At 60.2% G+C, this 230686-nt stretch carries 210 protein-coding genes and 3 tRNA genes (1 of these 213 cut by a window edge); 71 read left to right on the forward strand and 142 right to left on the reverse strand.

Annotation, left to right across the window (positions count from 1 at the left end; genetic code table 11):
• The 4 genes from LGH70_RS08305 to LGH70_RS08320 all read left to right on the forward strand — a co-directional run.
• A partial coding sequence (locus LGH70_RS08305; RefSeq protein WP_226184712.1) for a T9SS type A sorting domain-containing protein occupies positions 1-1698 on the forward strand: 1698 nt, incomplete at its 5' end.
• A gap of 82 nt (positions 1699-1780) precedes the next feature.
• On the forward strand, positions 1781-1975 hold the full coding sequence (locus LGH70_RS08310; RefSeq protein WP_226184714.1) for a PID-CTERM protein-sorting domain-containing protein: 195 nt from the start codon (positions 1781-1783) through the stop codon (positions 1973-1975).
• A 289-nt stretch (positions 1976-2264) separates the two neighbouring features.
• Positions 2265-3938 (forward strand): DNA repair protein RecN, encoded by a 1674-nt coding sequence (gene recN / locus LGH70_RS08315; RefSeq protein WP_226184716.1) that lies wholly within the window; start codon positions 2265-2267, stop codon positions 3936-3938.
• 117 nt (positions 3939-4055) lie between these two features.
• A complete protein-coding gene (locus LGH70_RS08320) occupies positions 4056-4877 on the forward strand; it encodes an enoyl-ACP reductase FabI (protein WP_226184718.1) in 822 nt (273 codons plus the stop codon).
• 70 nt (positions 4878-4947) lie between these two features.
• Here the strand turns inward: LGH70_RS08320 and LGH70_RS08325 are convergent, their stop codons facing one another.
• The 4 genes from LGH70_RS08325 to LGH70_RS08340 form a co-directional block, all read right to left on the reverse strand.
• Positions 4948-5859 carry a carboxypeptidase-like regulatory domain-containing protein gene (locus tag LGH70_RS08325; RefSeq protein ID WP_226184719.1) on the reverse strand — a complete coding sequence of 304 codons (912 nt, stop codon included), beginning with the start codon at positions 5857-5859 and terminating at the stop codon, positions 4948-4950.
• Between the two features lie 127 nt (positions 5860-5986).
• Positions 5987-6919, reverse strand: coding sequence for a D-2-hydroxyacid dehydrogenase (locus LGH70_RS08330; RefSeq protein WP_226184720.1), 933 nt, complete (start codon positions 6917-6919; stop codon positions 5987-5989).
• Positions 6920-6999: 80 nt separating this feature from the next.
• Complete coding sequence (locus LGH70_RS08335; protein ID WP_226184721.1) at positions 7000-7347, reverse strand: MmcQ/YjbR family DNA-binding protein; 348 nt, start codon at positions 7345-7347, stop codon at positions 7000-7002.
• Positions 7348-7380: 33 nt separating this feature from the next.
• Entirely contained in the window at positions 7381-7788 is a 408-nt protein-coding gene (locus LGH70_RS08340) for a hypothetical protein (protein WP_226184722.1), read from the reverse strand.
• Positions 7789-8099: 311 nt separating this feature from the next.
• Between LGH70_RS08340 and LGH70_RS08345 the strand changes: the two genes are divergently transcribed.
• Positions 8100-10253 (forward strand): carboxy terminal-processing peptidase, encoded by a 2154-nt coding sequence (locus tag LGH70_RS08345; RefSeq protein WP_226184723.1) that lies wholly within the window; start codon positions 8100-8102, stop codon positions 10251-10253.
• 71 nt (positions 10254-10324) lie between these two features.
• On the opposite strand, the gene LGH70_RS08350 is transcribed toward LGH70_RS08345, so the two are convergent.
• The 11 genes from LGH70_RS08350 to LGH70_RS08400 all read right to left on the reverse strand — a co-directional run bounded on the left by LGH70_RS08350 (position 10325) and on the right by LGH70_RS08400 (position 17453).
• Positions 10325-10822: a hypothetical protein gene (locus tag LGH70_RS08350; RefSeq protein ID WP_226184724.1), complete on the reverse strand. Its 498-nt coding sequence runs from the start codon at positions 10820-10822 to the stop codon at positions 10325-10327.
• Between the two features lie 140 nt (positions 10823-10962).
• Positions 10963-11358, reverse strand: coding sequence for an ACT domain-containing protein (locus LGH70_RS08355; RefSeq protein WP_226184726.1), 396 nt, complete (start codon positions 11356-11358; stop codon positions 10963-10965).
• Positions 11359-11407: 49 nt separating this feature from the next.
• The gene (locus LGH70_RS08360) at positions 11408-12022 is read right to left on the reverse strand and encodes a hypothetical protein (RefSeq protein ID WP_226184728.1); all 615 of its coding nucleotides are present in this window, start codon (positions 12020-12022) and stop codon (positions 11408-11410) included.
• Positions 12023-12238: 216 nt separating this feature from the next.
• On the reverse strand, positions 12239-12544 hold the full coding sequence (locus LGH70_RS08365; RefSeq protein WP_226184730.1) for a hypothetical protein: 306 nt from the start codon (positions 12542-12544) through the stop codon (positions 12239-12241).
• Between the two features lie 43 nt (positions 12545-12587).
• Entirely contained in the window at positions 12588-12917 is a 330-nt protein-coding gene (locus LGH70_RS08370) for a hypothetical protein (RefSeq protein ID WP_226184732.1), read from the reverse strand.
• A 94-nt stretch (positions 12918-13011) separates the two neighbouring features.
• Positions 13012-14220: a porin gene (locus tag LGH70_RS08375; protein WP_226184733.1), complete on the reverse strand. Its 1209-nt coding sequence runs from the start codon at positions 14218-14220 to the stop codon at positions 13012-13014.
• Between the two features lie 190 nt (positions 14221-14410).
• The gene (locus tag LGH70_RS08380; RefSeq protein WP_226184735.1) at positions 14411-15109 is read right to left on the reverse strand and encodes a hypothetical protein; all 699 of its coding nucleotides are present in this window, start codon (positions 15107-15109) and stop codon (positions 14411-14413) included.
• A 142-nt stretch (positions 15110-15251) separates the two neighbouring features.
• Positions 15252-15599 (reverse strand): hypothetical protein, encoded by a 348-nt coding sequence (locus LGH70_RS08385; protein ID WP_226184737.1) that lies wholly within the window; start codon positions 15597-15599, stop codon positions 15252-15254.
• Between the two features lie 12 nt (positions 15600-15611).
• Complete coding sequence (locus LGH70_RS08390) at positions 15612-16193, reverse strand: hypothetical protein (protein ID WP_226184739.1); 582 nt, start codon at positions 16191-16193, stop codon at positions 15612-15614.
• Positions 16194-16646: 453 nt separating this feature from the next.
• The gene (locus LGH70_RS08395) at positions 16647-17084 is read right to left on the reverse strand and encodes an SRPBCC domain-containing protein (RefSeq protein WP_226184740.1); all 438 of its coding nucleotides are present in this window, start codon (positions 17082-17084) and stop codon (positions 16647-16649) included.
• Positions 17085-17189: 105 nt separating this feature from the next.
• Positions 17190-17453 (reverse strand): barstar family protein, encoded by a 264-nt coding sequence (locus tag LGH70_RS08400; RefSeq protein WP_226184742.1) that lies wholly within the window; start codon positions 17451-17453, stop codon positions 17190-17192.
• 176 nt (positions 17454-17629) lie between these two features.
• On the opposite strand from LGH70_RS08400, the gene LGH70_RS08405 reads away from it, so the two are divergent.
• On the forward strand, positions 17630-18502 hold the full coding sequence (locus LGH70_RS08405; RefSeq protein WP_226184744.1) for an EamA family transporter: 873 nt from the start codon (positions 17630-17632) through the stop codon (positions 18500-18502).
• A gap of 22 nt (positions 18503-18524) precedes the next feature.
• On the opposite strand, the gene LGH70_RS08410 is transcribed toward LGH70_RS08405, so the two are convergent.
• The 8 genes from LGH70_RS08410 to LGH70_RS08445 form a co-directional block, all read right to left on the reverse strand.
• Positions 18525-19592, reverse strand: a complete 1068-nt coding sequence (locus LGH70_RS08410) for an SDR family oxidoreductase (RefSeq protein WP_226184746.1) — start codon at positions 19590-19592, stop codon at positions 18525-18527.
• 98 nt (positions 19593-19690) lie between these two features.
• Complete coding sequence (locus LGH70_RS08415) at positions 19691-20041, reverse strand: alpha/beta fold hydrolase (protein WP_226184748.1); 351 nt, start codon at positions 20039-20041, stop codon at positions 19691-19693.
• Positions 20041-20514: an alpha/beta fold hydrolase gene (locus LGH70_RS08420; RefSeq protein ID WP_226184750.1), complete on the reverse strand. Its 474-nt coding sequence runs from the start codon at positions 20512-20514 to the stop codon at positions 20041-20043. The genes LGH70_RS08415 and LGH70_RS08420 overlap by 1 nt, the downstream gene beginning before the upstream one ends.
• 343 nt (positions 20515-20857) lie before the next feature.
• The gene (locus tag LGH70_RS08425; RefSeq protein ID WP_226184752.1) at positions 20858-21508 is read right to left on the reverse strand and encodes a hypothetical protein; all 651 of its coding nucleotides are present in this window, start codon (positions 21506-21508) and stop codon (positions 20858-20860) included.
• A 583-nt stretch (positions 21509-22091) separates the two neighbouring features.
• Positions 22092-23903, reverse strand: coding sequence for an ABC transporter ATP-binding protein (locus tag LGH70_RS08430; protein WP_226184754.1), 1812 nt, complete (start codon positions 23901-23903; stop codon positions 22092-22094).
• A 60-nt stretch (positions 23904-23963) separates the two neighbouring features.
• Positions 23964-24512 (reverse strand): hypothetical protein, encoded by a 549-nt coding sequence (locus LGH70_RS08435; protein ID WP_226184756.1) that lies wholly within the window; start codon positions 24510-24512, stop codon positions 23964-23966.
• Positions 24513-24555: 43 nt separating this feature from the next.
• Positions 24556-24846 carry a putative quinol monooxygenase gene (locus tag LGH70_RS08440; RefSeq protein WP_226184758.1) on the reverse strand — a complete coding sequence of 97 codons (291 nt, stop codon included), beginning with the start codon at positions 24844-24846 and terminating at the stop codon, positions 24556-24558.
• A gap of 59 nt (positions 24847-24905) precedes the next feature.
• Entirely contained in the window at positions 24906-25547 is a 642-nt protein-coding gene (locus LGH70_RS08445; protein WP_226184760.1) for a DUF6348 family protein, read from the reverse strand.
• Between the two features lie 127 nt (positions 25548-25674).
• Here LGH70_RS08445 and LGH70_RS08450 point away from each other — a divergent pair, with 127 nt between their 5' ends.
• The 5 genes from LGH70_RS08450 to LGH70_RS08470 all read left to right on the forward strand — a co-directional run bounded on the left by LGH70_RS08450 (position 25675) and on the right by LGH70_RS08470 (position 35364).
• Positions 25675-27909 carry a xanthine dehydrogenase family protein molybdopterin-binding subunit gene (locus LGH70_RS08450; protein WP_226184762.1) on the forward strand — a complete coding sequence of 745 codons (2235 nt, stop codon included), beginning with the start codon at positions 25675-25677 and terminating at the stop codon, positions 27907-27909.
• Positions 27910-28052: 143 nt separating this feature from the next.
• Positions 28053-30275 (forward strand): PAS domain-containing sensor histidine kinase, encoded by a 2223-nt coding sequence (locus LGH70_RS08455; protein ID WP_226184764.1) that lies wholly within the window; start codon positions 28053-28055, stop codon positions 30273-30275.
• Positions 30276-30356: 81 nt separating this feature from the next.
• Positions 30357-30779: a response regulator gene (locus tag LGH70_RS08460; protein WP_226184766.1), complete on the forward strand. Its 423-nt coding sequence runs from the start codon at positions 30357-30359 to the stop codon at positions 30777-30779.
• Between the two features lie 146 nt (positions 30780-30925).
• Complete coding sequence (locus LGH70_RS08465) at positions 30926-32479, forward strand: M28 family metallopeptidase (protein WP_226184774.1); 1554 nt, start codon at positions 30926-30928, stop codon at positions 32477-32479.
• A 140-nt stretch (positions 32480-32619) separates the two neighbouring features.
• Positions 32620-35364, forward strand: a complete 2745-nt coding sequence (locus LGH70_RS08470) for an alpha-L-rhamnosidase-related protein (RefSeq protein ID WP_226184776.1) — start codon at positions 32620-32622, stop codon at positions 35362-35364.
• A gap of 62 nt (positions 35365-35426) precedes the next feature.
• Here the strand turns inward: LGH70_RS08470 and LGH70_RS08475 are convergent, their stop codons facing one another.
• The 3 genes from LGH70_RS08475 to LGH70_RS08485 form a co-directional block, all read right to left on the reverse strand.
• Positions 35427-36284 (reverse strand): dienelactone hydrolase family protein, encoded by an 858-nt coding sequence (locus LGH70_RS08475; RefSeq protein ID WP_226184778.1) that lies wholly within the window; start codon positions 36282-36284, stop codon positions 35427-35429.
• Positions 36285-36465: 181 nt separating this feature from the next.
• Complete coding sequence (locus tag LGH70_RS08480; RefSeq protein ID WP_226184787.1) at positions 36466-36834, reverse strand: cupin domain-containing protein; 369 nt, start codon at positions 36832-36834, stop codon at positions 36466-36468.
• Between the two features lie 12 nt (positions 36835-36846).
• Positions 36847-37095, reverse strand: coding sequence for a Kazal-type serine protease inhibitor family protein (locus LGH70_RS08485; RefSeq protein ID WP_226184789.1), 249 nt, complete (start codon positions 37093-37095; stop codon positions 36847-36849).
• Between the two features lie 253 nt (positions 37096-37348).
• Here LGH70_RS08485 and LGH70_RS23810 point away from each other — a divergent pair, with 253 nt between their 5' ends.
• Positions 37349-37783 (forward strand): YtxH domain-containing protein, encoded by a 435-nt coding sequence (locus tag LGH70_RS23810; RefSeq protein WP_348533740.1) that lies wholly within the window; start codon positions 37349-37351, stop codon positions 37781-37783.
• Positions 37784-37949: 166 nt separating this feature from the next.
• A complete protein-coding gene (locus tag LGH70_RS08500) occupies positions 37950-38327 on the forward strand; it encodes a YtxH domain-containing protein (RefSeq protein ID WP_226184791.1) in 378 nt (125 codons plus the stop codon).
• A 262-nt stretch (positions 38328-38589) separates the two neighbouring features.
• Here LGH70_RS08500 and LGH70_RS08505 read toward each other — a convergent pair whose 3' ends face one another.
• The 7 genes from LGH70_RS08505 to LGH70_RS08535 all read right to left on the reverse strand — a co-directional run bounded on the left by LGH70_RS08505 (position 38590) and on the right by LGH70_RS08535 (position 47556).
• Entirely contained in the window at positions 38590-38967 is a 378-nt protein-coding gene (locus LGH70_RS08505; protein ID WP_226184793.1) for a DUF3861 domain-containing protein, read from the reverse strand.
• 294 nt (positions 38968-39261) lie between these two features.
• The gene (lysS, locus tag LGH70_RS08510) at positions 39262-40824 is read right to left on the reverse strand and encodes a lysine--tRNA ligase (RefSeq protein WP_226184795.1); all 1563 of its coding nucleotides are present in this window, start codon (positions 40822-40824) and stop codon (positions 39262-39264) included.
• Between the two features lie 265 nt (positions 40825-41089).
• Positions 41090-42130, reverse strand: coding sequence for a hypothetical protein (locus tag LGH70_RS08515; protein ID WP_226184797.1), 1041 nt, complete (start codon positions 42128-42130; stop codon positions 41090-41092).
• 230 nt (positions 42131-42360) lie between these two features.
• Complete coding sequence (locus LGH70_RS08520) at positions 42361-44505, reverse strand: carboxy terminal-processing peptidase (RefSeq protein ID WP_226184799.1); 2145 nt, start codon at positions 44503-44505, stop codon at positions 42361-42363.
• A gap of 361 nt (positions 44506-44866) precedes the next feature.
• Positions 44867-45676, reverse strand: a complete 810-nt coding sequence (locus LGH70_RS23920) for a hypothetical protein (RefSeq protein WP_431357420.1) — start codon at positions 45674-45676, stop codon at positions 44867-44869.
• A gap of 194 nt (positions 45677-45870) precedes the next feature.
• Positions 45871-46239 carry a hypothetical protein gene (locus tag LGH70_RS08530; protein WP_226184801.1) on the reverse strand — a complete coding sequence of 123 codons (369 nt, stop codon included), beginning with the start codon at positions 46237-46239 and terminating at the stop codon, positions 45871-45873.
• A 126-nt stretch (positions 46240-46365) separates the two neighbouring features.
• Positions 46366-47556: a proline dehydrogenase family protein gene (locus LGH70_RS08535; protein WP_226184803.1), complete on the reverse strand. Its 1191-nt coding sequence runs from the start codon at positions 47554-47556 to the stop codon at positions 46366-46368.
• Positions 47557-47731: 175 nt separating this feature from the next.
• Between LGH70_RS08535 and LGH70_RS08540 the strand changes: the two genes are divergently transcribed.
• Entirely contained in the window at positions 47732-48829 is a 1098-nt protein-coding gene (locus tag LGH70_RS08540) for a chorismate mutase (RefSeq protein ID WP_226184805.1), read from the forward strand.
• Between the two features lie 2 nt (positions 48830-48831).
• On the opposite strand, the gene LGH70_RS08545 is transcribed toward LGH70_RS08540, so the two are convergent.
• Complete coding sequence (locus tag LGH70_RS08545; RefSeq protein WP_226184807.1) at positions 48832-49275, reverse strand: hypothetical protein; 444 nt, start codon at positions 49273-49275, stop codon at positions 48832-48834.
• A 118-nt stretch (positions 49276-49393) separates the two neighbouring features.
• Here LGH70_RS08545 and aroB point away from each other — a divergent pair, with 118 nt between their 5' ends.
• Positions 49394-50440, forward strand: coding sequence for a 3-dehydroquinate synthase (gene aroB, locus LGH70_RS08550; RefSeq protein WP_226184817.1), 1047 nt, complete (start codon positions 49394-49396; stop codon positions 50438-50440).
• Between the two features lie 9 nt (positions 50441-50449).
• A complete protein-coding gene (locus tag LGH70_RS08555) occupies positions 50450-51745 on the forward strand; it encodes a 3-phosphoshikimate 1-carboxyvinyltransferase (RefSeq protein WP_348533741.1) in 1296 nt (431 codons plus the stop codon).
• A gap of 1 nt (position 51746) precedes the next feature.
• Here LGH70_RS08555 and LGH70_RS08560 read toward each other — a convergent pair whose 3' ends face one another.
• From LGH70_RS08560 to LGH70_RS08590, 7 genes are all read right to left on the reverse strand, one after another.
• Positions 51747-52502, reverse strand: coding sequence for a helical backbone metal receptor (locus LGH70_RS08560; protein ID WP_226185283.1), 756 nt, complete (start codon positions 52500-52502; stop codon positions 51747-51749).
• A gap of 78 nt (positions 52503-52580) precedes the next feature.
• The gene (locus LGH70_RS08565; protein ID WP_226184819.1) at positions 52581-53453 is read right to left on the reverse strand and encodes a glycosyltransferase family protein; all 873 of its coding nucleotides are present in this window, start codon (positions 53451-53453) and stop codon (positions 52581-52583) included.
• A 103-nt stretch (positions 53454-53556) separates the two neighbouring features.
• A complete protein-coding gene (locus LGH70_RS08570; RefSeq protein ID WP_226184820.1) occupies positions 53557-54627 on the reverse strand; it encodes a M42 family metallopeptidase in 1071 nt (356 codons plus the stop codon).
• Positions 54628-54654: 27 nt separating this feature from the next.
• Positions 54655-55155, reverse strand: a complete 501-nt coding sequence (locus tag LGH70_RS08575; RefSeq protein WP_226184821.1) for a DinB family protein — start codon at positions 55153-55155, stop codon at positions 54655-54657.
• Between the two features lie 29 nt (positions 55156-55184).
• On the reverse strand, positions 55185-56753 hold the full coding sequence (locus LGH70_RS08580; protein WP_226184822.1) for an acyl-CoA carboxylase subunit beta: 1569 nt from the start codon (positions 56751-56753) through the stop codon (positions 55185-55187).
• Positions 56754-56914: 161 nt separating this feature from the next.
• Complete coding sequence (locus tag LGH70_RS08585; RefSeq protein WP_226184823.1) at positions 56915-59515, reverse strand: ATP-dependent Clp protease ATP-binding subunit; 2601 nt, start codon at positions 59513-59515, stop codon at positions 56915-56917.
• A gap of 122 nt (positions 59516-59637) precedes the next feature.
• Positions 59638-60258, reverse strand: a complete 621-nt coding sequence (locus LGH70_RS08590) for a WbqC family protein (protein WP_226184824.1) — start codon at positions 60256-60258, stop codon at positions 59638-59640.
• Between the two features lie 185 nt (positions 60259-60443).
• Between LGH70_RS08590 and LGH70_RS08595 the strand changes: the two genes are divergently transcribed.
• Positions 60444-61313, forward strand: a complete 870-nt coding sequence (locus tag LGH70_RS08595) for a hypothetical protein (RefSeq protein ID WP_226184825.1) — start codon at positions 60444-60446, stop codon at positions 61311-61313.
• Positions 61313-62215: a lysophospholipid acyltransferase family protein gene (locus tag LGH70_RS08600; RefSeq protein ID WP_226184826.1), complete on the forward strand. Its 903-nt coding sequence runs from the start codon at positions 61313-61315 to the stop codon at positions 62213-62215. Before LGH70_RS08595 ends, LGH70_RS08600 begins: the two co-directional genes overlap by 1 nt.
• A gap of 93 nt (positions 62216-62308) precedes the next feature.
• Here the strand turns inward: LGH70_RS08600 and LGH70_RS08605 are convergent, their stop codons facing one another.
• Positions 62309-62938 (reverse strand): L-threonylcarbamoyladenylate synthase, encoded by a 630-nt coding sequence (locus LGH70_RS08605; protein WP_226184827.1) that lies wholly within the window; start codon positions 62936-62938, stop codon positions 62309-62311.
• A gap of 194 nt (positions 62939-63132) precedes the next feature.
• Positions 63133-64125: a T9SS type A sorting domain-containing protein gene (locus LGH70_RS23815; protein WP_226184828.1), complete on the reverse strand. Its 993-nt coding sequence runs from the start codon at positions 64123-64125 to the stop codon at positions 63133-63135.
• A gap of 424 nt (positions 64126-64549) precedes the next feature.
• Here LGH70_RS23815 and mltG point away from each other — a divergent pair, with 424 nt between their 5' ends.
• The 6 genes from mltG (at position 64550) to LGH70_RS08640 (ending at position 68049) form a co-directional block, all read left to right on the forward strand.
• A complete protein-coding gene (gene mltG / locus LGH70_RS08615; protein ID WP_226184829.1) occupies positions 64550-65623 on the forward strand; it encodes an endolytic transglycosylase MltG in 1074 nt (357 codons plus the stop codon).
• A gap of 13 nt (positions 65624-65636) precedes the next feature.
• The gene (locus tag LGH70_RS08620; RefSeq protein ID WP_226184830.1) at positions 65637-66152 is read left to right on the forward strand and encodes a hypothetical protein; all 516 of its coding nucleotides are present in this window, start codon (positions 65637-65639) and stop codon (positions 66150-66152) included.
• A 34-nt stretch (positions 66153-66186) separates the two neighbouring features.
• Entirely contained in the window at positions 66187-66702 is a 516-nt protein-coding gene (locus LGH70_RS08625) for an acyl-CoA thioesterase (protein WP_226184831.1), read from the forward strand.
• Between the two features lie 8 nt (positions 66703-66710).
• Positions 66711-67652, forward strand: coding sequence for a YihY/virulence factor BrkB family protein (locus LGH70_RS08630; protein ID WP_226184832.1), 942 nt, complete (start codon positions 66711-66713; stop codon positions 67650-67652).
• Positions 67653-67813: 161 nt separating this feature from the next.
• Positions 67814-67900 (forward strand) — tRNA-Ser (locus LGH70_RS08635).
• A 64-nt stretch (positions 67901-67964) separates the two neighbouring features.
• Positions 67965-68049: transfer RNA gene (locus tag LGH70_RS08640), tRNA-Ser, on the forward strand.
• A 59-nt stretch (positions 68050-68108) separates the two neighbouring features.
• On the opposite strand, the gene LGH70_RS08645 is transcribed toward LGH70_RS08640, so the two are convergent.
• Positions 68109-70586, reverse strand: coding sequence for a PAS domain-containing sensor histidine kinase (locus LGH70_RS08645; RefSeq protein ID WP_226184833.1), 2478 nt, complete (start codon positions 70584-70586; stop codon positions 68109-68111).
• A 590-nt stretch (positions 70587-71176) separates the two neighbouring features.
• Here LGH70_RS08645 and LGH70_RS08650 point away from each other — a divergent pair.
• Entirely contained in the window at positions 71177-73738 is a 2562-nt protein-coding gene (locus LGH70_RS08650) for a T9SS type A sorting domain-containing protein (protein ID WP_226184834.1), read from the forward strand.
• A 136-nt stretch (positions 73739-73874) separates the two neighbouring features.
• On the opposite strand, the gene LGH70_RS08655 is transcribed toward LGH70_RS08650, so the two are convergent.
• From LGH70_RS08655 to LGH70_RS08720, 14 genes are all read right to left on the reverse strand, one after another.
• Positions 73875-74654 (reverse strand): enoyl-CoA hydratase/isomerase family protein, encoded by a 780-nt coding sequence (locus LGH70_RS08655; protein WP_226184835.1) that lies wholly within the window; start codon positions 74652-74654, stop codon positions 73875-73877.
• A 52-nt stretch (positions 74655-74706) separates the two neighbouring features.
• A complete protein-coding gene (gene paaZ / locus LGH70_RS08660) occupies positions 74707-76758 on the reverse strand; it encodes a phenylacetic acid degradation bifunctional protein PaaZ (protein ID WP_226184836.1) in 2052 nt (683 codons plus the stop codon).
• A 77-nt stretch (positions 76759-76835) separates the two neighbouring features.
• Complete coding sequence (locus tag LGH70_RS08665; protein ID WP_226184837.1) at positions 76836-77435, reverse strand: acyltransferase; 600 nt, start codon at positions 77433-77435, stop codon at positions 76836-76838.
• A complete protein-coding gene (gene pcaF / locus LGH70_RS08670) occupies positions 77432-78637 on the reverse strand; it encodes a 3-oxoadipyl-CoA thiolase (RefSeq protein WP_226184838.1) in 1206 nt (401 codons plus the stop codon). Before pcaF ends, LGH70_RS08665 begins: the two co-directional genes overlap by 4 nt.
• Positions 78634-79095: a hydroxyphenylacetyl-CoA thioesterase PaaI gene (gene paaI, locus LGH70_RS08675; protein WP_226184839.1), complete on the reverse strand. Its 462-nt coding sequence runs from the start codon at positions 79093-79095 to the stop codon at positions 78634-78636. Before paaI ends, pcaF begins: the two co-directional genes overlap by 4 nt.
• Positions 79070-80251: a 3-hydroxyacyl-CoA dehydrogenase NAD-binding domain-containing protein gene (locus LGH70_RS08680; RefSeq protein WP_226184840.1), complete on the reverse strand. Its 1182-nt coding sequence runs from the start codon at positions 80249-80251 to the stop codon at positions 79070-79072. The genes paaI and LGH70_RS08680 overlap by 26 nt, the downstream gene beginning before the upstream one ends.
• Positions 80252-80363: 112 nt before the next feature.
• Entirely contained in the window at positions 80364-80870 is a 507-nt protein-coding gene (gene paaD / locus LGH70_RS08685; RefSeq protein ID WP_226184841.1) for a 1,2-phenylacetyl-CoA epoxidase subunit PaaD, read from the reverse strand.
• Positions 80864-81667 carry a 1,2-phenylacetyl-CoA epoxidase subunit PaaC gene (gene paaC, locus LGH70_RS08690; RefSeq protein WP_226184842.1) on the reverse strand — a complete coding sequence of 268 codons (804 nt, stop codon included), beginning with the start codon at positions 81665-81667 and terminating at the stop codon, positions 80864-80866. Before paaC ends, paaD begins: the two co-directional genes overlap by 7 nt.
• Positions 81668-81678: 11 nt before the next feature.
• Positions 81679-81966, reverse strand: a complete 288-nt coding sequence (gene paaB / locus LGH70_RS08695; protein ID WP_100334854.1) for a 1,2-phenylacetyl-CoA epoxidase subunit PaaB — start codon at positions 81964-81966, stop codon at positions 81679-81681.
• 169 nt (positions 81967-82135) lie between these two features.
• Positions 82136-83089, reverse strand: coding sequence for a 1,2-phenylacetyl-CoA epoxidase subunit PaaA (paaA, locus tag LGH70_RS08700; protein WP_226184843.1), 954 nt, complete (start codon positions 83087-83089; stop codon positions 82136-82138).
• Positions 83090-83746: 657 nt separating this feature from the next.
• A complete protein-coding gene (gene paaE, locus LGH70_RS08705; RefSeq protein WP_226184844.1) occupies positions 83747-84826 on the reverse strand; it encodes a 1,2-phenylacetyl-CoA epoxidase subunit PaaE in 1080 nt (359 codons plus the stop codon).
• A gap of 104 nt (positions 84827-84930) precedes the next feature.
• Entirely contained in the window at positions 84931-85512 is a 582-nt protein-coding gene (locus LGH70_RS08710; RefSeq protein WP_226184845.1) for a TetR/AcrR family transcriptional regulator, read from the reverse strand.
• Positions 85513-85838: 326 nt separating this feature from the next.
• A complete protein-coding gene (locus LGH70_RS08715; protein ID WP_226184846.1) occupies positions 85839-86732 on the reverse strand; it encodes a YitT family protein in 894 nt (297 codons plus the stop codon).
• Between the two features lie 76 nt (positions 86733-86808).
• Positions 86809-88077, reverse strand: a complete 1269-nt coding sequence (locus LGH70_RS08720) for a cation:proton antiporter (protein ID WP_226184847.1) — start codon at positions 88075-88077, stop codon at positions 86809-86811.
• Between the two features lie 1020 nt (positions 88078-89097).
• Here LGH70_RS08720 and LGH70_RS08725 point away from each other — a divergent pair.
• Both LGH70_RS08725 and LGH70_RS08730 read left to right on the forward strand, forming a co-directional pair.
• The gene (locus LGH70_RS08725; RefSeq protein WP_226184848.1) at positions 89098-89562 is read left to right on the forward strand and encodes a MaoC family dehydratase; all 465 of its coding nucleotides are present in this window, start codon (positions 89098-89100) and stop codon (positions 89560-89562) included.
• Positions 89563-89867: 305 nt separating this feature from the next.
• On the forward strand, positions 89868-91133 hold the full coding sequence (locus LGH70_RS08730; RefSeq protein WP_226184849.1) for a zinc dependent phospholipase C family protein: 1266 nt from the start codon (positions 89868-89870) through the stop codon (positions 91131-91133).
• A gap of 48 nt (positions 91134-91181) precedes the next feature.
• On the opposite strand, the gene LGH70_RS08735 is transcribed toward LGH70_RS08730, so the two are convergent.
• The 7 genes from LGH70_RS08735 to LGH70_RS08765 form a co-directional block, all read right to left on the reverse strand.
• Positions 91182-91442 carry a hypothetical protein gene (locus LGH70_RS08735; RefSeq protein ID WP_226184850.1) on the reverse strand — a complete coding sequence of 87 codons (261 nt, stop codon included), beginning with the start codon at positions 91440-91442 and terminating at the stop codon, positions 91182-91184.
• A 3-nt stretch (positions 91443-91445) separates the two neighbouring features.
• Positions 91446-91604, reverse strand: a complete 159-nt coding sequence (locus tag LGH70_RS08740; RefSeq protein ID WP_226184851.1) for a hypothetical protein — start codon at positions 91602-91604, stop codon at positions 91446-91448.
• A 56-nt stretch (positions 91605-91660) separates the two neighbouring features.
• Positions 91661-92077 (reverse strand): hypothetical protein, encoded by a 417-nt coding sequence (locus LGH70_RS08745; RefSeq protein ID WP_226184852.1) that lies wholly within the window; start codon positions 92075-92077, stop codon positions 91661-91663.
• A gap of 69 nt (positions 92078-92146) precedes the next feature.
• Positions 92147-93586: a TolC family protein gene (locus LGH70_RS08750; protein WP_226184853.1), complete on the reverse strand. Its 1440-nt coding sequence runs from the start codon at positions 93584-93586 to the stop codon at positions 92147-92149.
• A 72-nt stretch (positions 93587-93658) separates the two neighbouring features.
• Positions 93659-96754: an efflux RND transporter permease subunit gene (locus tag LGH70_RS08755; RefSeq protein WP_226184854.1), complete on the reverse strand. Its 3096-nt coding sequence runs from the start codon at positions 96752-96754 to the stop codon at positions 93659-93661.
• Positions 96755-96852: 98 nt separating this feature from the next.
• Entirely contained in the window at positions 96853-98004 is a 1152-nt protein-coding gene (locus LGH70_RS08760; RefSeq protein ID WP_226184855.1) for an efflux RND transporter periplasmic adaptor subunit, read from the reverse strand.
• A gap of 178 nt (positions 98005-98182) precedes the next feature.
• Entirely contained in the window at positions 98183-98677 is a 495-nt protein-coding gene (locus LGH70_RS08765; RefSeq protein WP_226184856.1) for a YciE/YciF ferroxidase family protein, read from the reverse strand.
• A gap of 156 nt (positions 98678-98833) precedes the next feature.
• Between LGH70_RS08765 and LGH70_RS08770 the strand changes: the two genes are divergently transcribed.
• Positions 98834-99196: an MGMT family protein gene (locus LGH70_RS08770; RefSeq protein WP_226184857.1), complete on the forward strand. Its 363-nt coding sequence runs from the start codon at positions 98834-98836 to the stop codon at positions 99194-99196.
• On the opposite strand, the gene LGH70_RS08775 is transcribed toward LGH70_RS08770, so the two are convergent.
• The 9 genes from LGH70_RS08775 to xseA form a co-directional block, all read right to left on the reverse strand.
• On the reverse strand, positions 99193-100551 hold the full coding sequence (locus tag LGH70_RS08775) for a DUF6563 family protein (RefSeq protein WP_226184858.1): 1359 nt from the start codon (positions 100549-100551) through the stop codon (positions 99193-99195). The genes LGH70_RS08770 and LGH70_RS08775 overlap by 4 nt on opposite strands.
• Positions 100552-100726: 175 nt before the next feature.
• On the reverse strand, positions 100727-101137 hold the full coding sequence (locus LGH70_RS08780) for a response regulator (protein WP_226184859.1): 411 nt from the start codon (positions 101135-101137) through the stop codon (positions 100727-100729).
• Positions 101134-101949, reverse strand: coding sequence for a sensor histidine kinase (locus LGH70_RS08785; RefSeq protein WP_226184860.1), 816 nt, complete (start codon positions 101947-101949; stop codon positions 101134-101136). The genes LGH70_RS08780 and LGH70_RS08785 overlap by 4 nt, the downstream gene beginning before the upstream one ends.
• Complete coding sequence (locus LGH70_RS08790; protein ID WP_226184861.1) at positions 101946-102635, reverse strand: hypothetical protein; 690 nt, start codon at positions 102633-102635, stop codon at positions 101946-101948. The genes LGH70_RS08785 and LGH70_RS08790 overlap by 4 nt, the downstream gene beginning before the upstream one ends.
• A gap of 159 nt (positions 102636-102794) precedes the next feature.
• Positions 102795-103517, reverse strand: coding sequence for a hypothetical protein (locus LGH70_RS08795; RefSeq protein WP_226184862.1), 723 nt, complete (start codon positions 103515-103517; stop codon positions 102795-102797).
• A 152-nt stretch (positions 103518-103669) separates the two neighbouring features.
• Complete coding sequence (locus LGH70_RS08800; RefSeq protein WP_226184863.1) at positions 103670-104368, reverse strand: hypothetical protein; 699 nt, start codon at positions 104366-104368, stop codon at positions 103670-103672.
• 17 nt (positions 104369-104385) lie between these two features.
• Positions 104386-104715, reverse strand: coding sequence for a hypothetical protein (locus tag LGH70_RS08805; RefSeq protein ID WP_226184864.1), 330 nt, complete (start codon positions 104713-104715; stop codon positions 104386-104388).
• A 130-nt stretch (positions 104716-104845) separates the two neighbouring features.
• Complete coding sequence (gene xseB / locus LGH70_RS08810; protein WP_226184865.1) at positions 104846-105151, reverse strand: exodeoxyribonuclease VII small subunit; 306 nt, start codon at positions 105149-105151, stop codon at positions 104846-104848.
• Positions 105148-106686, reverse strand: a complete 1539-nt coding sequence (gene xseA / locus LGH70_RS08815) for an exodeoxyribonuclease VII large subunit (RefSeq protein WP_226184866.1) — start codon at positions 106684-106686, stop codon at positions 105148-105150. Before xseA ends, xseB begins: the two co-directional genes overlap by 4 nt.
• A gap of 240 nt (positions 106687-106926) precedes the next feature.
• On the opposite strand from xseA, the gene LGH70_RS08820 reads away from it, so the two are divergent.
• On the forward strand, positions 106927-109029 hold the full coding sequence (locus LGH70_RS08820; RefSeq protein WP_226184867.1) for a M13 family metallopeptidase: 2103 nt from the start codon (positions 106927-106929) through the stop codon (positions 109027-109029).
• A gap of 119 nt (positions 109030-109148) precedes the next feature.
• Positions 109149-109571 (forward strand): hypothetical protein, encoded by a 423-nt coding sequence (locus LGH70_RS08825; RefSeq protein ID WP_226184868.1) that lies wholly within the window; start codon positions 109149-109151, stop codon positions 109569-109571.
• A 10-nt stretch (positions 109572-109581) separates the two neighbouring features.
• Here the strand turns inward: LGH70_RS08825 and LGH70_RS08830 are convergent, their stop codons facing one another.
• The 3 genes from LGH70_RS08830 to LGH70_RS08840 all read right to left on the reverse strand — a co-directional run bounded on the left by LGH70_RS08830 (position 109582) and on the right by LGH70_RS08840 (position 112722).
• Complete coding sequence (locus LGH70_RS08830) at positions 109582-110346, reverse strand: peptidylprolyl isomerase (RefSeq protein ID WP_226184869.1); 765 nt, start codon at positions 110344-110346, stop codon at positions 109582-109584.
• 119 nt (positions 110347-110465) lie between these two features.
• The gene (locus LGH70_RS08835; RefSeq protein WP_226184870.1) at positions 110466-111356 is read right to left on the reverse strand and encodes a manganese catalase family protein; all 891 of its coding nucleotides are present in this window, start codon (positions 111354-111356) and stop codon (positions 110466-110468) included.
• Positions 111357-111519: 163 nt separating this feature from the next.
• The gene (locus LGH70_RS08840; RefSeq protein WP_226184871.1) at positions 111520-112722 is read right to left on the reverse strand and encodes a zinc dependent phospholipase C family protein; all 1203 of its coding nucleotides are present in this window, start codon (positions 112720-112722) and stop codon (positions 111520-111522) included.
• A 199-nt stretch (positions 112723-112921) separates the two neighbouring features.
• Here LGH70_RS08840 and LGH70_RS08845 point away from each other — a divergent pair, with 199 nt between their 5' ends.
• Complete coding sequence (locus LGH70_RS08845) at positions 112922-113959, forward strand: hypothetical protein (RefSeq protein ID WP_226184872.1); 1038 nt, start codon at positions 112922-112924, stop codon at positions 113957-113959.
• Here LGH70_RS08845 and LGH70_RS08850 read toward each other — a convergent pair.
• Both LGH70_RS08850 and LGH70_RS08855 read right to left on the reverse strand, forming a co-directional pair.
• A complete protein-coding gene (locus LGH70_RS08850; protein WP_226184873.1) occupies positions 113956-114465 on the reverse strand; it encodes a CinA family protein in 510 nt (169 codons plus the stop codon). The two genes, LGH70_RS08845 and LGH70_RS08850, sit on opposite strands and share 4 nt — an antisense overlap.
• A gap of 214 nt (positions 114466-114679) precedes the next feature.
• On the reverse strand, positions 114680-115978 hold the full coding sequence (locus LGH70_RS08855; protein ID WP_226184874.1) for a metal-dependent hydrolase family protein: 1299 nt from the start codon (positions 115976-115978) through the stop codon (positions 114680-114682).
• Positions 115979-116122: 144 nt separating this feature from the next.
• On the opposite strand from LGH70_RS08855, the gene LGH70_RS08860 reads away from it, so the two are divergent.
• Positions 116123-116383 (forward strand): acyl-CoA-binding protein, encoded by a 261-nt coding sequence (locus LGH70_RS08860; protein WP_226184875.1) that lies wholly within the window; start codon positions 116123-116125, stop codon positions 116381-116383.
• Between the two features lie 186 nt (positions 116384-116569).
• Here the strand turns inward: LGH70_RS08860 and LGH70_RS08865 are convergent, their stop codons facing one another.
• The 3 genes from LGH70_RS08865 to LGH70_RS08875 are packed head-to-tail and all read right to left on the reverse strand — an operon-like array spanning position 116570 to position 117906.
• Complete coding sequence (locus LGH70_RS08865) at positions 116570-116791, reverse strand: CDGSH iron-sulfur domain-containing protein (RefSeq protein ID WP_226184876.1); 222 nt, start codon at positions 116789-116791, stop codon at positions 116570-116572.
• Positions 116792-116848: 57 nt separating this feature from the next.
• On the reverse strand, positions 116849-117352 hold the full coding sequence (locus LGH70_RS08870; RefSeq protein ID WP_226184877.1) for a YybH family protein: 504 nt from the start codon (positions 117350-117352) through the stop codon (positions 116849-116851).
• Positions 117353-117387: 35 nt separating this feature from the next.
• Positions 117388-117906 carry a GNAT family N-acetyltransferase gene (locus LGH70_RS08875; RefSeq protein WP_226184878.1) on the reverse strand — a complete coding sequence of 173 codons (519 nt, stop codon included), beginning with the start codon at positions 117904-117906 and terminating at the stop codon, positions 117388-117390.
• A gap of 138 nt (positions 117907-118044) precedes the next feature.
• Between LGH70_RS08875 and LGH70_RS08880 the strand changes: the two genes are divergently transcribed.
• Positions 118045-118707, forward strand: coding sequence for a DUF6565 domain-containing protein (locus LGH70_RS08880; RefSeq protein WP_226184879.1), 663 nt, complete (start codon positions 118045-118047; stop codon positions 118705-118707).
• Positions 118708-118768: 61 nt separating this feature from the next.
• Here the strand turns inward: LGH70_RS08880 and LGH70_RS08885 are convergent, their stop codons facing one another.
• A complete protein-coding gene (locus LGH70_RS08885; RefSeq protein ID WP_226184880.1) occupies positions 118769-119212 on the reverse strand; it encodes an STAS/SEC14 domain-containing protein in 444 nt (147 codons plus the stop codon).
• 227 nt (positions 119213-119439) lie between these two features.
• Between LGH70_RS08885 and LGH70_RS08890 the strand changes: the two genes are divergently transcribed.
• Positions 119440-120063: a deoxynucleoside kinase gene (locus LGH70_RS08890; protein WP_226184881.1), complete on the forward strand. Its 624-nt coding sequence runs from the start codon at positions 119440-119442 to the stop codon at positions 120061-120063.
• Between the two features lie 71 nt (positions 120064-120134).
• Here LGH70_RS08890 and LGH70_RS08895 read toward each other — a convergent pair whose 3' ends face one another.
• The 5 genes from LGH70_RS08895 to LGH70_RS08915 form a co-directional block, all read right to left on the reverse strand.
• The gene (locus tag LGH70_RS08895) at positions 120135-120806 is read right to left on the reverse strand and encodes a DUF2461 domain-containing protein (RefSeq protein WP_226184882.1); all 672 of its coding nucleotides are present in this window, start codon (positions 120804-120806) and stop codon (positions 120135-120137) included.
• A gap of 128 nt (positions 120807-120934) precedes the next feature.
• The gene (locus tag LGH70_RS08900; protein ID WP_226184883.1) at positions 120935-121744 is read right to left on the reverse strand and encodes a DUF547 domain-containing protein; all 810 of its coding nucleotides are present in this window, start codon (positions 121742-121744) and stop codon (positions 120935-120937) included.
• Between the two features lie 276 nt (positions 121745-122020).
• Complete coding sequence (locus LGH70_RS08905) at positions 122021-122836, reverse strand: MOSC domain-containing protein (protein WP_226184884.1); 816 nt, start codon at positions 122834-122836, stop codon at positions 122021-122023.
• Positions 122837-123179: 343 nt separating this feature from the next.
• Positions 123180-124127, reverse strand: coding sequence for a YitT family protein (locus LGH70_RS08910; RefSeq protein WP_226184885.1), 948 nt, complete (start codon positions 124125-124127; stop codon positions 123180-123182).
• A gap of 219 nt (positions 124128-124346) precedes the next feature.
• Positions 124347-126008 carry a S8 family peptidase gene (locus LGH70_RS08915; protein WP_226184886.1) on the reverse strand — a complete coding sequence of 554 codons (1662 nt, stop codon included), beginning with the start codon at positions 126006-126008 and terminating at the stop codon, positions 124347-124349.
• A gap of 386 nt (positions 126009-126394) precedes the next feature.
• Between LGH70_RS08915 and LGH70_RS08920 the strand changes: the two genes are divergently transcribed.
• The 4 genes from LGH70_RS08920 to LGH70_RS08930 all read left to right on the forward strand — a co-directional run bounded on the left by LGH70_RS08920 (position 126395) and on the right by LGH70_RS08930 (position 132010).
• On the forward strand, positions 126395-128968 hold the full coding sequence (locus LGH70_RS08920) for a PIG-L family deacetylase (RefSeq protein ID WP_226184887.1): 2574 nt from the start codon (positions 126395-126397) through the stop codon (positions 128966-128968).
• Positions 128969-129312: 344 nt separating this feature from the next.
• Positions 129313-129993 carry a phosphatase PAP2 family protein gene (locus tag LGH70_RS08925; protein WP_226184888.1) on the forward strand — a complete coding sequence of 227 codons (681 nt, stop codon included), beginning with the start codon at positions 129313-129315 and terminating at the stop codon, positions 129991-129993.
• 179 nt (positions 129994-130172) lie between these two features.
• On the forward strand, positions 130173-130304 hold the full coding sequence (locus tag LGH70_RS23580) for a hypothetical protein (protein WP_262905288.1): 132 nt from the start codon (positions 130173-130175) through the stop codon (positions 130302-130304).
• Entirely contained in the window at positions 130301-132010 is a 1710-nt protein-coding gene (locus LGH70_RS08930; protein WP_226184889.1) for a sodium:solute symporter family protein, read from the forward strand. Before LGH70_RS23580 ends, LGH70_RS08930 begins: the two co-directional genes overlap by 4 nt.
• A gap of 153 nt (positions 132011-132163) precedes the next feature.
• On the opposite strand, the gene LGH70_RS08935 is transcribed toward LGH70_RS08930, so the two are convergent.
• From LGH70_RS08935 to LGH70_RS08970, 8 genes are all read right to left on the reverse strand, one after another.
• Positions 132164-133033 (reverse strand): DUF2911 domain-containing protein, encoded by an 870-nt coding sequence (locus LGH70_RS08935; protein WP_226184890.1) that lies wholly within the window; start codon positions 133031-133033, stop codon positions 132164-132166.
• Between the two features lie 137 nt (positions 133034-133170).
• A complete protein-coding gene (locus LGH70_RS08940; protein ID WP_226184891.1) occupies positions 133171-133704 on the reverse strand; it encodes a hypothetical protein in 534 nt (177 codons plus the stop codon).
• Between the two features lie 14 nt (positions 133705-133718).
• The gene (locus LGH70_RS08945) at positions 133719-134264 is read right to left on the reverse strand and encodes a hypothetical protein (RefSeq protein WP_226184892.1); all 546 of its coding nucleotides are present in this window, start codon (positions 134262-134264) and stop codon (positions 133719-133721) included.
• Positions 134265-134428: 164 nt separating this feature from the next.
• Positions 134429-136264, reverse strand: coding sequence for an ABC transporter ATP-binding protein (locus tag LGH70_RS08950; protein WP_226184893.1), 1836 nt, complete (start codon positions 136262-136264; stop codon positions 134429-134431).
• A 116-nt stretch (positions 136265-136380) separates the two neighbouring features.
• Positions 136381-136857: an energy transducer TonB gene (locus tag LGH70_RS08955; RefSeq protein WP_226184894.1), complete on the reverse strand. Its 477-nt coding sequence runs from the start codon at positions 136855-136857 to the stop codon at positions 136381-136383.
• Between the two features lie 113 nt (positions 136858-136970).
• Positions 136971-138449, reverse strand: a complete 1479-nt coding sequence (locus LGH70_RS08960) for a sodium:solute symporter (RefSeq protein WP_226184895.1) — start codon at positions 138447-138449, stop codon at positions 136971-136973.
• A gap of 276 nt (positions 138450-138725) precedes the next feature.
• Positions 138726-139742, reverse strand: a complete 1017-nt coding sequence (locus tag LGH70_RS08965; protein ID WP_226184896.1) for an MBL fold metallo-hydrolase — start codon at positions 139740-139742, stop codon at positions 138726-138728.
• 96 nt (positions 139743-139838) lie between these two features.
• Complete coding sequence (locus LGH70_RS08970) at positions 139839-140429, reverse strand: hypothetical protein (RefSeq protein ID WP_226184897.1); 591 nt, start codon at positions 140427-140429, stop codon at positions 139839-139841.
• A gap of 134 nt (positions 140430-140563) precedes the next feature.
• Here LGH70_RS08970 and LGH70_RS08975 point away from each other — a divergent pair, with 134 nt between their 5' ends.
• Entirely contained in the window at positions 140564-141217 is a 654-nt protein-coding gene (locus LGH70_RS08975) for a hypothetical protein (RefSeq protein ID WP_226184898.1), read from the forward strand.
• Here LGH70_RS08975 and LGH70_RS08980 read toward each other — a convergent pair.
• The 3 genes from LGH70_RS08980 to LGH70_RS08990 all read right to left on the reverse strand — a co-directional run bounded on the left by LGH70_RS08980 (position 141202) and on the right by LGH70_RS08990 (position 145272).
• Positions 141202-142428 carry an MFS transporter gene (locus tag LGH70_RS08980; RefSeq protein WP_226184899.1) on the reverse strand — a complete coding sequence of 409 codons (1227 nt, stop codon included), beginning with the start codon at positions 142426-142428 and terminating at the stop codon, positions 141202-141204. The two genes, LGH70_RS08975 and LGH70_RS08980, sit on opposite strands and share 16 nt — an antisense overlap.
• Positions 142429-142682: 254 nt before the next feature.
• Positions 142683-144518 carry a M61 family metallopeptidase gene (locus LGH70_RS08985; RefSeq protein WP_226184900.1) on the reverse strand — a complete coding sequence of 612 codons (1836 nt, stop codon included), beginning with the start codon at positions 144516-144518 and terminating at the stop codon, positions 142683-142685.
• 115 nt (positions 144519-144633) lie between these two features.
• Entirely contained in the window at positions 144634-145272 is a 639-nt protein-coding gene (locus LGH70_RS08990; protein WP_226184901.1) for a class I SAM-dependent methyltransferase, read from the reverse strand.
• Between the two features lie 112 nt (positions 145273-145384).
• Here LGH70_RS08990 and LGH70_RS08995 point away from each other — a divergent pair, with 112 nt between their 5' ends.
• The 9 genes from LGH70_RS08995 to LGH70_RS09035 all read left to right on the forward strand — a co-directional run bounded on the left by LGH70_RS08995 (position 145385) and on the right by LGH70_RS09035 (position 152492).
• Complete coding sequence (locus LGH70_RS08995) at positions 145385-146104, forward strand: phosphatase PAP2 family protein (RefSeq protein WP_226184902.1); 720 nt, start codon at positions 145385-145387, stop codon at positions 146102-146104.
• Positions 146105-146227: 123 nt separating this feature from the next.
• Positions 146228-146312: transfer RNA gene (locus LGH70_RS09000), tRNA-Leu, on the forward strand.
• Positions 146313-146403: 91 nt separating this feature from the next.
• Complete coding sequence (locus tag LGH70_RS09005; RefSeq protein ID WP_226184903.1) at positions 146404-147084, forward strand: phosphatase PAP2 family protein; 681 nt, start codon at positions 146404-146406, stop codon at positions 147082-147084.
• A 226-nt stretch (positions 147085-147310) separates the two neighbouring features.
• On the forward strand, positions 147311-147454 hold the full coding sequence (locus tag LGH70_RS09010; RefSeq protein WP_348533742.1) for a hypothetical protein: 144 nt from the start codon (positions 147311-147313) through the stop codon (positions 147452-147454).
• A 497-nt stretch (positions 147455-147951) separates the two neighbouring features.
• Complete coding sequence (locus LGH70_RS09015) at positions 147952-148932, forward strand: aspartate carbamoyltransferase catalytic subunit (RefSeq protein ID WP_226184904.1); 981 nt, start codon at positions 147952-147954, stop codon at positions 148930-148932.
• A 95-nt stretch (positions 148933-149027) separates the two neighbouring features.
• Positions 149028-150305, forward strand: a complete 1278-nt coding sequence (locus LGH70_RS09020) for a dihydroorotase (protein WP_226184905.1) — start codon at positions 149028-149030, stop codon at positions 150303-150305.
• 112 nt (positions 150306-150417) lie between these two features.
• Positions 150418-150690: a hypothetical protein gene (locus tag LGH70_RS09025; protein WP_226184906.1), complete on the forward strand. Its 273-nt coding sequence runs from the start codon at positions 150418-150420 to the stop codon at positions 150688-150690.
• A gap of 42 nt (positions 150691-150732) precedes the next feature.
• The gene (gene purE / locus LGH70_RS09030) at positions 150733-151245 is read left to right on the forward strand and encodes a 5-(carboxyamino)imidazole ribonucleotide mutase (RefSeq protein WP_226184907.1); all 513 of its coding nucleotides are present in this window, start codon (positions 150733-150735) and stop codon (positions 151243-151245) included.
• Between the two features lie 23 nt (positions 151246-151268).
• The gene (locus LGH70_RS09035) at positions 151269-152492 is read left to right on the forward strand and encodes a 5-(carboxyamino)imidazole ribonucleotide synthase (protein ID WP_226184908.1); all 1224 of its coding nucleotides are present in this window, start codon (positions 151269-151271) and stop codon (positions 152490-152492) included.
• 266 nt (positions 152493-152758) lie between these two features.
• Here LGH70_RS09035 and LGH70_RS09040 read toward each other — a convergent pair whose 3' ends face one another.
• From LGH70_RS09040 to LGH70_RS09075, 8 genes are all read right to left on the reverse strand, one after another.
• Positions 152759-153703, reverse strand: a complete 945-nt coding sequence (locus tag LGH70_RS09040) for an NHL repeat-containing protein (RefSeq protein ID WP_226184909.1) — start codon at positions 153701-153703, stop codon at positions 152759-152761.
• 360 nt (positions 153704-154063) lie between these two features.
• A complete protein-coding gene (locus tag LGH70_RS09045; RefSeq protein WP_226184910.1) occupies positions 154064-154777 on the reverse strand; it encodes a RibD family protein in 714 nt (237 codons plus the stop codon).
• 374 nt (positions 154778-155151) lie between these two features.
• Positions 155152-156600, reverse strand: a complete 1449-nt coding sequence (locus LGH70_RS09050) for a TolC family protein (protein WP_226184911.1) — start codon at positions 156598-156600, stop codon at positions 155152-155154.
• On the reverse strand, positions 156593-159784 hold the full coding sequence (locus tag LGH70_RS09055; RefSeq protein ID WP_226184912.1) for an efflux RND transporter permease subunit: 3192 nt from the start codon (positions 159782-159784) through the stop codon (positions 156593-156595). The genes LGH70_RS09050 and LGH70_RS09055 overlap by 8 nt, the downstream gene beginning before the upstream one ends.
• A 129-nt stretch (positions 159785-159913) precedes the next feature.
• Positions 159914-161005: an efflux RND transporter periplasmic adaptor subunit gene (locus tag LGH70_RS09060; RefSeq protein WP_226184913.1), complete on the reverse strand. Its 1092-nt coding sequence runs from the start codon at positions 161003-161005 to the stop codon at positions 159914-159916.
• Positions 161006-161181: 176 nt separating this feature from the next.
• A complete protein-coding gene (locus tag LGH70_RS09065; RefSeq protein ID WP_226184914.1) occupies positions 161182-162531 on the reverse strand; it encodes a sensor histidine kinase in 1350 nt (449 codons plus the stop codon).
• Between the two features lie 46 nt (positions 162532-162577).
• Complete coding sequence (locus LGH70_RS09070; RefSeq protein WP_226184915.1) at positions 162578-163249, reverse strand: response regulator transcription factor; 672 nt, start codon at positions 163247-163249, stop codon at positions 162578-162580.
• A gap of 138 nt (positions 163250-163387) precedes the next feature.
• The gene (locus LGH70_RS09075; RefSeq protein WP_226184916.1) at positions 163388-164857 is read right to left on the reverse strand and encodes a TPM domain-containing protein; all 1470 of its coding nucleotides are present in this window, start codon (positions 164855-164857) and stop codon (positions 163388-163390) included.
• 890 nt (positions 164858-165747) lie between these two features.
• Between LGH70_RS09075 and LGH70_RS09080 the strand changes: the two genes are divergently transcribed.
• On the forward strand, positions 165748-166668 hold the full coding sequence (locus LGH70_RS09080; RefSeq protein ID WP_226184917.1) for a DUF808 domain-containing protein: 921 nt from the start codon (positions 165748-165750) through the stop codon (positions 166666-166668).
• A gap of 336 nt (positions 166669-167004) precedes the next feature.
• Here LGH70_RS09080 and LGH70_RS09085 read toward each other — a convergent pair whose 3' ends face one another.
• From LGH70_RS09085 to LGH70_RS09115, 7 genes are all read right to left on the reverse strand, one after another.
• Positions 167005-169338 (reverse strand): GAF domain-containing protein, encoded by a 2334-nt coding sequence (locus LGH70_RS09085; protein ID WP_226184918.1) that lies wholly within the window; start codon positions 169336-169338, stop codon positions 167005-167007.
• 128 nt (positions 169339-169466) lie between these two features.
• On the reverse strand, positions 169467-169991 hold the full coding sequence (locus tag LGH70_RS09090) for a hypothetical protein (protein WP_226184919.1): 525 nt from the start codon (positions 169989-169991) through the stop codon (positions 169467-169469).
• Between the two features lie 132 nt (positions 169992-170123).
• Positions 170124-170999 (reverse strand): T9SS type A sorting domain-containing protein, encoded by an 876-nt coding sequence (locus LGH70_RS09095; RefSeq protein WP_226184920.1) that lies wholly within the window; start codon positions 170997-170999, stop codon positions 170124-170126.
• Between the two features lie 145 nt (positions 171000-171144).
• Positions 171145-172704 carry a M16 family metallopeptidase gene (locus LGH70_RS09100; protein WP_226184921.1) on the reverse strand — a complete coding sequence of 520 codons (1560 nt, stop codon included), beginning with the start codon at positions 172702-172704 and terminating at the stop codon, positions 171145-171147.
• Positions 172705-172758: 54 nt separating this feature from the next.
• The gene (locus tag LGH70_RS09105) at positions 172759-174141 is read right to left on the reverse strand and encodes a M16 family metallopeptidase (protein WP_226184922.1); all 1383 of its coding nucleotides are present in this window, start codon (positions 174139-174141) and stop codon (positions 172759-172761) included.
• Between the two features lie 197 nt (positions 174142-174338).
• Positions 174339-175040 (reverse strand): hypothetical protein, encoded by a 702-nt coding sequence (locus tag LGH70_RS09110; protein WP_226184923.1) that lies wholly within the window; start codon positions 175038-175040, stop codon positions 174339-174341.
• Positions 175041-175224: 184 nt separating this feature from the next.
• The gene (locus LGH70_RS09115; RefSeq protein WP_226184924.1) at positions 175225-176643 is read right to left on the reverse strand and encodes a dicarboxylate/amino acid:cation symporter; all 1419 of its coding nucleotides are present in this window, start codon (positions 176641-176643) and stop codon (positions 175225-175227) included.
• Between the two features lie 142 nt (positions 176644-176785).
• Here LGH70_RS09115 and LGH70_RS23820 point away from each other — a divergent pair, with 142 nt between their 5' ends.
• Both LGH70_RS23820 and LGH70_RS09125 read left to right on the forward strand, forming a co-directional pair.
• A complete protein-coding gene (locus tag LGH70_RS23820) occupies positions 176786-177829 on the forward strand; it encodes a dipeptide epimerase (RefSeq protein WP_226184925.1) in 1044 nt (347 codons plus the stop codon).
• Positions 177830-177857: 28 nt separating this feature from the next.
• Entirely contained in the window at positions 177858-178256 is a 399-nt protein-coding gene (locus LGH70_RS09125; protein ID WP_226184926.1) for a hypothetical protein, read from the forward strand.
• A gap of 50 nt (positions 178257-178306) precedes the next feature.
• On the opposite strand, the gene LGH70_RS09130 is transcribed toward LGH70_RS09125, so the two are convergent.
• Entirely contained in the window at positions 178307-178888 is a 582-nt protein-coding gene (locus LGH70_RS09130) for a DUF6799 domain-containing protein (protein WP_226184927.1), read from the reverse strand.
• Between the two features lie 159 nt (positions 178889-179047).
• Here LGH70_RS09130 and LGH70_RS09135 point away from each other — a divergent pair, with 159 nt between their 5' ends.
• Entirely contained in the window at positions 179048-179497 is a 450-nt protein-coding gene (locus LGH70_RS09135; RefSeq protein ID WP_226184928.1) for a MarR family winged helix-turn-helix transcriptional regulator, read from the forward strand.
• A 42-nt stretch (positions 179498-179539) separates the two neighbouring features.
• On the forward strand, positions 179540-180184 hold the full coding sequence (locus LGH70_RS09140) for a YceI family protein (protein ID WP_226184929.1): 645 nt from the start codon (positions 179540-179542) through the stop codon (positions 180182-180184).
• Between the two features lie 78 nt (positions 180185-180262).
• On the opposite strand, the gene LGH70_RS09145 is transcribed toward LGH70_RS09140, so the two are convergent.
• Positions 180263-180997, reverse strand: coding sequence for a hypothetical protein (locus tag LGH70_RS09145; RefSeq protein WP_226184930.1), 735 nt, complete (start codon positions 180995-180997; stop codon positions 180263-180265).
• Positions 180998-181176: 179 nt separating this feature from the next.
• A complete protein-coding gene (locus LGH70_RS09150) occupies positions 181177-181734 on the reverse strand; it encodes a hypothetical protein (RefSeq protein ID WP_226184931.1) in 558 nt (185 codons plus the stop codon).
• Between the two features lie 166 nt (positions 181735-181900).
• Between LGH70_RS09150 and LGH70_RS09155 the strand changes: the two genes are divergently transcribed.
• Both LGH70_RS09155 and LGH70_RS09160 read left to right on the forward strand, forming a co-directional pair.
• Positions 181901-182296 carry a hypothetical protein gene (locus LGH70_RS09155; RefSeq protein ID WP_226184932.1) on the forward strand — a complete coding sequence of 132 codons (396 nt, stop codon included), beginning with the start codon at positions 181901-181903 and terminating at the stop codon, positions 182294-182296.
• 77 nt (positions 182297-182373) lie between these two features.
• Positions 182374-184911, forward strand: a complete 2538-nt coding sequence (locus LGH70_RS09160) for a DUF4132 domain-containing protein (protein WP_226184933.1) — start codon at positions 182374-182376, stop codon at positions 184909-184911.
• Between the two features lie 199 nt (positions 184912-185110).
• On the opposite strand, the gene LGH70_RS09165 is transcribed toward LGH70_RS09160, so the two are convergent.
• Both LGH70_RS09165 and LGH70_RS09170 read right to left on the reverse strand, forming a co-directional pair.
• Positions 185111-185926 (reverse strand): hypothetical protein, encoded by an 816-nt coding sequence (locus tag LGH70_RS09165; protein ID WP_226184934.1) that lies wholly within the window; start codon positions 185924-185926, stop codon positions 185111-185113.
• Between the two features lie 87 nt (positions 185927-186013).
• Complete coding sequence (locus tag LGH70_RS09170; protein ID WP_226184935.1) at positions 186014-188182, reverse strand: S9 family peptidase; 2169 nt, start codon at positions 188180-188182, stop codon at positions 186014-186016.
• A gap of 231 nt (positions 188183-188413) precedes the next feature.
• On the opposite strand from LGH70_RS09170, the gene LGH70_RS09175 reads away from it, so the two are divergent.
• From LGH70_RS09175 to LGH70_RS09195, 5 genes are all read left to right on the forward strand, one after another.
• Positions 188414-188695: an ATP-dependent Clp protease adaptor ClpS gene (locus tag LGH70_RS09175; RefSeq protein ID WP_226184936.1), complete on the forward strand. Its 282-nt coding sequence runs from the start codon at positions 188414-188416 to the stop codon at positions 188693-188695.
• Positions 188696-188865: 170 nt separating this feature from the next.
• On the forward strand, positions 188866-189480 hold the full coding sequence (gene recR / locus LGH70_RS09180) for a recombination mediator RecR (RefSeq protein WP_226184937.1): 615 nt from the start codon (positions 188866-188868) through the stop codon (positions 189478-189480).
• A 362-nt stretch (positions 189481-189842) separates the two neighbouring features.
• Positions 189843-191837 (forward strand): glycosyltransferase, encoded by a 1995-nt coding sequence (locus LGH70_RS09185; RefSeq protein ID WP_226184938.1) that lies wholly within the window; start codon positions 189843-189845, stop codon positions 191835-191837.
• Between the two features lie 179 nt (positions 191838-192016).
• On the forward strand, positions 192017-193240 hold the full coding sequence (locus LGH70_RS09190; RefSeq protein ID WP_226184939.1) for a pyridoxal phosphate-dependent aminotransferase: 1224 nt from the start codon (positions 192017-192019) through the stop codon (positions 193238-193240).
• Positions 193241-193468: 228 nt separating this feature from the next.
• Positions 193469-194485, forward strand: coding sequence for a bifunctional heptose 7-phosphate kinase/heptose 1-phosphate adenyltransferase (locus LGH70_RS09195; RefSeq protein WP_226184940.1), 1017 nt, complete (start codon positions 193469-193471; stop codon positions 194483-194485).
• A 213-nt stretch (positions 194486-194698) separates the two neighbouring features.
• Here the strand turns inward: LGH70_RS09195 and hemE are convergent, their stop codons facing one another.
• The 4 genes from hemE to LGH70_RS09215 all read right to left on the reverse strand — a co-directional run bounded on the left by hemE (position 194699) and on the right by LGH70_RS09215 (position 198203).
• Entirely contained in the window at positions 194699-195748 is a 1050-nt protein-coding gene (gene hemE, locus LGH70_RS09200) for a uroporphyrinogen decarboxylase (RefSeq protein ID WP_226184941.1), read from the reverse strand.
• Positions 195749-195923: 175 nt separating this feature from the next.
• On the reverse strand, positions 195924-196361 hold the full coding sequence (locus LGH70_RS09205) for a hypothetical protein (RefSeq protein ID WP_226184942.1): 438 nt from the start codon (positions 196359-196361) through the stop codon (positions 195924-195926).
• Positions 196362-196437: 76 nt separating this feature from the next.
• Positions 196438-197493, reverse strand: a complete 1056-nt coding sequence (locus tag LGH70_RS09210; protein ID WP_226184943.1) for a UDP-glucose--hexose-1-phosphate uridylyltransferase — start codon at positions 197491-197493, stop codon at positions 196438-196440.
• A gap of 92 nt (positions 197494-197585) precedes the next feature.
• Positions 197586-198203: a MarC family protein gene (locus tag LGH70_RS09215; RefSeq protein ID WP_226184944.1), complete on the reverse strand. Its 618-nt coding sequence runs from the start codon at positions 198201-198203 to the stop codon at positions 197586-197588.
• A gap of 156 nt (positions 198204-198359) precedes the next feature.
• On the opposite strand from LGH70_RS09215, the gene purE (LGH70_RS09220) reads away from it, so the two are divergent.
• Both purE (LGH70_RS09220) and LGH70_RS09225 read left to right on the forward strand, forming a co-directional pair.
• Positions 198360-198911, forward strand: a complete 552-nt coding sequence (gene purE, locus LGH70_RS09220) for a 5-(carboxyamino)imidazole ribonucleotide mutase (protein ID WP_226184945.1) — start codon at positions 198360-198362, stop codon at positions 198909-198911.
• Positions 198912-199032: 121 nt separating this feature from the next.
• On the forward strand, positions 199033-200199 hold the full coding sequence (locus LGH70_RS09225) for an endonuclease/exonuclease/phosphatase family protein (RefSeq protein WP_226184946.1): 1167 nt from the start codon (positions 199033-199035) through the stop codon (positions 200197-200199).
• An 8-nt stretch (positions 200200-200207) separates the two neighbouring features.
• Here the strand turns inward: LGH70_RS09225 and LGH70_RS09230 are convergent, their stop codons facing one another.
• Positions 200208-201353, reverse strand: coding sequence for an FAD-dependent monooxygenase (locus tag LGH70_RS09230; protein ID WP_226184947.1), 1146 nt, complete (start codon positions 201351-201353; stop codon positions 200208-200210).
• 216 nt (positions 201354-201569) lie between these two features.
• Between LGH70_RS09230 and LGH70_RS09235 the strand changes: the two genes are divergently transcribed.
• Positions 201570-201986, forward strand: coding sequence for a hypothetical protein (locus LGH70_RS09235; RefSeq protein ID WP_226184948.1), 417 nt, complete (start codon positions 201570-201572; stop codon positions 201984-201986).
• 110 nt (positions 201987-202096) lie between these two features.
• Here LGH70_RS09235 and LGH70_RS09240 read toward each other — a convergent pair whose 3' ends face one another.
• The 7 genes from LGH70_RS09240 to LGH70_RS09270 form a co-directional block, all read right to left on the reverse strand.
• Positions 202097-202702: a hypothetical protein gene (locus tag LGH70_RS09240; protein WP_226184949.1), complete on the reverse strand. Its 606-nt coding sequence runs from the start codon at positions 202700-202702 to the stop codon at positions 202097-202099.
• A 172-nt stretch (positions 202703-202874) separates the two neighbouring features.
• Positions 202875-204818, reverse strand: a complete 1944-nt coding sequence (gene dnaK / locus LGH70_RS09245) for a molecular chaperone DnaK (protein WP_226184950.1) — start codon at positions 204816-204818, stop codon at positions 202875-202877.
• Positions 204819-205036: 218 nt separating this feature from the next.
• Positions 205037-205693: an immunity 53 family protein gene (locus LGH70_RS09250; protein ID WP_226184951.1), complete on the reverse strand. Its 657-nt coding sequence runs from the start codon at positions 205691-205693 to the stop codon at positions 205037-205039.
• Positions 205639-206589, reverse strand: coding sequence for an alpha/beta hydrolase (locus tag LGH70_RS09255; protein WP_226184952.1), 951 nt, complete (start codon positions 206587-206589; stop codon positions 205639-205641). The genes LGH70_RS09250 and LGH70_RS09255 overlap by 55 nt, the downstream gene beginning before the upstream one ends.
• Positions 206589-207434 (reverse strand): pseudouridine synthase, encoded by an 846-nt coding sequence (locus tag LGH70_RS09260; RefSeq protein WP_226184953.1) that lies wholly within the window; start codon positions 207432-207434, stop codon positions 206589-206591. Before LGH70_RS09260 ends, LGH70_RS09255 begins: the two co-directional genes overlap by 1 nt.
• A 47-nt stretch (positions 207435-207481) precedes the next feature.
• Positions 207482-207883, reverse strand: a complete 402-nt coding sequence (locus LGH70_RS09265; RefSeq protein ID WP_226184954.1) for a hypothetical protein — start codon at positions 207881-207883, stop codon at positions 207482-207484.
• Between the two features lie 108 nt (positions 207884-207991).
• Positions 207992-210067: a VWA domain-containing protein gene (locus LGH70_RS09270; protein WP_226184955.1), complete on the reverse strand. Its 2076-nt coding sequence runs from the start codon at positions 210065-210067 to the stop codon at positions 207992-207994.
• 175 nt (positions 210068-210242) lie between these two features.
• On the opposite strand from LGH70_RS09270, the gene LGH70_RS09275 reads away from it, so the two are divergent.
• Positions 210243-210836, forward strand: a complete 594-nt coding sequence (locus tag LGH70_RS09275) for a hypothetical protein (protein ID WP_226184956.1) — start codon at positions 210243-210245, stop codon at positions 210834-210836.
• Between the two features lie 217 nt (positions 210837-211053).
• Here the strand turns inward: LGH70_RS09275 and LGH70_RS09280 are convergent, their stop codons facing one another.
• The 3 genes from LGH70_RS09280 to fabG form a co-directional block, all read right to left on the reverse strand.
• Positions 211054-211791, reverse strand: a complete 738-nt coding sequence (locus tag LGH70_RS09280) for a YiiX family permuted papain-like enzyme (protein WP_226184957.1) — start codon at positions 211789-211791, stop codon at positions 211054-211056.
• Between the two features lie 75 nt (positions 211792-211866).
• Positions 211867-212571: an efflux RND transporter periplasmic adaptor subunit gene (locus LGH70_RS09285; protein ID WP_226184958.1), complete on the reverse strand. Its 705-nt coding sequence runs from the start codon at positions 212569-212571 to the stop codon at positions 211867-211869.
• 328 nt (positions 212572-212899) lie between these two features.
• The gene (gene fabG / locus LGH70_RS09290; protein ID WP_135462973.1) at positions 212900-213649 is read right to left on the reverse strand and encodes a 3-oxoacyl-[acyl-carrier-protein] reductase; all 750 of its coding nucleotides are present in this window, start codon (positions 213647-213649) and stop codon (positions 212900-212902) included.
• A gap of 232 nt (positions 213650-213881) precedes the next feature.
• On the opposite strand from fabG, the gene LGH70_RS09295 reads away from it, so the two are divergent.
• The gene (locus LGH70_RS09295) at positions 213882-215126 is read left to right on the forward strand and encodes an NAD(P)/FAD-dependent oxidoreductase (protein WP_226184959.1); all 1245 of its coding nucleotides are present in this window, start codon (positions 213882-213884) and stop codon (positions 215124-215126) included.
• A gap of 264 nt (positions 215127-215390) precedes the next feature.
• On the opposite strand, the gene LGH70_RS09300 is transcribed toward LGH70_RS09295, so the two are convergent.
• Positions 215391-216164: a tetratricopeptide repeat protein gene (locus LGH70_RS09300; RefSeq protein WP_226184960.1), complete on the reverse strand. Its 774-nt coding sequence runs from the start codon at positions 216162-216164 to the stop codon at positions 215391-215393.
• Between the two features lie 181 nt (positions 216165-216345).
• Positions 216346-216999 (reverse strand): tetratricopeptide repeat protein, encoded by a 654-nt coding sequence (locus tag LGH70_RS09305; protein ID WP_226184961.1) that lies wholly within the window; start codon positions 216997-216999, stop codon positions 216346-216348.
• A gap of 231 nt (positions 217000-217230) precedes the next feature.
• Between LGH70_RS09305 and lpdA the strand changes: the two genes are divergently transcribed.
• Positions 217231-218625, forward strand: a complete 1395-nt coding sequence (gene lpdA, locus LGH70_RS09310; protein WP_226184962.1) for a dihydrolipoyl dehydrogenase — start codon at positions 217231-217233, stop codon at positions 218623-218625.
• A gap of 72 nt (positions 218626-218697) precedes the next feature.
• Here the strand turns inward: lpdA and LGH70_RS09315 are convergent, their stop codons facing one another.
• Together LGH70_RS09315 and LGH70_RS09320 are read right to left on the reverse strand one after the other, a co-directional pair.
• Positions 218698-219240: a hypothetical protein gene (locus tag LGH70_RS09315; protein WP_226184963.1), complete on the reverse strand. Its 543-nt coding sequence runs from the start codon at positions 219238-219240 to the stop codon at positions 218698-218700.
• Positions 219241-219289: 49 nt separating this feature from the next.
• Complete coding sequence (locus LGH70_RS09320) at positions 219290-220231, reverse strand: DMT family transporter (protein WP_226184964.1); 942 nt, start codon at positions 220229-220231, stop codon at positions 219290-219292.
• Positions 220232-220364: 133 nt separating this feature from the next.
• On the opposite strand from LGH70_RS09320, the gene LGH70_RS09325 reads away from it, so the two are divergent.
• The 3 genes from LGH70_RS09325 to LGH70_RS09335 all read left to right on the forward strand — a co-directional run bounded on the left by LGH70_RS09325 (position 220365) and on the right by LGH70_RS09335 (position 224785).
• On the forward strand, positions 220365-221699 hold the full coding sequence (locus LGH70_RS09325; RefSeq protein ID WP_226184965.1) for a replication-associated recombination protein A: 1335 nt from the start codon (positions 220365-220367) through the stop codon (positions 221697-221699).
• A 282-nt stretch (positions 221700-221981) separates the two neighbouring features.
• A complete protein-coding gene (gene sppA, locus LGH70_RS09330) occupies positions 221982-223745 on the forward strand; it encodes a signal peptide peptidase SppA (protein WP_226184966.1) in 1764 nt (587 codons plus the stop codon).
• A 221-nt stretch (positions 223746-223966) separates the two neighbouring features.
• Entirely contained in the window at positions 223967-224785 is an 819-nt protein-coding gene (locus LGH70_RS09335; RefSeq protein ID WP_226184967.1) for a purine-nucleoside phosphorylase, read from the forward strand.
• A gap of 82 nt (positions 224786-224867) precedes the next feature.
• Here LGH70_RS09335 and LGH70_RS09340 read toward each other — a convergent pair whose 3' ends face one another.
• The 4 genes from LGH70_RS09340 to LGH70_RS09355 all read right to left on the reverse strand — a co-directional run bounded on the left by LGH70_RS09340 (position 224868) and on the right by LGH70_RS09355 (position 229194).
• Complete coding sequence (locus tag LGH70_RS09340; protein ID WP_226184968.1) at positions 224868-225713, reverse strand: DUF4249 domain-containing protein; 846 nt, start codon at positions 225711-225713, stop codon at positions 224868-224870.
• Between the two features lie 51 nt (positions 225714-225764).
• A complete protein-coding gene (locus LGH70_RS09345; RefSeq protein ID WP_226184969.1) occupies positions 225765-228053 on the reverse strand; it encodes a TonB-dependent receptor in 2289 nt (762 codons plus the stop codon).
• A 229-nt stretch (positions 228054-228282) separates the two neighbouring features.
• The gene (trxA, locus tag LGH70_RS09350) at positions 228283-228588 is read right to left on the reverse strand and encodes a thioredoxin (protein WP_226184970.1); all 306 of its coding nucleotides are present in this window, start codon (positions 228586-228588) and stop codon (positions 228283-228285) included.
• A gap of 159 nt (positions 228589-228747) precedes the next feature.
• Positions 228748-229194: a hypothetical protein gene (locus LGH70_RS09355; protein WP_226184971.1), complete on the reverse strand. Its 447-nt coding sequence runs from the start codon at positions 229192-229194 to the stop codon at positions 228748-228750.
• Between the two features lie 452 nt (positions 229195-229646).
• On the opposite strand from LGH70_RS09355, the gene LGH70_RS09360 reads away from it, so the two are divergent.
• Both LGH70_RS09360 and LGH70_RS09365 read left to right on the forward strand, forming a co-directional pair.
• Complete coding sequence (locus tag LGH70_RS09360) at positions 229647-229793, forward strand: hypothetical protein (RefSeq protein WP_226184972.1); 147 nt, start codon at positions 229647-229649, stop codon at positions 229791-229793.
• Between the two features lie 60 nt (positions 229794-229853).
• On the forward strand, positions 229854-230686 hold the 5' portion of the coding sequence (locus LGH70_RS09365) for a DUF6687 family protein (protein WP_226184973.1). The gene runs 244 nt beyond the window's last position; only the first 833 of its 1077 coding nucleotides appear in the window; it begins with the start codon at positions 229854-229856; the stop codon falls past the right edge of the window.

Consider the following 230686-nt stretch of genomic DNA (forward strand, 5'->3'; position numbering starts at 1 on the left):
GCCAACGCCTCGCTCACTCAGAGCGGTGGTACGCTGGCCGTGGCAGGGCAGGGCTTTGCTATTGATGGCACCTTTAGGGCCACCGGCGGCCTGCTGAGCCTAGCTGGCAGCAGCGAGCAGCGCCTGGGTGGCACCCGGGCCACCTTCTGGGACCTGACCGTTGGCCCAGCCGGAGCCCGGCTCGACGGCCCGGCTGCCATCCAGCGGGTACTGACCCTGAATGGCAACCTGTCGACCATCACGAATCCACTCACGCTGCTGTCCGGCAGCGCGGGGACGGCCATGGTAGTAAACTCCGGCGGTAGTGTCGTGGGGGCGGCTACGGTGCAGCGCTACATTACCCCGAGCCTGAACAGCGGTTTGGGCTACCGCCACTACAGCTCCCCGGTGCAAAGCACTACAGTAGCCGACCTGGCCACCAGCGGTTTTTCGCCGGTAGTAAACCCCGGCTACAACACCCAGGGCAATACGGTGAATCCTTTCCCAACTGTGTATGGTTTCGATGAAGCCCGCATTGTGGGCACCTCGGCTACCACTCAGGACTTCGAGTACGGCTACTTCTCACCCGCGACGCTGGGGACTGCCCTGACCCGCGGCCGGGGCTATGCGGTCAATATCAGCGCCAGCGAGAAAGTCGACCTGGTGGGCACGCTGAACACGGGTACTGTACCGGTCGGCACCCTTGGCCGGGGCCCCGAAGGCAACTCGGGCTGGCACCTGCTGGGCAACCCCTATCCGGCCCCGCTGGACTGGAAAAAGGCTCGGACGGGTCTGCCCGCTGGCGTACAGGATGCGGTTTACGTCTACAAGTCCACTGGCCAGTACGACGGCACGTACCAGTTCTACCAGAATGGCTTCGGCACGCTGCCCAATGGTATCATCGGCTCGATGCAGGGCTTTTTCCTGCGCGTAAGCCAGCCGGTAGCCAGCTTCAACTTTCTGGATGCCTGGCGCTCGGCCAGCTACGAAGCCACGGACTTCAACCGCACCACTGCCGACATCCGGCCCCAGGTGCAGCTGGATCTGGTATCGGCGCAAGGCGTGCACGAGCCCACCTATGTGTATTTCGAAACCGGGGCCACCGCTGGCGTGGATAATCACTATGATGCCGAAAAGCTGCCCAACACTACGGGCCTGAACCTGGCTTCGGTAGCGGCTGGCACTAGCCTGGCCGTCAATGGCCTGCCAATGGCCACGGGCCCGGTTAGCGTGCCGCTGAGCGTGGGCGTGCCCACGACAGGCACCTACACGCTGACGGCGGCTTCCCTGCTGAATCTGGGCACGACGGACGTGTACCTGCACGATGCCGTGACCGGCCAGCAAGTGAACCTGAAGCAGCAGCCGAGCTACCGTTTCTCAGCCAGCAATGCCGCCCTGCTTACGGACCGCTTCAGGCTGCACTTCGGCGCCTTGCGGCCTCTGTCGGCCCAAAATGGCTTCACGGCCGCCAGCGTGAGCGTATATCCGAACCCGGCCCACCAGCAGTTTACGCTGCGCTTGCCTGCCGTAAGCGGTGCTGCGCAGGCCACGGTGGTGCTGTATAACGTGTTAGGGAAATCGGTGCGGGAAACCACACTGCCGCTGCCCGCTGGCGGTGCCCAAACTACCCTCGACGTGCAGAACCTGCCCGTAGGCGTGTACGTGCTGCGCGTGCAGGCCGGCACCGCCATCATCACCAAGCAGGTGGTCGTCGACTAACGCCTGGGAGCGGGTGGCTCAGCCAGCTACGTGCGGGCTGGGCCGCCGCTCCGGCATCTTTTCAGCTTCATTTCGCTAACCCATGAAACAGTACCTTTTCCCGATTTTCATTTTCCTGCTTTTCCTCTCGGCTACTGCCGCCCACGCTCAGGGACCGGGCACGGGCGGGCCGCGGCCCGGAGCTACCAACGCGCCCATCGACGGTGGAGCCTCGCTGCTACTGGCCGCCGGTGCTGCCTACGGCCTGAAAAAACTGCGCAGCCGGCGCGCCCGCTAAGCTCGTAGCCCGGCTGGTTTGGCCGGCGTACGACCAAGGCTTGAAGTCCCCACTGCCACCCGGCGGTGGGGACTTTTTGGTAGTGGGGGCGGGGCTGTGAAAGGCTGCATGGGCAGCTACCATCAGCATCGTGTTGGTGCTAAAATACTTGGCCCTGTTGGCAGTGTAAGCGGGAATGACTAATTTTATTAGTCGAAATGCCTCTGGGAGCCTGTGAAGGGCCGTGGCAGTTGTTTCAACTGCGTCTTGATTACCGTGACGAGGCACAATTCCTGTTAACTGACAAACCATGCTGGTTGATCTTCGCATACAGAATTACGCTCTGATTGAGCAATTGGAGCTGCGGCCTTCCGCGTTGCTCAATATTATTACGGGGGAAACCGGGGCCGGCAAATCCATTATGCTGGGAGCCATCGGTCTGCTGTTGGGCAACCGCGCCGACTCCCGCATGCTCTTCAACACGGCGCTCAAGTGCGTGATTGAGGGCCAGTTCGACATCTCCAACTACCAGCTCCAGGATATCTTCGACTCGGAGGATCTGGACTACGACGCCCAGTGCATTCTGCGCCGCGAAATAAGCCCCTCGGGCAAGTCGCGGGCCTTCGTGAACGACACGCCCGTAACGCTGGAAACGTTGCGCAACATCGGCGCCAACCTGATGGACATTCACTCCCAGCACGATACGCTGCTGCTGGGCGACGCGGTATTTCAGCTCAACCTGCTCGACCTGTACGCCGGGCTGGTGCCCACGCGCGGACAGTACAGCAACGCCTACCGCCAGTACCGCAAGCTGGAAGCCGACCTGAAAATGGTGGAAGACCAGATTGCTCAGGCCAACAAGGAGCTCGACTACCACAGCTTTCTGCTGAGCGAGCTGGAAGAGGCCCGCCTCGACAATGAGGACCAGGAAGTCCTGGAGCAGGAAATAAAGCAGCTGGAGCACGCCGAGGAAATCAAGTACAAGCTCACCCAGGCCCTGCACAGCCTGAGCGAGAGTGAGTACTGCGCCGCGGGCAGCATGAAGGAAGCCGCCACGCTGCTGGGGCAGATTTCGGGCTACGCCGACTCGTTTAAGGTACTCAAGGAGCGCCTCGACAGCTGCCTGATTGAGCTGCACGACATTGCCGACGAAGTAGAAGCCACCGAGCGGCGCACCGAGGGCGACCCAGCCCGCATCGACGAACTGCAGGGCCGCCTCAATGTGCTCTACAACCTGCAGCGCAAGCACCAGGTGCGCGACGTGCCCGAGCTGATAGCCGTGCGCGACGACCTGCGCCAGAAAGTAGGCTCGGTGCTGAACCTGGACAAGGAACTCACGCGCCTGCGCAAAGACACCGACGGTGCCCTGGCCACCGTGACGCGCCAGGGCAGCAAGCTTTCCGAGAGCCGCAAGAAGGCATTCCCCAAGTTCGAGAAGGAGCTGGCGGGCCTGCTTTCCGAGCTGGGCATGCCGCACTCGCGCATTGTGGTGCAGCACAGCACCGGCCAGCCTACGGCCAGCGGCATCGACGTGGTCAGCATCCTGTTTACGGCCAACAAAGGCGCCCAGCCCCAGACGCTGAGCAAGGCCGCATCAGGCGGAGAATTCTCGCGCCTGATGCTGTGCATCAAGTACATGCTGGCCGATAAAACCGCGCTGCCGACCATCGTATTCGACGAAATTGACACCGGTATTTCGGGGGAAATTGCCGTAAAAGTAGGCCGCATGATGCAACAGATGGCCAAAAAGCACCAGCTCGTGGCTATCAGTCACCTGCCGCAGATGGCCGCCGCCGGCGACGCGCACTACTTCGTGTATAAGGAGGACCGTGCCGACCGTACCGTGAGCCGCATCCGGGAGCTGACGACCGAGGAGCGGGTGCGCGAAATTGCCCACATGATTGCTGGCGCCAAGCCCAGCGAAAACGCCTACCAGAGTGCCCGCGAGCTGCTGGCCATGCGCGGCGCGGAAGTGGTGATTTAGTGATTTAGTGATTTAGTGAGTTATTGATTATTTAACTTGCCGCCTCTGGCGTGTGCTGCCGGAGAAGTTGAGCCAACCACACTCACTGAATCACTAAATCACTAAATCACAGACAGCATGTCCAATAACCTCCTCGCCGGCAAGGTCGGCATCATCTCCGGAGCGCTCAACGAAGAATCTATTGCCTGGAAAGTAGCCTTGAAAGCCCACGAGCAGGGAGCCCGCTTCGTGCTGACTAATGCGCCGCTGGCCATGCGTATGGGCGAAATCAACAAGCTTTCGGAGCTGTGCAGCGCGCCTATCATTCCGGCTGATGCCACGTCGATGGAAGACCTGGAAAAGCTGTTTTCGGGCGCGCAGGAGCACCTGGGCGGCAAGCTCGACTTCGTGCTGCACAGCATCGGGATGAGCGCCAACATCCGTAAGGGCAAGCACTACGGCGAGCTGAACTACGAGTGGTTCCAGAAGACGCTGGACGTGTCGGCCCTGTCGTTTCACAAGATGCTGGCCGTGGCCGAGAAGCAGGACGCCTTCAACGAGTGGGGCTCGGCCGTGGCCTTGAGCTACATTGCCGCCCAGCGCGCCTTCCTCGACTACACCGATATGTCGCAGGCCAAAGCCGTACTCGAAAGCATTGCCCGCAGCTACGGCCAGCGCCTGGGCAAGCTCAAGAAAGTGCGCGTGAACACCATTTCGCAGTCGCCGACCAAAACCACGGCCGGTACCGGTATCAGCGGCTTCAACGCGTTTTACGACTACGCCGACAAACTTTCGCCCCTGGGCAATGCCCCGGCCGAAGCCTGTGCCGACTACTGCATCAGCCTGTTCTCGGACCTGACCCGCTACGTGACCATGCAGAACCTGATGCACGACGGCGGCTTCAGCACCACCGGTATTTCCGAGGAAATCGTGGAGGTTATTACCCAGGCCGGCGCGTAATTCAGTTGCCTATTAGTACAAGAAAAGCCCGGCCCGGTGGCCGGGCTTTTCTATTTGGGAGTAGCAAGCATCAATGAAAGGACCGGCTCAGCTGTAAGCTGACCTCCTTGTAGCAACGGAGCTGGTGGGCGGCCACGCCAAGTAGCAGACTATGGCCAATTGACCGGGATATACTACCCTGAAACTGCCAATAGGCAGGCCAGCGAGTGGCTTGCGCCTGCACATGGACATTCAGCGGATAAGGGAGGCCATAGCGAAAACCGGCTCCGTAGCCGTAGCCCGCGGAGGTACTGGCTTCGGTGGGTTGCAACGGCTGGTACCGGGCGTAGCCAGCACCAATCAACAACTCGGGAAGGCGAGTGGCTTTCGGGAAGAAGGTCAGGCCGAGCGTGGCGGAGTAGCTGGTAAACTGCGCATTGGCGGCGGCCCGCAGGCGCTGGTACTCCAGCTTTTCGGAGAAGCTCACCGCATCTACTTTCGGTAGTGTAGACAAGCTCACGGCGGCAGTTGTAGCGTAGTTGCTTTTGAAGTTGGTTTGGTAGCTGCCCGAGATACAGAGGGGAATGCCGATGAATTGTTGACCAAAAACTTGCGCCAAAACCCCATACGGCGCGTACCGTACGCCGGAAGTCACCCCCAGGTTGTACCGGGCATATACCAACACGTCGTCGGATATAATCTGCCGCTGGTCAGGATTCAGCTTGAAAACGGTGTTGCCGCCCGCCGCTATGAGCCGCTGCTGTTTCACGTAGCCAATGGCACTTATGCTGACCCTGACACTATCGAATCGGCCGGGTACCGTGAGCGAGAAGCTGCCGTCGGTATTGGTCATCACCCCATTAACAGTACTGAGCTGCAGAATAGTAACGCCCGACAAGCCCTGCCCGTTGGTGCCGTCAGTTATTTGGCCGGTTACGGTAGTTTGGGCGTGGACGAGGCTTGGCAGCCAGAGGCAAAAGCAGAGTAACAGTCCTATTTTCATAATGGGTTTCGAGTGGAGTAGCGCTAAGCTGATGCCGACTGAACCCATATTTCACACTTCAGCACTGAAAATACGGCGGCCAGGTTTCGGCTTCGTCAAGCCCACCCTCAAGGCAAGCCACTAGCGGCTAATACCCCCGCACCAATTCCACCAGGTTTTCCAGCGGCTCGCCGCTTCGTAGGTGGCCGAGGTTGCGCAGGAATAGCGCCACTTTGCCTTCGTCTTCGTGGGGCTGGCCACCGCCGGTGTGCTGGGTGAGAAGCACGTTGGGCAAGGTCCAGAGCGGGTGGTCGGCGGGCAGGGGCTCCTGGGCCGTCACGTCGAGCACCGCCCCGATTTTGCCGGCTTGCAGCGCCGCTACCAGCGCCGGCTCGTCGGTGGTGTTGCCGCGGCCCACGCTGGCGTAGAGACTGCCGGGCGGCATAGCGGCTATCAACTCGGCGGAGAAGAACTGGTCGGCGCTGCCGGGCAGGCAGTTGATAACGATATCGGTGTGGGGCAAAGCAGCGCGCAGCTCGGCTACAGAGTGCAGCTGGGCCTGCGGGCTGGTGCGGGCCAGCAGCTGCACCTGGCACTGAAAGCCGCTGAGCTGCTCGCGCACAGCCAGCCCAATGCCCCCGGCGCCGAGAATAATAACCCGCTTATGGCGCAGCAGTCCCACTTTGGCCCGCAGCGGCGGCCCTACCCACTCCCGTTGCTGCTGCAGCACGGCCAGCTCCGGAATGCGGCGCAGGAAGCTCAAAACGCCCGCCACAATGGTTTCGGCGCAGGCCCAGGCAAAATAGTCGCCCATGTTGGCGACCGGAAACGGCAGCTGCAGGCCGGCATACTGGTCGAAGCCGGCCGAGTCGATTTGCCAGAACTGCAGGTGCGGGGGCTGGTGCCCGGTCAGCCAGGCCGGGGGCACGTTGCCCAGCAGCACGTCGGCCGCCAGAAAGGCTGCCAACTGGTCCGGCTCGGGTAGGTCGGTGCGAAAAACGGGGCGGACAGCGGCGGGCAGCTGCTGCAGGAGAAGGGCCTGGGCGGCCGGGCTGAGCGCCGAATAAATGAAAAGCTGCATAGGTGGCAAGGGAAGTAACCGCTACTTATACGCAGAACAGCGCGGCGCACCTACCGGGCGTTGCAGACACGGGTGCCGAATTAGGCGCTGAGCGCCTTACGAACCCTGGCTGGCAGCTTTGCCACAATCAGTTGGTACGACTCGCCGATGTAGTGCTGCCAGCGGGCCGCGTCGAGGCGTCGGATGTCATCCAGGTGCACCCACTGGTGGCGGCCCAGGTATCGATGCGCCGTAAACCCGGTCTGGGCAAGCAGCTCTTCAAACTCTTCGCCCCGGGCCTTGAAGGTAGCCGATACCGGAAAGCTGTCGGGGCTAGTCACCAGGAATATCTTCTCGCCCATGCAAAAGCACAGGTGGTCGTCCCACTTAATCTCTTCCGTAATGCCCGCATGGGTGTGGCAGATGGTTTGCAGTTCGGCGACAGTCATGGGGGAGAAGAAGGAAGTAGGACAAGACAACACCTACGGCTGGGCCCGCAGCCAGCTTTGGGCTGCTTCCAGGCTGTCGAACAGCTGAATATGCAGCACGTCGCCGATGCGGTGCTGCAGGTCTTCGATGGAAAGCTGCCCGAACACATCAGGCGAAACAACCTGGGCAAAGTAGCGCAGGCCGGCCGTGATAATCAGCGGCGTCCAGACCTGCTGAATCCAGTCGTTGGCGTCGGTGAAGGTGCCGACCAGGGCCCGGTGGTTGTTGAGCAGCTTGGGGCAGGGCTGCTCGCGTAGCATATCCACGTAGGTCAGGCCGCCATCCATAATGGTACCCAGCGTCTGGCGCCCCAGCCAGCGGGCATGAATCCAGTTTTCCTGCTGATTACGCTCGACGGTAACGTAAGCCGTACCGTCGCCCCGATAAAGTGATGTTATCATACATAGTCCACTACAACACGCTTAGCAGCAAACCAAGAGCGTTTTTTCCGGTACAAAGATGCATAATTACTGGCCGATGCTGGCTGATGCTGGCCGGTGGGCCCGAAAACAACGTTGCTCTGGGCCCCGGTACTGAACTACTGGCCGGGCAGTATTCGTTGTGCAACTAGGCCCGTAAAGCAGTGTCTTACTAGCTACGCAGTCAGACGAATCGGCGCCTGGCGGGCTGCCGGCCCCGGGGCCGGTTCGAATTCCACCAGCCCGAATTACGGCTGATGCTCCTCTTGTTGTATCTTCTTTGCCTTTCCCATATGGCGTCATTCCGTTCTCTTCTGGGTTGCGCAGCGCTGCTGCCCGGTGTGTTTATGCTGTTGCCGCTCGGCACCCAGGCCCAGCAGCCCAAAGAAGTGTCGCCCCAGAAAAAGGAGGTGCTGCTGGCTACCGTAGCCCAGGGTCTGGGGGTGGCCCACGTGCAGCCCGAGCAGCTCGACGACGCCTTCTCGCGCCGCGTGTTTGCCCTCTATCTCAAGCGCCTCGATGCCAGCAAGCGGTTTTTGCTCCAGTCCGACATCAAGCAGCTGCGGCAGTACGAAACCAGCATCGACGACCAGCTCAAGCAGGGTAAGAACGCCTTTCTGGACCTGAGCACCAAGCTCACCTCCCAGCGCGTGCAGGAAGCGCAGGCTCTGTACCGGGAGCTGCTGCAAAAACCCTTCGAGTTTGCGGCCAACGAAACCTTTGAAACCGATACCGACAAGCTAAGCTACCCCGCCGATGCCGCCGCCCGCCGCGACCGGTGGCGCAAGCTGCTCAAGTACCAGACCATGGTGCGCCTCTCCGAGCTGATGGATGCGCAAGGCCGTCAGCAAACCAAGTCGTTGGCCGCGGCCAAGGCCAAGCCTTCCAGCACCAATATCTCGCCGCCCGTGCGCACGCCGGCCCAGCTCGAAGCCGATGCCCGCAAGCAGGTGCTCAAGTACTACGACGAAACCTTTAGCGACCTGCGCCAGAACGACGAAGCCGACCGCCTCGCCGAGTTTGCCAATACCATTGCCAACACCTTCGACCCGCACTCCGAGTACTTCGCGCCCAAGGATAAGACCAACTTCGACATTGCCCTCACCGGCCGCCTCGAAGGCACCGGCGCCCAGATGAGCGAGAAAGACGGCCAGATTGTGGTGGCCTACATCGTGCCCGGCTCGGCCTCCTACCGGCAGGGCGAACTGAAAGCCGGCGACGTGGTGCTGCGGGTGGCTCAGGGCCCGGCCGAGCCCGTAGCCGTGGAAGGCATGCGCCTCGATAAAGTGGTGCAGATGATTCGGGGCAAAAAGGGCACGGAAGTGCGACTGACGGTGAAAAAGCCCGATGCCAGCACCAAAGTCATTTCTATCATTCGCGACATTGTGGTGCTGGAAGAAACCTACGCGCAGTCGGCCGTTATCAACGATGGCGGCAAGAAAATCGGCTACATCCTGCTGCCCAGCTTCTACGCCGACTTCAACCACGACGGGGGCCGCAACTCGGCTGACGACGTGAAGGCGGAGCTGGCTAAGCTCAAGCGTGAAAACGTGCAGGGCGTCGTGCTCGACCTGCGCTTCAACGGCGGCGGCTCATTGCAGGACGCGGCCGAAATGGCGGGCCTGTTTGTGGCCAATGGTCCGATGGTGCAGGTGAAAAGCCGTCAGGGGGCCGCCCAGCTCGTCGGCGACCCCGACCCGCAGGTGCAGTACGACGGCCCGCTGGCCGTGCTGGTGAACAAGTACAGCGCCTCGGCTTCGGAAATTCTGGCCGGGGCTATTCAGGACTACAAGCGCGGCGTGATTGTGGGCAACACGACCTACGGCAAAGGTACCGTGCAGCGCATTTTCGAGCTGGATGACATCATGAACCCGCAGCTGGCCAGCCTCAAACCCTTTGGCTCGCTGAAGATGACCATTCAGAAGTACTACCGCGTCACGGGCTCATCCACGCAGTTTAAGGGCGTGACGCCGGATATCGTGGTGCCCGACGCCTACAGCACCCTGGCTGATGGCGAGCAGGATACGGACTACCCACTGCCCTGGGACGAAATTGCGCCGGCCACCTACCAGCCCTGGGCGGCAGCCCCGGCCGTGGAGAAGCTGGCCGCCGCCAGCCGGCAGCGCATCGCGGCTAATTCCTCGTTCCAGCTGCTTTCGGAAGCTGTGGCCGGCATGGTGAAGCGCCAGAAGGATACGCAGGTGTCGCTGAACCTGACAACCTACCGCGCCGAGCAGCAGCTGGCCCACGCCGCCGCCGAGAAGTTCAAGCAAACCCAGCAAGCCGCACCCACCCTGGACGTAGCACCCCTGCTGGCCTCGGCCGCTCCGGCCACGCCCGCCGACAGCACCGCGGGCAGCCGCGCCGCCCGGTTTGTGCAGCCCCTGCGCAAAGACCTGACGCTGCGCGAAGCGGTATCCGTGCTACAGGATGAGCTAGGAAAATAGCTGCTCAATAGCCATAAAAAGTCCGCCGCAATTCATTGCGGCGGACTTTTGCTTTTTATGCTCGACTGGTCTTACTCGCGCAGCCACCGCGCCATGCGCGGGAAAGTGTCGGTGGTCGTCAGCTGCATCCACACCAGCAGGGGCAAGCCGATATTCCGGCCGCTTTGGAAGGTCTCGATCAGCCAAGCGCTTTGGTCGAGGTAGCCGGCGGGGTGAAACACGACTTCCGGCGGCAGCCCCAGGGCCCGGCTGGCGGCGTAGGTCCAGGCCAGTACACCCAGCTCTTCGCCTTCCTTTTCGGGGTGATTTTCCGTGATATTGGCGCTGAGCAGGTGCCGCTCGGCGGCGGGTGTGAGGGCAATATGGCCGGCTTCGTGCAGAATGTCGCCGGGGTAGAGCAGGCTTTCCCGGTCGAGAAGCAGCGTGCCCTGGTCGATGAGCAGGCCGGGCAGAAACGTCGCCTGGCCCTGCAGGGAAGCTTCCTTCACCTCTAGGCCAATGCTCCGCACGAAGGCTACGAGTGGGTCAATCTGGTCGGTGGCGGCGGGTGTGGCAATAGGACGAAGCATACGGACAAGGTACTTGGAAAACCTTGCGCCACCCTAAGGCCCCACGGCCACGAGGCCCGCGGCGGCGCACCCACGGGCCCCCACAACCCGCCTACGGTGTAGCAGCGGCAACAATGGCGGGCGGCCAACGGACGCGCCAGCTACCGGGCCGCTAGCTCCCGCAATACCTGCAGGGCCCTATCCGCGTCGGCGGCGGGCACGAAAATATGGTCGTGGTAGTAGGCGGCCACCACGTTGCAGCTGATCTGGGCGGCGGCCAGGGCCTGGGCAAAGGCCGCCGTCAGACCCACTGCTTCCAGGGAAGAATGCACCGTCAGGGTAAGCCAAGCGGCCCGGTAGGAGTAGGGCAGGCCCAGGCGGTCGGCGGTGGACTGAGGTAAAATCAGGGTAATACCCTCGGCTTCGCGAAACAGCCCAACCGCGTCGGCCACGTCGATACCATCGAGAGTGGCTACTGTGCAGAATACGTAGGTGCCCGGCTGCAACGCCGGCTGCAGGGTCCGCAGCAATTGGGTAAGGTTGGTTTCGCCACTCATAGAAGTATGGTACAGAAAGTGCGTTTGCAGGCAGCCAAGGCCGCCGGTGTCAGCGGCGGTTGCGGCCCAGCATCACCTCGACGCCAATGAAGCCCAGGCCCAGCACGATAACGAAAAGCGCCGTGGCGTAGCCCACCCATTTCTCGCCGGTTTTGCTGAACAGGTACTTCGCACGGGTGCCACCATACACGGTTTCGGCCTTGAGGGTGCCGGCCGCGCCCACCGTGCCCACCACAAATACCTGGCTGCCCCGGTCGAAGCCGTTGTAGTTGGCCAGCTTGGTTTGCTTCTGGATAGTGGTCTGGCGTAGGGCGTAGCCAGGCTCTACCGGGAGGGTTTCGGGTCCTACGTCCAGCAGCAGGGCCGGCGAAACCCAGTCGTCTTCTATCCAGACACCCGGCTCCTTTTCCGGGTGCGGCAACTCACTGCTGCGCACGTAGGCTACCAGGGTGCTGTAGCGCTGGGGCGTGATGCGGCTGATGCGACCCTCGACCAGAACAGGCGTGCCGGGTGGTAACCGACGCACGGCACTGGCCGGCTGCGGCTCCAGGCCGCGAATCCGGGCCAGAACGGAATCGGCGAAACTGGTCAGGATAAAGAGCTGCACACAGCCGTAGCCGATGGCCAACAGCCCCAGAAAAATCAGCTTATACTTTTTGAGCATCGGCAAAGGCAATGACTGACGGGGCGCAGCTTCCCACAGCCCGCCAGCGTAGTGCCAAGGCTCAGGAATAGCAAGCTCGTACGCAGGGTAGAAACGCGCATCGCAGGAAAATAACAGCAGAGCCTAAAGATAGGAAGCCGTATTAGTCAACACTTCTCGGCCGGCAAAACTCAGCAAAAGGAAAAGCGGCTTCTGCCCAAGTCCCGGGGGGGGACCTTATGCCATGAGGTTGCCGATCAGCCGCTGCCGCAGGCCTTTACTATCGAACACCCACACCAGCGTGTAGCCGCCGGCGCCGTCACTGTTATTCTGGTACACGAAATACGTGCTGCCGTGGCGGCGCACCTCGACGGAGTAGGTACATTCGAAAAGGCCCGCCAGCAGTTGCCGGGCAATGGGAACCCGCTTGCCATTTAGCGTTGCCTGAGCAGCGCGTATTTCCGTTTTCGGCATAGTGCCATCGACGCCCCAGGCGTAGGGAACGTCCTTTATTTCTACCCCATTGCCCGCATCCGTTACCACAATGTGGGCGGCCCGATTGAACGGAACCAGGGAATAGCGGAAGTTAAAAGCCGGGCCCTGATGCCGGCAGCGTATTGAGTGGCCGCAACCGGCTGCGGTGCATGAAGCCCTGTATATCGGGGTGGCTACGCCCGAAGCGTTCCTGCGGTATCCAGACTGCAACCCATTGCTCCTGGTTCCGGAACGCCTCCAGGTCGAATTCGAAAGCGTAGTCATCCGCCACCCGTGTCAGGATCGAAGCCCGGCCTGATGCTTCCGCGCGCACGTTCGTGTAGCCGTCGGCATCCCGGATAATGGCCACGTGGCAGAAGCTGTTATCTGCCAGCGCGGGAAATAGCAACAGCGTAAACAAGGCGGTAAGAATAAGCTTCAAAAACGGTAAGGAGATAGTAGCAAAATCCAGTAGCTCAAGTTACTGCTGCAAGTCAATATACTAATTCGCCACCGCCAACTACCTCTGCCTGAGTCTAGAAGTTGAGCTGGGCCTGCAGGCGCAACAGGCCGCCGCGCTGGCGGTTGTCGGGCCGCTGGAAATCCTCGAAACGGCGCGACGAGAAGGTATACATCGTCACCAGCTCGAAGCTGGGCACGGGCTGCCACTCCACGCCCAGCTCGGCCTCGCGCACGGTGTAGCTGCGTGCGTCCCGCTCGTGCTTTTTGCCCCCGTCGTAGTACTGCACCCGCACGAAGGGATAAAATTGTTGCTGCTGGTAGCGCAGGCGATAGTTCAGCAGCAGGTAGCCCCCGTGCAGGCGCTGGGTTTCGATGCTGTCGGTGCGGGGGTTGAACTCCGGGCCGCGGCCCACGTTGTACTCAGCCTGCACCCCAAACGGCTGCGGATACAGAATAAACGTGGCCGCCAGGCGCTGGTCGGGGTAGCTCAGGGTGGGGCAGTGCTTCACGCCGGCCGAGAGCTGGTCTTTGGCTACCACGTACTGGCCGCTGTAGGCCTGCAGGCTGGGCTCAATCAGCTGCCGGCCCACGGCCAGCGGGTAGGCCACGCGGGCTACTACGTGGCGCTGGTTGTTTAGCTCGGGGCGGTTGGCCGTCTGCCCGTTGAACACGCCCAGGCCCACCACGCCGTAGTCGCCCGAGCCTTTCAGGCCGTCTTTCACCAGCTGGCTGAAGCGCTGCCGCACTTTGGTGGGTGCCCAGTAGAGGAAAGCGCCCAGGTCCCGCTCGTTCGAAAAAGCACTGTTCAGCGCGTCGTTGCGGTCCAGGGCCAGGCGGTTCTGGCTCGACTGCATGTTCTCGAAGCCGAAGGGAATTTTGCTTTGGCCGATGCGCACCCGAAACTGGCTGGCTTTGTCGAGGCCCAGGTCCATGTAGGCGTCGCGCAATAGGGCCACGTGCTGGGTGCTGTTGCCGCTGATGGTACTGGCCAGGTCGGGCTGCAGGTAGAAATACACCCGCTCGGTAAGCTGGCCGAAGAAAATCAGGCGGATACGCCGCAGCGAGAACCCCCCGTTTTCGCCCCACGACCTGTCGCACTGTTCGCACTGCAGGTTGGGGTTGGTTTCCAGCAGGCGGTTGTAGCGCCCCTGTACATAGCCCCGGATGGCGAAGGACTCAAACCACTTTTTCGCGGCCGGCGGCGTCTGTTGTACCGAGTCGGCGCTTTGCCCGTGGGCGGCCCCGGCTACGAGCAGAAGCAGGCTGGTTAACAGTTTCTTCATAAAAAGGTAATGCTGACGCAAAGTGCGGCATTACCTATTACCTGAATGTGAAGGTCATGTTAAGAGAATGTTTCCAATAGCCGTATCAGCCGGCCGGCTGCTCCAACGCAACCAGCCTACTACCAAAAAAACGGGCGCCACCCAGCGCTGCCAGGTGATGCCCGTTTCTAGTTACCGGAGCCGCGAAAACCTAGCTGGCTTCCTCCACTACTTCGTCGGCTTGGGTGGTGGCCGCGTACGTGTCGGCGTACTTGAAATCATCGAGCCAGTAGGCTGAGCCGACTACTTCCAGCACCAAAGTGGCCGCGTCCTGCCGGATGGTGCGCAGCTGCCAGATAATGTATGGCGCTTCGGGGAAGCTGCCGCCGGCCAGCTGCTCGCCAAACAGGCGCTTGAGCAGGGTGTTGTCGGGCATGCCGGGAGCCAGCAGACGCAGCAGGGGCGCTTCGGGCTGGGTGGCAAACAGGGCCAGACTGTCGGCGTCCTCGGCCGTGAGCTGCACTTGAAACTGCACGGCTTCGGCGCGCGGGAATTTGCCGTTGTAGGCTTCGTAGAGTAGCTGGGTGGCTTTAAAGAAACCTTCGTGCTGGTGCAGCTGCGGGTTTTCCTCCCAGAGCTTTTCCGTCAGCATCTGGTGGGCCAGGTTTTCCACTTGGCCCATGGTCAGCTGGTCCGCGAATAGGTAGTTGAGCACTAGTTGAGCAGCCTCGGTGGGCTCCAGGTCAGTGAGGGCCATCAGGCACATGGCCTTGAGCTCGGCGGGCTCTATTTCGCCGGCTTCATCAAACTCGAGCAGGCGTAGCAGCTCCAGGTAATCCTGGTTGGTCCAGGAGCCGGGCAGTACGCTCAGCGTTTCAAAGGAAAGGCGTTCAACGGTGAAGTTTTTCATGGTAAGCAGGTAAACGGCAGCCAGTGGCCGCCCCGGCGCGGAAGATCCGCACCGTACTGGTTCAGCTTACGGCGTAGTCCGCCAAACACCCACGAAATACTTGGAATAAAGCCCGAAGCCCCGCCAGTAAGTGCCTCGCAGCTTAGCTCGCACCTACCAGCTGGAGCAGCCGCTGCCGGGTAATGGTCTGGTTGGCCCAGTAGAAGGAATCGACCAATTCCCGGCGGCTCAGCGCCGCATCGGTCTGCCGGCTGAGCCACTGCACGAATTCCGGCCGGGTAGCAAAAAACAGGGCGACAGGTGGCCGCTGATCCTGGGTGTTGAGGCCCTGCAGCTGCCCGTCCCACACCTCGGCGTACACAAACGTGCCCGCCTCGTAGGCCAGACCCATGCCGCAGTAGTCGCGGTGATGGGGCACCAGGCGGCGGCCCGCCAGCAGGGCGTCGGCCACTTGCTCGGCCAGCAGAATTCCGTAGGGGCGCGGGGCCATGCGGGCTAGGCGCTAATATTCCCGAATGTCATCAATCTTGTAACCCGCCGCGGTTTGGATGACCTTGATGTCGCCCTTCGAATCACTCTTGTAAGTAAGGTCGCGGGTAGCCACCTCGAAGAGGTAGCCCTGGTCCGGGGTGCGCTCCTTGAGCTGGCAGCGCGTGACCTTAACCTGACCGAAATCCTGGCCCTTCACCATCAGAAAGGGGCCGTTGCCCACGTAGCGGGTGTCGTAGCGGCCGGCCCATTTCCGCTGAAAATCTTTTTCCTCCTGGTCGGTTTCTGCGAATTCCAGCTGCAGGGCGTCCGTTTTGTACTCGATGTACTGGCGGGTGTAAATACTCTTGGGGTTATCCACATCCGAGTTTTCCGAGTCCCGGTTTTCCTGGCTGAAGTTCTCCTCAATGCTGGTAACAAGCCACTGCCGAACCTTGGCCGCTTCCTCATCGGTGGTCGGTGCGGGGGAGGCGGCCACCGACGAGGAAGCGGCCGGCGTCGGGGCCTTGGCGCTTTGTGCTTGTTCGGTTGGCTCGGTGTGGCAGGCAGGCAGCAGCAGGACCACGGCGGGCCAGAGGGCAAGAATATTTTTCATCAACAAGGCAGCTGAAAAAGAAGGGCAGAGGGTAGCTCCAGGCCGACGAAAGGGGCCGACCAAGAGGCCGGCGAAGCTAGTACATCTCCAGTATATACCCTGCAGAAGATGCCCTGCGAACCGCTGATCTGCCGCATCGGTCCGTTATTTCGCTTTCACAAAGCGCATCGCCTCAGAAAAAGGGGTGCCCAGTAGTCGTCCTGATGCGCTTGCAGGTAGGCCAGAAAGGCGCGGTGCGTACCATCCGACACTTGGAAGAACTGGCAGCCGAGTCCAGCTAGGCGGCACCTTTTATCAGGCACGAGGGCAGTCCATCATCATAGGTCAGGCAGATAATGGCTTTCCGGCGCTTTGTCGGTGGGCTGGGCCGTAGCGGCTCCCAGGCAAGCCAGCAGCAGAGCGAATGGAACCAGGCTTTTCATAGCGGGCCTTGGCTTGTGGCGCACCGACACTTCAGGCTTCGGCCAGCTCCTTCACCTTTTCCAGGGCCTGCAGAAACCTCTCGGCGAAGTAGGCGTGCTGGTCTTCGCTGATGTCCATTTCCACCGCCAGCTCGGTGGTGTTGCCGATCTGGGTCAGGGTGTAGTTTTCCAGGGCGCCCGCCCAGCTTCGGGTTTTCTCGTCGGGCGGCAGCTCCTGCCCGTTCTTCACTTCGCCCAGGTGCTTGAAGGAAATAAAGTCGGGCGCTGTTTTCTTGTCGATGACGCTGTGCATACCGCCCCCGTTGCCGGCCACAAACAGGATTTTGCTGCCTTCCTGCCAGTCGGAAATAGCCCGGGAGTTTTCCCCGAAAGCAGCAGTCCAGGTGCCGTAGGTCTGCTCGTCCCAGAGCACCTGCCACACCTTCTCTTTGGGCGCGTTAATCATGGTGGAAAAGCAAGCCTTTTTCATGGGAGCAGGGCGGTTAAGGGTGAGTGAATAGTTCGTTTCGGAAGGACAAGTAAATGACTTACACACGTATACGGCAGCGGCCGGCTGGGGTGGCACTTCCTGGTCTTACGCCAGAATAATGCGCTTCGGCGCCATTTCTTGGGCGTAATCCTGCACTACCCGCCGCAGAATCTGCATATCGTGGGGGCAGTGCTCGGCAAATTCCTGCCAGTTGACGAGAACCAGCTGCTCGGGCATGTCCACAATGGCGGTGGCCGAATCCCAGAAGGCGTCCCAGCTGGGCCCGTACCACTCCGGAAACCCCAGGGCCTCTTTGAAGAGCTGGTGCAGGGCGGCTTTGGTACGAATACCGGTCAGATCAAGCGTCATAGGTAGAGTTATGTATGGTTATGGTTGGGAAAGTAGGGGAGAAGTGCGTCCTGCACGGCCGCTGCCGCGGCAAGAAACCGGAAAATAACCGCGCCGCCACCGTATTCATTGCCGGGCCCAGGACGACCTTTACGCCGTATCAGGCTATGCAACCCCCATAGCTCCGCCGACCAGCCATGCCTACCGCTCCCCGCTTTGCCTTGCCGGCCGTTCCGGCCGTGTTGCTGTCCATCGTCAGCGTGCAGGGCGGCGCGGCCATTGCCAAGGGCCTGTTTCCGGTGCTCGGGGCTGCCGGTACCACCAGCCTGCGCATCGGCTTGTCGGCGCTGGTCTTGCTGGTGGTGGTGCGGCCCCGGCTGCGGGAGCTGCAGGCGGCGCAGTGGCGGGCCGTGGTGCCCTACGGCCTAGCCTTGGGCGCCATGAACTTCCTGTTCTACTGCGCCCTGGCCCGCATTCCGCTGGGTTTGGCCGTCACCCTCGAATTCCTGGGGCCGCTGGGGCTGGCCCTGGCTGGCTCCCGGCGCTGGCTCGATGGGGTGTGGGCATTGCTGGCCGGCGCGGGCATTGCCCTTATTGCCCCCTGGCAGGGCTCGGGCGTCGATTTGCTGGGCATGGGCTTTGCCCTGGCGGCCGGGGCGTGCTGGGCAGTCTATATCGTGCTGGGGCAGCGCACGGCGGCGGTACTGCCCGGCTCGGTGGCCGTGGCCGTGGGCATGCTGCTGGCCACGCTGCCCGTGCTGCCCTTCGGGCTAACCAGCGGCCTGCTGCTGCACCTCACGTCCCACTTGCTGCTGCTGGGCGCCGGCCTGGCCCTGTTTTCCAGCGTGCTGCCCTTCACCCTGGAAATGCAGGCTCTGCGCACCATGCCCACGCGCACCTTCAGCATCCTGATGAGCCTGGAACCGGTGGCGGCGGCCATATCGGGGTGGCTATTGCTGGGCGAGCAGCTTAGCCTGGGCCAATGGCTGGCCGTGGGCTTTATCGTCGTGGCCAGCGCCGGGGCTACCCTCACCACGGCCCGCCCGCAGCCTGCTTTGCACGGCGAGTAGCCGCCCCCGCCCGGCGTCGGCGCTACGGAATCAGCCGGTCGGCGCGCAGCTGCTCAAACAGGTCGAAGAACGAGTCGTCGGTAGCCTGGTACTCGCGGAAGCCCAGCTTGCGGCTCTTGGCCATGTCGGTCATTACCTCGAGGGGGCGGCCCAGGTCGAGGTCGGTGTGCCAGGCGGAGGCTAGGCGGTGCAGGTCGGACTCGACCAGCCCGTGGCGGTGGGCAATGTCGCGCCACAGGTCGGCGTCATTCGCCAGCTCGGCTTCCAGGGGGCGCACGGTGCCGTCGAAGCCGGCCGCTTCCACCCCAAACCACTCGGCCAGGCGGCCCCAGAGCCAGCTCCACCGAAATACGTCCCCGTTCACGATGTTGAAGGCCTCATTGCGGGCGGCTTCCGTGGTGGCGGCCCACACCAGCTGCTTGGCAATAATGCGGGCATCGGTTACGTCGGAAAGGCCGTTCCACTGGGCCGCCGAGCCGGGAAACTGGAACTTGCGGCCCGTTTCCTTGCAGATGGTGGCGTACACGGCCAGGGTAGTACCCATGTTCATCTGGTTGCCCACGGCCTTGCCAATGATGGTGTGAGGGCGGTGGATGCTCCAGGTAAACCCGTCGCGGGCCGCGGCGGCATATACCTCGTCTTCCTGGGCGTAGTAAAAGTTTTCCAGGTCGAGGCGGGGCTGGGTTTCGCGCAGGGGCGTGGCGGGCAGGGTGCCGCTTTTAGCGTAGGCATCAAACGGGCCCAGGTAGTGCTTCAGGCCGGTTACCAGGGCCACGTGCCGCACCGTGCCTTTTGGCGAGAGGGCATCAAGCAGGTTGCGCACCATGCCCCCGTTCACCCGAATGTTCTCGGCCTCTGTGTCCTGCCGCAGCCAGCTGGTGATGAACACGTGGGTGGGCTGCACCTCGGCCAGGGCGGCCTGCAGGCCGGCGGGGTCGAGCAGGTCGGCGGCTACGGGGCGCACGCCCGAGGCGGCGGAGCCGGGGTTGCGGGCCAGGCCGTAGGTCAGCCAGTTGTTGGCCAGCAGCTCCTGGCACAGGTTGCTGCCAATGATGCCGCTGGCACCGACTACTAAAGCTATATTCTGCATGTTATTGGGTCGAAAGTGGAGGTCCGGGCACCGCCGCGGGAGGGCAGCGTTCGGCTTCGTTCTACCCAACAGGCGGCGAAAGGTTTTGTGCCGCTGGTTTAGCGGGCGGGCGCCGGGATGCTGGGGGCGCGGAAAAAAGCGTCGGTTTTGCGGTTGAACTCGTCGGCGTGCTCCTGCAGCGTCGCGTGGCCGCTGTTGGGCACAATCCAGAGCCAGGCCCGGGGCAGATGCTGGTAGATAGCCACCATGTGCTCCGGCCGAATCACGTCCCGGTCGCCGGCCATGATAAAGGCGGGTGCTTTGATGCGGGCCAGTGTGGCCAGCGGAATGTGGGGCTGCCGCACGTCCAGCAGAAACACCTTCCAGTCGTTTTTGCGCGCCGGGTCGGTGAAGGTCTGGTTCTTATTCTCGCGGTAGCCGCGCTGCAGCTGCTGCCACAGGGCCGGCATCAGGCCGTGGAGTCGGGCCAGAGGTTGGCGCCGGTAGCGGCCAGCCGCTTCACCTTACCGGGGTGGCGCAGGGCCAGCACCAGGGCCGTAATGCCCCCGTCGCTCCAGCCCAGCACGTAGGCCGAATCGAGGCGCTGCTGGGTGAGCAGGGCCGCGCAGTCGTCGGCCAGCATCTCGAAGCTCAGCGAGTCGCCCGCATCCACAGATTGACCGTGGGCCCGGCTGTCGAGGGCAATAACGCGGTAGCGCCTGGCGAAGTAGGGAATGGTCTGCTTGAAATCCTGGCTGCTGCCCCCGTTGCCGTGCAGCAGCAGCAGCGTGGGCCCGGTCCCGTAGGTTTCGTAATACAGCTTCACCCCGCGCAGGGCGGCATACTTGCCCGCCGCCGCATTGCGGCCGTAGGGCACCGTCTGCCCCCGCACCGGGCAGCTAAGCAGCAATACAAAGGCAAGCAGCAGCAGGGAGATTTTCATACCCATAAGGTACTGCCTGACCGGTAAACCGCCCACGGCCCGCCAGCAAAAGGCCGCTCCCTCTCTCACAGTCGCTCGGCTATACCGAGTGGCGCCTATGCCGGAGGGCCTCTGCCCCGAGCGTCCCGCGCCGGCTAAGTTGTTCACCCCATACGCCGTTACACGATGTAGAGACGCATACTTGCGTCTCCTCGCTGAACGATTTGCCCTCACGCAATCCGAAGTAAACAACGATTGAAACGCAAGTATGCGTCTCTACACGCAGACGGTGCGGGCTAATTCGCAGCACAGCTGCTCACGCGTAGGCGTCACTCGGCACAGCCGAGCGACTGCGCCGCAGTTATCAGCTGGTAAATTGCGGCCAGGTATTCCGGTTCCAGGCTTCGAAGCAGCCGCCGCTAAACCGGCCGGCGTGAGAGGCGGGAATGGGCATGTATAGGTTGAGAGGTTCCAGGGGAAATAGGGCGTAATTAAACCGCCATCTTTTGCCTGTGTCGTTCTTCATAACAGCGTCCGTCAGGTCTGTTTCCTGGCTGATATCCGTGAAATAGATGGTGGCCTGCTCGAACTCCTGGTGCATAGCACGGGCCAGCGTAGTTATCAGCTGCTGTGCCTCGGCTGGGTAATGCCATGGCACATGCCCACCCCAGATATACTGCGGGATAAGTTGATCTGTGTCTATCCGAAACCCGCAATGAAACCAGTTATCCGCAACAGCAGCATCAATTGTGGGCGTGTAGCCCATTACGAACGGACTAATGGTGATTTCTGATCCTTCCAATTTGAAATCAGCTATCTCCCAGCCCCACGCATACACGATGCCCGTGTCAAATAGGTCGTCTGTCATGTCCCACTCAAAGCCGTCAAAAGCGCGTTGCACTTCGTCGGCTGCTACTCCCAGGCGAAGCAGCACGCGGGAAAACCGCTCCAGCGGCGGCTTATAGTCAGTGCCAATAAGCTTCTCATACGTTTCGATATTGTCGAATTGGGACATAGGGCAAGAATAATATGGGTGGGCAAAGTACATCCATATATGCACGAGTAGCAGCGGATCGACGCAAACGTGCCGGAACCGCTCCGCTTCGAGAAGCGAGGCCCTTCCAACCCTTCGGAAGCCCGCCGCTTCTACTCGCGAAGCCCATGTGGTACTCCGGTAGCGGCCCGCTTCTACTCGTGTCGCCCTTCTAGCAGTTCGGTTGACTCACGTTCCTCGAAGCAGCTACTACCCATAACGACAACAGGGACCCGCTTCTCGAAGCGGGTCCCTGTTGACTATCGAATTGTTATTCGTGAAACTGTACTGCTTAGGCCACGGCAGATGCCTGGGATTTCGGTGACGTAGTGCCCTTACGGCTGCCCCCAAGGCGCACCTTACCGAAATCAAAGAACCGGTACAACGGCTCCGCTTCCAGTGAAGGATACGAACAGGGCAGAGGTAATTGATAGATTCATTCGTTTATAAGGTCAGTATCATTATCGCCCGAAAGTATCAGCATTGCGGGAGAGATGCTTCGGCAAGCTCAGCATGACGTTCTAGATGCCCTTTGGGTAAAGTGCAAACACGCTCTAAAGCTACGTTAAGCCGCCGTATCCCCGACCTCATCCTCATCATCGACCATCACTCGCGCCAGCTTCTCGATATTCAGGCTTCTCGCTGAGGCGTCGAAGATTTCGCGGTAGGTGCCGCGCTTGTCGTAGAGCTGCTCGTGGGTTCCGCTTTCCACCATGCGGCCCTGCTTCATGACGTAGATGCAGTCGGAGTCCACGATTTGGGCCAGGCTGTGGGAGATGATGACCACCGTGCGGCCCTGCTTGATGGCGTCGAGCGAGTTCTTGATTTGCTCGGTGGCAATGGCGTCGAGGGAGGCGGTGGGCTCGTCGAGGAAGATGATGGGCGGGTTTTTGAGGAATAGCCGGGCAATGGCAATGCGCTGCTGCTGCCCCCCGCTGAGCTGCTGGGCGTCGCTCTGGTAGCCCTTGGGCAGCTCCAGAATCTGGTCGTGGAGGTAGGCCTGGCGGGCGGCGGCCTGGATTTGCTCCAGGGTGGCGTCCATCACCCCGTAGCGGATGTTTTCCTCGATGGTGCCCTTGAAGATGTGGTTTTTCTGGAGCACCAGCCCGATGCGCTGGCGCAAGGCGTGGGTGTCGTAGTCGGCCAGGGGCTGGCCGTCGAGCAGCATTTGGCCGGAATCCGGTTCGTAAAACTTGCAGAGTAGATTGATAATAGTGCTTTTGCCGGCCCCGCTGAGGCCCACCAAAGCGGTGGTTTTGCCTTCCTCGATGGTCAAACACACGTCGTGCAGGGCCTGGGTGCCGCTGGGGTAGGTGAAGTCCACATTGCAGATGTCGAAGGTGCCACGCACCGCGTCGGGCTGGATAGGGCCGGTTTTCTCGCGGGCGTCGTCGGCGTCGAGGATGTCGAAGAAGCCTTCGGAGTAGGTCAGGGCCTCGTTCATCTCGTCGTAGATGCGGTGCAGCTGCCGGATGGGGGCCGACACGTTGTTGAACAGCAGAATGTGGAACATGATGGCCCCGATGCTGATCTGCCGGTCGAGCACGAGGTAGGCGGTCAGGATGATGATGAGCACCACGCCGACCTGCTCGACGAAGGTTTTGAGGCCGTCGTAGAGGAAGTTGGTTTTGCGCGTCGCCAGTTGGGCGTTCTGCAGGTTCTGCTGCACCTGGGCCTGTTTCTGCTCCTCGTAGTCTTCGCGCACGAAGCTCTTGATGACCACCGCCGAGTCAATCAGGTTGACCAGGCCCTGGCTTTTGGCCTCCCGCAGCCCCCGCAGCGCCCGGCGGGTGCCATTGAGCTTATCGGCCTGCCGGTAGCTGATCCAGAAGTAGACGGGCAGCACCGCCACGGCCACCAGGCCCACGTAGAGGTTGGCCATAAACATGACCACCAGGGCTACAATGGCGTTGGCAAACAGGGGCAGAATGTCGATAAAGAAGTTCTGCACCAGCTTCATCAGGCTCTCCACGCCCCGGTCGATGCGGGTCTGGAGCTTGCCGGTCTGGTTGCCGCTGTCGGAGTAAAAGCCCAGCTCGTAGCTCAGCAGCTTGTGAATGGCATCCTGGGAAAGGGTGCTCGACACGTTGATGCGGATTTTCTCCCCGTAGAACTTCTGCCCGAACTGGATAAAGGTGTTGACGACTTCCTTGCCCAGCAGCAGCACGCTCACCCACAGCAGCATGTTCAGGCCCTGGGTTAGCCCCAGGCCCCGGTTGAGCAGGCTTTGCACCGTGTCCACGGTATAGCGCAACACAAACGGGTTGACCTGCGCCGCCAACGAGCCCACCAGCGTCAGCAGCAGGGTGCTGATGACCAGGCGGCGGTAGGGCAGCACGTAGGGGTAGAGGCGGCGGATAATTTCCCAGAGACTCATAAGCGGCTTGGCAGACACGGTGTGGTAGTGTCCGGTTAGACGCGGGAGCGGGCAGTGGGGTTATTGGGGGTGGGTTTGCTTGTGCTTCGCCAGAATTGCCTGCAGGTAGGTATGAAGATCAAAACCATCATTGGCGTCACTTATTCCCAGCCGGTAATAGTCGCCGCGCAGACCCAAATCCAGGGTGACGAGGGCTGAGAGTCCGTCGTTGAAACCTATACTGGGCGGCTTTTCATCAGAAGAGGTGTTCTGCTGGTATGGAATAGTAAATGCTTCCCTGGTAAGCGTGTAAATAGTGTCTATCTGGGTCTTTCTCAAAAGAATGAGAAAAGTATCGGTAGGAGCGGATTCGTAAGGCTTGGAGTCAGATGAAACGCTGGTTGGCGTATCGTAATTAACAACGTATAGAGAATTAGTTTTTAAGGGGTAGGACTCCCATTTCTCATTCACTTCCTTGGAGTGATATGCCCAGGCATTAGCCAGAATGTACTTACGATGGATTCCAAGGGAAGTGTGAATTTCCACGGCCATGTCGAAATCATAGAAACGATATTGCTTTACGGGCTGCGTTTCTTCAGTTGCGCACGACAGTGTGACAAGGCTAGTCACAGCAAATAAGGGTAAGATTCTCACCGTGTTTTAATAAATCAATTCACTCCACCACCGCGTAGTGGTTCATTTCCTGAATGCTCTGGTAAAACGGCTTCACCAGCTGAAAGAACGCGCCAAACGCCGGGCTCTTGCGGAAGCCGTTGAGGTGCCGCTCCACCGACGTCCACTCGATGCGCCAGATGAATAGCTCGGGGTCTTCCTCGCAGTGGCTGAGTTGGTAATTCAGGCAATCGGGGGCTTGGGCCAGCAGCTCGTTGGCGCTGCCGATGGCCTGCACGAAGACGGGCTGCTGCTCGGCGGCAATACGGTAGCGGATGTATTCGACGGTCATGGCGGTAGGGGAATGGTGAAGACTTGTTTTTTCAGAGAGGCATAACGGACGGAATGGTATTAGCTGACTTTCCGCAGAACCAGGAACAACCGGATGCTGTAGAAATCAGGTGTAAGGGGCCAGGTGAAATTGGTAAACTCTAGTTTGGCGGTAGGTAAAGGGTCGTTGTCAAAGAGAACTTCAGGGGCGGAAACCTGCCCGTCATTACTGGAAACGAAGAAGCGAAACCAATGGTAGTCCTGCGTGAGGGGTAAGCTCTGAACAAGGCCAACCAACTGCGGGAATAGCTCTTCCGGCACGGGCACGAGCTGCCCTTTGGTCGATTTGATGCCGTAGTTTCCAATATAGGCCCGCCAGTGGAAATCGTTGATCTGCCAGTCTTCCACCGTTACCTGGTCATTCTGTTCCGCCGCCTGCAGGGCTGCCAGGAACACATGCAGGCTGTTATGGGCAAAATTTGCCAGATTATTGGCCAAAGCTGCCTCGGGTGTTTCGCCTACGTCACCAAAGCTTTCTACCAGCACCAGGTCTTTGATGAACAGCCGCACGTCGAGCTGGGACGTAGCGCCGTTGGGAAACTGCCGGGACATCACCCGCGACTGGAGCAGCGTGGGCTGCCGGGTTAGGAGCAGAACCTTGTCGTCCACCGCAAGCGTGCTGATGCTGTGCTGCTCGAATAAGGATTGTAACTGGGAATTCACGTTTGACATAAACGGGTGGCAACGGTAGCAAGCGGAAACGTGCTGTAATATAGACCGGAAAACGCAGGGCGAATTGTCGCGTAAAGAAGCTCCTCCGCTGCTGCTACCGGCGGGCCGACCCTGACCTATGGAAACCCCTGCCTCCACCACCGCCAGCATTGGCCAGCCCCTGAGCCGCGTCGATGGCCGCCTGAAAGTAACCGGCCAGGCCCGCTATGCCGCCGAGCATGCCGTGCCCGGCGTGGTGCACGGCGTGCTGCTGACCAGCACCGTGGCGCGGGGCCGCATCCGGAGCCTCGATACGACGGCGGCCGAGAAGGCGCCCGGCGTGCTGGCCGTTCTCACCTACCGCAACTCGCCCGGCGTGCCGGCTTACCAGGATGCCAAGGCCAACAACAACCCGCGGCTGGCCGGCCAGGAAATCCGGGTGTTTCACGACGAGCAGATTCACTTCGCCAACCAGCCCGTGGCCCTGGCCATTGCCGATACGCTGGAGCGCGCCCAGCACGCGGCCACCCTGGTGCGGGTGCAGTATGACGCCACCCCACCCGAAACCGACCTAGCGGCCCACCGCGGCCGGGGCCGCAAGCCCCAGAAAGCCGACGACCACCTCCGCGGCCAGCCCAACGCCTACCGGCAGGCCCCGGTCCGCATCGAGCAGGAATACCGCACCGCCGTGCAGATGCACCACCCCATGGAACCCCACGCCGCCATTGCCCAGTGGGAGGCGGGCAAGCTGACGGTCTACAATAAAACCCAGGCCCCGAAAGTGGCCCAGCAGGATCTGATGCGTATGTTCAACTTGCCCGAGGCCAGCGTGCAGGTGTACTCCCCGTTCGTGGGCGGCGCGTTCGGGGGCTCCTCACGCATCTGGCCCCAGGAAGTAGCCGCTATTCTGGGTGCCAAGCTGGTGAGCCGGCCGGTGAAAGTGGCTTTGCGCCGCGACCAAATGTTCAACCTGGTGGGCTACCGGCCCTATTCAATTCAGAAAGTGGGAATCGGCGCTACCGCCGACGGGCAGCTGGTGGGCATCACGCACGAGGCCCTGGGGCAGACTTCCCGCCACGAGGAGTTTGCCGAGCGCATCATTGACCCCACCAAGTCGGCCTACCGCTGCCCCAACCTCAACACCCAGTACCAGCTGGTGGCCCTCGACCTGAGCACCCCGGCCTGGACGCGCGGCCCCGGCGAGGCCAGCGGCTCGTTTGCCCTCGAATCGGCGGTGGATGAGTTGGCCTACGCCCTGAACATGGACCCGCTGGCCCTGCGCCTGAAGAACTTCGCCGACGTTGACCCGGCCACCGGCAAGCCCTGGAGCAGCAACCAGCTGCGCGCCTGCTACGAGCGGGGCGCCGCCCAGTTTGGCTGGAACCAGCGCCCCCGCCAGCCCCGCGCCACCCGCGACGGGCAGTGGCTGGTCGGGCAGGGTATGAGCATGGGAATTTACAAGTCGGAGCGGCAGAAGGCGGCGGCCCGCGCCCAGCTGTTTGCCGATGGCCGCCTGCTGGTGCAGGCCGCTACCGCCGACGCGGGCCCCGGCACGGCTACCATCATGAGCCAGATTGCGGCCCAGGCCAGCGGGGTGCCCGTGGGCAATATCCGCTTCGAGCTGGGCGACTCCCGGCTGCCGCCCGCGCCGGGGCAGTTTGGCTCCCACACGGCGGTGTCGGTGGGTACGGCGGTGCATGCCGTGGGCGCGGCCGTGCAGCAGCAGCTCCTGACGCTGGCCCGCAGCACTCCCGACTGGCAGAAGCGGCGCCTGAAACCAACCGACGTTGTGGCCGAAAACGGGGTGGTGCGCTTGGTGCGCGACGCGAAAGTGCAGCTGTCTTACGCCGATATCCTGCGCCAGCACAACCTGATGGGTCTGGATCTGACGCGGGAAGTGGAGCCGGATGAGGAACAGAAAAAGTACGTCGGCAAGTCGTTCTGCGCCAACTTTGTGGAGGTGCGCGTGCACGAGCCCACCGGCGTGGTGCGCGTCAGCCGGGTGGTATCGGCGCTGGATGTGGGGCGGGTGCTCAATGCCAAGACGGCCCGCAGCCAGGTCTACGGCTCGGTGGTGTGGGGTATTGGTATGGCCCTGATGGAGGAAGCCCGCATGGACCACCGCTACGGCTGGTACGTGAATCCGCAGCTGGCTGAATACCACCTGCCCGTGAGTGCCGACGTGCCCGATATCGACGTGCTGTTCATCGACGAGCCCGACCTGCGCCTGGACCCGATGGGCGCCAAAGGCATGGGCGAAATCGGCCTGATTGGCTTCACCGCCGCCGTGGCCAACGCCGTATTTCATGCCACCGGCCGCCGCATCCGGGAGCTGCCCATCACCCCCGACAAGCTGCTGGGCCCGGCCGTGTAGCGGGGTAGGGCAGCAGGCCCGGGGCGGTCCGCTAAGGCACTGGATGTAGCCAAACTTGCGTATTTTACCCATTCACAGGTCGCAGATAAACTTTTTTTCAGCCTGGCATCTTAACCTTATTCACCTGTATCGTTGTGTTGCCATTGCATTTATCCTCCGAGCTGTCCGCCGTATTTCCTCCAGAAGCACTCCTGCTCAGTCTGCTGGAAAACTCGCTGAACGGCATCATCCTGGCGTACCCGGTGGTAGCGGAGCCCGGCTCCGACGACATCGTTGACCTAAGCCGGCTCCAGCTCAATCCGGCCGCGCAGCGCATGCTGGATTTGCCGGCGCAGCCCTCCGAGTCGTTTCTGCACTACCTGCCCGGCAGCCTGCCCTCCGGCGTTTTCGATTTCTACCGGCGCACGTTTCAGTCGGGTGAGGCCGGCCACCACGAGTTTCTCTACCAGGCCGACGGGCTGGACAACTACTTCGAGGTAACGGCTCAGCGCGTGGGCGACGGGCTGCTGATTATTTTCACCGACACGGTCAACCAGCGCCGCACCAACGCCGAGCTAGCCCTGCGCGAAAGCCAGGCCCGGGAGAAGGCAGCCCGCGCCGAGGCCGAGCTGCAGCGCCAGCAGCTGCACAGCATTCTGATGCAGGCCCCGGCCATGATTGCCCTTTTTGAGGGCCCCGACCACATTTTTCGATTAGTGAATCCTCAGTATCAGCAGCTGGTGGGCAGCCGCGAAATTCTGGACAAGCCTATTCGGCAGGCCATGCCCGAGCTGGTGGGGCAGCCCATTTTTGAGCTGCTCGACTGGGTCTACCGCTCGGGCCACACCTACTACGCCACCGAAATGCTGGTGCAGCTCGACCACGCCAACTCGGGCACGCTGGGCAACCGCTACTACAACTTCGTGTATCAGGCTCTGCGCAACCTGAGCGGCGCCATCGATGGGATTCTGGTGTTTGCCTACGAGGTGACCGACCAGGTAGTGGCCCGCCAGCAGACGGAGCAGAGCCGGCAACAGGTAACGGATGCCAACCAGGAGCTGGCCACGGCTAACGAGGAGCTGGCCGCCGCCAACGAGGAAATGCAGGCCGCCAACGAAGAAATCAGGGCCAACAACGAGGAGCTGTTCCGGGCCCAGGACTCTTTGCAGCAGCTGAATCAGGAGCTGGAAAACCGGGTCGCCATGCGCACCGAGCAGGTGCAGCAGGCCCAAACCGAAGCCGAGCGGCAAAAAGCCCGGCTGGAGCAGTTTTTTATGCAGGCTCCGGCGGCCATCTGCATTCTGGACGGCCCCGCGCTGGTGTTCGAGCTGGTAAACCCGGGCTACCAGCAGCTGTTTCCGGGCCGGCGGCTGCAGAACAAATCCATCTGGGAAGCCCTGCCCGAGCTGGTGGGCAGCCCGGTACAAGAGCTGCTGGAGCGGGTGTATGCCACCGGCGAAACGGTGCAGGGCAAGGAAGTGCCGGCCCCGGCCGCCCGCCACGAAGGCATGCCCCCGGAAGACATGTACTTCAACTTCACCTACCAGGCGCGCTTCGATGAGCAGGGCAACATCGACGGGGTGCTGGTATTTGCCTACGAGGTAACCGAGCAGGTGCTGGCCCGCCAGCGCGTGGCTCAGGCCAATACCGGCCTGACTTCCGCCAACGACGAGCTGCACACTACCAACGTGCAGCTCGCCCGCATCAACGTGGACCTCGACAACTTCATTTACACCGCCTCCCACGACCTGAAAGCGCCCATTGCCAACATTGAAGGGCTGCTGCGCGTGCTGCTGGAAGAGCTGAATATGCCCCCGGCCCACACGGCCGCGCAGGTGGGCCCCATCATCAGCATGATGCAAGACTCGGTGGAGCGCTTCAAGAACACGATTGACCACCTGACCGAGGTAACCAAGCTGCAGAAGGAAAACGAGCAGCCCGCGGCCATGGTCAGCGTCGAGGAGGTTCTGCGGGAAGTAACCCTGGATTTGCAGCCCGCCATTCAGGAGTCGGGTGCCGACCTCTCCATTGAGGTGGAGACCTGCCCCGCCGTACCCTTTTCCCGCAAAAACCTGCGCAGCGTAGTCTATAACCTGCTCAGCAATGCCCTCAAGTACCGCGACCCGGCCCGGCCCCTGCGCGTCCGCATCCACTGCCAGCCCGAGGGCTCGGCGGTGATGCTGCGCGTGCAGGACAACGGTCTGGGCCTTGACCTGACCCCGGACCGACCGCTGTTTGGCATGTTTCGCCGCTTCCACGACCATGTGGAGGGCTCCGGCATCGGACTCTATATGGTTAAGAAGATACTGGACAACGCCGGCGGCACCATCAGCGTGGAAAGCAAAGCCGGGGTGGGCTCCACCTTTACGGTTTATTTTAAACAGTAAGTTGGGAGTTACGTATGCTAGGAGATTAGTTGGGGCAGAACACTGCTATTGAAGCCCCTCTTTCGCTTACCATCCCTGCGCATGCCAGCTCTTGCCTCTATTCTGTTAGTCGACGACGATCCTATCACGAACTTTCTGAACCAGCGCCTGCTCGACGAGCTGGCCCTGACCGATAAGCTGCTCGTGGCCCTGAACGGGAAGGAAGCCCTTGCCCTGATTGAGCAAAACTGCCCCTCGCCCGAGGGCTGCCCAGCCCTGATTCTGCTGGACGTGAACATGCCCGTAATGAACGGCTTCGACTTTCTGGCTGCCTACGACGAGCTGCCCGTGGTGCGGAAACAGCCCCAGCGCAGCGTTATCATCGTGCTGACGACCTCCCTTCACCCGCGCGACGTGCAGCGGGTGGAAAGCCTGAATATTGCCGGGTTTCTGAATAAGCCGCTGACGAAAGAAAAGGTCAACGGCATCCTGATGGATCATTTCGGCCAGCAACTTCCCGAGTAAGCAGGGCCCGGCGCTTGCCAGCTAGGCCCGGGGCCGGTGAGTTACGATTGAAGGGGCAGGCAAGGCTGGCTAAACCGGGCGGCTGCAACGCGGCGGCCTGCATCCGTTACTTTAGCTTCGAAACCAGCCTTGTTTAGCCGTTGCTTATGCGTCCTCTACCGTTCCTCTTCCTTGCCGGCAGCCTGCTGACTTCGGCCGCCCACGCCCAGCGCGCCGAAAAAACCGACCAGCTCGTTCTTACCAAAATTCGGGATGAGGGCATGGACCGCTCCCGCGTGATGGAAACCGCCTTTTACCTGACCGACGTGAGCGGCCCGCGCCTGGCCAACTCCCCGGGCCTGCAGCGCGCCAACGAGTGGACTAAAAACCAGCTGGCCAGCTGGGGCCTGGTAAATGCCAATGTGGAGCCCTGGGGCACGTTTGGGCGGGGCTGGGACATCGAGAAGTCGTACGTGGCCATGACGGCGCCCTACTACCACGCCATGATTGGGGCGCCCAAAGCCTGGACGCCCTCGACCAACGGAGCCGTGAAAAAAGCGGTAGTGGTGGTAAAAGCCGCCACCGAAGCCGACCTAGATAAGTACAAAGGCCAGCTGCGCGATAAAATCGTGCTGACGGAAGTAGGCACGCCGCCCAAGCCCGGCTTCGAGCCCGATGCCCGCCGCTACACGGCCGAGGAGCTGAAAAAGATGACCGAGGTGCCGGCTGCAGCGGCTGCTACGGCCCCCGACGCTGACCGCCTGGCGGCCCGCCGCGCCCAGCTGGCTTTGCGCGCCAAGATGGCCGATTTTTACCTGAGCGAGGGCGCCGCCGCCGTGCTCAGCACCCGGGGCGGCTCCGATGGGACGTTCTTTACCAGCAACGGCGCGCCTTATGCCCCCGACGCCAAGCCTGTGCTGCCCGAAATGGAAATGGCGCCCGAAGACCAGCTACGGCTGATTCGGCTGGCCGAGGCCAGCATTCCGGTGGAAATTGAGCTGGAAACCCGCACCCGCTTCCAGACCCAGGATCTGAAAGGCTACAACGTGGTAGCCGAAATTCCGGGCACCGACCGCAAGCTCAAGAACGAAGTGGTGATGCTCGGCGCCCACCTCGACTCCTGGCACGCCGCCACCGGCGCCACCGACAATGCCGCGGGCTGCGCCGTGATGATGGAGGCCGTGCGTATTCTGAAAGCCGCCGGGGTGCAGCCGCGCCGCACTATCCGCATTGCGCTGTGGGGCGAGGAGGAGCAGGGCCTGCACGGCTCGAAAAACTACGTGAAAAACCATTTCGCCGACCCCGCCACCATGCAGCTGCGGCCCGAGCACGCCCGGCTGGCGGCTTACTTCAACCTCGACAATGGCGCGGGTAAAATCCGGGGCATCTATGCCCAGGGTAACGCGGCGGCAGCCCCAATTTTCAGCGAGTGGCTCAAGCCCCTGGCCGATCTGGGCGCTACTACCGTGACGCTGCGCAACACCGGTGGCACCGACCATCTTTCGTTTGATGCGGTGGGGCTGCCCGGCTTCCAGTTCATTCAGGACCCGCTCGACTACGGTACCCGCACCCACCACACCAACATGGACACCTACGAGCGGCTGCCCGCCGACGACCTCAAGCAGGCCTCGGTGGTTGTCGCCACGTTTGTGTACCAGGCCGCCATGCGCGACGAGATGCTGCCCCGCAAGCCGCAGCCGACGGCCGGTAAGGCCCAGTAGCTTCTGCCGGTACCCGTCTACTGAAAAGGCCCCGCCGACCAGCCGCGTCGGTGGGGCCTTTTCATGCGCGTATAGGAGGGAGGTGGCGCGTTGTCCTCCCGGTCGCGTAGCTTAGAGCTTCCCGCCCCACTTGTTCCCATATGAATTCTCCCCGCTTCTGCGCCTGCATAGTTCTGCCTCTGCTCACGCTAGCATCCTGCCAGATGACCAAGAATACTTCCCCAGTTCCGGCCGCCACACCCGCCACGGCTGCTGTAGCGCCGGTGTGGCAGTCGGCGGCCTACACGCTCTACCGCGACAGTCTGGTGCAGGGCCGCCACGTGGCGCGGGCCATTTCGCGCACCGCCCTGACCTCGAGCTACCAAAGCCCGGCCAACGCGTTTCAGAGCCCACGGGTAAGCTTCAAGTTCAGCCTCAATGGCCAGGACAATGAAATGCAGCCCGGCCAGGACCACACGGTGGTGGCCATACCCCGGGACGGGCAGCCGCTGGAAACGCCGCTGCTTATGTTTGGTCAGCAGTACGTGGACCAAACGCCGGTGCCCGCCAACACCTATCTGGCGCCCGATACGCCGCTCAAAATCCGGCTGGACATGCGGCCCGTGCTGGCCGCGTTTGAGAAGCAGGGCTTTTACCAGCTCTACAACGGGCAGAAACTGTACAAAGCTGACCTGAAGCACGTGTATGTGGCTGGCAACACCGTGCCCCTGAGCTGGGATTTCGATAACCTGGGCAACAAGCCCCAACTGGAGCTGCAAGACCCCGACGGCAACGGCATCTACGAAACGACCATCGTGCTCAATGCCCACGCCAACGCCAAAACCACGGCCGCGCAGTGGCAGCCGACGCTGGATACCTCCTCGTTTCCGCAGCTCACCTCCGACTACCCGCTGCTGGATGCGCTGTATAATCTGGCCCTGGAAGAAGCCAAGCGGGCTGTGGAACCCGACGGGACCTTCCGCACGGGCCAGGAGTGGGCCGGCGTCTGGACGCGCGACATCAGCTACTCTATTATTCTGGCCCAGGCCGCGCTGCAGCCCGAGGTAGCCAAAACCAACCTGCTGCGCAAAGTCACGCCCGCGGGCCGCATCATTCAGGACACCGGCACCGGCGGGGCCTACCCATGCTCCACCGACCGGATAATCTGGGCAGTGGCCGCCTGGGAAATCTACAAAACCACCGGCGACGAAGCCTGGTTGCGCAAGGTGTATCCTATCATTAAAGCGTCCATCGACGATGACCGGCAAAACGCCTACAACCCCGTAACCGGCCTCGTGCGCGGCGAATCGTCGTTTCTGGACTGGCGCGAGCAGACCTACCCGAAGTGGATGCAGCCGAGCGACATCTACCAATCAGAAAGTCTGGGAACCAACGCTGTGCATTACCAAGGCCACCAGGTGCTGGCCTGGATGGCCGATAAGTTAGGACAAAACGACGTTGCCCGCTTGGCCCGTGAACAGGCTAAGCGCATCGAATCGGGCATGAATGCGCATTTGTGGCTGGAACAAAAGGGCTACTACGGCCAGTACCGCTACGGACGCACCTTCCAGCAGATTTCCTCAAAAGCGGAAGCATTAGGCGAAGCCCTGGCCGTCTTGTTTGGCATTACCGACGAGGCCCGGGCCAAAAGGGTGGTGGCCAGTACTCCCACAATGGACTACGGCATTCCCTGCATCTACCCCCAGATTCCGGACATTCCGCCCTACCACAACAACGCCGTGTGGCCCTTCGTGCAGAGCTACTGGGGGCTGGCCGCCGCCCAGGTCGGCAATGAAGCAGCTTTCATGGCCAGCCTGGCCGCCGTGGCCCGACCCGCCGCGCTGTTTCTTACCAACAAGGAAAACTTCGTGGCCAGCAACGGCGACTTTGCCGGCACGCAAGTGAATAGCAGCGTGATGCTCTGGAGTCTGTCTGGCAGCCTGGGGCTGGTATACAAGGGCCTGTTCGGCATGCAGTTCGAAGCCGACCAGCTCGTGTTCCGGCCTTTCGTGCCTCGGTCCCTGCAAGGCACGCGCAAGCTCACCGGCTTTAAATACCGCCAAGCCGTGCTTAATATCGAGCTGGAAGGCTACGGCAAGCGCATCGACACCATCACGCTCGACGGCCAGCCGCTGCCTAATGCCGCCGTGCCCGGCACGCTGACCGGCGCCCATACTGTGCGCATCAAGCTGGTAAACAGCGCGCCCGAGCCCGACTATAAAGTCAGTCAGGTGGCCCACCATGTGTCGCCGGCTACGCCGGCCGTGCGCTACGCCAATGGTAGCCTGACTTGGCAGCCGGTGGAAGGGGCCAAAGCGTACCAAGTGCTGCGCAATGGGCAGTTTGCGGCCCGCACGACCACCCCCGAGTTTGCCGTGCCGCTTACCGCAGGCTACGCCGAGTATCAGGTGCTGGCCGTGGATGCGCAGGGTTTCGAGTCGTTTGCCAGTGAGCCGCTGCCCGTCGGGGCCGATAAGCTGCGGCGCATTTACGACCTGGGAAATGCCAAGTCCAGGGCTGGGAAGCCGTACCAAGGCTACACCGGCGCGGGCTTCGTTGAAATCAGCAAAACTCAGAACAAAGTGTTGGCAGTGCCCATCACCGTGTCCGAAGCCGGCCTCTACGCCCTAGACTTCCGCTACGCCAACGGCAACGGCCCCATCAACACCAGCAACAAGTGCGGCATCCGGACGCTACGCCGCGGCCGGCAATTGTTGGGTACCGTGGTGCTGCCCCAGCGCGGCGTAGACGAGTGGTCGAACTGGGGCTTCACCAACCCGGTGCTGGTACGCCTGGAGAAGGGTAGCCACCCACTAACCCTGGCGCTGGAACCCGCCAATGAGAACATGCACGGCACCGTAAATCAAGCCATGCTTGACTATCTGCGGGTTACTAGAATTGAGTAGCGGCAATGCTAAACAGCACTATTAAAAAAGGCCCGGCAGGTAGCTGTCGGGCCTTTTTCGTGTTAAGCGAGCTTCTCCTTGAACAGCCGCAGGGTTCGGTCCCAGGCCAGCTTAGCAGCCTCCGCATTGTAGCGGGCCGGGGAGGAGTCATTGTTGAAGGCGTGGTTGGCTCCCTCGTAGATGTACTGCTCGTACGGCACGTGGGCGGCTTTCAGAGCGGCTTCGTAGGCTGCGGCCCCGGCGTTTACCCGCTCATCCAGGCCCCCGTAGTGCAGCATCACGGTGGCTTTGATCAGGCCCACGTCCTCGGCCTTGGGCTGCATGCCGTAGTAGGCGACGGCCGCGTTCAGCTGTGAGTCGTGGACAGCCAGTTGGTTGGCCAGGGCCCCGCCCCAGCAAAAGCCCACGCAGCCGGTTTTGCCGTTGCTGTCGGGGCGGCTGCGCAGGTAGTTCAGGGCCCGCAGGTAGTTGCCCAGGTTCTGCACGGCATCCAGCTTGCCAATCAAAGTACGGCCTTCGTCTTCGTTGGCCGGCGTGCCGCCCAGCGGCGACAGCGCATCGACGCCCAGCGCCAAGTAGCCGGCTTTGGCTACGCGACGCGTCACGTCCTTGATGTGGGGCGTCAGGCCCCGGTTTTCGTGGATAACCACCACCGAGCCCCGTTTCTTGCGGCCTTTAGGGCGGGCCAGGTAGCCTTTCATCGTGGCCTCGTCGCCGGGCCAGGTCACTTCCTCCAGCACCAGGTCCTTGTCGGTTTCCTCAACGGTGGCGGCCTCAGCGTAGCCTGGGTCCAGAATCGAGAGGGCCGACATAGCCAGAGCCATGCCACCGGTCAGCTTCACCAGCCGCTCAATAAAATCTTTGCGCGAGAGCGGCTTATGGGTGTATTCGTCAAACAGGTTGATAATGCGCTGATCCATGCGGGAAACGTTAGGGCCGGGTAATTACCGGTAATATAGGCAGAAGCCGCCGTTTGGCTAAGCTTCCTATAAGACTGTTGAAAGCAAAGAAAGCTCAACAGCACCCGGCCGCTGAGCTCTCCTGAATTTGGGCACTTATGGGGTCTTAACTAGTGACAATCCACCACTTTACACCGCGTTGCTACGCTTCCCGGTGCACGGTGTCCATCGAGAAGGCTGGCACGCAGATCGACCAGTATTCGCACTCTGCGTCGAAGGGGTTGGAGTAGCGTACCCGGGCCCCGGCTTTAATCAGCAGCGACTCGCCGGCGCCTAATTCAATCACGTCGCCGTCGACCTCGAATTGCTTGCGGCCCCGCACCACGATGGTGATTTCGTCGAACTGCGGGTTCTGGTGGGGCTCGCTCCACTGGGGCGGGGCCACCATGTGGGCCACGCTGTATTGGCCGGTCTGGGTGCTGGCCAAGCCGATGTGCTCCTCAATGAGCTTGCCGTCGGTAGTCGGGACGCGAAAGGGGTTCTGCTGGCGGAAATACCTTTTTTCGGACATGAGCGGCAGGTGTTAGTTGGTTGTGGAGGATGGGCATTCGCCTTTGGTGAAGGAAGTTACGCCGGCGTTGGTGGCCACGCAGGCGTTGCCGTAGGTTTTGCCGTCGCAGCCGCACACCGGCGTATAGTCCATGGTGCAGGCCACATCCTGCCTGATTTTGGCCGGGTCGATGCACGGAACGGTAGTGGCAGCAGGTGGCGTGGCCCGGTTGCAGGCCAGAAACGAGAAAAGCAGCAGAGTGGCTGCGCCAAATCGGAGCATGAGCAAGAAATAAAAGGTCAGAAACTCACTAACGAGCTTGCTGCAAATATGTAACGGTAACATAGATATTCTGCTTTGACTATTTTTTAGCTTGCGGCCATAACCCCGGCCGTCTGGCTTCGTATAGGCAGGCAGAATGGCCCCACTGCCGCCGAGCTTGCCCCAGGCAATTTAGGGGGCGCAGGGCCTCTACCACACACGAACTAGTCCGACCGACCACTGTTCAATCATTCATCTATTCTCCCTCAACACCATGTCGTATCACGAAGAAGACAACTCCGGTAAAATCCTTTTGGCTGCTTTGGCTGGCGCTGGCGCCGGTATCATTGCCGGTATGCTGATGGCTCCCGATAAAGGCAAGGCAACCCGCGAAAACCTGCGTAGCGCGGCCACCAAATACAGCGGCACTCTGGGCGAGCAGCTCTCGAAGTATGGCGAAGAGCTGGACTCGAAGTTCAAAGGCTACGTGGAGAAGCTCGAGGATATGGGCATCACCGGCGTAGGCAGCAGCCTGAACCTGAAAGGTGACTGGAACGAGTCGAAAGGCAAGCTGAAGCAGCAGTACGCGCAGCTCACCGACGAAGACCTGGAGTACACCGAAGGCAAAGGCGACGAGCTGGTAGGCCGCCTGCAGTCCAAGCTGGGCAAAGGCAAGCGCGAAATCACCAAGCTGCTGAACGACCTGTAAGCCACCTACAGCGCAGCTGATGCACAAACGGCCCCGTTTCCTGCAAAGGAGCGGGGCCGTTTTTCGTACAACTTTCGTTTTCCATCCGCGTTAGATTTCGGCGGAAGCCCTTTTGCTGGCGCTTGCCACCTTTATTTCACAGCTTACCCATTTTCCGAATTTTCCGATGAAAGACACTAGCGGTAAAGTAATCCTGTCCTTGCTCGTTGGCGCTACCGCCGGCGTTGTTGCCGGCCTATTGCTGGCCCCCGAAACCGGCGAGGAAACCCGCACCGGCCTGAAAAAGTCGGCCACGAAGTGGAGCGACGACCTCACCAAGCTTCTCAACGAAGCCGTGGCCCGCATCAACAAGCCCGCTACCGGCGAGGTGGCCCCTGATACCACCGCCGAAAGCCGTAGCGCCGCCGACGATGTGCTCAGCGCCATGACCCGGGACACTGGCGCCAGCTCCCACGCCACCACTAGCGCCAACACGCCCGGCGCGCCAGAGGAAACCATTAATCCGGAAGCATCGGGCAGCAGCGAATACGGCCGCTCCCTGTAATTTTTTTCGGCGAGCTGTAACCTTCTGACAGGTGCTCCGTTAAAGACACTACAACGAGCTTGAAAGAAGGTCGGAGAAGCTGGTAAAGTAAAATTGCCGACAGTAGGAGCTTCTGGTAGTAACGGTTATGTACTGCCAGCAAAATCAGACTTGTCCATCGCACATTTCTCTACTAGCACCCGATTGGAAGGGTAAGCCAGTTGTAGTAAAGAAAAGCCTCCCACGACATTACGTGGGAGGCTTTTCGATTTTTACGGGGTTGCTACCCGTCTGCCGTTGGTCCAGGTTCTGCCGCCGGAGGGCCGGCCGATTTCAACCGTTGCATAAACGTTTTGAAAGCCGGACCCAGCTCGTCAAACAGCGGATGTTGGCGGTTTTTCAGCAGCACTTCGCTGAACAGCTTGAGGCCAATGGCAAACTCAGTGGCTTGTCCGGGCTCCTCAAACAGGTTGCGCTGGCGCATCCGCTCGATAATGAGAAATATATCGTCGTGGTTCTCAAACGCTAGCTCCACCGGCTTATGTTTCGGGCTGTCCGGGTTGATGCCGGCTATTGCTCCAGACGTAAACGATATTGGTAGGCGCGCTTGCTCATATTCTTGAAGATGATGGTATAGCAGGGCAGACGGAGCAGCCGGCACTTTGTTGTGGCGCAGTTGCCGGATTAAATTTTTTCAGTCATTTCGTAACCCTGCGCTCTGCATGCCGTAAAAGAAGCCATAACCAACTTATAAGAAGTTGGGATGTCTTGAAAGCAAAATTGCCCGCTGTAGAGCTTCTGCCAGAAATTCAAAACCTCCGGTAGCAAAATCGTACAGCAACTTTGGTAAGCTTCTTTTAAGAATCCCGTTAAGACATCAATAGGTTCGTTATCAAAAGAAAAGCCTCCTGCGACTTTACGCAGGAGGCTTTTCGATTTTCAGGCCAGCAGGCGCCTACTCTTCACCTTCCGGCTTAGGCGCATTTTCTGACTTGCTGTACTCCGGCTTCATCTGCGGGAAGAACAGCACGTCCTGAATCGAGTTAGAGTTGGTCATGATCATGCTCAGGCGGTCGATGCCGATACCCAGGCCGGCCGTGGGCGGCATGCCGTACTCCAGGGCGCGCAGGAAGTCCTCGTCGAGTACCATGGCCTCGGTGTCGCCGCGCTTGCCCAACTCCAACTGGTCCTCGAAGCGCTGGCGCTGATCGATGGGGTCGTTGAGCTCAGAGAAGGCGTTGCAGATTTCCTTACCGTTGCAGATTGCCTCGAAACGCTCCACCAAGCCCGGCTTGGAGCGGTGCTTTTTAGCCAGCGGCGACATTTCCACCGGGTAGTCAGTAATGAACGTGGGCTGAATCAGCTTAGGCTCCACATGCTCCCCGAAGATTTCGTCGATAATCTTGGCTTTACCCATGCTCGGGTCGAGGCCCACTTTCAGCTCCTTGGCAGCAGCGCGCAGCTCGTCCTCGCTCTTGCCGTCGATGTTGAAGCCGGTGAAGTGCTCAATAGACTCGGCCATCGTGAAGCGCTTCCAGGGGCGCTGGAAGTTGATGAGGTTTTCGCCCACCTGCACCTCGGTTTTGCCGTGCAAAGCCATAGCCACGCGCTCCACCATTTCCTCCACTAGGTCCATCATCCAGTAGTAGTCTTTGTAGGCTACGTAAAGCTCCATTTGGGTGAACTCCGGGTTATGAAACCGGCTCATGCCCTCGTTGCGGAAGTCCTTAGAGAATTCGTAAACCCCATCGAAGCCGCCCACGATGAGGCGCTTGAGGTACAGCTCGTTGGCGATGCGCAGATACAGCGTCATGTCCAGCGTGTTGTGGTGGGTCTTGAAGGGACGGGCGGCAGCACCGCCGTACAGCGGCTGCAGAATCGGCGTTTCTACTTCGAGGTAGCCTTTGTCGTTGAGGTAGTTGCGCATGGCCTGCACCAGCTGAGTCCGCTTGATGAAAGCGTCGCGCACGTGCGGGTTTACCACTAGGTCCACGTAGCGCTGCCGGTAGCGGGCTTCGGGGTCGGTGAAGGCGTCGTAGGTGATTTTCTCGCCAGTGACTTCGTCGGTTCGCTCTTTCACAACGGGCAACGGGCGCAGGCTCTTGCTGAGCACCGTCAGGCCGGTCACGTGCACCGACGTTTCGCCCACCATCGTGACAAACACGCGGCCTTTTACGCCGATAAAGTCGCCCAGGTCGAGCAGCTTCTTGAAGACGGTGTTGTACAGCTCCTTGTCTTCGCCGGGGCAGATTTCGTCGCGGTTGATGTAGAGCTGAATGCGGCCCGAAGCGTCCTGCAGCTCAGCAAACGAGGCCTTACCCTTCACCCGAATCGACATCAGCCGGCCCGCCAGGCTTACTTCCTGAAAGTTATTAAGCTCGGGGTGGTAGTTATCGAGAATTTCCTGGGCGTAGAAGTTGACATCGAATAGCTCGGACGGATACGGCTCAATGCCGAGCTTCTGAAGTTCCTCCAGCTTCTGGCGGCGTATCTGTTCCTGTTCGCTGAGGTGCTGCATGAGAATGGTTGTTTATAAGCCTGCAAAGGTAGTCTGAAACCTAGATTTTCACAGCTTGTCTAAAAGAACGTCACTCCAAGCGCAGCGCAGCGGAGTTGAGGAATCTCGCGTGCTATGGTAATCAGCTTACCGTAATACCGGCAGCTGCGAGAGATGCTTCGCCGCGCTCTGCAGAACGGTTTTTAAATAAACAAAAAGCGCCATCCCATTGGGATGGCGCTTAGGTCTATATGTAGTAAGGCAACTAGATTTATATACAGGCCACTTAGGCGGCGATGCCCATTTGCTGCTGAGGCTCCTGGCCCGTGAGCAGCGGCTCGATGCGGGTGCGCAGGCGCTCCACAACGAAGTTGTTCTGCAAGTGCTTCGGCAAGTCCTGCACCAGCTTCTGATACTGCTCCAGACCCATGGCCTTGGCAATATAGCTCTCGTGGATACCGTTGAGGTAGCTCACAATATTGAGCAGCGACTGGTGGAAAAGCTTGAAGTCGATTTCGGCTTCCACGTAGCGCTCAATCTCACGGCTGGTCTGCGAGATGCGCAGGCGGCCCAGCAAGTCGAAGATGGTGGTGTAGCCCAAGCGCCAGGTAATCTGCTGCCAGTGCGAAGCTGTCCACTTATCGAGCACCTTGCCCGTCTTCTGGCTACGCAGGGCCGTGTTGGGGTTGGCCTGCACCTGCAGGCGCGTCCACTGGGCTTTCATCTTGCGGGTGGTGCGCAGAAACTGCCCGATCTGGGCCTGAGCCTCGATTTCCTTGCCCGCAATGTGCAGGCCGGGCTTATAGCCAGCCAGCGGCAAACGATGAATGCTGAAGTCACCGTAGGCACCAGCGGCGTAGAACGATACCGGCCGTGGATAGGCATTGCGCACTACCAACCGACCAACTTCCCGCCGAATCAAAGAAGGATTATTGGACCGCACGCCGGCTGTATACAGGAAAGCCTGCAAACCCGACAGAATAGTGTGGTAGGCCTGGGGGAACGTCCAGTGCAGGGCATTGCGCAGATATTCTTCGTCGCCCAGCTCGGCCGTGGCCCGCAAGGCATACTCCGTGCTCCAGCAGGCCTGCAGCAGCTTGCTTACCGCTTGAATGTCAGCCTCCGTCAACTCTGCTTGGTGAGCCCGGAAGAAGGGGAGGTGCTGCAAGCCGCCCGTTGCATCATCATTCTCCTGGATGTGGTAATTGATGGCAAAGAAGTAATTGAGAAACACCTGCGCTGGAATAGACTTGCGCCAGGTTTCCTCGGCTTGCTTTTGCTCGTCCGTAACGAGCGGAAGGATGTTGTTCTCGATTGTCGTTGTCATGCTAAGTAAACAGGATGCTGCAGCCATTAGTTGCATGTTTGCTAATTTTATTCGCAATATTATGGTGTTTATAATAGGTTGATTTACAGATGATTGAATCAATTTTTATATGTGTGGTTAGTTCTGTTATTTCAAGTTGATTTGCTAATGCCATTGGTTGATAGTGACAAGGCAAAAAATAAGCCTCCATGTCAGCGACACAGAGGCTTACGAGCAAGGCTTAGAACAGCTTACAACTGGTCTTTAATGACAGCTACGGCTTCCCGCAGAGTGATATCGTTCTTGAGGTTTTTAGTGAAGCGACCAGCACGGTTCACTTCTACCGTATCGGAGCCCAACTGGCGCAAATCCAAGGCAAGGGGCGCAATAGCTAGTGGCTGAGCAGCTTTCTGCACTGCCTCATACTTTTCCGATTCCGCCTTGGCCTGTTCCTGCTCAGCACGGAAGGCCGTCAGTTTCAGCGACACCATCGTTTCGTCTTTCCGCTTACGCATGCGCTGCACCATCTCATTCATCAGCTTGAAGCTGGGGCTGCTGGCTACGCGGCCCTGGCTGGCCGTGCGCAGCTTGTCAACCGGTGGCGCTGCATTCCAGGCCTTATAACGAGCTGGAGAAATCTCATCCCATTTCAGCGGGTAATCCGACTCTTTTTCACCCTGGTCGAGGTAGCTGTAAGCATCGGGCAGGATAATATCCGGCACAACACCCTTAAACTGCGTCGAGCCACCATTAATGCGGTAGAACTTCTGGGTCGTAAGCTTCAGGGAACCAAAAGGCTTTAGGCTACCGAAGTCACCGAGCATGTCATCCAGGTCGAAAATGCGCTGCACGGTGCCTTTGCCATATGTGCTGGCCGAGCCCATAATTACACCGCGTTTGTAGTCCTGAATAGCCGCCGCCAGAATTTCGGAGGCTGAAGCGCTGTATTTGTTCACCAGCACCACCAGCGGACCGTTGTACTGCACCCGTGGGTCCCGGTCGTTCAGGATGCTGGGTGAGCCCTGGGGCGAGCGGACCTGCACCACGGGGCCATTCTCAATAAACAAGCCGGCCATTTCTACCGCGTCCTGCAGGGAGCCGCCACCGTTAAAGCGAAGGTCAAAGACAACGCCGTCAACATTTTCCTGACGCAGCTTTTCCAGTTCTTTTTTCACGTCCTCTGCCGAGCTGCGCCCGCCGTTGTCGTTGAAGTCGGCGTAGAAGGTAGGCAGCCGCAGATAGCCGATTTTCTTGCCGTTTTCCTTAATCGTGGCCGACTGAGCGTAGGTCTCTTTCAGAACGACTACGTCGCGGATGATGGAAATGACCTTAGTACTGGCATCGGGCTTTTTCACCGTTAGGCGTACTTCCGTGCCTTTTTTGCCTTTAATCAGGGCGACGGCCTTGTCCAGACGCAAGCCTTCTACCGATACCGGCTCGGCGGCGCCCTGAGCTACGCGGGTAATGATGTCACCTGCCTTCAACTCGCCCTGGCGGTAAGAAGCCGAACCTGGAATTACATCCGTCACTTTAATCTGGCCGTCTTTTTCCTGTAGAGAGGCCCCGATACCTTCAAAGCGGCCGGTCATGGCTACGTCGAAGCTTTCTTTGTCACGCGGCGCAAAATACTCGGTGTGAGGGTCGTAGGTATTAGCAATGGTATTAGCGTAGACTGCCAGGCGCTCATTCGCGTCGGTCTGGGCCATGTCTTTAAATTGCTCATCAAAGTACTTGAGCACCCGCTTACGGGCTTCAACTTCCATTTCGGCGGGAGTGCGCGTGGGCTCCGAAGTGGTAGCGGCCGAGGGCTGTACCGAAGTAGAGGCCAAAGGCTTGTCCTTTTTCTTCTTCTGCTCATCCATCATTTCCGACACCCGAATCAAAGTCTGATACTTCAGATACTTGCGCCATTCCTCGCGCTGGGCAGCCGCATCGGCGGCGAAAACCATCTTATCAGGTTCCGTTTCGAACGATTCGTCTTTGGTGAAGTCGAACGGCTTGGACAGGATATCACGGTACAGGTTCTGAATGTCCTTGGTGCGCTGCTCCATCAGCTTTGTGCTCAAGTCCAGAAACTCGTGCGTGCCCCGCTTTACCTGGTCGTCGATGTCGTTCTGGAATTTGCGCAGCTGCGCTACATCCGACTGCAGCAGAAACTTCTTGTTGTAGTCAACCCGCTTCATATACAGGTCGAAGACTCGCTTCGAAAAAGCGTCGTCCACTTTTTCAGGCTGATAGTGCGCGGCGCTCAGCCCCTGCAGCATGGCTTTAATCAACACCTCATCCTTTTGGGGCGGGCTGGCGTCGTTGCGCCGGTACAGCTTATAGGATGCAAGCATGAAGACTGCCAGCACCAACGAGGCATACAGGCCTATTTTCAGTCGGGGGGAAGACATGGAAATCAGAATGAAATGGAGGAAAATCAAATGTAAACAAAAGCCGTTCCGAACACACGAACCCGTCAGACTGGCGGCTTTAACCCAAAACGCACGGTCGACTATAATAAGTGCCCGCGGCTGAATTTCAATAGCAAGGGGCGAAAATTGTGAAGGACAGTTGCATCAGTAGCTTCGCTCATTGACTTTTGGCGAGTCAATAGCAGGTTGCTTAGATACAGTCGGCAATAAGCTTCGGTACGGCTATGTTGATATACGAAACAGCGTCAGGAAAAAGTTGGTTTTAGCGCCAAAATAAAAAGGCCTCCTACGATTGTAGGAGGCCTTTTTTACTCAAGAGCATTGGGCAATGCGCCCACGCTTAGTAATGACGTACACGGTCAGCGTTGCTGCGACGGAACTCATCTTCGAAGTACTTCGCGTCTTCAGCGTTGCGGGGCTTAACACCCATCACGATGCCACCATTCTTGATGTCGCTTTCATACTCAGCAGCATGCTCTTCTGGAATGCCCGAGCCTACCAGGGCGCCTACCAGGCCACCCGTCAGACCACCGGCACCGGCACCGGCCAGAGCGGCGGCAATAGGACCAGCAATTACCAAGCCCAGGCCGGGCAGAGCTACTGAAGTACCAATGGCGGCAATAGCGCCGATGATAGCACCAGCCGTGCCACCGATGGCCGAACCTACGCCGGCACCTTCCATGGCTTTGTCGCCCAGGTCGGTATCAGGAGTATGGTCACCGAAGTGCGTTTTGCGGGTGTCGTCCGACATCAGCAGGTTTACGTCATCTTTGCCGTAGCCACGCGAAGAGAGCGACTGGTAAGCACGCTCGGCGCTGTCACGGTCACGGAAAGTGCTGGTCAGCGTGCTACCGTCGCGGTAAGGCTGGCCGGTTACGGCGTGAGCGGCGCTATCGGCCGTGTTCTGCACGCCATCAATGGCGCGGCCTACTACGGCACCAGCGGTACCAGCAATGGCAGCACCTTTAGCCGTTGCGCTATAATCATCACCACTAACACCGGAGCCAGCACCCGTACCAGCGTTGTAGCTGGTGCCTTCGTTGCTCGAGCTCGAGCTGTTGCCCATACCGGTGCCCGTGTTGGACGTACCATAGTTAGCGCCTGAGCCAGTACCAGTATTCTGCGGGTTGTTCGAATCGTTGGTGTTCATTAGAGTAGGTTGGTTGAGTGGGGAAAGGAATCGTTATGAAGCGCTGAGGCAACTTTCTCTAGAGAGATATGTGCTTCAGCTTCGGGGTTCTTAACGTGACCTTTCTGTGAGGGGTTACAAAAAAACTATTACTAGTCCAAGTAACTTCTCTTTTTACTCCACCAAACTACCCTTAATGGGCCCGTAGCGATGAATCAGGCGAATTGCTCGTAGTTGCTGGGCTCCAGCCAGAAAGCCCGGCACTCGCGGCGCAGGGTTTTCAGAAACTCGGGGTCCTGCTTCAGTGTCCGCCATTCTCCCATACCTAGCCGCTCACACAGCTTGAAGAAGTTGTCGCCTTGCCCTTTGGAGCCTTCCACCTTTACCAAGCAGCTAAGAATGGGCCGGCCGGCCTGGTATTCATTCTCCGAGATTTCGGCCAGCAGTTCGTTCAGGCGGGCCTTTTCGTGGGAGATTTCCAGGTTGAAGCCTAGCTCAGCTTCCTGCACCAGATTCAAGTAGCTGGTGGTGCCGACCTGATGGCGGGCAAATCGAATTAAATGGCTACGAACTCGGCCGATCATTTGGGTAGGGAGAGAAATGGGTGCTGAAAGTAATAAAAAAGGCCCACAACCCGGAAATATCATTTTCCGGGTTGTGGGCCGCCGCCAACCAAAATTGTGCCGACTACTTAAAAGTTGGCGTATGGCTTATTTTTGGGCCTTTCGGCGGGTTATTTCTTTTTGGATCAGCAGAAACTCCCGGCTACTCTGGCCAGCTATGGCCGTGTTTTCATCAGCGCGCCGCAGCAAGTAGGGCATTACGGCTTCTACCGGGCCGTAGGGCACATATTTGGCCGTGTTGTAGCCGGCATTCGCCAGGTTGTAGGTGAGGTTGTCGCTCATACCGTAGAGCTGGGCAAACCAGATGCGGGGGTCACCCGGGCGCAAATCGGCTTCGTGCATCAGCTCGGTGAGCAGCAGGGAACTGGCCTCGTTGTGTGTACCGGCGCAAATGCTGATGCGGTCAGCGTGAGCTACGCAGTAGCGCAAGGCATCATCATAGAGCTGGTCGGTAGCGTTTTTGGTGGGGTTAATCGGGTTCTGGTAGCCGCGCTGGGTGGCTACGCGGCCTTCCTTTTCCATGTAGGCGCCACGCACCAGCTTGCCGCCCAAGAAATATTTGCCCTGCACGGCCGCGGCATACGCCTGCTGAATGGCTTCGAGCCGGTCGTGGCGGTAGAGCTGATAGGTGTTCCAGACAATGGCCGACTCGCGGTTGTACTTGGCCATCATCTCATAGGTCAGCTCATCGATAGTAGTCTGGAACCAGCTTTCCTCCGCATCCACGAACACGCGCACGCCATACTGATGAGCCCGGGCGCAAATAGCATCGACGCGGGCCTTGGCGCGCTCGTAGCTGGCCTGCTCGACGCTCGAAAGAGCCTGCCCGCTTTGCACCTTTTCCAGCAGGGCACTGTCGGCCACGCCGGTTACTTTGAAAACCGAAAATGGGATGTGCGTGGAGCGGTGAGCCAAATCGATAGTGGCCAGAATCTCGTCGCGGGTGTGGTCGAAGCTCTGGTCGCTGCCTTCGCCCTCCACGGAATAGTCGAGGATGGTGCCGATGTTGTAGCGGCCCAACTCTTCAATCACGGGCAGGCACTCCTGGATGGTTTCCCCGCCGCAGAACTGCTCAAAAATGGTTTTCTTGATCAGGAACTTCACGGGCAGCTTCCACTTCAGCGCGGCCTTCATCATGCCGCCCCCGGCTTTCACCAAGGTGTTGTTGTTCATGGCGGCAAACAGGGCGTACATTTTGCGCAGCTCCAAATCGGATTTGGAGGCGAAGGCAACGGCCGTGTCGGTAAAGGAAATGGGCGGGGATTGGGTTACGGGCATGCGGGTGGTTAGCTTTGGGCGGGCTACTGGGAGAGGCCGGTTTGGCGGGGCAAAGATAGCCGTTAAACATCGTTTCGACCGGTAGAGTTACCATACTGCCCGGGCTTTTTGCGGAGGCCCCTTCGGGGGCATTATCCCTGGTCAGTACCCTTCTTACTTCTCTTTTACTTCTTCTATGGAAAGCGCAATTGCCACCGATACATTTTTTACCCGGCTGCTGGCCGCTAAAGGCAGCCCCTTGCTGATTGCGGGCCCTTGCAGTGCCGAAACCGAGGAGCAGGTGCTGACCACCGCCAAAGGCCTGGTAGCACTGGGGAAAATTGATTTGTTTCGGGCCGGAATCTGGAAGCCGCGCACCCGGCCTGGCTCGTTCGAAGGCGTTGGGGTAGGGGGGCTGCGCTGGCTGCGCCGCGTGAAGGAGGAAACCGGCCTGCCCGTAACGGTAGAGGTGGCCACGCCGCGCCATGTGGAAGATGCCCTGGCCTACGGCGTGGATGTGCTCTGGATTGGCGCCCGCACCACCGTCAACCCATTTGCCGTGCAGGAACTGGCCGATGCCCTGGCCGGGACTAACGTACCTGTGATGGTAAAAAACCCGGTAAACCCCGATGTGGCGCTGTGGGCCGGCGCACTGGAGCGGCTGGAGCGGGCCGGTACCACGCAGCTGGCGGCCATTCACCGCGGCTTCAGCACGTTTGCGCCCTCACGCTACCGCAACGCGCCTACCTGGCAGCTGGCCATTGAGCTCAAAACCCGCTTTCCGCAGATTCCGCTTATCTGCGACCCAAGTCACATCGGAGGGCGCCGCGACTTACTGCTGCCCATTGCCCAGAAGGCGCTGGACCTGGACTACGACGGGCTGATGATCGAAACCCACCCCGACCCGGACCGGGCCCTGAGCGACGCTGAGCAGCAGGTGACGCCCCAGCGCCTGGGCGAAATTCTGGCGGAGCTGAAGTACCGCTACCGCTCCAGCGACAACGCCGACTACCTCAACAAGGCCGAGGAGCTACGCCAGAAAATGGATGTTGCCGACCGCGAAATCATTGAGGCCCTGGCCCGGCGCATGTCGCTGGTAGAGGAGCTGGCCGAGTACAAGAAGGAAAACAACGTCAAGATTCTGCAACTGGACCGCTGGAACGAAATTTTTACGTCCCGCCTGCAGTGGGCCGGCAAGCTGCGGGTAAACGAGAAGTTTGTGGCGGAGCTCTACAAGCTGATTCACCTGGAAAGCATCCGGAAGCAAACCGAGATTATGCAGCGGCCCGAGTAGCGCTAGGGCTTGGTGGCAAAATCAGTGCTCTGGCTGCTGCGCTTGCCTTTGTAGTACACGTTGCCGCCTTTACCGTTGTTGGTATCCTGCAGAATAAGCTTGTTGCCGGAAACCGAGTAGAACTGCTGGCTTTTGTAGCCCCGGTAAATAATCAGGTTCTTGCTTTTGCGCCAGCCATTGCCCACGGCCTTCAGTCGGAACTTGGCTGCGCCTATCATGGCGCCATCCTGATAGAAGCGCGCCCGACCCCGCCGGTCGAATTCGACGACTACAGAATGACCGGTGGAAGCGGGGGTGGAGGTACCGGCTTTGGATGGCTCGCTCTGCACCCATTCCCAGCGGCCCACCAACTGGTCTTCCATGGTCGGCATCGAATCACGGCTGCAGGCCGAGCCGGCAGCGGCCATAACGAGCAGGCCCAGCCAGGCAGAATAGAAAGCTTTCATACGACCAATAGAAGTAGTTTTTACCTTGCGGACAGAATCACAGGTCAAAGTAATTGCATCAAAGTAATGTTATTTTGTCTTAATTCTGGTTAATGCTTCTATTATTTTTTGTTTAACAATGAAAAAAGTGGATAACTCGGTTTCAATTGGTACCCAGTCGTTGGAGCAGCTACAGCATCTGCTGCGGCAGCCGGCTGTGGGACAGGTGTTTGTGCTGACGGACAGCAATACGGTACGGAACTGCTACCCGCTGCTGCAGCGCTACCTACCCGACCATACCCTAGTCGAAATACCGGCCGGGGAGGAATTCAAGACACTAGCCAGCTGTGAGCTGGTCTGGAATCAGCTCACGGAAAAGGCCGCCGATAGATTTGCGGTGCTGGTGAACGTCGGCGGTGGCGTTGTTACCGACCTCGGAGGCTTCTGCGCTGCTACCTATAAACGAGGAATCCGCTTTATTCAAGTGCCTACCACGCTGCTGGCCCAGGTAGATGCCAGCGTCGGCGGCAAAACCGGTATCGACTTTCAGGGCTTCAAAAACCAGATTGGCGTGTTTCAGGAGCCAGTGAGCGTCTGCATCGACCCAACTTTTCTGGCTACCCTGGACGCGCGTCAGCTCAAGTCCGGCTACGCGGAAGTGGTTAAGCACTGGCTTATTGCCGACGCGGCGGCTTTTGCTACCCAGCGCCAGGAAGGAGTGCTGATCAAGGACTGGAGCCCGATTATCCAGGACTCGGTGGCTACCAAGCAGCAGATTGTAGAAGCCGACCCGCTGGAATCGGGGCTGCGCAAGGTGCTCAACTTCGGCCATACCGTGGGCCACGCCCTGGAAAGCTACCTGCTGCTGCAAGCCGGCCGCGAAATTCTGCACGGCGAAGCGGTGGCGGCGGGTATGATCTGCGAAAGCTGGCTGTCGGCCCAGCGCGGACTGCTCAGCGCGGCGGAGCTCGACAGCATCGAGACGTTCCTGTTCTCGGTGTTCGAAAAAGTCCAGTTTGTGACCATGGAAACCGATGCTATTGCCGAGCTGGCCCTGCAGGATAAGAAAAACAGCGGCAGCACGATAAACTGCACACTGCTCGACGGAATCGGCAAGGCTCTTTACGATCAGCCGATAACGGTTACGGAAATTGCCGAGTCCCTGCGCTACTATCATCGGCTGTAGCTGGGTAATTTGCGCTTTCAACTTCCTTTTTCGCCTAACCTCCTTTCACTCATCGATACTTCGTCTTCCCTAACGTTGCGCTGGAATGGCGCCCTGGTCAGCGGCACTGCCCAACTGCCGGCCTCCAAAAGTGAGAGCAACCGTGCCCTTATCATCCGGGCGCTGGCCGGCGCCGGACAGCTGCATAACCTTTCCGATGCCAACGACACCGAGCTGATGCAGCGCCTGCTGGCCGAACCGGCCACCACTACAACTCTCGACGCCGAAGATGCCGGCACCGTTATGCGCTTTCTGACGGCCTACCTGGCCGTAACCGGGCGACAAGTGCTGCTCACGGGCACGGCCCGCATGCGGCAGCGCCCCATCGGGGTGCTCGTCGACGCGCTGCGCCAGCTCGGGGCCCGCATCGATTATACCGAGCAGGAGGGCTATCCGCCGCTACAGCTGCGGGGCTGGGTTCCGCAGCTTACCGCCCAGGAACCGGCCGAGCTCAGCGTGCGGGGCGATATCAGCAGCCAGTACATTTCGGCACTGATGATGGTGGGTCCCCAATTGCCCGGCGGCCTGCGCCTGCGCCTGACCGGCAAAGTCGGCTCACGACCCTACATCCGCATGACGCAGTCGTTGATGCAGCATTTTGGGGGACAGTGCCGCGACCTGGGCGAGGTAATAGAAGTGCGGCCCCAGGCCTACCAGCCCGCCGACTACACCATCGAATCCGACTGGTCGGCGGCCAGCTACTGGTACGCCATGGTAGCTCTGGCACCGCGTGGCTCCTCCATTACGCTGCCGGGGCTGCGCCGCCATTCCTGGCAGGGCGACCAGGCCATCGTCGGCATTATGGCGCAGTTGGGTGTGGCTACCCGGTTTGAGGAACACGGCGTGATGCTCACCCAACAGGCGTGCGCCGAGGCTATCGAACAGGACTTCACCGACTGTCCTGATCTGGCTCAGACGGTGGCCGTGGTGGCAGCTGCCGTGGGCGTGCCGCTGGTGCTGACCGGGCTGGAAAGCTTGCGCATCAAGGAAACTGACCGGATAGCGGCTCTGCAGGCGGAACTGGCCAAGTTCGGCGGCGCTTTGGTCGACGAGGGCGACGGGCGCTTCCGGGTGCCGGTAGCTGGGTTCACGGTAGCCGGACAAACGGTGGAAACCTACCACGACCACCGCATGGCAATGGCATTTGCCCCGCTGGCCCTGCGTGGTTCTCTGACCATCCTGGCCCCAGCAGTCGTGCGCAAATCCTATCCGCAATTCTGGTTGGAACTGCGCAAGGCAGGCTTTGAGGTTACCGAGCAGGCCTGAGCTACGGGCGCAACGACTCGAAATAAGCCGCCGAATGCCGCAGGCGGCTACCATACCAGCTGAACAGCTCACCATCCACAATGCGCACCGTGGCCGAGGGACAGATAGCCTGGAACTCGGCCACGTGCTTCTCGGCGAAAGGGTAGGGCTCCGAGGACAACAGAATCACCTTGGGAGCAGCGGCGGCCAACTGCTCGGCCGTAACCTCGGGGTAGCGGGCCGTATCGGCAAATACGTTGCTGAAGCCCGCCCGTGGCAGCATAGCATCGATAAAGGTGCCGCTGGCCGCTGCCATGTAGGGCTTGCGCCAGATAAAATACGCGGCCGGCAGCAGCTGGTCGGGAGTGGTAAGGCCGCTGAACGAAGCGTCAATTGCCGTGGCCAGGGCGTCGGCGGCTGGCTTGCGGCCGCTAATCATGCCCACTCGCCGAATCATGTCCAGCGAATCGGTTAGGTTGGCAATGTCGCTCATCCAGACCGGGTATTTGGCCGCCAGCTGCTCGATGCCCTCCTGGTAGTTTTCCTCTTTGTTGCCGATAATCAAATCAGGCTTCAACGCCTCAATTCGGGCAAAATCAAAGTTTTTGGTGCCTCCGACTACGGTGGCTTGCTGGCGCGCATCCGCCGGATGAATGCAGAATTTGGTGACGCCCACCACCCGCTCGCCCAAGCCCAGGTCAAATAGCAGCTCGGTCTGCGACGGAACCAGGGACACAATGCGCTGGGGCGGGAAGGGTACCGCTACCCGGCGGTTCATCTGGTCGGTGACGGTAAGGGGGAGCAGGATAGGCGGTAGTTCCACGGGCAGGCGGTAGTGAGTAGTGGCACGGGCTGCCTAGAGCAGCTTGTAGTTCTTAAACTCGAACAGGCGCTTGCCGGTGGCTTTTTCCACCCAGTACAGCAGCCGGCCCTTGAAGGAGAAGTGCTTCTGGGTCACGTCGATATCCACCTGCCAGTTCAGGCGGGCAATGCGGGCGGCCATAACGCGGGGGTGAGTACCGCTAAACCTCTCGAGGGAGTCGAAGTCGTCAAAGTTGAACACCTCCGTAGTTGCCAGCGGCTGCTGCTCGGGGGGCAGGTCGCCGTGCCAGAACTGGTTGATGTGCTTCATCTTCTGCAGCATCTGCTTAGGGTTTTTCACCCAGCCATAGTGGTATACAAAGGCATCGGCGGGCTTCACGTGCAGCTTTTCACCGTTGCGCCGGAACCCCTGGGCATCCTTGAAAGCCGTAATGGTGGGGTCGTTGCGGATGATGCGCACCTCGTGTCCGTACCAGCGCCGTGAGTCGCCCACATAGTCGAAGGTCCCGTAGAAGTGCAGGTATTTGAACAGCAGGCCTTCCACGCGCTTGTCGGCTAGGTGGCGCTGGGCCGCAGCCCGAATACCCGCGTGGTACTGCTCGTGCACCACCTCATCGGCCTGAATGTAGAAAGCCCAATCGGCATCGGGCGAAATCTGCTGGAAGGCCTTGTTGGTTTCCACGGCCAGCACGGTGCCGCCTTTGCGCAGCGCCGGGTCCCAGGTCGAGTGCACGATGCGCAGCTTGGGCGAGTTGATGGAGCGGATCAGGGCTTCCGTTTCGTCGTCACTGTCGCCGATGCTGACCACCATTTCATCCACCACGGGCAGAATGGACATAATGGCTTCCACCACCGGATAATCGTTGAGTACCGCGTTTCTGACAATGGTGAAGCCGGCAATTTTCATAGGGCAGGAGGGAGCAAAGAGGAGGGGGCCACACAAACGCATGGCCGGCGTTGCCCGAAAGCAAGCCGGCCATGCGCTGTACGAACGAGCCCGAAGATACAGCTTAGCTGAAGTAACGGAAATCGTGGCCGTCCTCGATGCGCAGCAGCGTCTCGTAAATCAGCTTGGTCACGTTGTCCACATCTTCCGCGTGCACGGTTTCCACCGTGGTGTGCATGTACTTCAGGGGCAGCGAAATCAGGGCCGAGGCCACGCCCGAGCCCGAGTAGGCAAAAGCGTCGGTATCGGTGCCGGTGGCGCGGGTAGCGGCCGCCCGCTGAAACGGAATGTCGGTTTCCTGGGCCGTACGGATAATCAGGTCGCGCAGGTTGTTTTGCACCGCCGGGCCATAGGTAATTACCGGGCCTTTGCCGCAGTGCAGGTCGCCGGCCGTCTTTTTCTCGTACATCGGCGACTGAGTGTCGTGCGTCACGTCCGTGATGATGGCCACGTTGGGGTTGATGCGGTGGGCTACCATCTCGGCGCCGCGCAGCCCGATTTCCTCTTGCACCGCATTCACGACGTAGAGGCCGAAAGGCAGCTTTTTGTCGTTTTCCTTCAGCATGCGGGCCACTTCGGCAATCATGAAGCCGCCCACGCGGTTGTCGAGGGCGCGGCCCACGTAAAACTTGTCGTTCATCACCATGAACTCGTCCTCGAAGGTGACGACCGAGCCCACGTGAATGCCCATTTCCTCCACTTCCTTCTGCGACGAGGCGCCGCAGTCCAGGTAGATGGTTTCGATGGTCGGGGCCTTGTCCTGCTCCACCTTGCGCACGTGAATGGCTGGCCAGCCAAAAATGGCTTTCACCACGCCCTTGTCGGTGTGAATATTTACCCGCTTAGACGGGGCCACCAGGGCATCGGAGCCCCCGTTGCGACGCAGGTAGATGTAGCCTTCCTTGGTGATGTAGTTAACGAAATAGCTGATTTCATCGGCGTGGGCTTCAATTACGACTTTGTACTGGGCTTCCGGGTTGATAACGCCCACCACGGTGCCGTACGTGTCCACAAAATATTCGTCGATATAGGGTTTGAGGTACTCCAGCCACAACTTTTGACCTTCTTTTTCGAAGCCCGTTGGTGAAGCATTATTCAGGTAGATTTGCAGAAATTCGAATGATTCTGGACGCATCGGTAGTAAAGTTGATTCGATGGAAAGTTATTGAGGCGCCGGCACGCCCATCTCAGCCCATTCTTCGCGCGCCGGACCATAAACGCCCGGTACCCGCAGGCTGGCTTGCCGCATGAGCACCGTCAGTTGCCCACGGTGATGCGCCTGGTGGCGGATAAGTACGGATAATACGGTGCGTTTGGTCCATGTGTCACCATACATGGGCACTTCATCCAGCAATTGCGCGTCTGACCAGCGGTTCGTGACCTCAGTAACAACCTGCTGAGCGAGTGACTGATAGGTCGACGCCAGGAGGGTAGCATTGTTCGGCATTGGCTGCCCGTGGAGCGAATCCTCCTGCGTTAGTCCAGCCGTGTGAGGCATCTCCGTAAGAGTCTGAACGACGTGCCAGGCAATGCTGCCCAAGGTGCGGCCTTCAGGATCCACAGGTTGGGCCAACGACTCATCCGTCAGCGCGGTTAAGATTTTGGCGGTAGCCTCCGATTCGTACTGCCAATCGGTCACGAAATCTGAAACAGAACAATACATAGTACTCTGAAAAATGAGGCGAGAGAAAACTACAGCGGAATGTTGCCGTGTTTCTTGCGCGGCAGCACGTCTACCTTATTCTCCAGCATCTTAAATGCCCGGATGAGCTTCTGGCGGGTTTGCGAAGGCAAAATAACTTCATCCACGAAACCACGGTGCGCAGCGCGGTAGGGTGTGGCAAACTTCTGCTGATACTCGTCTACTTTCTCCTGCAGCTTGGCCTCGGGGTCGGCGGCGGCGGCAATTTCCCGCTTGAAGATGATTTCCGCAGCTCCTTTGGCGCCCATTACTGCAATTTCAGCTGTGGGCCAGGCGTAGTTCATGTCGGCCCCGATGTGCTTGGAGTTCATCACGTCATACGCTCCACCGTAGGCTTTGCGGGTAATAACGGTGATGCGCGGCACCGTAGCCTCGCAGAAAGCATACAGCAGCTTGGCCCCGTTGGTGATAATACCGCGCCATTCCTGGTCAGTGCCGGGCAAAAAGCCGGGTACATCTTCCAGCACCAGTAGCGGAATGTTGAACGAGTCGCAGAACCGCACGAAGCGGGCCGCTTTGGTCGAGGCGTTAATATCGAGCACCCCTGCCAGTACAGCCGGCTGGTTGCCCACGATACCGATGCTGCGGCCGCCCAGGCGGGCAAAGCCCACCACGATGTTCTCGGCAAAGTTCTGATGAACCTCCAGGAACGAATCCGCGTCGATAATACCGTCGATTACCTCGCGGATATCATAGGGCTGGTTCGGGTTTTCGGGAATGATGTTGTCCAGTGTCGGCCGCGACTCGTCGCCTTGGGCCTCGTAGGGCAGGGAAGGAGCCGTTTCCTCACAGTTCTGGGGCATGTAGCTCAGCAAGGCCTTGAGGTGGTTGATGCAGGCCACCTCGTTGGCGCAGCTGAAGTGCGTCACGCCGCTCTTGGCCGAGTGGGTGCTGGCCCCGCCCAGTTCTTCACTGGTTACGTTTTCGTGGGTCACGGTCTTCACCACGTTGGGGCCGGTCACGAACATGTAGCTCGTGTTTTCCACCATCAGGATGAAGTCGGTAATGGCGGGCGAATACACCGCGCCGCCCGCGCAGGGCCCCATGATGGCCGACAGCTGTGGCACCACGCCCGAGGCCAGGGTATTCTTGTAGAATATGTCGGCATAGCCGCCCAGGCTCACTACACCTTCCTGAATCCGGGCCCCGCCCGAATCATTCAGGCCGATTACGGGGGCGCCGTTTTTCATGGCCAGGTCCATAATCTTCACAATCTTCTCGGCGTGCGTTTCGCTTAGCGAGCCGCCAAACACTGTGAAGTCCTGGGAGAAAACGTACACCAAGCGGCCATTCACCGTGCCGTAGCCCGTAATGACGCCGTCGCCGAGGTAATACTCCTTGTCCAGGCCGAAGTCCTTGGAGCGGTGCATCACAAACTTGCCGATTTCCTCAAACGAGCCTTCATCCATCAGCAGATCTACCCGCTCCCGGGCCGTGAGCTTGCCTTTGGCATGTTGGGCGTCGATGCGGGCCTGGCCACCGCCGAGCAGGGCCTCCTGGTTTTTACGGTCGAGGATTTCGAGTTTGCTTAGTTGGGCGTCAGCGTGCGGATCGGACATTGAGAAATCGGTGGGATGAGAAGTGAGGTCAAAGGTAACGTAAGGGCGCAAAAAAAGCCGCACCAGATTTGGGCGGCTTTTTGGGTATTTCTTTCGTTGAAAATAAGAAGCAAAAGAGCCAGCCTTGCGAAGGGCTGGCTCTTTCATTTACTCAAAGCAAGTTACTTGCCTTTCTCCGTGTCCGGCGACTCAGGGGCCTCTTCGGGCCGCTCGTCACTAGCGAGGTTGGTGGCCTCCCCGCTCTTGCTCACTGCGAAGACGAGTTCTTCCGCGCCTTCCGTGAAGTCGGCGGTAATAACGTCACCCTGCGCAATTTCCGCTTTCAGGATTTCCTCAGCAATCGGGTCTTCGATGTACTTCTGGATAGCCCGGTTCAGCGGACGAGCACCGTACTTCGGATCATAGCCTTTTTCGGCTACGAAATCCTTGGCGGCTTCGGTCAGCTCCACTTTGTAGCCGAGCGTCTGAATGCGCGAGAGCAGCTTCGACAGCGAAATATCGATGATGCGGTGGATGTCCTTTTTCTCGAGCGAGTTAAAGACGATAACGTCATCCAAACGGTTGAGGAACTCGGGCGAGAAGGTTTTCCGCAGGGCATTAGTGATAGTGCCTTTCGTAATCTCGTCCAGGTTTTCCGTCCGGGCCTTGGTGCCGAAACCGATACCAGCGCCGAAGTCCGCCAAATCACGCGCCCCGATGTTAGAGGTCATGATGATGATGGTGTTCCGGAAGTCAACCTTACGACCCAAACCGTCAGTCAGGATACCGTCGTCCAGTACCTGCAGAAGCAGATTGTACACGTCGGGGTGTGCCTTCTCAATCTCGTCGAGCAGGATTACCGAGTACGGCTTGCGGCGGATTTTTTCCGTCAGCTGACCGCCTTCTTCATAACCCACGTAGCCGGGAGGTGCCCCCACCAAGCGCGATACGCTGAATTTCTCCATGTATTCGCTCATGTCTACGCGCACCAAAGCATCTTCCTTGTCGAAGAGGTAGGTAGCCAATACTTTGGCCAGCTCCGTCTTACCAACACCGGTCGGGCCGAGGAATACAAACGAGCCAATTGGCTTCTTGGGATCCTTCAAGCCCACGCGGGTGCGCTGGATGGCCTTCACCAGTTGCTTAATTGCTTTGTCCTGGCCGATTACCTTGCCTTGCAGCTCTTCGCCCATATTGAGCAGCTTCTGGCTTTCGTTCTGGGCCACGCGGCTCACGGGAATACCGGTCATCATGGCGATTACCTCGGCCACGTTTTCCTCCTTCACCGTGTAGCGCTTCTTCTTGGTCTCGTCCTCCCAATTCTTCTTGGCAGTGTCAAGCTGTTCGAGAAGCTTTTTCTCCTTGTCGCGAAGCTGAGCGGCTTCCTCGTATTTCTGCGACTTCACCACGCGGTTTTTCTCCGTCTTGATATTCTCGATGCTTTCCTCAAGCTTCAGAATATCCTCGGGCACCACGATGTTGTTGATGTGCACGCGCGCACCAGCTTCATCCAAGATGTCAATGGCTTTGTCGGGCAGGAACCGGTCACTCATGTAGCGGTCCGACAGCTTAACGCAGGCCTCAATAGCCTTGTCGGTGTACACTACGTGGTGATGGTCCTGATACTTGTCCTTGATGTTATGCAGGATTTCGATGGTTTCCTCTGGCGTGGTGGGGTCCACCATTACCATCTGGAAACGACGGGCCAACGCGCCGTCTTTCTCGATATACTGCCGGTACTCGTCCAGCGTGGTGGCGCCGATGCATTGAATTTCGCCGCGGGCCAGGGCTGGTTTGAACATATTGGAAGCGTCCAGCGAACCGGAAGCACCGCCAGCACCCACGATGGTGTGGAGCTCGTCGATGAACAGGATAACGTCGGGCGACTTCTCCAACTCGTTCATCACGGCTTTCATCCGCTCCTCGAACTGACCACGGTACTTGGTACCAGCTACCAGCGAAGCAAGGTCAAGGGTTACGACGCGCTTGCCGAACAGCACGCGCGACACTTTCTTCTGGATGATGCGCAGGGCTAGGCCTTCGGCAATGGCCGTTTTACCCACACCAGGCTCACCAATCAGAATGGGGTTGTTCTTTTTGCGACGCGACAGAATCTGAGCAACGCGCTCAATCTCCTTTTCCCGGCCCACGATGGGGTCGAGCTTGTCTTCCTCAGCCAGCTTGGTCAGGTCGCGACCAAAGTTGTCGAGAACGGGCGTGCGCGACTTCTCACCGGGCTTCTTCGGGGCCGAGCTGCTGCCCGCGCCACCGCGGCCGGCGCTGCCGCCAAAGAGTTTGTCGTTGTCGTCGTCGTCAGTGTCAGGGGCGCGGTCGGTGGGGGCAGTGTTGCCGTGGTAGTCCAGCGAGTCGCGAACGGCTTCGTAGTTCACGTTGAATTTGCTGAGAATCTGAGAAGAAATATTGTCTTCGTCGCGCAAAATCGAGAGCAGCAGGTGTTCTGTGCCGATGATTTCACTCTTGAAGATTTTGGCCTCTAGATAGGTAATCTTGAGAACTTTCTCGGTCTGTTTGGTCAGCGGAATCGAGCCGGTAATGCTCGTTCCCTGAGTGGCCGTATTACGAGTCGCTTGCTCGAGGGCGTATTTCAGCTCTTCTACCGACACGCCCAATTTCTTGAGCAAGCCAATAGCAGTGCCTTCCCCTTCGCGAATCATGCCTAGTAATAGGTGTTCGGTACCGATATAGTCGTGACCGAGCCGGATGGCCTCTTCCCGGCTCAGAGAGATGACCTCCTTGACTCGATTTGAGAATTTAGCTTCCATGCAGATAAGTAATGAAGAAAAACGGTGCCCCGCAAGCCAAGGTTGCTGAACGATGAGCGGGTTGGGCCGAAGTAACCTGAAAACAGGTAAATACGGGCGAAGGTTCGGAGGCGTCCCTTGCACTACGCAAGAAAGCCGCCGACAGCCGGTCCCTGCATAAAAAGCAGGTCTAAGATGCTGAGTCCCGGTACAAAATCTTTACCAAAGGTCTGGGCGTAGGGCCGAACCGACTTCCTGTCAGGTTCGGGACTGCCAGCGGCTTTTGGTGTCAGACAATCGCGCCGGTCGAGCACGAGAGCAGGGGGGTATTCGGAGTGGTACTCGGTGGTGAGCTCTACAGGAATCTGCAGCCGCAGGCAGCGCAGGTAAAACCGTAGGAAGGCTAGATTCAGTTCGAAAAGCAGGGAAGGTTTCTGTACGTAAATATCGTGCAGATAGTCGGCGTAATATTCAAAGTACGGCGTGCCGCCGTAGGCGGTTTGCAGGCTGCGCCAGTGCTGGTGCACCCAGTTCTGGCGGTAGTCGATTTCAATGGCCGACGTTTTGACTTTTTCACTGCGGTTGCCGTCCACTACCGGCACGGTGAGCGGCTTTACGCCCTGGTTGGTCAAAATCAGGCAACGGTTGCGGTAGGTTTGCTTGCGGTAGTTGTCGTGGCTTTCCAGCCAAAGCGCGTCGTGGCCGGCAAGCTCGGCAAAGAACTGGGCGGGTGGATTGTACTGCGACTCGAAGAGAATGGGCACCAGGGCAGGAATAAGGAAAGAAACAGGCGGAAATGCGGCTAAAGAAACGGAACAGAATAGTATTTGCCTTATACTAGATGTAAATCCTTTTTCAAAAGCGGCTTTCCGGCTGCCAGGGCTGAACCAATACCGGCCCGATACTGCTTGTAGGGCATATTTCCCCCCCGAACCGTCAAACTGACACTATGCGCTCTTGTCTTCTAGTACTGGCTATTGTCATTTCCTTTGCCGCCCGGGCTGCTGCTCCGCCCCAGCTGCTGCTGGACGTGGCCCGTTTCCGCAATCAGGATGCCGCGGTGAAGGGGGCTATTATCGAGCTGTATGCTACCGTACCCGGTCAGTCACTGACGTACAAGCGGCGGGCTCCCAAAGTATTTCAGGCGGCGGCCAGCGTGACGCTGGAAATAATCCGGGAAGACGGCTCGGCCGCTTTTCAGGAAACCATTACGCTGAAGCCGCCGGTACTGAGCGACACGTCCATCAGCCTGAAAAACCCAGTGAGCTTTCAGAAGCGGATTCTGCTGCCCGACGGTAAATACACCCTCCGCGGTCAGGTGCGCGACCAGTACCGCAAGGGCCAGAACAACGTGGTGGAGCAGCCGCTGGTTGTGAATTCGGAAGCGAAAGGATTGACGCTGAGTGATGTAGTGGTGCTGGCCCGTCCGGCGTCAAAATCGCCGGAGCAAAGTAACTTTGCCCGCGGTGGTTTTAGCCTGACGCGGGCGCCGGGCGGCTTGTATGGCCGTGGGGCTGACCGCGCCTATTTCTACGCTGAGCTTTACAATGTGAAACCCGAACAAACCGTGCAGCTGCGCTACCGTCTGCGCCAGGACGCAGCCACGAAAGATGCTCTGACAACCACGGCCACTGTGCGAGGCCTGGCGGGCCAGGGCACGCCCATCACCGGTGCGCTGGACTTAAGCAAGCTGCCCGCCGGCGACTATACGCTGACAGTAGAAGTGCGCGACGCCAAAAACAAAGTTCTTTCCTCTCAAAACGCTCGTCTGTACCGCAACGTGACAGAGTATGCTCCCGCCGGCGTAGTAGCTAACTAATGACCCCCCACGCAACACCCCGAAAATACGCCTGGTTTTATCTGCCCCTGGAATGGCTGCTGCTGAGCATTGCCCGTCTGCCGTTTCCGGTTCTATATGGCTTCGCCTACGGCTTGTATGGCCTGATGGCCTATGTGGTGCGTTACCGGCGGCGGGTAGTTCTGGAAAATCTGCGCAATTCCTTTCCGGAAAAGTCTGAAAAGGATATTCAGCGAATCCAGAAGGAGTTTTACTGGCACTTTGCCCAGGTAATGGTCGAGATTCTGAAGCTGGGCGTTATATCCGATGCGGAGCTGCGCCGCCGCGTCCGGATCCACAACCCGGAGTTGCTGTCGAGCCCATTTGCCCAGGGGCGTACGGTGCTGGCCCTGGGCTCCCACGCCGGCAACTGGGAGTGGATTCTGCCCTCGGGCGCCCTGGAGTTTCCCAACCGGGCTTATGGGGTATATAAGCCGCTTAGCAACCCGTTTTTCGAGCATTTCCTCTACAAGCTGCGCACGCGCAGCGGGGCCCACCTGATTCCGATGCGGGATACCCTGCGCGACCTGATCAAGCGGCGCACCGAAGGCCGGGCCATGAGCATGCTGACCGACCAGGCCGCTGGCCCCGAAGACCGGCCCTATTGGACCCAGTTTCTGAACCAGGATACCAGCTTCTACAGCAGCGCCGACCGGCTGGCTTCCCAGTTCAGCTGCCCGGTGGTGTACGTGAACATCAAGCGCACAGGCCGCGGCTTCTACGACCTCGTGATTCTGCCTCTGCACGATGGCAACACCCCGCTGGACAAGGAGGCCTACGTGGTAACGGAAGCCTTTGCCCGCCATCTGGAGCGTGACATTCAGGCGGCCCCGGCCAATTACCTCTGGACCCACCGCCGCTGGAAGCACAAGCGGGTGGTTTAATGTGCTCAAGTGCTAATGTGGGGAATTTGCTAAAGCCCAACTTGTCCTTGCGAGGGGCAGCCCCTCGCAAGGACATAGGTTGTAACCTGCCATTTACAGGTATTGCTCAATGTCGCCGGCACCTTGGCGGATGATTTCGTAATCCTCACTGGTGCAGTCGACGACGGTGCTGGCGACGTTGTTGCCGAAGCCGCCGTCAATAACCAGGTCGACCAAAGAGCGGTACTTCTCGAAAATAAGGTCCGGGTCGGTGGTGTATTCCAACAACTCGTCGTCGTCGCGGATAGAGGTTGTGACGATAGGGTTGCCCAGCTCTTTCACCAGGCCTAGGCAGATGTTGTGGTCGGGCACGCGGATGCCGACGGTTTTGCGCTTCACTCCCCCGTAGCGTGGCGCTTTGGGGCTAGCCTCAAAAATAAACGTAAACGGTCCCGGTAAGGCCTTTTTCAGGATCTTGTACACCGGGGTGGTGATGTTGTGGGCGTAGTCGGTGATGTGCGACAGGTCGGAGCAGATAAAGGACAGATTCGCTTTATCGGGGTGCACTCCTTTGATGCGGCACAGCTTTTCCACGGCTTTGGCATTGTGAATGTCGCAGCCCAGGCCATAGATGGTATCGGTAGGATAGATGATAACGCCGCCTTTGCGAAGCACGTCCACTGCTTGCAACAAGCGGTTCTGAGGTGGATTATCGGGATGAATACGAAGCAACGTGGCGGCCATAGCAGCTAAATAAAAGAGTGGGAGGAAAAGGAAAACTACCGGTGGGCGGCAGAGGGGCAAGGTAGTAGCTGGGCTACAGAACTACCACTCATTCGCACATTTTGTCTTCAGGGTTACTTCCGCCGGCCGCTAAAAGCACAAAAAGAGCCCCGGCCGCAATGGCCGGGGCTCTTTAAAAAGATACGCCGGAAAGCTTACTGCTTCACAAACGAGCAGGTAGCAATGCCACCGGCGGTGGTGATCCGCACTGTGTAAACACCAGCCCGCAGCGCCGATACGTCGAGGGTCAGGTCTTCCTGGCCGGCTACGGTCTGCTTCACGCGCTGCCCCAGGGCGTTGTACACGTCAACCGACGCACCGACGCCTTCCTTGCCCATGCGCAGGGTGAGGCGGTTGGCGGCCGGGTTCGGGAACAGGCTCAAAGAGCTGTCCAGGGCTTTGTTCTGAGTAGCCAGCGTAGTGGTGCCGGTCGACAGGGCGAAGTTGTCGACGGCCAGCAGCGCGTCGTTGCCGGTGTCGTTGTTGTCTTTCCACCGAATCCACATGGTGGTACCAGCGGGCCAGTTGAGGGTGGCAATAGAGCCGGCAACGGAGGTCCGGTTGGCCGCTTCGTTACCGTTGAGGGCCGTGTTGGTCACAATGGCATTGGCAACCTCCGTTACGTTGAGTGCCGTAGCGGCCGTCCAGGTACCGGTGCTGAGGCTGGTGGCATCGAGGCTGTACTCAAATGCCAGCACCTCGTTCTGGTCCAGGGCCGAACCGGAGCGCCACTGCTCGCCGTTGAACGACATGTTTACGCGCGTTACGGTAGCTCCGGAGGCGTTGGTGAAAACTGCGCCAATGGCCGGGATGGTACCACCCGAAGCCACGCTGCCCAAGGCCCGATCGGTGCTGGCCGCGGTGCCCACGTTGTAAGGAGCCCCTGATAGAGCGCTACCGCTACCATCGGAAACCAACAGGTTCACAGCAGTAGTAGCTGTGCCGGCGAAACGACCACCAGTCCAGCCGGTAGGGTAGGCCGTGCCGGTAGCACCCATCCCATCAAAGTTCTGGGTGTAAATGCTGGTGCCGCCGGTGATGCTGATGGGCGTAGGAGCCTGGGCCTGGGCCGCAAACGAAAGGCCGAGCAGCAGGGCAGCGGCGGGCAAGGAGCGCAGGCGCGCAATAGAAGGAGTAAAGAGTGCCACGATAGTCAGGTGAAAAAAGTGAGAGATGATGTGGAAAACGAAATCAGAGTCTGGGGTGAATACCAGAATTTGAGCGAAGGTAAGCAAAGCCGCAGGCTCAAAACCGATGGACACCCCGCCTACGAGTTAAAACTAGGGGAATGTTGCCTCAACGCCCAAATTTTATGGGCGTTGCCGCTGTGTTACCATTGCGTTAACACGGCCCGCACCGGCGTAAAAAGCTTGTCTGCGGCTGGCAGAGGATGTATGCCGGCCAGCCGGCCGGCCCAAAAGCTCCGGCTGGCCGGCTGCCGCGAATCAGGACTGGCGGAACAGCGGATAAGGCGTACTTTTGACGCCGGTAAACTCAGCGCCCCCGGTTTCGTGTTGGGGAGCTTAGTTTGGCTTTTTCGTTTTTGATACCTGACCCCGCCTCTCGTTTGCAATGACCAAACCCCGCATTGATTACCGCGCCAACGCGCTTCGCCGTCGCAACCGCTTCGCCTATACGGTCGGGGTGCTGGGCATCATCTTTATTACGTTTTTCTACTACTTCTACCAGGTTTTCTTCACGCCCAACGTGGAAACCAAGGGTCAGCCGACCTACGTGCTGGTGCGCCGCGGCCAAACCAGCAAGTCGGTGCTCGACTCTATCGACAAGACCGGCGTTATCGTCGACCGGCTCTCGATGTACTTCGTGGCCCGGCTCATGAAGTACGACAAGCTGGTGAAGCCCGGCCGCTACGAGTTGAAGGACGGCTACACCAACCGCCAGCTGATTTCGGATTTGCGCGCCGGCCGCCAGTCGCCGCTCAAGCTCACGTTTCAGAACATTCGCCTGCGCGACGACCTGGCCCAGAAGCTCAGCACGGCCATTGATGCGCGGCCAAACCAGTTCGACTCCTTGCTGAGCAGCCCAACCTATACCAAGAGCCTGGGCTTCGACACGACCAGCATCATCGGCATGTTCATCCCGAACACCTACGAGCTGTACTGGAACTCCTCGGCCGACAACCTTATGCAGCGCATGAAGAAGGAATATGAGAAGTTCTGGACCCCGGCCCGGGACGCCAAGCGCAAGAAGCTGGGTCTGAGCCGGGAAGAAGTCAGCACGCTGGCCAGCATCGTGGAGGCCGAGCAGCAGCAGCACGCCGATGAGCGGCCCCGCGTGGCGGGCGTTTACCTCAACCGCCTCAAGCGCGACATGAAGCTGCAGGCCGACCCCACGGTGGTATATGCCAACGGCGACTTCGGCATCAAGCGCGTGCTGAACGTACACCTGCAGAAAGACTCGCCCTACAACACTTACAAGTACGCCGGCCTGCCACCCGGCCCCATCAACCTGCCCAGCATTGCCAGCATCGACGCCGTGCTGAACCCCGAGGAGCACAACTACCTGTATTTCTGCGCCAAAGAAGACTTCAGCGGCTACCACGCCTTTGCCACCAACGAGGCCGGCCATCTGGTCAACGCCCGCCGCTACCAGGCTGCCCTGAGCCGGGCCGGCATTATGAAATAGGGGTTGATGCGCTGTGATGGTTACTTATAGAATAACCAAGTTCGATCCGGCTAAACGTGATAAGGCAGGAGCCTACACGGACCATGCTGAATGGACTTCTATTAGTGACATCGGCAAATCGAAATACGGGAGCCCAACTTATGAGGAGTACGAAAAGGTAGAAATGGCTTATGTGGCCGCCATTACCATCGTCTTGGCCGTTAATAATATACAGAGCCTATCCATTGACTCGTTAGGACTTTATACTTCTAGAGCTGATTTTGAATCTTTCAAAACCAGTGAGCGGCTCAGGAATCTGGCTGTCGCCTTTGATAGGGACATGGCAGGCCTAAAAGAGGGGCAGGCTGTGCCAGTAACGCAGATTGATCAACTAATAAGACTAAGGTTAAGAGAAATAATCTGGATGGATTTAATTGCCCCTCAAGTTAAAGTTGAGTTTGGTTATGATTACTACATGTATGTGACTTGCGGGGAATTGCCAGCAGCTGCCATAAAACAAATTGAGGAAACTGGACTCTTTGTAGAGTAGTAAGAGTTCATAACTGCTTTTTTGACTTCTACCCATGTACTCTTCCGACACCCAGATCCGCGTGCGTTATGCCGAAACCGACCAGATGGGCTACGTCTATCATGGCAACTACGCGGCGTACTTTGAAGTGGCCCGCACCGAGGCGTTCCGTCAGCTTGGCATCCGCTACAAGGATCTGGAGGCCGATGGCGTAGGCATGCCGGTGGGGGAGATACGCACCCGGTTCCGGCGCCCGGCCCGCTACGACGACTTGCTCACGGTGCGCTTGCTGCTCAAGCAACCCGCCGAAGGCTCGCGGGTGTTGTTCGAATACGAAATCTACAATGAGGCCAAGGAACTGCTCACCGAGGGCCATACGTTGATGGTGTTTGTAAGCACTGCCACCGGCCGCCCCGTCCCGATTCCGGCGGAAATCCAGAACAAGCTGGCCCCGTATTTCAGCGACGATGAGCTGGTGGGGCCCGTGACGCCGGCGGCCCAGAAGCTGCCCGCGGAGGCCCCGGCGGCGGCTGCTTTCATTCCCAACAAGCCCGCCACCCCAACCGAGTAGCTATGGCCATGCGCCTGCCCGTTCGCCGCTACCACCTGCCCGACGTGCGCCGCCGGCGTTCCTACCGCAAGTTCATCGTGTGGCTCAAGCAGCTGCACATTGCCCACGGCCGCGCTTCGGTCTACGACGTGGTCGACCGGATGATACAGGAGCTCAAGCTCGACAGCATCAGTAAGCGGGCCAGCTACATGGCCTTCAACCTTACGGTGGCCCTGTTTCCGACTATTATCTTCCTGTTCACGCTGATTCCCTACATTCCGGTACCCAACCTGAGCGTTGACATCCTGCAGTTTTTGGGTGACCTGATACCGCGGGAAATGTACCTGGCCGTGTCGGGCACCATCGAGGATATTGTGAACATTCCTCACGGGGGCCTGCTCTCCTTCGGTTTTGCTGCCGCGCTGGTGCTTAGCTCCAACGGCATTATGGCCCTGCTCGACGCCTTCGAGAAAAAGTATCCCTCGTTCAAGCGCCGCACTTACCTGCGCAAGCGCGTCATTGCCACCCTGCTGACTATTGTTTTGTCGTCGGTGCTGCTCTTTGCCATTGCCGGCATCTTTTTCGGTACATACATCATCGACGCGCTGGTGTTCCACGAAATCGTGCCCGAGCAGTTCACCAACCAGCTGATTTCCATCCTGAAATACGGCTCCGTTATCGGGCTGTTCCTGCTCACCACCTGCCTCGTGTACTACTACGTGCCGCCGGTGCACGACAAATGGCCTTTCTTCTCGGCCGGGGCCGTGGTGGCCACGCTGCTCATCTTCCTGGTTTCCTTCCTCTTTATTCTCTACGTCAAGATTTTCGACAGCTACAACCACTTCTACGGCTCCATCGGCACGCTGGTGGGCTTCATGGTGTGGCTCGACTTCGTGTGCATGACCCTGATTCTGGGCTTCGAGGTCAACGTCAGCATTGATGCCGTGACCGGGCGCCTGAAAACCCGGTAAGCCGTTCAGTACGAATCAGTAGCGGCCGGTCGGCCCGGGCGGGGCGGGCAGGAGTGGGGTAGGGCAGGGGAAAAAAATGCGAAAAAAATGCGCCTCAGGTATTGTACCCTAACAAATGCCTGTTACTTTTGCCGTCCCGAAACCATTCATTATAACCTTACAGAGAGGTGGCAGAGTGGTCGAATGCGACGGATTCGAAATCCGTTATACCTGCAAGGGTATCGGGGGTTCGAATCCCCCCCTCTCTGCATTTTTGGCGGCTTCAGTCGTGATGCCGCCTTTTTTACCGGATTACACGTAATTACCACACCTAGAGAGCTGGCAGAGTGGTCGATTGCGGCGGTCTTGAAAACCGTTGAGGGTTAAACCTCCGGGGGTTCGAATCCCTCGCTCTCTACAGAAAAAACCGTTTGCAGTCCGCAAACGGTTTTTTTGTTTTCCAGCCGAGCAGCAGTATTAGCCCTTCAGCGTAACCACAAACGTGGAGCCCACCCCGGGCTGGCTTTGCACGCTGATGGTGCCCCCGGCATTATCAACGATGCGCTTGACCATGTACAGGCCGATACCGGAACCTTCTATTTCCGGATGCAGGCGCTGAAATAACCCAAACAGCTTGGTTTGCTGGGTCGCATCCAGCCCCAGGCCATTGTCCTGCACTTCCAGCTGCACCGTATCGGCGGTGCGGAAGCAGCGGAGCACCACCCGGGGCCGCCGGCTGGAGTCACGGTACTTCACGGCGTTGCTGAGCAGGTTGTAGAGGATGCTGCGCAGGTGCTTGGGGGCGAAGGACACGGCCAGCCCAGGGGCAATGTCAACTTCTAGCAACACGTTGGCCGCTTCCAAGCGCGGGGCCAGATCCAGCCGGATAGATTCTACCAGCGCCACTACGTCAACCGCCTCATTGGGCTGCTGCTGGGCCTGCTGCAGCTGGGCCAAATCGGTTAGCTGGGCAATGGTGAGCTGAAAGCGGGCTACGGCCTTCTGAATCATGGTGAGCAGCGAGGGAACCAGGGGCGCCTGAAAAGACGCCGCCGGCAGCTCATCCTGCAGCGCTTCGACCAGACCCTCGAGGTTGGTGATAGGCTCGCGCAGGTCGTGAGAGGCAGTATAAATGAAATTGTCGAGGTCGATGTTGGTACGGATAAGCTGGGCATTGGAGGTAGCCAGCTCCGCGGCCAGCGCCAAGGCCTGCTGGCCGCCTTCTTCCACTACGCGCCGGGCCCGCACCTGCTCGGTTACATCGTAGGCAAAGACCAGTACCCCGTCGATGGCGCCGTGCTCGTCTTGGCGCGCCTGATAGGTAAAATTCCAGATAATTTCTTCCAGCGGCTCGCCTTCGTGGCGGGCCAGCATTACCGGCAGCTCCAGGGCCACAAAGGTTTGGCCCGTGGTGTACACGCGTTGCAGCAGCTCCGGAATGGGCGTGTCAGCCAGCTCGGGCAGGGCTTCCAGCAATGGTTTGCCGGCCAGTTCGCGGCCGGGAAAAATGCGCTGGTAGGCCGGGTTCACCAGCTGGTATACCAAAGTAGGGCCATCGAGAATGGCAATGGGCGCCGGGGCTTGCAGAAACAGGTCGTGGAGCTGGCGTTGCTGGGCCTCGCGCAGCTGGCGGGCCCGCACCTGCTCAGTCACGTCGTAGGCAAAAATGGAAATGCCCGCAATCCGGCCGTGTTCGTGGTAGGCCTGGTAAGTGAACGTGAAGTAGGTCTGGCGGGCGGGCCGGCCGTCGGGCTGCTCGATAGCCAGGGGAAGCTCCGTGCCGAAGAAGGTTTCGCCCGTGCGGTACACGCCGTCGAGCAAATCCAGAAAGCCCTGGGCGGCGGCATCGGGTAGGGCCTCGGCCAGGTCCCGGCCCACGAGAGTGCGCCCGGGAAAAAGCTGCTGATAGGCGGCATTTACGTATTCGAAGCGGTGCCGGGGCCCGCGCAGCAGCGCAATGCTGGCCGGTGTTTGGGCAAAAACCTGGTAGAAGGTTTCGCGCTCCTGTACCTGGCGCTGGGTGGCGGCCAGCAAATCGGCCTGTAGCGCCAGGGCCGCCTCGGTACGTTCCTGCACCCGGGCTTCCAGCTCCTGGTTGAGCTGCTGCACCTGCTGGCGGGAGAGCACCTGGTCGGTAACGTCCGTTGCGACGACCAGTATTCCGGTAATATCGCCCTGGGCGTTGTGCTGGGGCTGGTACACGAAGTTGAAGTACACCGTATCGAGCTGGCCGTGGCGGTACATGCGGAAGGGCAGCGCCGTACCGACGAACGGCTCGCCGGACTGCAATACGCTGTCGAGCATGCTGTCGATGCCTTGACCTTGCAGCTCGGGCATGGCCGTCAGCAAAGGTGTGCCCAGCAGCTGCGTTTCAGTGCGGCCCCACATCTGGCACACTGAGGGGTTGGCCAGGGAAATACGATAGTCGGGGCCATCGAGCAGGGTAATGGCAACGGGGGCCTGCTGAAAAACCGAATGCAACTGCTGGCGCTGCCGTTCGGCCTCAGCCCGGGCAGCCTGCTCGGCCTGCTGGCTTTCGCGCAGGGCTATTTCGACCGGCGAGCGGGGCTGGTCGGCCGTGTCGGTGAAGCTGACCAGCAGCCCGGCTCCCGAGCGGCGGGCGGCCAGGCGGTAATAGTTGTCGTAGCCGTCGGCCTGGTAGTTGATGTTGTACTCGCGGGGCTCCCCAGTCACGAAGGCTTCGACGTGAAAGGCAAAGGTGCCGTGCTGCTTGCTGTGGGGCCACTGCTCGTTGTGGGTGAGCGTGGGGCGCTCGGGCATGCGCATCATGCGCTGAGCAGTCGGGTTTAGGTACTCGAAGGTGAAATCGACTAGCTCACCAGCATCGTCGTAGAGGGGCGTGTAGTAGATAATGCCCGTAAGTGACACTGCCAGCAGGTCACTGAATAAGTCGTCGAGGGAGGAAAAAGCAGTTAGGGAATCGGCAGGCTTCATGCGGGTAAGCGGCAAGGACGTGGTGGCGGCAATTACGAGCCGCGAAGAGCACGTACCTATCGGCAAGCAAGGAATAAATAACGGAATCAGGAATTAAAAAAGGACACTTGCAGTCAGAACGCGTGGTGGCACTGATAGTCTGCCGCAGGGCCGTTGCGGCCGCGCAGGCAGCAGGTGATTTGGGGTAGGTGCAGGCTAAACCCGGCCCTGCGGGCACACTTCCATTTCCTGCTGCCGGTTCGTTGACTGCTACTTGCTGCCCGAACGGATTAACTTGGAGCCTTACAACGCGGGAGTCCGGAAAGGGTTGCCGCCCCCAGGCCTGGGTTTCCCGCGCCCAATCAGCGGGCCGCCACGTGGCCGATGCAACGGTCAGGCAACAGCCGGCAAGCCGATAAGCTCGCTACAGCCGGCTGCTGGCGACCGGGTCGTTTTCAGCAATAGCAGTTGGGGCTCAGAGGCTGGGGAACGCCCGGGCGGAAATACCCAGATGTTGGTATTGTGAGCGGATGAGCAGCGGAGTACCTTCATTTACAGGCTACAAGAAGGCCTTTCGAGCCCTGCGTTTCACTTTTAATTTTTCTGCTCTTATGGGGAATACTTCTACTCTGTGGTGTCGGGTAGCTCTGTGCGCTTGCCTGATAAGCACCGCCGCAACTGGGGCCCAAGCCCAGACGCTTGACCCGACCTTTCAGCCGACGGTGCTGAAAAACCCGCTGACGACTTCCGACTTTCTCACGCGCGCCATGCTGGTGCAGCCCGATGGAAAAGTTGTGGTTACGGGGGCTTACGACTACCTGGATGGCGCCATAACCAGCACGGTGCGGCGTCTGAATGCAGACGGCACTCCCGACGCGGCATTCCTGGCTCAGACGGGCCTCGGTCCTGATGTCAGCTTTGGCCAGGCCTTAGCCCTGCAGACCGATGGCAAAATCCTGGTCGGCGGGGCCTATGCCTACTACAATGGGGTGCCAACCGGCAGCCTGGCCCAGCTGAACGCCAACGGGAGCGTGGACGCAGGTTTTAACGCGGGCGGAACCGGTTTTTTTGGGGGCGTAGGCGGCAGTACAGTCCGTAGTCTGGCCGTGCAGCCCGATGGTAAAATCCTGGTGGGTGGTATGCTCACCACCTATAACGGCACTCCCGTGGGGGCCATAATGCGCCTGAATACCAACGGCACCCTGGACCCCACCTTTGCGCTCGGAACCGGTGGTATTGCCAATAATGGGGGGGCGGGCACCGTAGAAGCTATTGTGGTGCAGACCGACGGCAAAATTGTTATTGGCGGCACGTTTACTACGGTGGGCGGCACCACGGTGGGCAGTATCGCCCGGCTCAACGCCACCGGGAGCCTAGATAACACCTTCACTACCGGCTCGGGTGTCAACGCCCAGGTCCGGGCCCTGGCGCAGCAGCCGGATGGTAAGCTGCTGGTCGGGGGCCTTTTCACGCAGTTTAACGGACAACCCAGCCCCAGCCTGATTCGCCTCAACCTGAGCGGCAGCCCCGACAATACTTTCACTGGCGGCACGGTATTGAGTGGCGAGGGCATCTTCCGCATCCGCCTGCGGGCCGACGGCAGCCTACTCGTCGCCGGCCGGTTTTCGACCTATAACGGGGTGGCCCGCGGCAGCATAGCCCGCCTTGGTGCAAACGGCGCCCTGGACACGGGTTTTGCGCAAGGCGCCGGCGCCACAGTAGGCAGCATAGCCAACTTAGTGTATGACGTAACCGACATTGCCGGCGGACAGCTGCTGGCGGGTGGTGCCTTTCTGAGCTTTAACAATACGGCCCGCACGGGTTTGGTACGACTTACCAGCACTGGCACGCTCGATGCCACCTACAACCCGGTGTATGAGAAGCGGGGTACCGTTGACCGGGTAACGCCGCTTGCCGACGGCCGCCTTGTGGTGCAGGGCAACTTCACCAGTTTCAACGGCACAACCGTCACGAATGCCCGGCCGCATCTGCTTAACGCGGACGGCAGCTACAATTCCACTATCAACCCCGCTGTTTCGGGGAGCCTGTTTGTGCAGCCCGATGGCCGCATCTACGTGGTAGGCAGCACCGGTACCGGCACGGGTACCATTCGCCGCCTGCTCCCAACGGGTGGCCTGGATGCCTCTTTTACCGTGGTAAACCTGACTACTACCACCGGCAATATTGCCACCGAAGTGAAGGAGCTACCCAATGGGCAAGTGCTGCTCTTTGGCTTTTTCAACACCGTAAACGGGTTGGCCCGGCCCGGAATAGCCCGTGTGTCCGCCTCCGGCGCCCTGGATGCGAGCTTCGCCCCCACCGCTACGCCCTGGACCGCTGCCAATGCGTATCCTATCATTGACGGAGTACAGGAAAACGGACAACTTCTGGTCCGCTGGTCCGATGCCAACCGCGGCTATCTAACGCGTCTCAACGCCGACGGCAGCGTAGATAATACCTTCTCGCTGGGCAGCGCGGGCGGCCCCACCAGTTTCTTTACGGCGTACGTGCTACGCGGCGGCAAGCTCCTGGTGTCGGGTAACTTTACCAGTTTTAACGGGCAGGCGGCCCCTAACGGACTAGCGCGGCTCAACGCCAATGGTAGCCCCGACGCCACCTTCACAGCCGCCAAAGCTGGTAGTGTCGGCATCGTGCCCCAGCCCGACGGCCGCATCCTGCTGCTGAACCGGGTGGTGGCCACCAATACCACGGAGCTTTCCCGCCTGAACGCCGACGGAAGCCTGGATGGTACGTTCCAGCCCGTGACGGTACCCGGCGGCTACTTCTTCGGCACCGGGCTCAATAGTAACGGCATTGTTTTGCAGCCCCAGGATGGCAAGATCCTGCTGTTCGGCCCTTTCACCCGGGTTAATGGGCAGCAGCGGGTCGGGCTGGCGCGGCTCACGAATTCTCTGCTGACCTCTAACCGCGGCATGGCTGCAGTGCCTACACTGGACGTGTTTCCAAACCCGGCCCACTCTGCCGCTACCCTCCAACTGGAACCCGGCCCTACGGCGCGGGAGGCCCAGCTGCTCGACCAGCTAGGCCGTCCGGTGCGCACTTTCCTGGTGCCCGCCCGTGCTGCTGCTGCTTCGCTGAACGTGCAGGGGCTGCCGGCCGGGCTATACCTGCTGCGTTGCCAGGGGGCTACCCAGAAGCTGCTCGTAAAATAGCAGGCTGGTCGTCAGCAAAGCTGGTTGCCGGCTTGCCGAAAACCAACCGCGAGGCTCAGGGCTGAACATGAAAATCCCCGTTTCCGGGCCTGGAAGCGGGGATTTTACTATTGGCCGAAACAGATTCAACGGATAGTTAACGGCTCTTAAACTGGCTGATGGCCTGACGGGTGAAATCGGACAGCACCAGGCGGCCACTGATGGCGGCGCGCTGGGGCAGCAGCGTATCCCAGTGTTCGGTGCCCTGCCAGCATACCTGCTTCAGCTCACTCAGCGCCTCGGGGTTGTAAACAGCCAGCTTTTCAGCAAAAGCCTGCACGGCTTGGTCCAGCTCGGTGCTCGTAGCAAATACTTCGGCGTAGAGGCCCCGGTCACGGGCCCACTCGGCCGAACGGAACTCGGCCGCGTCCAGGGCCAGCTGGCTGTAGGCCGAATTGCCGATTTTGCGCTCCACGGCCGGGCCTACTACAAACGGGCCGATGCCCACCACCAGCTCGCTAAGCTTCACCGAGGCCTGGGTGGTGGCAAAGCAGTAGTCGGTGGCGGCGGCCACGCCCACGCCACCGCCAATGGCCTTGCCCTGCACCCGCCCGATGATAATTTTGGGGCAGGTGCGGCAGGCGTTAATCACCTTGGCAAAGCCCGAGAAAAACGCCAGCCCCTGGGCCTCGTCCTGAATAGCTATCAGCTCATCGAAGCTGGCCCCAGCGCAAAACGTCCGTTCCCCTTCGCTGCGCAGAATGATAACTTTAACTGCCGCGTCTTGCCCGGCGGCGGTGATGGTGTGGGCCAGTTGCGTGAGCAAAGCACCGGGCAGGGAGTTGTGGCTGGGGTGGAAAAAGGAAATGGTAGAAATGCCGTGCACATCGGTCGTGCGCTCTACTTTGCCGGCGGTCAGGGTGTCGTTGATTGTCATGTGGGTGGGAAGGGGGGTATCGTGGATGTAACGGGGCAGGCTGATCTGCAGGCTACGCCTGGTCTTTCTTCTTGACCATCGTCAGGATGGTAGCCACAGCGACGGTTTCGCCGGTTTCGTCGCTCACGTCCACGAGCCAGCGCACGATACCTTTGGCCACATCATCGGCGTCACGCTTTTCCTGGCCGATCTTTTCTTTCACGGTCAGCTTCACCCCGATGGTCATGCCCGGGTACACGGGCTTGGTGAAGCGGCACTCGTCGAGGCCGTAGTTGAGCAGCACCGGCCCTTTGCGCGGGTCCACGAACATGCCGGCGGCCTTGCTCAGAATGTAGTAGCCGTGGGCCACGCGGCCCGTAAACAGCGTGCCTTCCAGGGAAGTAGCATCCACGTGGGCGTAGAAATTGTCGCCCGACACCTGGGCAAAATTGGTGATGTCGGCCTCCGTCACGGTGTGGCGGTGGGTAGTATACGTCTGCCCGATTGCCAGCTCCTCGAAGTAGTGCTGGAAGGGGTGCTTGTCGCGCTCCGTCTGCCGGGCTTTGGGCTGATAGACCTCCGTAATGGCCGTAATCATGGTGGGAGAGCCCTGAATGGCGACGCGCTGCATGAAGTGCTCCACGCCGCGCATGCCGCCCATTTCCTGGCCGCCCCCGGCCCGGCCGGGGCCGCCGTGAATGAGCAGGGGTAGGGGGGAGCCGTGGCCGGTGCTTTCCTTGGCCACTTCCTCGTTGATGACCAGAATCCGGCCGTGGTGAGTGGCCGCGCCCAGCACGAAGTCCTGGGCCGTGCGCGGGTCGTTGGTGGCTACCGAGCACACCAGGGAGCCTTTGCCCAGGTTCGACAGCGCAATGGCTTCGTCCAAGTCTTTGTAGGGCATAATAGTGCTCACCGGGCCGAAGGCTTCTACCTCGTGGGTGTCGGTAAACTTGAATGGCTCGGAGTTCAGCAGCACGATGGGCGACATAAACGCGCCGGTTTTGCAGTTGCCGCCGATAACCTGCACGTTGTCCAGGTCGCCGTACACGATGGGCGTGTGCTTGGCTAGCTCGCGCACTTGCTCCCGCACGCGGTTCACCTGCGTCAGGCTGACCAGGGCGCCCATGCGTACGCCTTCGGCCTGCGGGTGGCCGATGGTGGTTTGGGCCAGGGCTTTGCCCAGGGCAATCTGCACGTCCTCCACCAGGTTTTCGGGCACAATCACGCGGCGGATGGCGGTGCACTTCTGCCCGGCCTTGGCTGTCATTTCCTTACGGATTTCCTTGATGAACAAGTCAAACTCCACGGTGCCGGGCACGGCGTCGGGGCCCAGCACGGCCGAGTTCAGCGAGTCGGCCTCCATATTGAAGGGCACGGCTTCGGCCAGGATGCGCGGGTGGCCTTTGAGCTTGCGGCCCGTTTCGGCCGAGCCCGTGAACGTCACCACATCCTGGTAAGTAACATGGTCCAGAATGCCCTGTCCGGTGCCGCATACAAGCTGCAAAGCGCCTTCGGGTAAAATTTTGGAGGCTATGATTTCGCGCACCACTGCCTCGGTGAGGTAGGCCGTGGGCACGGCCGGCTTTACAATGGCCGGCATGCCCGCCAGCAGGTTCACGGCAATTTTCTCCAGCATGCCCCAGATGGGGAAGTTGTAGGCATTGATATGTACGGCTACGCCCTCTTTGGGCACCATAATGTGGTGGCCCATAAAGTTGCCGGCCTTCGACAGCGCAATCGGGTCGGACTCGACGTAGAAGGGCTTGTCGGGGAATTTGCGGCGCAGCGAGGCGTTGGCAAACAGGTTGCCGATGCCGCCTTCGATGTCAATCCAGGAGTCGGCCCGGGTGGCGCCCGAGCGGTAACTGAGCGTATAGAAGTCTTCCTTTTTGCTGTCCAGGTGCAGGGCCAGGGCCTTGATCATGCGGCCCCGCTCGTGGAACGTCATTTTGCGCAGGGCCTTGTTGCCGGTCCGGCGGGCGTAGTCGAACATGGCCGCATAGTCGAGGCCTTCGCCGTTAGCCAGGGCAATAACTTCGCCGGTGGAGGCGTCAAGGAGTTCGTGCTGTTCGCCCGTGCCAGCCATCCAGCGGCCGAGGGCGTAGTTTTCGAGGGTGGGAGTCATGAGTATATTCGGGAGGAAGGGAAGTGTCGGAAGAGAGAAAGGTCGAAAGTTTACTTGCTCGACATGACGTTCTGATTTCAGGATTCCGTCTTGCGCTCATTCCAGGTCTGGTAGCTGGCCTGCTGCACCTGCCGGTCGGCGGGTACTTCGCGCAGGGGCTCACAGGGTTGGAGCGTGGCGTGCAAATCGGCGGGCAGCTGCATGTAGACGTGGGTGCCTTCGGTTTTCCAGCGCAGCATGTCGTCGCTCACCTGGCGGATAATCTTATGCGGATTGCCCACCACCAGGCTGCGGGGCGGAATGACTTCGTCGGCCTTGATAAAACTCAGGGCCCCGATGATGCACTCGTCACCGATTTCCACCCGGTCCATGAGCACGGCGTTCATCCCCACCAGCACGTTGCGGCCCACAGTGGCGCCGTGAATAATGGCCCCGTGGCCGATATGAGCCATTTCCTTGAGCCGCGTGGTAGTACCGGGAAACATGTGGACGGTGCAGTTTTCCTGCACGTTGCAGTTGTCCTCGATGATAATCTGGCCCCAGTCGCCGCGAATGGCCGCGCCTGGCCCGATGTACACGTTGCGGCCGATAATGACGTTGCCCGTCACCGTGGCCTGCGGGTGCACAAAGGCCGACTCGTGCACGACCGGAATAAAGCCGTTGAACGAGTAGATCATACCTTTTCGATGATGGCCGCGTAGCCCTGGCCCACACCCACGCACATCGTGACGAGGGCGTAGCGCTTGTTTTGCTGGTGCAGCTCCAGGGCGGCCGTGTTCAGAATGCGCGCCCCGCTCATGCCCAGCGGGTGGCCCAGGGAAATAGCGCCGCCGTTGGGGTTGATGCGCGGGTCGTTGCCTTCCAGGCCCAGGCCCCGCACGCAGGCCAGGGTTTGGGCCGCAAAGGCCTCATTGAATTCAATCAGGTCTATCTGGTCGAGTGTGAGGCCGGCTTTTTTCAGGGCCAGCTGCGAGGCCGGTACCGGACCGATGCCCATCGTGCGCGGCTCGACGCCGGCCACACCCATCGAAACCAGGCGGGCCCGGGGCGTGAGGTTGTGCTGCTTCAGGCCGTCTTCCGACGCCAGCAGCAAAGCCGCCGCGCCGTCGTTCAGGCCCGAGGAGTTGCCGGCCGTAACCGAGCCGTTCTTGCGAAAGGCGGGCCGCAGCTTGGCCAGGCCTTCGAGCGTGGTGTCGGACTTAATGAACTCGTCCTGCGAGAACAATACCGGCTCGCCCTTGCGCTGGGGAATGGGCACGGCCACGATTTCCTCAGCGAAGCGGCCCGAGTCCCGGGCCCGGCCGGCGCGCTGGTGCGACTCGTAGGCAAACTGGTCCTGGTCGTCGCGGCTGATGTGGTACTGGTCCACCAGGTTTTCGGCCGTTTCGCCCATGGCGTCGATGCCGTACAGGGCTTCCAGCTTTTCGTTGACAAAGCGCCAGCCGAAGCTGGAATCGTACATTTTCGAGTCGGTACCGAAAGCCTTGGTCGGTTTCGACATAACGTAGGGCGCACGGGTCATGCTTTCCACGCCGCCGGAAATGAACAGGTCGCCGTCGCCACTCTGAATGGCGCGGGCGGCGGCAATGCTGGCCGAAAGGCCCGAGGCGCAGAGGCGGTTCACGGTTTCGCCGGGTACGGAGGTGGGCAGGCCGGCCAGCAGCAAAGCCATGCGGGCCACGTTGCGGTTGTCTTCCCCGGCCTGGTTGGCGCAGCCCAGAATCACGTCGGCAATGGCAGCGGGGGCGGCAGTGGGGTTGCGCCGGAGCAGCTCCTGAATCACCAGGGCCGCTATATCGTCGGGGCGGACGGCCGCGAGTGTGCCGCCAAAGTTGCCGATGGGCGTGCGGATGCCGTCAACTAAATACGCTTGTTTCACAGGGAGAGGGGTTGGGTTGGGATGCTCAGAATATCGGTGCTGGTGCGGTAGGCCGTGCCTTTGAACAGCGCCAGCACGGTTCCGTGCTGATTGGTGACGCGCAGCTGGTACACGCTTACTTTGTGCTTGAGGCTTTCCTCGCGGGCTTCCACCGTCAGAACGTCGCCGAGCCGGCCGGCTTCCAGGTAGTCCATCGTCACGCTCAGGCCCACGCTGAAACGGCCGTGGCTGTTGCAGGCAAAGCCGAAAGCGGAGTCGGCGGCGGCGTAGGTCACGCCCCCATGCAGGTTGCCAAAGCCATTGAGCATGTCGGGCCGCACCGTGAAGCGCAGGCGGCAGTAGCCGGCGTCTACTTCCTCGATTTCGAGGCCCAGCAGGCGGGTGAAGGCGTCGTGGCGCAGCATATGCTCTTTGACCGCCTCGGCCCGCTGCTTATCGGGCGCTGGCGGCTGACTCATGCTGAAAGAACGTCTGATTCTGGCGCACCATGCGGCGCAGCAGGGCGCTGGCGCGGTAGCGGTCCTCGTGATACTCGTCGTAGAGCGCGTCGAGCGTGGCCAGCACTTTATCGGGGCCCAGCTCGTCGGCCCAGGCCAGCAGGCCTTTGGGATAGTTCACGCCCTTGGTCATGGCCAGCTCCAGGTCTTCCTTGGAGGCCACGTTCAGGGCTAGCGCGTCCACGGCTTCGTTGATGAGCATGGCCAGAATGCGGGTTACAATGGCCCGGCCCAGGGTTTCGTCGCGCGTGGGTTCGGGCTGGGTGGCTCCTTCGGCGTAGCTATAGAAGCCGCGGCCCGACTTGCGGCCGTAGTAGCCGGCTTCAAACAAACGTTTCTGGGTAAAGGAGGGCTTGAAGCGCGGGTCGAAGAAAAAGGCCGTGAATACCGATTCCGTGACCCGGTAGTTCACGTCGTGTCCAATGAAATCCATGAGCGTAAACGGGCCCATGCGGAAGCCGCCCAGCTCGGTCAGGGCCCAGTCGATGGTGGCCATGTCGGCAATGCCTTCTTCCTGGATGCGGATAGCCTCGCCATAGAAGGGCCGGGCCACGCGGTTCACGATAAAGCCTGGGGTGTCCTTGGTCAGTACCGGCAGCTTGCCCCAGCTTTGCACCAGGTCGCGCACTTCCTCGGCCAGCCCCTCGCGCGTCTGCACGGCCGGAATAACCTCCACCAGCTGCATAATGGGCGCGGGGTTGAAGAAGTGAATGCCAATAAACCGCTCAGGTTTCTGGCAGGCGGCAGCAATGGAGGCAATGGACAGCGAAGACGTGTTGCTGGCCAGAATACAGGTGTCGGGCACCAGCATTTCCACTTCCCGGAACAGCTGCTGCTTCACGGCCAGATCCTCCACAATGGCTTCGAGCACCAATTCGCAGTCGTTGAAAGCGCCAATGTCTTCGGTCAGGTGCAGGCGGCTGAAAATGTCGGCAGCAGCTTCGACGGTCAGCTTGCCTTTCTCGGCCAGCTTATTCAGGCTGGTTTGAATCGACTTACCGGCGCGGTCCAGGGCCTGGCGGTTCTGGTCGAGGAGGCGCACCGTGTGGCCGGCCGTGGCTACTACTTGCGCAATTCCCGCGCCCATGGCGCCGCTGCCGATAATTCCGATGATCATATGTGAGTTGGTGAAATGGTGTTTTAGCGGGTTGGTGATTTAGCGAGTTTGCTGTTCAAACCGCGCAAAGGGCGCAAGCGCAAGTTCACTAAATCACCAACTCATTAATTCACTACGCGTGGCACTTGAAGTAATCGAAGGGCTCGTGGCAGTCGTCGCACTGGTAATGCGCCTTGCAGGCCGTGGAGCCGAACTGGCTGACAAGGTGAGTGTGGTCGGATTTGCAGAGGGGGCAGCGCACGGCCGTATCCTTGCCGAAAAGGTTGAGCACGTGGCCGGTAGCGGTGCCATCGACGGGTGGGGCAATGCCGTAAGCTTCCAGCTTTTCGCGGCCGGCCTGACTCATCCAGTCGGTGGTCCAGGCGGGGCTGAGCTGGTTGTGAATGGTCACGTTGGGGATGCCCTCAGCCAGCAACCGCAGCCGGATATCGGTGGCAATGGTGTTCATGGCTGGGCAACCCGAGTAGGTGGGCGTGATGCTTACCGTGACCTGCTCCCCGTCCACCTTTACGCCGCGCACGATGCCCAGATCCAGAATGCTGAGCACGGGCACCTCGGGGTCCGACACCTCTTCCAGCAGCTGCCAGATGCGTTCTTCCGTGGGCGCCTTCGCTACCATCTCATACCGGGGTAGGTGCGCTGCATGTACTGCAGCTCGGCCAGGATGTAGCCCAGGTGCTCAGTATGGCGACCTTCCTTGCCGCCGGTCATCATGAACACGCCCTGGGGCACGGGCAGGGTAGCTTCCTGAAAAACGTGGTTGAGGTGAGCTTCCATCTTGGGCAGCAAACCGGCATAATCCGGGATGATACCGGTGGCTTGCAGGGCTTTTTCGGCGGCTGTGGGCGTGGTCAGCTCGCCGGAATAGCGCCAAAGGTTGCCCAACGCTTTGTCGAGGCGCTGCCGGCTTTCCTCCGTGCCGTCGCCCAGGCGAATCATCCATTCCGAGCTCCACTTCAAATGGTAAGCGGCTTCCTTCACGGCCTTTTCGGCAATGGCAGCCAGGCGCTCATCGGGGCTGGCTTTGAGCTGGAGTAGGAAGTGGTAGTGGAAGTTGTCGAACAGGAATTGCCGCGCTACTGTGTCGCCGAAGTCGCCGTTGGGCTGCTCCACCAGCAGCGGGTTCTTGTACTCCACCGCCAGGCGCAGAAAGGCTAGGTCGTCTTCAGTGCGGTCCTGGCCTTCCAGCTCGGCGGCGTACTGGTAGAGGCTGCGGGTTTCGCCCAGCAGGTCCAGCGCAATGTTGGCCATGGCCAGATCCTGCTCCAGAATCGGGCCGTGGCCGCACCATTCCGAGAGGCGGTGACCCAGAATCAGGCTGGTATCGGCCAGCTGCAGCACGTACTGAAACAGCTGCTGCCGCAGTTCGGGCGAGTACGAGTTCAGGGCAACGGTTTCGGAAGGGGCAACTTGCATAGCGCTCAGAATTACATGTGCTTGATGGAGTCCGGAACCTGGTAGAAGGTCGGGTGCCGGTACACTTTGTCGTTGGCCGGGTCGTAGAAGGCCTCGGCGTCGTCGGGGTTGGAGGCGTGCACGTGCTTGCTTTCTACCACCCAGATGCTGATGCCTTCGAGGCGGCGGGTGTACACGTCGCGGGCGTTCTGGATGGCCATGGTAGCGTCGGCGGCGTGCAGGCTGCCCACGTGCTTATGGTCGAGGCCCTGCTTGCTGCGGATGAAAACTTCCCACAGCGGCCATTCGGATTGCGTCATTGTGCTTGGTGGCGCCTCACCCCTAGCGCCTCTCCGAAAGAGGAGAGGGGGAACTAGCTCTAGCAGGCTAGGAACTAGTTATGGCTTAGGGTAGGGCTGCTTTTTAGGATTAGAAAACTAAAAGCTAGTTCCCCTCTCTACTTTCGAAGAGGGGCTAGGGGTGAGGCAGCTAAGCGGCCTGCGTTTCGGCGCGCTCAGCGCGCTTTTTGGCGTGGGCCAGAGCGGCTTCGCGCACCCAGGCGCCTTCCTCGTGGGCTTTTATCCGGGCGCCGAGGCGGTCCTTATTGCACATGCCGTTGCCTTTCACCACGTTCCAGAATTCCTCCCAGTTCACGTCGCCGAAGTCGTAGCCCTGCTTGGTTTCGTTCCACTGCAGCGCGGGGTCGGGCACGGTCAGGCCCAAGAACTCGGCCTGGGGCACCATCATATCCACGAATTTCTGGCGCAGCTCGTCGTTGGTGAAGCGCTTGATGCGCCACTTCATGCTCTGCTCGGTGTTGGGTGAGTCGGCGTCTTTGGGGCCGAACATCATCAGCGTGGGCCACCACCAGCGGTTTAGGGCTTCCTGGGCCATGGCTTTCTGCTCGGGCGCGCCTTCGCACAGGGTCTGCATGATTTCGAAACCCTGGCGTTGGTGGAAGCTTTCTTCCTTGCACACCCGCACCATGGCCCGGGCATAAGGGCCGTAGCTGGTGCGGCACAGCGGCACCTGGTTCAGAATAGCGGCGCCATCCACGAGCCAGCCCACGGTGCCCATATCGGCCCAACTCAGGGTCGGGTAATTGAAAATGCTGGAATACTTGGCCTTACCCGAGTGCAGGTCGGCCAGCATTTGGTCCCGCGAAGCGCCCAGGGTTTCGGCGGCCGAGTAGAGGTAGAGGCCGTGGCCGGCTTCGTCCTGCACTTTGCTCAGCAGAATGGACTTGCGCTTCAGCGAAGGGGCGCGGGTAATCCAGTTGCCTTCGGGCAGCATACCGACCAGCTCGGAGTGGGCGTGCTGGGAAATTTGCCGGATCAGCGTTTTGCGGTACGCATCGGGCATCCAGTCTTTAGGCTCAATACGAACGTCCGCGTCAATGCGGGCCTGAAACTGCTCTTCGAGGTTGATTTCTACCGTTTCCATGCGCTTTCAACAAAGTTTAACTAACATTCGTTAGTTAAAAGTAAGAAAAATATCGGGTTTAGACGATTATATAGGAGTTGGCAGCTATTTACTGGTTCGAATTAGAGTCCGACGAGTACCGTTAGTAGCCGTTAAGATGATTTCAAGGCCAATTAGTTTCTCAGACAATGAATCAGTAATAGTGTATAATCCATCAGACAAATAAACCGAGTGGGCTTCGTGTTTCTCGTCTTGTGCAGGATTCCGAACTATTAGTTTGTTACCTCTAATACCCCACGAAAAAGAGTGAATTATTTCGCTTGACCCTTCAGCAACAACAACTGCTGTCGAATCAGATTTGAACTCCACGTCAGAGCAAGTATTACACATTACCCGTGTTACTTCTCGTGCAACGGTCTTCTTCGAAGTTTTCGCTTGTTCGTACTCAATAGGACCACTCGACCACCTTCCTACTAAACTGGCTACCGAAATGTCTTTTTGCTTGGTTTGAGCGAAACTTTCCTGCGTTGTCATACCGCTGATATGGAAGATGATCAGGCAGAACAAGGCTTTTGTAGCTAAGCAGTCTGTTGAGTTTATAGACATTAGATAAACCAGTAAGACTGCTGCAGCTTCAGCACGCGAGATGCTACGCTCTGCATGACGGTCAATTAAGCCTTACTGGTCGAAATCCACCTTCACCTTCTCCGAAGTAGGGCGGGCCTGGCAGGAGAGGACGTATCCTTTGGCCACTTCGGTATCGGAGAGGGAGTAGTTCACATCCATTTCTACTTTACCCTCGACGACGCGGCAGCGGCAGGTGCTGCACATGCCGTTTTTGCAGGAATAGGGCGCATCTACGCCGGTTTCGAGCAGGGCGTCGAGGATGGTATTGCCGTAGTACGACATTTCCAGAATGCGCGTGTTGCCATCGAGCTGTACCGTTACCTGGCTGTGCTTGTCGTCTTCGCCCGCGGGGCGCACCTTGGCTGGGCCGGCCTGGGTTTTGCCGCCGCCCGCGGTGCCGAACATTTCGAAGTGAATCTTCTCGGGGGCTACGCCGGCGTTGGTCAACGCGGCTTTTACGCCCAGAATCATTTCCTCGGGGCCACAGATAAAGCACTCATCAATCTGGGCGGCGGGCAGGATTTTCTGCAGGAACAGCTCGGCTTTCTGCTGGTCGATGCGGCCGAAGAGCAGGTCGGTGTCGCCCTGCTCCCGGCTCAGGATGTGGTACACGCTCAGGCGGTTGAGAAACTTGTTCTTCAGCGCCTCGATGCCTTCCTTGAAGATGATGGAGTTGCGGCCCCGGTTGCCGTAAATCAATGTTACCTGGCTCTGGGGTTCGGTCAGCAGCACGGTTTTGAGGATGCTGAACACCGGCGTGATGCCGCTGCCGGCCGCAAATAGCACGTAGTGCTTGGCCTGCTCGGGATGCAGCTCGGTGTAGAAATGCCCCGCCGGCGGCATAACGTCCAGCTCCTCGCCGACGGTGAGCCTATCCACAGCCAACGACGAAAACCGGCCTTCGGGCACTTTCTTGATGGCCACCTGCCACTCGTTTTCCAGCGGACTGCTGCAAATGGAGTAGGAGCGGCGCAGTTCCTCGCCATTGTGCTCCCGCCGGAAGGTCAGGTACTGGCCCTGGGTGAAGCGGAACGTGTCGCGCAGGTCCTCGGGCACGTCCAGCGACACGACCACGCTGTCGGGCGTTTCCTTTTCGATGCGCTTGATGCGGACTTTATGAAATCGACTCATTACTAGTTGGTTTTTAGTTTTTGGTTGGTTGTTTTTGGTCGATGAAGTCCCTGGCTATATTCAGAGAGGCCATACACCAAAAACGAATCACCAAAAACCAGATGCTATTTGGCCAATCCGTTCAGCAGGATGGTCATGATGTTTTCCTCTAACTCTTCGGCCGTAATGCCCCGGCCGGGGCGGTACCACAGCTCCACCCAGCGCACGGCCGACAGAATAGTGAACAGGGCTACCGACACGTTCATGGGCTGAAACTCGCCGGCCGTAATGCCCTGCTCGATGAGGGCCGCAAAGCCCTTTTCGTAGGTTTTGCGAGCTTCCTTGAACTGCTGCAGCTTTACCTCGCTGAGGTATTTCCAGTCGTTGTTGGCTACCGATACAGCCGCGCCATCCTCAATCATAAGGCGGATATGGAGCCGAATCAGGGCCTTAAGCTTGTCGACGTAGGACACCGGCAGCTGCTCAATTTCGTTGAGCTGGGAGATATAGGTGTTCGAAACGTGAAAGCAGATGCTTTCCAGAATGTCGTCTTTGGAGCTGATGTGGTTGTACATGCTGGCTGCTTCCATGCCTACCTGGGAGCCCAGGTCGCGCATGGAAGTGCCGCCGAAACCTTTGGCCTTGAAGAGCTTGGCTGCCTCTTCCAGAATCACCTGCCGTTTATTGGTCTTAACTTTTTTAGCCATTCAACTCGTCAGAAATAGGGCGTGCGGTACGTGGGCGGTTGAGATGGGTAAAGCTAGAAGATGCGCGGCATATGTCGTAAACGCCGCTTTCTGGGCGCACTGCTTTTTAATTGGACGGCGGGGCAGTGAGTAACAGCTCGGGTGCTGTTCGGCCCGCACGCCGGGCAGAGGGGCTGGAACGGAAAAGCCCGCACTAAAAGTATTGGTCCGTGGCCACATAAACAAACGTTTGTTAGTCATCTTGCCCCAGGCAGTACCTTTTGCCCTGCTGCTCCGGTAACAACTCCCCAACGCTTGCTGGTGGAGCCGCCACGAACAGCCGGACTTTAGTGGAAAGGACGCTTCTTGACCATGCCACCTTCCGCGTCGTCGATGCTGTGCTGGATAACGAAGGCCTGCGGATCGAGACGGCGCACTTCGGTGCGCAGCTGCGGCAGCTCCAGGCGCGTGACGACGGTGAAAACAATGTCCATATCCAGGTCCCGGTCGCCGCGCTTGCCGAAGCCACGCTTGCCCTGGTAAATCGTCACGCCCCGGCCCAGCGTGGTAGTAATTGCTTCGCGGATAGCCTCACTGCGGGCCGAAATGATGGTGACGCCGGTGTATTGCTCGATGCCGTTGAGCAGGAAATCGAGGGTCTTGGAGGCCGAAACGTAGGTTAGGATAGAATACAGGGCCGTCTGCACGCCCAGCACGAAAGCCGCCACGCCGAAAATAACGATGTTGAGCAGCAGAATCACGTCACTTACCTTCAGCAGGGGGCTATGCTTGTTGATCAGCAGCGCTGCTACTTCGGTGCCGTCGAGCACGGCCCCGCCCCGCATGGCCAAGCCAATGCCGGCCCCGATAAAGACGCCGCCAAACACGGCCGTAAGCAGCAAATCCTTGGTTACGTCGGGGTAGGGCACCACCACCAGGCACAAAGCCAGGCCGGCAATGGCGGCGGCGCTTTTCAGGGCAAAGCCCAGGCCGATCTGGCGGTAGCCCAGCACCACAAAGGGCAGGTTGATGATGAGCAGCAGCCACGACAAGGGTACATCCAGCGTGGCCGAAATGAGCATGGAAATGCCCGTTACGCCGCCGTCGATAAAGTGGCTGGACAGCAGAAAGCCCTTCAGGCCCATGCCGGCGCACAAGATGCCCAGCACGATGAGGGTCACGTTTTTGATTTTTTCGGACAGGTTGCCGGGCTGCGCCGCGGGAGCAGGAAGAGAAGCCATAGAAGCAGAAGTGCGTTGCCGAAGCTTACGCAAGATGATGAATTGGGGAAGAAGCATGGCTGAAAAACAGGTGACCTTAGTCTGTCTGCGTTGATTCGCTTAACTCCGAGGTGATTTTGCGGCCGTGGCGGCGGTCCAGCCAGTTCATGACGGGCGTAGCCAGAATGCCGTGCAGGCAGATAGACACCAGCATGGTGAAGCCCACAATGGCCCACAGCTGCCGGGCTTCGGGAAAGTCGGCTTTTTCGAGGGCAAAAGCCAGGTAAAAGATGGAGCCGATGCCGCGGATGCCGAAAAAGGAGATGACGCCGCGCTCGGCCAGCGTCACGCGCGGGGAGCGGGCCAGTGTGAGCAAGCCGCCCAGGGGCCGGATAACCAACACCAGCAGCAAGCCCAGCGCCGCGCCCTGCCAGGTAAGCGGGGCCAGCATACCGCGCATAATGGCGCCCCCGAACAGGATGAGAATCACTACGATAAACAGTCGTTCGAGCTGGTCGGTGAAGGCGTGCATGTGCTTGTGGTACTCGTGGCGCCGCTCCCGGCTGCGCAGCGTAACGGCGGCCAGAAACACGGCCAGAAAGCCGTAGCCGTGTACCAGCTCCGTGACGCCGTAGGTGATGAGCGTAACGGCCAGCGCTACGAACCCGTAGGCCCCGGCCTTAATGCTGATACGCTTGGGCAGGCTAAAAATCAGGTAAGCCAGCAGCTTGCCCGACAGGATGCCCAGCACCAGGGCGGCCCCGGTGCGGTAGGCCACATCCATCCACAGCCAGTGCCCCAGCTTGGCCGACAGCGCGCCGGTAGCCGGAAGGATGCCCAGGGCCAGAAACACGAAAGGAAACGCCAGGCCGTCGTTAAGACCGGCTTCGCCCGTGAGGGAAAAGCGCACGTTGTCTTCGCGCCCTTCGCCGGGGTCACCCACCTGCACGTCGCCGGCCAGCACGGGGTCGGTGGGGGCCAGGGCCGCGGCCAGCAGCAGGGCACTGGCCAGGGGCAGGCCCACCAGCGTCCAGCCCACCAGCGTGACGGCCGCAATGGTCAGAATCATCAGCACCAGCACCAGCAGCAGCGGGGTGCGCCAGGTGCGCAGGGAAAAGGGCCGGTCAATCTTCAGGCCCGTACCGGTGAGGGCCACCAGCACGCACAGCTCGGAGAGGTGAGTGACTAAGGGCTTGTGCCGGGCGGGGTCGGTGGGTAGGTCCAGCGGCAGGGCGTAGACGGCCATACCCAGCGCCAGATACAGGATAGGGTAGGACAGCGGGTACTTTTCCAGCAGCGAAGGCAGCCAGGCTACCCCCAGAATGGCTATTCCCAGAATAACCAGCGTGGTTGTATATAAAGGCATCAGAAGAAGGAAAGTCCCGTGAAAAAACTGGGGCGTGATGAAGCCGGGCAGCTTGCCCGGCCCCGAAAAATTTTCGGGCGCCGCAACCACACGGTGCGCGCCAGGCGCGGATACTGAATCAGCCTGGAATACGGGCTGGCGCAGCGAGCGGCAGAATGCCGTGAGGCGCGGTTTCGTGGGCCGCCGCACGGTAAAAAGAGGCCAGGGTGGGCTGGCTACGGCGCGTTGGGAACCAAACAGGCGCGCAGCCGGGGCCGCAGCCCTGGTGCCCCGGGAGCTGAATAAGCAGCCACGGCGGGAGTTAGGGCGCAACGACAGGCGTCAAACCGCAGATAGAGCCCCGATGGCAGCGCCGGGCCACTCCAGCTTCCGGCGGGCCGCAGCTGCAGCTCCGGCCCGGCGACCAGGGCCTCGTAGCGCACCGCGTTGTGCTCATGGCTAAGGGCCTGATGCAAGCCCTGGGCATGACCCGTCTGCAGCACGACAACGGTCCGGGGGGCTGCGGCAGCCCCGCGCGCGGCCATAAGCTGCCACACCAGCCCAATAAGCAGGCAGGCACGCAACCAGGGAGCCATAGAAACCGGGCGAAGCAAAAACAGGGCAGTAGCTGAAAATCGGATACAATACTAGTAACGAAGTTCCGGGTGTACGGTTGGGCTAGGCGGGTTTGGCCAAGGTACGTCCGCATGCGGAAAGGGCTGGCCGAAGCCGGCGGAGAGCAGGTGCGAAGTTCAGTGGGAGGGCGTGAGATACAGTTTGCTGATAGGTATGTAGTTGTGGTAATCCGCCACAACCGAAAAGCGCATGTCGGCTGGTGCTTGCTACCGCCAGCTCATTGGCCCACTAGGGAAAGCAGCCGGAATTAATCGGTTGCTGAAGCAGTTCGTGCGATGATAGAATGAGCGCCGGGCCGCATATTTGTAGCCTGTCATCCGGCGGCATTAGCTGCCTGCCCGCTGCAAGGCTCAACGACAGGACGCGAATCTGCGTCTTTGTATCTCAACCAATCCACCAAACCGCATGAGTACGGTCACCATTAGCAGCCTTCCGGAGCTGGAGCAATACCAAGGCCAGGAGCTGGGCGTATCAGAATACCACACCATCACGCAGGAGCAAATCAACCAGTTTGCCGCCGCCACCCTCGATTTTCAGTGGATCCATACCGAGCCCGACAAGGCGAAGGCGGAGTCGCCCTTCGGGGCTACTATTGCCCACGGCTACCTCACGGTTTCGTTGCTACCCTACCTCTGGACGCAGATCGTGCAGATTGAAAACCTGAAGATGCAGGTGAACTACGAAATAGAGAGTCTGCGCTTCAACCAAGCCGTGACGGTGAACAGCGACGTGCGGCTGCGGGCCAAGCTGCTGACCGTAAAAGACCTGCGCGGAATTGCCAAAGCCCGCATCGAGGTGACGATGGAGGTGAAAGATGCCAAAAAGCCCGCCTACAGCGGCGTTATCACGTTTCTCTACCACTTCCTGTAGGCAACCAGGCAGCAGACCGCAAAAGCCGGCACCTGTCTCTTCGGGGAGGGGCGCCGGCTTTTGGCTTGGGCGCAACGGCTGTAGGGCGGCCTGTTGAGCTCAGCCCCGGCATAGTTTGCGCTCCTGCCAAGGAACTGTCGGGCGCTGGTTTGGAACGGCCGCGGCCACGGCCATTGGTCGTTGCCTTTCTGCTGGTTAGCAGCCCCCGACGAAGAGCCGGGGCCTACAACTACCGGTTCAGCTTTCGCGTACAGCCACTGCTTCCCACCCTGACGCCGTAGTCCCGCGCGGAAGCTTCCTATTGCATGCTCAAATGGTTCTTGTGCAGCGTCTGGGCTTTGTTGCTCGCGCCGCTTTCCGCCTCCGGCTACTCGGTGCTCACCCACCAGGCCAACATCGACTCGACCTGGAAGCGGTGCCTCGAACCCCTGCTGCAGCGCCGCTACCCCGGCGCCACCGAAGACCAGCTACTCGAAGCCAAATCCTACGCCTACGGGGGCTCCATTATTCAGGATATGGGCTTTTACCCCTTCGGCTCAGTGCTGTTTACCAACCTGACCCACTACGTGCGCAGCGGCGACTTCGTGCGCAATCTGCTCGATGAGGCCCGCGACCGGAACGAGTACGCCTTCGCCCTGGGTGCCCTGGGGCACTACGCCGCCGACCTGAACGGCCACCCCGAGGGCACCAACAAAGCCATGCCGCTGGTGTATCCCGAGCTGGGCCAGAAATTCGGCAAGGTCATTACCTACGTGGAAGCGCCCAAGCAGCATACCCAGCTCGAGTTTGCCTTCGATGTGGTGCAGGTGGCCAACGGGCGCTACCGTACCAGCGACTACCAGCGCTACGTTGGGTTTCAGGTGAGCAAGCGGGTGCTGGAAACGGCTTTCAAAAAAACCTACGGCCTGGAGCTGGGCAAAGTCATCTTCAACGTGGATCTGAGCATCGGCTCGTTCCGGTTTGCCGTGCGCCAGCTGATACCCGTGGCCAGCCGGGCCGCCTGGCAGTCCCAGAAAAAGGACATCCGCAAGCTGAGCCCCCTGGCCCGCCGCCGCGAGTACGTCTACAATGAGAGTGAGCGGAAATTCCGGCAGCAGTATGGCACCGCCTACGAGCACCCCGGCACCGGGGCCCGCATCCTGTCGTACTTCGTGCGCGTGATGCCCAAAATCGGGCCGCTGAAGCCGTTTGCCTTCCGGCCGCCCACCCCCGAAGCCCAGGAGTTGTTTAAGGCCAGCTTCCGGCAGGTGATAGTAAAATACTGCGCTATTGTGGAGCAGCAGCCCAACGATACGCTGGCGGCCGCCCCAGCCCTGGTCAATGCCGACTTCGACACGGGCCACCAAACCAAAGCCGGCGAGTATGCCTTGGCCGACGAAACCTACGGTGAGTGGGTGCGGCAACTGGCCAAGGAAAAATTCGATGGTATCAGCGGGCCGCAGAAGCAGAACATCCTGGCGTTCTTCGGCACGGCGCCCAAGGAGCCCAAGGATGAGGATGAGAAGGAAGCTTCCAAGCGCAAGGAAACGCAGGAGGCACTGGAGCAGCTGCGCATAACCGAGGTGAAATAGCGCGCCGCCAGCTGTGGTCCTTAGTAAGCTTCAGCCGTTGATAAAGTGTTACTGCTGCTCCTGAGTCAGCCAGCGCACGGCTTCGCCCTCATCCATAAATACCCGCACCAAATAAGGGTGCTGGTCTGCTAAGACGGTAGCGGTTGCCGACTGGAAATTGGGTTGGGTACTGATTACCTGCCACAACTCGGGCGACACCAAGGAAGCTAGCCGGAGCATGTTCGGGGCCTGGCGCGCCACGGCGGGCAGCCACTCGTGCGCTACCCACTGGGCCAGCTCGGCGGTGGGCATAAAGCGGCGCCGGTCCATGAGTTACCGGTAGGTTCCGTAGTCTCGGCCGGAGGCCTGTAGGGCCTGGTGAGCGGCTTGCAGCTCGGGCAACGAAGCGACCTGCAGCCAGCGGGCCGTCAGAATATTCAGGTCCGGGCGATACTGCAGATCAAGCACGGACTGGTCAACGGGAGCAAGCATATGCTGAAAAAGGCGCTGAGAGGATACTCAGCAGGCCCAAAGGTAGTAGCTGGGCCTCAGCTGTTGAGCCACGCCATAGCCTGGGCCTCGTCGCCGAAAAGCCGGAGCTGATAGGGGCGTTCGGCTGCCAAGCCATAATTCAGGTATTCCTGCTGCCGGGCGCTGGCGGCATACACGGCCAGCCGCGCCGGGGAGCAGAGCACCGCAATGCGCAGGTGCTGCGGAGCCATGCGGGCACCGGCCTCCGGGTAAAACGTGCTGGTGGTCCACTGGCCTAGCGCGGGGTCGAGCTGGTCGCGACGGCGCACGTCGAGCAGCCAGCGGCCGGTATCGTGCTCCTGGGCGGCGGCCAGCAACGCAGCATAATCAGCCTGCAGCGTGGCCACGGGTGCATCGTGCAGCCAGCGGCCAATCAGCAGCTTTAAGTCGGGACGATACGTAATGCTGCAGGTAGCAGACCCAGGAACGGGCATGGGCAGCGGGGCGGTTGGGAGGAAACTGGGCTTCCAGATACACAAGGAGCCGAAGCTCGCGGGGGTAGGTTACTGGCCTTGCTGCTGCACCAGTCCGCTGCTCAGGCGGCGCAGCACGATTTCGGCCTGCTTGGCCTGAAAGCGGATGTCGAGCAGGCGCACTTCGGCGTCGAGCTGGGTGCGCTGGGCTTCGCGCAGGGCCAGGGGCGTGAGCAGGCCCAGGCGGTAGCGCTCCAAGGCAATAGCCACGTTTTCGCGGGCCAGCAGAATGTTGGCTTCCTCCAGCTCCAGCAACTGCAGGCGGTTCAGGTACTGGGCATAGGCCTGCTCGGCTTCCGATTCGAGCTGCAGCTGCGTCTGGCTGAGTAGCAGTTGGCTCTGTTCTTCGCCGATGCGGGCATTCTGCTCCAGGCGGCGGCGGTTGAAGCCGTCGAAAATAGGCACGGAAGCTACCAAACCGTAGTTGAAGCCATAGTTGCGGCTGGTGTTGGTCACGAGCTGGTTGCCAAAGAAGGCGGCCCCGTTCACGTTGCGGTTCAGGCCGTAGCCCGAAGTCAGGCCCAGCTGCGGAAAGCGCGAGGCGCGCACCAGCTTCCGGTCGTAGGTTGCCACGTCGATGTTGGTGCGGGCCTGCTGCAGGCGGGGGTTGTTCTGCTGGATAGCCTGCGCCACGGCGTCGCGGCTTAGGTCGCGGGTCACAACGATGGAGTCGGCGGGCTGAAAGTTGAGGCGGGCCGAGCGGCCCAGCAGGTTATTCAGGGTGATTTTGGCCGTGGCCAGGGCTTCCTGCTGCTGAATCAGTACCGACCGGTCGGCGTTGTAGTCCACGCGGGCCGTCAGCACTTCCACTTTGGCACTCACGCCCACGTCCACACGGGCCTGGGTCAGGTCGATTCGGGCCTGCCCGATTTTGAGGGCTTCCTCAATCGACTTGATTTTGCCCGACTCCCGCACCACGGCGAAGTAGGCGCTGGTAATGTCGGCCACGGTTTCTTCCATCGTGGCGCGCGTGAGCTGCTGCTGGCTTTGGTTTAGGGCCTTGAGCCGGTCGTAGGCAATGAACATTCCGAAGCCGTCGAATACCGTCCAGGTGGCGGCCACGTTGGCATTCAGCTGGTTTGAAGGCGCATTGCTGGCCGTGCTGGGCTCAGGCCGGCTCGACGACTCCTGCCGCACGTTGTTGCGGGTGAAGTTGCGCGTCAGGTTGCCGTTCACAACCGGCAGCTGACCGGCGTTGCCGCGCGTCACGTTGTTTTCCGCAATCTGCACGTCGGTGCGCGAGAGGCGGATGTTGTAGTTGTTTTCTAGGCCGATGCGAATGGCTTCGGCCAGCGTGAGGGCCGGAGCGGGGGCCACCGTTTCGGGCTTTTCCGTCTGGGGCTTGGCGCCCGGCTGCAGGGGGGGGCGGGCCGGCGTGGTGGGTTGCTGGGCCAGGAGCGGCAGCGGCAGCACCAATAGAGCCAGGGCTGCCAGGTGGGAAAGGAAAGAAAAACGGGTGGAAAACTGCATTCGGGACGAAATATAGAGGGTGAAAAGCCGGCTGCCGCTTCGTAGGCCAGCGGCCGGACCTTTCAATGAGCACTAGGCCGTAACGGCCTGCTGCGGTTCAGCTTCTGCCTTTTTCTTGCTGTGCTTCTTGGCCGTGGCGAAATACGAGTACATCACCGGCACTACGTACAGGGTGAGGCCCGTGGCGAAGAACAGGCCGCCTACGACCCCGATACCCATGGCGCGGCGGCTAAGGGCCCCCGCGCCCGTGGCAATGGCAATGGGCAGAATACCCAGAATGGCGCAGAGAGAGGTCATCAGAATCGGGCGGAAACGGGCCGTGGCACCTTCAATCAGGCCGGTCATGTAGTCCTTCCCGTTCTCTACCTGCTGGTTGGCAAATTCCACGATGAGAATACCGTTTTTGGTCACCAGGCCCACCAGCATGATAATGCCGATCTGCGAGAACAGGTTGAGCGTCTGGTTGAAATACCACAGGCTGAGCAGCGCGCCCGACAAAGCCAGCGGCACCGTCACCATGATGATGATTGGGTCACGGAAGCTTTCAAACTGCGCGGCCAGCACCAGATAAATCAGCACCAGGGCCAGGCCAAAGGCGAAGAGCAGGGAGGAAGAGCTTTCCTCGAAGTCGCGGGAGGCACCGGAAAGCTCGGTGGAGAAGGTGTCGTCGAGGCTCTTTTCGGCAATGCTGCGCATGGCGGCAATTCCGTCGCCCAGGGTTTTGCCGGGCGCCAGCGAGGCTGAGAAAGTAGCCGAGTTGTAGCGGTTGAAGCGGTAGAGCTGGGGCGGCGTGCTGCTTTCCGTGAGGCGAATCACGTTGTCGAGCTGCACCAGTTCGCCCGTGGCGCTTTTCACCGACAGCAGGCGCACGTCGAGCGGCTGGTTGCGGTCTTCACGCGCCACCTGCCCGATAATCTGATATTGCTTGCCTTCCTTGATAAAGTAGCCGAAGCGCTGCCCGCTCAGGCCCGACTGCAGAGTCTGCGAAATGCTCTGCACCGATACGCCCAGGCTCTGGGCCTTTTCGCGGTCAATATTCACGCGCAGCTCGGGCTTATTGAACTTCAGGTTCACGTCCACGAACTGGAACGTGGGGTCCTGGCGGGCCGCATCGAGAAACTTAGGTACGGCCGCGCGTAGCTTGTCAAAGTCCTGAGTCTGGATAACAAACTGCACCGGCAGGCCACCGCCGCCACCGCCACCGCCGATACTCTGGTCCTGCGACACGGAGGTGCGGGCGGCCGTCAGGCGCTTCACGCCCGAGCTGAGGGCCGCAGCCACCTGATCCTGGGTGCGGGGGCGCTTATCGGCATCGAGCAGCAGCACGCGGGCGGTACCCGAGTTGGAGCCGCCGCCGAAACCGGGTGAGGTTACGGCAAACACGCTGCTCAGGCTGCCGTCACCGGCCGAGTCCATGGCCATTTTGCTGATCTGGTTCATGTAGGCGTCCATATACTCGAAGGAAGCACCTTCCGGACCCGTAGCGTTGATGTTCACGCGGCTGCGGTCTTCCACCGGGGCCAGCTCCGAGGGAATAGCCTTCATGAAAAACCAGATACCTACGCCCGTACCCGCCACTACCAGCCAGGCCAGCCAGCGGTTGCGCAGAAAGGTCTGCAGGCTGTCCTGGTAGGCGCTGATCATCTTCACGAAGAAAGGCTCGGTTTTGCGGTAAAACCAGTTGTGCTTTTCCTGGCGCTTGAGCAGCACCGAACACATCATGGGCGTCAGGGTAAGCGACACGAAGGCCGAAATCAGCACCGAGCCGGCTACCACAATGCCGAATTCGCGGAACAGGCGGCCGGTGATACCCGTCAGGAACACTACCGGCAGAAACACGGCCGCCAGCACGATAGTCGTACTGATAACGGCCATCAGGATTTCCTCGGAGCCTTTAATCGAGGCTTCCTTGGGGTCTTCACCTTCCTCAATGCGGGAATAGATATTTTCCAGCACCACAATGGCGTCGTCTACCACGAGGCCAATAGCCAGCACGATGGCCAGCAGCGTCAGCACGTTGATGGAAAAGTTGAGCAGGTACATCACGAAGAAAATACCCACCAATGACACCGGAATGGCCACCACCGGAATGAGCGTGGAGCGCCAGTCACGCAAAAACAGGAAGATGATGATAACCACCAGCACGAAGGCTTCGATGATGGTGTGCTCTACCTCGTTGATGGATTTGCGGATAAATACCGAGTTGTCGAAACCGGGCTTGAGCACCAGGTCCTTAGGCAAATCCTTGCCATACAAGGCAATGCGCTGATTGAATTCGTCGGCAATGTCAATCTGGTTGGAGCCGGGCTGCGGAATAACGGCCAGACCCACCATCGGCACGCCGTTCACCTTGAAGATGGTCTGGTCGTTTTCGGGGTACAGCTCAGCGTAGCCAATATCCGAGAGGCGCACCAATGAGGACTCATCCTTGCGGATAATCAGATTGTTGAAATCCTCCACCGAAGTGAGGCGGCCCATGGTGCGCAGCGTGAGTTGCGTGTTCTGGCCCTGCACGGCGCCGCTGGGCAGCTCCACGTTTTCGCGGGTCAGGGCGGCCTGCACGTCCACGGGACTCACGCCCAGCGCGGCCAGCTTCACGGGGTCCATCCACAGGCGCATAGAGTATTTTCGCTCGCCGTATACCCGCACTTCCGACACGCCCGGAATGGTCTGCAGGCGCTCTTTCAGGGTGTTGTTGGCGTAGTCGGTCAGCTCCAGCAGGGTGCGCTGGTTGGAGCTGAGGTAGGTCATTACAATGGGCTGGGAGTCGGCGTTGGCCTTGCTCACTACGGGCGGGTCGATGTCGCGCGGGAGGCGGCCCTGGGCCCCCGAAACCTTGTCGCGCACGTCGTTGGCGGCGGTTTCCAGGTCGGCGTCGAGGTCGAACTCTACCGTAATCTGGGTGCGGCCGTCGCGGCTGTTCGACGTCAGGTTCTTGATGCCGGCAATACCGTTCAGGGCTTCTTCGAGCGGCTCGGTTACCTGGCCCTGCATTACGTCGGCCGAGGCGCCGGTGTAGCTGGCCGACACCGTAATAATGGGCGGGTCAACGCTCGGATATTCCCGGACGCTGAGGTAGCGAAACCCGATGACGCCGAATATCACGATGACGAGGCTCATCACGATGGCGAGGACCGGGCGGTTGATGCTGGTGGAGGATAAGCTCATATTCTGTCTTTCCGGTAAAAAACGCAGTGCCGTTAAAAGCAGGCGAGTCGGGCTCTAAATGCCACGGCTCCATACCCTTAACAGCCGCTGCGGGAAATCTATTTGGTCACGCGTACCGCGTCGCCGGGCTTCACTTGCAGAATGCCCGTGCGAATCACCGAATCCCCCACGGCCAGGCCGTCGGTAATCTGAATCACCTTGTCGGAGCGAATACCGATTTTGACCTTCTTCGGTACCATTTTACCGTCTGCCACGGTGTATACGCTGTAGCCGCTGGCCTCCGGAATAACCGCCTCGGTGGGTACCTGCAGGGCATCGGTCGATTCGCCCAGCTGCAGGTTTACTTTCACGAAAGCGCCGGGGCGCAGCTCGTTGTTGGCGTTGGCGTAGCGGGCCCGCACCGGCTGGGTGCGGCTCACCGGGTCAATTTGCGGGTCGATGGCGTAGACCTTGGCGTCGTACTTCTTATTGGTGCCTTCGTCCGTGATGCTCACCACGTCGCCCACCCGAATCTTGGTGGCGAAGCGGCCCGGCACGGCAAAGTCAATCTTGACCGGCCGCACGCGGGAGAGGGTCGTTATTTCACTGCCGGGACTCACGTAGGTGCCCACCGTGGCGGTAGTCAGGCCCAGCACGCCGTCGAAAGGCGCCCGTACGTAAGCCTTATCCAGAGACGCCTGCAGAGCGCGCAGGTCGGCCTGGGCCGTCTGAAGCTGGTTGTTGGCCTGCTCGTATTCCTGGGCGCTGATGTATTCCTTGTCGAGCAGGGTGCGTTGCCGCTTTTCCTGGTCGCGGAACAACTGGATATTATACTGCTGCTTGCGAATGGCGGCCTGAGCCTCGTCCGCGTTGATGCTGAACAGCAGCTGGCCTTTGCGCACGGGCTGGCCTTCGCGAATGTTCAGGCTTGTGATTTTGCCCGACAGCTCGCTCTTAATCACCACCGACTCGTCGGCCAGAATAGAGCCCGTAGCCGCTACCTCATCCGAAAGATTGGTGGGCTGCACCACGTATACCTGCACGGGCAGCTTCTGAGCGCCGCCCCGGCCGCCGGCTCCGCCCGGGCCCCCTTTGCCGCCACCGGCGGCACCACGGCCTCCGCCAGCCCCTTTGGCATCGGCGTTGGGGGAGGGGAAAAACTTGATTTTAATAAAGGCTAAGGCGGCAATAAGGGCTACCGTTAGTACAATCCACAACACTTTGCGCCCTGGGCGCGACTCAGTTTCAACCGTTTGTTCTTCGTATTGCATGTATACAGGGGTATTACCCAACTCAATCAGCGCGGGCTAGGAGCTAGTCCGCTGACGTTCAACAACGACAGGGCTCCCCGAAGGGTTCGGCCAAATCGTATGGGCTGGTTTGCTACAGGGGGTAAGACACAAAAAAAGCCTGCGGGTTGCAGGCTTTTTTTGGGGTAGACCGGGCCACTTACATGGCTTTGGCGTTGATGTAGTTCTTAGCCAAGTTGTTGAGAAGCGTATCAGTAGCCTGCTCTTCCTGCAAAGTTTGGCGCAGCAGCTCAGCCGCCTGCGAATGCCCCAAGCGCTGGGCGTAGTGGGCAGCCGTACCGTAGCCGGCAATTTCGTAGTGCTCCACGCGCTGGGCGGCGGCAATCAGGGCGGCGTCTTTCACCTCGTCTGTGGCATCTTCAGCAATGGTTTCCTTGCCTTCGGCTACCAGGCCCTGCATGGCTTTGCAGGTGTGGCCGTCCAGCTTCGCGTTTATACCGCGGCCAATCTGCTCGAGGCGGGCAATCTGGTTTTTGGTTTCCATCAGGTGGTTGTCGAAGGCCTGCTGCAGGCGCGGGTCGCGGGCTTCTTTGGCCATATCCGGCAGGGCCTTTACCAGCTGGCTTTCGGCGCTGTACAGATCTTTCAGTTGTTCTTCAAACAGGTCGTCGAGGCTTCTGAGTTTGTCAGACATAGCAAGTAGGGTAAGTAGGTTGTGGGAAATAGTACAGTCCTGCCAGGCAGGAGTACCACTTTACGCACGTCGAAGCAGCAGGTTTAGGCGTATCCTGCTAGTGTTGAGCTTGCTGTGGCCGGCATCCGCCGGGGCATTTTGCCGTATTTTGCAGCTATGAAAACGCCTAAAGAGCCCACCGAAGCGCACCGCAATTTTTTCCGGGACGTGCACGATGTCGTGCGCCTGATACCGCCGGGCCGCGTGACTACCTACGGCGCTATAGCGCACTATCTGGGGGCCCGGCACGGGGCCCGCATGGTGGGGTGGGCCATGATGGCCGCCCACCCGGCCGTGGGGCCCCAGGCTGTGCCCGCCTACCGGGTCGTCAACCGGCTGGGGCTACTCACAGGCCGGCAGCACTTCGCCACGCCCACCGCCATGCAGGAGTACCTCGAAGCCGAAGGCATCCGCGTAGTCGACGACCAGATTCAGGATTTCAAAACGCTGTTCTGGGACCCTAGCCAGGAGCTTAGCTAGCGGCGGCGCATTTTCTTGACGTAATACTCACCTTCCTTCACGGGCACGTATTCCAGCGCGGGCGTGTCGCCCTCGGCACGCGCCTTCAGCTCCACGTACGTCGTGGTGCCAAACATGGGAATAAACGAATAGCACCCCGATTCTGCATTCTGTAGGCACAGGTTAAGCTCGCGGGTTTTGTCAGTCCAGGGTATCAGCACGAAATCGTTGGTGGGAAGCGTCTTCAGCTCCTGACCATTGAGCAGCACCGTGAGGGGCGCTTTGCTGCCGCCAGGACGGCGGTACACCACCACCAAAGCCGTGTCGCGCTGAGCCAATAGGTCGAAATAGTCGAAATCGGCTACCCGGCCCGTGGCCATATCCAGGGTGTATTCCTGCTGGTTGCCCTGCGTGGTAGCAGCCGCAATGGCTGCTCCGGCCAGTCCGCCAACTACGGCGGCCGTACTCATAGCGCCGGGGTCGGCAGCGGCCCAGCTCACGTAGGTGAAGTCGTTGCCGGCCCGCTTGAGGGGGTAAAAACGCTTCTGGCGCAGCACATACAGCTGCTCGCCATCCGAAAAGCCCCACACGTCGCGTAGCGGCTCCCGGCCCGTGGCGGTGGTCAGGTAGGCTTCCACTTCATCGGCTACGGGGCGGTTTGCAGAGGTAGTTTTCTCCACTACGAGGTTGGCAGCCTCCGTCGGTTTGTTGTTGCGAAAATCAAGAAAAGTGTGGTACACTCCTCTTGGGCGGGCCGCGGCCGTTAGAATAGGGTAGTCGTAGGCGGCAGGTTTGCGGCCCCCGCGGTAGCGCACCTGCTCACTGGTCAGGGGCGCGGCCAGGCTCAGGCGCGGTGCCCAGTCGAGGACGTTGAGCTGGGTGCAGGCTCGCTGCAAACAAGCCACAATATTGTCGTCGTGGCGCCCCGTGGTTTCAAGACCTTTGCTTTCTTCCTGCTCGATGTAGCGCTGCACCACGTAGTAGTTGCCGTCGGGCTGCTGATACACGAAGTCGATGTCCACATCGGCCGTAGCTTTTTCCGACGTGGCTTTGGTGTGCTCGCCAATGCGCAGTGCATGCACGCGCATCAGTACCGGGCGGCTGCCGGGCCGGGCTGGCAGCTGCACCTGCATCCAGCCCCCGAGGCCTTCGCGCACCCCTCCGCTTAAGTTGGCCGGCACGCGGATGTTGCCCATGCCGCGCTGCACCCACCCGATTGTTTGCTGCTGAGGCCGTAAATCCAGCACCTCCGCAATGTGGAAAGTTGGATTCGCCACCACCAGTTTTTGCTCCTGCAGACTCACCTGGTAAATAGGTGTTTGAGCGTAGGCGCCACTCACGGCGAAGAGCAAAAATAGAAGAGTGCGGAGTTTCAAAGCAGTAGCGGAAAAAGGAAAAGTAAAGCTGTTGCCCGGCGTTAGGCAGGCGTTTTGCTCAACCATAAAGTACGTTGGCTGCCGCGCCAGAGCAAGTTGCGCGTGGTGGTTGAACAGCATAAAAGCCACCAGAAACGGGTGGCTTTTACTGCAGCGTTGAAAAGCAAAGGGGTGGTTAGAGTACGGCCAGCTTGGGACGGGCGCTGGCATAGCCGGCGGCAGCCAGAATGGCGCCCCGCACTTCCTCCGGATTGGCATTTTTCAGCAGGTAGCCGTGGGCTCCTTCCGTGTGCAGGCTGTCAATCAGCTCGGGCTCGTCGTGCATGGAAATAATCACGACCCGAATCTGGGGGTACTGGGCGCGCATCAGGCGCACCGTCTGCAGGCCATCTAGGGTGGGCATTTGCAGGTCCATCAGGACTACATCGGGCCGAATGCCTTGGTCGAGGTGCTCGAGAAGCTCCTGGCCGTCACCGGCTTCGAAAAGAACTTCCATATCGGGGAAGCCGCTGATGAGGGCGCGTAAACCTTTGCGAAATAGGATGTGGTCGTCTACTACGGCTAAACGGATAGTAGGTGTGCTCATATAGAGGTAGTTAGGGCGGGCTTTTGATCGGCCGGAAGATACGGAATAGGGAAGGAAATCCAAACTTTACTGCCCGCGCCGGGGGCCGAGTCGTGGCGCAGCGTGCCCTGCAGCACGGCTACCCGGCTGCGTAAGTTGGTGAGCCCAAGACCGGTGCGAATACCGGGCGCCGGGGGAATGTCGCCGGCGGCGGGGTCGAAGCCGATGCCGTTGTCACGGTATTGGAGCGAGAGGTAGTCGGGGCCAAAATCGACGCTGACCTCAATGGTTTCGGCGTGGGCGTGGCGCAGGCCATTGCCCAGCAACTCCTGCACCACCCGAAAAACAATCAGCTCCCGCTTGGGGTCGAGGCGGCGGGGCTGGCCGCGCTGCTCAATAATTACGTGGGTAGGCCCATCGGCGGGCACCGTGCGGGCCAGGGCATCGAGGGCAAAGGGCAGGCCGAATTTTTGGAGGGCGGCGGGCAGTAGGTTGCGCGAAATGCGGCGTACTTCGCCAATGGCCTGGTCGAGCAGGGCCGTAGCTTCTTCCGTTAAGTTGGGCTGGCCCAGGGTGCTCAGGTGCAGCTTGGCAATAGCCAGGGTGGTGCCTACGCCGTCGTGCAGGTCGGCGGCAATGCGGCGGCGCTCCTCCTCCTGGGCCAGCAGGGCGGCTTCCAAGGCCTGCTGCTGGGACGCGTCGCGCACTTGGCGCAGCTGCTCCTGCTGGCGCAGCAGCCGCCGCTGGTAGCGCAGCACGAATCCCACAATGCCCAGCGCCAGCAGGAGCAGCACTGGCGTGGCCAGCATCACCGGAAGCAGCCAGGTGTTCATGAGGACGATTGGGAAGGCAGCGCGCGGCCCGCGTACCAGAAGGCCAGCGCGAACAGCACGTATTGAATCAGGTTAACCATAGCATTCAACGTATAAATCACCTGATGGCTCGCATAATCGGCGGGGGCAGAAAGTTTATTGACGAACACATACAGCAACACGGTACCCGAAAAATACAAAACTACCGCGGTACTTACCAAAAAAAGTGGGTCCTGCTCGAGGTGGGTGACGTGCAGCTCATTCAGCAGCTGCTCGAAATACAGGAGCGCCAGGCCAATAAGCAAGGCGCTTTGCAGTACGTGGGTGTAGGAGTTCACTTGGTGCAGGCCTTCCCAGTAGAGAGAGTCGGCCAGCGCAAAAAGGGTGAAGCCAACAGCCAACACCTTAATAAACACACGGATATGCTTGGAAGAAAGGGTGAGGTAATAGACGCGGAAAAACAGCAGAGTTTGTACCAGCGTGAACAGGTGCCAGAGGGCATTACTCCACGTCGGCCAGTAGAGATTAATCAGGCTGGAGACGACTAAAATAAGTTCGGTAAAAACCAGGTAGCCGGTCATGAGCCGCAGCGTTTTGGGCAGGCGCGGCCATTTCCAGAACGCCAGGCCCAACGGAATCAGCACCACCATGCTGGCCGCGTGCTCCAGATATTCGCAGAGGGTAAGAAGCCACGAAGGAATCTGCATGCAAGGCGTGGCGAGAGTAGAGCGGGAAAAGAAGATCTAGGCGGAAGAAAAATACAAAATAATATTCCAGTTAGGCAATTGCCGGGCTGGGGCCGGCCGGAATAATAGTCGGCTTTGCAGTCAGTGTCCTGCTTGGCTGGCTTTGCGGGCCGTTGCTGCTCAGGCTTTCAGATACTGCTGGCTCTCTGAGTCGTTGGGTTGTTCGGGCTTGCGGTAGCCGTGCCAGAGCGCAATAGAATAAAAGCAGTTGAGGGTAATCAGCAGCACAAACTGAATGATGTACATAATCCAGATCAGGTCGGGCTGGGGCTGCAGGGGCTTTTCCAGCACAAACACCATCAGCGTGCCGGCATAATATAGAATGGTGCCCACGCTTACCATAAACATCGGGTCCTGGCCCAGGTCGATGTTGCGCAGCTCCCGCAGCGTCTGCTCGAAATAAGCCACGGCCGCGCCGATAAGCAGCACGCTTTGCACGACGTGGGTCAGCGTATCATGGCCTTGGCTAAAGCTGTTGATACCAAACGCTTCCAGCAGGTAGGTAAGCAAAAATACCCCGGTAGTCCCGAGCAAGATCAGCTGGGTGCGCGCCGAGTGAAAGGCGTGATAATAGGCCCAAGTCAGAAACAGTGTTTCGGTGACGGTAGCCAGCTGCAGGAAAATGATGTTGTTGTGCCACACGTGCCGTCCTACTTCGGCCAGCACTCCATTGAAAAGGCAGCCGGAAATCAGGATGAGCCACACTAAGGGGCGGTACACCGGCTGCAACCGGGGCCAGCGCCACACTCCAATGCCCAGGGGCACCACGTAAGTAAGCAGGGCAACATTGTTGAACTGCCGGGCGAAAATCACGAGCTGCTCACTGGTAATACTGGGGAGCATACGCGCACGGCAAGAAGAGGCAATAGGACACTGGAGCGGCGGTGGCAGCGGAATAGGCGGCTGACTATTGCGAAAGATAAGAGCTTTGACGGGTATTGACAACCCCGCTGCCACATACGGAACCGTGCGTGGGCTGGCACCAGGCAAGCTGGTCAGAAGCTGCGGTTGAACTGTTCTTCTGTTCGGCGGGCGGCATGATGCAAGGCCCAGGCAACCAATACGGTAAAGATAATGGAGAGAACTGCCTGAATGATGTACATCATCCAGATTTGGCTGTTCTGATGCTGCTTTTGCATGGAGTCTTCCAACACAAATACCATCAGCGTGCCGGAATAATAAAGCGTTACGCCCACACTCACCAGAAACATTGGGTCACGTTCCAGCCGAATATTGCGCAGCTCATGCAGGATCTGCTCGAAGTAGGCTAATGCTGCCCCCACAAGTAGCATGCTCTGGGTTAGGCGAGTATAGGTTTGCTCGCCGGAGAATTCATTCAGGACCAGCTCGGCTACTGCTACCAGGATAAACACGGCCCCGGCGCCAAGCAATAGCTGTCGGGCGCGCGGCATATGAAACGCCTGATAGTAAGCCCAACCCAGAAACAGCGTTTCCGTCCAGGTGATGCAGTAGAGAAAGACGATATTGGTATTCCAAAGGCGCCGCCCAGTCTCCGACAACAGATTGAGCGCCAGAGTAATGAGCAGCGCAGTCAGGATGAGCTTGCGGGAGGAAGGCGAAAGCAGCGGCCAACGCCGGATACAAACCAGAACTGGTACGATAAAAGCGAAAACAGCCAACAGATTGAGCTGTTTTGCTATACTAACCAGTACGGTACTATCCAGCGTTGGCATGCATATGGGTTTTAAGGTTAAGCGTTCAGCGGACTAGATGAGTCGCAGCAGTTGGGGCAGCGCGGGCCCGAAGCCAGCATTATCCGCTCGTACATATCATTCTGATCTGCTTTGACGCCCACCAGCACCAGAGTGGGATTTCCCGATTCGTCGATACCGTTATAGATGCGCAGTCCCATGAAGTCGTCGCCGCAGTCGTCCATCAGGGCCTTAAGCTTTAACGCACCGAAGAACTGGGCATTGTACACGGGCTTGGTATCGTCCGGGCATTCCCGGTAGTTGTGCGTCATGCCTGCCGCGGTGGTTTGATTTACAATGGTGCCTTCGTTGCCGTCGAATGTGCTCATGCCGGGAGTTGGTTAGGAGGTAATAAAGAAAATGTTGAACGAATTTACTCTGCTCTAGAACATTCAAATATAGGGCAAAGGCTATCGGATGCAAGCCGTCATTTTCTTTTCCTCCGGTTGCCAAGACGGGCTAAAACGGCAGCTGACCTGGCATACGGCCACTGCCCGAGCCGTTTTTGCCCGGCCCCGTGCTCCGGGTTGGCGGTAACTCATCTTCCTCGTCGGGCGCCGAGTCGTCCTCTTCTTCCAGGTTTTCGAACACTCGCTCAATGGCCGATTCTGCGTTGCGTAGCTTTTGCTTGCACAGCCGGATCAGCTCGGCGGAGCGCTGCACCCGGGCCGTGAGGTCGTCCACGTCGACGGTATCGGTTTCGAGGGCCCGCAGAATGGTCTCCAGCTCTTCGATGGCTTGGCGGTAGGTGGTATTGTTGGTCATGGGGTAGGGGCGGAGCTAACGGGTGGTACAAGAGAAGGCGCCAGGTGCGGCGTGCGGTCCACAATCTGGGCGGCCAGCGTAAGGCTGGGCAGCAGCAGGCGCACTTCGTCGCCGGGCTGCAGGGCGGTTTCGGGCTGGTGGTGGTCGGTAATAAGCTGCACGTAGCCATGGCGGGCCAGGGCCGTAGCATCCGGAAACGGGGGCGTGCTGAGCTGGGCCAGGCGGAGCTGGGTACGGTGTAGCAGCCGCTCGGCGGCCAGCTGCAGCTCGTAGCGGCGCCGGAGCAGCTGCTCGCGCCGCCGCCGGTGCAGGCGCCGGAACCGCTGCGCCAGGGTGCGGCCCAGGGTGCGGAGCTGCTGCTGCTGCTGGCCCAAGGCCCGGCGCGCCGCCCGGTGCAGGCCGTGCCGCTGCCGGCTCAGCTGCCGCTGCTGCTGCTGTAGCTGCTGGCGTGGCACCGTTGCGGCTTCCCGGATGCGCTGAAACAGGTCGGCGCGGTGGCCGTTGAGTTGCGTCTGCGCGGCACGGTGCACGTAGCGCCCGGCCTGGGTCAGAAGGTCGTCGGCATCTTCCACCTGCCGGGCCGCCACCTCCCGAATCCGGTCGGCGTAGCCCGAAAAAACGGCATCGAGGCGGGCCAGGCGCTCGGCCAGAAAGGCGGCTACGGCCGTAGGCGTCTTCAGGGCCAGATGGGCCGCCAGGTCCAGCACAGCCTCGTCCCGCTCGTGTCCGATGCCCGTGAGTACCGGCAGCGGAAACGAGCCGACGCCCGCCGCCAAGCCGTAGTCGTCGAAGGCCAGCAGGTCGGTTTTGGCGCCCCCGCCCCGGATAATAACCACCGCATCGAAGGCTGAGCGGCGACGCCGAATGGCATCCAAGGCGCCCAGAATGCTGGACGGTGAGTCGGTGCCCTGCATGGTGGCCGCAAACAGGGTCACGGCAAAGTCGTAGGGCGACTCGCCCAGCTGCTGCACAAAATCCTGGAAGCCCGCCGCCGTGGGCGACGAAATAACGGCCAGCCGCTGCGGACCCAGTGCCAGGGCCAGCTTTTTCTGGCGCTCCAGCAGGCCTTTGGCTTCGAGCTTGCGCACGGTTTCGAGGCGCTGCCGGGCCAAGTCGCCCACGGTGTAGCTCGGGTCCAGCATCAGCACGTCGAGGCTCAGGCCGTACTGCTCATGAAACTTGACCTGCACGCGCAGCATCACCTTCAGGCCCGGCCGCAGCTCCTGCCCGGTTTGCTCCAGAAAGGCCGGGGCCAGCTGCTGATACCGCTGGCTCCAGATAGTAGCCCGCGCCTGGGCCTTGAGCTGGGCCCCGCGCCCGGTCACGTGCTGGTCGGTGAGCACGAGGTAGCAGTGGGCGCCGTCGTGGCGGGGTAGGGTGAGGTCGGCAATTTCGGCCACCACCCAGTACGACTCGGCAAAGCGCGTTTCCACGGTTTGCCGCACCCGTACCAGCAGCTCGGCCAGCGGCATGGGCACCAGCGGCAGGGCGGCGCTCAGGCCAGGTTCCGGACGACGATTGAAAAGGGGTGGCATGGGGCGCAAGGTACAAATTCGGGGCACGGCAACCAGCACAACCGGGGCAACGGTTGCCCGCCAGAGCACATCTTTGCCCTGGCTGCCGCCTATGCAACCCCGCCAGTGGGGCAATGTTGGCGGGGTTCGTCAAATGGGGTCGGTTGGGGTTGCCAGTGGGCCGCTGTTTGCCGGGCCTACGCTTTTTCTTTTACCTTTCTAGCCTCAATCCGCCTTTTCCTCACCCTTTTCCTGCTTTCTATGAAAAACCGAAACAGTCTGACGCTGGCCGCCGTGGCCGCCGCAGGGCTGGCCCTGGCTGGCTGCGCGGCCAGCACCACGCCGACTGCCGCTACCACCACTGCCCCGGCCGCCGCTACGGCTACCTCTACCGAAGACCCTATTGTGCCCGGCGTGGGTCTGAACGTGGCCAACATCGACCAGACGGTAGCGCCCTGCGACAACTTCTTTCAGTATGCCTCGGGCAACTGGCTGAAAAACAACCCCATTCCGGCTTCCGAAGTAAGCTGGGGCAGCTTCAATGAGCTGTTCGACAAGAACAGCGCCGTGCAGCGCCAGATTCTGGAGGAAGCTGCGGCTAACACCAGCGCTGCCAAAGGCACGAACGCGCAAAAGGTGGGCGACTTCTACGCCGCCGCCATGGACTCGATGGCCATCGAAAAAGCCGGTATTACGCCCCTGAAACCCGAGCTGGACCGTATTGCTGCCATCAAGGACCTGAAGGGGCTGCAGGCCTCGCTGGGCCGGCAGCAACTGATTGGCACCGGCTCGGTGTTCAACATGGGTGTGGGGCAGGATGAGAAAAATAGCACCCAGTATGCCGTGCTGCTCTATCAGGGCGGCCTGCGCATGCCCGACCGGGACTACTACCTAAAGGATGATGCGCGCTCCAAGGCCATTCGCAATGCCTACGTGACCTACATCACCAACACGTTCAAGCTGATGGGCGAAACCCCGGCGGTGGCGGCCAAGAATGCCGCAACCGTGATGCGCCTGGAAACGCGGATGGCAAAGGCCAGCAAAAGCCGCGTCGACCTGCGCGACCCGTACGCCAACTACAACAAAATGACCGTGGCGGAGCTGCAGAAGCAGTATCCCAACGTGGGCTTCCCGACTTTGCTGGCCCAGCAGAATCTGTCGTCGGCCAAATCAGTTATCGTGGGGCAGCCCGCTTTCGTGAAGGAAGCCAATGCCATGCTGAAGGCCGAGCCGCTGAGCGACTGGAAAACCTACCTGCGCTGGCACTTGGTAAGCTCCGTGGCGGCCGCCTTGCCCCAGGCCTACGTGGATGAGAGCTTCAAATACACCCAGACGCTGACTGGCGCCAAGAAAATGCAGCCTCGCTGGAAGCGCACCCTGCGCGCCACGGACCTGGCCTTGGGCGAAGCGTTCGGGCAGGTGTACGTGGATAAGGCCTTCACGCCCGAAGCCAAGCAGAAGGCCATGGAAATGGTCAACAACATTAAAGCCTCGATGGCCGAGCACATCCAGCAAGTCGACTGGATGAGCGCCGCCACCAAAGCCGAAGCCCTGAAAAAGCTCAACGCCTTTACCGTCAAAATCGGCTACCCCGATAAGTGGAAGGACTATTCGGCCCTGAACATCTCGCGCGACTCGTACGTGCAGAACGTGCTGGCCTCGCGCATGTTTGCCGCCAACTTCGACAACAGCAAGCTGGGCAAACCCATTGACCGCAACGAGTGGGGCATGACGCCGCCCACGGTGAATGCCTACTACAACCCACCGATGAACGAAATCGTGTTTCCGGCCGGTATTCTGCAGCCGCCCTTCTACGACCCCAAAGCCGATGACGCGGTAAACTACGGCGGTATCGGGGCCGTAATCGGCCACGAAATCACCCACGGCTTCGACGACCAGGGCCGCCAGTACGACTCCCAGGGCAACCTGCGCGACTGGTGGACCAAGGAAGACGCCGAGAAGTTTGACCAGCGCGCGGCAATAGTCGGCACCCAGTTCGACGCCTTCACGCCCCTGGATTCGGTACACGTGAACGGCAAGCTGACCATGGGCGAAAACCTGGCGGACCTGGGCGGATTGAACATCGCCTACACGGCTCTGCAAAAAGCAATGGCCGGCAAGCCCAAAACCAAGATTGACGGCTTCACGCCCGAGCAGCGCTTCTTCCTGGCCTACGCCCAGATCTGGCGCACCAACCAGCGCCCCGAGGCCATCCGTCAGCAGGTCCTCACCGACCCGCACTCCCCGGCCCAGTACCGCACCAACGGACCCCTGCAGAACATGCCCCAGTTCTTTGAGGCCTTCGGCTGCAAGGATGACGCTAAGATGGTACGCGCCGCCAACCAGCGGGCTAAAATCTGGTAAGCAGCCCTTTTAGTTTTCCTGAAAAAGGCGGTTGGCACTATGCTAACCGCCTTTTTTGCGTTTGCCAGACCGGGACAAGCGGGTTTCTGGGGGGGGCCTTAACTTGCGGCATGCAAAAGATGGTGCTCCCCGCTTTCCTGGTCTCGTTGCTGCTGTGCAGCGCCTGCCAATCTTCCGACTCGCCAACGACGACCCAAGCCCCCGCCGCTGCCGAAGACACCCCGCCACCGCCGCCCACTCCCGTGCAGGCGCTGGTAGCCAACCCCAAGGTGGGCGACGTGTACGTAATCCGCTTTCAGCCCCAGGGCACCACCGACACGCGGTATTTCTTCTACCACCTGTTTCGCGTCACGCCCGACAGCGCCTATCTGCACCCGGCCCGCAAGCCCGCCCCCGATGCTGCCGCCGACCTCACCCAGCCCGACTTCCAGGCGTCGGCCAATACCATCGGCTATAGTCGCGGCGAGCTGGCCGGGCTGCTCCAGCCCCAGGCCGGCGACGTGCTCAAAACCCAGCTAGTGCAGGTGCGCCGGGAGCAGTAGTACCCTAAGGTTATTGCACGACCTCAATTTTAATATCGACGTCTTTTTTGGGCCATTTGTAGGGGTCGACGGGCTCGGCGGCAATTTTGTCGATAACCTCCAGGCCTTCTACTATCTCGCCAAACACCGTGTATTTGCCATCCAGGGACGGTACACCGCCCACGGTAGCATACACCTTTTCCTGCGCCGGGGTCAGCTTGCGCCCGGCCATGGCTTGGGCCTGATACGGGGTGAGCTTCTCGCCCTGCACAAAGTAGAAATCGGTGTTCGACGACAGTTTGCCGGGGTTCTGGTCGTCGTCGTAGCGGGCCATGCCCAGAGCACCCCGCTTGTGGAAGTGCGCCGGCCGAATTTCGGGTGGCAGGTGGTAGCGCGTCAGCGGGATGGTGCGGTGGTCGGAGCGGCCGCCCTGAATGGCAAACCCGTTCACGACGCGGTTAAACACGGTTTCATCGAACACGCCTTTGCGCGCCAGCAGCAGAAAGTTGGCCTTGTGCAAGGGCGTATCGTCGTAGAGCTTCACCCGCATATCGCCCAGCCGCGTGTGCACGATAACCTCGGCGGCCGGGTGTTCCCGCAGATACTGCGGCAGCAGCGTTACCACGTTGCTGTCGGAAAGGGTGCTCAGGTCGGGGCCGGGTGCGGTGGGAGCCGGGGCTTTGGCTACAGGAGCGTCGGCCGGTGGCGGCGTCTGGTTGCAGCTGCCGAGCCCCAGGGCCAGCACGGCGGCACCGCCGCTAATAAATATCAACGCTGACCGACAGGATAAAGCCATAACGAGAGAAATCGGGCGGGAAAAAGACCAGGGCGCAAAACACAAAAGGGTTGCTGCCTTCTTCTACGACGGCAGCAACCCAAAAGTAAAGCCCGCGGGGCACAAGCCGCGCGGCGGCCCTAATACTTAATGCCCATTTTCTTGGCCATATCGATAAACATCTGCATATCAATGTTGTCGGCGCCGGGTGAGTTGAGCTGGGGCTCCTCGGCCAGGTCGGGAACGGGGTAGCCTTCGGGGGCTCCAAACACAACTTCCAGCGGCTTGCCATCCTCGGGGTGGGGCCCATTGAAGATCAGGCCGGCCTTCTGGTAGTCGTGCTGGCTGAAGGTGTAAAGCTTGCGGTGCAGGCCGTTTTCCTCGTATTTGCGGGTTTCCCTGAATGCTTTGTTGCTCAGCTCGGGCACCGGCACCAGCTTGGTGACTTCCACGCCGGTCAGGTGTTCCAGGGCCCGGGCATAGGCCACCACGTGCAAACCGCCGCGAACCAGCAGGTAGCCCACCATTTCGCGGGCGCAAGGGTCACTGACCATTTCGTAGGCGCGAATCTTATTGGCCCGCGCCCCGCACTCCAGAAAGAAGTTGTGCAGCAAATCCAGCTTCAGGTTGCCGCTGCTGAACACGTTCTGGCCATTCCAGAAGTTGCCCTGCGAGTCAATGGGCAGCGCGGCCTGGGCGCTGGCGCTGAAATGATAAGAGATGCGCGCGTCAGCGGCCGGGGCCAGCGGCGCGGGCTCTGGGTCGTGGCCACGCTTGGTCTGGCCCGTCAGCAGCAGATTGATAGCATACGATACGACTTCGATGTGTCCGTACTCCTCACCGGCAATGCTGGCAATGACATCGTAGAACGGACGCAGCCGCTTCCGACCCCGAAAGTTGAACGACTGGAACGTGTAGTTCATCAGCGTCGACATCTCCCCAAACTTGCCGCCGAGCAGCTCCTGAATAGCGGCGGCGTCGTTGGGAGACGCGTTTTTGGGCGTTGGCAGCTCAATCGGCAGCCGATCCATGCGTAAAATCATCGGATAAGGTGTTAAGGTGAATAGAAAAGCGGGGCCGGTAGGTCGGGTTTTCACACCCAGACCCACCGGCCCCGCTTCTGACTACGGCCTTCAACACCCCGCGTTGTTACAATATTATGCAGCTCAACGGTAGAAGTGTCTGAAAAACAGGCTAGTTCCAGCCGTCGTTTTCCTGCTTGTCCTCCTTCTTTTTCTTCTCCTTTTTCTTGGCGCTGCCTTCGTCCGATTTGGTCTTGACTTTTACTTTTTCCGGGGCTGCCGGCGCCGTGGTGGCCGGGGCGGGCACGGCTGGCACGGCTTCAGCCGGCGTTTCCACGGGTGGAGGGGCCATGTCCTTGGCGGAGTTGATCTGGTCGGCCTTTTCCACGGCTTTCTCCGGGCGCGTGGCCAGCAGCAAATCCTGGGTAATTAGCTCGTTCTTGTCCCAGGCCTTCAGCTCCAGGGCCAGCTTCTCCTTTTCTTCCTTGCCAATCTTTTTGCCCATCAGCGCATCCAAATCGGGCTTGCCTGCATCCTGCCACGCCGTCAGCCACATCGAGGCCACCATCGTGGGGGCCTGCTTGAGGCGGTAGGCTACCTGAGCGCCCACTTCCTTGTTGTAGGCATCGGCAAAGGCGTCGGAATAAGCCCGCCGGGTCTTGCCATACTTGTGCGAAAACGTGTACTTGGTTTCGTTGGTGAAGGCGCGCGTCACCTTTTCTTCCTTGTCGAAGGTGTCGCCCAGGAAGCCGTAGGACTGCTGCACGGCCGTCCAGATGTCGCGCAGCGGGTCTTTCAGGTACTCGGCCTTTTCCGAGTCCAGCTTCCAGTCGGCCAGGTGGCGCTCCGGCAGCTTCGATTCCCAGAGGCTGTGCATGCCCTGCTGGTTGGTCAGCTGCCCGTCGTAGTTAATGGTGGTATGCAGCGGCACGTAGGCATCGGCTACGTAGTGGCCCAGCTCGGCCGAGAGGCGCACGATGGCGGCCGTGTCGCGCGCCCGGAAGGCTTCGGTCAGGGCCTCTTTGGTTTCCATCACAATCCACGGCACGGTGCCGTACTTGCGCAAGGTGTCGGCCGAGTACTTGGCCACGGCCTTTTCCCAGAGCTTGGGCATGGCCCCAAACGGGTCGTCGCCGTAGTGGTCCATGTCGATGTAGTGCTTGGGCGCCTCCTTGGGGTCATCGTCGCGGCGCTGGTCGGGAGCCGTCGAGAGCCGCACGATTTCGGGCATGTGCCGATAGTAAAATCCCTGCATGGCCTTGGGCAGGGTATACACCGCTACCTGGTTGATGGTCCGGTGCGCCAGAAAGCCCCAGCCCGACGACAAAAACGGGCAAAGCAGCACGATGGCGAGGGTAAGTAAATGCTTTTTCATACGAAATGATGAGGGCCATAACTAAGGCTCCGCGAAGTTCGGGATTTTGGATTAAAAACGTATGCGGAGTTTTCTGCGGACGGCTACTTCTAGCGGTGCCGGTTGGGCACAGCGGTCCTGAAAAATATATTCCCCAATCCTGAGTATCCTGCACCCCGTTAGAACCAGCTCCCGCCTCCCGCCCATCCTGCCTGCCTCCATGACTCTGATTTCAAAAAAGAAGATAAACTACGCCATCGGCCCCGAGCTGCGCGACTACCTGCACGAGTACGACCGGGAAACTAAGCTGCCCGTCACCTACCGCGACCTGCTGCGCTACAGCGGCTCGTTTCCGCTGATGGACCGCCAGGGGCGCGACACGCTCTGGCAAACCGTGTTTTACGAGCCCAGCACCCTAATTGAGCTGTCGGCTGACCTGGCCAAGGTGTACGCCCTGCTGCGCACCGACGGCGACCTGTCGTTCACCGACCACCTGCTGGCCGACCGTATCGACTACTGCCAGTTCGGCAACAGCAACCCGTTTCGGGTGCGCATCGTGAATCAACTCAACGACAACTACGACTATTTCTACGTGAAGCGGGCCGATGCCTCCCGCGTGTATGGCCTGGAGCTGGAGCACCTGTTGTCGCCGAACCGCATCAATTACCTCGTGTGCGGCGACTCGCTCATTGAGGAGCACATAGCCGGCATTCCCGGCGACGATTTCATCCGTGACCATCTGCAGCGGCCCCACCTCAATCAGGTGCGCATTGCTAAGGAGTTCGTCAAGTTTAATGAGCGCTGCTTTGCCCGCCTGCTCGGCGATATGCGCGCCTACAACTACGTCATCATCGCCACCCCCGACTTCGAGGACGAGCAGTACCGGGTGCGCGCCATCGACTTCGACCAGCAAAGCTACGAGGGCAAGAAAACGATGTACCTGCCCCAGTTTTTCAAGGACAACCGCCGGGTAGTGCAGATGTGCGGCAAGCTACTCACCACTGAAACCATCCGGCAGTATCAAGCCGAAGAGCGCACCCTCATTGCCCGGCGCGTGCGCCTGGAGCGCTACCGCCTCAAAGATCTGATGGACGTGATGCGCCGCGACGACGTCTCGACCCCCGAAAAAACGGCTCAGCTGAAGCAGGAACTCAACAAGCACTACGGCACCGATGCCTTCGACCGTTGCCGCAACATGGGCGACGTGGTGCACCAGAACCTAAAAATGATGCTGCTGGCCCGCCCGCGCCCCGACTAATCCGTCATCTTTTCCTGGTCGGGCGGAAACCGGTCAAGTAGGTCGTTGAGCTTGTGGTACACGAAGTCGACGGCCTGCTGGCGTACGCTCTGGCAGTTGCCCTCAAATTCCTGGCGGTGCTCCTCGGCGCGGTTCTGGTAGAGAAAGGTAAAAAACAGCGTGCCGGCGGGCTTTTCTTCCGTTTCCGAGCCCCCGGCCGCGCACAGGCCCGTCACGGCCACGCACACGTCGGCGCCCAGCTTCTTGTGCAGGCCCATCACCATCTCATTGGTCACCTGCTGCGACTCAGCCGTGTAAATGTCCAGGGTTTGCTGACTCACGCCCAGGAGCTTGCGCTTGGCCGTGGGGTGGTAGGTAACGATGGAGCCCAGCAGCACGCTGCTGGCGCCCTGCGCCTCAATCAGGCCCGAAGGCAGCATGCCGGCGGTGCAGCTTTCGGCAAAAGCCAGGGTGAGTTTGTACTGAATAAATCGTTTGACGAGAGCAGAAATTTCAGCCTGTTTCATAAAAGGGTACTGAGGAGGGTTTTGAGCCTCTATACTGCCTTTTCGCCACTAGGTTTGCCGCCCGCTCAGGAAGCTCAACGGTGGCAAAACGCCAGTAGCTCCGCCCTTATTCCCTGAAGCTGATCCGTCGAGCAGGCCTGGAAACCCGCACAGAAAAAGCCAGCCCGATTGTGCGGGCTGGCTTTTTTGCTGGTCTGGCCAATATGTGCTGGTGCTATTCCTGCCGGTATACCACGCCCTGCTTCATCACGAAGCGCACCCGCTGCATGGCTTTGATATCCTGCGTCGGGTCGCCATCCACTGCTACTACGTCGGCCAGCTTGCCGGCTTCCAGAGTGCCCAGGTTATCAGTCTGGCCCAGCAATTCAGCGGCCGAAACTGTGGCTGCCCGCAACGCTTCATAAGCGGGCATACCGGCCTCCACCATGTACTGAAACTCCAGGGCATTCACCCCGTGCCGAAATACGGAAGCATCGGTGCCAAACGCAATTTTCACCCCGGCCTTGTAGGCTTTGCCAAACGTGGTCTGCAGCTTGGGCCCAATGCTCAGGGCCTTGGGCGTCACCAGCGGCGGGTAGTAGTTCGGAATCTTGGCCGAGTCGGCCACCGACTTGCCCGCCGTGATGGTGGGCACGTACCAGGTCCCGAATTTCTTCATCAGCTTCATCGTCTCCTCGTCCATCAGGGTGCCGTGCTCGATGCTGGTCACGCCGCCCCGGATGGCGCGTTTCATGCCCTCGGCGCCGTGGGCGTGGCAGGCCACCTGCAGGCCCAGGTCGCGGGCGGTTTCCACAATGGCTTTTATTTCCTCCTCCGTCATCTGGGCGCTGCTGCCGTCTTTGGCCACGCTGAGCACGCCGCCGGTAGAGGCAATCTTAATCAGATCGGAGCCGCGCTTGTACTGCTCGCGCACGGCCTGTCGGCACTGGTCGGGCCCGTTGGCCACTCCGTCGGAAGGGCCAGGCATGCCCATCAAGTCCTGGCGGTAGCCGTTGGTAGGGTCCATGTGGCCGCCAGTGCCGGATATGGCCCGGCCCGCCGTGAAAATGCGCGGCCCCACGGCCTGTCCGCGGTTCACGGCGTTGCGCAGGGCTACGTTCACGCCCGAGCCGCCCAGGTCGCGCACCGTGGTGAAGCCCGAAAGCAGGGTTTTGCGGGCGTGGTCGAGGGAGCCAAAGGCCACGTCGGCGGGGTTTTCGGTCAGCTCTTTCAGGAAGCCGTCTTTGCTGGTTTCGCCCTCCAGATGCACGTGGCAGTCAATCAGGCCGGGCAGCACCGTCTTGTTTTTCAGGTCGATGACCTGGTCGGTGCTGCTGCCGGTGGCGTAGCCGCTTTGCACGGCCACCACGCGGCCTTTCTCTACCACGAGGGTCATTTCGGTCTGGGTCTGGGCTTTGCTGGAACGCATATCCAGCAGGCGGCCGCAGTGCAGGTAGGTTTTCTGGGCGAAAGCCGAGGCCAGCGGGAAAGTGCAGAACAGAGTTGCCAGAGCCGCGCGTCGAAGTGGGAGCATAGAGTAGATGAGTAGGAGTGGGGCTTGAAGGTACAACATAGAAAAACGCTGCATGCCGCCTAACTCCGCCGGAATCCGTACCTTGATGCCGGCCCTGATGTCGCGGGGTCGTTATCCATCCTTCTCTTCACTTTTCCTGCTCCAATGGCTACGCACGAAGAATTTGAAGCCGCCGCTCAGCGCGCCCAGCAACTACCCACCAAGCCCAATAACATGGTGCTGCTCCAACTCTATGCCCTCTACAAGCAAGCCTCCGAAGGCGACGTAACCGGCGACCGGCCCGGCGGATTCGATTTTAAAGGCATTGCCAAATACGACGCCTGGGCCAGCCTCAGCGGCAAAAGCAAAGATGCTGCCCGCCAGGAGTACGTCGACTTGGTGACCTCCCTGTTTCAGGGCGCCTAAGCCCGATACTGTCCTTGCGAGGAGGCAGGACATTCCGCGCCTTAAGCGGCGGCAATCCGTCCTCTACGCAGTGGCACACGCTCTTTTACCAGAAAGCCCTTTCCTACTTGCGTGGGAAAGGGCTTCTCAGTGAAGGAAGACTCCGTGCATTTCAGCAAACAGAGTTGCAACGACTGCGCCTGATACTTATACCTTGGGCGCGGGCAAATCGAAAGCTTCGGCGTTGTGCTCGAAGTGGCCTTTGTGCGAACCGTCGCAGAAAGGCTTGTTCTTGGACAAACCGCAGCGGCAGATGCTGACCCGCTCGCGGCCAGCGAGGCCATAGGGCTGGCCCTGGGCATCCACGATTTCGAAGTCGCCCTCTACGCGCAGGGAGCCGTTGCTGAGGACAGTGAGTTTGGTAGCCATAAAAGAAGGAAAAGGCACTAAGTGAAGAAAATATCAGGGTAAGCCAACCAAAACAGGTTAGTCCAGGCAGTTTTTAGTGGCGCAGGACAATGGCGTATACGTAGCCGACAAGATGGTCCAGGCGTTGTTTTCGAACTTCCACATCAGCCAGTACTTGCCAATGATGCGGTTTTTGCTTTTGTCCTGGGGGTCGGTCCAGGCTTCGGCCCACTCGCCGGTTTCGTAGGCTAGCTGGCCTAGGTCGTTCAGTTCCACGTTGGTGCTGCGGTTCATCCACGTCACGTCGGGGCGCTGCCGAAACCGGCTGCGAAACCACTGGCGCGAGGTTGCTTCGGTGGTGCGGCTGCCCGAAGCAGTGCTTACCGTGATGCCCGGATTGAACAGACCATAAAAAGCGGTGGTGTCGCGGCTGTTGAAGGCCTTGTTCCAGGTTTCGCTCCGGGCCTTAATCAGCTCCAGGTGCTTCTGTTTGACGATCTGGCCGAAGCCGAGCTGACTGAGCAAGACGAGCGTCGCCACGGCCGGCAGGCGGCGCAGCAGAAAAGAAGTAGAAATGCTCATAGGGAAATAAAAAGGGTAAGGGAAAGACGGCGCAATTACGCCAGTTCTTTGCGCATTACGTAGTCGTTCATCCAATAGGGCCCGATGGCAATGTCTTCTTCGCGGTGGCGCTGGAAGCCCAGCCGCTCGTAGAAGGAAATGGCGGGATTGTGGCGGTTCACGTTCAGCTCCAGGGTTTTGCCGCCCATTTGGCGGGTGGCGTCTTCCACGGCTTCCAGCAGGTTGTGGCCCAGGCCCTGCCCCTGGTGAGAGGGCAGAATATAAATCTTGTGGAGCTTGAAGAGCGCATCGCCGGCGGGCAGGCGCGAAAAGGACGCGTAGCCGGCCGGGTGGCCATCGGCCTGCAACAGCAGAAAGGTATGGCCCTCCTCGCTGATCTGGCGCTGCAGGGACGTCGGCGTGTAAATCACGCGGTACATGTACTCAATCTGATCCTTCGAGATGATGAAGCGGTAGGTGGGTTCCCAGGTGGCTTCGGCCAGCTGGATAATCGTCGGAATATCGGCCAGCGTGGCGGGCTGAATAGTAATAGCAGGAGGCGAGGAAGCAGACATATGGTGCAAAAACGGCATTTTTTAGCGAAAAAACGAACCTCGACGGCGCCGAAACTCGTTTTGGGCCAGAAATTGCCAAGCGGCATACGACGGCTGCTTTCCCCGTCGTTCGTACACTTTCGCCCTGCTTTCTGCCTTATGAAACGATTCCTGCTTCCGATCTGCCTAGTGGCCGCCGGCCTCAGCGCCTCCCCGCTGACTGCCACTGCCCAGCAAAAATCCACCCCGGCCAAGCAGCCCAGCGCATCTACGCCCTCGGCCATCGAGCGGGATTTGGACGTGTTCAGCGAGTGGGTGAACGACAAGCTGGACCGGGCCGAAGGCGGCGTCCGCCGGGAACTGCCCCGCATCAAGGAAGACTTTGAGCGCCAGAGCCGCCGCCTCGACAAAGCCGTTGACAGTCTGTCGAGCCAGTCGAAGCGCGAATACGGCACCCAGAAGCGGCGCTACCAAAGCTGGGAATCCAAGCAGGATAGCCTGGATGCCGCGGCCCGCCAGCCCGAAACGGCCAGCGCCGCTCAGCGCCGTCTGCTCAACGAAACCGTAACCATCAGCAAGGCCCGGCCCGAGGAATTACCCGAGCTATACCTGCACCTGCTGGAAACCACCCGCGAGAAGCGCCGCACCTGGACCCAAGCGGACTGGAGCGCCGCCGGCGCCGTGCTCGAGCGCCTGAATACGCGCTACGAGCAGGTGCGCGAGAAGCTGCCGCTGGAAGAACGGATTCGTATCCGCTCCTGGCAGGGTGAGTTCCGCACCCTGGAAAAAGCCCGTGACGTAAAAGATATTATGAAAGAGTAGCCGCTGGCTCTGATTCTCTACTGCAAAAAGGCCTCCCTGCGGAGGTCTTTTTTTGTGGCTATTAGGCGGCTACCCGCTGCCGGCGCAGCCATTCCCAGGCCGCGTCCACGTCGTAGAACAGCTGGATGGGCAGGTGCTTGCCGACGTGTTCGGCAAATTCCATACTGATGCCCTGGTTCTGCATATCGGGCGAGAAAACGTAGGCAAAGGCCCGCAAACCGCCTTTCATAGCTTGGGGCAACCACTCATACTCCAGCCAGGGCAAGGCCTCCGACCATTCGCCCGTCGAGTCGGTTTTGTCGTTGAGCAGTAGCGGGCAGTGGTATTGCTGCTGAATCGGGCCGGCGGCCGTGGCTACTTCAATCACCTCGGGCCCGGTCAGGTTACCCGTCCAGCGGATGTAGAGCAGCTGCTGTTCGGGATACAGCCGGAAGGAGGCAATTGGCTGGCCGTGGGAGTCGAGCACCGTGCCTAAGTCAGTATATACTGTGGATAAGGGTGCCATAAGCAGAAGATAGCAGGGCGGGAGAGCAGAAAGCAGAGCAGGAAAGGGCGAAAACCAGGTGCATAGCCGCCCGAGAAACACCTCTGACGGAAAGCATTAGGTTATTAAGATACGAATTTTACCTGGCACGGACAATATCAGCGGCTCGGCCGTTTATATGCGCGGGGTTGGTTGCTTTCCGCTACTTTTGTAAGCTCTTTTTTCGTTTCGCTACCCGCACCCCGCTCATGCACATTGCAATCGTCGGCAACATTGGAGCCGGCAAGACAACGCTGGCTAATAAACTAGCGCACCATTTCAACTGGGAGGTATTCCTGGAAGACGTGGACCACAATCCCTACCTGAAGGATTTCTACGACGACATGCCGCGCTGGGCATTTCACCTGCAGGTGTACTTTCTGAACAGTCGCTTCCGCCAGACTCAGCACATCAAAAAGCTGCAGAGCGCCAGCAAAGGCGTGATTCAGGACCGCACCATCTACGAGGACGCCCACATCTTCGCGGCCAACCTGCACGAGTCGGGCCTGATGAGTGAGCGGGACCACCAGAACTACCTGGCCCTATTCGAGTCGATGATCAGCATGGTGGATGCGCCCGATTTGCTGCTTTACCTGCGCGCCGATTTGCCCAAGCTGATTCAGCAGATCGAGAAGCGCAACCGCGACTACGAGAACAACATCAAGATTGAGTACCTCAAAAACCTCAATGAGCACTACGAGCGGTGGATCAGCAACTACAAGTATGGCAAGCTGCTGATTGTAGACGTGAACAACCTTGACTATGTGAATAACCCCGAAGATCTGGGCGTTATTATCGACAAGATTAACAGCACGCTGTTCGGCCTATTTTAAGCAGCCGCAAAGCCAAAAAAGGCTCGTTGATAATTCAACGAGCCTTTTTTGTTGTTAGCCGCCAATCGGTTTTAGCCTTCGGTCATGGCTTCGTTCAGGAAATGTACCCAGGGCTGGGCCGCCTGCCAGGCCGCAAGCACACGGTCGGGGAAGTCGGCACGGAGCACTTCCTTATCAGAGAAGGAGCGCCACACAAAAAAGCTTTTCAGCCGCAGCCACTCGATTTCGGGGTCGGCGCGGTCGTAGCCTTTCGGGGCCGTGCGCAGGCTCTGGCTCATGTCGAGGCCCTGGGGAAACTCGCGCAGCAGCGCAGCATCCTGGCGCAGGGCGTGGAAGGTTTCGGGGGAATAGTGAATTTCCTGGCGGATGCGGGCCAGCTGCGCGGGCTCGGGCATCCAGCGGCCGGCCCCCACGTAGGTTTCGCCACCCGGCTCGATGGCCACGAAGTAGCCGGCCCACGGGCTATGCCGGCCGCCGGGCTTCAGCCCCGCACCCATGTGGCGCTTGTAGGGCTCGTCGCTTTGCTGAAACCGATCGTTTTTGTTGATGCGGAACATCACATCCGAAGGGCTCAGGCCGGCCAGGCGCGGCTCGAAACGCTGACTACGCTCCAGCAGATCGGCGGTGAATTCGGTGTAAATGGCCCGGGCCCGGTGGTAGTCGGCGCGGTTGGCGTCCATCCAGATCTTGTGGTTGTTGGCCGCCAGGTCGCGCAGAAACGTCAGAAGAAATTGTCGATCCATAGGACAGGGCTAACACTAAAAAGCGAAAAAAAGCTGCCTGAACCCGCAAAAAACAGCAAAAAGCAACAGCTCCGGATTCCCACCCGGGGTCCGGAGCTGCAAGAACTCTTAGTAGCCAAAAAGGCGGCTTAGCGCTGGCGCAGGGCTTGAGTGTCGGCCGAGTGCTTGCCGTAGTTCAGGGCCCAGTTGAAGGACAGGAATTCGACGGTAGCTTTGGGTTCAATCTTGGCCGTGGAGTAGCGGTTCAGGAAAGCAATGAGCTTCTCGCCTTCGCCAAACTCGGCGGCGTACCAGTCGAACAGGCTGGAAAGGCGTACTTTGGTGGGCGTAAGCTGGTTGAGCGTGCTATGAGCCAGAAACAGGCGGGCCTGGGCATCGAGCTGCTGGTTGAGGCGGGCTCCGTCGTAGGCTTCGTTCAGCAGGGGCGGCGAAGAAGTGGCGGCACACACGAGGGCAAAATGCACGCGCGGGTCCTGAAACTGGGGCCGCAGCACTTCCTTTTCGATGGTATTGAGCGAATAAAGCTTGCCGCCCACGTTAATCCAGTTGTCTTCCCAGGCCGACTTGTAGCCCTTGAGCACCTTGACCCGGATTTCGTTCATGCTGGCCACGGGGTAGTATTGAAGTACCGTGTAAATCGTGGCGGCGTTGTAGAGGTTCAGCCAGTAGGCTTCCGCGTCGGGCTTAGCCCAGGCCGTGGTTGGGGGCGTCTTGCGCAGGTTTTGCAGGTAGGCGTCGAGTTGGTCTTCATCCTCGATAAAGCCTTCGTAATCCACCAAGCCCTCGTGCGTGACGTGCTTGCGCAGCAGGTCGGTCCAGGTGCTGTGCAGCAGGTTGGGGGCCTTGGTATCCTCTGCGGGGCGGGCCAGGGCGGGCCGGCTGGCGGCAACCCACAGCAGGAGCGCCAGCAGCCAGGGTAAAGCAGAGGAGTTCTTCATGCGCAAATCGGGTGTCAAAGTAGGAGGGCAGGCGGGCGAAAAAAGCGGCAGCTGGGCTGCCAAGCAGCAATCGAACCAAAACTGTTTCCAGCGAAGACAACTGCAATATCTGGCAGTTGAATTATTTAAGGTTTTAATTGATTTTCAAAGCTAATAGGAATTTGCATAATCAGCAAAGTCCACGCTAACTTTTTGATACTATACAGCTTGGATCGGGAAGGTGAAACGACCTGGAGAGTTTTGCTAAATGGATTTTCCGCGAAAAAAAGCCAGCCTTCAGCTCAAATAACTCTGCACCGCCACCACGTCGCCAACGCGCAGCGTACCCCGGGCCGGACTGGTTACGTTTTGCCCGAACATGACTTTGTTGTTCTGGGTGCGGTAGGTGGCCATCGTGCGGAGCGGCTCGGCGCTTTTCTGGGCGGTCTTCTGGTCGATGGTCGTGACCACGCAGCGGCCGCAGGGGCGCACACCCTGAAATGTCACGTCGCCGATTACAAAGTCGCGCCAGGTGTCTTCCTCGTAGGCCTGCCCACCCGTAAATACCAGGCTGGGCCGAAACCGGTCCATGGGCACAGGCTGGGCCAGGCGGGAATTCAGATCAGCCAGTGACGACTGCCCGATGAGCAGGTAGGGGTAGGCATCGGCGAAGCTCACGTAGCCGGCCACTTCGCCGCCATCGGTGCCGCGCATCACCATATCCGACATGTACACCAGCTTGCAGACGCGGCCCAGGGCCTCGCTCAGCCAGGAGTCGGCCTCGGGCGTGCCGCGCCAGGCAAACACCATATCATCCCAGATGGTGACGAACAGGGTGCGCTCGGGCGTGGCCTCGAAGGGAATATAGAGCGGCAACAATTCGGGCCGGGCCGTATGCACGAGCAGAAAGCCGTTGTAAGCCGGCAACACGTTGAGCAAGGCCATTTCCGCGGTCTGGCGCTGGGTCATGAACTGGTTGCGCTCATCCACAATAAGCCAGCGGCGGTCGTGGCGCAGGCCGCGGGGCTCTACTACGGCTTCGGTAACACGGATTCCGCCCAGCGACTTGACGGGATAGATATAGAGGTCGGAAAGGACAAGGGGTGTGGCCATGCCCCAAAGGTAAGATGGGGAAATGGGAGGAATGTGGGGAATGTGGTTAAATGGGAGAAATGTGGTTGGATGTGCCGAATATGAGAAATGTTAGGAATGCAGAAATCGTGTCCTTGCGAGGCGTAGCCGTGGCATCCGCAGGACGGCGCAGCTACTCCGTCCGCTGAAATGCAGAAAGCTTCCTTCACTGAAAAGCCCTTTGTCGAACCGTCGATAAAGGGCTTTTCAGTGAAGGAACGGTTGTCACGAGCAGAAGACGGATTGCCGTGCTTCGTGCCTCGCAATGACAGAGTATTAACACATCAGCATATTCAACCACATTCGCACATTGTCCGCGCCTGTTCTAGTGCAGAGGACGTTTTTTGATGACGCCGCCTTTGGTTTCTTTCACGCTGTGCATCACCAGAAAGGCGCTGCGGTCAATCTTTTCCACTTCGTCGGTGAGGCGGCCCAGCTCCAGGCGGGTAATGACGGTAAACACGATGTCGACGGCCTGCGGTGCCTCGCCGCGCACTCCGTAGCCACGCTTGCCGCTGTAGACGGTTGCGCCCCGGCCCAGCTTTTCGGTAATCATGCGCCGGATGGCGTCGCTGCGGCCCGACACGATGGTGACACCGGTATATTCCTCGATGCCGTCGATGATGAAGTCGATGGTTTTGGACGCCGATAAGTAGGCCAAGATAGAATACAGGGCCGTTTCAAACGACAGCACCGCCGCCGCCACGGCGAAAATCAGGATGTTGAGCCCCAGAATAATATCGCCGATGGTCAGGCTGGTTTTCTTGCTCAGAAACACGGCCAGAATCTCGGTGCCGTCGAGCACGCCGCCGCCCCGCATGGCCAGCCCGATACCTGCCCCGAGAAAAAAGCCCCCGAACACCGAAATCAGGAGCTTGTCCTGGGTGAGAATAGGGAAGCTGACGACGACCAGCACCCCGGCCAGCCCCAGGATGGAGAGCAGCGTCTTGAAGGCGAAGAGCCGGTCGATCTGGAAGTAGCCCAGCACGACGAAGGGAACGTTGATCAGGACAATGAGCAGCGGCAGGGGCAGGCCAAACACCCGGGCCAGCAGCAGGGAAATGCCCGTTACCCCGCCGTCGATGAAGCCGTTGGGCAACAGGAACCCCTTCAGACCCAGTCCGGCCGAAAAGATGCCGGCCACCAGAAACGCCACGTTGGTAAGCTGCCGCCGCCACCAGCGCCGGTTGCGCAGCGCCGCCAGGGCCCGCGGGGGCCGCCGTCGGCGCCGCGGTGGCTCGGAGCGCGGCTGCCGGCGAAGCTTGTCGAGCATAAGAAGCTGGGGAATAAGCATAGAGGAGCAGCTAAGGTTGCTGCCTAGTACGCGCCGCTGTCAGCTTGCGTTAGTGCGAGCCGGCCAGAACAGCACTGGGAGGGAGGTGGCAATACCTTTTTTACCAGTTTCAAACGCTGTGGACAGCCTATGCAGAACAAAAAAAAGGAGGCAACGACCTACGCCGTTGCCTCCTTTTTAGGCTTATCTGCTTTGCTGCTACTGGCCCGAGCTGGCGCCTTTCTGGGTTTGCTGGGTAGCCAGCTGCACGGCTTTGTACAGATTCACTACGCCGCCGGTAGTCGAAAGCTGGGTGAAGTCCACTGTTTTGGTGTCGCCGGGCTGGGGCACCTTGGTGTGCACCGGCGCAGCCGACTGCATAATAATGCGCTTCAAATCGGCGGCGGTGAGCTGGGGAAAATAGGACTTGAGCACGGCGGCTACGCCCGCTACCGTAGGGGCGGCCATGCTGGTGCCGCTTTCGTTGCCGTATTTGCTGCCGGGCATGGTGGAATAGATGCCCACGCCGGGCGCGAATACATCGACCTTCTTGCCGTAGTTGGAGAAGTTGGCCGTCAGCTGCGCATCGTTGGTGCTGCCCGAGGCGCCGATGGTAATGAAGTTGGAATAAGCCGCGCCCGAAACTGGTGTGGGAGCGGGGTAGTGCACAATGGCATCGATGTTCTTCGACTCGTTGCCGGCGGCGTGTACCAGCAGCACGCCCTTCGACTCGGCGTAGCGAATAGCGGCATCCACGGCGGCGCGGTGGGGCGAGTAGTACTTGCCAAAGCTCATGTTGATGATGCTGGCTCCGTTGTCCACGGCGTAGCGGATGGCGTTGGCCACGTCCTTGTCGTGCTCGTCGCCGTTGGGCACGGCCCGCACGCCCATGATGCGCACCGAAGCGCCAGCCACGCCCTGAATACCGAGGTTGTTTTCGCGGTCGGCGGCAATGATACCCGCTACGTGGGTGCCGTGCAGGGCGTCGGGGCCGGTGATGTCGGCGTTGCCGTAGTTACGGTCCTTGGTGTTGTTCTCATCGTCGCCGACGATGGCGCGGGGCTTGTAGTCCAGGTTCAGGGAGTAGTCGAGGTGCTTCTGGGTCTCGGTAGTGGCTTCCTGAATCTGCTTGACCACGGCGTCCATATCCGGCAGACCCGACGATTTGAGGCTTTCGTAGAGCTGGGTGGTCAGGCCAATCAGGCGGGCGTCAGGATTTTTCACCGGGGGGCGGCGCAATACGGCCGTATCCACGCGCGTCACGCCCAGAACGGCTTTGAGCTGCTCGTTGATGTTGGCCAGGTTTTCACCCAGGGGCTTATACTCTTCCAACTGCTGCTTTTCCTCCTTCACCTTCTCGGCATAGTCCTTTTTCACCTTCTGGTAGAGGTCGTACTCGGCGCGCTTGGCGGCGGGCACCGCCGTGCGCACTTTGCCCTCATACAGCGGCTTGAGGCGGGCTACCAGGCGGGTTTCCTCGTAGAGGTCCACGTCCACGTTGCGCCCGTCTTTGCCGCCCAGGAAGTTCCAGCCGTGGATGTCGTCCACGTAGCCGTTCTTGTCGTCGTCGATGCCGTTGCCGACGATTTCCTTGGGGTTTTTCCAGAGCACGCGCTTCAGATCCTCGTGCGTGGTGTCGATGCCGGCGTCAATGACGGCCACTACCACGGGCGAGGCGGTGCGGGCTTTCAGCAGCTCCTCGTAGGTGCGCTGGGTGCTGATGCCCATTACTTTATCCTTCGTCGGGTCGAGGTGGGTCCATTGCTGCACGGGGGCGGCGGGGGCCGGAGTCGGCGTGGAAACGCTTTGCGCCAGGGAAACAGCCGGCACCAGCAGCGCCAGGCCCAGGGAAGTCAGGAAGGAATGCGGAAATGCGCTCATGCGGCAATAAGTCGGGGAGAAGATGCGGGAAAGATAGACCACTGACGCTAATTCGCTTGAACCGTTGCCGCGTCAGCTGGTTTTCAGCTCCAAACCATACTCGTACGGCTATATGTTCCCGGCGGGGCAGATAGTATGGGAATTGCAGGAGTAGATAAGGCGCACTTATTCAAAGTCGGCTGTCATCCTGAGCATTCCGCGCATGAAGCGGTGACAAAGAATCTTAGCACGCAAGAACCAGTCGTTGTTATGTTAATCGTTTCTATCCTAATAAGGTCCTGCGCTGGGCTCAGGATGACAGCTGAGTAAACAACGCTTCCGCCAAAATTCCCCCAACGTCAAAACCCGCTTACCTTTACCGTCTCTTCTTTCACGTGTTCCTGCTCATGCGTCTGATCCGCTTCCGCGCCGCCGCCTTGTTGGCATTATTGATTACGAATTACTCATTACTAATTGGCTCTGCCCAGGCCCAGGCCCCCAAAACCTATACTTCCTCGGAAATCCTGCTGGGGCTGAAAAAGCTCAACGTCCTGGGCTCGGTCCTGTACGTGGCCGCCCACCCCGACGACGAAAACACCCGCCTGATTGCCTATATGGCCAACGGCCGCCTGCTGGAAACCGGCTACCTGAGCTGCACCCGCGGCGACGGGGGCCAGAACCTCATCGGCCCCGAATTGCGCGAGCAGCTCGGCGTTATCCGCACCCAGGAGCTGCTGGCGGCCCGCCGCATCGACGGCGGCCGGCAGTTCTTTACCCGCGCCAACGACTTCGGCTTCAGCAAAACCGCCGAGGAAACCTTCACCATCTGGGATAAGGAGCAGGTGCTATCCGACATGGTCTGGGTGATTCGGCAGCGCCGGCCCGACGTGCTCATCACCCGCTTCCCGCCCGATGCCCGCGCCGGCCACGGCCACCACACCGCCTCCGCCATCCTGGCCGCCGAAGCCTTCGACGCCGCCGGCGACCCCAAGCGCTTCCCCGAGCAGCTGAAGTACGTGCAGGTGTGGCAGCCCAAGCGCCTGTTCTGGAACACCGGCTCCTTCTTCGTGAAGCCCGGCGAAAACATGGACGGCTACCTCCGGCTCGACGCCGGCGGCTACAACCCGCTGCTGGGCCAGAGCTACGGCGAAATTGCCGCCCGCAGCCGCTCTCAGCACAAAAGCCAGGGCTTCGGCTCGGCGGCCACCCGCGGCGAGGCCCTGGAATACTTGCAGCAGGTGAAAGGTGACAAAGCCAGCAAAGACCCCTTCGAAGGCATCGACCAAAGCTGGAACCGGGTGCCCGGCGGCGCGGCTATTGGGAAAATGATTGACGAGGTGATTCGCAAGTATGACGCGGGGAATCCGAGCGCGAGTGTGGCGGGGTTGCTGAAGGTGCGGGGAGCTTTGAATAGTTTGCCAAATGATAAATTCTGGGGGGGTGAAAGAGTAGCTACTGTTGAGAATCTAATAAAAGCTTGTCTGGGCTTGTATATCGAAGCTGTTGCTGTTGAACCTTCGTTTTCAGCAGTTGCGCTAGTGCCAGCATCTAGGAACGGCTACAATCCTAAATATTCAGTCTCCTACGAGGTAGTTGAGCGCTCAAATGTGCCTCTAAAGCTGAATCGGCGAGGAGCTTATGTCGCTCCATATGTACAGCCAATGGGTAAGCCTGCACTTATCGATAGTGAGGATCTAAATATTAGTATGAAGCCTAATGAAAAGCTTAATGGGACATTGGAAGTAGGAGGAGAATTTACAAACGCTTTAGCTTCACAACCTTATTGGCTTACTGATGTAAGTACAACAGGTATGTACTCAGTACAGCAGCAAGATAAAATAGGGAAGCCTGAAAACGAGGCTGTTGCAACGGTCGATTTTCAATTTGAAGTTTATGGTGAAAGTATATCTTTCACCGTCCCCGTTCAATACAAAAGCACCGACCCGGTGGAAGGGGAGAAGTACCGCCCGCTCACCGTGGTGCCGCCCGTGGCCGTCAACATCGGCGGACGGGCCTACGTCTTTGCCGATAATACTCCCAAAACCATTCCCGTGACCCTGCGCACCGGCCGCGCCGGCGTCAAAGGCTCCCTGGCCCTGACGCTGCCCGCCGGCTGGAAAGCCCAGCCCGCCACCGCCAGCTTCGACCTGACTGCCAAAGACGCCGAGCAAACCGTCTTCTTCCAGGTGCAGCCTGGCCCCGGCGCCGCCGAAGGCAAATCCGAAGTAAAAGCCGTAGCTACCGTGGACGGCAAGCAGTACTCCCGCGGCTACCAGGCCATCCAGTACAACCACATCCCCACCCAAACCCTCTTTCCTGAAGCCGTGGCCCCGCTCGTTAAGCTGGACCTCAAGCGCAAGGGCCAGGAAATCGGCTACCTCATGGGCGCCGGCGACGACGTGCCCGACGCCCTGCGCCAGATCGGCTACAACGTGACCCTGCTCAAGCCCGAGGATATCAACGCCGACTACCTGCGCCGCTTCGACGCCGTGGTGCTGGGCGTGCGGGCCTACAATACCGTGAGCCAGCTGCGCAACCTGCAGCCCAACCTGCTGAAATACGTCGAAAACGGCGGCAACGTGGTGGTGCAGTACGTGGTGAACCGCGGCACCGTGCTGCCCGAAATCGGCCCGTACCCGCTGAAGCTGAGCTCTGACCGGGTGACGGTGGAAAACGCCGCCGTGACGTTCCTCAACCCCAAGCAGCCGCTGCTGAACATGCCCAACAAAATCACCGCCCGGGACTTCGAGGGCTGGCAGCAGGAGCAGGGCCTCTACTACCCCAGCAGCTGGGACCCTAAGTATCAAACCGTCATCAGCAGCCACGACCCCGGCGAAACGGCCAAGGAAGGCGCCATCCTCGTGGCTGACTACGGCAAAGGCCACTACATCTATACCGGCCTCTCGTTCTTCCGTGAGCTGCCCGCCGGCGTCCCCGGCGCCTACCGGCTGCTGACCAACATGGTGTCGTTGGGCAAGTAATGCTAATGTGCTGATGTGAGGAATGTGGGTAATGCAGAACTCGTGTCATTGCGAGCCTGCGAAGCAATCCGTCCTCTGCGCAGTACTACCTGACCTTTTACCAAAAAGCCCTTTCCCGCACGAGCAGGAAAGGGCTTTTCACAGAAGGAAGCTCAGCACGTTTCAGGGCATGGACTGCCGCCGCTGGATGTGAGGAATATCGTGCCTCGCAATGACACATCTTCACTTATCCTCATGCTACCTACCTAAAGGCTTTTATCCCCAAAAAACTGAACGAACCGTGCGCTGCTCACGGTTGCAGGACACAATAGCGTAGCTTCGCTGCCCCACCCGCCCTTCTGCCTATGCCCCACGCGCTACTCACTCCGCGCCAGTTTCTGTGGCTTACCGCCCTGCTGCTGCCCACCTGCCTGCTACTCATCGTCTTTTTCGACCAGCCCTTGGCCCGCTTCATCCACCAGCACTGCGCGGCCCTGAAGCCCTTTTTCGGCAGCTTCACCGGAGCCGCTGAAATTATCCATGAAGCCACGCTTCGGGCACGCCTGTTCAAGGTTCCGGCCCTGTTTCTGGGATTCGGCATCATGTACGTTGTGGGCCGGTGGCTGCTGAAGCTGCCCCAGGCTAGGTTATTTCTCGTACTGCTGCTAGTTCACTTGGCCAGCGTAGCCACGTCCAACGTGCTCAAAGGCGTGCTAAGCCGCCTGCGCCCCGCCGCCTTATTCAGCCCTGGCTACCCCGATTTAGGCTTCAACTATCCTCACCACCCCCACACGGGGTCTTTTCCCAGCACCCATACTGCTACGTTCTTCAGCCTGTTTGTGCCGTTGGTGCTGGCTTTCCCGCGCTTACGGCCCCTGCTGCTAGTGCCCGTGCTGATCGGTATTGGCCGCCTCGTGCTCGATATGCACTACCTCTCCGACGTGCTGTTTTCGGTCTGGCTGGTGGTGCTCTTTACGTTTCTGGCCGGTCAGCTGGTCCAGTTGCCTGCTATTGCCGGCTCGCAAGCAGCGTTGGCTACCAAGTAGTGTCTCTTCACTCCGCAACCAGACTGAGAGTATGAGCTGCTGCTGGATAACGGAGTGAAACGGGGAGCCGCCGCTGCTGCCCACCCGGTTCTTCCTGCTCAGCGCCAGCCTATTCCTGCGGTCATCCAGCCGTTGCCCGCTATCTTGCTGCCCCAATCTGCTTTCTAACGTCCTGCCCCTTGCCCGCTTCTGCTCCCGAAACCGATAAACCACCGCTGCTGGCCTCCTGGCGGGCCTGGTATGCCCTGGTAATGGCTGCCCTGGCCGCCGAGCTGGTCCTATTCCTGATCCTGACCCGCCTTTTCGCATGAGCCTGCTCGACTGGCTGGTGCTGGGTGGCACGCTCCTGTTCATCGTTGGCTACGGCACCTGGCGCACCCGCGGCAGCCGCACCCTCGACGCCTACCTGCTCGGGGGCCGCCAGGCCAACTGGTGGGGCATTGGGCTGAGCATTGTGGCTACCCAGGCCTCGGCCATTACCTTTCTGAGCACCCCGGGCCAGGCCTACGACGACGGGATGCGCTTTATCCAGTTCTACTTCGGGCTGCCGCTGGCCATGGTCCTCATTGCCGCTGTGGCCGTGCCCATCTACCAGCGCCTGCAGGTATTCACGGCCTACGAATACCTCGAAACCCGCTTCGACCGGCGCACCCGCACGCTGGCCTCGGTGCTGTTTCTGGTGCAGCGCGGCCTGAGCAACGGCCTCTCGCTCTACGCGCCGGCCCTGGTGCTGTCGGCCATTCTGGGCTGGAACGTCAGCCTCACCGTCTGGCTGATTGGCGGGCTGATGATTAGCTATACCGTGGCCGGGGGCACCCGCGCCGTGGCCGTTACCCAGCAGTGGCAGGTGGCCGTTATTTTCACCGGTATGGTCATTTCGGGCTATCTGCTGGTGCACTACCTGCCCGCCAACGTAGGCTTCACTGAGGCCGTGCAGGTGGCGGGCTTCCACGGCAAGATGAACCTCATCGACTTTCACTTCGACCCCAAGGACCGCTACAACTTCTGGACCGGCATGACCGGCGGCCTCTTCCTGGCCCTCTCGTACTTCGGCACCGACCAAAGCCAGGTGCAGCGCTATCTGTCGGGGCAAAGCGTGACGGAAAGCCGCCTGGGCCTGCTCTTCAACGGCTTGGTGAAGGTGCCCATGCAGTTCGGTATTCTGCTGATCGGGGTGCTGCTGTTCGTGTTCTACCAGTTCAATCAGCCCCCGCTCACCTTCAATATTCCGGTGCGCGAGCAAATTGTCCGTAACCCGCAGTTCGCGCCGCAGCTGAAGGAGCTGGAGCAACGGCAGACGCTGCTGTTCAGGGCCAAGCGCGAGGCGACCACCCAACTCGTTACGGCCCTGCAAGGCGAGAATGCCGTGCAGATTGCGGCGGCCCAGAGCTACTTGCAAACCACGGAAGCCGCTACCAGCGGCCTGCGCACCGAAACCAAGGCCTTCCTAAAGCAGGCCGTGCCCACCGCCGAAGCTAAGGACACGGACTATATCTTCCTCAGCTTCGTGCTGCGCTACCTGCCCCACGGCCTGGTGGGCCTGCTCATTGCCGTGGTGCTCAGCGCCGCCATGAGCTCGGCCGCGGCCGGCCTCAATGCCCTGGCCAGCACCACAATCATCGACCTCTACAAGCCCTCGCGCCCCCACCTCGACGAGATGCACTGCGTGCGGGCCTCGCGCTGGGCCACCATTGGCTGGGGCGTGCTAGGCATCGGCTTTGCCTTGTTTGCCGCCCGCCTCGAAAACCTTATTCAGGCCGTCAACATCCTGGGCTCCATCTTTTACGGGACCATTCTGGGTATTTTCGTGGTAGCCTTTTTCATGAAAGGCATCGGTAGCCGCGCCGTATTCCGCGCCGCCATCGTTACGCAACTGCTCATTTTCCTGCTGTTCTTCACCACCGACATTGCCTACCTCTGGTACAATATCATCGGCTGCGCCCTGGTCATGCTTATTAGCATGCTCAGCCAGAAGCTCCGCCCCGAGCCTGCCAAAGCCATAGCCCAAGCGGCGTAAGGTTAATATGCTAATGTGTTGGAATGTGGGGGAATGTGCTAATGCAGAACTCGTGTCATTGCCGCGCTTCGCTCGCAACGACAGGGAGGTAGAACGCAAAAAGGCCCCGCACAACAGCGTTGTGCGGGGCCTTTTACTTAACCGGAAACCCGATTACTTGCCTTTCTTGGCTTCGGCCATCAGGTCTTCGTTCATTTTTACGTAGTCGGCGTTCTTGGCGTCGAGGGCCAGCTTGCGCGACTGTTCGGCCGAGGCCGCGGCGCCTTTGTAGTCCTTCAGCTTCATCTTGATTTTAGCCTCGGTGTGCACGTTCCAGAACTTAGGCTCCTTCTCGTTGACTTTCTGAATCCAGGTCAGGGCCTGCTTCATGTCCTTATTGTTGTCGTAGTAGTACACGGCGGCGGCGGCCATGTCGTTGGCCGAGGCGTTGGCGTTCTTGATGACTTTCTCATCAATCTGGGCCATTACCTTGGGGTCCACGTCGGTGCTGATCTTGAACTTGGCACCGGTCAGCTCCCACATCATGTCCACGTTGGCCGTGGCCGGGGTGAGGTCCGAGAAACCGATGGTGAAGGTTTCGGCTTTTGCACCCAGCTTGTAGGTTTTGGCCGAAACGCGCACCACATCCTGGTCGTCCTTGAAGCCGTCCACGTCGGCGCCCTGCTTGGTGTTTTTGTTCAGGACCACCAGCCACTCGGTCTTGTTCGGAATGGTGTAGATACCGTACTCGCCGGCCGGTAACTTTTTGCCTTCCAGGGTCACGTCATCCGAGAATTTGATGGTCGTGGTTTGGTTGGCACCCGTGCGCCAGCGTTTGCCGAATGGCACGAGCGTACCGAACACGGCGCGGCCCTTGGCGCTGGGGCGCGAGTAGGTGATGGTGACGTCGGTGAGACCCACGCGCTGGGTTACAGTGCTTTTGGGGCTGGCAGCGGGCGTGCTAATTTGCGCCTTGGCCGCGCCGCTCAGCAGCAGGCCACCTACGAGCAGCGTAGCACCCAGGGTGCGGGAAGAAGACTTCAAAAGGGAAGTAGAGAGCATACAAAAGGAATTGTGGAGATTGGACCCGGTAAAAATAGGGAAATCTGCTACACCAAGGGTGCTGTTACGCCAGGGTTACTAAAAATATTGGCCCCGGCTGCTCATCCGTTTGGCTTCGGCTACACCTGCTGCTGCGGAATCTGCTGGGCCGCCAGAATCTGCTCAATATCGGCGGCAGTAGCGGCGGCTGGCAAACAGCGCAGATCGAGGTAGTAGCAGGCGGCTTCCGAGGGGTAGAGCAGCAGCCAGTGCGGCTTTACCCAGGCTGCCTTTTTTATGGCCGACCATTGCACGGAAAACTGCACCAGCTCACTTTGTCCCCGCAGCTCATTGGGTCGCAGCGTATACACAATGCTACGGCTGAGCTGAGCGCGGCTTTTTTCGTAGCCCCGCCGCATCAGCCAGCGCACAAACTGAGCGCGCCCAACCAGAAAGACAATGCCTACGAGCAGCAGCGCGGGATTGGTCCAGGAGGTTAGCTGCCCAGAGTTCCGGACCAGGGTATACACTGTGCCAATGGTCAGCAAGGCGAGGGCCCCGACGAGTAGCCAGTTGCTGCGGCGGGTGCCCAGGCGCTGGTTCCACATCCGGTGATTAATAGCTACGTAGTCGGCTTTGGATAAGGAAACCGGCAGTAAAGTAATACTGTGCATGGCCGTAAAGATGCTTATTGCGGGGCCGTAACCGGCCGCGGGAGCAACGCCAGTAAATCAGCGGCAGTGGCTGGCGGCTCTATCTGATTCAGATCGAGGTAGTAGCAGTGTTCTACGGAGGTGTAGAGCAGCAGCCAGTGCTGCACGGCTTGGATGCTGTAGAACTCGTTCCAGCGGTAAAAGCGTCGGCCGTTCTGCGTGATGTGGATTCCGTGCGTGTCCGCAACAAAGCTGGTGGGCAGCTGCTTATCCGGGCCTTGCCGGTAAGCCTGCCGGTATTCCCACCACTGGTGCAGCAAGCCCAGCAGCATGAAAATCGTAATCAGCAACGCCCAGCCCAGCCACGAAACCGACCGCGTCCAGTAGATGGTAAAAGCTCCCGCCGCTAACACGTAGGCCCAGCGCTGGGCTTTCACTTTCCACGGATCAGCTGTTTCGGGCTTGGGGGCTGGCTGCGCGGGGTAGCGCCGCCGCTGCTGCTCCTGGTGAATAGCCTGATAATCAGCAAAGGAAACGGTGGAAGGGGCCACTTCAATGGGCGGGACAACGGAAGTTAGCACGGACAAGCGCAGGTCGATAGGATAGAGAATAGCAGACAGGTCGGGCCGCGCAGGCGCAGCTTACGTTGCGGATTCTAAGTAACAAAAAAGGACGAAGCACTGCTTCGCCCTTTTGTCAGGTATGTCATCCGGCCAATCCGAAAAATCCGTCTGAAGCCCGTAGTCTAGCTCAGCTCAAACTGCAGCTTGAGCAGGTTGGCATACATGCCGTTTTCGTTGTTGCTGAGCTCGTCGTGGGTGCCCTGCTCCACGATGCGGCCCCCGTCGATAACCAGAATCTTGTCGACTTTGCGGATGGTGCTCAGGCGGTGGGCAATGATGATGCTGGTGCGGTTCTGCATCAGCTCGTCCATGGCGCTTTGCACCAGCTTTTCGCTTTCCGAATCGAGGGCGGAGGTGGCTTCGTCCAGAATCAGGATGGCGGGGTTTTTCAGGATGGCCCGGGCAATGGCAATGCGCTGGCGCTGCCCGCCCGAAAGCTTCACGCCCCGCTCACCCACCAGCGTGTCGAGGCCTTCGGGGAAGGTAGAAATGAACTGCCAGGCGTTGGCCTGGCGCGCCGCCGCCGTTATTTCGGCTTCGGTGGCGCCAATTTTACCGTAGGCAATATTCTCCCGGATGGAGCCGCCAAACAGCAGGGTTTCCTGGGGCACGATGCCGATGTGCTGGCGCAGCTCGGTGAGGTCGTACTGCTGCAGGTCGCGGCCATCAACCAGGATTTTGCCGCCGCTCAGCTCATAAAACTGCATCAGCAGCTGCACGATGGTGCTTTTGCCCGCGCCGCTGGGGCCCACCAGCGCAATCTTCTCGCCGGCCTGAATGTCGAAGTCAATGTTCTTGAGTACCGGCAGATCGGGGCGGGTGGGGTAGCTGAAGGCCACGTTGCGGTAGTCGATGTCGCCGCGCACCTGCAGGGGCGCCGTGCCGGCTACGCGGGGCCGGTGCGTGGGCTCGGAAGGCTCATCGAGAATCTCCAGAATCCGCTCGGAAGCACCCAGCGTGCTTTGCACCTTGCCGTACAATTCGCCCAGGCCGCCCACGGAGGCGCCGATAAAGATGGTGTAGAGGGCAAAGGAAGTCAGGTCGCCGATAGTCATCTGGCCGGCGGCTACCAGGGAAGCAGCCCGCCACAGCACCAAGATGATGCCGCCAAACAAGCCGATGATAACAAACGACACGAAGCCGCCGCGGTAGAGGTTGCTGCGCAAAGCCGACTGCAGGGTGCGGTTCAGCGAAGTGCCGTAGCGGTTGGTTTCGAACAGCTCGTTGGTAAAGGCCTTTACCGTGTTGATGCCCTGCAGGGTTTCCTCCACAATGACGTTGGTTTTGGCCAGCTCTTCCTGGGTAGCCTTGGCCAGCACCCGAATTTTGCGGCCAAATACCATGGCTACCACCACGATGGGCGGGAAGGTGAGCAGCATAAACATGGACAGCTTCACCGACACCATCATGATGAAGATGATGCCCACAATCAGGGTCGTGACCTGGCGAAACAGCTCGGCTAGGGTCAGGGAAAACGAGTCCTGAATCATGCCCACGTCGGAGGTGATGCGCGAGGTAATGGCCCCTACCCGGTGCTTTTCGAAATACGGAATGGGCAGCGTCACGAACTTCTGGTAGAGCGACTGGCGGATGTCGCGCACGGTGAACTCACTGACCTGGGTGAAAAACCAGATGCGGCCAAACGAGAACGTGCCCTGCAGCAGGATAACGGCAAACAGGCCGATGGCAATCTGGGTGATGCTGAGCGTAAGGCCGTTGGGCAGCACAAAAGGCTTACCGTTGGCAGCATCCGTGAGCTTGCCAATCACCCAGGGGAAGCCCATGGTAGTAGCGCTGGACAGCGTGAGCAGGACCAGACCGATGATGAACTTGGTGCGGTAGGGCAGCACGTAGCGAAAAATCCGCAGGCCGTGCCGGAAGCTTTCCTTGGTTAATTTCTTCTTGGGCACGTCCGGGTCAAGGGTCGTGCCGCTGGTATTCATTCCACTTCTGGCCATTCTGGGTACTTAGGTGCGGGGTGCGCTTGGTTCGGATCGGGAGGCAGCGCCTCGTATAGTTCGGATGGGTTCTGTTCCTGAGTGGGTTAGCACTCCGCACCAGACATCAATAGCGGTTATTCAAATTTTGTTTTGCCCTGCTCGACTTTGAGCGAACTGGCATCCCCGAAAGGTACGGGCAGCTGCACCTGAATGGCTACCGGCTGGCCCTTGCGGGTGGCCGGCTTCCAGGCGGGCATCTGGCTTAGCACGCGCAGGGCTTCGGCGTCGCACTCGGGGCTCAGGCTTTTGGTCACGCTGGGGTTGGCCACGCGGCCATCCGTGTCGATGGTAAAGCTGGTGAGCACCGTGCCCGTAATGTTAGTGACGCGCGCGGCCTCCGGATACTTTACGTTCTGCTGAAAAAACGCGCTCAGGGCCTGGGCCCCGCCCACAAACTGCGGGGGCACATCGGGCCGGTTGGCGGCGGGCTTGGCCTGGGCCTGCATGCGGCCGGGCTTGAGCACCACGGGCGGCTTGGCCGGAGCCGGCTGCTGGGCCCGGGCCGACAGGGCCGACACAACTAGCAGCAAAGAGAAGAATAGGTGTTTCATGGAAGCTACGCGAATAAAAGCCCCGCACGAACCCGTGCGGTAGCTCGGGCCCCGACCGCGCAAAGGTACGCACGGAAAGCCCAAGCCAACAGCTTCTGCCTAAACAACCTGGGTTAAGCAGGGTTCAATTCGGCCACGGGCTGGCGCGAAATGGCCAGCAACCCCAGGAAGGTGAGCAGGCCATTGACGAGCAGAATCTCGAAGCCGAACTCGTAGCCGCCCAGCCACGCCTTGGAGTTGGCGTTGAGCACGTAGCAGAACACCGGCGGCCAGGCGCACATCCAGGGCACGTACTTGTCGTGGAGAAGGCGCCGGGTGAAGATGCCGAAGCTGAAGAGGCCCAGCAGCGGCCCGTAAGTATAGCCGGCGGCCTTGAACACGGCCGAAATCAGGCTCTGGTCATTCAGCATCCGGAAAATCAGAATGATGACAACCAGCACGAAGGTGAACATCAGGTGGGTGCGCTGCCGCAGTACGCGCTGCCGTGCCTCGGGGTACTTGCTGATGGTCAGGAAGTCGACGCAGAAGGAGGTGGTTAGGGCCGTCAGGGCTGAGTCGGCCGAGGAGTAGGTGACGGCAATGATGCCCAGGATGAACACGACGCCCGCGAAGATGGAAAAGTGCTCGGTAGCCAAGAGCGGAAATACGTCGTCGCCGATGATTTTGCCGGCCGCATTCACCGGCAGCGTGATACCCTTGGCGGCCGCGTACTGGTAGAGCAGCACGCCCAGCGACAGGAACAGCATGTTGACCGGCACCAGAATCAGGGCAAACCAGAACATGTTTTTCTGGGCGTCGCCCAGGGAGCGGCAGCTCAGGTTTTTCTGCATCAAATCCTGGTCGAGGCCGGTCATGACGATGGTAATGAACATGCCCGACACGAACTGGGTCCAGAACTTGCGCGAGTCGGTCCATTCCCAGAAAAAGATGCGCGACATATCCGACTCGCGCACCGTGGTAATCACCTGCTGGAAGCCCAGGTTCAGCTCATCCGAAATCAGGTACACCGAAATGCCCACCGAAGTCAGCATGGCCAGGGTCTGGAAGGTGTCGGTCCAAAGAATCGTTTTCAGGCCGCCGCGGAAGGTGTAGAGGTAAATCAGTAGAATGCTCACGGCCACCGTCACGGCGAAGGGCACGCCCAGATCGTCGAATACGGCCACCTGCAGCACGCCCGCCACCACGTAGAGGCGCAGGGCGGCCCCGATGGCGCGGGAAATGAGGAAAAGTCCGGCCCCGGTCTTGTAGCTCCAAAACCCGAAGCGTTGCTCCAGATAGGTGTAGATAGACACCAGATTGAGCTTGTAATAGAGCGGCAGCAGCACCGTGCCAATGACAAGGTAGCCGACCAGATAGCCCATGACCACGGCCATGTAGCTCCAGGCCTGGGCGTGCACCATGCCCGGCACCGATATGAAGGAGACGCCGGAAAGTGAGGTGCCAATCATGGCAAAGGCCACCATGTACCAGGGCACGTTGCGGTTGGCCACGAAGAAACTGTCGCTGGTAGCCTTGCGCGAGGTGAGCAGGGCAATGATGATGAGAATCGTGAAGTAGCCCGCAATCAGGCTCAGAATCAGGGTAGGGGACATACGAAGCGGAATGGGCCGGTAAAGATACGGCCCGCCGCGGGACTGGTCGGAAAAGTTGGTGCTGCCGCCTGATTATGGTACTTAACTTATACGGGAGTCGGCCAGCCGGCTCAGGGAAAGGCAGAGCGTAGATGGCCAGAAGGTCTAATCTTTTCGGCGGGAAGGTAGCTGCAGGGCAGCAGGTAGATTTTGGTACTATATAAAGAATTATCCGGGCATCGCAGCAAAAAGCCCGCTTAGTTTAACTAAGCGGGCCTTATTAATTATAGCAAACTGCTATTCCCACTCCGGCCAGGGCAGCACTTCCCCGACTTTAGGCACGTGCAGCTCGCCGCGCAGCATGCCGCCCGTGGCCACCTCCTGCAGGGTGCGGATGGGCTCGGAGGCCGGCTCGTCGCTCAAATCGAAGGTGCCGTGGTGCATGGGTACGATGTGGCCGGCGCGCAGCACGTTGGCCGCCTTGGCCGCCTCGTGGGGGTTGGTGTGGCTGAGCTGCATCATAAAGGCCGGCTTGTAGGCCCCGATGCCCACCAGGCAGATATCAACGGGGCCAAACTGCTGCTCGATGTCCCCGAAATGGTCGGCGTAGGCGCTGTCGGCGGCGAAGTAGATGAGCTTGCCCTGGGCCCGAATCAGGAAGCTGCCCCAGAGTACTTTGTTCAAATCGTTCAGGCCGCGGCGGTGCCAGTGGGCGGCCGGCAGGTAGTAGATTTCCAGTGCGGCATCGGCGCCCAGGTCGAATTGCTGCCACCAGCCGGCTTCCTGCACCGGCAGGGAAGAAGCCATACCGCGCAGCAGCGGTGCCATGCGCAACGGAGCCAGCACCTGCACCTGGGGGTTCTGGCGGGCCACGAGCTTGATGGAGGCTTCGTCCAGATGGTCGCGGTGGCCGTGGCTGAGCAGCAGGTAGTCGATGCCGGTGAGCTCCTCGGGGCGGCAGGGCAGGGGGTGGCGGCGCTTCAGAAACGTGGAGTCGAACAGCAGCGGGTCGAAGAGCAGGGTAGTGCCGCCCGAGCGCAGCACAAAAGTAGCGTGGCCCAGCCACACGAGCCCATCGGCTTGGCTTTGCAGAAACTCCGAGCAGCTTACCACTTCCGGCACCCAAGTATCGGCCTTCTTTTCCTCCTTCTGCGGGTTTTCGGTCAGCACTTTCCAGCGGAACACATTGCTGAACTGCGGCGTGTAGAGCTCCTCGCCGTTGGCAAACTGGCTGCCGAACAGCTTGTTGCCAGGGTAGCCGGGCTTAACGGTGCGGAGCTTTTCATTGCGGGCGTAGGTGATGCGGGCAGCCATGCGGGCGGAAGTCGGAAGAAAACGTGAAAGCCAAAGAAACAGCAAAGCCCCGGAAACTTCCCGGGGCCTGGATATACTGCCGGTAAAACGACGGGGTTAGTACCCGAACGGACCGATGGAATAGGGCGAGTAGCCCGGCGCGGCGCCGTTGGAAACCCGCACGCCGCCTGAAATGGTCATGTGCTCGGTTATCTTGAAGTCGGCGCGCATGTTCACGCCCGAGCCCAGGTTGTTGAAGCCCGCGTACGGATTGACGCCGCTGCCAAAGGTAGCCGGCGTGAGGTCTTTCCAGGCCGAGCCCACCAGCGTCACGCGCGGCGAGAGGGAGTAGGCGCCGCCGCCCTGCACGATGTAGCGGTTCAGGCCGGCCAGTCCGATGGTGCGCGCCCCCTCCGGCGTGACGGCGCCAATGCCGGGCATGACGCGCATGTAAGTGAGGCCCGCAAACACCGAAAACCGCTTCGTCAACTGGTAGGAAGCCAGGGGCGTGAGGTAAGACGCCGAGCCAAACCGGCCCGCCGTTACAAAGCCCGCACTCATGCTATACGACGCGCGCGGACCCGCAAGGCCCAGCTTGGGCGCCGCCTCGGTGGGCACGGGCGCGGTGGGCAGCGTCGTGGTTTGGGCCAGGGCCGGACCGGCCGATACGCCCAGCAGCAGCGTGAGAGCAAGAGTAGAACGAAGCATAGCCAGCAGAAAGGAGGGGTAACGGATAATTTGGTTCACCAAGATACGAAACGCAGCCGCAGGAAAAAGAATGCCCGCCCGCGGCCCAACCGTGAATTTAGCCTTATCTAGCAGGCCGTATTCACAGTTGCAGTATGGCCGACTTCGTTTCCTACCAACAGTTTCCCAACCCCGAAGTTGCCGCGCCGCTGCTCGAACTGCTGCGCCGGCACGAGGTAGCCTTTGAAACGGAGTTCGACAAGCCCCGGTTCGACGCCAGCTTCGCCAACAATGCCACGAGCACCTATTTTGTGGTGAAGTTGCATCCGGAGGACTTCGAAACGGCCCGGGCCCTGGAGGAAGCCCAGAATCAGGAGCTGACCAGCCAGGTGGCCCCCGACCATTATCTATTCGCCTTCACCGATGAGGAGCTGATGGACGTGCTGCTCCGGCCCGACGAGTGGAACAGCTTCGACGTGACCCTGGCCCGCCAGATTCTGCAGGACCGGGGCAAGACGATAAGCCCGGAGGCGGCCCGCCTGCTGCGCCAGCAGCGCAACGCCGACCTGGCCCAACCCGAGCCTTCCCAGAAAGCCTGGATTGCCTGGGGTTACCTCACGGCGGTGCTGGGCGGCCTGTTTGCCTTTTTTATCGGATGGCACCTGCATACCCACCGCAAAACCCTGCCCGACGGCCGCAAGGTCCACGCTTTCACCCCCGGCGACCGGGCCCACGGCCTGCGCATCATGGTGCTCGGCGCCCTGATGGTGCTCGGGCTGATCTGCTTCCGGATTTATTCGGCCGGCTGAGCCAGGAGCTTGAAGCTGCGCCAGGCCTGCCAGGCTACGGCGGCCATGCAGGCCGCAAACCAGGCAAAAGGCAGCTCCAGCCGCACCACCGATAAGCCACCGCACACCAAAATGGTGGCAAAGCTGGCCAGGCCCTGCACCGCCTGGTTCAACCCGAAAATCTCGCCTCGGTCTTCGTCGGTGGTGCGCTGGGCCAGCAGCCCCTCCAACAAGCCCTGAATCAGCGACAAAGTCAGGCAGTCGAGGGTGATGATGATGTAAAGCCAGAGCCGCGACGTGCCCACAACGCCGTAGGCTGCCAGCACCGGCACGCTAACCAGGGCCAGCCAGAAAATAGCTTTGCGCTGGTTGATGCGGTCGGCAAAGTAGGTGTAGAAGATGTAGTTGATGGCAATGCTGAGGCTGCCGAAAAACATGAAAAAGTACGACAGCGCCCGGGCATCCATCTGCAGCGGCCCCAGGCTGGCGAAAGGCACGAAGTAGAAATAGTAGCCGGTGCTCATCGTCAGGGCTACCTGCATGAGCACAATGGTGCGCAGCCCGCGGGCCGGGGTATCCTTGGCCTGCAGGCGGCTCCAGATGGTCAGCACGTTTACGGAGCGACTCAGCTCGGCCCGCAGCTCGGTCCCGCGCACCCCGTTGCGCTGGGTGTGGGTTTCGCGCATGGCCAGGCTCAGCAGCACGTTCAGGGCAGCCAGGGCTACGGCCAGGCCCACCACGTAGCCCGCCTGCTGGCCCGGCGGCACGGCCAGCGTGGTGAGCAGCAGCCCCGAGGCCATAGGACCCAGCACAAAGCCCAGGGAAATGATGGCGCCTTCGATGCCCAGGTTTTTGAACAAGTCGTCCTTGTTGGAAATGTCGGTAATGGCCGAGCGGATGGTGGCATACATACCGTTGGTCAGGCCGTCGCTCACGCGGTTGGTGAAATAGAGCCCGGCCCGCACCGGCAGCAGCAGGCAGTTGGCCAGCAGCGTGCCCAGGGCCGCCACAATCAGAATCGGCCGCCGCCCGAAGCCGTCGGAGAGCTTGCCTAGCACCGGGGCCGAAAACAGCTGCACGCCCAGAAACAGCGCCGTGCCCACCGACAGCCACAGCTGCGGCTGGGGCAGCCCGCGCACAAACTCCGGCATGATGGGCCCAATGGCCGCTCCCACGATGACGTCCAGCAGGATAATGGCGTAAATCAGCAGCAGCCGGGAGTCTTTGGGCATAAAGGAACGTAATGTGGCTAATCGATGCCGGTAGCTGAAAACTCCAGAACGGTCCTGCTGAGCTTGTCGAAGTATCTCTACTGCCAAAACAATTTAATTTTACTGTTGCGGTAGATATGCTTCGACAAGCTCAGCAGGACGGCCTTTTTTCGTTTTTATTCACAGCTTGTTGTATAGAATGGCGTGAACCCAATACCTTAAAAAGAAGGGACGCCATTTGCCGGCGTCCCTTCTTGTTTTCTCTCGGAGCAAAGCTACTTCGTCTTCCCGTTGAGCCAGTCGGCCCGAAACTTCTTCATGGCTTTGGTTACGGGGCGCTTGGCGGCTTCGTAGGTTACTACTTCCAGCACGGGGTCCTCGGTCAGGGTAAGCTGGGTGGTGCGGATGCCGCCGCGGGTGCGGTACTCCACCGCTACTACGTCGCCGGGCTTGTGGGCGGCCAGCAGCTCCTGCACGGCCTTGGGGCTGCTCAGGCGCTGCCCGTCAAGCTTGCGCAGCACGTCTTCCCGGTCGAGGCCGGCCTGGTAGAGCGGGCTGTCGAGATACGGGGTGCCGATGGAGGCGGTGCTATCGGCGGGGTTGTAGGTCAGGCGGGTACCCAGGCTTACCTGTCCGGCCCGGGCCCGCCGCACCAGCAGGCCGGCCGGGGCCAGCAGCTGCTCGAACTTCGGCAGTTCATGCCCCAGAATATGCTGGCGGAAAAACTGGCCGGCAAAGGCCGTGTCTTTGCTTACCTGACCCAGCACGCGCTGCAAATCGGCCAGGGTGTAGGGCTTGGCCGGGGCATAGTTCTGCTGTTCTTTGCCGTGCTGCTCCCACACGGCGCGCATGTAGGCATCCAGCGTGGTTTTGTGGTTCTGGCGCAGCAGCATGTCCAGGGCCAGGGCGTTGGCGCCGCCAATGAGGTAGTAGGACAGGTAGGTGTTGCCGCGGTTGTTGGGGTCAATAGCGGCGGCGGCGTCCACGAAGGGCGCCTGCTGGCTCATCTGCACCGGCGAGTAGCGGGCCGCGCCCGGCGAGTTCAGTATGGCATTGACCAGCCCACTGAGCGCGTACTGGGCGTACTGGTCGTCAGTGAAAATGCCGGCCCGGCGCATGATCAGGTCGCCGTAGTACTGGGTGAAACCTTCGGCAAACCAGAGTGAGTTGCTCATATTGGCCCGGTCGAAGTCGAAGGGCTCCAGGTCGCGGGGACGGATACGCTCCACGTTCCAGGCGTGGAAAAACTCGTGAGAAACCGTACCCAGATTGTTCACGGCATAGTCGCCGCGCAACGGGCGGTTGCTGGTTACGGAAGTCGAGTTGCGGTGCTCCATGCCATCCGAGCTGGTCTGAGGCAGGTAGTTGGCCACGAAGGTGTAGCGGCCGAAGTCGAAGGCGGGCAGCTCGCCGAACACGGCTCCGGCCTCCTGCACGATCTTCTTGGTTTTCTCCGTGTAGGCGTCCAGCTCGGCGTCGGTGCCCTCGTGCAGCACGGCCATTTCGATGGTGCGGCCCTGATGCTGCCAGGAGCGCACTTTCTGCGGCCCCAGCGAGGTGGGGCTGTCCATCAGGTATTGCATATGGGGCGCGTAGTACGTGCCTTTCGTGGCATCGGGGCGCAACTGGGTAGCCACCTGCCACCCCGTGGGCAGCTTAAACTTCACCTCGGCCGGCCGCTGCTCCTGACCTTTGCCGTAAGCCAGCGTGGCGGGCATGTTCAGGTGGGCATGAATGGCATCGATGCCGGCGTAGGTGCCGTCGGTCCGGTCGCCAAACAGCGTGTAGGTGAAGCGCACCGTGCCGTCGTGGCCGCTCACGTCCCAGCCGTAGGGGTCGGGTCGGCTGACGGTCAGGGCATTGCCTTTCGAGTCGGTGGCCGCAACGGCGTACACGTTCTTGGCGAATTCGTGCAGGGCGTAGCGGCCCGGCGAGCTGCGGGCCATGCGCACCTGCAGCGGCCCGGCGGGCAGCTCCGAAAACACGACGGTAACCTGGGCTTCGTGGTGCACCGCGTTGGGAAAAGCTACGGTGTACTGCACGGGTGCTTGCGCCAGGGTGGCCACGGGCAAAGCCAGGGCAAGTAGGAGAGTGGCGGCGGATTTCCGCATAGGAAAGGAAAACGAGGATGGATGCCTAAAAATAGGGCCCGCCGCCGCTAATCAAGCCCCGGGCGCCAATAGTTTTTCCGCGCTGCGGCCTCAGGGGCAAATACCAGAGGTCAGTTTAGCTGAACACGGAGCCCTCGGCCATGCCGTGAAAAAACAATGTTTGCTGCCGCCGCTGCAAGCCCAAAGCACCTAATTCCAGCGCCAGATCGGGCATGTGGCGGCCACTGATACCGGTAGTGAGGCGGAAAAAGCTGTACATCATCGAGAGCAATACCCGCTGCCAGAGCGGGCGGGCAGGCCGAAAGTCGGCAACCAGCCAGGGAGCGGCAGGGCGGCGGGCTTCGTTCAGACGTCGCAGAATGGCCCGCAGCCGCTCGGGTGCAAACAAGTCGAGAAAGAAGAAGGTAATGATGGCGTCAAACGACTCGCCGGGCCCAAGCGCCTGCTCGGTGCCCAGCCGGAACTCGACCTGGGCGGCGCGCTGCGGGTGCAGTTGCAGCAGCGTTTCGCGCGACTTGGCCAGCATTACCGCCGAAGCCTCCAGGTACAGCACCCAGGCTTCGGGCTGGCGCCGCAGCACCTCGCCCAGCACCCAGCCCGTGCCGCCCCCGATGATGAGTACCTGGGTCCGGCCCGTGGGTAAGCCCGCCAGCGCCGCTTGCTGGGCCTGCCGCAGCGCGTCGCCAAACACCAGGCGAGCCAGCGGGTCGTAGAAAGCGGCTACCCGGTCGAAGCCGGTATCGGCAAGGCTCATGGGAAAAGAAAATCGGGCGGTAGAAGAAGCAGAGAAGTACGAGCCCAGGATCAAGACCGACCCGAAGCCCGGTCTCGTCGTATGCAGCTATTCTTACCTCTTCTACGCAGCAATGACCAATCATATACGCCGGCTCGTGGCGGGCTTCATGTTATTCACGGCAGAATTCGCCGTGACGCTGATTATTGGGGTGCTGGGCGTCGTGGGGTTTCTGGCTTTGGGGCGGGAGGTGCTCGACCGGGATGCCGCCGTATTCGACGCCCGGGCGTTTCACTGGGCCCGGCACATTCTGGGGGAAAACCAAAGCGGCTGGGTCGAGCATATCACGTTTCTGGCCTCGCGCAACTTTATTTCGGCCGTGGCCCTGCTGCTGATTGGCTACTTTCTGGTGGTGCGCCGCCACCGTTGGTACACCCTGCTGGTACCGGTAGTGGCTCTGGGCAGCATTACGCTGAATCTGGTGCTGAAAAACACCTACCAGCGGCCCCGGCCGCTGCTGCCGCTGGTGTCAGCCTCGGGGCTGAGCTTCCCCAGCGGCCACGCCATGATCAGCGCTTCGTTCTACGGCTTGCTGATTTACCTGGTCCTGACCCACGTGCGGCACCAGAAAGTGCTGCGCTGGCTCTTGGTTGTGGCCCTCGTTCTGCTGATTCTGCTCGTCGGCCTGACGCGCGTGTATCTGCGCGTGCACTATGCCTCCGACGTGCTGGCGGGCTTCACGGCCGGGCTGGTTTGGCTCTTTATTGCCATTCCGCTGCTCCAGCAAATCGAGAAACGGGTAAAAAATCGATTTAAATACGCGCCGCAATTAGCTGAAAAACAGCCAGAATAGCGTTCTGGCAAAGATTTTTCAGGATTTTTTTCGCGCAAAGCTTGATAAACTACTTCGAAGCCTTGTATCTTTGCATCGTTGAAAGACACCCCGCCAGGGATTTTGGTCTGACAACAAAGAGCTGCGCTTGTGGCGAAATTGGTAGACGCGCTGTCTTCAGGCGGCAGTTCCGCAAGGTGTGAGAGTTCGAGTCTCTCCGAGCGCACCACGAAAGCCGATCCGAAAGGATCGGCTTTTTTGTTTTCCGAATGGTTGGTTTTCACTAATTCCGCGCAGCTTTCCCTCGGCTCTGTTACCCCATGAAAAACCTCGGTACGCGTCTGGCCAGTCTGCTCGCCTTTCTCACGGTGGAAGTAGGCGTCTTGCTGCTCGTGTTCCTGAGTTCATTAGCCGCATTTTTCTATCTGACCCGCGTCGTGTTCGTGCAGGGTTCCCTGGAGCTCGATCAGCTGGGCTTCCAGCAGCTCGACCGGCTGCGGGCCGCCGTGCCGGGGCTAACCCCGTGGGTGGTGCGCATCACGTTCTTTGCCTCCGCGCCGTTTCTGGTGCTGGCCGGCGTAGCCATTCCGGCCGTGCTGAGCTGGCGCAAGCGGCGGCGCGAAGCCCTGGAAGTGTTTTGGGCCGTGGCTGGCTCGGCTATTCTCAACCAGCTGTTCAAAACCCACTTTCACCGGCTGCGCCCCGATACGGCCCTGTTTCCGCAGCTGGGCCTGAGCTTTCCCAGCGGCCACGCCATGATTGGTATGGCCCTCTACGGCTGCCTGGGCTGGCTGCTCTGGCGCCACGGCCGGCACCCGCTGTGGGCCGTGGCCCTGCTGCTCTGGGCTATCCTGATTGGCCTGACGCGCATTTATCTGCACGTGCATTACACCACCGATGTGCTGGCCGGCTTTGCCGCGGGCCTGGGCTGGCTGCTACTGCTGCGCTCCGGCCTGCACCTCTGGTGGCGGGAGAAAGACAGAGTGCAGCGGGAAGCTTAACCTGTTATTGCGAGGGCGAAGGATATTCCGCGCCTCATGCGGCGTCAAGCCGTCCGCTGCCAGAGAGTGTGGGCGCTGAGCCTAGCTGGTAAACTGCCGCTGACGCGGGCGGTGTTGCGCAACCAGTTCAGGTACAAACAGCCAAAGCTGGAGCGCACGGTGTTCGTACCTGAAATTATAAGAGCCTGTTGGCCTGGCGGCGGGGTATGCTAAAGATGCGCGGCTGGTGGATGAGCTGGCTAGCTTCGGGTTCGGGCACGTTGAAATTAGTACAGTGATGCCGCGGGTGCAGCCGGGCAACCCCGCGCCCTACCTGTTTTGTCACCTCCGAGAGGGCCCGCCAGCTAAGGCTAGCGGAATAAAGAGCTAACGTTGGGATAGATTGTGCTGGCGAAGCAATTGATTACGCAGGCCATAATTTTTTTGACGGTGAAAAAAAGGATCAAAAGCGCGTCGTTTAGCCCGTTAGGTCGAAAAACAAAAGGAGGAAAAAGCGGCGCGAAAAAAAATCAGTCTTACCGATGAGTTGCCGAGTGCAACAATGCTGTAGTTTTGCAGCATGCTTCAACCAAAAAGCTTGTTGATGAAGCGCGAGGTCCTGCTCGACAGGGAACCGCGAGTAGACCGGAAGGTCTTCGCCGCTATCGGTTTTCCTGATTTTGCCTCTGGTATTTCCGTTGTTTTTTCAGGTATTGCCCCGCCACCGTTTCGGATTCCGAAACGGTTTTTTTATGTCCATTGCGTTCGGCTGCTGCCCCGTGGCCAATGCATCCTGCCTAATTCAACCGCGGTGTAAGAACATCAGAATCAGATAGCCTTACACATTCCTTACTCCTGACTACGACCTCACTTTTCCTCCACTCCGGTATGGCACGTAAAGATCTGCTCGACATCGCATCCCTTCACCGTGAGGAAATCGAGTTTTTGCTCGACCAATCCACGTCCTTCAAAAAACTCTTCACCCAGTCGGTGAAGAAAATCCCGGCCCTCGATGGCAAGTCCGTACTGATGCTGTTCTACGAGGCCAGCACCCGCACCCACTCCTCCTTCGAGGTTGCGGCCAAACGCCTTTCGGCGGAGGTGACGAACTTCAACATCGACCATTCCTCCATCACCAAGGGTGAGTCGGTGCGCGAGACTATCGAGACGCTCCAGGCCATGCGCACTGACTACATCGTTGTCCGCCACGGCCACTCCGGCCTGCCCGGCATGATTGCCCGCCAAACTACGGCGGCAGTTATTAATGCCGGCGATGGCGCGCACGAGCACCCGACCCAGGCCCTGCTGGACGCCTTCACTATCCGGGAGAAATTCCCTGACCCCCGGGGCAAAAAAGTCCTCATCATCGGCGATATTCTCCACTCTCGCGTGGCGCGCTCCACCAGCACCCTGCTGCAAAAGCTGGGTGTGGAGGTGGCGTATCTGGGCCCCGGCTCACTGGTACCCAAGTATATTCCGGAAAGCATCCGCCGCTTCACCGACTACGAAGCAGCTATGGCCTGGTCGCCCGATGTGGTGTATCTGCTGCGCGTGCAGATGGAGCGTCAGGACGTGCAGTTTTTTCCCAACGTCCGGGAATACCACCGGGTCTACGGCATTACCAACGCCCGGCTGGCGGAAATCCGTGACCGGGGCCTCTACATCATGCACCCCGGCCCCGTGAATCGGGGAGTCGAGCTGTGCGACGCCGTTATGGATTACGAACGCAGCCTGATTACCAACCAGGTCGAAAATGGCATCTCCATCCGCATGGCCGTGCTCGACTGGCTCACGCCGGGCGGGGAATTCCCGAAGCAGGAATCGTATGTCGCACGGCAGCGGGCCAGCTCACCGGTGATTATGCCCTAAATGCCCAACGCGGCGGCTGGTTCCGCCCATGTATCTTCATCTTCAACAGCCCGAATACCCACCATCCCTTGCCGGTTTACAGCACTTCTTCCTCCATGCTCCTTCTTCGAAACGCCCGCATCGCCTCCGAAAATTCCCCCGTACTTCTTGAAGGCGATGTCCTGATTGTCGAAGGAAAAATTCAGAACATCGGCAGCAACCTGACCATTCCCGAGGGTACCCGCGTCATCGACGCGCGCGGCCGGGTTCTGATGCCAGCCATGTTTGATGCCCACGTCCATTTCCGCGCCCCCGGGTTTGAGAACAAGGAAACCATCACCACGGGGAGCGAAGCGGCCATCAACGGCGGCATTACCGGCGTGGTCATGATGCCCAACACCCGCCCGGCCCTCGACTCGGCAACGGCCATTGCCACCGTGCTGGAAAATGCCACGCACCGGTCCCGCATTCCGGTGTATACCTCCGGCTGCGTCACCAAGAACCGCGAGGGCAAGGAGCTGGCGGAAATCGAGGGTATGCGCACGCTCGGGGTGAAAATGCTCACCGACGATGGGGATACCACCAGCGACCCGGCCGTGCTGCTGCGGGCCATGCAGTACGCCACCGAGTTCGGGATGTTCTTCGCCAGCCACTGTGAGGTGCCGGAGCTGGCCGGGCCACGCGCCCTGAACGAAGGGGTGATGAGCTACCGGCTCGGCATCAAGGGCTCGCCGGCCTGCGCCGAGGAAATCATCATCGACCGCGACATTCGTTTGGCCCGGGCAGCGGGCGCACACGTGCACATCCAGCACGTTTCCAGCAAGCTTGGCATGGAAACCATCCGCTGGTGGAAGTCCCGCGGCGACGTGAAGGTGACGGCCGAAGTGGCCCCGCACCATCTGCTGTTTACCGACGAGCACATCGGCGACTACGACACGAACTACAAGATGAACCCGCCGCTGCGCACCCAGGCCGATTGTGATGCCCTGCTCGAGGGGCTCAAAGAAGGCGTATTCGACCTCATTGCCACCGACCACGCGCCGCACACGCCGTTCGAAAAAGCCCAGGATTTCATCAGTGCGCCCAACGGCATTACTGGCCTGGATACGGCCCTGGTGTCGCTGTATCACTTCTTCGTGGAGCCCGAAAAATTCGGCTGGGACCTGGTGGTGAAGCGCTACTCGGCGGAGCCCCGCCGCCTGATGGGCCTGCCGGTACCCACCATTGAAGTGGGCCAGGAAGCAAACTGCGTCTTGTTCGATACCGGAGCAGAAACGACCTTCACGCGGGAATTCATGAAATCCAAGTCCCAGAACACGCCCTTCATCGACCAGACGCTGAAAGGCCGGGTAGACCTGGTGGTTTTAGGCACCGAAATCCTGCTGGAGCGCTAACCATTCGAGCCTAGCTGAAAAAGGCCGTCATGCTGAGCGAAGTCGAAGCATCTCTACCGCTTCGTTGCTTACATTCAGATGGCATTGTTGTGTCCTCAAAATCACTGCCTAAATGCGCCATTCAGATTTGCCCGAACGTTGGAAAACCAAGCTACAAGATTACCTAACTGCAAAAGGGAGCAATCGTGAAACGCTCAGTGCTTCTGACTTCCTGGCTGAGAGTATTGTGCACATTGAGTTCGAGGATGACTCAAAGATTGAGTTCAGATATGCCTTCGCCATTAAGGCGCCTGAGTTAAAGGAAATAGCTGTTTTTACTGAGCATTGTGGCTACCATCTGTTCCAATTGCATGACGGTATGACCATAAAAACAACCCAGCAGTAAAGATGCTTCGGCTTCGTTCAGCATGACGACCAAATAATTTCGATGAATACACCTTCCTCCCCCAATACCCCCAAACCTCTCATCGGCGTGGTGATGGGCTCCAGCAGCGACTGGGACACCATGCAGCATGCCGTGCAGATTCTCACCCAGTTTGGCGTGGCCCACGAAGCGCGCGTGGTGTCGGCTCACCGCATGCCCGACGACTTGTTTGCCTACGCCGAACAGGCCGGCCCGCGCGGCTTGCAGGCCATTATTGCCGGTGCGGGTGGTGCCGCCCACCTGCCAGGCATGCTGGCCGCCAAAACCACAGTGCCCGTGCTGGGCGTGCCGGTGGCCAGTCGCCATCTGCAGGGCGTGGACTCATTGCACAGCATCGTGCAGATGCCTAAAGGGATACCCGTGGCCACGTTTGCTATAGGTACTGCCGGGGCGGCTAATGCGGCCTTGTTTGCCGTCAGCCTGTTGGCCCTGCATGATGCTGACCTAGCGACCAAGCTGCAGGCGTTTCGCGCCGAGCAAACCGAAGCCGCTCGCGCCATGACGCTGCCGGTATGAGTGCCGATCATGAATCTGCAGCCATGACCCCGGTTTACCCGGGTAGTGTGGACGCCGCAGGCCAGCGGGCCACCCTAGGGGTGCTAGGAGGCGGCCAGCTGGGCCGGATGTTTGTGCATGCCGCCCAGCGCCTGGGGTACTTCACCGCCGTGCTCGAGCCCGACGCGCAAAGCCCGGCCGGATTGGTGAGTCACCACCATATCCAGACCGGGTACGACGACCCGGCCGGGCTGACGCAACTGGCTCACCTGTGCCAGGCCATCACCACTGAGTTTGAAAACGTACCAGCTCAGGCCCTGCAAACGCTGGCGCAGTCCCGGCCCGTGGCGCCAAGTGCGGCGGTAGTAGGCATTGCCCAAAACCGCATCGAGGAAAAAGCCCACTTCGCCGCCTGCGCTGCTGTGTCGGGGGTGAGCTGCGCGCCTTACGCGGTGATTGAAACGCCGGCCCAATTGCAGGCTGTACAGACCGACCGGGCCGATTTGCTGCCCGGCATCCTGAAGACCGCGCGCATGGGCTATGACGGCAAGGGGCAGGTCCGCGTTAAGACCGCCGATGAGCTGGCCGCTGCCTGGGCAGAGTTGGGTGGGGTGGCCTGCGTACTGGAAAAGATGCTGCCGCTCACGGCCGAGTGTTCGGTGCTGGTGGCCCGCGGCTGGGACGGGCAAGTCGTCAGTTTCGCCCCGCAGCGTAACGTGCACGTCGACGGCATTTTGGCCGTGACTCATGGCTACGAAGGAAACATGCCGCCCGCCCTGGCAACCAAGGCCCGCAACGCTGCTGTTTCCATTGCACATCACCTGGGCTATGTCGGGGTGCTGTGCGTCGAGTTTTTTGTGGTGGACAATGGCAGCGAGTACGGCGGATTGGTGGTCAACGAGATGGCCCCGCGCCCGCACAACAGCGGCCACTACACCCTGGATGCCTGTGATGTGTCGCAGTTTGACCTACAGGTCCATGCCATGGCTGGCTTGCCCTTGCCGCAGCCGCGCCAGCATTCCCCGGCTATCATGCTCAACCTGCTGGGTGAGGTGTGGTTCGATGGCAGCGGACAACTGCAGGAGCCGGACTGGCACTCGGTATTGAGCCTGCCAGGCACGCACCTGCATCTGTACGGTAAGGCACAGGCGCGCGCTGGCCGCAAGATGGGCCATCTGACCGTCACTGGCACGGATGTCGACAGTGTCAAAGCCGTGGCCCGGCGCGCCGCTGGTTTGCTCGGCTTGCCGGGGCTGGATGCCATTTAGATGCGGTCTTCAACTGGCCCAGGTATTGGTCATAGGCCTGGAGCGGCTAGTATCGTTGCCCAGAAGCCTTGCTAAGGTCCGGGAAGGGAAAGTTAGCGGACCTTGCCAGCAAGTAATAGATTGCGGGAGCTATTCTCCTCACTATCTCTGGGCAAGTTGTTCCCGGCACTGGAACACTTTTGCCTCGTGCAGCTGCAGTACCAGCCTGTCCGCATTGTTCCCGAACAGCACGCTTATCTCAGCCCGCCCAGGTGATGCCCTGATGTCTACTGCACGCAGCGCAGCAGCTGATTCTTCGTATCCGTCACATAGAGCGTCTGCGCGTGGGGATGAAGCGCGACACCAAAAGGAAATTCAAAGCGTGCTTCGCTTCCAGCACCATCCTGGCTTCCCCAGCTCTTGGCCCTGCCCGTGAGGGTCGTGACTTGTCCATTCGGCAGCAGCAGGCGTATGGTGGAGTTTACATTATCGGCCACATACAACCAGCCCCGCGCATTCACGGCAATACCATTGGGCCAGTCGAAACGGGCGGCCGTGCCCTGGCCATCGGCACTACCGGATTTGCCGGCAGCTCCTGCAATGGTACGCACCATGCCGTCGGACTCAATCTTTCGGATCGTGTGATTGCCATTATCCACGATATACAGGGTACCGGAAGCGTTGGTAGCCAAGCCGGAGGGGTGAAAAAAGCGCGCATTTGCCCCAGTGCCATCCGCAGCGCCTTTGCGCCCGGGCATGCCCGCCACTGTCCGAATCACCCCCGTAGTGGTCAACTGGCGAATCGTATGGCTTTCCGTGTCGGCAATATACACTGTCCCGTCCGGTGCTGCGGTGATGCCTTGAGGAAAGTTGAAGCGAGCCTTACTGGCCTCGCCATCCGTAGTCCCTTTTTCGCCCGGCCTGCCCGCCATCGTTATGACCAGACCCGCTGGCGTTACTTTGCGGATGGTGTGGTTCTGCGTGTCGGCAACATACAGGTTTCCCGCGGCATCCAAGGCTAGCCCGACGGGATGATGGAAGCGCGCAAGTTCCCGCAGCCCATCTTGCCGGCCAGGCTGTCCGGCCATTCCCGCCAGGGTTGTGACAACCCCCTCCGGACTGATCTGTCGAATGGTGTGATTGTTACAATCGGCTACGTACACCGTTCCATCCGGGGCGACGGCAATTCCCATTGGCCGATTAAAGCGGGCGCTGGATGTTTGCCCATCCATACTACCTGCCTGCTTGATGGCGCCCGCTATAGTTGTTGTGGAGCAGGAATCTATGCTTGCGGGCGGCCGCTGCTGCCCGTATCCCAGGTGAAACAATAGCAAGAAAGGGAGTAAGGATAATAGCCACCGGAATCTCATTCTTGAGGGAAAAGCAGGGGTGTCTTGCATGCAGAAGAATTACGGGTAAGGACATCCAGTTCTATAATTAGCTATAGTGCTCTTGATTCAGTTCATGCCACGATTTTACAGGACAGTTCAACAACTGTGACACCAGTAGAAGTAGGGAGCTACCCGCACGGTTGCGTCGGTTGCGCCAAGTTGCATGCACAGGCACAAGATTACGCGAAGGGCCAGATTTTCCTACTCTCTTCCAGAGCGGTTGAACCGGTATTTCAACCAGACTACATCGTTATCCAGCTGCTGCACCTCGGTTAAGCGCAGCCGCGTTGCCGGGCCTTTGGCTAGGTACTCGCTTACTTCAAAGGTGGTCGGCGACGCAGGTGTACCGTCGGCAATGGGCAGCAGCAACAGGCTCAGCTCATCAATGAGGCCGGCGTTGAGCAAGGAGCCGTTCAGGTGGCCGCCGCCTTCCAGCATCAGCGTGTCGATGGGAAACAGCTCGGCCAACTGGTGCAGAACTGACGCGAAATCGACCTCCGTCTTGCCGGCAAACAAGTAGGAAATGTGCTTCTGCTGCAGGTAATACAGGTAATTGTCGCTGACCTGCTCAGTCAGCACTTCAATCAGATGGTCGCCGTGCGTGGTATTGCTCTCCCAGCCCAGCTTGCCGTGGGCATCGACGGCAATGGCGAAGGAGGTAGCATTCTTATCCCCGATAAACGGCTCACGGGCTATCGGGTGCGGGGCCTCGCGCAGCTCCGGCTGCACGCCGCCCGAGAAGTCGCGCTCCATGGTTATGCGTCCGCACATCCAGGCCTGGCTGGTGAAGGTGACGTGGTACTTCTCAAAATAGCCGGCAAAGGTGCTGGTCAGTTCCTCATCCTGCCAGTTGGCCGAGAGGATTTTGCCGTCCACGGAGGACATCATGTGGCAGATAACATAGGGTCGTTTCATAAGCAGCCTATACGGCCCCGGTGGGCAGAGGGTAGCAGCCTACTTGTACAACACAACGGCCACGCAGCAGACAGCCTCCCCCAAAGCCTGAGCGTATTCCCTGGGATAGAGAAAGCAGAAGCGGACAATATTAACGGCAGGGAAAGGACCGGGAGTTGACGGATCCTACCGGCCCGTGCCGCTGGCCAGATACCCCACCGCTGGCCTGGCTCCCGGCTGGTATGTGTTGCGGCTCAGTGGCGATACACACCGTCGCGCCGCTCGTTTTTTGCCCGCAGTAGCCCTACGGCTTCATTCGTTTCCGCCGCTTTCTGCTGCAACGCAATACAAGGGAGAAGTGGTGCGGCAACCAGGCTGTCGGCAAAGATCCGTCGCTAATACCACCCGCCTCCCAGGGCCCGGTACACATTCACCGTGGCCTGCAGCTGCTGCATCTTGGTTTCAAGCAGGTCGAACTTCGCCTCTAACGCGTCGCGCTGGGTGAACAGCACCTCCGTGTATTCAGCCCGGGCGGCGCGGAACAGGCTGTTCGAGATGTCAATGGACTGATTCAGGGCGGCCACTTCCCGGGCTTTGGCCTCGTAGCTGCTGTTCAGGTTGTCGATGCTTGCGAGCTGGTTCGAAACCTCGGAATAGGCGTTGAGCACGGTCTTTTCGTAGCGAAACACTGCCTGGGTTTGCCCGGCGTTGGCGCTATAATAGGTGGCTTTGAGGCCGTTGCGGTTCAGCAGGGGCGCTGCCAGGTCGCCGCCCAGCGAATACAGCATGGATTGGGGCGTGGAAACCAGCAGGCCAGGCGTGAATGCGGCCAGGCCAGCCGCGGCGGAAAGACGCAGCGAGGGGTAGAAGCTGGCCCGGGCTACCTGCACGTCCAGCCTGGCGGCGGCCAGCTGCTGCTCGGCCTGGCGCACATCCGGGCGGTTGGCCAGCAGCTGGGTGGGCAAGCCAGCCGCGACAACCGCTGGCACTAGGTCGTTGAACGACGCGGCGTTGCGGGCCACCGGCTGGGGGTAGCGGCCGGCCAGGTAGTTCAGCCGGTTTTCCGTTTCGACGATGCGTTGCTGCAGCTTAAACTGCAGGGCGCGGGTGTGCTGCACCTGGGCCTCGAAGCGCTGCACGGCCAGCTCGGTGGTGCGGGCCGACTGCTTCTGCAAACGCACCAGCTCCAGCGCATTGGCCTGGATTTCAATATTCTGCCTGACGATCAGTAGCTGATTATCCAGCGCCAGCAGCTCGTAGTAGGAGTTGGCAATTTCGGCAATCAGGTTGGTCACCATGAAGCTCTTGCCCTCCACCGAGGCCAGGTACCGGCGGGCGGCGGCTTTCTTGGCGTTGCGCAGCTTGTGCCATATATCCACCTCCCAGGTGGCAAACGTGCCCAGCTGGAAGTTGGTGAGCGGGTCGGGCGTGTGCCGGTCCTCCTTGATGTCGACCTGTTCCTCGGTGGCGCCTTGCAGGGTGTAGCGGCCCACTTTTTCCACGTCGGCGCGGGCACCCAGGCCCACGAAGGGCCGGTACTCGCCGCTGCGGGCCCGGACTTCGTTGCGGGCAATTTCAATTTCCTGCAGCGTGATGTTTAGCTCCTGGTTGTTTTCCAGGGCCGTGCCAATGAGGGCCTGCAGGTCAGGGTCGGTGAAAAACTGCTGCCACGGCAGGCGTGCCGTGTTGGCGCTGTCGGCAGCCGTGGCGGCAGTGGCCGCCGGGTAGCGGGCCGGCGTGGTGCGGGTCTCGTTCTTGACCGCTAGCTCGGGCGTTTTGCACGCGCCCACGGCCAGGGCCAGGCTGATGGCGCTCAGGCATTGATAAAAACGTTTCTTAAGCATAGGGCTCGGTTTCTTCGATTAATGCACGCGGCTCTACGCCTTCCAATACCGGCGACTCGTTTTCGTCCCGAATCAGCTTGCTGTTGCCGGCCAGCGTGCCGAAGAAGTAATACAGACCGGGAATGATGATGACCCCGAACACGGTGCCGAAGAGCATACCGCCCAGCGCAGAGCTGCCGATGGTGCGGTTGCCGATGGCGCCCGCACCCGTGGCTACCACCAGCGGAATCAGGCCGGCGATGAAAGCAAACGACGTCATCAGAATGGGGCGGAAACGCACCCGGGCACCCTCAATGGCCGCCTCGCGCACCGACATGCCTTCTTCGTGCTTCAGGGCCGCGAATTCGACAATCAGCACGGCATTTTTGCCCAGCAGGCCCACCAGCATTACGAGGCCTACCTGGGCGTAGATATCGTTGGCCAGGCCAAACATCTTGATGAACAGGAATGAGCCGAACACACCCGCAATCAGGGAGAAAATAACGGCCAGCGGCAGCAGGAAGCTTTCGTACTGCGCGGCCAGCACCAGGTACACGAACACGAGCACAATCAGGAAAATGATGACGGATTCGTTGCCGCGGCCCACCTCGTCTTTCGACAGCCCGCCCCAGTCAATGTCGTAGCCGTGGGGTAGTTCTTTGGCCACTTCCTGCACGGCCTTGATGGCCTCGCCCGAACTGAAGCCCTCGGCGGCGCCACCCCGGATGGAGGCGGTGGTGTACATGTTGTAGCGGTTGATTTCGTTGGCGCCCTGGGTCTTTACGATTTTCATGAAGGCCGAAAACGGCACCATCTCGCCCTTGTCGTTCTTGGCCCACATGTTCAGGATGTCCTCGGGTAGCTTGCGGTACTCGGGCGAGGCCTGCACGAACACCTTGAAAAAGCGCTGGTACTTGATAAAGCCCAGCTCGTAAGTGGAGCCCACCAGGATGCTCAGCGTGTTCATGGCATTGCCGATGCTCACGCCCTTCTGCATGGCCAGCTCGTTGTCAATCTTAAGCTCGTACTGCGGGTAGTTGGCCGAGAAGAAGGTGAACAGGCCGGCCAGTTCCTTGCGTTTCTTCAGCTTGGCCATGAACTCGGTATTCACCTTTTCCAGCGCCTTGTAGTCTCCGGAGTTGGTTTTGTCCAGCAATTGGAGTTGGAAACCACCTGCCGCGCCGTAGCCCGGCACGGCCGGCGGCTCGAAGAATTCGATGGTGGCACCGGGAATTTCGTGGGCTTTTTTCTCCAGGTTGCCAATAATGTCGGCAATGGATTCCTTGCGCTCCGACCAGGGCTTGAGGTCAAGCAGCAAGGTGCCGGCGTTGGAGCCGCGGCCCTCGGTGAGCACCTCGTAGCCAGCCAGCGAGGAGACGTTGGCAATGCCGGGCACGGCTCTGGCCATGCCGGCCAGGCGCTGCGATACGGCGTTGGTTTGCTCGAGCGTGGTGCCGGGCGGCGTCTGCACAATGGCGTAAATCAGGCCCTGGTCTTCGCTCGGGATGAAGCCGGCCGGCAGCCGGGCCGTGATGGCCCAAATGCCCAGCCCGAAGGCCAGCAGCATGGCAAAGGTGACAAGCCGGTTGGCCACAATGAGCTCCAGCAGGCCCACGTAGGCATTGGTCAGCCGCTCAAAGCTGCGGTTGAACCAGTCGAAGAAGCGCTGCAGGGGCGTTTTCCTCTTGGGCTGCCCGTGGGTGTTCTTCAGAATCATGGCGCAGAGCACCGGCGTAAGCGTGAGGGCGACGAGTCCCGAAATCACAATGGCCGTGGCCATCGTAATCGAGAACTGGCGGTAGAAAATGCCCACCGGGCCGCTCATGAACGACACCGGAATGAACACGGCCGTCATCATGATGGTAATGGCGATAATGGCGCCGCTGATTTCGCCCACCACTTTGCGCACCGCATTGTAGGGCGAGAGGTGCTCATCCTCCATTTTAGCGTGCACGGCCTCAATCACCACAATGGCGTTGTCGACCACGATGCCGATGGAGAGCACCAGGGCGAAGAGCGTAATCATGTTGATGGTAAGCCCAAACGCCTGCATGGCCATGAACGAGCCCACCAGCGACACCGGTACCGCAATGGCCGGAATGAGCGTGGAGCGCCAGTCGCCCAGGAACAGGAACACTACCAGGGCCACCAGAATAAAGGCGTCGCGCAGGGTATGAATTACATTCTCAATCGAGGCGTCGAGGAAGTTTGACACGTCGTAGGTGATTTTGTAGTCCATGCCGGGCGGGAAGCTGGTTTTCTTCAGCTCCTCCAGCTTGGCTTTCACCTCCTTGATGACGGCCGAGGCGTTGGATCCGTAGGTCTGCTTCAGCACGATGGCGGCCGAGGGGTACTGGTTCAGGTTGGAGTAGATGTCGTAGTACTCCGAGCCCAATTCCACGGTGGCCACGTCGCGCAGGTGCAGGCTTTCGCCGTTGGCGTTGGCCCTGATAATGACGTTCTTGTACTGCTCTACGTCGTTAAAACGGCCCTGGTAGCTGAGCACGTACTCCAAGGACTGCGCCTGCTTGCCGTCGGAGCGGCCGATGCGGCCGGGCGAGCCAATTACGCTCTGCTCGTCGAGGGCCTTCATCACATCGTCGACCGACAGGTTATAGGCCCGCATCCGGTCGGGCTTCAGCCACACGCGCATGGCGTACTGCCGGCTGCCCAGGATGCTGGCCCGCCCGATGCCGCCGAGGCGCTGCAGCTCGGGTATCATGTTCACCCCGGCAAAGTTGAAGAGGTATTTCATGTCCGTGTTCTTGTCCTTGCTGTACAGGTTCACGTACATCAGCATGTTGGGCACCACGCGGTTCACCACCACGCCCTCGCGCTGCACCAGCAGCGGCAGGCGGTTGAGCACCTGCGCAATGCGGGTGTTCACATTTACCACGGCCTGGTCGGGGTTTGTGCCCAGGTTAAAGACAATCTGGATATTGGCTTCGCCGGCACTCACGGCGTCGGAAGTCATATACTTCATGCCCGGCACGCCGTTCACGGCCTGCTCCAGCGGAATCAGCACCGACTCGGTCAGTACCTTGGCGCTGGCCCCGGGGTACGAGGCGCTGACCATGACCAGGGGCGGGGAGATGTCGGGAAACTGCGAGGTGGGCAGCTGCAGAATGGCCAGCCCGCCCATCAGCAGGATGACGACTGATATAACAATGGCGAATACGGGCCGCCGAATGAATTTACTGAACATACTCTGGCTGGTTATGTATTGAGGAGGGCCCGCTACGGGGCCAGATCCGTCATGCCGGGCGCTGCCGGGGCACCACGCGGATGCCCGGCACCCCAAACAAGGGCACGCCGCTTGGGGTATGGGGCGTGCTTACTCGCTGTACACTTTCAGGTGCGAGATGACCGCTGCCGGCGTCTGGTAGTCGTAGCGCACCTTGTCGCCGTCCTTCACCTTGCGCAAGCCTTCGAGCAGAATTCGGTCGGTGCCGGCCAGGCCGGATTTGAGCACGTACAGGTCGGGCATCTCGGAGGCGATGCCCACTTCCCGCTGGTGCACCACATTTCTTTCGTCGATGACGAAGACGTATTTCTTCTCCAGCACCTCGAACGTGGCTTTCTGCGGAATTATCAGGGCCTTTCTGAGCGGCACCGTCATCAGCACGCTGCCCGTTTCGCCATTGCGCAGCAGCCCGTTGGGGTTGGGGAAAGTGGCCCGGAAGGCAATGTTGCCGGTTTCGTTGTTGAAATCGGCCTCAATGGTTTGCACCAGGCCGGGCTGGCTGAACACCTCGTTGTTGGCCATCAGCAGCCGCACTTTCCGGGCGCTGTCGCCGGCCTTGGCGTGGGCTTCGTAGTCGAGGTACTCCGTTTCCGGCACGTTGAAGTAGACCCACATTTTGCTGTTGTCCGAGAGCGTGGTCAGCAAGTCACCCTCGTCCACCAAGCTGCCCAACCGGCCCTGGAAATGGTCCATGATGCCGCTAAACGGCGCGCGTACCGTGGTAAACTGCAGGTGCGTCCGGGCCAAGGACACCTCGGCGCGGGCCTTATCGTACTTGGCCTGGGCCAGCGCCAGCTCGCTGCCCGACACGATGTTCTTGTCGGCCAGCTTCTTGGTGTTCTGGTACTCCAGGCCCACGTAGCTGGCCTCGGCCTGCGACTTTTTCAGCTCGGCCTGGTACACCGTGGGCTTGATCTGAAACATGAGCTGCCCTTGGCGCACATGCTGCCCCTCGTCCACGTAAATCTTCTCCAGGTAGCCTTTTTCCAGGGCACGCAGCTCGATGCGCTGAATGGAGTGAATCTGGGCCACGTACTGCTTGGTAACCGTCGTGTCTTTCTGCAGCGGGCTGGTCGCGACCAACCGGATGTGCTCTTCTGCTTCTTTTTTCTGTTCTGAGCAGCCGGTGCCGCCATACAAGGCGCACAGGCTTAGCAGCGCTAGCAGGGGCATTTTCTTCATAAAAACCTTTCCTTCACTGGTGTGAGTGAGCAAAGGTGTAGCGGCGGTATTAACCTGGGATTGGAAGCAGATTAGAACTTTCTAATGCGGCCCGCGCCACCGGTTTGGCCGCCAGGTTTGCGGGATGATCCTTGCCCGAAGGCGCATTCCCCGGCTTTGGGCCGGCCGCCGGCCGCTCACAGCCAGAAGCGAAACTCCGTGCCCTTGCCCGGCACCGAATGCACGGCCACGCCACCGCCGTGTAGCTCCGCGATGCGCTGCACCAGGCTCAGGCCCACGCCGTTGCCGCCAATGCGGGCGCGCACGGCCTCGGCCCGGTAAAACGGCTCGAAGACGTGGGGCAGGGCTTCGGGGGCGATGCCCATGCCGGCGTCGCGCACGGTGAAAGTGCCGCCGCCGGGGCCTGGGGCGAGGCTGGTGCGGATGGGCGAGCCGGCGGTTGAATACTTGCAAGCGTTGTCGAGCAGGTTGACCAGGGCCAGGGTAAGCAGCTCGGCGTGGGCGCGGGCCTGGCAGTTCTCCACCGCGTCCGGCAGGTGTAGCTCGATGACGACAGCGGGGTAGCGGCGCTGCACCGCCTGCACGGCATCGAGCAGGGGCTCGGCGAGCAGCACGGACGTCATGGGCAGGTCGTGGGCGGGCTTTTCCTGGCTCAGCTCGGCCAGCAGCAGCAGGTCGTTGGTAAGCGAAATGAGGCGCCGCACCTCCTCGGTGGCCGAGGTAAGAGCGGCGCGCAGCTCTTCGGGCCGCTCGTCGTAGGCCCGCGACATGTCGAGCGTGCCCAGCAGGTTGGCCAGCGGGGTGCGCAGCTCGTGCGAGGCCTGCCACACGAACGTGCGGTTCTGGGCCACGGTATCGGCCAGGCGGGCGAGCAAGGCATTGAATTGGGCGGCCAGGCGCGCCAGCTCGTCGTGCCCGTTGCCGGTGGTCAGCCGCTGGTCCAGGGTGCGCGAAGAAAGTGCCTGAATTTCCTGACTCAGCTGCTGCACAGGGCGTAGCGCGCGGCCCGCAAACAGATTAGCCAGCGCAACCACCAGCGTCAGACCCATGATGTTGGTAATAAGTAGGTTGTTGCGCAATCGGGCCAGCGCCTCCCGGCCAAACCGGTCTTCGGCCGTGACGATGACCACAAACCGCTCATTCCCTTCCTTGGTGGAAAGCGCCACGCCCACGGCCGGCCCCTGGCTAAAAGCCACTCGTCCGGCCGTGCGTGCGTGCCGCAGCAAGCGGGCCGTGACGACCAGCCCGGCGTTGGGCCGGCTGGCATAAACCCGCTGATTGGCTTCGTTGTAGAGGGCTTCGTACTGGTTTTCCTGGGTCAGCAGCAGTAGGGCGTCGGTTGGCTCCAATCGGTCGTGCCGGCGCACATACACCTTGGCCGTCGCCTCGGCCTTGCGCAGCAGCAGCCCTTCAAAAATACGCCGCTGGCTACTGCGCTCAAAGAAATAGACGCCGCACGACACCGTTGCAACCAAGGCCAGCATCAGGCCGGCAAAGAAGAGGGTAAGGCGGGTGCGAATAGTCATGCTGGCAAACAGCTAATTAGCAGATAGGTAATGGTCCGGTGAAAGCTTATTCGCGCAGCACGTAGCCCATGCCCACTACCGTGTGGATGAGCTTGGGCGAAAAGTCCTTGTCAATCTTGCGCCGCAGGTACGTGATGTACACGTCGATGATGTTGGTGTTGGTATCAAACTTCAGCTCCCAGACCTTTTCGGCAATGTCTACCCGCGATACTACATGCTCTTTATTCAGGAGCAGGTACTCCAGCAGCGCATACTCCCGGGCCGTGAGGGTAATAGGCCGGCCGGCGCGCTCCACGCGCTTGGTGGTGAGGTGCAGCGTGAGGTCGGCCACGCTCAGGGTGCGGCCGGGACCGGCATCGTGGTAGCGACGGTAGAGGGCGCGCACCCGCAGCAGCAGCTCCTGGAATTCAAAGGGCTTGACCAGGTAATCGTCGGCCCCGGCGTCGTAGCCCTCGGTTTTGTGGGCAATGCCGCCCAGAGCCGTCAGCAACAGAACAGGCAGCTGCGGCAGCTCGGCCCGCAAGCGGCGGCACACTTCGAAGCCATTGAGCTGGGGCAGGCTGACGTCCAAAATCACCAGATCGTAGTCTCCCCGCAGGCCTCTGCTCAAACCCAGCTGCCCGTCGAAAGCCGTGTCGACCCAGTAGCCTTCGCCCTCTAAGCCCTTCCGTACGAACGAGCTTAGCTTGACCTCGTCTTCTACCAGCAAAATTTTCATTACATCTCTCTTATTACAACGGGGCGGAAAATTACGCCAAGTTGTCTCATCGTCTTGTCGCTGCCAGCAGGCTCAGGCCGCGGCCGCGGGCAGGGCCACGCAGCAGGCAACTTTCCGCCCAAGGCCCGGGTGCCCGTGCTACCAGCTGCTGCCCGAGCCCCCGCCGCCCGAGGAGCCGCCACTGCTGCTGGAGGAAGAGCCGCCCGACGATGAGGAACTGCCCGAGGAGGAACTGCTGGACGACTTGCGGGCAATGGTGTAGCGTACCTTTTTGGTCTGGTGCTGGCAGTGGGCGCACCGGGACTGTTTCCAGCCCCAGCCGGTAGCCGAGGTAGTAGCGGCAAGCTCCACCGTGGGCTCCTGTGCTTCCAGAGTCAGGTACTGGCACTGCGGGCAGGGCTTTACGGTAGTGCCCAGGTTTTTGTAGTCAATGACGAGCGTCTGGTGGCATTGGGTGCACTGGAACACGTCGTAATCTATGGATCTGGTCTTTTCCTCGGCCGCCTGGCCCGGCTTTAGCAGGGCATCGTCCTGCTTCTCGCTGAGCCGGTGCATGGTGCCGCCTGAGCAGTTGGAGCAGGCGTAGGGGGCGGCGCGCAGCTGGTGCATCCGGCGCCAGTGCCAGAGCCAGTAAACGAGCATACCCACCGGAAAGAACAGCACCCGAAAGAACGTTTGCACGGAGCTGTGCTGCCGCTCCAGGTAAGTATACCGCTCCCGGCGGCTCAGGGCTGCGGGCTGCGCGGCGTAGCGCCGATTGAGCTGCAGCACGGTCCAATGCAGGTAGCCGCAGGGAAGCAGGTAGCTCAGGGCAATGATGGCATACAGGGAAGCATTGTCGTCGATGGTGGGGTGCAGCAGGTTTAGCAGTCCTACCAGGCCCACCGGCACAAGGCCCAGCCACAGGAAAGTGAACGACCGGTGGTCGTTGGGCGAGAGGCCGATGGCCAGCATGCACAGAAAAAAGGAGCCCAACGCGCAGAAGGTGCCCAGCCCTACCCACCGGTCATGGGGGGTAAGCGTGGCCCCGTCGGGGGCCACGGCCCTGCTTTCCGGGGCCGGGCTGCTGGTCGCCACCCGGGAGGAATCCGGCACGGCGGCACTGGCGGCCAGGTGCACCATGAGGGCCTGAACGCCCTGGGTCAGGGCCTCGTCGTAGCGCTTGTCTCTGAGCAGCGGCAGCATGATTTGCTGCTGAATGCGGAAGCAAATAATGTCGGGCAGGTCGGCTTCCAAGCCGTAGCCGGTTTCAAATTCGACGCGGCGCTGGTCGAGCACCAGCAGCAGCAGCAAGCCATTGTCCTTTTCCGCGTCGCCGATTTTCCAGCGGTTAAACAGCGCTGTCGCCGTGGTTTTGGGCACGGCCTCCCCAATGCTGCGGGTCACGACCACATCGATGTGGGCCCGGCCCGATTGGTCCAGGGCCCGCAGCTGGCTGTTCAGCAGCTGCACGGTAGCGGGCCGCAGCACGCGGTCCGGGTCGCTGACGTAGGACTCATCCAGCGTTTTGGGGTCGGGAATAGCTTCTAAGGGGTCAGGGGCCGCTGGTCCACAGCTCACCACCACTACTAGCAGCAGACCCAGCAGGGCCCGGTAGAAACAAGACATCAGGGTCGGATTACGCAAGGAATGCCAAGCGGGTGGCAGCCCGGGAAGGGCCTGCCAGGGCTACCGCCAGGTAAAGGAAAATTCGGCATCGACAGCCCGAGGACTTCTGTTATAGCCAGCCGGTTGCCCGGTATTCACGCGGTAAACATACCCCATTGGCAGGCAGCGAACGGCTGTTTTTTAAATCTTTGGCCCGGCATGCCAATTCTAGGCGGTGATGCGGCACCAGAAAGAACCGGTCGGCGGCCTGGTCGAGCGGAAAATCAGTGCCAGGTGAAACCACATATTGGTAATCCGCAGAGCGAAGTGCGCGAGCGGCAGCTTCTCCTGCTCGCGGAGCCGGCGCAGCTGGTCAAATAAGTAATGGGAAAGGCGGTAGCTTTGAACCCCGCATACACGGCCAGCGGCTTAACCTGCCTATCCCTTTTTCGTGTCTCAACTTCTACCTTTGCTTCTGCTCAGCCTCACACTGCTTTCCTTCGCCCGTAAGAAAGGTAAAGCTGCGCCCGAACCCACCCTGGAGGGCCACTGGAAGTACGCGACTTACTCAAGCACTATTCATAAGGGCGATGGCACGGTCACCAGAACCAACCAAGGGGCTGCTGGCTTCAGCTACCCGATACGTAGAGCCGATGCCTTCAGTATTTATAGTAGCCCAGACAACAGGCTCCTATAGTCGGCAGGGTAACGGCTGTGGCGTACACTAGCCAGTGCTTGGGCCCCAGGAATACCCCGGCAGCAAGTAGAATAAGCTCTGGCTTCTTGTGCTTGCAACGCCCTGTACGGCGGCAACCCCACGCCGCCAGGCCCCGCTGACGTGCTGGCAGCCAGCCGAGCGAAGCAAAAACGCGTAACCATCAAAAAACTATTACACCACGACCACATAAAACATGGCATCAGGTCTTTTTGCGCTATTGGATGACGTTTCCGCCTTGGTTAAAGCCAGCGCGGCCAGCTTGGATGATGTGCCGGCGCAGGTCGCCAAAACCACAGGCAAGGTTTCCGGCATTGTTATCGACGACACGGCGGTGACCCCCAAGTACGTCGTGGGCCTCGACCCATCCCGGGAGCTGTCTATCATTTTTCAGATAGCGAAGAAGTCCCTCATCAACAAAATAGTTATCCTGACGCCGGCCGCCTTGCTGCTCGGGTACTTTGCTCCTTGGGCCATTACGCCCATTCTGATGGTAGGCGGAGCGTATCTGTGCTTTGAAGGGTATGAGAAAGTGCATTCTATGTTCAGCAAGCACCCCGCAATAGACGTGGAAAGTGAGCAGCTGGAAACAATTACGCCGGAGGAGCTTGAACAGCAGCGGGTGGCGGGAGCGGTTCGCACCGACATTATCCTATCGGCTGAAATTATGGCCATTGCCTACAGCCAGGTGACCGACCAGCCCATTGCCAACCAGATTGTTGTTATGCTGGCCGTGGCGGTTTTCATTACCGTGGCCGTCTACGGCTTTGTGGGCCTGATTGTGAAGGCCGACGATATCGGCGTGCACCTGGCCCAGGATAAATTCCACCCGGTGACGCAGAAATTCGGGCGCGGCCTCGTGCAATTCATGCCGCGTTTCCTGAGCATCCTGAGTTATGTGGGAACGGCCGCTATGCTCTGGGTAGGGGCCGAAATCATTGCCCACGGTATTCCGTTCACCAGTCATTTACTGGACGATTTACAAGAGGCGTTGGCCCACCTTCCGGCAGTAGCCTGGCTGGCTAAGGCCCTGGCCTGTGCCGTGAGTGGGTTAATGATTGGCTTTGTGGTGGAGAAGTTAGTGGCCCTGTTTAAGAAGCTGTTCCGCAAGCAATAAAGCGGGGCCAACGGCTGCTTTGGGCTTTCCCAGGCTGCCCACGGCCCTCCGGCCCGGCAGGTTCCGGGCCGTGGCCGACCTGCCGGGTAACGCGCACCTGGGCGCATGGCTGTTTGTAGGCATGTATTCTTGCCGCTTTCGCCATATCTGGTCTTTGGCACCAGTGATGATGAAGGCTGGTACTTATTGGGCCAGGAGCCGTGCGAAGAGTGAGCTGAAAGTTGCCGCTCATTCCACGGCGGCTTTACATGGATAGAGCATACCCAGTGGCTGAGCGGCTTGGCGTCAGCACCTCGGGTATACTCTATCAACTCGTTTAAGCTTCTGGCTGGCTGCTTACAGCTTCACCTTTACCCGCAAAGCTAGCAGGCCTTTCACGCCCTGCAGCTCCTCCAGCTCCAGCTCTTCCACTTCGGGCTCGAGCAGGCCACGGTCCTGCAGGTAGTCGATGTACTCCATGTACTCGGCGGCTTCGCGCTGCTGAGCATACACCAGGGCAATTTTGCCCGGCTGGGTGAGCCGCTCGCCGGTGCCCAGCACGGTGGCCTTGTCCACCCGCTTCTTGATGATTTCGTAGCGGATATTGTAGGCGCCGTCCACGTCGAATTGCCGCTCGTCCTGGCGGAAGCGGATGCTCAGGGGCTGGCCATGGATTAGGATGAGGTGGGTGGTTTCCAGAGGCACGGCCAGCTTGGCTTTGAGTGCGGCGGTGCGGCGCGTAATTTCTACCGTCACCAGCAGCTGCCACAGGCGCAGGTTTTTCAGGAATACCAGGTCAAACGGCTTGTTCTCGACCAGTGAGGCGCCCACGTAGATGTTGTGCTCCACGCCGTCGGTTTTGAAGCGCTGGAAGTAGTGTGGAAACATCTCCTGGGCCTTGGCTTCTTCCTCGTCGAGGTAGTCGCTCACCGTGTCGTTGAGCAGGGTCACGCTCTGCTCAAAGTCCTTGCGGCGCTTGTAGAGGATGCCCAGCTCGGGGTCCATGTTGTTCCAGTACTGGGCAATAACGGGCCGCAGCTCGGGCGTATTGTTGGCCAGGTACTCAAACAGCGGCTCCACTTCCGTCTTCAGCGACTCGAAAATGCTGACCTCATCCCCCGTCAGAATTCCCTGGCGCAGGCGGCGCAGGTTCTTGTTGACGTAGAACTTGAGCTCATCCAGAATGGGCAGCTGCTGAAAGTCGGACGCTTTTTTCAGGACTTTGTTGGCCAAAGTCAGGTGCTCAATCAGGTCGCCCTGAATGGCCTCGTTGCGGGCCGTGCTGCTGCCCCGAATGTCGCTGGCGCCGTGCAGCGGGTATACTTCGTGGAAGACAATATCCTCCATTTCCGCGTTTTTATTGCCCTCCTCCAGCTTGTTGAGCAGGTTCAGGGCCGCGTCGGTGAAGCGCCACTCCATGGTGGGGTGAATGGCCGTAAACTTCTCCTTGATAATGGCCTGCACCCGGGTCTGGATTTCCTCGGAGTTGCGCTTTACGGCCACCGCAAACAGGGGCACGAACTGCGCTACCTGCTCGATGCAGAACTCGTCCAGGTCGCCGATATTGGGCGAGCCCAGCTCCAGCAAGCCCACCGTGTCGTCGCCGTAGGGCAGCAGGGCCAGAATGGTGCTTTTGATGCCGATGCCCAGAATCTGCTGGCGCAAGTCTTCCGGAATGTCGGCCAGCTCCACGTTTTGCAGCACCAGCGGCTGGCGGTCCTGCAGCAGCTGGTTGTAGATGCGGCGGAAGCCCGAGCCGGCGTCCTGGTTGTTGAGCTGCTTGGTCAGGAAGCTGTGGTTGATTTTGCGGCCAAAGTCCACGAAAGCCTGCTTTTTCTCGTCGTAGGCGGCAATGCCGAGCTGCAGAAACGGCCGGCCGAAGAGCACCCGCAGCTTTTCCTGAATTTGCTCGAGCCGGTCGGAGGCCTGCAGCACGTCGCGCTCCAACAGGTCGTATTTCAGCTCCGAGAGGATTTCCTGCTCGGTCACGTCCACCAGGTGCAGGATGTTGAAGCCTTCCAGCTCGAACCGCTCGGGCGGCAGCAGCTCGTGCCACAGGTCGGCGCGGTGCAGGTTGTGGCTCAGGTGCTCAATTTGCTCGGGCGTCAGCTCGGGCTTTTCGCCCACCACGCGCACATCCACAAACGTGGAGTTGTAGCCCACGCCGTAGTGGCGGTAGGAGCCAATGTTGTAGTCCGGAACGGTAAAGATGATGGTGCCCTGCAGGGGCAGGTGCACGCCGTAAATCTTATCCAGAATCAGCTGGTACACCATCCGGGCCATGTAGATATCCATGGTCCGGATGTCGAAGTTCAGCGGCTGCTTGACGGTTTTGTTGGTGTTGAGCAGCACTTCCGCAAACCGGGGCGTCTGGTAGAAGCTCAGGCGCTGAAACGGCGCCACGGCCCCGCTGATATCGGTTGCAAACGAGGCGGGCGGAAATACGGCCATCAGCAGCGTTTCGACCAGGTCGCAGCTGCAGTCCAGCACGCTCAGGTCGGTGATGGGGCCGCGGCACCACGGGGCGTCGGCTACCTGCTCGCCGATGGAGCGGGCCAGCAGGGCCACGCCGGGGTTGGAGTCGTTTTCGCGGGCCTGCCAGTAGGCAATAATGGGCTCGAGACTCAGCGTGGTCTTGAACGGGAAAGCCGGGGAGGTAACAGCAGGGCGGACGGTAGGTTCTCGTAACATAAGTGCCGGTATAACAGCGAGGCCCCGCCGATTGATTCACTCCGTCCGGGTCGCTGTTGGCAGCATATACGGGGTGGCCGGCCTGCGCGGCTTACCCACTCCGAAGAAACCCAGCAGTAGTTCGCCGTTTACTCCTTATTGAGCGTGATATAGACTGGCTTATCCTCATTGGTAGGGTCGTGGGCATCGTACTGCACGTTGTTGACTACCACTACTTTCTTTTGGTTCCGGGAACAGGTGCAGCAGGCACTCTCATCCACGGGGCGGCTCTCGACGGCAATAGGATCCACGACAAAGCGCTTTTCGGAGTGCAGAAACGAGAGGTTGTAGATAAACTGGGTGAAGCGCACGCCCGAGCGGGAGAAAGGCCGGCCGGGGCCAATGGCAATGGGTTCGGCCACGTTGGCCAGGGCACGGCCAATGACGATTGTGTCGGGCCGGATTGTGCTCCGCGGGTCTTTCGGCCGTCTTACAATCAGGATAGTGTCTACTTCCCGGGCCGTGAAGCCTTTGTTGGCCGGGTCCAGGTTGAAGCGCAGAAACACGTCGTCGTCCGCGCCGTCCTGACACAGGCAGGTGTTGTTGACGCAGCAGGCCGAAAGAAGCAGCCCCGAGCCGAGCAGAAGAAACCAGGTGAGCAGAGAACGTAGCATAACAGGGGTAAAGGTAGCGTCCCGGCCGCAGGATTCCGGTATCGGCGGGCTGAGTGGTGCCAAATCGGCCCAAAAACAGGACAGCCAGCTCCTGTCGGGGAACTGGCTGTAGATACGAACGAACCGCTGCGGTTATTGCTTCACGAAGCGCTTGGTTTCGGTGCCCGTGCGGGTCGTGATTTTGTAGAAGTAGGTGCCGCTGGGTAAATCGGCGAGGTTGGCCGTCAGCGTGTGGCTGCCTTTGTCCTGCTGCTCGTTCTGCAGCACGGGCCGCAGGGTGTTGCCGCGTCCGTCCAGAATTTCAATCGTAACGGGTCCGGCCTTCTTCACCTGGTATTCCAGCTGGTTGCTGGCCGCCGCGGGGTTGGGGTACACGTTCAGGTCGGTAGCGGCGCTGGTAGTGGCTCTTAGGGCCGGGGCATTGGGGTCCAGCAGCAGGAATTTGGCGGGGCGCAGGAAGTCCTGGCCCAGGCGGCCCGCGCCGTGGTGCCGGCCCCCGGCGCGGCGGTTTTCCAGCTGCGCGGGCGTGGCATACTTGGTGCTAATGGCCTTTAGGTCCGTAGTCCACTTGTCTTTCTGGGGCTGGATTTCCTGGCTGAGCTGGGTAAGCTGGGGGGCATATTTTTTGGCCAGCAAGCCCACTTTTACCATGATTTCGCGGCTTTCGGAGCGTAGCTGCTGCATCTGCTGCTTCTGGGCCTCAGTCAGCGCGGGGTGGGCGGCGCCGGGCGTAGCGGGCTGCAGGGCTTCGCGCAGGCTCTTGCCACGCTGGCGCAAGGCCTGCAGCTGGGTGCGGTAGGTGGCCAGCTGGGCTTTGTCGTCGGCCGAGAGCTGGGCTTCCAGCTTCTGGCGCTGCTGCCGCACCACGGGCAGCACGTTGGTCTGGTAATAGGCTTTCACTTCCTGGCGGCCCGGCTTTTCGTCGCGGCGGCCGTTGGCAAACGTGCTGCTGGCGCTGAGCAGCGCGGCCAGCAGCAGGGTCAGGGTTTTGAGCAGGGTAGTCTTCATAAGCAGGGTACGGGCATGCATAGTGGCAAATCAGTGTTCGGACCCATAGATGCCCGCAGGTAGCCAACGTTTAATCAGGAACGAAAAAAAACCGCCCCAGCGTATGCTGAAGCGGTTTTGCTATATTCAGAATGAGGTATTTCGCTTACTTAAACGTGTCTTTCGTGTCGATAACCTTCACGTCGACTATGTTCAGCTTGTAGTTGGCTACCTGCGCGTCTTCGGCCACTACTTCCTTCGGCAGCCCTTCGCTCACCACCTTGGCGTAGCTCATGGGCGAAGGCGTGTTCTGCTTCAGCACGTCGGCCAGGGGCTGGGCCTCGCTGTCGTCCGTGACGATGGTCACGTACATGTTCTGGGTCTGCCAGTGCTTCCGGATGGCTTTGTTCACGTCGTCCAGGGTCAGCTTGGCCAGCTGCCCATCCAGCTCCTTGAGGTAGTCTTTGCGGCCGTAGAACTTGGAATCGAGCAGAAAGCCCAGCTGCTTGGACGGCGTGGTGCCGTAGAGCTTCACGTAGGAGCGCAGGAAGGTGCGCGTCAGTTCGAAGTCAGCCTTGCTCAGGCCGTTCTTCACGATGTTGTCCATTTCGCGCACAGCCATGCGCAGGGCAAACGGCGCGTGGCCCACTGTGAGGCCGCCCAGCTCGGTGGGATACTGCTTGCGCAGGCCTTCGGCAATCTGCACCGGGCGCAGCCACAGGCTGGCGTAGTTGGCGTGGCGGGGCACGCCGGGCACGGGCAGCATGTTCTGGCCACCGTTGTCGTACCACTCGATGTAGCTGTAGTCGCCGTAGTTCATCGAGCGGGTCGTCCGGATCTTGTCGTAGAGCTTGCCGTAGCTTTTGCGGTGTTCCCCCAGGTAGGAGTTGGCCACCATCAGGGCCGCGAAATCGTCGGAAGCACGCGTCGTCTGAATCGGGAAGCCCGCGTACACGGCCGAGCCCAGGGCGTCGGTCTTGCTGATGATTTCGACGTGAATGCCTTTGGGTGCGGCCAGAGTGGGTACTACGGCTTTAGCCGTGCTCTTGGGCAGCTTTTCCAGGTCATCCTTCAGCTTTTTGGCAAACGACTCGGGGTAGTTGCCGGCAATGCCGATGGTCAGATTGTCTTTGCCAAAAGCGGCGGCGTAGTGCTTTTTCACGTCGTCCAGCGTGAGGCTTTTCACGCCGGCTGCCGTGCCGCGCGTCATGTGCTGGAAGCGGGTGCCGCGGAAGAGCTGGTCTTCGAGGGCAAACTTGCTGTAATCCTCATCCGAGGAGGCCCGAATTACCTGCTCCACGTAGTTGTGCAGGTTGGACTTGACGCGGCCGAAGTCTTCCTCCGTGAAGGTGGGGGTAAGAATCAGGCCTTGCAGCACCGGGTAAAACTTATCAATAAAGTCGCGGTGAAACTCGAAGGTGAAGGTCGTGACTTCCTTATCGGTGGTGGCGTAGTAGCGCGTGGCCATCGGGTAGAGGAAGTCCTTGAGTTGGGCGGCCGTCATGGCCTTGGTGCCGCCTTCGGTCACGAGCTGGCTGGTGAGGTACGTCAGACCTTCCTTGCCCACGGGGTCGGAGGAGGAGCCGTTACGGAACTGCAGCTTCACCACCACTTTCGAGGAGTTGGGCTGGCGCAGCTCCACCACGTCGGCGGCTTGGGCACTAAACGCTCCGGCCGGGCCCAGTAGGGCCGCTGCCAGCAGGAAGCGGGAAAAAGTATTTTTCATGGAAGAAGAAAAGTCGAAGGGAGGAGGGAGAATAAGCCAGGTACTGCCGCCGCGCTACTGCACGCCGCCCGTGGTGTTGGGCCCGATGGTGCCCACGGTGAGGTGCTCGGCCACGAAGTATTTCTTGGCTGCGGCCTGAATGTCGGCTGGTGTTACCTGGTCGTAGAGGGCGTAGTAGCGGTTCAGGGACTGCGGGTCGCCGGTGAGCCAGATAAACTCGGAGAGGCCGTTGGCAATCTGGTCGGGCGAGTCGAGGCCCATCAAAAAGCCGTACTTCAGCGCCGACTTGGTATCGGCGAGGCGCTTGGCGTCTACGGGGGTGGTTTTAAGTTCTTCCAGGGCTTTGGTAATCTCATCTTTCACGTAGGCCATGTCGGTGGGCTTCACCACCGAGGCCCGAATCGACATCAGGTACGGGTCACGGGTGTAGTTGGGGGCGCCGCCCACGAAGCGTACTTTCTGCTCTTTCACCACCAGCTTCTGGTACAGCGGCGAGTTGTCGGAAAACAGCATGGTGCTCAGAATGTCCAGGGCGGGCAGGTCTTTGCTCTGGTCGTTGAAAGCCGGGCCACGGTAGCTCAGGCTCACCAGGGGCGGGAAGTTGGCGTTCTGGATGTGCACGTAGCGCGGGGCCGTCTGCTCGGGCTCGGGCGTAATGGTGGGCTTGTAGCTGCCGCGCTTCCACATGCTGAAATACTTATCGGCCAGCTGGTTTACCTGCTCGGCCTTCACGTCGCCGACCACCAGCAGGGTAGTGTATTCGGGGCGGTAGAACCGGTCGAAGAACTGCAGGGAGTACTGGTACTGGTTGGGCATGTCCACCACGTCCTTGAAGAAGCCCATGGTAGTGTGCTCGTAGGTGTGCTTGTCGAAGGCGGCATCGGCCACTTTCTCGTTGAGCTGGGTGTAGAGCGAGGCCGAATTCTTGGTATACTCGCCCTTCACGGCGCCAGCTTCGGCTTTGAAGTCGTGCTCGGGGTATTTCAGGTACTGAAACCGGTCGGCTTCCACCTCAAACATCTTTTCCAGCATCGTCGCGTTGCCGGTCATGTGGTACACGGTCCGGTCGAGGGAGGTATTGGCGTTAGCCGAGGCCCCGAGGCTTTTCAGCACTTCGTTGTACTGGTCCTTGGAGTACTTGTCGGTGCCCCGGAACATGACGTGCTCGAAGAAGTGGGCAAAGCCGGTGTGGCCGGGCTCCACTTCGTCGCGCGAGCCGGCGCGCACCACCAGAAAGAACGAGGCCAGGCCCGGCGAGTCGAAGGGCACGGTCACCACGTTCAGGCCGTTGGCCAGCTGCTTCTGCTGAATGGGGTAGGGGAAAGCCTGGGCAGAAGTGGCGGCCGTGGCGGCGGGAGTCGCCTTTTTTTGCGCCTCAGCCAGGGGCGCCACCAGAAGACCAGCCGCTAAAAGGCAGGCCTGTACAGAGTGTTTCATACGGGGAGAAATGAGGTAAATGAGGGCGGCCACGCCCACGGGCGCGTTACGCGCCAAAGGAACAATTGCCGGGCTAAAGGTTGCACATCCACCGCAAAATCCCAGCATCGAATTTCTGACCTGCCCGGCCCCAAAAAACAAGCCCGGCGGCCCCCGTGAAGGAGCCGCCGGGCCGGTACCGTAAAGCAGAATAGGGGCTACTCGGGCTTCGAGCCGGCCGGCGCCGGCCGGGCGGTGGAGTCGGCTGGCTCGGCGGTATTGAAGCCGGGCACGTCGCTGATGGTGACTACGCCGGCCGTTTTGGCCAGAATCAGCTGCTCGCGCAGGAAGCGGGAGTCGGCGGCTAGCTGCGGCCGGATTTCATTCAGGGCCTGGCGAACGGCTTCGATATCGGCCAGGCGGGGCGCGCCTTTCTGGGAGTAGCCGTGGTACACCGCCACGCGGATTTTCGACTCGCCCTTGCCCTTGTAGGTTGCCAGTATGTTGTCTTTCACATCCACAATCTGCACCTCGGCCTGCAGCTGGGTTTGATACCACTCGATGGGAATGCCCAGCAGGGAAGGCGTCAGCAGCGTGGCCAGCTGGAAGATATGCAGCCCCCGGCCCGTGCGCTGGTTAGCCACCTTGCTAATGCTGAGCTTAATGGTGCCGTAGGTCGTCGTGTCTTTGTCGTCCATCAGGTTGCGGTCCAGCTCCAGCCGAAACAGCTTCTGCGCGTCGTCGGCGGTGGCGCCCGTGGAGCGACTCAGGGCGCTGGCCTCGACGCTGGTTTCCAGCACCGGCAGGCGGGTGTTGAGCGAGGCGGTGGGCACGGTAAACAGGGCCTTGTCGAGCGACCGGCAACCGTCCAGCGTTACCAGCAATACACTGAGAAAGGAAATCAAAGCTAAACGCTTCATGCCGATGAGATTAGAGGTGAATGCGCGGGCTGCACAGCTGCTACCAACGCGAATTACGGGCAGACGTTTCCAGTTTTTACGCTGCTATTAAATAGTTACTACTTTCTGTTTCCTCGGTCCAAAAACAGCACCGGCAGGCTGCGAGGGCCTGCCGGTGAAGGAGAAAAACAAAAAAATCCGCGGCTTAGTGCGTGTGCTGGGCCAGGCTGCTGTCGGCTTCGGCCAGGTCGTCGATGGGCTCCGCAACGTAGTTATCCACGAATTCGCCTTCCCAGCGGGCTACTACGGCCGTAGCCAGGCAGTTGCCGATGACGTTGACGGCCGTGCGGGCCATGTCCATCAACGCATCAATGCCCAGGATAATGAACACCGGCCACGAAGGCAGGTTGAACGAGGCCACCGTGGCCAGCAGAATCACCAGGGAGGCGCGCGGCACGCCGGCCACGCCCTTGCTGGTTAGCATCAGGGTAAATACCATTACCAGCTGCTGCCCTAACGAGAGGTCGATGCCGGCGGCCTGGGCCACGAACACGGCCGCCAACGACAGGTAGAGCGTGGTGCCGTCGAGGTTGAACGAGTAGCCGGTAGGCATCACGAAGGCCACCACGCGGCGCGGCACCCCGATGCTTTCCATGGCTTCCATGGCCCGGGGCAGGGCCGCCTCCGAGCTGGTAGTAGCAAAGGCAATGCTGACCGGCTCGGCAATGGCCTGAATGAAGCGCTTGAGTGGAATACGGGCAATCAGGGCCACCGGCACGAGCACCAGCAGCAGGAAGGCTGCCAGGGCGCCGTAGAGCGTCAGGAGCAGCTTAAAGGCGTTGACCAGGGGCGCAAAGCCCATTTTGCCGACCGTGTACGCCAAAGCGCCACCCACCCCGATGGGAGCGAAGAACATCACTACGTTGGTGAACTTGAACATCACCTCCGATAGGCTTTCGGCAAAGTCCAGCATGGGCTTGCGGTGCTTGCCGTGCACCATGGCCAGGCCGATGGCGAAAATGATGGCAAACACCACGACCTGCAGCACCTGGCCTTCAGCAATGGATTTGGCAATGTTTTCGGGGAAGATGTGCAGGATGATATCCGAGGTGGTTTGCTCCACGGTCTGCAGCTTCTCGGTTTCGGCATCTACGCCGGCCTGACTGATGCCCACTCCGGCTTTCGTCAGGTTGATGGCGGCCAGGCCGATAAAGAGGGCAAACGTGGTGACAATCTCGAAGTACACCAGGGCCTTAATACCCATCTTGCCTACCTGCTTCAGGTCGGCGTGGCCGGCAATACCCACAACCAGCGTGGCGAATACCAGCGGGGCAATGATGGTTTTGACCAGGCGCAGGAATACGTCGCTGAGTACCTTCATATTTTGGGCGGCCACGGGGTAGTCGTGCCCGAACTCGGCACCGATAAACATGCTGACCACAATCCAGAAAGTGAGGGAGCGGCGCTGGGTGGCGTAGGCGACCAGGGCGGCCAGGGCCAGCCAGCGGGCTATCATGGGCACGGCCTCGGGCAGGCCCCCGATGTTATAGGCGTGCAGAACGGTCAGGGCCAGGGCTACCAGAAACAGCAGCAGGACCACGGGAGCGAGGCGAGAGAACTTCATGCAGGGAAATAAACGGAGGGGAAATCGGCGGGAAAGTCAGCAAAGATAAGGTATTGACTTTCGTTGCGGATTGCTCCTTTGAATCTTGTTTTGCGTACCTCTGTATTGCATTCCGCCAGTATCCCGCTTTCGCCTATCTACCGTGTCGCTCCTCTGGACTTTGGCCGCTCATGAGCTGCCGCTACGCTATACCTGGAAAATTTCCCGCAACGCCTCCGACGTCAAGACCAACCTCATCGTGCGCGTCAGTGGGGGCGGGGCCACGGGTTGGGGCGAGGCCGCGCCCAACGTGCGCTACGGCGAAACGCCCGAGGTGCTTACCGTTCAGTTTGACGCCCTGCTGCAGGCCGGGCTGAACAAGCTGACCCGCCTGCCCGAGCTGGAAGAGCTGCTGGCCGCGCACCCGCCCGCCCAAGCCCTGCGCTTTGCCCTCGAATCGGCTTTCGTGCACCGGCTGGCGGGCCTGGCAGGGCAGTCGGTGGCTACGTGGCTAGGCTGCCCGGCGCCCGGCAGCCCGGTCGCTACGGCCTTCACGCTGCCCATCATGGAGCCCGGGACCGTGGCCGATTTTGTGCAGCAGCAGCGCATGAGCCGCTTTCCGCTGCTCAAAATCAAGGTAGACCAGCACAGCGGCCTGGAGCTGCTGCGGGCCATCAGTGCGGCGCTTCCCGGCCGCGAGCTGCTGATCGACGGCAACGAGGCCTGGACCGACGCTGATGCGCTGCTGCGCTTTCTGGAACAGGTCCAGACGTTGCCCGCGCTGCGCGTGCGCCTGCTGGAGCAGCCCCTGCCGGCTCGTTGCACTGACGACTACCGCTACCTGCGCAGCCGCTCGCCCTGGCCGGTTTTCGCCGACGAGTCGGTGACGGCCACGGCCGATTTTGCCGACATTGCCCGGCAGTTTCACGGCGTGAACATGAAGCTGATGAAGGCCGGCGGCTACCTCAACGGCATCCGGATTCTGCAGCAAACCCGCGCCCACGGCCTGCAAACAATGCTGGGCTGCATGGTCGAAACCTCGCTCGGCATCTGGTCGGCCCTGCAGATCAGCCACTTGGCCGACGTCTGTGACCTAGACGGCTTCCTGATCGTGCGCGACGAGCCCTTTGGCCTAGTGCGGGAGGAAAACGGCCGGCTGACGGCCCTGCCCGTGTGCTGGAACCGGCTGGTGCCGGTGGTCAGCTGAGTTCAACTGAATACCAAGTCAGATAGGAATGGTGGTAAAAATATGGGTTGGAGTGAGCTTGATGGCGTCTTTGGTATCTTGCAGTGCCCGTGAGGATATCGTCTTTTCGGCGGTCGATGAGCTACATTATATCCAGCTGTATAGCCGAAACAACGATTTTGAAATACTTCATAATGGTATAAACACGGCTCAAGGCCGGTATGAAGTAAAAGGGGATACGATTCTTTTACATTACCTGCCGGGGCAGCTAACTATCAAGAGAAGTGAGAAGTTGGACGGCGCCAATGCCAAGTTTACCCGATTATTGGTCATTGAAAGGAAGCGAAAGCACGTCCGCTCGGCAGATAGACACTATTTCTGCGCAAACATTGCCATCGATCAACTTGCTCAGGCAACGCCTGTAAAACAAGCAAAGCGCCACCCATAGCAGGTGGCGCTTTGCTTGTATCCTCATTACGAAGCCAGCATTGGCAGGCCTTACTTTACCTGGCGCAGCTGCTCATCCAGCGCCTTAATCTGCTGGTCGAGCTGGCTGGTATCGGCGGGGCGCTGGGTGCCGCTGCTCAGCAGGCTGATCTTGTCGTTGAGCAGCTGAATTTTCTGGGCCATCAGGGTAATGCGGCTGTTGAGGCTGCTCAGGCGGGTTTCCATGTCGGCGGTGGTGGGCACCGAGTTGCGGTCTACCAGGGGCTCGTACTGGGCCCCGGCCGGAGCCGTGGTGCCGCGGGCCGAAGCGGCGCTGCCGGGCGTGGCAAACACGATTTCCCCTTTCATGGTTACGTAGTCGCCCTCGCGCAGGGTGGTTTTTTTGCCTCCGGGCAGCTCCACAATACCACTTTTATAGTTGATCTTCGTGCCATCGGCTAGGGCCACGTTCTGGGTCAGGGGCTTGGTGGTAGAGCCCTGGCGCAGCACTACCTCGCCATCGCGCATCAGAAACTGGTCGGTGCTATTGGCCACTACAGCCCCCGCCGGGCGGGTGGGCGTGGCTTGTGCCAGGGCACTGGCAGGAGCGGCCAAAGCCAAAAACAGTGCGGCGGCGGGGAGGTGGCGAATCATGGCGTGGAGTTTGGTTAGTAGGCTGAACTTACGGGTTTGCCCGAATTCAGTTTTTTGCCGGTGCCACCGGGGTGAAAAAAGAAATTCGGGAACTGTGTTGCGACATTAAATGTATGTACATATATTTGCAACGTAATCCAGCCCCGCTGAATGCATATTATGAGAATCGAAGACGAAATCAAGCAGCCCGTATTTAAGGATGAGTACCAGAAAGGGTACATCAATCTGATTTACACGGCGGGCTGGCTGCAGCAGCAGCAGGCCGCGGCGTTTCGCGAATTCGACCTTACCCTGCCCCAGTTCAACATTCTGCGCATTCTGCGGGGGCAGCATCCCAAGCCGGCTACCGTCAACCTGCTCATTGAGCGCATGCTCGACAAAACCAGCAACGCCTCCCGCATCGTCGACAAGCTCGAAGCCAAGGGGCTGGTGACGCGTACTGTGTGCCCCAGCAACCGCCGGGCCGTGGACATTCGCATTACCGAAGCCGCCCTGGAGCTGCTGCTGCGCATGGACACCGAAGTGCTGAGCAAGCAGCACAACCTGCAAACGCTGACGGTGGAAGAAGCCGTGCAGCTGAATGCCTTACTCGATAAAATCCGCGACTGACGTCTTTCAGTTACTTCGTTTTCCCTTCACTCCACATTTGTCATGAAAAAATTCGCTCTTTCCGCCCTGTTCGTTGCTTCTATTCTGGCTGCGCCGGCCGTAGCCAAAGATCCTTCGGCTCCTAAGGCTGCTACCAGCACCAAAGCCGCTACAGTGTACAAAGTGCAGCCGCAGCTCAGCACCCTGGGTTGGGTCGGCAAAAAAGTTACGGGCCAGCACAACGGCACCATTCAGTTCAAGAGCGGCGACGTAGCCGTAAACGGTAACAAAATCACCGGCGGTACTTTTGTTGTTGACATGAACTCGCTGAAGGTAACCGACATCACCGATGCCGACACCAACGGCAAACTGGTCGGCCACCTGCGGGCCGACGACTTCTTCGGCGTCGAGAAGAACCCCACCGCTACCTTCAAAATCACCAAAATTACGCCCATCAAAGGCGCGGCGGCTAACGCCAACAACTCGACCGTAACCGGCAACCTGACCATCAAAGGCATCACCAAGCCCGTTACGTTCCCCGCCATTCTCGACGTGAAAAATGGCGTAGCTTCCGCCGTTGGCACCGCCACCATCGACCGCACGCAGTTCGACATTAAATACGGCTCGAAGTCGTTCTTCGAAAGCATTGGCGACAAAGCCATTGACAACGACTTTACGCTGAGCTTCAACGTTATTGCCAAGCAGTAGTCGGATTCTAACTGCCACAAAAAAGCCCCGTCGTACGAAACGACAGGGCTTTTTTTGTGTAAAAAGATCCTGGGAAGCTTACTTCTGGCCGCCGTTGGCGGGCACGGCCTGGGCCGGCGCCGGCGCCTGGGCAGGAGAGGCGGGCGTGGTGCTGGGGCGGGTGGCGGCCGAGCTGTTGCGCAGTACCAGGTGCAGCGGGGCCACGTTCATTTCCCGCAGGCTGATGATGCCGTACACGGTTTCGCCGGGCTTGATGCTCTTGTTGGTCAGGTCGTGCTGGGCAAACTCCAGGCGCAGGTTCTTGTTGGCCTGGCTGGCACCTATCATGTTGCCGCCCGCAATGAAAGGGCCCGTAGGAATAAACGTCCCGCCCGAAGTAGTCGTCTGGCCCGTGCTGGAGTTTACCGTGGTGGTGCCACCCACGTTGAAGTTCAGCAGCAGGTAGAGCAGGTAGATGGCGACGCCTTGCTTCAAGTCGTTGGCAGCCTGCACCGATGGTACCGGAGCTACCGGCCGGTCGCCGAAGTAGAGCTCTAGGTCGCGGGAGAAGTTCAACTCCTGATCGGTGTTGTTTTTCACTTTCACCGCCACGGTCTGGTAGCCGCGCTTACGCTCTTTCTTGTTGTATTTTTTATTGCGGCCGTGTATCGAGAGGGCGCCGTACTGGTAGCTGAACTCTACCGGGCTATTGGCCGACGTCACCGACGTATAGGAAGTAACGGTAGTAGGACGAATAGCCGTGTAACCGCCCGCGCAGCCGGTGGCAAAAAGCAGAGCCGAGCCAGCCACAATACGGGTAAATGTGTTGCGCATAAAGAAGAGAGAAAAGGTAAACTGAATAGGTACAGCGGGCCAGACATTCTGATCCAACCAACAAAACTATTTATTTACCTGTCCGCCTGTATGCGCCCTGTAGCAGATTGAATAATATATCCAGGCTGTACTGAGTATAGTCTAATTTGATAAGCGCTATATACTCCGGAAGTGGTGCTTTACCCGGGCAACACCAGCTCCCGGGGCAGCTCGAAGCGCAGGTTGCGGCTCTTGCTGCGGCCGTGCAACTGGGTCAGGAAATCGTCGAGCTCGGGCTTGTATTCCAGCCACAGATCTTCGTGCAGGTTATTGAGAATCAGTTGGGCGGTGCGGGTCGTGAGGCGGGCCGTGCTTACGTAGAAGCCGTTGTAGGGCGAGTCGAACTGGCCGGTATAGTTGTCGAAAATCAGGCGCAGCGCGTACAGGTTCAGGTCAATTTCCAGGCGCTTATCCTTGGTAATGCGGCGCGAACGGGCACTCTCCTTCACGGCTTTGCCCAGGGCCTTGTTCAGGCTGCGGTTGAGCAGGCGGCCCGTTACGGCCACGTTGAACAGCTCGTGAATCCGGTCGGTGGTTTCCTCATACACCTGCTCCACCGTCACTTCCGGCAGCAGCTCAAACACCAGGGTTTCGTAGAGCTCGGCGTCGCGGCGCACGGCCCGAAGCAGCAGCTTTTCCTTGTCGGCGTCGGGCAGGCGTTTGAGGGCTTTCTTGAAGTCGGAGGACGGAACGGGCATGGAGAAAGGCGCGGGTTGGAACAAGGAATTACCTGGGCAATACGCCCGCGGTGAAAAACAGATGCTAAGGAATTTGATTTGCTAATAAAATTAGTAAATTGCCTCGGCTAACTGCTTTAGTCGGTTCAGCGAAGCTACTTCAATTGTCAACTACATTCTACTTTGTATGGCCTTACTCACCATTCAGGACGAAACCGTCGCGGGCGGCATCCTCAACCGGCTGGAGCTGGAAATAGCCCAGGAAATGCTCACGGTGCGCGAATTGATTGCCCAGCGCGTGTACCAGGAAGTAGCCGCCTACAACAGCCGGCAGCAGGACGTATTTCAGGGCCTGGTGCAGCCCACCGAGTCGGAGCGGGTGCTGAACGGCTTCCGGCTGCTGCGTCAGGCCAAGCCGATTGACACCGAAACCCAGCTCTACAAGGCCCTGGAAGGCTTTCTGCAGAACAGCTACTTTGTGCTCGTCAACGACCGGCAGGTGGATAGTCTGGACGAGGAAGTGTGGCTGGGCAGCGGGGCCACGGCCAGTTTTATTAAACTCACGCCGCTGGTAGGGGGCTGATGCGCCGCTGGACCAGCGTGTGGCCGCGCCTGCGGGCCGCAGTTACCCGGTTGTTTTTCCCTTCAGCCTCCGTATTCATGCCGACGAAAGAGAAAAAAGCACTGCCTAAAATTCTGACCAGCGACTTGCCCGAGGCCGCGGAGATGCTGCCCGTACTGCTGCGGTTTCTCACCGAAATTAAGGACCGCAACCTGAGCTACTACGGGCTGAAGCTGACGGAGCTGAACTCCTACCAGGCGCTCCGGGAGCAGGATGCTGCCTACAAAGGACGGCTGGTGCTGGTCACGGCGCAGGTAATAAGCCGCCTGCTGGGCGACCATACCCATTACGACCTGCGCTACCAGCTGGAGGCCCTGCTCAAGGTGCTGCTGCGTACGACCCTGGCGCTGAGCAACGCCGATTTTGTGCGGCTTCTGGATCTGTATGGCCTGGGCGGCAGAAAGCAAACCGTGCAGACGATATCAACGGCTATGGTGTACTTCCCGCTGCTGGCCACGCTAAGCCAGTTGGAGAAAAAGTCCAAAAACCAGCCTCTGGGCGAGGAAGTGGCCGCCTACCTGCGCGGGTTGCTGCAAGCCATGACCGCCAACCTGACTGACGACGGCCTGATGAAGCTGCGCGTAAAGCTGCAGGAGCTGCTGGGCGAAGGCGGTGGGGCGGAGCTGCCCACTGTGGCTTTCTCCGACGGCGACGCTTTCGGGCAGGCGCTGAATGAGTTTGTGGCCGAGCTGGAGCCGGCCACTGCCCAGCCTTGGCTGAAGCTGTTGCAGCTTTGGCAGAAAGCCAGCGGAAGCCAGCCCACGGCCAAGTTTCTAAAAGAAGCCGCCGCAGCCATTGCTGCCGTGGGCGAGCCGGTCGTGGCGGCCCATTACAGCGTCTGGCTCAGCGGCCTGACGCAGCTGCCGGTGCAAACCTTCCACCTCGGCGACGACCCGAGCACCTACTCCGACTCGTACCTGCTAACCACCACGGGCCTGAATGCGGCCAAGGGACTGATCTGGACGAGTATTCCGCTGCTGACGCCGGCCATGCAGGCGTCTTTGGCCGAGCTGGCCCTGAAGTGCTACCGCAAAGTACCGGGCAAAGGTCCGCTGGCCCCCAGCCTGGGCAATGCCTGCGTGCTGGCGCTGGCCCGGGGCGGCCTGCCCGGCGTGGCGCACCTCTCGCGCCTCCGGCTTAAGATAAAGCAAACCAGTGCCCAGGCCCTGATTAGCAACCACATAGAAAAAGCCTCGTTGGAGCTGGGCGTTACGCCCACCGAAATTGAGGATATGGCCGTGCCCACCTGCGGCCTGGTGGCTGGTCGGGCCAACTTCACATACGGTGACTACCAGGCCGTGCTGGAGCTGACCGATGGTAAAGCGGCCGTGCAGTGGTCGAAAGAGGGCAAGGCGCTGAAGTCGGTGCCCGCGGCCCTGAAGAAAACCCACGCCGCCGAGCTGAAAGAGCTGAAGGAAATCCAGGCCCTGGCCCAGCAAACCCTCACGGCCCAGCGCGACCGGCTCGACCGGAGCTTCATCGTTGGGCGCCGGCTGCCGCTGGCCTGGTTCCGGCAGTATTACTTCGAGCACGACCTGCTGAGCTACCTCACCCGGCAGCTGATCTGGCGCTTTCACCACCCCGACGGCTCCCATACCGACGCGCTGTGGCTGCGCGAGGCCTGGCGCGATGCCCAGGGCCAGCCCGTGCCCGCACCGGCCGACGACGCGCAGGTGCAGCTCTGGCACCCGGTGCTGGCCCCGGCCGCCGAGGTGCTGGCCTGGCGCAAGCTGCTGGAAGACGAGCAGCGCCGCCAGCCCCTGAAACAGGCGTTCCGGGAGCTGTACCTGCTCACGCCGCCCGAGGAGCGCACGGGCACTTATTCCAACCGCATGGCAGCCCACGTGCTGCGCCAGCATCAGTTTAACTCCCTGACCAAGCTGCGCGGCTGGCGCTACAGCCTGATGGGCGCCTACGACAAGGGTTACGAAACCGACACGGCAACGCTGGCGTTGCCCGCCTACGGCCTGGAAGCGCAGTTTTGGGTGAGCGAAGTGAATGCCGACGACGCCTGGAACGATACCGGTATCTGGAACTACGTCAGCACCGACCAAATCCGGTTTGTAAACGGCCGGGGTGCGGTACCGCTGCCCGAGGTGCCGCCGCTGATTTTCTCGGAAGTAATGCGCGACGTGGACCTGTTTGTGGGCGTAAGCAGCGTGGGCAATGACCCGCAGTGGCGCGACAACGGCGGCCTGCCCGCCTACCGCAACTACTGGGAGAGCTACAGCTTCGGGGAGTTGGGCGAAGTGGCCAAAAACCGCAAACTGGCCCTGGAACGCCTCGTGCCCCGCATGAAAATTGGGAAGGTGAGCGAAATAAAGGACCGGTTTCTGGTGGTGCGCGGCAAGCTGCGGACCTACAAAATCCACCTGGGCAGCGGCAACATCCTGATGGAGCCCAACGACCAGTACCTGTGCATTGTGCCCGACCGCTCGGCCAAGTCCCTGACGCCCGACGTGTTTCTGCCCTTCGAGGGCGACGCGGTGCTGTCCATCATCTTGAGTAAAGCCCTGCTGCTGATGGACGACGACAAGATTACCGACGAAACCATCAACCGGCAGATTAAGCAGTAGGCTGCGGCCGGGAAGTTGTTCCGAGCCAGCGGAGTTTAAACATCACTGTGAGCCAGCCAGGAATTTCGCGCGCCCTAAGCCCGTCATGCTTCGGCAGGCGGACGACAGATCAAGCATAACGTCTTTAACTAGCTTCTGACACGCAAAAAGCCACTCGCATTACAGTGAGTGGCTTTTTTGCGTTGGTATGCAGCCGCTTTTACAGCACGAACCCAAACACGGCGCGGGCCGAAAACTGCATCGGGTTGAGGTTCGGACCCTCGATTTTCTGCTTATAGTGGTCGGCATAGTAGCTGCCGCGGCCGAGGCGGGCGGAGTAGGTTACGTGCAGGCCGACCACGCAGCGCTTGAGCACCGAGGGGTCGAAGGGGTAGAACTCGTAGTGCGCCCCCAGGGCCAGCGAAGTGCTGGTGTAGCGCAGCGTGCGGCTGTAGGCCGGGCTGGCAAGCAGGTTGGCGGCCGTGGTGGTACCGCTCAGCGCCTGGTCGATAAGGGTGATATCGGCCGAGTTGTAGGTGACGCCCAAGGTGGGAGTGAAGCACTGGGTCTGCTTGGCATTGAGCCAAGCATAACCCAGGTAGTTCATCACATTGGATGAGTTGAGCATGGTTTTCCGCTCCTGATCCTCTTTCTTGAACTCGTACACCACGGCTTCCATGCCCAGCAGGATGTGCTTGAACCGGACGCTGCCGCCGCCGCCGTAGGCAAACTGCCCGCCATCGACGACGGGGTAGCCGCCCTGGCGCAGCACGTCGTTCAGGCCGCTGTAGTCGGCGCGGGCGTAGCCCAGTCCCAGGAACAGCTGCCCGCTGAAGGTCTTGAAGATTGCCTCGTTGATGGCCATGGCCTTCAGAAAATCCAGGGAGTCGACTTCCACCGTCGTCACCGCGTTGGAGCGGGCGTCGATGCGGCTGATGCGCACCGTGTCGGGCTGGGGCTTGGTTTGGGCTTGAGCCTGGGCCACGGCCGGTGGCAGCAACCCCAGCAGCAAGCCGGCGAGAAGCAGATATTTCATTCGGCGGGGTAGGTTATAGGGATGGGGAAGAGTGGGCGCAAGAAACGGCCAGCCGCTGCAACAGCACCGTGCGGCCGGCAGCAGGCGTTACAGATGCTCGTCGAAGTACTGGGTAATCTTGTGGTAGAGGTGCACCCGGTCTTTGCCGCCCACGTTGTGCGGGTGGCCGGGGTACACGAAGTAGTCGAGTTGAATGCCCTTGTCGACGGCCGTTTTGAGGTAGTCGAGGCTGTGCTGCCACACCACCACGTCGTCCACGGTGCCGTGAATGAGCAGCAGGCGGCCCCGGAGCTTGTCGACGTAGTTTAGCAGGTTGGCCTGGGCGTAGCCCTCGGGGTTTTCCTGGGGCGTATCCATGTAGCGCTCCGTGTACATCACCTCGTACAGGCGCCAGTCGATAACCGGGCCGCCCCCAATGCCCACTTTGAACGTGCCGGGGCTGCGCGTCATCATCGTGGTGGTCATGAAGCCGCCGAAGCTCCAGCCGTGAATGCCGATGCGGGTTTGGTCGACGTAGGGCAGGCTTTTGAGGTAGTCGACGCCCTGGAGCTGGTCGGCCATTTCGGCGGTGCCCAGCTGGCGGAAGGTAGCCTGCTCGAAGGCCCGGCCCCGGTTGCCCGAGCCCCGCGAGTCGATGGTAAAGACCACGTAGCCTTTCTGGGCCATGAGCTGCATCCAGAGGTTGGAACCGCTCAGCCAGCTGTTGGTCACGAGCTGCACGTGCGGGCCGCCGTAGAGGTAGACCACCGTGGGGTATTTCTTGCCGGCATCGAAGTTGGGCGGCGTGATAAGGCGGGCGTTAAGCGTCGTCTGGCCGTCGGCGGCCTTCACCGTTACCAGCCTGGTCTGGCCCAGCGCGTAGCCTTCCACCGGGTTGGGGGCGGTCAGCAGCGTAGCGCCGACCTTGCCGGTAGCCACGCTCAGGGTCTGAATCAGGCGCGGTATCGTGCTGCTGCTGTAATTGTCCAGCACGTACTTTCCGGAAGGGCTCAGGGTGCCCGCGTGGGTGCCGGCTGCCGTCGACACGCGCCGCAGCTTGCCGCCACCCAAACCGACGGCCTGAATCTGGCGCTCCAGCCCGTCGGTGGCCGTAGCCGTGAAAATTACCTCCTTACCTTTGGCGTCGAAGCCCAGTACCTCGGTTACCACAAAGTTGCCCTTGGTGAGCTGGCGCAGCAGTTTGCCGCCGGTGGAGTAGAGGTAGAGGTGGTTGTAGCCGTCGCGCTGGCTCTGCCAGACGAACTGGTCGGCCTTGCCGGGCACGAAAAGCAGCGAGTGCTGGGGCTCCACGTACTTGTCGTCTTTCTCCTCGAACAGCGTCTTGACGAACGCGCCCGACGTGGCGTCGTACTGCTTCAGCTCCATGTGGTTCTGGCCCCGGTTGAGCACGGCCACGTAGATAAACTTCTCGTCGGGGCTCCAGCTAAGGTTGGTCAGATACTGCTCCCGGGGCTCCCCGGTTTGCAGAAACACGGTTTTGCGCGACTCTACGTCGTAGATGCCCACCGTTACCTCGTGGCTTTTGTCGCCGGCCATGGGGTATTTAATGGGCGTGGCCTGGGCCGGCACGGGCAGCACCGTTACGAGCGGATAATCCGTTACCATCGTCTGATCCATGCGGTAGAAGGCCAGCTTCCGGCCCTGGGGGCTCCAGAACGTGCCCTTCGTGATGCCGAACTCCGAGCGGTGGGCCGCCTGCCCGTTCACGATGCCGGGGTTGGGTTCCTGGGTTACGGCCTCATTTTCGCGGCCCGCCAGGGAGATGTAGAGGTTCTGGGCTTTGGTGTAGGCCACCCGGGTTTTAGTGGGGTCCATTTCCACGTTTTCGGCCGCCGGGTCGTAGGCCAGCAGCTTGCTGGCCTGGCCGGTGGCAACGGTATAGCCGTACACCTGGCCTTTGCTCGTGACCAGCAGCGTGCCGGCATTCAGCCACTGCACTGCCGGAAAGGCTTTGGCTTCGTCAGCGCCGGCCGCTTTCAGGGCCGCGCTAAGCTGGGCAACGGGCACCGCCGTGGTGAGCTTGTCAGTAGTGGCCGCGCCGCGCACCAGCTCGTCCTGGCCGCCGGTGGTACGCACGTAGCTATATTCATCATTCGAGCCCGGAATCCAGGTGAGCTGCCGCAGGTTCTGGGGTTGCAGGCTGCGGTTGAGGAAGGCATCCTCCATCGTGAGCAGCTTCTGCTGGGCGCGGGCCGGCAGCTGCAGCACCAGGGCCAGACCCAACAGCAGGGCCAGGCGCGAGGGGAGAGTAAGCATAGAAGAGAAAAAGGGAGGGAATTGAAAGCTGGAAATTACACCGGATTTGCGAACAACCCCGCAGCCGCCGCCCAGTTGTTTTGACGGGGTAAAACGGTATATGCGGGGCATATAGCCGGCCCCGGATATTGTAGCGAAACCGGGAAACGATTCTGACGGTAAGTGGGTTATACTACGCCGGGGAAGCCCGGTAAACAGGCTTTTTTACTCGATTTTCCGTACTTTTGTGCCATGACCACCAAACCGCAAATCGACTACGACGAGGATGTACTGCTGCTGGAAGAAACCATCGAGGTCCGCGACCTAATCGTGTACAACGATGACGTGAACACCTTCGAGCACGTTATCCGAACCCTGATCGACGTGTGCGGCCACGAGCCGGAACAAGCCGAGCAGTGTACCCTGCTGATTCACCATAAGGGGCAGTGCACCGTGAAGCACGGCGCCTATGAGGAACTGGCCGACATGTGCACCGCCATCCACGACCGGGGTATTTCGGCCGACGTACTGTAGGCAATGTGGTGAATGTGAGAAATGTGGCGAATGTGCTATCCGGATGGCTCAAAGCCCGGTTAGCTGGTGCATGAGTGGCCAATTTTAGATAGCCTAATAGCCCATCAGCACACTTAAAATCACATTCACCGCATTCCGACACATTACCCACATTTCTCACATTAGATTTAATGGAGTTTCCTTCCAAACTAATAGAAAACGCAGTAGGAGAGTTGGCGAAGCTGCCCGGTATCGGCCGCAAAACCGCTTTGCGCCTCACGCTGCACCTGCTCAAAGCCGAAACCGAAGCCACCAGCTCGCTGGCCGAGGCTCTGGCCAAGATGCGCTTCGAGATTACCTATTGTCAAACCTGTCATAATATCTCCGACACGGAGGAGTGCAGCATCTGCGCCAACAAGCTGCGCGACCATAGCATGGTGTGCGTCGTGTCGGATATCCGCGACGTTATTGCCATCGAAAATACCGGCCAGTACCAGGGCGTGTACCACGTGCTGGGCGGCGTGATTTCACCTATTGAGGGCATCGGCCCCAGCGACCTGCACATCGACACGCTGCTGACCCGCATTCCCGAGTCGGAAATCAAGGAAATTATCCTGGCCATCAGCCCCACGATGGAAGGCGACACCACCGCGTTTTTCCTGTCCCGTAAGCTGCGCGAGTTTCCCGACGTGCACATCAGCACCATTGCCCGTGGCATTCCGATGGGCGGCGAGTTGGAATACGCCGACGAAATCACCTTGGGCCGCTCCATCGTGGAGCGCACCCGCCAGGCCAAGCAAGGCTGATTCCCTCATGTCCTTGCGAGCATTCTGCGCATGAAGCAGAGACGCGGCAATCCGTCCTTTGCTAGTCACCAATGTTCTTTTACCAGAAAGCCCCTTACTACCGCCGTAGCAAGGGGCTTTTCACTTTAGAAAGCTTTCTACATTTCAGAGGACGCATTGCTACGTCTCTGCTTCATGCGCAGAATGCTCACAAGGACATGAGGGAAAGAAGCCGGATGGCGTCGCCCTTGGCAAAGGCAGGAAAACCGCGTCACGACCTCCATCTTAGGCTTGGCCACAATACGGTTTTGTTGCGGGGCCTCGCAATACCGGGTGCGCTGCGTAACTTTCGCCGCTCCTGACCCCGCCGCCCATTGCCCGCCGTGAAGCTTTCCATCGTCATCGTCAACTACAACGTCTGCTATTTTCTGGAGCAGGCCCTGTTGTCGGTGCGGCGGGCGGTGGAAAAGCTGGGCGCACCGGCTGAGGTTTTCGTGGTCGACAACAACTCCGTGGACGGCTCGGTGGCCATGGTGCGGGCCCGCTTTCCGGAGGTTATCCTGATCGAAAACAAGGACAATCCCGGCTTCAGCAAGGCCAATAACCAGGCGATTTGGGTGTCCAGGGGCGAGTACGTGCTCTTGCTCAACCCCGACACGGTGGTGGAGGAGGATACCTTCCGGGCCTGCTGCGCCTTCATGGACGAGCACCCGCAGGCCGGCGGCCTGGGCGTGAAAATGCTCGATGGCCAGGGCAAGTTTCTGCCCGAAAGCAAGCGGGGACTGCCCACGCCGGCTGTGGCCTTCTACAAGATTTTCGGGCTGGCCAGTCTGTTTCCGAAGTCGCGCACGTTTGGCCGCTACCACCTGGGTTTCCTCGACAAAGACCAGTCCCACGAAATTGAAGTGCTCAGCGGGGCCTTCATGCTGATGCGCGCCACCGCCCTGGCCCAGGTCGGCCTGCTCGACGAGGACTACTTCATGTACGGCGAGGACATCGACCTCTCGTACCGCCTAACCCAGGGCGGCTGGAAAAACTACTACTTCCCCGGCACCCGCATCATTCACTACAAGGGCGAGAGCACCAAGCGTACGAGCGTCAACTACGTGTTCGTGTTCTACCGGGCCATGGTGATTTTTGCCCGCAAGCACTTCGCCCCGCAGCGCGCCGGCACGTTTTCCCTGCTCATCAACCTGGCCATCTGGCTGCGGGCGGGGTTGGCCGTGGGGCAGCGGCTGCTGCTGCAGGCCGCGCCCGTGCTGCTCGATGCCGGCCTGATTTACGGAGGTATGTACTTTCTGAAATCCTACTGGGAACAGAACCACAAGTACGTGCGCACCGATTACCCGCCCGAGTTTATGCTCCTGGCCGTGCCGGCCTACATCGTGGTGTGGCTCACCTCGGCCTACTTCAGCGGGGCCTACGACCAGCCCACCAAAACCGGCCGTATCGTGCGCGGTATCTTCCTGGGAACGGTGCTCATTTCGGCCGTTTCCAACTTCCTGGATGCTTACCGCTTCTCCAAAGCCCTCATCATTCTGGGCGGCGTCTGGAGCGTGGCCGCCTTGGTGGGGCGGCGCCTGGCTCTGCACTTCTGGCGCTACCGCGACCTGCGCCTGAACGAGCGGCGCCAGAAAAACGTGGCTATTGTAGGCTCGGCCGCCGAAAGCAAGCGGGTGCGCCAGCTGCTGGAAACTGCCGCCGTGCAGGCCCGCATCATCGGCTACGTAACCCCCAACGCCGCTGAACAGGAAAACTCACCGTCTCACCCTTTCACCACCTCGCCGGACGACTCCCTCGGCGAAGTGCGGCAGCTCGACGATATTATCCGCATCTACGCGCTGGATGAGCTGATTTTCTGCGGCAAGGACCTTTCCGCCAGCCAGATTATTGCCCTGATGGTGGAGCTGCCCCAGCAGCCTCCGGTGGCCTACAAGATCTTGCCCGAAGACAGTGAGTACATCATCGGCAGCTCCAGCAAGGACGCGCCCGGCGACTACTATGCCCTCGACATTGCCCTGAACCTCTACCAGCCCCAGCAAGCCCGCAACAAGCGCCTGCTCGACGTGTTCCTGAGTCTGGCGCTGCTGCTGGGCTCACCGCTGATTGTCTGGCTGCAAAAGGAAAAGGCAGGCTTTCTGCGCAACTGCCTGCGGGTGCTGTCGGGCAGCAGCACCTGGGTGGGCCTGCGCCACGCCGCGCCGCCGCGCCGCTCGGCCCGGGCCATCCTCTCGCCCGCCGATGCGGCCCACGCCCAGGCCGCCCTTACTGAGGCCACGCGCCGCCGCCTGGAGCTGCTCTACGCCAAAGACTACGAGCCCTCTATGGACCTGAGCATTATCCTGCACTGCCTGCGCGAACTAGGCCGGCAGGGGTGAAAAGCCGGGTCGTTGTTTCGCAAACAATTCTGGGCAAACAATTTAAATTGTTTGCCCAGAATTGTTTGCCCACGTTGCCGGGGATTCCGGCCCTTGTCGGGTGCGGCAAGCCAGCAGCGTCCCGGCCAATTCGGGGGCAAATCCGTACTTTTGCAGCCTCCCATCCCAACCTGTTTTCTATGGCTACTACTGCCGCCGTATCACCTACTTCCGTCCTGTCCGAGCGCATCAGCGCCCTGCAGGAGTCTCAAACCATTGCCATGGCCAAAAAAGCCCGCGAGCTGATGGCCCAGGGCATCGACGTGATTAATCTGAGCTTTGGCGAGCCGGATTTTGACACGCCGGAATACATCCGCGAGGCCGCTAAAAAGGCCATGGATGAAGGCTACACCAAGTACATGCCCGTGCCTGGCTACCTGGACCTGCGCCAAGCCATTGCTGCCAAGCTTCAGCGCGAAAACCAGCTGGAGTACCAAGCCGAGAATATCGTGGTAAGCACCGGCGCCAAGCAGGCCCTGGCCAATGCCGTGATGAGCCTGGTGAATCCCGGCGACGAAGTCATCGTGTTTGCGCCCTACTGGGTAAGCTACGAGGAAATGGTGCGCCTGGCCGAGGGCGTGAGCGTGCCGTTGCTGGGTACCCTGGAAAACGACTACAAGGTGACGGCCGAACAGCTCGAAGCGGCCATTACGCCCCGCACCAAGCTTATCATGTATTCCTCGCCCTGCAACCCGACCGGCTCGGTTTTCTCGCGCGAGGAGTTGGCCGGCATTGCCGAAGTGGTGGCCCGCTACCCCCAGGTACACGTATTGGCCGACGAAATCTACGAGTACATCAACTTCGTGGGTGAGCATGCCAGCCTGGCCCAGTTCGACGAAATCAAGGACCGGGTGATTACGGTGAATGGCTTTTCGAAAGGTTACGCCATGACGGGCTGGCGCGTGGGCTACCTGGCCGCTACCAAGCAGATTGCCGCCGCCTGCGAGAAAATGCAGAGCCAGATTACGTCCGGTACCTGCTCGGTGGCCCAGCGCGCGGCCCTGGCCGCCCTGCAGGGCGGCCGTTCCTCGGCCGATACCATGGTGGAAGCCTACCGCCGCCGCCGCGACATGGTGCTGGAGCAGGTGAAGGAAATTTCGGGCTTTAAAACGCCCACGCCCAGCGGCGCCTTCTACATTTTTCCTGACGTCAGCGCTTATTTCGGCCGCACTGCCCCCGATGGCTCCGCTATCAATACGGCCACCGACCTAGCCCTGTACATGCTTAACGACGCCCACGTGGCGGCCGTGACGGGTGAGGCTTTCGGGGCGCCCAGCTGCATCCGCTTCAGCACCGCCGCCGCCGACGACAAGCTGCGCGAAGCCTTCCGCCGCATCAAGGTGAGTCTGGATAAGCTGGTGTAGAATGTGCTTTTCGCATTAGGTCGCTAAGAAACGGCTGTCATCCTGAGCAAAGCGCAGGACCTTATTACAGTAGAACGAGCCGTAACAACGACTTCGACTGCCGTAATAGGGTCCTGCGCTTTGCTCAGGATGACAGTTCTTTTTTACTCAATCCCACTCTGCAATCCTGCATACCGCCCATCCCGCCGCGCCTGTTTACCTTTGCCGCTTCTCTTACCACTTGCCTTGATGTCGACTGCTGCTTCGCCTGCCACACTTCCCGCCGTATTTGATGCCTTCAACCGCCTGACCGTGCTCATCGTGGGCGACGTGATGATGGACGCCTACGTGTGGGGCAAAGCCAGCCGCCTCTCGCCCGAGGCGCCCGTGCCCGTGGTAAACGTGAGCCGCACCGAGCAGCGCCTGGGCGGGGCCGCCAACGTAGCCCTGAACGTGCAGGCCCTGGGCGCTACACCGCTGCTGTGCGCCGTAATCGGCGAGGATAACGGTGGCGACCAGCTGCTGGAGCTGCTGCGCGACAAGGACCTCTCGGCCGAGGGCATCGTGCGCAGCGCCGCCCGGCCCACCACCGTGAAGCAGCGCATTCTGGCCGCCGGGCAGCACCTACTGCGCATCGACTCGGAAGTAGAAACCGACCTGAATGTGCTGGAAGCCCGGGAGCTGCAGGCCCGCTACGAAGCCCTCATCAGCCGCGCCGACGTGGTGATTTTCGAGGACTACGATAAGGGCGTGCTTAACGCCGGCAGCATTGCCTACTTCATTGAGTTGGCCCGGCAGAAGGGCATTCCCACCGTCGTCGACCCCAAGAAGAAGAACTTTCTGGCCTACCAGCACTGCACCCTGTTCAAGCCCAACCTGAAGGAGTTGCGCGAGGGCCTCAAGTTGGAGTTCGGCGACACCGATGCCGACCGGCCCCAGTTTGAAGCTGCCGTAGCGCGTTTGCGCGAGCTGCTGCTGCCCGAAATCGTGCTGGTTACCCTTTCGGAGCGGGGTGTGTTCAGCGAGTCAAAGCAAAGTGGCCGTAGCTACATTCCGGCCCACCTGCGGATGATTTCTGACGTATCCGGGGCCGGCGACACGGTTATCAGCATTGCCGCGCTATGTGTAGCCCTGGGCCTGGAGCCGCCGGTTATTGCTGCCCTGGCCAACCTCGGCGGCGGCCTGGTCTGCGAGCAGGTCGGCGTGGTGCCAATAGAAAAACAGTTGCTATTGGAAGAAGCCCAAGCAACGGGTTTAATGAGCTGAAGGGCTGAAGAGCCAATGTGAGGAATGAGTCATTACGAGCAACGCGCGGCCATCCGGCCTCTGAAATGTACTGAGCTTTCTAAACTGAAAAGCCCTTTACTACGGCAGTAGTAAAGGGCTTTCTGGTAAAAGAGCGTTTGTCACTTCGCAGCGACCGGATGGCTTCGTCCTGCGTCCTTGCAAGGACAAAACGTGCCGTCCCGTAAGGACTGGCTAGATGTTTCCTTCGCGGGCCAGGGTGCTGAATTCCTTGACCGTGTTGATGAACACGCGCACGTTGTCGGGGTCGGTGTCGGGGTATACACCGTGGCCGAGGTTGGCAATGTGGCCGTGGGGACCGAAGCGGCGCAGCATCTCAATAGTAGCTGTCTGGACCTGCTCACGGCTGCCGTAGAGGGCACAGGGGTCGAGGTTTCCTTGCAGGGTTTTGCCAGTGCCGATGGCGGCGCGCACCAGGCGCGGGTCTTCGTTCCAGTCGAGGCCGATGGTGCGGCAGTTGAAATGGGCGAAGTCCTGCACGGCAAACCAAGCCCCTTTGGCAAACACCGTGACGGGAATATCGGCCGGCATGGCGTCGCAGATGGCGGCAATGTAGCGGGCCGAAAACTGCTGGTAGTGGTCGGGGGGCAGGATGCCGGCCCAGGAGTCGAACACCTGCACCAGGTTAGCGCCGGCCTCAATCTGGGCTTGCAGGTAGGCAATAGTGGTGCGCGTGATTTTGTCCAGCAGCTCGTGGGCCAGCTCGGGGTCGGTGTAGAGCATGCGGCGGGCCTTGCTGAAGGTCTTGGAGCCGTGGCCTTCCACCATGTAAGCCAGAATCGTCCAGGGCGCGCCGGCAAAGCCGATAAGCGGAACCCGGCCGTTCAGGGCGCGCTTGGTCACGCGAATGGCCTCCAGCACGTAGCCCAGGTGCTCCTCGGGGTCGGCCACGCGCATCCGGGCCACGTCCTGCGCCGATTTAATGGTTTCGGGAAACAGCGGACCGCGGGCTTCCACCATTTCGTAGGTAAGGCCCATGGCTTCGGGCACTACCAGGATATCGGAGAAGATAATGGCCGCATCCACATCCAGGGCGTCCACGGGCTGAATGGTGACTTCGGCAGCCAGCTCCGGCGTTTCTACCAGCTCCTTGAAGCCGCTCAGGCGGCCGCGCAGGGCACGGTATTCAGGCAAAATACGGCCCGCCTGGCGCATGAGCCACACGGGAGTACGTTCGGTTTCTTCGCCACGGGCGGCGCGGAGCAGGAGGTCGTTCTTGAGCATAGAAAAAGGCAGGGATGCCGGAAATCGGGCGCAAGTTACGGCCTGCGGGGCAGCAATACCTAAGAGAAGTGCAGGAGTAGAGCATAACTTAAAAGGAATAGGCTCTCAGATGTCGTAAAGTCTATCAATTTTAAGCTTAAGGAAAGCTCTTACTCTATTCCTCTATTTGTAGCATTTAGAATTGTAAGCTGCTTCCTAAAAAGACATTTACTGTCACAGATTTTCCTTTCGGAATATCTATATTTTTAATTTTTATTGAAAGAGAAGAGGTGCTAAGGGCACTTACATCTAGTTCATAGGAACCAGACTCAACCTCTTTTTCTGCTGCTCCTTTTTCAATATGAATCTTTTGGTTATTAAGCCAAGCGACACTTTCATTTATTTGGTTTCCAGTTGTCCTGTCGTAGATATTTAACTTAATAAATCCTTTGTTAACTGACTTATGATGACTATAACCTTCGATACAGTAGGTGCTGGGAATCAAATGGGCTTTATTTAAATCAACATGCTTTATATACTTACCTTCTGATTTGCATATATTTTTCTTGCTACAAGATGTTAAGGTTAAAGTGATAATAACGCTTGTGCAAATACTTATGATATATGCATTCATATAGAGGGGTTGGTCTAACCTAGTTGATTCACACGGAGTAATATTAAGATAATAGGTTGATTGTACTATTTTACTGTCACTTCTTGGCCGCCTGCTTATAATGCACCGTGGGCAGGCTGCGCAACCGCTCGGCGGCCCATTCGGGGGTGATGTCGCGCTGGGGGTTGGCCAGCATTTCGTAGCCCACCATAAACTTGCGCACCGCGGCTGAGCGCAGCAGGGGCGGGTAGAAGTGCATGTGTACGTGCCAGCTTTCGTGCTGCTGCCCGTCGGTGGGGCGCTGGTGCAGGCCAGCGGAATAGGGGAAAGAAATCTGGAACAGGTTGTCGTAGCGGATGGTCAGGTCGCGCAGGGCTTCGGCAAAGCTATTCTTCTCGGCATCGGTCAGCTGCTCGATGGAGGTGACGTGGCGGCGAGGCAAAATCATCGTCTCGAACGGCCACACGGCCCAATAAGGCACCAAGGTCACGAAGTGCTCATTCTGGTACACCACGCGGGTTTGTTCCCGAAGTTCCAGCTCCACGTAGTCGAGCAGCAGGCTGCGGCCGTGCTCGGCAAAGTAAGCGGCCTGCTGCACCGTTTCCTTGGCCGGATCGGCCGGTACAGTGCGCTGGGCCCAGATCTGGCCGTGCGGGTGCGGGTTGGAGCAGCCCATCATAAAGCCCTTGTTCTCGAAGATCTGCACGTAGTTGATGTCGTCCCGTGCGCCCAGCTCCTGGTACTGCTCCACCCACACTTCCACCACGTGCCGGATGGCGGCCGGCTCCATTTCGGGCAGCGTCAAATCGTGGCGGGGGGAGAAGCAGATAACCCGGGCCACTCCCGATTCAGCTTCGGCCCGTAGCAGGCCGCCCACGTTCACACTGCCGGCGGGCACATCGGCCTGCAGGGCGGCGAAGTCGTTGTCGAACACGAAGGTGCTGTCGTAGGCGGGGTTCACGGCGCCGCCCGCACGGGTGTTGCCGGGGCAGAGGTAGCAGGTGGGGTCGTAGGCGGGGCGGCTATCGGCTTCGGGCTCTTCCTGCTGGCCCTGCCACGGCCGCTTGGAGCGGTGCGGCGACACCAGAATCCACTCACCGGTGAGCGGGTTGAAGCGGCGGTGGGAGTGCTCGGTAGTATCGAAAGCGGCCATGACGGAAAGCGGTTAGAGGTCGGCTGAACGGAACAGGAAGAGGTAGATACTACGGACGGCGGGCCACTTAAAGCTGAAATGCCCCCGCGTTGCTACTCCTGAAACAGCGCTTTGATGGCCGTAGCCATAAAATTCACCCCGATAGCCAGGGTCAGAAAACCCATGATGCGGGCCAGGGCCGCCATGCCGGGCCGGCCCAGAAAGCGCGTCAGGCGCAACGACGACATCAGAATAATATAAGCGGCCACGGCTACCAACACAAAGCCGAAAAAAATCAGGCCCATGTCAAGGTAGGTCAGCTTTTCGGTAAACAGGCCGATGCACACGGCCATGGAGCCCGGCCCCGAAAGCATGGGCATGGCCAGCGGAGTAAACGAAATGTCCTCCTTGTGCATGCTTTCCTCCAGCGTAGCCTCCGACACCTTGGCCCGGTTGCCGCCCGGCGTCAGCAAGTCGAAAGCCGAGCGCATGAGCAGAATGCCGCCCGCAATGCGCAGGTGGTGAATGTTGATGCCAAAGAAGTTGAGCACGTATTGGCCCGCAAAAAACGATACCGACAGCACCCCCACCATATACAGGCAGGCCCGCAGCCCGATCTGTGCCCGGTGACTAGGCGAATCTTCCTCCGTCAGGGTCAGGAAAACCGGCATGGCCCCGAAGGGATTCACGACGGAAAACAGAGTGGTGAAGGTGGCTAGTAGTATTTCCATGTACCGAGGCGGGGAAGTGGAAGGCGGGTAAAGGTACGAGGGATTGGGTATCAGCAAACAGGTTAAAATGGTATGTTTGGAAAGCCAACCGTAGCATTACTGTCGCGTACAAGCGCTTAGAAGGCACCCCACCCGCCTTTTTTTCATCCTATTTGCATGAACACTGCTTCTCCCGCGGCTCCGGCCGCCGACGATTACCGTGATACCCCGCTGGTTGGCATCGTCATGGGTAGCCAGTCCGACCTGAAAATCATGTCGGCGGCGGCCGAGCTGCTGCGGCAGTTTGGCGTGCCCCACGAAATTACGCTGGTGTCGCCGCACCGCACGCCCTACCGCCTCATCGAGTACGGCGAAACGGCCCGCAAGCGCGGCATGCGCGTCATTATTGCCGGTGGGGGCGGGGCGGCCCACCTGCCCGGCATGCTGGCTTCCTTCACCACGCTGCCCGTCATCGGGGTGCCCATCAACTCCTCGACTTCCATCCGCGGCCTCGACTCGGTGCTGTCCATGCTGCAGATGCCAGCCGGCGTACCGGTAGCTACGGTGGCCATCGACGGCGCCGCCAACGCTGCTGTACTGGCCACCCAGATGCTGGCGCTGAGCAACGCCCGCCTGGCTGATGTATTGGAAAAGTACCGTACTTCGCTCAAAGACAAAGTGATGCGTACTATCGAGGAGCTCCGCAAAGGTGGATTCAGCGACGAATAGGTGAACTGGTAAGTTGAAAGAATGGCGGGTTTGTTGCTCACCGATCTTAGCTGCCCGACTTTTAAACTTCAACGCACCACTTTGTCAGCCCGCACCTCTACAACTTCACAATTTCCCCTCTGTGCCTGACCTAGACGCTCCCCTTTGGATTCTGCTGGCCCACGGGCTGACGCTGCTGCTCACGCTGGCGTCGCTGGTGGCTACGCTGCTGCCGCTGCTACGCGAAACCGCCTGGTGGATCCGGATTTTTGACTTTCCCCGCCTGCAGATTGTCGCCATAGCCCTGCTCACCATTGGTGCGGGCCTGGCGCTGAACTGGCACCAGCTGCCGGGCTACTGGGGCCTGGGGCTGCTGGCCGCATTGGGGGCCGCGGTGGTGTACCAGTCGTTTCGTATTGTGCCCTACACGCCCGTAGCCAGCAAGCAGATTGCCGACAGCACCCGGACCGATGGCGCCCGTCATCTGAGCCTGGCCGTGATGAACGTGCTGCAGTATAACAAGCAGGGGGCCCGGGCGCTGGCCGTGCTGCAGGAAACGGACCCCGACCTGATTATGGCCGTGGAAACCGACCAGTGGTGGTATGAGCAGCTCAAGCCCCTGGAGGAAACGCACCCCTACACCTGCCACGAGCCGCTCGACAACACCTACGGCCTGCTGTTCTTCTCGCGTCTGCCCCTGGAAAAGTGCGAAATAAAGTACCTGCTCGACGACGACGTGCCCTCCCTGCACGGGCGCGTTATCCTGGCCGATGGGCACACCAAAGTGCGGATATTCGGGCTGCACCCCAAGCCCCCGGCGCCGGCCGAGTCGAAAACCAGTACCAAGCGCGACGCGGAGCTGCTGCTGGTCGGCAAGGAAATCGGGGAGAAGGAGGAGCCGACCATCGTGTTTGGCGACATGAACGACGTGGCCTGGTCCCATACGTCGGAGCTGTTTCGGCGCATCAGCGGCCTGCTCGACCCACGCGTGGGCCGCGGCCTGCTGCCCACCTTCCACGCCGACTACATGCTGCTACGCTGGCCCCTCGACCACGTATTCGTGTCCCCCGATTTTAAGGTCGACGACATTCAGCGGCTGCCCTACGTCGGCTCCGACCATTTTCCTATCTACCTCAAGCTCAGCTACGAGCCCCAGGACAAGGAAATACAGGAAGAAAACTGCGAAGAGGCCGACGTGGAGGACCACCAGGAGGCCATTGAGAAAATACAGGAGGGCTTTGCGGAAGAAAAGGAGGAAGAGACCGAAGAGGCTCGGCAACCCGAACCCAAAAAGGAGCTAACTACCTAACAGCAAGCTTACAGCTCGTAGAGCCAGGCCATCTGCTGCTGGCTCACGGCTTGAGGCAGACAGCGCATTAGAGCATTGCGCACGCCCACCAGCACCGGGTTTTCGAGCTGGGCCATACGCCCCAGCTGCCAGGACATGTTGACGATGCGCGTGGTGCGGGGCAGACGCCGCCGCTCGAATGCCTGAAAAGCCGCCGTAATATCCGGAGTAGCCGTTAAGCAGTCGGCCAAGGCGGCCGCGTCTTCCACGGCCTGCCCGGCCCCCTGGCCCATATTGGGGGTGGTGGCATGGCCCGCGTCGCCGAGCAGCAGCACCCGCCCGTAGGCCAGGGCCGTCAGCGGCGGCAAGTCCAGAATGTCGTTCCAAAGCAGCTGGGCGTCGGTGGTGCAGGCCAGCAGCCCGGGAATGGGAGCCGGAAAATCGGCGAAGGTGCGTTGCAGATCGGCTACTCGGAATGCCGCGAAGTGCGGGTTGCGCGGTTCGGCGCTGTTCAGGCAGGCAAACCAGTAAACCTGCCCCTGGCCCACGGGCACGAACCCGATGCGCCGCCCGCCGTTGCCCCAGATTTCCATGGAACTGCCCACGGGTAGCGCCAGTTGCGGGGCCTCAACCACGGCCCGCCAGCAGGTGTAGCCCGCAAAGCGCGGCTGACTAGCCGGCAGTAGCTGGCGCCGCACCGCCGAGTGCAGACCGTCGGCCCCGATAAGCGCATCGGCTTGCGCCTGCGAACCATCGGCAAAATGAGCCGTTACACCCGCCGCAGTAGCCTCAAACCGCTCCAACCGAGTACCAAGCCGGACAATGCCCGCGGGCAGGCCGGCCAGCAGCACCCGCTGCAGTGCCGCGCGGTGAATTCCCAGGTTGTCGAAGCCGATTTTGCGCGCAAAGTAGGTCGGGTCCGTGGTTTGCAACGTCTGGCCCTGCTGGTTACTGAGCGAAAGACGGGTAATGGGAGTGCCCTGGGCCTGCACGGCTTCTTGTAGCTGCAACCGGCTGAGACTGCGCATGGCATTAGCGCCCAGCACCACGCCGGCGCCAATTTCCCGCAGCCGCGCGGCGGCCTCGTATACCCGCACCGAGTGCCCCTGACTTAGCAGCGCGTGCGCCGTTGTGAGCCCGCCAATGCCGGCCCCAATGATTATAAAAGAAGCCATAGCTCGTGTGATGGTATCCTGCATTAACTATACTGGTCGGTTCGGATAGGGGAAACCAATAGTATCGGCGTAAATATAACTTCGGCGTGATATACATGGTGTTCGACGGGTAAATAAAGCTGTTTAGCTTTATTTTGCACATCCTTTCGCCCTGGCTGCGCGTATTGAATTTGTGCCAAACTATGCTTGGCACTTCGCCGCCTGCTTATCTGCAACATGTCTGAACAAACGAGCCCCCGACTATACTTCGAAAATCCGGTTGGGCGCCTGCTGGAGCACCCCGACGGGTATGCTATTGTGGCCTACAACCCGGGCAAGAGGAATCTAAGTGATATGCAGGCCTTCCTGACCCATGCCAGCCAGCTGCTGCGGGCCCGGGGGTGGCGCAAGCTGCTCGGCGACCAGCACCAAATGTCGCCTTTCACGGAGGATGAGCGCACCTGGATTCAGAACTTCTGGGTGGCGCGCACTGCCCAGGGCGAGTCGATTTATGGCGCCGTGGTGCTGCCCCACGATGTTTTTGCCCGCTTATCGGTGAATCTGGTGATGAGCGAGGCCCAGGAATCGGCCCTTACGTACCGCCTCTTCGACAACGAAACAGAAGCCAAAGGCTGGCTGGCGCAGTTGCCCTAGCCGGCGGCCCTTGGGTCGGGACGCTACGCGTGCAATGGCTGTTGCCCCAGCCGAAAAGCCGCACCGAACCGCAAGCGCCTGGTAGCAGAAGTAGCCCTGCAGACCAGAACTTAATCTTTGGCTAGTATCGTCTGCCAGATAATGGTTTGGTAGGTGAGGTAGCGGCCCGGAATCTGCCGCTCCGTCACGGCGCAGGTGTGCAGCAGTAGCCGCCCCTGCGCATCCAGCCCAACCTGCGTCACGGCCCCTTTCATCAACAGGTAGCGCTGGCTAACCAGGGTGTATTTGCTGGCCTTGTGCTGGGGCTTGGGCAAGTCGACGTCGAACGAGAATTTCTGGTCGGTAACCTGCAGCCTGACGTTGCCCGGCTGCTCGCGCACGACGGCGCTGCGGTAAAACTTCTGGTCCTTCACGGAAAAGGAGTCGATATGCATTACCCGCCGGTTTGCTACGCTGCGCCAGTGGCCCAGCAGCCGGGCCGGATCCTGAATCCGGGTGGTCGTATCGAGCTGCGCGTGCGGATTGGCCGAGGGTTGGCACCACCAGGTCCGCACGCCGTCATTCCCGGTGAAAGAAAGACCCTGCTGCGTGCGTTTTATCTCCGGGGTCAGGAAGCGTTGATAACGCGCGTAGTCCTGTTCCCATCTGCTTGGGTCCAGGGCCGGCAACGCCGTGGCGTAAGTGGCCGGGAAGCGGAGAGTATCAGCCGCGGGCACGGTAGGTATAGGCCGGCGGACAGGGGTATGCGGTGAGGCGGCGAACAAGCCTGAGACAAGCAAGGCCGGCAATAGCAGGTAGGAATAGGAGAGGACCGAAGGCATACGGCAAAATACAAAAAGGGCCGGAAGCATTGCTTCCGGCCCTTTTTTATCTGTTCAGGTCAACGAATTACTTGTTGCCGTCAACTTCTTCGTAGTCCACGTCGGTCACGTTGTCGTGGGGCTGGCCTTGCTGGCCGTTGCTGCCCTGCGCGGCACCGTCGCCGCCGGGGTAGCCCTGGGGCTGACCCTGCGCGTCGCCTTGAGTAGCGCTGTACATTTCCTGCGAGGCAGCCTGCCAGGCGGCGTTGATGGCCTCCATAGCGGTGTCAATCTGGCCGAGGTCTTTGCTTTCGTGCGCCTTTTTCAGGTCGCCCAGCGCATTCTCAATGGCCGTCTTGTTGCCGGCGCTCAGCTTGTCACCGTACTCTTTCAGCTGCTTTTCCGTCTGGAAGATCATCGAGTCGGCAGCGTTTACCTTCACGATGCGCTCCGTCTCAGCCTTATCGGCTTCCTCGTTGGCTTTGGCCTCGTTGCGCATCCGCTCGATATCAGCATCCGACAGACCGGAAGAAGCTTCGATGCGGATTTTCTGCTCTTTGCCGGTGCCTTTGTCCTTAGCCGATACGTGCAGGATGCCGTTGGCGTCGATGTCGAAGGTTACTTCGATCTGCGGAACGCCGCGGGGTGCTGGCGGAATATCGGAGAGGTGGAAGCGGCCGATGGTGCGGTTCTGCGAAGCCAGGGGACGCTCGCCCTGCAAGACGTGGATTTCCACCGAAGGCTGGTTGTCGGAAGCCGTCGAGAAGGTTTCCGATTTCTTGGTCGGAATCGTCGTGTTGCTTTCGATCAGCTTGGTCATCACGCCGCCCATCGTCTCGATGCCGAGGCTCAGCGGAGTCACGTCCAGCAGCAGTACGTCTTTTACTTCGCCGGTCAGTACCCCGCCCTGAATGGCGGCGCCGATGGCCACTACTTCGTCGGGGTTAACGCCTTTTGAAGGCTTCTTGCCGAAGAACTTCTCTACTTCCTCCTGGATGCGGGGAATGCGGGTCGAGCCGCCCACCAGGATTACCTCGTCGATGTCCGACGTGCTCAGGCCAGCGTCCTGCAGAGCCTTTTTGCAAGGCTCCATCGAGCGGCGCACCAGCGAATCGGCGAGCTGCTCAAACTTGGCGCGGCTCAGCTTTACCACCAGGTGCTTGGGGCCAGAAGCGGTAGCCGTTACGTAGGGCAGGTTAATTTCCGTCTCCGAAGAGCTGGAAAGCTCCACTTTGGCTTTCTCCGAAGCTTCCTTGAGGCGCTGCAGAGCCATGGGATCTTTGCGCAGGTCGAGGCCTTCGTTTTCGCTGGCAAACTGGTCGGCCAGGAAGTTGATGATAACCTGGTCGAAGTCGTCGCCGCCGAGGTGGGTGTCACCGTTGGTGCTCAGTACTTCGAATACGCCGTCGCCGAGCTCCAGAATCGAGATGTCGAAAGTACCACCACCGAGGTCATACACGGCAATCTTCTGGTCCTTGTGCTTTTTATCAAGGCCGTAGGCCAGAGCAGCGGCCGTGGGCTCGTTGATGATGCGCTTCACGTCGAGGCCGGCAATAGCACCGGCTTCTTTGGTGGCCTGGCGCTGGGCGTCGTTGAAGTAAGCCGGAACCGTAATAACGGCCTCGGTTACCGTGGTGCCCAGATATTCCTCGGCCGTCTGCTTCATTTTCTGAAGCACCATGGCCGAAATTTCCTGGGGCGTGTACTGCCGGTCGCCGATTTTGACGGCTACCGTGTTGTTCGAACCGCTCACGAGCTGATACGACACGTGCTTCGACTCTTCGGTTACTTCCGAGAAGCCGCGGCCCATAAAGCGCTTAATGGATTGCAGCGTGTTCTGGGGATTGGTAATGGCTTGACGCTTGGCCGGGTCACCGACTTTCCGCTCTCCCTTACCGTTGTCGAGGAACGCCACAATCGAGGGAGTCGTGCGGCGGCCTTCGCTATTTGGAATCACCACCGGCTCGTTGCCTTCCATAACGGACACGCACGAGTTGGTGGTGCCGAGGTCAATACCGATTATTTTTCCCATTTGATTGGTTGTATTTTATGTGTTGGATGTGTCTGCGTCAAGGTGCGAATCACTCGCGCCGGACTAATGACAAGCAGCGTACCAGCCCCGAAAACGGGGTTTTTCTGTGACACATTGTCATTTCAGCCGAGTCAGGTGGCCGATTTTGCGACGGACTGACTTTTAAGGGGAAGCGGCCGGCTGAATAATGCTGACAGCTGGGCAGAAGTAGGTTGGGCTTAGCCCAACACAGTATCAGTGTAACCTAGGTTCGTAGAAAACAAATGCTCCTCAATAGTGACTGTGATAATATCTCCCGGTTTAGCTACAGCAACGGCGTCTGCTAAAGAAGTGGCCTTTAGCTCTTCAAAAGGCTTAAAGGAATTTTCATCATGTATGATGTAAGATGCGGAATCCTCTGGGGGGAAGAAAGAGAGAATCTTAAGCTGACATTCATTTACTATTGAGGCGTTTGCTAGGCGCCAAATGCTGCCGGGATAGTCTCGTAATGGGATACAAACTCTGTATTTGAACTTTGGGTCACCTTGCTGCGGTAGCACTTCATTCAGGAAATAGCTCAGAATCTCATCAAGGTTTTCAGGCCCGCCGAATGCCACAAATTGCTGATTTTTAATATGCCAGGATACCCAGTTCGTAAAGGAGCGTTCTACAGTTGACTGCTGCGTTAGTTCTGCCTTTTCAAGACAAGTTTCTTGTAAATCGATTTTAACCCACCATCCTGGATTGTCCAAAGTAGTTATAGAAATTCCATAGCTATGTTCCCAATCTCCATTGCAATTGATTAGATACCAGCGTTGAATACGTTGCAGAAGGTCCATAGCTATAGTCTGCGTTTTGAATAAAAAGCCAAAAACCCTGAAATCGTCGTTTGCCACTCCTGCGGGTACTTACGCCAGTAGGGCTCGTGGCCTGCACCGGGGAAGTCGCGGCGCTGCTTCGGGCCTGGCAGGGCGGCATAAATGGCATCGGTTTCGGCGCGGGTTACGCGCGGGTCGGCGGCGCCCCACATAAGTAACGTAGGCGTCGTAACGTGTCGGGCAAACGCTGTAGCATCGAGGTCAAAGGCCCAGAAGCCATTTTGCACCCCGCCCCAGAACACCAGCAGGCCGGCCATGGGAAAAGCCGGCACGTGCATGGAGCTAAAGCGGTTTTCGGCGGTCTGGAGCATACTGCCGTAGGGGCACTCCACGATATTGGCGGCCGGCCGGATGCCCAGCTCACTCTCGGCCCGCAGAATGGCCACGGCCCCCATCGACGCGCCATACAGGATAATCGGCGCAGCCGAATCCTGCTGCTGGAGAAAGGCAAAAGCCGCCGCCACGTCCGCCGATTCGCGGAAGCCCACGGTGGTCTGAAAGCCTTCGGAGCCCCCATTGCCGGCAAAATCGACCAGCAAAACCGAGTAGCCCAGCTGCCGGAACATGCCGGCTTCGGTCAACAGCTTGGACTTGTTGCTGGTGTAGCCGTGAAACAGCGCTACCGTGCCCCTGGCGCTTGCCACGGGGCTGTACCAGGCTTCCAGCTTACCATTAGGCCCCGGAATAGTAACCGTGCGAAACGCAAAAGCCGGCGCGCCACTGTTGCGGGGCTTGGGGTTTCGGATGCCCGTGAGCAGCACCCAGGCTTTATCCAGGACAGAAAGCTGCTCGGGGTTTTGGGTGTGGGTGCCGGGCTCATTGGTGAAGTGCGTGAAGCGCCAGGCGTGCAGAAACGCCACGCTATTCAGTGCCAGAAAACCCAGCAGCAGTAGCCCCAGCAGCCTGCGTTTCACTACCGCCCCGTGCTGCGGCCGCCACCCGACCGGCCGCCCGCGCCCGAGCTGCGGCCCGCGCCAGGCTTGTAGCCCGATTTGCCCTTGGGCTTGTCATCAGTGGGGCGGCTGGTTTTGCCCGCGGCCGGTTTGCCGGCACCCCCTGCTCTTGGGGCGCCCGACTTGAAGCCGCCGGGACGACCCGCGCCGGCGGGCTTGGCTGGGGCGTCCTCTTTGGCCGCGCCGGTGGCTGCTTTGGGCGCGGTGGTTCGTTCGCCGGGCATTTTGGTGGCCGAGTAGGCCGAGCGCAGCTTGGCCGCTTCGGCCTCGGTCAGCTCGCGCCACTGGCCAGGGGCCAGGCCCGCTACGGGCAGGTGGGCAATCTGCACACGAATCAGACGCAGGGTGGGGAAGCCCACGGCGGCCGTCATCTTGCGTACCTGCCGGTTCATACCCTGCGAGAGGGTGATTTTCAGCCAGGAAGTAGGAATGGCCGCCCGAAAGCGAATGGGCTTGCTCCGCTCCCAGATGTCGGCGGGCGGCTCGGGCAGCAGTTCGGCTTCGGCCGGAGCGGTGTAGCTGGTTTTGATGTCGACGCCGCGGCGCAGGTTGGCCAGGGCTTCTTCCGTCGGAACGCCTTCTACCTGGGCCAAGTAGGTTTTGGGTACCTTGTAGCGCGGCTCCGAGAGGCGGTGCTGCAGGCCCTTGTCATCGGTGAGCAGCACGAGGCCCTCACTGTCGTAGTCGAGGCGGCCCACGGGGTACACGCCGGGTACGGGCACGAAGTCTTTGAGCGTGGCGCGGCCGTTCTCATCAGTGAATTGGGTGAGAACTTCGAAGGGTTTGTTGACGAGAACGTAGCGCATCAGCGTAAAAACTTGGGGTACAGAGAAAATCAGGAAAAGCGGCGGGCTTAGCGCGGCCGGAGCCGGTGCCCCGGAATCAGCTGTACCACGTCGCCGCTGGGGTACACCACGAACTCGCCACTGTCGCGACTCACGTCGCCGGCTTTGGTTTGTTCGCGGTAGCTATGGCGCACAAAGGTACCAATCCGAACCTCGCCCCGCGCTACTTTTCCCGAAACTGCCGGTGTTGCGGTGCTGCTGTCGGCGCCGAGCCGGGCCGCGCGCACCGCATACGCCGCCGAATCCTGGCGGGTGAAGGGCTTAGTGTCGAACTCACCGGCCCGGTAGCTGGCCGGGTCGCCGAGGCGGTTGCTCACGTATTCACCCACCGCCAGCTCGGCCCGTTTTTCCGGAGAGTTGTTGCAGGACGTGAGCAGCCAAGGAGACATCAGGAATAAGCGAATTCGCATAAGAAAACAGTAGCGCGAAGCTCCAGCTTCGCGGTTCGTTGAACATCGTTGGTGCAGTCAAACGGCCTTAGCAACGATACGCGAAGCTGGAGCCTCGCGCCACTGCTGCTAGATGCCGCCCGAATACTTACGCGTGGCCCATTCGGCTGTTATCAGCGCCAGCAGCAGAAAAAACAGCCATTTCAGGTTAATCAGGTCCTTCAGATCTTCCTGCGTGTAGAGCACGGGCTTGGCGTTGGCCTTCTCAATATCCTGGGTGAGCTGGGCAAACTGGCCGGGATAGTACAGCCGGGCGCCGCTGCGGTTCGCCAGCTGATAGAGCAGGTTATGGTCGGCGCGGGCTTCCAGGGTTTCGAGCTGCTGCTCCTGCACCAGCAGCTCGCCGCGGTCCTGCTGGGGCTGGCCGCCGAGCGTGGCGGTGGCTACATAGCGGTAGAGGCCGCCGGGCAGCACGCCCAGGTGCAGCGGTGCCCCATCTTCGCTGTTGGTAAAGCTGAAGGTACGGGTGCGGCTCCGCTCATCCGTCAGCGCCAGCTTGATCTGCTGGCCGTAGATGCGCTCAAAAATAGCGTTGTACGTCTCGGCCCCGAACGTCACGTCATCGGCGGTGCTGAAGGCGTCCTGGGTGGGATACACATCGAGACGCTTCTTGTTGGCGTTGGCCGTGAGCAATTGCAGGGTCCGGATGATGAGCCGGTCGTAGGCTTCGGGCCGGTCGGTGTGGTCGGCGGCTTCCTGCAGGCGCCACTGCCAGCTGCCGTCGGTCAGGAGCGTGGCCTGGCGCTGGGCCGGCGTGCCCCCGAGTACCAGCAGCGGCTTCTGGGTTTTGAGGCGCCCCACCTGCTGATACAGGGCTACTTCGGCGCCGCTGTTCACGCGCAAATCTCCGAAGGGCACGGCCGCCGGCGGGTAGGCCCCAAAGCGGCGCAAAGCTTCTTCCTCGAAGGTGAAGCGCGAAAAAGCCGGGTTCAGCACCGGCGTCACTTCGTCGGTCTGGGAGCCGCGGGGCGTGATGGTGAGGCCCGTGCCGAAGGAGTTGTAGGCAGTAAAATCAGACTGGGCCCCCACGATGTAAAGGGTCGGGACTTTGCGGCGCTGGACGGCGGCCAGCACCTCGGCTCCCACGCCCCCGCGGGCCGGCAGCTGGTGCAGAATGGCCACGTCGTAGTCCTGGGCCTGCAGGGGTGTGATGCCGGGCAGGTAAGTTGTCAGGGCGAAGTTGTCGTTTTGCTGAATGGCGGCCCGCAGCGCTTTCAGATCGGGGTGGGGGGCGGCGCCGGCCAGCAGCACGCGCAGCTTGCCCTTCACTACTTCGAGGTAGGCGCTTTTATTGTTGTTGAGGGTGGTAAACTCGCCGGCCAGGGGCTGCACCACCACTTCGTAGCGGTGCTTGCCGGGCGTGTTGGCCGTGAGCAGGAAAGTCGTTTTCTGGCTGCGCCGACTACCGGTGAGCGGCACGCGGCGGGTTTCGAGCACCCGGCCATTCTCGCGCAGCTGTACCGAGGCCTCGCCGCTACTGAAGCCGCTGTAGTCGATTTCGGCTTCAATCGGGAACCGGTTGCCGCTAAAAGCTACCCGGTTGTAGGTCAGCTGGGCCAGGCGCACGTCCTTCTTGGGCAGCGTGTCGCCGACGGCTACGCTGTAAATCGGGAACGAAAACTCGGAGTAGACCGGGGAGCGGCCCTGGTTCACAATGCCATCCGACACGAGCACCACACCGGCCAGGTTGCGCCCGTCGTAGCTTTCCCCGATGCCGGACAGCAAGCCGTCGAGGTCGGACGAAGCGGCCTGGAAACGCAGGGAGTCGGGCCGGGCCGGGCGGGTGCCGGGGCTCAGCGTGCGGGTTTCGACCTGAAAGCCCTTGGCGCGCAGGGAAGCCGCCAGCTGGGTGAGGCCCGCCGTCGTTTGGCTGAGTACCGGCGGGGGCGTAAACAGGCCCACCGACTGGGAGTTATCCACGGCCAGCACAATGGTGGGCTGCTCCTTGGTCGTCGTCGTGGTCTTGACGAAGGGCGAGAGCAGCAGAAAGCACAGGAAGCTCACGACCACGAAGCGCAACGCGGCCAGGGCGTAGTTCACGGGCTTACTCCAGGGCGCTTTGGCCGAGTAGAGCAGAGCCGCGTAACCCGCGCCCACGGCCAGGCACAGCAGAATTAACCAGGGAGAAGCAGCGGTGGACAGCAAAGGCAGAGCGAAGAATGGAGCACTAAGAACCCCGAAGATAGCCGGGAAGTTGCTTGCAATAACGGGGTAAACGAGGTGAAGGTAGAAAGTTGTGGGGCAGAAGTTCGCCCACTATTCGCCCCGGCCCGAAAGAGAATAGGATATATTGTCGGCAAGTATTCAACAGTGTATAAGTATGCAGAAGCTATTCCCGGTGTTGTTCGTCGTCATCTGTGGGCTGTTTTTGCTGTGGGCTGAAATGGGGGCATCAGGGTTAGAACCCCTTGCCGCAGTTCAGCACCCGCTGGCCCTGGATTGGCAAGATACCCTTGAATTAAATGCTTCAGGACCATCCTGTACGGAGTGGGGTGGGACCCAGGAGGTTATAAAGGTTTATCTTGATTTCTATCAGGCGCAGCAAAATGGGTTAGACTATAAGCAGAGCAACTTGGCGCCACGGGTTGCCGTCTGGCTGCGGGATACGCTGCCTTGCCCTCAAGGGGGGCCGGAAAGACGGCTAACCCTGGTGGGCTATAAACTCTTGACCCTTGCCGAGGAAGCAGCAATTGTGCGGTATATGCAGGAGCTACTGCCGCACAGTTTGGAAAGTGGGCCTCCAGCTTCAGGAATTCCGTTTTCGGATGGCAATAGGTACTATATCAGGCTATACGGTAGAACAACAAAGAAATTGGAGTTCCTCGTGCGAGACAGTAAGTACGAATGGAATGACTTTGGGCCTCTGAGGCATAGGCTTTTCCCCAAACAGGTCGTTCTGGATGCCGGAAGCTAATCACACCCCCTTCTCCAGCCTCCAAGAATGGGGAGTAGTATTCTAACCCGTAACCCGCCCACTACTACGCGGCAGGCCGCCAGATGAAAATCACGGGAGCTCCTGTGAAAAGCATGCGAGGCCGAGTGAATTTCATGCTCGTTCCCGTGATTTTCACGGGCGCTCCTGTGAATTTGATGCCCCGTCCTCTGATTTGACTCCGGGTGCCCGCCAGATGCTACCGCACCGTTACCAGTTCCTTACTTTCCAGCATCCGCACCGGGGAAATAACTTTCTCATCCAGGGGAATATTCCGGCCGTACCGCTCGCGCAGCTTGGCCTGCACCGCCGGGTGGCTCAGGTCAAACTCGCGCAGGGTCTGGAGCTGGCCGATTTCGCGGCCGGTGGCGGTTTTGTACATCTTCCAGAGCAGCTCTGAACAGTAAATCCGCTCGTCGCTCCAGCCAAAGTAGAGGTCGTAGTTCTTGCCCTGATACTGCCGGCCGGCCGCTTGCAGGCGCTGCAGCACCTGGGGCGTCAGCACGGTTTTGGCGTCGCGCAGGCGCTTTACTACGAAGCGGCCGTCTTTGCCCCGGGCTACCCATTTGGCCAATGACGTTTCACTGACCGGCTGCACCGCTTCGTACACGCGCCACTCCTGGCCGCGCCGGAACAGGATGCCGCAGTGGCTGTATTCCGATTTGGTAGCCAGCTGAATGGCCCGGCTCTGCGCCGACTGTGAGGTCTGGAAGATCAGGTCGCCGTCGTGCAGCTGCGGGGCGGCTGCGGCCACGGCCGTTTCGGCGTGGCGCCCCGCCTGGAAGGCGTGCAGGCGCCGGGCAAGCCGGGCGGGTACGGAGAGTTTCCAGAGGCCAGCGGCACCCAGCACGAGCAGCGCCACGAACAGCCACGCCGGAACGCGGGTAATAAAAGAAGAAACGGAAGAAGCCCGCTGTACTGAGGAAAGCCTAGCCATGGCTAAACGTAGGCAGAAACCCGGGCTCCGGCAAGCGCGTGGCCGGCCGGGCACACGAGTTCTAGGGGCCGGCCGCTATTCCTGGGCTATCGACAGCGAAGAATGCAGCTGCCGGCGCTTGAGGCCGGGCCGGCCTTTAGCCGTTTCGGCCAGGGGCAGCCGGGGCCCGGCTGGCGTGGCGGCCACCAGCAGCGGCGCGCCAACAACCGCCCCGGCCACGGACTTGCGCACGTGCAGCGTGATTGTGGGCGTAGCGCCGGCCTCGTGCCACTCCGTTATTTTGCCCCGCACGCTGGCGCCATTGGCATGGGCTATGGCTACCTGCACACTGTCGCCGGGGTGTAGGCTCAGGCTGGCCGGGTGCAGGCGCACGAGCAGGCGCGTCTGGTCGGTGAGAACGGTGAGGGGCACCTGGGGCGTGAGTACTTCGCCCACCGGGGCCTGGGCGCGGGCAAGCACGCCGTCGTGGGGCGCGTTGAGGTAGGCCACGGCGTTGGAGGAGCGCACGCGCAGCTTTGCCAGCACCTGGCCCCGGCGTACGTACTGGCCTTCGTAAAAATAGAGTTCGACCAGCGTGCTAGGCGCGGAGGCCGTTATGGTGGTGGTCGTAAAGCCTACCAGTCGGCTAACTGCCTGCGGATTGGGCTTCGGGGCCACGGGGGCAATGGCCAGGGCCGGCGGGGTCGAGCGGAGCTGCTGCGGGCGGGGCCGCGGCCCGATAGATGCTGCGAAGCTAACGATAGTGGCCGCAAGCAATAAAAGTGCTACTAGAAATTTCATGGTTGGAGTTGCCCTCGCACACGACCCGGCGGCCAGCAGGCAAAAGCTGGTTGGGGAGGCACGATACTAAGGCGCTGGAAGTGACGGGCAGGCGCGATACGCCTATCGGGTAAGCAGACGAATGAGCGGCTGGCTTACTTTAAATGCCCGGGATTTTTTAGCAACGTACTGCCGGGCACCGGGTATCAACGGCGCCACCCGCGTAATGTTCAGCCCGGCGCCCGCCCCAACCTGGAATACCAGCTTCACCGCCTTGCACACCACAAAAAAGCAGCGCGCGGCCGAAGCCACGCGCTGCTTTTCTCACGCACAATGAAAGAGTTGGAGCCTAGGTCAGCATGCCGCCATCTACCTGCAGCACCTGGCCGCTGATGTAGCTGCTGTCGTCGGAGGCGAGGAAGGCGGTGGCTTTGGCCACGTCTTCGGGGGTGCCGCCGCGCTTCAGCGGAATGGCTTTGCGCCACTCTTCCACCACTTTCTGGTCCAGCTCGCCGGTCATTTCAGTTTCGATGAAGCCGGGGGCAATGGCGTTGCAGCGGATGTTGCGCGAGCCCAGCTCCAGGGCCACCGACTTGGTGAAGCCGATGATACCAGCCTTGCTGGCGGCGTAGTTGGCCTGGCCCGCGTTGCCCTTGATGCCCACCACCGAGGTCATGTTGATGATGCTGCCGGCTTTGGCGCGCATCATGGGCTTGGTGGCGGCCTTGGTCAGGTTGAACACCGACTTCAGGTTCACGGCCAGCACCTGGTCCCACTGCTGCTCGCTCATGCGCATCAGCAGGCCGTCCATGGTGATGCCGGCGTTGTTTACGAGGATATCCAGCTTGCCAAACTCGGCCACCACGTCTTCCACCAGCTTTTCGGCCTGGGCGTAGTCGGAGGCATCGGAGCGGAAGCCTTTGATTTTGGTGCCGTGGGCGGCCAGCTCCTGTTCCAGCTGCTGACCTTTCTCCACGCTGGAGAGGTAGGTGAATGCCACATTAGCCCCAAGCTGGGCGAAATACACCGCAATGGCGCGGCCAATTCCTTTGGAAGCACCCGTAATGAGGGCCACTTTTCCGTCGAGCAGTTTCGTCATGCGGCGAAGATAGGTTTTTTGGTTGTTGGTACTTCGTTTTTGGCTGAAGCTGCCTGCCGAAGCACAGCGTTTGTCTGCTCGGGCTGTACAGGTCGGACTGATACATTTCGGGTACGCCTCTATCTGTCTGGCGCAGGCAAACATTCGTGCTACCAACAAAGCCACCATCTTCGTGTTGCCAATGGGCCTTCGCCAGCCAATACCTAAAAACGAACAACCAAAAACCAGCACTGTGCGCCACGTCGATATTTGTATTCTGGGAGCCGGACCGGGCGGCGCAACCGCCGCGCTTCACCTGGCCAAGGCGGGCCAGCCGGTGCTGCTGCTGGATAAAGCCGTTTTCCCGCGCGACAAAATCTGCGGCGACGGAATGAGTGGCAAGGTTATCAGCGAGCTAAAGCGCCTGGGTCCCGAGGTGCTCAGCCGCCTGTCGGCCTCCGCGGCCCAGATTCCGTCCTGGGGCATCGACTTTTTTGCCCCCAACGGCCGCCGCCTTTCCGTGCCGTTCAAGCCCAACTACAACGCCGCCACCGACGCGCCGGCCGGCCACGTTATCAAGCGCCTCGACTTCGACGACTTTCTGGTGCGGGAAGTGCGCCGCCAGCCGGCAATTGAGCTGCTGGAAGGCGTGGATATTGCCCGGCACGAGCGTAGCGCCGACGGCCGCTGGCTGCTGCATACGGCCACGGGCGAAACGGTGGCCTCGGCCAGAATTCTGCTGGTGGCCAATGGGGCGCAGTCGGCCTTTGCTCGCCAGATTGCGGGCCATGAGCTGGAGCCGGCGCACCACTGCGCCGGCGTGCGGGCCTACTACGAGGGCGTCACGGGCCTGAGTCCCGACAACTTCATTGAGCTGCACTTTATCAAAGACTTTCTGCCCGGCTACCTCTGGGTATTTCCTTTGCCCAATGGGCAGGCCAACGTGGGCGTTGGGATGCTGACCCAGGCTATATCGGCCAAAAAGGTGAACCTGCGCGAGAAGCTGGCCGAAATGCTCGACACCCACCCGGCGCTGCAGGAGCGGTTTCGCTCGGCCCGGCGGCTGGGGTCGGTGCGCGGGTTTGGCCTGCCGCTGGGCTCGAAGCGCCGCCCGATTTCCGGCGACGCCTACCTGCTGCTCGGCGACGCGGCCTCCCTCATCGACCCGTTCACGGGCGAAGGCATCAGCCACGCCATGGTCAGCGGGCGGCACGCGGCCGACTGGGCCACGCGCGCCCTGGCCGCCCACGATACCAGCGCCGCCTTCCTGAAGCAGTACGACGCGGCCGTGTACCGCCGCCTGGGCCAGGAGCTGCGCCTGAGCCACTGGCTGCAGCGGCTGCTGCAGTTTCCGGCCCTGTTCAACTTCGTGGCCAACCGGGCCGCCAACAACGCCACGCTGGCCGAAACCCTGTCCAGCATGTTTCTCGACCTAAACCTGCGCGAGCGGCTGCGCCAGCCGGGATTTTACGTCAAGCTGCTCTTCGGCGGGAAGTAGGCGGTAGTTGGCTGCTGATGGTTGCTTGTTGATTGTTTTTCGGCTGTCATCCGGAGCCCCACGAAGGACCTGCCTCACCCGAGTGAAAAGCGTCATGAAATGCAGAAAGCCCTTTCCTACACGCGGTAGGAAGGGCTTTCTACGTGGTAAAAGCTGTAGTGGAGTAGGAGAGGAAGTTCCTTCGCTTGATGCGCGGAATGCAAAAGCGTACGCCAGATGAAGGCTGACAGACCTAACAACTGCCAATCAACCATCAACCACGGCTTACTCCTTCCCAGCGTAGCGGCGCAGACTTTTGGCGGCTTCCGGGTTGAGCTGGGCGGCTTTTTCCAGGTCCATCTTGGCCTCTTTGGGCTTGCTGATGGATGAGTAGCTGATGCCCCGGTATTCCCAGGCGTCGGCGTAGGCACTATCCAGAGAAATGGCCTTGGTGAAATCCGGAATGGCACCTTTGAAGTTGAAGAGCTGCATTTTGGCCGCCCCCCGGCCGAAGAAAGCCTCCTTATCGTCGGGGCGGTACTTCAGGGCTTTGGAAAAGTCGCTGATGGCGGGCGTGTACTCCTTGAGCTTGAGGCGGGTCAGGCCGCGGTTGTAGTAGGCTTCGGCATTAGTCGGTTTCAGGCGCAGCACCGTGTTGTAGTCGGTCACGGCCTCGCGGTAGTCTTTCAGGTGGCTTTTGGCTTTGGCCCGCAGCAGCAGCGCCTCCGCGTCGCGGGGCTTGGCTTTCAGCGCCGCATCGGCCGTGCGGATATCAGCTTTGTAGTCGGCGTTGCTTTTGCGGGCGGCCGGCTCTACCACGGCCGTCGTCGCAGCGTTGGTCGTGGGGTCGGGCACCGTGGCGGGACTGGTAGTAGGCGCCGCAGCCATAGCCGGGGAAGCATCCGTCACGGCCGATGCCGTGGGCAGGCGCGGGGCCGACGACTCGGTGGAAACGGCCCGCCGGGAGCCGGGCGTATCGTTTTCGGCGGTGGAAGCGCACTGGGCGGTAAGCAGAACCGTAGCCAGGCCGGCTACTAAGTGGAGTAACAGGTTTTTCATTTCGTAAAAAGCAGAGCGTCAGAAGTAAGGGCGGCAGATAAACCGGTGTCAGCCAGTGGCCGGCTGCGGCTTTGGGCGCGCCCAGCGTGTAGACGTGAAGTCGGGGGAGAGGTTGCCCTTTTGCGCACAAAAAAAGCGCCCCGGCCAGAAGCCCGGGGCGCTAGGTGTTGTTGGCCAACTGCTACTTCTTGCTGGGGCGGTAGCGCTTCAGCGTCTTGGCGGCCTCCGGGTTCAGCGCCGCCGCCTTTTCCAGGTCCTGCACGGCCAGCGCATCCTGGCCCGCGTGCGAGTAGCACACGCCCCGGTACTCGTAGGCATCGGCGTTTTCGGGCTCCTGCTCAATGATTTTCCCGAAGTCCGGAATGGCGCCTTTAAAGTTGAGCAGCTTCATCTTGGCCACGCCCCGGTAGAGCAGGCTCGCCTTGTGCTGAGGGTCGGCCTTCAGAATCTTGGAGAAGTCGTTGATGGCCGGCTGAAACTTCTCCCCCCGCAGGTAGGCCGTGCCCCGCAGATACAGCCACTCCGCGTTGGCGGGCTGGGTGCGTAGCAGGGCCGTATAGTCGGCGGCGGCTTCCTCGTAGTTTTTTAGCTCCAGATGGGCCTGCGCCCGGCTCAGGCGGGCCTCGGCGTCCTTGGGCTTGGTTTTTAAAACGGCATCGGCGGCCTTGATGTGGGCTTTGTACTCGCTGTTAGCCAGGCGCTTGGCCGGGGCCGCCGGCGCGGCCGTCGTGCTGGCCGTCAGGGCCGGGGCTGTGGTAGCCGTGAAGGCCTGCTGCGCGTGTGCGGCCGGGAGCGCCAGGGCGCTGCAAAGAAGGAGGGTAGAAAAGTGTTTCATAGGGTTGTAGTGGAAGTAAGGTCGGGATGGAAAGGGCGAAAAAACGATTTTGGGGCAGCTTTTCGAGCCTGTTACCGTGAACCAAAGGCCGAGTGCGGGAAGACGGATTCGCTCCTTATCTTTACCGCACCATAACGAGCTGATAGAAGCCCGCTGGCAGGATCTTTAGGTACCACAAAGACGCGTTTTCCCGGTAAGGATAAAACAAATCTTTATTAAACACAAACTAATATGGCATTGCAATACGACCTGGTCGTTATCGGCAGCGGCCCCGGAGGCTACGTAGCTGCTATTCGGGCTTCCCAGCTCGGCTTGAAAGTAGGCGTGGTAGAGCGTGAGTCGCTCGGCGGTATCTGCCTCAACTGGGGCTGCATCCCCACCAAAGCCCTGCTCAAAACGGCTCAGGTGTATGAGTACCTCCAGCACGCTCAGGACTACGGCCTGAAAGTGGGGGAGACGGGCTTCGACTTCGAGGCCGTTATCAAGCGCAGCCGCGGCGTGGCCGACGGGATGAGCAAGGGCATCAACTTCCTGTTCAAGAAGAATAAGATCGAAACCGTATCGGGCGTAGGCAAGTTGCTGGCCCCCGGCAAGGTGGAAGTAACCAAGGAAGACGGCTCGAAAGAAACCGTGGAAGCCAAGCACATCATTCTGGCTACCGGAGCCCGCTCGCGCGAGCTGCCCGCGTTGCCGATTGACGGCAAGAAAATCATCGGTTACCGTCAGGCCATGACGCTGCCCGCCCTGCCCAAGCGTATGGTCGTGGTGGGCTCGGGCGCTATCGGTGTCGAGTTTGCCTACTTCTACCGCACCATGGGCACGGAGGTAACGGTGGTGGAATACCTGCCCCGCATCGTGCCGGTAGAGGACGAGGAAGTGTCGCGCCAGATGGAGAAATCCTTCAAGAAAATCGGCATCAATGTTATGACGTCGGCCGAGGTAACGAAGGTGGACACCAGCGGCGAAGGCTGCAACGTGACCATCAAAACGGCCAAAGGCGACCAGCAGATTGCCTGCGACGTGGTGCTGAGCGCTGCCGGCGTAGTAACGAACCTCGAAAACCTGGGCCTGGAAGAGCTGGGCATCAAGGTGGAGAAGGGCCGCATCATCGTAGACGACTACTACCAGAGCAACGTGCCCGGCATCTACGCCATTGGCGACATCGTGCCCGGCCCCGCGCTGGCCCACGTAGCTTCGGCCGAGGGCATTATCTGCGTCGAGCAGATTACCGGCCATCACCCCGAGCCGCTCAACTACCAGAACATTCCCGGCTGCACCTACGCCCAGCCCGAAATTGCCAGCGTCGGCCTCACCGAAAAGGAAGCCCGCGACAAAGGCCTCGACATTCTGGTGGGCAAGTTCCCCTTCTCGGCCTCGGGCAAAGCCTCGGCCGCCGGTGCCAAAGACGGCTTCGTGAAGGTTATCTTCGACAAGAAGTACGGCGAGTGGCTCGGTGCCCACATGATTGGCGCCAACGTCACGGAAATGATTGCCGAGGTAGTCGTGGCGCGCAAGCTCGAAACTACCGGCCACGAAATCATCAAGGCCGTGCACCCGCACCCCACGATGTCGGAGGCCGTGATGGAAGCTGCCGCCGCCGCCTACGGCGAGGTAATTCACTTGTAAGCTTCGACTTGTCAATTGTAAAAAAAGGCCCGCTGCAGCAATGCAGCGGGCCTTTTTTATTGGTACGCAACGCTACCGCCGAAGCTTGGCCAGACGCTCTTCCAGCACTGCATCCAAACGGGGCCATTCGGCGCGGTTGGCAAACGTATATTCCCGGTAGCAGCCCAGAAAGGCGGCGGTTTCCCGGGCTACCAGTTCCCGGGCTTCTTCGGTGGTAGCGGCGGCTTGCTCATAATCGGCGGCCAGGCCGTAAATACAGGCGGCTTCCTGCTCGGACGTAACCAGGGTACGGAGCTGGTAGAGCGAGGTCAGGGTGTTTTTCAGCGCCTGGGTCCCGCTGGCAAACTGCTGCTGCAGCCACGCCAGGGCCGGCCGCACCGGGAAGGAAGCTTCGGGAAAAGACTGCCGCAGATACTCCAGCAACCGGTGCTTTTCGGTGTGCAACAGCCGGTAGAGCGCTACGAAAAATGCATCGGGCTCCCCTTCGCGCAGCAGCACCTCATCCACCCAGTCACTGACGTCGCTGAGCGAAATTACCTCCAGCTGCAGGCCCAGACGGGTGTAAAATACGGCTTCGGCGACGGACAGATTACGGAATTCCTGGTCCAGGTTCATCGCTGTTCGGTGTAGCTACTCAGACTGAAGTGTAATGCCGACCTGCGCTCTAGTCCTGCACCGGCTCCAGCGGAATGGCGTCATCGGGGGCTACGGCGGCTTCCTTGGGCTTGCGGCTTACCAGAAACACGCCCCCGAAAATCAGGGCGGCTTGCAGGGCGCGGGCCCCGGTGAAGTGGTCTTTGCCCAGGGCCACGGCAATAAGCACGGCTAGAATGGGCTGCAGGTAAATATACACTCCCAGTAGGGCCGGCGAAGCATATTTCAGCGCCCAGTTGTTAAGCAGATAAGCCAGGATGGTCAGGCAAACCACCATATACACGATTTCGGCCCAGATGTAGAGCGGGAAGCTGCCGTAGTCGGCCGAGAGTACGCCGCGCCAGCCGAAGGGCACTGCCACCACCGCGCCCACCAAGAAAATACGGGCCAGCACCGTGAAGGGGTGATACTTACGCATCAGGGGCGTCACGAGCACCAGGTACACCCCAAACGCGGTGGCGTTGAGCAGGATAAAGATGTTGCCCAGCGTGGCATTAGGGTACACGATACTGCCCGCCTGCCGGCTCAGAATCACGGTGGCCGCCCCGATGCCGCCCAGGATAATGCCCAACACCCGCAGCAGCGTGATTTTCTCGCCCAGCAGCACGGCTGAGGCAATAACCACCACAATCGGGGCAATAGTCTGGAGTAGGGAGGCATTGATGGGCGAGGTGAAGTTCAGGCCCGAAAAGAACAGCAGCTGGTTGCCCCCGATACCGATGATGCCGCACAGAATAGCCCGGATGTTGTCGGCCCGGCCCGTGAGGCGGTCCTGGGGCGCGACCAGCCGGCTGACCAGGGCAAAGAACAGCGCCGCCCCCAGAATCCGCAGCGTCACGATGCCGAACGGGCCCATGTAGTGCGGCATCACGTCTTTGGACAGGCTATAGTTGGCCGCGTAAATCACGGCCACTATCAATAAAGCCGCGTGGACACGGAGAGAATTTTTCATCGGGAGCAAAGGTACGCCGGGTGCCGGCGCTTCGGAAGCCCAACAACCACGGCGGGGCCCGGTGGTTTTCGCGGGGCCGGTGGGTAACCGTAGCGCCGCCCCACGCCGTACCTTTAGAGCTCATTCCTTTCCTATGGCTACCGGCTCCCTTTTCGACTCCGAACCCTCCGCAACTCCCACCCGCCCGGCCGTGGCCGCCAACGCCCCGCTGGCCGAGCGGCGCCGTCCCCGCACCCTCGACGAGTACGCCGGGCAGCAGCATCTGGTGGGCCCTGAGGGCGTACTGCGCCGCTACCTCAGCGCCAAGCGCCTGCCTTCCCTGATTCTGTGGGGCCCGCCGGGCGTGGGCAAAACCACCCTGGCCCACCTGCTGGCCGAGGCCCTGGGCCAGCCGTTTGCGGCCCTGAGCGCCGTGAATGCCGGGGTGAAGGACGTGCGCGACGTGATTGAAAAAGCCCGGCGGCAGCGCGGCACGGTGCTGTTTATCGACGAGATTCACCGCTTCAGCAAGTCGCAGCAGGACGCGCTGCTGGGCGCCGTGGAGCAGGGCATCGTCACGCTGATCGGAGCCACCACCGAGAATCCGTCGTTCGAAGTTATTCCGGCCGTGCTCAGCCGGGCCCAGGTCTACGTGCTGGAGCCCCTGAGCAAGGACGTGCTGACCGACCTGGTGGATAAGGCCCTGGCCGAAGACGAGATTCTGAAGCAGAAAAAGGTGCGGGTGGCCGAGTACGGGGCCTTGCTGATGATTTCGGGCGGCGACGCACGCAAGCTGCTCAACTTGCTGGAAATCGTGGTCGAATCGAGCCGGCCGGATGCCAAAACCGGCGAAATCGTCATTACCGACGCCGTGGTGCAGCAGCTGGCCCAGCAAAACCTGGCCCGCTACGACAAGGGCGGCGAAATGCACTACGACGTCATTTCGGCCTTTATCAAAAGCATCCGCGGCTCCGACCCCAATGCGGCCCTCTACTGGCTGGCCGTGATGCTCGAAGGCGGCGAGGATGCCAAGTTCATTGCCCGCCGCCTGCTGATTCTGGCCTCCGAAGACGTGGGCAACGCCAACCCCAACGCCCTGATGCTGGCCCAGAGCTGCTTCCAGGCCGTCACGGTTATCGGCATGCCCGAATCCGACATCATCCTGGGGCAGACGGTGGTGTACCTGGCCACCTCACCCAAAAGCAACGCCAGCTACAAGGCTATCCGGGAGGCCCGGGCGCTGGTGCGGCAGCAGGGCGTGCAGCCGGTGCCCATTCCGCTGCGCAACGCGCCCACCAAGCTCATGAAAGAGCTGGGCTACGGCGACCAGTATCAATACTCCCACGATTACGCGGGCAGCTTCGCCTACCAGGAATTTATGCCCGCGGCCCTGAGCGGGACCGTATTCTACCACCCCGGCCAGAACCCCGCCGAGCACAAGATGCAGGAGCGCCTGCGCCAGTGGTGGGGCGAAAAGTATGGGTATTAAAGCCCACCAGTAGCGCGAACGTGGTAGTTCGCGTGGACCGCGCCGTTTGCCCCTCTGCAACGATAGTCGTTCTGGCACGCGAACTACACAGTTCGGGCTACTGGGCGGGGCACTTCTTCCTGTAGGCCCTGGTTCCGAAAGCGGGCAGGCCTAAAGTATCCGGCGGCGGCTTTCGTCAGCCAAACTACAAGCAACGCTGGCCTGCTTTTTCGCCTCTATGCAGGAGTGCCGAAAGGCTTCTACATTTGCCTTCTATCCAACCCGCTATTCCTTTCCTTCTTCATGAGACAATTTTTGAAATACGTGCTGGCAACCCTTACCGGGTTGGTGGTATTCGGGTTCGTGATTTTTCTGATCGGGCTGGGCCTGATTTTCGCGGCCGTCAGCGGCGACGGCTCCGTAACGGTAGCCAATGACTCGGTGCTGGAGCTCAAGCTCGACCGGCCGGTGTCGGAGCGCGAAAGCCGGGAGTCGTTTGCCGCCCTGTTTAGCTCCCAGGCCGACAACATCGGGCTGGATCAGCTGAAGCTGGCCATCCGCCGCGCCAAAAAGGACGACGATATCAAGGGCATTTTCCTGAATGTGGAGCTGGTACAGGCCGGCATGGCCTCGCTGGAGGAAATCCGCAACGAGCTGCTCGACTTTAAGAAGTCGGGCAAGTTCATCGTGGCCTACAACGACATTGCCTCCGAGAAAAGCTACTACCTGACTTCCGTGGCCGACAAGCTCTACCTGAACCCCCAGGGTACGCTCGAATTCAACGGCCTGAGCTCGGAGACCTTCTACTACAAAAACCTGTTCGAGAAAGCCGGCATCGAGCCTTACATCTTCCGGGTAGGCTCGTTTAAAAGCGCCGTGGAGCCGTATTTCCGCGACTCCATGTCGGACTCGGCCCGTTTGCAGACGTCCTCGTTCCTGAACTCGATTAACGACTACATGCTGCAGAACGTGGCCAAGTCCCGCGGCATGGGCGTGGCGCGCCTCAAGCAGATTTCCGACTCGATGCTGGTGCACAACGCCGACGACGCCAAGCGCCTCGGCCTGGTGACCAACCTGGGCTACTACGACCAGGCCCTGGACTACATGAAAGGTAAAATCGGGCTCGACCAGAAGAAAAAGCTCAGCCTGATCAGCCTCGGCGACTACCAGGATGCCGATGACAAGGACGGTGAAGGCAGCACCAGCGGCAACCGCATTGCCGTGATTTACGCCGACGGCGACATCGTGACCGGCAAGGGCGGCAACGACAACATCGGCAGCACCCGCTTTGCCGAAGCCATCCGCAAGGCCCGCCTCGACGACAACGTGAAGGCCGTGGTGCTGCGCGTGAACTCGCCCGGCGGCTCGTCTCTGGCCTCCGACATCATCTACCGCGAGGTTATCCTGACCAAGAAGGTGAAGCCCATCGTCTGCTCCATGTCGGACGTGGCGGCTTCGGGCGGCTACTTCATTGCCATGGCCTGCGACACCATCGTGGCTCACCCCAACACCATTACCGGCAGCATCGGCGTGTTTGGCGTGCTGCCCAACATCCAGCCCCTGCTACGCGACAAGCTCGGCATCACCACCGACCGGGTAACGACGGGCAAGTTCTCGGATTTGCCGACCATCACCCGCCCGCTCACCGCCTTCGAGCAGCAGCAGCTCCAAAAGGAGGTAGACCGGATTTACGCCGACTTTACTACCAAGGCTGCCAAAGGCCGCCGCATGCCCGTGGAGCGCCTGCGCCGCTTTGCCTCGGGCCGGGTGTGGTCGGGCACCGAAGCCAAGGCCCGCGGCCTGGTCGATGTGCTCGGCTCGTTTGACGATGCCCTGCGCATCGCGGCCCGCCGCGCCAACCTCAAGCAGGACGACTACCGGATTCAGCGCCTGCCGCGCCAGAAAAACATCGTGGAAAGCATGTTCAACACCACCAGCGAGGAAATCCGGCTGCGGCTGGTGAAAGCCGAAATGGGCCCGATGTACCCCGTCTACGAGCAGTACAAGAAGCTCTCGACCATGACCGGCGTGCAGGCCCGCCTGCCCTTCGAGCTGAACATTCAGTAGTCAGTCAGTCAGTCAGCCAACGAAAAGCCCGTCCGGTCGACTCCTGGTCAGCCGGACGGGCTTTTTGTTGTCAGCTTCGAATCTGTAACAATTGGGCCCGTAACAACTTAAAATTGTTACGGGCCCAATTGTTACAGATTCAATGGTGCCCTTCTCATATTCTACGCCCTGTTTGTTGCGAACTGCGACGTAGTAACTTGCCGCCCCAACCACCGTTCCTTATGCAAGACCTGCGCGAAGCCGCCGACTACATCCGCCAGCAGATTGGCGACTTTCAACCCGAATTCGGTATCATCCTGGGCACGGGCTTGGGGGCCCTCGTACACGATATTGAGGTGCAGCACAAGCTGCCCTACGCCAGCCTGCCGCACTTCCCGGTGTCGACGGTGGAAAGCCACTCGGGCAACCTGCTGGCCGGTACGCTGGCCGGGCGCCGGGTGCTGGTCATGCAGGGCCGCTTTCACTACTATGAGGGCTACTCGATGCCGCAGGTGGTATTTCCGGTGCGCGTAATGAAGCTGCTAGGCGTGCAGAAGCTCTTTGTCAGCAATGCCAGCGGTGGCCTCAACCCCGACTACAACTACGGCGACCTGATGCTAATTGAGGACCACATCAACCTGCAGCCGACCAACCCGCTGGTGGGCAAAAACCTCGACGAGCTGGGTCCGCGCTTCCCCGACATGCTGGAGCCCTACAACCTGGACCTACTGACCCAGGCCCGGGAAGTGGCCGCAAAGCTGGGCTTCGCTGATAAAGTGCGGCGCGGTGTGTACGCCAGCCTGCCCGGCCCCATGCTCGAAACGCCGGCCGAGTACCGCTACCTGCGCACCATCGGGGCCGATGCCGTGGGCATGAGCACCGTGCCCGAGGTCATTGCGGCCGTGCACATGGGCCTGCCCGTGCTGGCCGTGTCCGTCATCACCGACCTTTGCTCGCCGGGCAAGCTCAAGCGGGTGGAAATAACCGACATCCTGCGCGTGGCCGCCGAAGCCGAGCCCCGCCTGACGGCCCTGCTCAAAGCCGTGCTGGAGCAGCAGTAATCGACTGGTAAAGCAATAAAAAGGCCCGCAGAAGTTCTCTGCGGGCCTTTTTATTGTGCCAGGGTGGTTGTCTGAGTTGTGGCTACCGGATAATCACCTTGCGCCGGTCGTAGCTCAGGATGGTGAAAATACCCACGCCGCCTTCTACCGTCGAGCGGACGGCGGAGGGCTGGGCGAAGGGGTTGCCGTTGGCGTTCTGGGCATCGTCTACCGACCGCAGAAACTGGTAGTAGGGTTGGTCGAGGTGGTAGAGCGTGACGAGTAGCGTGTCGTTGGTGGAGTAGCGGTAGCTGGTACCCAGGGTCATCAGCTGGCCGTTGGTCAGGCGGTCATCCAGCTCAAAGTCCCGGTTTGGGTCGTTCGAAATGCTGTCCGTGTGAATCTGCATGCGGTAAAAGTCGGCCGTGGCGGCTTGGTCCTGAAACTTCACCAGCACGTAGGCCTTACGCTCCTCCGCCGACTTATCGTTGAATTTCCACTGCACCGTATCAATCGGCACGCGGGCGGGCATGGTGGCAGTGCCCGTGACGCGGCGGCCCTGGGTGTCGTACACTTCCAGCTTAAAGGTGTCGCCGGGCCGGGCTACCAGCGGGTTTTTGCCCTTGTGGGTGTAGAGCTTCTGGGTGAGCGTGTCGAGGCCGGGAGTGAAGCGAAACGCCTCCTTTTGCCCCGAGGGGTAGGTGAGCACCACGGCCACGTCGGTGAGCAGGGTGGGAGTGGGGCTACTCAGGTAGGGCACCGTTTCACTGACAGTGAGGCGCGGCACCACCCCGGGCTCCAGGTAGCACTCGACCACCAGCTGCGAAGGGCCGGCCGGCAGGTCCACATCAATATCCTTCTGCAGATTGCAGCCGCTAACGGTTAGGAGCACGGCCAGGGCCGCGGCGCCCAACCGAGCGGGCCGGGCAAGCAGAAAGCGTTGGATCAAAAGAAGAAGAGACGTCATTGAGGAAGAACAGCGCGGAGCCAACAGAAATGCTTAGAACTTAAAGTTATACGTCACCGACGGAATAACCGGGAACAGCGACACCTGCCGGGCCCGGAAGTTGGTTACGTCGCCGGTTTCCTTGTTGCGCACCTGCTCGAAGTAGATGAAGTAAGGGTTGCGCCGGTTGTAGGCGTTGTAGACCGAGAAGGTCAGGTCCGACTCGCCGCGCTTGGGCCGCAGCTTGTAGACCATGCCCAGGTCGAGGCGGTTGTAGGGCGCCATGCGGTAGGTGTTGCGGTCGGGGTAAATCGGCACGGCCGATACGTCGTCGCCGAACACATCCTGGAGCAGAAACCGGCCCTGGGGCAGGGTAGTCGGGGCCCCGGAGGTAAAGACGAACGAGCCGGTCAGGTTGATACGCTCATTGAGCTTGTGCAGCACTACCACCGTCAGATTGTGGCGCCGGTCGTAGGTAGGGAAGAATTCCTTGCCGTTGTTGATGCCGGTGCCGCCGCGCTGGGCCGGAAACCGCCGCTTGGTCCAGGCCAGGGAATAGCCCACCCAGCCTGTGGTGCGGCCGGTTTTCTTTTCCAGGTACAGCTCGTTGCCGTAGGCCCAGCCCTTGCCGAACAGAAACTCGGCGTCCAGGTCCTCGTTGGCAAACAGCTGGGCTCCGTCGCGGAAGTCCACCTGGTTTTGGGCCCACTTGTAGTACACCTCGTTGGTAAGCAGGTAGTTGCCCTGGCCCAGCAAAAAGCTCACGCCGGTAGCCACCTGCTGGGAGCGTTGGGGCTTCACGTTCAGGCGCGAGGGGTACCAGATGTCCGTCGGCAGGGAGGCGCCCGAGTTGGTCACCAGATGCACGTACTGGTACATCATGGCGTAGCTGGCCTTCAGCGAGGTTTTGGGCGTGAGCGAGTAGCGCACGGCCCCGCGCGGCTCCAGGGCCGCAAACCGGTCGGAGCCACTCTGGAAGCCAGTCAGGCGCAGGCCGTAGTCCAGCTGCACCTTGTCGTTTACCTTGAAGTTGTCGGAGCCGTACAATGAGGCTTCCTGGCCCTTGTACACGATTTCGGAGCCGATATTCAGGCTGCCGTCGGTGCTGTTGGCCGAGAGGCGTCCCACGTTGAAGCGGTGGGCCGTGGCACTCACGCCCAGCTTGAGCGTATGCCGGTCGTTGGCGATGTAGTCGAGGTCGGAGCGCAGGGCGTAATCCTGGATTTCCGACGACAGGCTGAAGCCGAACTGGTCGAGGCGGTTGGCAATCTGGTACTGGTAGGCCGTACTCGATATAGTCGTGTTCAGGAACAGCTTGGGGGAGAAAACGTGGTTCCAGCGTGCGGTGCCCACGGTGTTGCCCCAGGTGAAGTCGAAGTTAAAGCCGCCGGTGCTGTTGAAGCCAAAAACGTCGCGGCCGTAGTAGCCGGTCAGGAAAATCTGGTCTTTCTCCCCGAGCTTGTAGTTGGCCTTGGCGTTGAAATCGTAGAAATAGTAGTCGGGAATGGGGCTGTAGTCCTCCGTGTCCTTGTTCAGCTTGTTGATCTGGCGCGTAAAGACGTCGAAGTAGGTGCGCCGCCCCGACAGCACGAAGGAGCCCTTGTCTTTCACGATAGGACCTTCCACCGTCAGGCGCGAGGAAATCAGGCCCAGGCCGCCGCTCACCCCGAACTTCTGGGGGTTGCCGTCCCGCATCTTCACATCCACCACCGACGACAGCCGGCCGCCGTACTGGGCCGGAAAGCCGCCTTTGTAGAGGTCCACGCTTTGCACGGCATCGGCATTGAACACCGAGAACAGGCCGAAGAGGTGCGAGGGGTTGTACACCACCGCGTCGTCAATCAAGAACAGGTTCTGGTCGGCCGAGCCGCCGCGCACAAACAGGCCGCTGGTGCCCTCACCGCCGTTCTGCACGCCGGGCTTCAGCTGCAGGGTCTTGAGCAAATCGACTTCCCCAAACAAGGCCGGCAGCAGCTTCGCGTCGCGGGCGTTGAGGTGCTCCACGCTCATCTGGGTGGTTTGCAGCTTCTGCTCCAGCGTGCCGGTGCCCTCAATCACGACTTCGCCCAGCTCGTTGCTGGCTTCGGGCAAGCTAAAAGAAATCCGCTGGGAGCGGGTCACGTTCAGCTCCCGGGTCTGGGTCTGATAGCCGATAAAGGAAATAGCCAGCTGGTAGCGGCCCTCGGGCAGGGTCAGGGAATAAAAGCCTTCGGCATCGGCCGTGACGCCCGTGCCCAGCGCGGGCACGGCCACGGAAGCACCCGGCAGAATGCTGCGGTCGGCCACCGAGCGGACGTAGCCACTGAGGGTAAAGCGCTGCTGGGCCTGCAACCCAAGGGGCAAGACGCTGAGTAAAAGGAAGAAGCTAAATCGAAGCGTCGAGAGGTATAATCGCATTGAGGCAAACAGTACAAGCTAACACAAAGGTAGTCAGCTTAGCCTGCCAAACCCCGAACAAACCCGGATAGTTTAGGACTACTACCTGTAGGAGAGTTAATTACCCAAGCGCCACTGTTGGCACCGCGGCTACACCCTCCCGAATAGAGTCCGAAACTGCGGCAAAGGTTGCCTGCTACAGGTAGCCCTGCACCGTTTGGCTGAGCTGCTGGGCCGGCACCACTCCCGACTGCCGCCACACCGGCTGGCCTTTATGAAACAGAATCAGCGTAGGAATGCCCTGCACCCGGAACTGCTGGGCCACGGCGGGGTTCTTGTCCACATCAATCTTGATGACCTTGAGCTTGCCCTGGTGCTGGGAAGCTACCTGCTCCAGAATCGGGGCCATGGTTTTGCAGGGGCCGCACCAGTCGGCATAAAAGTCGACCAGCACCGGCATGCCGGGGCTGTTGATTAGCTCGCTGAAGGATTTCTTGGGCATGACGACAGGAAGTTAGAAATGAAGATGAACGGCGCGAAGCCGTTGCCAGGGCCTTATACGGAGCTGTGCGCCTGAAGGCCCCGGCTAAAACAAGAAAAGCCTGCCGTTGACGAGCAACGGCAGGCTTTTGAACAGATAAGCAGGGCGAAGCCGGACGCTTTAGCGCTTGTCGACCACAGTCACGTCGTTGCCGACCTCGGGGAAGTTGAAGCGGCCGCCCACTACTTTCTTGCCGGCTACCTGGCATTCCCAGGTGTAGCGGCCGGGGGTGCCTTTAGCGGCTTCGCCCGATTCGGTCTGGAAGTAATCCGGGTCGGAGGGCTCAGAGGGGAAAACCACGTCGATGCCGTTCTGCCCCTTGGCAATCTGCTTCACCAGAATGTATTCCTTGCCCGTAGTCTGGCTGGTGACCACGAAGCGGGCCGTATAGGCCCCGAGCTGGCCGAATTTGTCCATGACGCCCATCTTAATGTAGCCGTCGGTTGATACGAGCCAGGTTTGGGCGCGCGAAGCCGTGGGAGTCAATACCATCAAGGCTAGCACCAGGCCGGCTGCGCGGAGCAGGTGCGAAAGGCGAAGTGAAGAACGGTGAGTAAAGTCACGCATGTGTGTATGGAAAAAGGGTTAGTGTGCTGAACAAAACAGGTGGTAAATAGGATTTAAACAGTAAAAGCATTGAAAATAAGCAGTGCCATAAAAGACTGTAAAAGCAGCTAATTGACAGCGCTGGACTGAGTTTACCCCATACCCGCAATCAAATATAGAATTAAATTGAATGCAGATGCAACATCTTTTTTTATTTCTCGTCGTTGGCCAGTTTATAAAAAGCGTGCCAGATAGTATTTTTGCAACGTATTGCTCCTCTATGTCTTATGGGAAGGCGGCGTAGCAAGCAGCAAAGTTCCTGGATAGCACCCGCCAGCAAATCAGACCAAGAGCCTTGCTGTGAGCTCTGTCAGCGCCAGGTGGGGGCGGTGTCGCGCCACCATTTGGTACCCCGGGAAGAGGGTGGAAAATTCGGGCCGACGGTAGCCCTGTGCCAGCCCTGCCACAGCACCGTGCATTTGGTATTTTCCAACCGTGAGCTGGCCCGCCGCTACGCCACGGTCGAAGCCCTGCAGGCAGCACCCGAGCTGCAGAAGTACCTGCACTGGGTGCGCCGTAGCCGGGTAGAGCGAATTGCCAACCGGCGCCGCCGGGAGTAGGCACTACCCGAACGGGCGACTAGCTTTGCGGTGCTTCTCCGCTGTTACCCCCGCTGCCCTATGCCTCGTCAGTTTGTTCCGTTTCAGACCCTGCGCCGCCAGCCTACCATCGTCGTCGACAGCACCGCCAACGGCGCCGCGCTGGTGCTGGCCCACTGGCGCGGCGCCCCCACGCCGGCGTCCCTGCGCGACGACACCAGCGCCGGCTCGGTACTGCGCGCCCTGCGCCACCCCGATACGCCGGGCCTGAGTGCCCAGGCCGTCACGGCCAATCATTTTGATGTCGACGGATTTATTGGGGTTTGGAGCCTGCTGTATCCGGAGCTGGCTCTGGCCCACGAGCCAGTGCTACGCCAAGCGGCCCTGCTCGGCGACTTCCGGGAGTGGAACTGGCACGACCCGCTGGCCGACCACGCCTTAAGGCTGGTGTGCTGGCTTAATGCCAAGGAAAAGGAGCTGTTTTATCCGCCTTTCGGCGCGCCGGTGCTGCGCCGCCGCGAAGACGAAGCCAGCATTGAGAAGTTCGAGTGGTTTCTGCCGCGCTTCGCCGAAATTCTGCTGAACCCGGAAAGCGGGCGGGCCGCCTGGGAGCCGGAATATGCGCGGGTGCAGCAAGCCGCCGCCCTTATGCAAAGCCCCGCGACGACGCTGACCCGCTACCCGGCGCTGGGGTTGGTGGTCGTGCGCACGCCCGAGCCCTTGCCGTACTACGGCTTGTTTGGCCCCACCACTGGCTCCGACATTGTATTGAGCATCTACGACGGGCAGCGCTACGAGCTGGAATACAAGTACACCACCTGGATAGACCTGGAGTCGCGCCCCACGCTGCCCCGCCTGCCCCTCGACGCCTTGGCCGCGCACCTGAATGCCCTGGAGCAGAGCCCGCGCCGCTG

It is taken from the genome of Hymenobacter nitidus (assembly GCF_020447315.1).
Classification (GTDB): domain Bacteria; phylum Bacteroidota; class Bacteroidia; order Cytophagales; family Hymenobacteraceae; genus Hymenobacter; species Hymenobacter nitidus.

Coding starts and splice junctions, on each gene's coding strand:
- LGH70_RS08310 (WP_226184714.1), top strand. CDS start 1,781: ATGAAACAGTACCTTTTCCCGATTTTCATTTTCCTGCTTTTCCTCTCG.
- recN (WP_226184716.1), top strand. CDS start 2,265: ATGCTGGTTGATCTTCGCATACAGAATTACGCTCTGATTGAGCAATTG.
- LGH70_RS08320 (WP_226184718.1), top strand. CDS start 4,056: ATGTCCAATAACCTCCTCGCCGGCAAGGTCGGCATCATCTCCGGAGCG.
- LGH70_RS08325 (WP_226184719.1), bottom strand. CDS start 5,859: ATGAAAATAGGACTGTTACTCTGCTTTTGCCTCTGGCTGCCAAGCCTC.
- LGH70_RS08330 (WP_226184720.1), bottom strand. CDS start 6,919: ATGCAGCTTTTCATTTATTCGGCGCTCAGCCCGGCCGCCCAGGCCCTT.
- LGH70_RS08335 (WP_226184721.1), bottom strand. CDS start 7,347: ATGACTGTCGCCGAACTGCAAACCATCTGCCACACCCATGCGGGCATT.
- LGH70_RS08340 (WP_226184722.1), bottom strand. CDS start 7,788: ATGATAACATCACTTTATCGGGGCGACGGTACGGCTTACGTTACCGTC.
- LGH70_RS08345 (WP_226184723.1), top strand. CDS start 8,100: ATGGCGTCATTCCGTTCTCTTCTGGGTTGCGCAGCGCTGCTGCCCGGT.
- LGH70_RS08350 (WP_226184724.1), bottom strand. CDS start 10,822: ATGCTTCGTCCTATTGCCACACCCGCCGCCACCGACCAGATTGACCCA.
- LGH70_RS08355 (WP_226184726.1), bottom strand. CDS start 11,358: ATGAGTGGCGAAACCAACCTTACCCAATTGCTGCGGACCCTGCAGCCG.
- LGH70_RS08360 (WP_226184728.1), bottom strand. CDS start 12,022: ATGCTCAAAAAGTATAAGCTGATTTTTCTGGGGCTGTTGGCCATCGGC.
- LGH70_RS08375 (WP_226184733.1), bottom strand. CDS start 14,220: ATGAAGAAACTGTTAACCAGCCTGCTTCTGCTCGTAGCCGGGGCCGCC.
- LGH70_RS08380 (WP_226184735.1), bottom strand. CDS start 15,109: ATGAAAAACTTCACCGTTGAACGCCTTTCCTTTGAAACGCTGAGCGTA.
- LGH70_RS08385 (WP_226184737.1), bottom strand. CDS start 15,599: ATGGCCCCGCGCCCCTACGGAATTCTGCTGGCCGAGCAAGTGGCCGAC.
- LGH70_RS08390 (WP_226184739.1), bottom strand. CDS start 16,193: ATGAAAAATATTCTTGCCCTCTGGCCCGCCGTGGTCCTGCTGCTGCCT.
- LGH70_RS08395 (WP_226184740.1), bottom strand. CDS start 17,084: ATGAAAAAGGCTTGCTTTTCCACCATGATTAACGCGCCCAAAGAGAAG.
- LGH70_RS08400 (WP_226184742.1), bottom strand. CDS start 17,453: ATGACGCTTGATCTGACCGGTATTCGTACCAAAGCCGCCCTGCACCAG.
- LGH70_RS08405 (WP_226184744.1), top strand. CDS start 17,630: ATGCCTACCGCTCCCCGCTTTGCCTTGCCGGCCGTTCCGGCCGTGTTG.
- LGH70_RS08410 (WP_226184746.1), bottom strand. CDS start 19,592: ATGCAGAATATAGCTTTAGTAGTCGGTGCCAGCGGCATCATTGGCAGC.
- LGH70_RS08415 (WP_226184748.1), bottom strand. CDS start 20,041: ATGCCGGCCCTGTGGCAGCAGCTGCAGCGCGGCTACCGCGAGAATAAG.
- LGH70_RS08420 (WP_226184750.1), bottom strand. CDS start 20,514: ATGAAAATCTCCCTGCTGCTGCTTGCCTTTGTATTGCTGCTTAGCTGC.
- LGH70_RS08425 (WP_226184752.1), bottom strand. CDS start 21,508: ATGTCCCAATTCGACAATATCGAAACGTATGAGAAGCTTATTGGCACT.
- LGH70_RS08430 (WP_226184754.1), bottom strand. CDS start 23,903: ATGAGTCTCTGGGAAATTATCCGCCGCCTCTACCCCTACGTGCTGCCC.
- LGH70_RS08440 (WP_226184758.1), bottom strand. CDS start 24,846: ATGACCGTCGAATACATCCGCTACCGTATTGCCGCCGAGCAGCAGCCC.
- LGH70_RS08450 (WP_226184762.1), top strand. CDS start 25,675: ATGGAAACCCCTGCCTCCACCACCGCCAGCATTGGCCAGCCCCTGAGC.
- LGH70_RS08460 (WP_226184766.1), top strand. CDS start 30,357: ATGCCAGCTCTTGCCTCTATTCTGTTAGTCGACGACGATCCTATCACG.
- LGH70_RS08465 (WP_226184774.1), top strand. CDS start 30,926: ATGCGTCCTCTACCGTTCCTCTTCCTTGCCGGCAGCCTGCTGACTTCG.
- LGH70_RS08470 (WP_226184776.1), top strand. CDS start 32,620: ATGAATTCTCCCCGCTTCTGCGCCTGCATAGTTCTGCCTCTGCTCACG.
- LGH70_RS08475 (WP_226184778.1), bottom strand. CDS start 36,284: ATGGATCAGCGCATTATCAACCTGTTTGACGAATACACCCATAAGCCG.
- LGH70_RS08480 (WP_226184787.1), bottom strand. CDS start 36,834: ATGTCCGAAAAAAGGTATTTCCGCCAGCAGAACCCCTTTCGCGTCCCG.
- LGH70_RS08485 (WP_226184789.1), bottom strand. CDS start 37,095: ATGCTCCGATTTGGCGCAGCCACTCTGCTGCTTTTCTCGTTTCTGGCC.
- LGH70_RS23810 (WP_348533740.1), top strand. CDS start 37,349: ATGTCGTATCACGAAGAAGACAACTCCGGTAAAATCCTTTTGGCTGCT.
- LGH70_RS08500 (WP_226184791.1), top strand. CDS start 37,950: ATGAAAGACACTAGCGGTAAAGTAATCCTGTCCTTGCTCGTTGGCGCT.
- lysS (WP_226184795.1), bottom strand. CDS start 40,824: ATGCAGCACCTCAGCGAACAGGAACAGATACGCCGCCAGAAGCTGGAG.
- LGH70_RS08515 (WP_226184797.1), bottom strand. CDS start 42,130: ATGACAACGACAATCGAGAACAACATCCTTCCGCTCGTTACGGACGAG.
- LGH70_RS08520 (WP_226184799.1), bottom strand. CDS start 44,505: ATGTCTTCCCCCCGACTGAAAATAGGCCTGTATGCCTCGTTGGTGCTG.
- LGH70_RS23920 (WP_431357420.1), bottom strand. CDS start 45,676: ATGAACACCAACGATTCGAACAACCCGCAGAATACTGGTACTGGCTCA.
- LGH70_RS08530 (WP_226184801.1), bottom strand. CDS start 46,239: ATGATCGGCCGAGTTCGTAGCCATTTAATTCGATTTGCCCGCCATCAG.
- LGH70_RS08535 (WP_226184803.1), bottom strand. CDS start 47,556: ATGCCCGTAACCCAATCCCCGCCCATTTCCTTTACCGACACGGCCGTT.
- LGH70_RS08540 (WP_226184805.1), top strand. CDS start 47,732: ATGGAAAGCGCAATTGCCACCGATACATTTTTTACCCGGCTGCTGGCC.
- LGH70_RS08545 (WP_226184807.1), bottom strand. CDS start 49,275: ATGAAAGCTTTCTATTCTGCCTGGCTGGGCCTGCTCGTTATGGCCGCT.
- aroB (WP_226184817.1), top strand. CDS start 49,394: ATGAAAAAAGTGGATAACTCGGTTTCAATTGGTACCCAGTCGTTGGAG.
- LGH70_RS08560 (WP_226185283.1), bottom strand. CDS start 52,502: ATGAACCGCCGGGTAGCGGTACCCTTCCCGCCCCAGCGCATTGTGTCC.
- LGH70_RS08565 (WP_226184819.1), bottom strand. CDS start 53,453: ATGAAAATTGCCGGCTTCACCATTGTCAGAAACGCGGTACTCAACGAT.
- LGH70_RS08570 (WP_226184820.1), bottom strand. CDS start 54,627: ATGCGTCCAGAATCATTCGAATTTCTGCAAATCTACCTGAATAATGCT.
- LGH70_RS08575 (WP_226184821.1), bottom strand. CDS start 55,155: ATGTATTGTTCTGTTTCAGATTTCGTGACCGATTGGCAGTACGAATCG.
- LGH70_RS08580 (WP_226184822.1), bottom strand. CDS start 56,753: ATGTCCGATCCGCACGCTGACGCCCAACTAAGCAAACTCGAAATCCTC.
- LGH70_RS08585 (WP_226184823.1), bottom strand. CDS start 59,515: ATGGAAGCTAAATTCTCAAATCGAGTCAAGGAGGTCATCTCTCTGAGC.
- LGH70_RS08595 (WP_226184825.1), top strand. CDS start 60,444: ATGCGCTCTTGTCTTCTAGTACTGGCTATTGTCATTTCCTTTGCCGCC.
- LGH70_RS08600 (WP_226184826.1), top strand. CDS start 61,313: ATGACCCCCCACGCAACACCCCGAAAATACGCCTGGTTTTATCTGCCC.
- LGH70_RS08605 (WP_226184827.1), bottom strand. CDS start 62,938: ATGGCCGCCACGTTGCTTCGTATTCATCCCGATAATCCACCTCAGAAC.
- mltG (WP_226184829.1), top strand. CDS start 64,550: ATGACCAAACCCCGCATTGATTACCGCGCCAACGCGCTTCGCCGTCGC.
- LGH70_RS08625 (WP_226184831.1), top strand. CDS start 66,187: ATGTACTCTTCCGACACCCAGATCCGCGTGCGTTATGCCGAAACCGAC.
- LGH70_RS08630 (WP_226184832.1), top strand. CDS start 66,711: ATGCGCCTGCCCGTTCGCCGCTACCACCTGCCCGACGTGCGCCGCCGG.
- LGH70_RS08645 (WP_226184833.1), bottom strand. CDS start 70,586: ATGAAGCCTGCCGATTCCCTAACTGCTTTTTCCTCCCTCGACGACTTA.
- LGH70_RS08650 (WP_226184834.1), top strand. CDS start 71,177: ATGGGGAATACTTCTACTCTGTGGTGTCGGGTAGCTCTGTGCGCTTGC.
- LGH70_RS08655 (WP_226184835.1), bottom strand. CDS start 74,654: ATGACAATCAACGACACCCTGACCGCCGGCAAAGTAGAGCGCACGACC.
- paaZ (WP_226184836.1), bottom strand. CDS start 76,758: ATGACTCCCACCCTCGAAAACTACGCCCTCGGCCGCTGGATGGCTGGC.
- LGH70_RS08665 (WP_226184837.1), bottom strand. CDS start 77,435: ATGATCTACTCGTTCAACGGCTTTATTCCGGTCGTGCACGAGTCGGCC.
- paaI (WP_226184839.1), bottom strand. CDS start 79,095: ATGAGTCAGCCGCCAGCGCCCGATAAGCAGCGGGCCGAGGCGGTCAAA.
- LGH70_RS08680 (WP_226184840.1), bottom strand. CDS start 80,251: ATGATCATCGGAATTATCGGCAGCGGCGCCATGGGCGCGGGAATTGCG.
- paaD (WP_226184841.1), bottom strand. CDS start 80,870: ATGGTAGCGAAGGCGCCCACGGAAGAACGCATCTGGCAGCTGCTGGAA.
- paaC (WP_226184842.1), bottom strand. CDS start 81,667: ATGCAAGTTGCCCCTTCCGAAACCGTTGCCCTGAACTCGTACTCGCCC.
- paaB (WP_100334854.1), bottom strand. CDS start 81,966: ATGACGCAATCCGAATGGCCGCTGTGGGAAGTTTTCATCCGCAGCAAG.
- paaA (WP_226184843.1), bottom strand. CDS start 83,089: ATGGAAACGGTAGAAATCAACCTCGAAGAGCAGTTTCAGGCCCGCATT.
- paaE (WP_226184844.1), bottom strand. CDS start 84,826: ATGAGTCGATTTCATAAAGTCCGCATCAAGCGCATCGAAAAGGAAACG.
- LGH70_RS08710 (WP_226184845.1), bottom strand. CDS start 85,512: ATGGCTAAAAAAGTTAAGACCAATAAACGGCAGGTGATTCTGGAAGAG.
- LGH70_RS08715 (WP_226184846.1), bottom strand. CDS start 86,732: ATGGCTTCTCTTCCTGCTCCCGCGGCGCAGCCCGGCAACCTGTCCGAA.
- LGH70_RS08720 (WP_226184847.1), bottom strand. CDS start 88,077: ATGCCTTTATATACAACCACGCTGGTTATTCTGGGAATAGCCATTCTG.
- LGH70_RS08725 (WP_226184848.1), top strand. CDS start 89,098: ATGAGTACGGTCACCATTAGCAGCCTTCCGGAGCTGGAGCAATACCAA.
- LGH70_RS08730 (WP_226184849.1), top strand. CDS start 89,868: ATGCTCAAATGGTTCTTGTGCAGCGTCTGGGCTTTGTTGCTCGCGCCG.
- LGH70_RS08735 (WP_226184850.1), bottom strand. CDS start 91,442: ATGGACCGGCGCCGCTTTATGCCCACCGCCGAGCTGGCCCAGTGGGTA.
- LGH70_RS08740 (WP_226184851.1), bottom strand. CDS start 91,604: ATGCTTGCTCCCGTTGACCAGTCCGTGCTTGATCTGCAGTATCGCCCG.
- LGH70_RS08745 (WP_226184852.1), bottom strand. CDS start 92,077: ATGCCCGTTCCTGGGTCTGCTACCTGCAGCATTACGTATCGTCCCGAC.
- LGH70_RS08750 (WP_226184853.1), bottom strand. CDS start 93,586: ATGCAGTTTTCCACCCGTTTTTCTTTCCTTTCCCACCTGGCAGCCCTG.
- LGH70_RS08755 (WP_226184854.1), bottom strand. CDS start 96,754: ATGAGCTTATCCTCCACCAGCATCAACCGCCCGGTCCTCGCCATCGTG.
- LGH70_RS08760 (WP_226184855.1), bottom strand. CDS start 98,004: ATGCAATACGAAGAACAAACGGTTGAAACTGAGTCGCGCCCAGGGCGC.
- LGH70_RS08765 (WP_226184856.1), bottom strand. CDS start 98,677: ATGTCTGACAAACTCAGAAGCCTCGACGACCTGTTTGAAGAACAACTG.
- LGH70_RS08770 (WP_226184857.1), top strand. CDS start 98,834: ATGAAAACGCCTAAAGAGCCCACCGAAGCGCACCGCAATTTTTTCCGG.
- LGH70_RS08780 (WP_226184859.1), bottom strand. CDS start 101,137: ATGAGCACACCTACTATCCGTTTAGCCGTAGTAGACGACCACATCCTA.
- LGH70_RS08785 (WP_226184860.1), bottom strand. CDS start 101,949: ATGAACACCTGGCTGCTTCCGGTGATGCTGGCCACGCCAGTGCTGCTC.
- LGH70_RS08790 (WP_226184861.1), bottom strand. CDS start 102,635: ATGCAGATTCCTTCGTGGCTTCTTACCCTCTGCGAATATCTGGAGCAC.
- LGH70_RS08795 (WP_226184862.1), bottom strand. CDS start 103,517: ATGCTCCCCAGTATTACCAGTGAGCAGCTCGTGATTTTCGCCCGGCAG.
- LGH70_RS08800 (WP_226184863.1), bottom strand. CDS start 104,368: ATGCCAACGCTGGATAGTACCGTACTGGTTAGTATAGCAAAACAGCTC.
- LGH70_RS08805 (WP_226184864.1), bottom strand. CDS start 104,715: ATGAGCACATTCGACGGCAACGAAGGCACCATTGTAAATCAAACCACC.
- xseB (WP_226184865.1), bottom strand. CDS start 105,151: ATGACCAACAATACCACCTACCGCCAAGCCATCGAAGAGCTGGAGACC.
- xseA (WP_226184866.1), bottom strand. CDS start 106,686: ATGCCACCCCTTTTCAATCGTCGTCCGGAACCTGGCCTGAGCGCCGCC.
- LGH70_RS08820 (WP_226184867.1), top strand. CDS start 106,927: ATGAAAAACCGAAACAGTCTGACGCTGGCCGCCGTGGCCGCCGCAGGG.
- LGH70_RS08825 (WP_226184868.1), top strand. CDS start 109,149: ATGGTGCTCCCCGCTTTCCTGGTCTCGTTGCTGCTGTGCAGCGCCTGC.
- LGH70_RS08830 (WP_226184869.1), bottom strand. CDS start 110,346: ATGGCTTTATCCTGTCGGTCAGCGTTGATATTTATTAGCGGCGGTGCC.
- LGH70_RS08835 (WP_226184870.1), bottom strand. CDS start 111,356: ATGGATCGGCTGCCGATTGAGCTGCCAACGCCCAAAAACGCGTCTCCC.
- LGH70_RS08840 (WP_226184871.1), bottom strand. CDS start 112,722: ATGAAAAAGCATTTACTTACCCTCGCCATCGTGCTGCTTTGCCCGTTT.
- LGH70_RS08845 (WP_226184872.1), top strand. CDS start 112,922: ATGACTCTGATTTCAAAAAAGAAGATAAACTACGCCATCGGCCCCGAG.
- LGH70_RS08850 (WP_226184873.1), bottom strand. CDS start 114,465: ATGAAACAGGCTGAAATTTCTGCTCTCGTCAAACGATTTATTCAGTAC.
- LGH70_RS08855 (WP_226184874.1), bottom strand. CDS start 115,978: ATGCTCCCACTTCGACGCGCGGCTCTGGCAACTCTGTTCTGCACTTTC.
- LGH70_RS08860 (WP_226184875.1), top strand. CDS start 116,123: ATGGCTACGCACGAAGAATTTGAAGCCGCCGCTCAGCGCGCCCAGCAA.
- LGH70_RS08865 (WP_226184876.1), bottom strand. CDS start 116,791: ATGGCTACCAAACTCACTGTCCTCAGCAACGGCTCCCTGCGCGTAGAG.
- LGH70_RS08870 (WP_226184877.1), bottom strand. CDS start 117,352: ATGAGCATTTCTACTTCTTTTCTGCTGCGCCGCCTGCCGGCCGTGGCG.
- LGH70_RS08875 (WP_226184878.1), bottom strand. CDS start 117,906: ATGTCTGCTTCCTCGCCTCCTGCTATTACTATTCAGCCCGCCACGCTG.
- LGH70_RS08880 (WP_226184879.1), top strand. CDS start 118,045: ATGAAACGATTCCTGCTTCCGATCTGCCTAGTGGCCGCCGGCCTCAGC.
- LGH70_RS08885 (WP_226184880.1), bottom strand. CDS start 119,212: ATGGCACCCTTATCCACAGTATATACTGACTTAGGCACGGTGCTCGAC.
- LGH70_RS08890 (WP_226184881.1), top strand. CDS start 119,440: ATGCACATTGCAATCGTCGGCAACATTGGAGCCGGCAAGACAACGCTG.
- LGH70_RS08895 (WP_226184882.1), bottom strand. CDS start 120,806: ATGGATCGACAATTTCTTCTGACGTTTCTGCGCGACCTGGCGGCCAAC.
- LGH70_RS08900 (WP_226184883.1), bottom strand. CDS start 121,744: ATGAAGAACTCCTCTGCTTTACCCTGGCTGCTGGCGCTCCTGCTGTGG.
- LGH70_RS08905 (WP_226184884.1), bottom strand. CDS start 122,836: ATGGCCACACCCCTTGTCCTTTCCGACCTCTATATCTATCCCGTCAAG.
- LGH70_RS08910 (WP_226184885.1), bottom strand. CDS start 124,127: ATGCTCGACAAGCTTCGCCGGCAGCCGCGCTCCGAGCCACCGCGGCGC.
- LGH70_RS08915 (WP_226184886.1), bottom strand. CDS start 126,008: ATGAGCGCATTTCCGCATTCCTTCCTGACTTCCCTGGGCCTGGCGCTG.
- LGH70_RS08920 (WP_226184887.1), top strand. CDS start 126,395: ATGCGTCTGATCCGCTTCCGCGCCGCCGCCTTGTTGGCATTATTGATT.
- LGH70_RS08925 (WP_226184888.1), top strand. CDS start 129,313: ATGCCCCACGCGCTACTCACTCCGCGCCAGTTTCTGTGGCTTACCGCC.
- LGH70_RS08930 (WP_226184889.1), top strand. CDS start 130,301: ATGAGCCTGCTCGACTGGCTGGTGCTGGGTGGCACGCTCCTGTTCATC.
- LGH70_RS08940 (WP_226184891.1), bottom strand. CDS start 133,704: ATGCACAGTATTACTTTACTGCCGGTTTCCTTATCCAAAGCCGACTAC.
- LGH70_RS08950 (WP_226184893.1), bottom strand. CDS start 136,264: ATGGCCAGAAGTGGAATGAATACCAGCGGCACGACCCTTGACCCGGAC.
- LGH70_RS08955 (WP_226184894.1), bottom strand. CDS start 136,857: ATGAAACACCTATTCTTCTCTTTGCTGCTAGTTGTGTCGGCCCTGTCG.
- LGH70_RS08960 (WP_226184895.1), bottom strand. CDS start 138,449: ATGTCCCCTACCCTGATTCTGAGCCTGATTGCGGGCTACTTCACGATT.
- LGH70_RS08965 (WP_226184896.1), bottom strand. CDS start 139,742: ATGGCTGCCCGCATCACCTACGCCCGCAATGAAAAGCTCCGCACCGTT.
- LGH70_RS08970 (WP_226184897.1), bottom strand. CDS start 140,429: ATGCTTCGTTCTACTCTTGCTCTCACGCTGCTGCTGGGCGTATCGGCC.
- LGH70_RS08975 (WP_226184898.1), top strand. CDS start 140,564: ATGGCCGACTTCGTTTCCTACCAACAGTTTCCCAACCCCGAAGTTGCC.
- LGH70_RS08980 (WP_226184899.1), bottom strand. CDS start 142,428: ATGCCCAAAGACTCCCGGCTGCTGCTGATTTACGCCATTATCCTGCTG.
- LGH70_RS08985 (WP_226184900.1), bottom strand. CDS start 144,518: ATGCGGAAATCCGCCGCCACTCTCCTACTTGCCCTGGCTTTGCCCGTG.
- LGH70_RS08990 (WP_226184901.1), bottom strand. CDS start 145,272: ATGAGCCTTGCCGATACCGGCTTCGACCGGGTAGCCGCTTTCTACGAC.
- LGH70_RS08995 (WP_226184902.1), top strand. CDS start 145,385: ATGACCAATCATATACGCCGGCTCGTGGCGGGCTTCATGTTATTCACG.
- LGH70_RS09005 (WP_226184903.1), top strand. CDS start 146,404: ATGAAAAACCTCGGTACGCGTCTGGCCAGTCTGCTCGCCTTTCTCACG.
- LGH70_RS09015 (WP_226184904.1), top strand. CDS start 147,952: ATGGCACGTAAAGATCTGCTCGACATCGCATCCCTTCACCGTGAGGAA.
- LGH70_RS09020 (WP_226184905.1), top strand. CDS start 149,028: ATGCTCCTTCTTCGAAACGCCCGCATCGCCTCCGAAAATTCCCCCGTA.
- LGH70_RS09025 (WP_226184906.1), top strand. CDS start 150,418: ATGCGCCATTCAGATTTGCCCGAACGTTGGAAAACCAAGCTACAAGAT.
- purE (WP_226184907.1), top strand. CDS start 150,733: ATGAATACACCTTCCTCCCCCAATACCCCCAAACCTCTCATCGGCGTG.
- LGH70_RS09035 (WP_226184908.1), top strand. CDS start 151,269: ATGACCCCGGTTTACCCGGGTAGTGTGGACGCCGCAGGCCAGCGGGCC.
- LGH70_RS09040 (WP_226184909.1), bottom strand. CDS start 153,703: ATGGATGGGCAAACATCCAGCGCCCGCTTTAATCGGCCAATGGGAATT.
- LGH70_RS09045 (WP_226184910.1), bottom strand. CDS start 154,777: ATGAAACGACCCTATGTTATCTGCCACATGATGTCCTCCGTGGACGGC.
- LGH70_RS09050 (WP_226184911.1), bottom strand. CDS start 156,600: ATGCTTAAGAAACGTTTTTATCAATGCCTGAGCGCCATCAGCCTGGCC.
- LGH70_RS09055 (WP_226184912.1), bottom strand. CDS start 159,784: ATGTTCAGTAAATTCATTCGGCGGCCCGTATTCGCCATTGTTATATCA.
- LGH70_RS09060 (WP_226184913.1), bottom strand. CDS start 161,005: ATGAAGAAAATGCCCCTGCTAGCGCTGCTAAGCCTGTGCGCCTTGTAT.
- LGH70_RS09065 (WP_226184914.1), bottom strand. CDS start 162,531: ATGACTATTCGCACCCGCCTTACCCTCTTCTTTGCCGGCCTGATGCTG.
- LGH70_RS09070 (WP_226184915.1), bottom strand. CDS start 163,249: ATGAAAATTTTGCTGGTAGAAGACGAGGTCAAGCTAAGCTCGTTCGTA.
- LGH70_RS09075 (WP_226184916.1), bottom strand. CDS start 164,857: ATGTCTTGTTTCTACCGGGCCCTGCTGGGTCTGCTGCTAGTAGTGGTG.
- LGH70_RS09080 (WP_226184917.1), top strand. CDS start 165,748: ATGGCATCAGGTCTTTTTGCGCTATTGGATGACGTTTCCGCCTTGGTT.
- LGH70_RS09085 (WP_226184918.1), bottom strand. CDS start 169,338: ATGTTACGAGAACCTACCGTCCGCCCTGCTGTTACCTCCCCGGCTTTC.
- LGH70_RS09090 (WP_226184919.1), bottom strand. CDS start 169,991: ATGCTACGTTCTCTGCTCACCTGGTTTCTTCTGCTCGGCTCGGGGCTG.
- LGH70_RS09095 (WP_226184920.1), bottom strand. CDS start 170,999: ATGAAGACTACCCTGCTCAAAACCCTGACCCTGCTGCTGGCCGCGCTG.
- LGH70_RS09100 (WP_226184921.1), bottom strand. CDS start 172,704: ATGAAAAATACTTTTTCCCGCTTCCTGCTGGCAGCGGCCCTACTGGGC.
- LGH70_RS09105 (WP_226184922.1), bottom strand. CDS start 174,141: ATGAAACACTCTGTACAGGCCTGCCTTTTAGCGGCTGGTCTTCTGGTG.
- LGH70_RS09110 (WP_226184923.1), bottom strand. CDS start 175,040: ATGAAGCGTTTAGCTTTGATTTCCTTTCTCAGTGTATTGCTGGTAACG.
- LGH70_RS09115 (WP_226184924.1), bottom strand. CDS start 176,643: ATGAAGTTCTCTCGCCTCGCTCCCGTGGTCCTGCTGCTGTTTCTGGTA.
- LGH70_RS09125 (WP_226184926.1), top strand. CDS start 177,858: ATGGTGGTAAAAATATGGGTTGGAGTGAGCTTGATGGCGTCTTTGGTA.
- LGH70_RS09130 (WP_226184927.1), bottom strand. CDS start 178,888: ATGATTCGCCACCTCCCCGCCGCCGCACTGTTTTTGGCTTTGGCCGCT.
- LGH70_RS09135 (WP_226184928.1), top strand. CDS start 179,048: ATGAGAATCGAAGACGAAATCAAGCAGCCCGTATTTAAGGATGAGTAC.
- LGH70_RS09140 (WP_226184929.1), top strand. CDS start 179,540: ATGAAAAAATTCGCTCTTTCCGCCCTGTTCGTTGCTTCTATTCTGGCT.
- LGH70_RS09145 (WP_226184930.1), bottom strand. CDS start 180,997: ATGCGCAACACATTTACCCGTATTGTGGCTGGCTCGGCTCTGCTTTTT.
- LGH70_RS09150 (WP_226184931.1), bottom strand. CDS start 181,734: ATGCCCGTTCCGTCCTCCGACTTCAAGAAAGCCCTCAAACGCCTGCCC.
- LGH70_RS09155 (WP_226184932.1), top strand. CDS start 181,901: ATGGCCTTACTCACCATTCAGGACGAAACCGTCGCGGGCGGCATCCTC.
- LGH70_RS09160 (WP_226184933.1), top strand. CDS start 182,374: ATGCCGACGAAAGAGAAAAAAGCACTGCCTAAAATTCTGACCAGCGAC.
- LGH70_RS09165 (WP_226184934.1), bottom strand. CDS start 185,926: ATGAAATATCTGCTTCTCGCCGGCTTGCTGCTGGGGTTGCTGCCACCG.
- LGH70_RS09170 (WP_226184935.1), bottom strand. CDS start 188,182: ATGCTTACTCTCCCCTCGCGCCTGGCCCTGCTGTTGGGTCTGGCCCTG.
- LGH70_RS09175 (WP_226184936.1), top strand. CDS start 188,414: ATGACCACCAAACCGCAAATCGACTACGACGAGGATGTACTGCTGCTG.
- recR (WP_226184937.1), top strand. CDS start 188,866: ATGGAGTTTCCTTCCAAACTAATAGAAAACGCAGTAGGAGAGTTGGCG.
- LGH70_RS09190 (WP_226184939.1), top strand. CDS start 192,017: ATGGCTACTACTGCCGCCGTATCACCTACTTCCGTCCTGTCCGAGCGC.
- LGH70_RS09195 (WP_226184940.1), top strand. CDS start 193,469: ATGTCGACTGCTGCTTCGCCTGCCACACTTCCCGCCGTATTTGATGCC.
- hemE (WP_226184941.1), bottom strand. CDS start 195,748: ATGCTCAAGAACGACCTCCTGCTCCGCGCCGCCCGTGGCGAAGAAACC.
- LGH70_RS09205 (WP_226184942.1), bottom strand. CDS start 196,361: ATGAATGCATATATCATAAGTATTTGCACAAGCGTTATTATCACTTTA.
- LGH70_RS09210 (WP_226184943.1), bottom strand. CDS start 197,493: ATGGCCGCTTTCGATACTACCGAGCACTCCCACCGCCGCTTCAACCCG.
- LGH70_RS09215 (WP_226184944.1), bottom strand. CDS start 198,203: ATGGAAATACTACTAGCCACCTTCACCACTCTGTTTTCCGTCGTGAAT.
- purE (WP_226184945.1), top strand. CDS start 198,360: ATGAACACTGCTTCTCCCGCGGCTCCGGCCGCCGACGATTACCGTGAT.
- LGH70_RS09230 (WP_226184947.1), bottom strand. CDS start 201,353: ATGGCTTCTTTTATAATCATTGGGGCCGGCATTGGCGGGCTCACAACG.
- LGH70_RS09235 (WP_226184948.1), top strand. CDS start 201,570: ATGTCTGAACAAACGAGCCCCCGACTATACTTCGAAAATCCGGTTGGG.
- dnaK (WP_226184950.1), bottom strand. CDS start 204,818: ATGGGAAAAATAATCGGTATTGACCTCGGCACCACCAACTCGTGCGTG.
- LGH70_RS09260 (WP_226184953.1), bottom strand. CDS start 207,434: ATGCGCTACGTTCTCGTCAACAAACCCTTCGAAGTTCTCACCCAATTC.
- LGH70_RS09265 (WP_226184954.1), bottom strand. CDS start 207,883: ATGCGAATTCGCTTATTCCTGATGTCTCCTTGGCTGCTCACGTCCTGC.
- LGH70_RS09275 (WP_226184956.1), top strand. CDS start 210,243: ATGCAGAAGCTATTCCCGGTGTTGTTCGTCGTCATCTGTGGGCTGTTT.
- LGH70_RS09280 (WP_226184957.1), bottom strand. CDS start 211,791: ATGGCTAGGCTTTCCTCAGTACAGCGGGCTTCTTCCGTTTCTTCTTTT.
- LGH70_RS09285 (WP_226184958.1), bottom strand. CDS start 212,571: ATGAAATTTCTAGTAGCACTTTTATTGCTTGCGGCCACTATCGTTAGC.
- fabG (WP_135462973.1), bottom strand. CDS start 213,649: ATGACGAAACTGCTCGACGGAAAAGTGGCCCTCATTACGGGTGCTTCC.
- LGH70_RS09300 (WP_226184960.1), bottom strand. CDS start 216,164: ATGAAAAACCTGTTACTCCACTTAGTAGCCGGCCTGGCTACGGTTCTG.
- LGH70_RS09305 (WP_226184961.1), bottom strand. CDS start 216,999: ATGAAACACTTTTCTACCCTCCTTCTTTGCAGCGCCCTGGCGCTCCCG.
- lpdA (WP_226184962.1), top strand. CDS start 217,231: ATGGCATTGCAATACGACCTGGTCGTTATCGGCAGCGGCCCCGGAGGC.
- LGH70_RS09315 (WP_226184963.1), bottom strand. CDS start 219,240: ATGAACCTGGACCAGGAATTCCGTAATCTGTCCGTCGCCGAAGCCGTA.
- LGH70_RS09320 (WP_226184964.1), bottom strand. CDS start 220,231: ATGAAAAATTCTCTCCGTGTCCACGCGGCTTTATTGATAGTGGCCGTG.
- LGH70_RS09325 (WP_226184965.1), top strand. CDS start 220,365: ATGGCTACCGGCTCCCTTTTCGACTCCGAACCCTCCGCAACTCCCACC.
- sppA (WP_226184966.1), top strand. CDS start 221,982: ATGAGACAATTTTTGAAATACGTGCTGGCAACCCTTACCGGGTTGGTG.
- LGH70_RS09335 (WP_226184967.1), top strand. CDS start 223,967: ATGCAAGACCTGCGCGAAGCCGCCGACTACATCCGCCAGCAGATTGGC.
- trxA (WP_226184970.1), bottom strand. CDS start 228,588: ATGCCCAAGAAATCCTTCAGCGAGCTAATCAACAGCCCCGGCATGCCG.
- LGH70_RS09355 (WP_226184971.1), bottom strand. CDS start 229,194: ATGCGTGACTTTACTCACCGTTCTTCACTTCGCCTTTCGCACCTGCTC.